Here is a 230686-nt window from a genome sequence, read left to right on the forward strand (position 1 = left end):
TGTCGTTGCAGGCGCTTGAAAGTTAACACAAATTCGAATTTGTTAACAGTATTGGTCCTAAACCCTTGAAAACACAACCGATTCGCGTGCCGGATTAACGGGATATCTTGCAACCCGGCCCTAATCGCGTTACACTCTTTGGCTTCTCACTTGCCACACCGGTTCAGACGCCCGGGTGGCTCTAATCCACAAGTCCACAAGGAGTGTGTATGCGTCATTATGAAATCGTCTTTATTGTGCACCCCGATCAGAGCGAGCAAGTGCCCGCCATGATCGAGCGTTACAAGAGCACGATCACCTCGCACGGTGGCCAGATCCACCGTATCGAAGACTGGGGCCGTCGCCAACTGGCCTACATGATCGAGAAACTCGCGAAGGCTCACTACGTCTGCATGAACATCGAATGCGACCAAACCACGCTCGACGAGCTGGAACACGCATTCAAGTTCAATGACGCGGTTCTGCGTCACCTGATCGTCAAGATGAAGAAGGCCGAAACCGGCCCGTCGCCGATGATGAAGGAAGTGCAGCGCGAAGAAGCCAAGAAGTCGGCTGCTACGCAACCGTCCGAAGCGCAGGCTTAAGACACACTATTTAAGCTACCAGACGAAAGCGTCGCTCTCGCCAAAGGCTACATGAATCGGCTGCAACTTACGGCCAGCGTCGTCGAACGCGAACCGGTGCGGTATACCCCCGCCGGCGTTCCGATTGCAGGCTGCACGTTGCACCACCGCACGGAAGTCGTCGAAGCCGGCATTGCCCGGCAAGTCGAACTGACCATGCAGGCGGTAGCCGCAGGTGAGGCGAGCGGTAAGCTGGAAGGCTGTCAGATGGGCGTAGAAACGCTCTTCACAGGCTTTCTGGCGAAAAAGCACCGCAACGCAAGAACTCTGGTATTTCACATCACAGAATTGCAGGACATTGGAAAGGACTGAACATGCCCCGCCCGACTGGTAAGAAATTCGACAAGCGTCGTCAGCAACAAAATCCGCTCTTCAAGCGCAAGAAGTTCTGCCGTTTCACGGCCGCTAACGTCGATCACATCGACTACAAGGACCTCGAAACGCTGAAGGACTTCATCGGCGAAAACGGCAAGATCACGCCGGCGCGTCTCACGGGTACGAAGTCGCACTATCAACGCCAGCTGGATACGGCAATCAAGCGCGCACGTTTCCTCGCGCTGGTGCCGTACACCGACCAGCACAAGGCCTAACCCGACGACGCGATAAGGAGTATCCGAATGCAAATTATTCTTCTGGAAAAAGTCGTCAATCTGGGCAACCTGGGCGATATCGTGAAGGTCAAGGACGGTTACGCACGTAACTTCCTGATCCCGAACAAGCAAGCTCGCCGTGCAACGAAGGAAGCCCTGGCTGAATTCGAAGTTCGCCGCGCAGAACTCGAAAAGATCGCCGCTGAAAAGCTGGCTGCCGCTCAAGCTCAAGGCGAAAAGCTGGCAGGCTCGACGGTTCAGATCAATCAGAAGGCTGGCGTCGACGGCCGTCTGTTCGGTTCGGTGACGAACGCGGACATCGCTGACGCACTGGTTAAGCAAGGCTTCGCAGTGGAAAAGGCGCAAGTGCGTCTGCCGGAAGGCCCGCTGAAGCTGGTTGGCGACCACGCTGTTCAGGTCTCGCTGCACACCGACGTTCTCGTCGATGTCAACGTGGCTGTGATCGGCGAACACGTCTAAGCATGTAGTAGCATCTGCCAGGTTGTTGCTGGCAAAAGGCAGGGGCCGGGTGACCGGCCCCTGCCTTTTTTATTGCCCGTTTTCGATGCACCGAAGTATCGGTTTTTGATTTCCCTCCGCGCGCATTTACCCCGATAATTCCTCTCCATGAACGCACCGTCCAAAGATCCCCAAATCGAGTCGCTGAAAGTCCCGCCGCATTCGATCGAAGCCGAGCAGTCGGTGCTGGGCGGCCTGCTGCTCGACAACGCGGCATGGGACCGCATCGCCGACTTCCTGTCACAGAGCGATTTTTACCGATACGACCACCGCATCATTTTCGAGCACATCGGCAAGCTGATCGCGGCGACGCGTCCGGCCGACGTGATTACCGTGTATGAGGCGCTCGGCACCTCGGGCAAGGCGGAAGAGGTCGGCGGTCTGGCGTACCTGAACGCGCTGGCGCAGAACACGCCAAGCGCGGCCAATATCCGCCGCTACGCGGAAATCGTGCGCGATCGTGCGGTGCTGCGCCGCCTCGTATCCGTGGCCGACGAAATTTCCGCCGACGCTTTCAATCCGCAGGGCAAGGAAGTCCGCCAGTTGCTGGACGAGGCCGAATCGAAGGTGTTTTCGATCGCTGAAGACGGCGCGCGTGGCACGCAGGGCTTCCTGGAGATCGGGCCGCTCCTGACCGAGGTGGTCGAGCGGATCGACACGCTGTATCACACCGCCAATCCGAGCGATGTGACCGGCACGCCGACTGGCTTCGTCGATCTGGATCGCATGACTTCGGGCATGCACGGTGGTGAGCTGATCATCGTGGCAGGGCGCCCGTCGATGGGTAAGACGGCGTTTTCGATGAACGTCGGCGAATATGTGGCGGTCGAGTACGGCCTGCCGGTCGCCGTGTTCTCCATGGAAATGCCGGGCTCGCAGCTCACCATGCGTATGCTGGGCTCGGTCGGCCGGCTCGACCAGCACCGCATGCGGACCGGGCGTCTGACTGACGAGGATTGGCCGAAGCTCACGCACGCGGTGCAGAAAATGAGCGAGGCGCAGATTTTCATCGACGAAACCGGCGGCCTGAACCCGATGGAATTGCGCTCCCGCGCGCGTCGGCTGTCGCGCCAGTGCGGCAAGCTCGGCCTGATCATCATCGACTATTTGCAACTGATGAGCGGTTCGTCGTCGGGTGAAAACCGTGCGACCGAAATCTCGGAAATCTCGCGTTCGCTGAAGAGTCTCGCCAAAGAACTCGACGTACCCGTGATCGCGTTGTCGCAGCTCAACCGGGGTCTTGAGCAGCGCCCGAACAAGCGGCCGATCATGTCCGACTTGCGCGAATCCGGCGCTATCGAGCAGGATGCGGACGTCATTCTGTTCATTTACCGCGATGAGGTGTACAACCCGGACAGCCCGGACAAGGGCACGGCGGAGATTATCATCGGTAAACAGCGGAATGGTCCGATCGGCCCTGTTCGCCTTACGTTCCACGGCCAATTCACGAAGTTCGACAATTTTGCCGGTGCGCAGAATTTCTACAGCGAGTGAAGAGATAAGTGAAGAGATAAGTGAAGCGCCTGTTGTAACGGTGCTTTCAAAAGTGCGGCGTCGATCCCGGAACGGTACAATGTGGCGGTTTTATGTCAGCCATAATGTGACCAATTTTCGGGATCCCAATGTTCGGTCGTTTCATGCCCACCGAGGGCAAGTTCTTTGAAATTTTCAATGCGCACGCAACGTGCATCGTCTCTGCAAGCCGCGAACTCGAGCTGCTGATCGACAACCTGCAGGACGCCGAGACCCACAAGCAAAACGTGCAGAAGGCCGAAAAGGCCGCTGACAAGCTCACCCACGAAGCCATCGACCTGCTGCACAAGACCTTCATCACGCCGCTCGACCGCGACGAGATCCACAAGCTGATCACCACGATGGACGACATCCTCGATCTGATGGAGGACGTCGCTACCGCTATCTCGCTGTACGACGTGCAGGCGGTAACCTCCGAAGCGAGCCAGTTGGCGCATATCTGCACGGCCACCTCCGAGCGTGTGCAGTTCGCCGTCAGCCTGCTGTCGGACATGAAGCAGGCGAGCCAGATCCTGAAGGCGTGCGAGGACATCGACCGTCTGGAATCGGAAGCCGACCGCGTGCTGCGCTCGGCGATGTCGAAGCTTTTCCGCGAAGAAGACAACGTCAAGACGCTGATCAAGCTGAAGGCCATTTACGAACTGCTCGAAACGATCACCGACAAGTGTGAGGACGTGGCGAACATCATCGAAGGCATCGTGCTGGAAAACGCATAATGCAATCGATACAACTCGCTATCTGGGTCGTCGCCGGCCTGGTTGCCGTCGCGCTGATTTTCGACTTCATGAACGGTTTCCACGACGCGGCGAATTCGATCGCCACGGTCGTGTCGACCGGCGTGCTGAAACCACAGCAGGCCGTGGCCTTTGCGGCGGCATTCAACGTTATCGCGTATTTTGTGTTCCACCTGAAAGTGGCGCAAACGGTCGGCAAAGGCACAATCGATCCGAATATCGTTGACCACTACGTCATTTTTGGCGCGCTGGTCGGCGCGATCGGCTGGAACATCATCACGTGGCATTACGGTATTCCGTCCAGCTCGTCGCATGCGCTGATCGGTGGGCTGGTGGGCGCGGCGCTTGCCAAGTCGGGCTGGGGTTCACTCAATTTCGACGGGTTGATGAAGACGGTTACCTTCATTTTCATCTCGCCGCTGCTCGGTTTCGTACTCGGCTCGTTCTTCATGCTGGCGGTCTCGTGGATCTATTTCCGCACGCCACCGAGCAAGGTCGACCGGCGTTTCCGGCGTCTGCAACTTGTCTCAGCAGGTTTGTATAGCCTCGGCCACGGCGGTAACGATGCGCAGAAGACCATCGGCATCATCTGGATGCTGCTGATCGCGACCGGCTATGCCTCGTCGATCGCGGACGCACCGCCGCTGTGGGTGATCGGTGGCTGCTATCTGTCGATGGGTATCGGCACGTTGTTCGGCGGTTGGCGGATTGTCCGCACGATGGGCCAGAAGATCACCAAGCTGAAGCCGGTAGGCGGTTTTTGCGCCGAGACGGGCGGGGCGATCACGCTGTTCACCGCGTCGTGGCTCGGCATTCCAGTGTCCACCACGCATACGATTACCGGCGCGATCGTCGGTGTCGGCGCGACGCAGAAGTTGAGTGCGGTGCGTTGGGGGGTAGCGGGCAACATCGTCTGGGCGTGGATTCTGACGATTCCGGCCTCCGCAGCGCTCTCCGCGGCTGCCTGGTGGCTCGGCCACCGCTTCCTGTAAACGGCAAGTGCGGACGGCGAAGGCAGTCCGCACAATGCTCTGCCATGGAGCCCGGAGCCAAAAGCACCGGGCCGCACACCCCTAAAAGCTGCAAATAAAGCGCGCCACTCAAATCAGCGGCGTGCTGCCTCCATCCATCGGGACGATTGCGCCCGTCACATAGCTCGCGCGGCGGCTCGCCAGAAACAGCGCGACGTCAGCGATTTCCTCCGGTTTTGCATAGCGTCCGAGCGGCACCTTGGCCTGCCCGCGCGCCAGCGCGTCCGCGTTTTCGATGCCTTGCCGCGACGCTTCCAGCTTGACTGCTTCCTCGACGCGCTCGGTCAGCGTCGCCCCCGGATTGATTGCGTTGATGCGGATGCCGTAGCGCGCGTAGTAATGGGCGAGGCCGACGGTGGCGAGCATCAGCGCGGCATTGGCGGCACCACCGGCGATATGGATGTCGCTAGCGATTTTGCCGCCCATGCCGATGATGTTGACGATCGTGCCGGGTGCGGCGCCGTCGCCGGCCTTGACGCGCTCGGCCATGCGCCGCAGCACTTCCTGCTGCGGGTAGATGTAAGGGAAATATTTGGCTTCCATGGTGGCGCGGAACGCGTCGGCGTCCAGCGTTTCCGGGTCATAGCGGCGGGCTGCGCCGGCGCTGTTGATCAACACGTCGATGGGGCCGACGGCGGTGCTGACTTCCTCGACGATGTCCGCAGCACTGTGCGGTTCGTGCAGGTCGGCGCGAGTGCGATGCACGTGCAGACCCTCCTGCTTCAACTGTTCGTAAGCGCGTGCGAGATTGGCGGGGTCGCGCGAAACGATCGCGACCTTTGCGCCCTCGAGGGCGAACGCCCGGGCGCAGGCGAACCCGATCCCTTTGCTGCCGCCCGTGATTAATACCACCTTGTCATTCAGCCCGAGATCCATCGTTATCACCCGCTGTCGGAAGAATATCGATGACGATAGCAGATCGGCAGCGCAGCGGGGATGGGCAGGTTCCAGGTGCGGAGTGTGGGCGCTACCGGGAGACTGAATTCGAGCGGCACGGCCGTCGCTACGAGCAATGAGCCACGGCCTGAGCCGTTAGAAACTGCCGTTGGCAAAGCGCGCGATTGGGTCGTCGGTGGTTTGCGTGGGGGCAGGGGTGCCACGCGATGCGGTCGAGGCGCGCATGATCTGCACGCCCGCGTTCCCCTCGGCTTGACGAGCTTGTTGGGCCTGGCGCACGGCGACGGAAGCGGGTGGCGGCGGCTCGAACGCATCGGCAGCCGCGTCGATCGGATCAGGCGCGCGAGCCGTAACCGTTGGCGGTTCAGCACGCGCAGCCGCTGTCTGCTGATTCGCCGAGCCGGCAACAGCGTCATACGTACTCGCCTGAGCGGTCGGCACGGACCCCGGAGACACCGCACCTGCCGCGCGCGCTTGCATCTGCGCGGCGCTCATACCAGGCGGTGGGGGCTCGAACGGATCAGCTTGCGGTGCCGCAGTCGCGGCTACCGTAGGTTGGCCGGTTGCGGTCAACGGCGGACGAGTGGTCGCCGCGACACGCGCCGTTTGCTGTGGCGTCACAGGGTTCGCGGCATAGCCCGAAGCTTCCGCAGCAGCAGGGACTCCCGCATAGCCCGACGCTTGCGGCGCAACAGAGGCTGCTGCATAGCCCGAAGGCCGCGTCGCCGCAGAACTTGCCGAGTAGCCCCAAGCTTGCGCTGTCACCGCGGCACCCGCATAAGCCTGTGCCGACTGAGCCTGAGCCACCGGCGCGACACGCTCGGGTTGAGGCGCCGCCGCCTGATAGCTCGGCGTATCGAACGGCGCCGGTGTCGCAGCCGGAGCCGCCACCCGACGAATACCGTCGAAGCGCTTGGCCCAATACGGATTGGTCAGGTAGTCGAGCCGCACGGTGCCGCCCGTCGACGGCGCGTTAACAAAGCGCAGCTTGCCCACATAAATGCCGACATGCGAATGCGCGCGTCCGGTGGTGTTGAAGAAAATCAGATCGCCCGGCGCAATTTCATCCGGTTCGATCGATTCGCCGCGGCCGCTCATATCCGCGGTAGTCCGCGGCAGATTGACGGATGCAGCGCGTGACACCACATAGCGAACCAATCCACTGCAATCGAAGCCGCTATCGGGCGTATTACCACCCCAGCGGTATGGAATGCCGACCAGACTCATCGCCTGGATTGAGATTTCCTCGCGACCGATGCTGTGATCGACGAAATTCGGGAAACCCGGCGGCGGCGCATGATAGGCGCCGTTCGTGACCACGACCGATGAACCCGGCCCGCGCGACGTGTTTTGCGGCGCGCCGGCGCAAGCGGCGAGCAGCAAAACGGTCAGCAGCGAAAAGGCGAGTCGGCGCATGAAGACGAAGGGAGCGGTAAACGCTCGTTTAATGGCGGACGATTTCGGGATGGTAGCCCGTCGAACCTGGCTCAGGCAAGAATTCTTGATAACTCACTTGAAGTTTGTGCGCTAAGTGTTGCCCAGCGGGAACGTGTGCCCAATAAAAAAGCCACGTCCGGGCTGACCCGGACGCGGCTTCTAGCCGAAGCTAAAGCATTGAAACTTAAAGAATCTCCGACGCGTAATCCGCCAGGCGCGAGCGCTCGCCACGCGCCAGCGTCACATGCCCGCTGTGCGCCCAGCCTTTGAAGCGGTCGACCACGTACGTCAGGCCCGAACTGCCTTCCGTCAGGTAAGGCGTATCGATCTGCGCGATATTGCCGAGACAGATGATCTTCGTGCCTGGACCCGCGCGCGTGACCAGCGTCTTCATCTGCTTCGGCGTCAGGTTTTGCGCCTCGTCGATGATCAGATACTTGTCCACGAACGTACGGCCGCGCATGAAGTTCATGCTCTTGACCTTCAGGCGCGAGCGGATCAGTTCCTGAGTCGCGGCGCGGCCCCATTCGCCGGCGGCGTCGTCGGTTTTCTGCAGGACTTCGAGGTTGTCGTCGAATGCACCCATCCACGGCTGCATTTTTTCCTCTTCCGTACCCGGCAGAAAGCCGATGTCTTCACCGACCGGCACCGTGGCGCGCGTCACGATGATCTCGTTGTAGCGCTTGTCGTCGAGCACCTGGGCAAGACCGGCCGCGAGCGCGACCAGCGTTTTGCCGGTGCCAGCCTGACCCAGCAGCGTGACGAAGTCGATCTCCGGATTCATCAGCAGGTTCAGCGCGAAGTTCTGCTCGCGATTGCGCGCCGTGATGCCCCACACGTTGTTCTTGTGGTGGCCGTAGTCGCGCAAGGTTTGCAGCAGCGCCGTCTTGCCGTTCAGCTCGCGCACCAGCGCATGAAACGTCGGCTCGCCGTTCTGCGGTTCCAGATAGACGAATTCGTTGACCAGCATCGAAGCGCAGAGCGGACCCGTCACGCGGTAATACGTGGTGCCGGTTTTGGTGTCCTGCCAGCTTTCCATGCCCTTCGCGTGCTTGGTCCAGAAATCCTGGGGCAGCGCGCGGATGCCCGAGTACAGCAGATCGCTGTCTTCGAGTACCTGGTCGTTGAAGTAGTCTTCCGCGGGCAGGCCGAGTGCATGCGCCTTGATGCGCATGTTGATGTCTTTCGACACCAGCACGACCTGGCGATCCATCCGGTCGCGCTGCAACGCCCGCACCACGCCGAGAATCTGGTTGTCGGCCTTGCCTTCCGGCAGACCTTCGACCGGCTCGATGGCGTTGAGCTTGGTCTGGAAGTACAGGCGCCCGGACGCCTCACGGCTGCCGAGACGCGCAAGTGAAATGCCGTCCGAGATGTTGCCGGCGTTCGCCACCAACGCGTCCAGCGTGCGGCTCACCTGCCGCGCGTTGCGCGCGACTTCCGACATGCCCTTCTTGTGGTTGTCGAGTTCTTCCAACGTCATCATCGGCAGATAGACGTCGTGTTCCTCGAAACGGAACAGGCAGCTTGGATCGTGCATCAGCACGTTCGTGTCGAGCACGAAAAGCTTCTGCATTTCGAGCGGGTCTGCGGCTGCGCCGCGCTTCTTGCTGGTGCCGCGCGTGCTGGGTGCTGCGGCTGCGGGCGTGCTGGCGGTCGGGTCTTTCGCGCTTGGCGCGCGCGCGACGACCGGCTGCGATTTGGCCGCAGGCGTAGGAACGACCGCTGGTTCGGCTTGCGGACGGGTAGCGGGAACCGGTTGCAGCAAGGCGGCGGTCTGCTTCGATTTGCGACCGCGCGCGCCTGCGTCGCGCGCCGGTGCGGCTTGCTCGGCGGATGCAGACGCAGCAGGGGAGGCCGACGATGCCGGCACGGGCCGCAACGTGGTCGCGGCATTGGCGGCGTGCGCCATCGGTGTGGCGACGTTCGCGCGGCCGTAATCGGCCGACTCTGCTGATTCCCCTCCGACTGCCTGTTTCTTCGCGGCGGAGCGCGCCGGCGTGGCGGCTTTGGCCTTGTATTCGTCAGGCGGCAGGAGATTGCCGAGCTTGCTGGGGGGGGTAGGCAAAGGCATGGTTTCCCTCGAATTAATCGGGTCACATTTCGTGCGCCGCCTGTCGCATTCTGCCGGTGCCAGTGAGTGCGCACGCAGTTTGCGCCCGGAGGCGCGCATTCGGTCTAGAGATGCCGGTTCGCCTGGTTTTCGATCGGCTCCTTAACGGAAGCGCGTGGCCGAGTGAACGCACGGCCGCGCGCAATTAAAAAAGCCGCCGCCCCGGCGTACGGGACAAGCGGCTCGCCTTCGGTTATCGCGTTGCGCCTCATGACTTCGACGGAGCCGACAAAACGGCCGTCAAGTCTGGCGCAGCGACGAAAAGTGTGGGGTGGACAGGCACTCATTGGAACCCAATATAACGCGCCTCAAAGCGCTTGTACAGCCTCCAGAATGTCATCGACATGCCCTGGCACTTTCACGCCGCGCCACTCCTGGCGCAGCACGCCTTCGGCGTCGATCAGGAACGTGGAGCGTTCGATCCCACGCACTTCTTTGCCATACATTTTCTTCAATTTCATGACGCCGAAGAGCGCACACAAGGTTTCTTCCGGGTCCGAGATCAACGGAAACGGCAGTTCGAGCTTTGCCTTGAAATTGTCATGGGAGCGCAGGCTGTCGCGTGACACGCCGAGAATTTCCGCGCCGGCTTTCCTGAACTTCGGATACAGATCGCGGAATTGCAGACCTTCGGTCGTGCAGCCCGGCGTGTTGTCCTTCGGGTAGAAATACAGCACCACCTTCTTGCCCCGCAGCTTGGACAGCGTGATCTCGCCACCGGTAGCGGGGGCGGTAAAGTCGGGGATGGGTTGGTCGACTGCGATGGGCACGAGGTTCTCCGGTTGTTATGGCCGACGCCGCAGCACTTGCACTTGCAACTGCTGCGGCGTCGGCCTGGCATCGAGGCTTTCGGGGAGGGCGACTGGCGCGTGTGGTGGTTGCTCGCGCGGCGGCCTGGTCGTCAGTGCCGGCGAGAAATTGGCCAGTCAGGGCTGGACAATCAGCTCGCCGGAGCGGCCTGGAATTTCGCCCCACGTAACAGGGTACGATGGCAGCGTGCTGCGGTCTAGCGTGGCGTAGTAATCACCCATGGTCGCGAAGGTGTGGCCTTGCGCGCGCCAGCCTTCCAGCAGCTGTTCGAAAATCGGCGCGAGCTTTTGTCCTTCGAGCTCCGCGTGCAGCGTGAACACCTGATCGTGCGGATTGTTTGCGGTGTGCTTCAACATCCATGCGGCGACGTTGTGCTCATCGACCCCATCCACGCCGAGCACTTCGTCGAGCGTGGGCAGCGTGGTGGGCATCTGCACGTGCGACAGTTGCCGGCCGTCGACCACCGGCAGATACGGCGAGTGGCCGCGCCCGTCGGACGCGTAGTGCATGCCCCACGCGTCGATCTGCTCGAACGCATGTCCGTTCATCTGCCAGCCCGCCGCACCGTGCGTGACGGGCGGCGCGCCGAAGATCGCGACGAAGCGGTTGAAGCTCTTCTGCATCTGCTTCTCGGTCCACTCCTGATCTTGCGAACGCACGTTGTCCTGCCAGTACACGTGGTCCCAGGTGTGGATGCCGCATTCGAAACCGGCCTCGTGAATCGCGCGCATTTCCGCGGCGGTCTTCACGCCGATATCCGGGCCCGGCAGCAGCACGCCGTACATCAATTGCTTGATGCCGTAATGTTCGACCACCGAGGTGCGCGACACCTTCTTCAGAAAGCCCGGCCGCAACACGCGGCGCATCGCCCAACCGGTGTGGTCGGGCCCGAGGCTGAAGAGGAAAGTGGCGCGCGCCTTGAAGCGGTCGAAGATGCGCGCGAGATTCGGCACGCCTTCGCGGGTGCCGCGCAGCGTGTCGACGTCGATCTTCAGGACGATACGAGCCAAGGATCAGGCCTTATTGTTGTTCGACGAGGGCGCGAGCTTCGGCGACGTGGCCGCGATACGCTTCGAAGATCTTGCGCAGCGCTTCGTCGAAGGTCGACTTCGGCGCCCAGCCGAGTTCCTGCATCGTGTTGTCTATCTTCGGCACGCGGTTCTGCACGTCCTGGTAGCCCGCACCGTAGTACGCGCCCGAGGACGTTTCGACCAGTTGCACCTTCTTGGCCAGCTCGGCGTATTCCGGGAATTCGGCGGCCAGCGTCAGCATCTTGTGCGCGAGCTCGCGCACCGAGAAGTTGTTGGTCGGGTTGCCGATGTTGTAGATCTTGCCCGTGGCGACGCCGTCCTTGTTTTCGATGATCTTCATCAGCGCGCCGATGCCGTCGTCGATATCCGTGAACGCGCGCTTTTGTGCGCCGCCGTCCACCAGGCTGATGTTCTCGCCGCGCACAATGTGGCCGAGGAACTGCGTGACCACGCGCGAGCTGCCTTCCTTCGGCGTATAGATCGAGTCGAGGCCCGGGCCGATCCAGTTGAACGGACGGAACAGCGTGAAGTTCAGGCCTTCCATGCCGTAACCCCAGATCACGCGGTCCATCAACTGCTTGGAGCACGCGTAGATCCAGCGCGGCTTGTTGATCGGGCCATACGACAGTTGCGACTCTTCCGGATCGAACTGCTCGTCCGTGCACATGCCGTAGACCTCGGAGGTCGACGGGAACACGAGGTGCTTCCCGTACTTGACGGCCGAACGCACGATCGGCAGGTTCGCTTCGAAGTCGAGTTCGAACACGCGCAGCGGCTGCTTCACGTACGTGGCGGGCGTGGCGATCGCGACCAGCGGCAGGATCACATCGCACTTCTTGACGTGATACTCGACCCACTCCTTGTTGATCGTGATGTCGCCTTCGAAGAAGTGCATCCGCTCATGGTTGATCAGGTCACCCAGACGTTCGGTCTGCATGTCCATCCCGAAGACTTCCCAATCGGTCGTTTCGAGAATGCGTTTGGACAGGTGATGGCCGATAAAGCCGTTCACACCCAGAATCAGGACTTTTTTCATGAGTAACGGGGAGTTTCGAGGGGAGTTTGGATGAGCCGGGCGAATTCGGCCGCGGTGACAACGGTTTCGTTGCCGTCATGCTGGTGCCGCAATTCGTGGATGGCGATCGAGCGACCGTCGCCGCATATCGCAAAAACGGCATTATCGCTTACGTGCAGGCCCGGGGGCAAATCCGAGCGAAGCGCGCCGGGCGTAGCCAGACGCGCGCGGGCGACGATGAAGCGGTGGCCTGCGATATCGGTGAATGCGCCGGGATAGGGCGGCGCGACCGCGCGGATCAGGTTGTAGACCTGTTGCGCGGGTTGGTTCCAATCGATCCGGCCGTCTTCCGGCTTGCGCCCGCCGTAGTAGCTGCCGTGCGACAGATCGTTCGGCAGATGCGGCGCTTCGCCCGCCAGCAAGGCCGGCAGCACGCGCCACAGGGTCTGTTCCGCGGCCACCGTGACTTTGTCGAACACTTGCGCGGCGGTGTCGTCGGGCAGGATCGGCACCGGCGTTTGCGCGATGATCGCGCCCGCGTCGGGCTTGGCAGCCATTTCGTGCAGCGTCGCGCCGGTTTCGGTTTCGCCGTGGATCACCGCCCAGTTGGTCGGCACGCGGCCGCGGTACTTCGGCAGAAGCGAGCCGTGCATGTTGTAAGCGCCCCGTGCGGCGAGCGCCAGCAGGTCGACCGGCAACATGTGGCGGTAGTAGAACGAGAAAACGAAGTCCGGGCGCGCGGCGCTGACCGCGGCGCGCAGTTCCGGGCTCTTCGGATCGGCCGGCGTGACGACCGGAATGCCGTGCTCGGCCGCAACCGAGGCGACGCTGCCGAACCAGATGTTTTCGGTCGGACTGTCCTCATGCGTGACGACCAGTGCCACGTCGACGCCACGCGCGAGCAGCACCTGCAGGCAGCGCACGCCGACGTTGTGATACGCGAATACGACGGCGCACGGCTTCATGGATTCGGGCCCTGATCGATCAGCGGCGCGGCCTGCACGGCCTGCACGACCGCCTGACGCGGCGCTTCGGTCACGGTGGTGCCGTCGCGCTGCTCGAGAATCGTCTGCACCAGATAACGCGGACGCGCGCGCACCTGCTGATAAATCCGGCCGATGTATTCACCCAGCAGGCCCAACGCGAAGATGATCACGCCAAGCAGGAAGAAGATAACAGCGAACAGCGTGAACACACCTTGCACTTCCGCGCCGATGATGAAGCGGCGAATCAGCAGCAGCACGAACAGTGCCGCGGATCCGAGCGACAGGATCACGCCGATGAACGACAGCCATTGCAGCGGCACCACCGAGAAGCCGGTGACGAGGTCGAAATTCAAACGGATCAGCGAATACAGCGAGTACTTCGATTCGCCGGCAAAACGCTCTTCGTGCGCGACTTCGATCTCGACCGGGTTCTGCGCGAAGGTGTACGCGAGCGCCGGAATGAAGGTGTTGATTTCACCGCAGCGATTGATCGTGTCGATGATGTGCCGGCTGTACGCGCGCAGCATGCAGCCCTGGTCGGTCATCTTGATGCGCGTAATGCGCTCGCGCAGACGGTTCATCGCGCGCGACGCCTTGCGGCGCCACAAGCTGTCCTGGCGTTGCAGACGGATCGTGCCGACGTAGTCGTAGCCTTCGCGCATCTTGTTGACCAGCTTGGCGATTTCCTCCGGCGGATTCTGCAGGTCGGCGTCGAGCGTGATCACGATCTCGCCGCGCGACTGCTCGAAGCCCGCCAGAATCGCCATATGCTGGCCGTAATTCCCGTTCAGCAGGATCACGCGGGTCGTGTCGGGCCGCGCGCGGAACTGCTCGGCGAGCAGGGCGGCGGATTTGTCGCGGCTGCCGTCGTTGATGAAGATCACTTCATAACCGGTGCCGAGCGCGTCGAGCGCCGGGTAGAGGCGCGCGAACAGCGCGGCCAGCCCGGCTTCCTCGTTGTACACCGGGATGATGATCGACACTTCCGGTGCGACGGCGCGATGTTCCGAATAAATCATTTCCGCTTATTTTCCGTATTGTTCGCAAATTTCATTGACCGCGCGGCAGACCCGCTCCACGTCGCCCTCGTTCATCAGCGTGAACAGCGGCAACGTGACGGTGGTGGCGCCGTAGCGCTCCGCATGGGGGAACATGCCTTCCTTGAAGCCGCGCGCACGGTACAGCGAGAACAGGTGAATCGCCGGGTAGTGCACGCCCGAACCGATGCCGCGTTCCTTCAACTGGCCCATGAAGCCCGCACGGTCGATCGACAGTTTTTCGAGCGGCAGCGTGATCTGGAACATGTGCCAGTTGCTGTTTTCGAAGTCGGCAAACGGCAGGCCGATGCCCAGCTTGACCGCCGCGCCGCCTTCGAGCCCGGCGAAATAGGCGCGCACGAGCTTTTTGCGCTGTGCGAGGAAACGCTCCACATGCGGCAACTGACCGAGGCCGACGCGCGCGGCGACGTCCGTCAGGTTGTACTTGCCGCCCAGCACGTCGCAGTCCATGCCGTCGAAGCCGGTGCGAGTGATGCCTTGCAGGCGGTACTTCTGCGCAAGGATCGCTTCTTCCTCGTTGTTCAGCACCAGTGCGCCGCCTTCGATCGAGGTCAGATTCTTGTTCGCGTGGAAGCTGAACGAGACCATATCGCCGAGTTTGCCGATGCGTTCGCCTTTCCACGTCGAGCCGAACGCCTGCGCGGCGTCTTCGATCACGCGCAGCTTGTGGGCGCGGGCGATTTCATACAGCCGGTCCATGTCGACCGGCAGGCCCGACAGATACACCGGAATGATCGCCTTGGTGCGCGGCGTGATGGCCTTTTCCAGCAGATCGAGGTCGATGTTGCGGGTGACCGGATCGATGTCGACGAACACCGGCGTCGCGCCGACTTCGTAGACCACATTGCTGGTCGCGACCCACGAGGCGGGCGTGGTGATGACCTCGTCGCCTTCGCCCACACCGGCGATACGCAGCCCGATTTCAAGCGTCGCGGTGCCGGAATTGAACGTGCGCACCGGACGGCCGCCGCAGAACTCGGACAACGCCGCTTCGAACTTCTGGTTCTGCGGGCCGGTCGTGATCCAACCGGAGCGGAGCACGTCGGCGACGCCCTGAATCGTCTCTTCATCGATCTCAGGTTTGACAAACGGCAAAAACGGGACTGTTGACTGGCTCATGAATGCTTCGCTCGATTGAAAGGGGCGCAACCCGAAGGGCGCGAAGTAGATCACAAACTACGCGCAAACCCAAGGCCACGACTAAAAAAGGGCGCAACCGCCAAGCTTACCGCGGCCAAGCTTACGTTTTACTTATCCGGCGACGATGCCCGGTTTTCCGCATCTTTTTCCGCCGGCATTTTCGCGGCGCGCGCATCAGTGCCGCGCAATAAACGGTAATAAATCGTGCCCGGCGCCGTGCTGCCGGGGCCGTGCCGCCTAGCTGCGCGCCAGGACGACCACGCCGATCAGGATGACGCCGATCCCCACCAGCTTCTGTACCGACATCACTTCGCCGAATAGATACCACGCCGCGAACGCGTTGACGACGTATCCGAGCGACAACATCGGATAGGCGATCGACACGTCCACCCGCGAGAGTCCGATCACCCATACGCCCACGCTGATCACATAACAGGCCAGCCCGCCGATGATCGGCGGTTGGGTCGCGAGGCGAAAGGCGATGGGCAGGATGTTCGCACGGGTGAATTCGAAGTGTCCAACGGCATTCGTTCCGGCTTTGAGCAGCAACTGCGCACCGGCGTTCAACGTGACGCCTGCGAGGATACAAAAGAGCGAAATCGGGTTCATCGAACGGTCAGTTCCTGAGATGGGGTCATTGTTGTGGTTTTTCCACTGGTGCGGGTGCGTCGGGCGCCGGTGCGTTCTGCGCCGCAGCGTCGGATGCGGGCACCGCCACGGGCTTCATCACCACCACCCGGCGCGAGTCGCGCGCGATCACCTGCATCGGCAGCCCCTCTTTGAGCAGCCTGTCGTAAGTGGACGGCGGGATCAGCGCGAGCGCATAGCGATCGGCCTTCCAGCGCTCGATCCACGCGTCGACCGTCGGCACCCATTTCTGCGGTTCGACGGATATGCCGAACGCCAGTTCGTCCGGATGTTCGACCATGATCATCGTGTGGTCGACGTAGAACGGCATCGTATGGTCGAGCACGCCGACCGAGTAGAACGGCGTATCGGCCGGCAACTTCGCGATTTCGGCCTTGATCGCGGGCGCGAGCGGCGCGCCGGAACTCAGGCGACCGAACACGTCGTGACCCGTGCCGGCGATCGTGCCGAGCAGCAGCCACGCCGCGCCAAAGCTCGCGACGGCGCCAAGGGTGCCGACGCGGCTGCGGCGGTTCAGCCACAGCGCGAACAGCGTGACCACGAAGGCGACGCCGAGCGCCGCCAGCACCCAGGTGCGGTATTCGACGTACAGCTCGGTCGGGTTGCGCGCGTTGCCGAAGCGCCCCATGAACATCGCGGCAAACGCGGCCACGACGAGAAACAACGCATAGCCGGCCAGATGGCGGCGCAACTGGTCACGTGTGACGAGCGGCAGGTACATGCCGATAAGCAGGGCGATCGGCGGCGCGATCGGCAGCGTGTACGAAAGCAGCTTGGAGTGAGAGGCGCTGAAGAACAGAAAGATGAACGCGGTCCATACCAGCATCAGCGTGACCGGCGCGAAGCCGTTCGGCTGGCGCGGCAAGCGCCACGCATGGCGCACGCTCTGGAAGGTCACCGACAACCACGGCAGGAAGCCGACCAGCAGCACCGGCACGAAATAGTAGAACGGCCCGGGGCGGTTCTGTTCAGGCGTCAGATAGCGCTTGAACTGTTGAACGATGAAGAAGAAGTTCAGGAATTCCGGGTTGCGCTGCTGCACGAGTACGAACCACGGCGTGACGATCGCGAAGAACACGATCAGGCCGCCGATCAGATGCAGACGCTTCCATACGGCCCAGTCGCGTGCGACGAGGGTGTACAGCACCAGCACCGCACCCGGCAGGATCACGCCGACGAGGCCCTTGGACAGCACCGCCAGCGCCATCGCCCCCCAGCACACCCACATCCATGCCCGCACGTTGGCCGTCGGCAGGTTGGGGCGCTGCGCCAGCAGCAGCGCGCAGAGCGTCAGCTCCATCCAGAACGACAGGCCCATGTCGAGCGTGTTGAAGTGGCCCATCAGGTTCCAGTACGGCGACGTGGCCAGCGCGATCGCCGCGAACACGCCGGTCGCCGCATTGAACACGCGCGCCCCGGTGAAGCCGATCAACAGCACGCCGGCAAAGCCCGTCAGCGCGGTGTAGAGCCGCGCCTGCCATTCGCCGATGCCGAACCACGCGAACGTGAGCGCGTTGAGCCAGGTTTGCAGCGGTGGCTTCTCAAAATACTTGTAGCCGTTGTAGCGCGGCGTGATCCAGTCGCCGGTGACGAACATTTCGCGCGCCATTTCGGCGTAGCGGCCTTCGTCGCTCGGCAGCAGATGCCGCCAGCCGAGCGGCACGAACCAGATTACGGCGAGGGCCAGCACCAGCAGCAGGATCGTGGTGCGGTTGAGCGGTAGCCTCGTCGGCGTATCGTTCATGAATTTCAACCTTTTTGGCGACGCCGCGTGGGCAGCGAGGCAGTGTTATTTGAAAATGGCGATCGCCGGCATGGCGCCAATGGCGCGCAGTGTACGTTATCGGCCGTGGCGCGGCCAGGGCGCGCGGCCGGTCCGGCGATGCGCACGCGGCGGCTGCCATGCCCGACGGCCGGTGCCGGCACGTCAGGCAAACACCCGCTGCTCGGCGCCACTAGGCTTCGATCAGCAACGCGGCCGCGACCTTGCGGCCCTCGGCCATCAGAATGTTGTAGGTGCGGCAGGCGGCCTTGAAGTCCATCGTTTCGACGCCGATGCGTTTGGCGGTGAGCGCGGCGGTCAGGCGCGGATGGGGGAAGCGCAGCCTCTCACCGCTGCCGAATATGACCACTTCGGGCGCGGCGTCCACCAGCATGGCGAAGTGCTCGGCGCTCAGGTCTTCGAACGAGGAGACAGGCCAGGGGATGACGGGGGCTTCCGGCAGCAGGAGAATGCTGCCGACGTGGCGCACCAGATTGATTTCGACATAGCCGGCGCCGTAACCGGTGACGGTGTTGAGGGCGCCGCTGGAATCCTGATGTAATTTCAAATTCGTTTTCCGAAGTCGTCGTGAGACATCATGCGTGTTGGCGGCCTGACCTGGCAGAACGGAAGCAGGGCGGTTTGACGCGAGCGGGACACGCGAGTGGCACAGCGAGTGACACAGAAGCGGCCGAAAAGGCTTGCCGATGCGGTTGGTGCATTGCGGAAGTCGGCCAAAATCCGCTAAATTATAACTTTTTAGCCGCCTTGCGGCGCCCCTCGCTCAAGTGCCACCTCATGTGCTGTCATAAGCCGCCCTGAGGGCACGGGCGCGGCCCATCGGCTACCTGCCCTGGTTCTGCCCGCATTTCGTCTGCTTTTCTCGTCTCTGGCGGACGTGCCGCGTCATAATTCCCCGTATCGGCGGACTTGCCCGGGTCCCGGTTTTTCCGCCCCCGCTTGTTCGCCCAAGCCCATCAACAGGATGAAGTGCCCGCCGTGAAACCGATTCTCAAATCCAACAAGTTGTTGAATGTCTGCTACGACATTCGCGGGCCTGTCCTCGAACATGCGAAACGGCTCGAAGAAGAGGGCCACCGCATCATCAAGCTGAACATCGGCAATCTCGCGCCGTTCGGCTTCGACGCGCCGGATGAAATCATCCAGGACATGATCCTGAATCTGCCGGGCTCGTCCGGCTACTCGGATTCCAAGGGGGTGTTCGCCGCGCGCAAGGCGATCATGCATTACACGCAGCAAAAGGGTGTGCATGGCGTCGAACTGGACGACATCTACATCGGCAATGGCGCCTCCGAGCTGATCGTGATGGCGCTGCAGGGCCTGCTGAACGACGGCGATGAAGTGTTGCTGCCCGCGCCTGACTACCCGCTGTGGACCGCCGGCGTAAGCCTGTCGGGCGGCACGCCGGTGCATTACATCTGCGACGAATCGAATAGATGGATGCCCGATCTGGACGACATTCGCGCGAAAATCACGCCGAATACTCGTGCGCTCGTCGTCATCAATCCGAACAACCCCACCGGCGCGCTCTACTCGGACGAACTGCTGCTCGGCCTGATCGAGATCGCCCGCCAGCACGGCCTCGTGATCTTTGCCGACGAGGTCTACGACAAGATCGTCTATGACGGCAAGAAGCACACGTCGATGGCCGCGCTCTCCGAGGACGTGCTCACCGTCACGTTCAACAGCCTCTCGAAGAGCTACCGCTCGTGCGGCTACCGCGCCGGCTGGATGTTCATCTCGGGCCTGACCGGCGAGAACCGCCGCAATGGCAAAGACTACTTCGAAGGGCTCGGCATTCTGGCCTCGATGCGCCTGTGCCCGAACGTGCCCGGCCAGTACGCGATCCAGACCGCGCTCGGCGGCTATCAGAGCATCAACGACCTGATCGTGCCGAGCGGGCGCCTGTACAAACAGCGCGAACTCGCGTATGACATGCTGACGGCCATCCCCGGCGTGAGTTGCGTGAAGCCCGAGGCGGCGCTGTATATGTTCCCGCGCCTCGACCCGAAGATTTATCCGATCAAGGACGATCAGCAGTTCATCCTCGACCTTCTGCTGGAAGAGCGCGTGCTGCTGGTTCAAGGCACCGGTTTCAACTGGAAGACGCCGGATCACTTCCGCGTCGTGTTCCTGCCGAACGTGGACGACCTCGCGGATTCGATCAACCGGATCGCGCGCTTCCTCGACGGCTACCGCAAACGCCACACGGCTTGAGATGGACGGCGCGCCCGGCGCGCGCCGCTGCCAGCCCCAGTTTCCTTTTAATCCCTTACTCGAAAACACACGCTGCATGGAACCGATCAAAGTTGGACTGCTGGGCTTCGGCACGGTAGGCAGCGGCACCTTCACGGTACTGCGCCGCAATCAGGAAGAAATCAAACGCCGCGCGGGCCGCGGCATTGAGATTGCGCGCATTGCCGTGCGCAATCCCGCCAAGGCGACCGCGGCGCTCGGCAGTGAAGCCGGCACTGTGGCGCTGACCGATGACTTCAACGCGGTGGTCGACGATCCGTCGATCGATATCGTGGCGGAAATGATCGGCGGCACGGGCGTGGCACGCGACCTTGTCCTGCGCGCGATCAAGAATCGCAAGCATGTGGTGACAGCCAACAAGGCGCTGCTCGCCGTGCACGGTACGGAGATTTTCGAAGCGGCGCGCGCCAACGGCGTGATGGTGGCGTTCGAGGCGGCGGTGGCGGGTGGCATTCCGATCATCAAGGCGCTGCGCGAAGGGCTCACGGCCAATCGCATCCAGTACATTGCCGGCATCATCAACGGCACGACGAACTACATCCTCTCGGAGATGCGCGACCGCGGGCTCGATTTCGCGACCGCGTTGAAAGCCGCGCAGGAACTGGGTTACGCCGAAGCCGATCCGACCTTCGACATCGAGGGCGTGGACGCCGCCCATAAGGCGACAATCATGAGCGCGATCGCGTTCGGTGTGCCGGTGCAGTTCGACAAGGCGTACGTCGAAGGCATTAGCAAACTGGCTGCAATCGACATCAAATACGCTGAAGAACTCGGCTACCGCATCAAGCTGCTTGGCATCTCGCGCCGTACGGACAAGGGCATCGAATTACGCGTGCATCCCACGCTGATTCCGGAAAAACGCCTGCTGGCGAACGTGGAAGGCGCGATGAACGCGGTTGTCGTGCACGGCGACGCGGTTGGCTCCACGCTGTACTACGGCAAGGGCGCGGGCGCGGAGCCGACGGCATCCGCCGTGGTGGCCGACCTGGTCGACGTGACACGTCTGCATACGGCGGACCCGGAGCATCGCGTGCCGCATCTGGCGTTCCAGCCGGACAGCCTGTCGAGCACACCGATCCTGCCGATCGACGAAGTGACGAGCGGCTACTACCTGCGCCTGCGCGTGGCTGACGTGACGGGCGTGCTGGCCGACATCACGCGCATTCTGGCGGATCGGGGCATTTCGATCGACGCGCTGCTGCAGAAGGAATCGGAGCAGGTCGACGCGAACGGCAAGGGCGAAACCGACATCATCCTGATTACGCACGAAACGGTTGAAAAGAACGTCAACGCGGCGATCAAAACGATCGAAGCGCTGAAGACCGTTGTCTCGCAAGTCACGAAGCTGCGCATGGAAGCGCTGAACTAGGCCGAATATGAACTACCTCTCTACGCGCGGCGCCGGAGCCGGCGAGCGCCATACGTTTTCCGACATTCTGCTGGGCGGTCTTGCGAAAGATGGCGGCCTGTACCTGCCGGCCGAATATCCGCGCGTCACGGCCGACGAACTGGCGCGCTGGCGCACGCTGCCGTACGCGGATCTCGCCTTCGAAATCCTGTCGAAATTCAGCGACGACATCCCCGCCGAAGACCTGCGCGCCCTGACGCGCAAGACCTACACGGCTAAGACGTATTGCCACGTGCGCGACGACGAAAGCGCCGCGCAGATCACACCGCTGAAGACGCTGGGCGTCGAGAACGGCGCGCCGCTGTCGCTGCTGGAACTGTCGAACGGTCCGACACTCGCGTTCAAGGACATGGCGATGCAGTTGATCGGCAACCTGTTCGAGTACGCGCTGGCCAGACACGGCGAGACGCTGAACATTCTGGGCGCAACGTCGGGCGACACCGGCAGCGCAGCGGAATACGCGATGCGCGGCAAAAAGGGCATCAGCGTGTTCATGCTCTCGCCGCACAAGAAGATGAGCGCGTTCCAGACCGCGCAGATGTACAGCCTGCAGGACCCGAATATTTTCAACATCGCGGTCGAGGGTGTGTTCGACGACGCCCAGGACATCGTGAAGGCGGTTTCGAACGACCACGCGTTCAAGGCGAAGTACAAGATCGGCACAGTCAACTCGATCAACTGGGCGCGCGTGGTGGCGCAAGTCGTGTACTACTTCAAGGGCTACTTTGCCGCGACGAAGTCGAACGACGAGCGCGTGTCGTTCACGGTGCCGTCGGGCAATTTCGGCAACGTATGTGCGGGCCACATCGCCCGCATGATGGGTTTGCCGATCGAGAAGCTGGTGGTCGCGACGAACGAAAATGACGTGCTCGACGAATTCTTCCGCACCGGCATTTACCGCGTGCGCAAGGCGGCAGAGACATACCACACGAGCAGCCCGAGCATGGACATTTCGAAGGCTTCGAACTTCGAGCGTTTCGTGTTCGACCTGCTGGGCCGCGACCCGGCGCGCGTGCTTCAACTGTTCCGCGACGTCGAAGAGAAGGGCGGTTTCGACCTGGCGGCGAGCGGTGATTTTGCGCGCGTGAAGGAATTCGGTTTCGTGTCGGGCCGCAGCAGCCACGAGGACCGTGTGGATGCGATCCGCGACGTCTTCGAGCGTTACGACACGATGATCGACACGCACACGGCAGACGGCCTGAAGGTAGCGCGCGAGCATTTGCAAGCGGGCATTCCGATGATCGTGCTGGAGACGGCGCAACCGATCAAGTTCGGCGAAACGATCCGCGAAGCGCTGCTACGCGAACCGGAGCGCCCAGCCGCATTCTCGGGCCTGGAATCGCTGCCGCAGCGATTCGAAGTGCTACCGGCGGACGTACAGCGCGTAAAGGACTTCATCGTCGCGAACACGGGCGAGTAACACCGTGAGTATCGAGCGCGACAGCGTCGCGCTCGATACGACGGGCGACGGGTGAGATTGGTTTGAAGAAGTGCTCTTCGGCGCGCGCAGCGCCGCCGGAAGAATGACGCCCTTGTCACTGGCGCATGCAGGGGCACGAACACAGATTCCAGATGCACCACTACCCTGTGTAAACTACGGGCCCCGCTTAGCAGGAGTGGTTTGAGCCGCTTTCTTTTGCCTACTTTTCTTTGCGGCATGCAAAAAAAAGTAGGTGCCGCCCCGCACAGGGGCAACGCTAATAGACCACTAACAAAACAAGGAAAGGCACAAAAACCAGATCAAGGAACGGCCAGCGCCGAAGGCAAAAAAACCACCATAACACCCACCCACCACCGTCCACCAAGTTCGACCGCTACAATATTCTTTTAACCAGCGGCTTCGAGACCAGAAGATGTCCACCCCAACGCCCCGCGCCCCGATGCTCTCCACTGCCGAAGCGTTGGCGACCCTGCTCAGCGCAGCGAGCCCGATCACCGGCACGGAATCGATCCCCACGTTAGACGCGCTCAACCGCGTGCTATCAGCAGACGTTACGTCGCCGCTCGACGTCCCCCCCATGAACACCAGTTCAATGGACGGCTACGCGATCCGCGCAGAAGATCTGGCAACCGATGGCAACCGCCGCCTGCCGGTCTCGCAACGCATTCCAGCCGGCCACGCGCCCGAGCCGTTAAAACCCGGCACGGCAGCCCGCATCTTCACCGGCGCTACGGTGCCGCCGGGCGCCGACGCCATCGTGATGCAGGAGCAAACCGAGGCCGCCGGCAACGAGGTCACGATCCTCCACAACCCAGCACCCGGCGAATGGATCACCGCCCAAGGCGCCGACATCCGTAACGGTTCGACCATCCTTCCAGCGGGCACGCGCCTGACGCCGCAGGCATTGGGACTCGCCGCGTCGGTCGGCTGCGCCGAACTCCAGGTGCGCCGCCGAGTAAAAGTCGCCGTATTCTTCACCGGCGACGAATTGACCATGCCTGGCGAACCGCTGAAACCCGGCGCGATCTACAACTCGAACCGTTTCACGCTGCGCGGGCTGCTGGAAAAACTAGGCTGTGAAGTCACCGACTACGGCATCGTCCCCGATAAACTCGACGCGACCCGCGCGACGTTGCGCGAAGCCGCGCAAGCGCACGATCTGATCCTCACCTGCGGCGGCGTGTCGGTCGGCGAGGAGGATCACGTCAAGCCGGCAGTCGAGGCGGAGGGGCGCCTGTCGATGTGGCAGATCGCGATGAAACCCGGCAAGCCACTCGCCTTCGGCGCGGTGCGCCGTGCCGCGCAGCAGACCGATGCGGCTGCGTCAGCCGAAACCTTCTTCATCGGCCTGCCGGGCAATCCGGTTTCCAGCTTCGCGACCTTTTTGCTGTTCGTTCGCCCGTTCGTCCTGCTTCTGGCCGGCATGCAGACGGTGGCGCCGCGCGCGCTGTCGTTGCGCGCGGATTTCACGCAGAAGAAGGCCGACCGGCGCAACGAATTTCTGCGCGCGCGTATCAATGCGGCCGGCGGCCTCGATCTGTTTCCTAATCAGAGCTCGGCCGTGCTGACATCGACCGTGTGGGGTGACGGCCTGATCGACAATCCGCCGAACCACGCGATCAGCGCCGGTGAGACCGTGCGTTTCATCCCCTTTTCCGAATTGCTGAACTGAGGCCGGCAAAGCCGGCGGTTTCCCGATGAAGATTCAACTCCGATATTTTGCAAGCGTGCGCGAAGCGCTCGACACCGCCGACGAAACGGTCGATCTGCCGGACGGCATCTCGACCGTCGGCGACGTGCGCGCCTGGTTGCGCGTGCGCGGCGGCACCTGGGCTGACACCCTTGCCGAAGGCCGCGCGCTGCGCATGGCCTGCAATCACGTGATGACTGATGCCGGCGCACGCGTCACCGAAGGTTGCGAGGTCGCGTTCTTTCCACCCGTCACCGGCGGTTGAGACGCGTCGAATCGTCGCTAAAAAACCCGCCAGATCACGCTAAACCTCGCCAAGCCGCCTAGGAGCCAGAGATGCCCGTTCGCGTCCAGACGGAAGACTTCGACCTCACTGCCGAGGTCGCCGCGTTGCGCGCGCGCAATCCGAAGATCGGCGCGGTGGCCTGTTTTGTCGGCACCGTGCGCGACCTGAACGACGGCAGCACGGTCGAAACCATGGAGCTCGAACACTATCCGGGCATGACGGAGAAGTCGCTGGAAGCGATCGTCGTGAGCGCGCGCGAGCGTTGGCCGGGAATCGAGGTGCTGATCGTGCACCGGGTCGGCAAGCTGTATCCACTCGACCAGATCGTGCTGGTGGCGACCACCGCCGCGCATCGGGGCGATGCCTTCGCGTCGTGTGAGTTCGTGATGGACTACCTGAAGACCCAGGCGCCGTTCTGGAAGAAAGAGAAAACCGAAGAGGGCGAGCGCTGGGTGGATGCCCGCGTCGCCGATGACGCGGCGCTGGCCCGGTGGGGTATCGAGTCGGGTAACCAGGAAGAGGATTAGGAGGGCGCCGGTTTTAGGTCCCGAAGCTGACCGGGCGGCGCGCCCAGAACGCTTCAGCGCATCTTCAGTGCAAGTTCGGGTACCTGCGCGTCATGGCCTACGTGCGGCCCTGAGACACCGCTTGGGCACCTCCGTCAGTCAGTCTTCGCCTTGCCGATGATCCTCGTCGGGAACGGCTCACCCCGTCGCCGCGTCGAGGCTCCCGGCGCATGCGGTTCGTGCGGGTCATCGTCGCGCGGACGCTTCGGCGCGACGCGCTCCAGCAACGCCTGCTGCTCCGCCGGAATCTGGTAATCCCAGCCAAAGCGGCTCAACTGCAAACTCTGCGCGATACGCAGCGCCGGCTCCATGAAGCGCACCGCGGCAGCCGGCTGATAGCGCGACTCCACCGTATCCAGAAACAGATACAGCCAGCGGCTGAAATGCTGCGGCTCGACGCCCTCGAGCGGCTGATGCGCCTGCTGCACATTGCCGCGGTATTGCTTCGCGCCCAGCACAAGACTGCCCCAGAACGTGCACATCTTGGGCAAGTGGTCGTCCCAACGGCCCGCCAGCGTCGCCTCGAACACGGGGCCCAGCAGCGGATCGGCGCGCACGCGGTCGTAAAAGCCGTAGACGAGCTCGCGAATATTCGCCTCAGTAGGTTCGGCGGCGCGCTCGACAACCGGTGCGGCGGGAAAAGAGGGATTCATGCAAATTCCAGATAATGTCGTTATTCATTATGAATCGCCACATGGCGCCACAGACCGTCAGGAATGACCTCAAACTGTGTCCAAACAAAAGGAAGTAGGCCACGAATGCCCCGCTTTTCGTATGAATGGCCCGTGCGGGAAACGTTACCATTACTGCCGAAAGACAAACACCGACCGTCAGCGCAAAATAAGAAAACATGCGTAGCGCCAGCATCTTATGGCGAAGCGACGGCTCCCGGCAACCCTTGCATCGACGCGGTTATCCCCCGGATCGCGGCTTGCGCTCATCGTGGCACCTGCACTTATGAGACTGACCGACTATACGGATTACTCACTACGCGTCCTGCTGTACCTCACCGTCCGCGGTGAAGGGTTATCGACCATTCAGGACATCTCGGACGCGTACGGGATATCCAAGAACCATTTGATGAAGGTGGTGCAGCAACTCGGTGAACTCGGCTGGGTCGAGACGGTGCGCGGGCGTAACGGCGGGCTGCGGCTCGCTGAACAGACCAGTGCGCTGACCGTGGGTGAGATCGTGCGGGCCACGGAAAGCGACTTTGCGCTGGTCGGCTGCTTCCCGGACCAGCAAAACGAGCGCCGGGCCTGTGTCATTACATCGCACTGCGGACTGCGTGGCGTGCTCGAGGCGGCGCGCAACGCCTTCCTCGCCGAACTCGATCGTCACACCATCGGCGAGGTTGCAGAGCCGCACGGCCCGCTGGCTGCGCTGCTGGGTTTGAGCACCGTCATCCCGATCGTGCCGGTCGCTTCTGCTGGCGGCGCCACGCCGGCTTCCTGAAACCTGCGGGCAAGTTCTCGCGCGTCAAATGTTAAATAGTTGTTGCTGATTGCAAAAAAGCGCTTGAAACCTGCGTAAAACGCCTCAATTTGGTGGTAATTGAAATTGGAGGTCTCTTGATGAGAATCGACAAACTTACTACTAAATTCCAGGAAGCACTGGCCGACGCGCAGAGTCTGGCCGTTGGTCACGACAATCAATACATCGAACCGGTTCATGTCCTCTCGGCGCTCGTCGCCCAGCAGGACGGGTCGGCGCGTTCGCTGCTCTCGCGTGCCGGCGTGCATGTCCAGGCGCTGCAAACCGCGCTGAACGATGCCATCACGCGCCTGCCGCAGGTACAGGGCACCGACGGCAACGTGCAGATCGGCCGCGAACTGACCGGCTTGCTGAACCAGGCGGACAAGGAAGCACAAAAACTCAACGACACGTTCATCGCGAGCGAGATGTTCCTGCTCGCGGTTGCCGACGACAAAGGCGAGGCCGGGCGTCTGGCGCGCCAGCATGGCCTGTCGCGCAAGTCGCTGGAAAGCGCGATCGCGGCGGTGCGCGGCGGTTCGCAAGTGCATAGCCAGGACGCCGAAAGCCAGCGTGAAGCGCTGAAAAAGTACACCGTTGACCTGACCGAGCGTGCGCGGGCCGGCAAGCTCGACCCCGTGATCGGCCGCGACGACGAAATTCGCCGTTCGATCCAGATCCTGCAACGCCGCACCAAGAACAATCCGGTGCTGATCGGCGAGCCGGGCGTGGGCAAGACCGCGATCGTCGAAGGCCTCGCGCAGCGTATCGTCAACGGCGAAGTGCCGGAAACGCTCAAGGGCAAGCGCGTGCTGTCATTGGACATGGCGGCGTTGCTGGCCGGCGCGAAGTACCGCGGCGAGTTCGAAGAACGCCTGAAGGCCGTACTGAGCGACATCGCGAAAGACGAAGGCCAGACCATCGTCTTCATCGACGAAATTCACACGATGGTCGGTGCGGGCAAGGCCGAAGGCGCAATGGACGCCGGCAACATGCTCAAGCCGGCGCTTTCGCGCGGCGAACTGCATTGCGTCGGCGCCACCACGCTCGATGAATATCGCAAGTACATCGAAAAAGACGCCGCGCTCGAGCGCCGCTTCCAGAAGGTGCTGGTCGACGAACCGTCGGTCGAAGCGACCATCGCGATCCTGCGCGGTTTGCAGGAAAAGTACGAGCTGCATCACGGCGTCGACATTACCGACCCGGCGATCGTCGCGGCAGCCGAACTGTCGCATCGCTACATCACGGATCGTTTTTTGCCGGACAAGGCCATCGACCTGATCGACGAAGCCGCTTCGAAGATCAAGATGGAAATCGACTCGAAGCCGGAAGAGATGGATCGGCTCGACCGTCGTTTGATCCAGTTGAAGATCGAGCGCGAAGCCGTCAAGAAGGAAAAGGACGAAGCGTCGCAAAAGCGTCTGCAACTGATCGAAGAAGAAATCGAGCGGCTGGATCGCGAATATTCGGACCTCGAAGAAATCTGGACCGCGGAAAAAGCGGCGGTGCAGGGCAGCGCGCAGTTGAAGGAAGACATCGAAAAAACGCGTGCGGAAATCGTTCGCTTGCAGCGTGAAGGCAAGCTGGAGAAGGTCGCCGAGTTGCAGTACGGCAAGCTGCCGGGTCTTGAAGCGCAGTTGAAGGAAGTGACCCAGGCCGAAGCGAAGGAGCAGAACAACCCGACGCGTCCGCGTCTGTTGCGCACGCAGGTCGGCGCGGAAGAAATCGCTGAAGTCGTCTCGCGTTCCACCGGCATTCCGGTGTCGCGCATGATGCAGGGCGAGCGCGAAAAACTGCTGCAGATCGAAGAGAAGCTGCACGACCGCGTGGTCGGTCAGGACGAAGCGATCACCGCGGTGGCGGATGCGATTCGCCGTTCACGCGCGGGTCTGGCGGATCCGAACCGGCCGTATGGCTCGTTCCTGTTCCTTGGGCCGACCGGCGTGGGTAAGACCGAGCTGTGCAAGGCGCTGGCGTCGTTCCTGTTCGATTCGGAAGATCATCTGATCCGCATCGACATGAGCGAGTTTATGGAGAAGCATAGCGTCGCGCGTTTGATCGGCGCGCCGCCGGGCTACGTCGGCTACGAGGAAGGGGGTTACCTGACCGAAGCGGTGCGCCGCAAGCCGTACAGCGTGATCCTGCTCGACGAAATCGAGAAGGCGCATCCGGACGTGTTCAACGTCCTGCTGCAAGTGCTCGACGACGGCCGCATGACCGACGGCCAGGGTCGTACCGTGGACTTCAAGAACACGGTGATCGTGATGACGTCGAACCTCGGTTCGCAGGTGATCCAGGCGATGGTCGGCGAGCCGCAGGAAGCGGTGAAGGACGCGGTCTGGGAAGAAGTGAAGCTGCACTTCCGGCCCGAGTTCCTGAACCGGATCGACGACGTCGTGGTGTTCCATGCGCTCGACCGTTCGAACATCCAGTCGATCGCGCGGATTCAGTTGCAGCGTCTGCATGAACGGCTTGCCAAGCTCGACATGCAACTGGTGGTGTCGGACGCGGCGCTCGAGCACGTCGGCAAGGTCGGCTACGATCCGCTGTTCGGGGCGCGGCCGCTGAAGCGCGCAATCCAGCAGGAGATCGAGAACCCGGTCGCCAAGCTGATACTCGCCGGCAAGTTCGGTCCGAAGGATGTGATTCCGGTCGAAGTGGAAGACGGCAAGCTGGTGTTCGACCGCGTCGTGCATTAAGTGGTGTTCTAGTCACCCCTGCGGCGCGTATCGCAGCTCCGACAGGGCGGACGTGGTGAACTGCCCCTGGCGGACGAATGAAAAAAGGGCAACGAATCAAGATTCGTTGCCCTTTTTATTTGCCGCGGTGCGCCCGGATCAGCGCGGCGGCGGCCGATACGTTCGGCGTTACGCGTTGCCCTTGCCGAACAGCGACGACAGACTGCCGAGCGCGCCGAGCACGCTGCTCGCGTTCACCTGGCCCTCGGCGGGCACTTCACCATTGGGCGTCGCCGCGTTGACGACGTGCGGCAGAATCTGTGACAGCAGACCGGTGACCTGATCCGGTTGCACGCCGGCCTTCGCCGCAAGGTTGGTGACGACGTCCGACCCAAGCACGCTGTGCAGGGCGTCGGGCGAGATCGCCTGATTCTCGCCGTTGCTGACCCACGACGACACGACGTCGCCGAGGCCCTTTTCCTTGAAGCTGCTGATCAGGCCGTTCAGGCCGCCCGGCTGGTTGTTGACGAATTCCAGCGCGGCTGAAACGAGGGCTTGCTGGCCACCGCCTTCAGGCGATTTGCCAACCAGGGAACCGATAGTGTCGAGTAGGCTCATGACGGTCTCTCTTGAATGCCGACCCGTGTTTGACGAGTCAGCGGGTGAAAACGCCGCGCGGTCGCGCGGCGCCGGTGGAAGGAAGGTAGACGGAAGCGGGGCCGCGCTTATGTGTGCATCACGCGCGCATCGCGCGTGACCGGCGAGGCCGCCATGCGGCCGGTACTCAACCCGATTTACGCCCCGCCAGAGGCTGCCGCAGCCGATGCAGCCTTGCTCTTCTTCGCCTTCTTCTTCGAAGCCTTGGTGCCGGATGCGTCGGCCGGCGCGCTGGCAGCGGCCGCTGTGGCCGGCGCGGAAGCAGCCGCCGCGTCGGACGCCGCGGCCTTGCTCTTCTTCTTCGACTTCGACGCTTTGGTGCCGGATGCCTCGGTAGGCGCAGCCGGTGCCGCTGGTGTTGTTGTCGCGGCCGCGGTAGTCGCCGCAGGCGCCGCCTTGGTGCTGGCGGTGCTACTGGATTTCGAGGCAGCCTTGGCGCCCGTAGGCGGCGTGGACGAGCCGTTGATCGTCAGACCGGCTGCTTCGAGATTGGTCACCGATTTGGTGCCGATGCCTTTGACGCGGGTGGCGAGATCATCGGCATCCTTAAACGGGCCGTTCTTGGTGCGTTCGTCGATGATCGCTTTCGCATGCACCGGCCCGATACCCTTGACCGATTCGAGCGCCGCCTGATCGGCGGAATTTACTTCGACGGCTGCCGCAAATCCGGCCGACAGCGACAAAGCCAAAGCAACGCAAAGCATCAAAAGCTTCTTCAGCATGGCAAGCACTCCATTGAGGGCAAAAAAAGTTAGCCGCAAAGGGAAAACTCGGGACGACGCACCTTGTCAGCAGGCGCTGCGCTTAAGCATAGAACAAATTGCGCACCCTTATTTGCGAACGCCGACGATTTATACCGATCGATTCATGACAAGTAAATCAGGCTGGACAATATTTGAAGCTTTTGCCTGGTGATTAAGCAGTTATGAGTTTATCGATCCACCGTAAATAATGACAAGGCGGATAAATGACAGCGCCTTCCACTTGACTTAGAGTGCACTCGAAGTCCTAACCTGAGTTCCGTCATGTCGAAAATGTCAAAAGCACTCACCATCGGCGAGGTCGCCGGAACGATCGGCGTCTCCACCCATACGCTGCGTTATTACGAGCAGGCCGGCCTGATTCGGGCGGTCGGGCGCACGCAGGCGGGGCATCGCCTGTATTCGCCGGCCGATCTCGACTGGCTGCAGATCGTGATGCGCCTGAAGGCGACCGGTATGCCGATCGCTGGGATGCAGGCGTTCGCGGCACTGCGGACAGAAGGTCAGTCTACGGTGGGTGAGCGCCGCGACTTGCTGGTGGCGCATCGGGATGCCGTTTTGGCGCGGATCGCCGAGTTGCAAAGCAATCTCGGCGCGATCATCGACAAAATCGCTTACTACGAAGCATCTGCGCAGCAAACCGTTGAGCGGACGCCCGCCGCGAGCAATCCGACACGACAGATCGACGAAACCCAATCACTTTCGCATTCGGACAAGGACTCACCATGGAACACGCACAAAACGATCGCTACACCCGAGGCTGGGACAAACTGAAGGAAATCGACGGCTCGACCGGCGAGCAGGTGATCGCCGCGCTTGCGCCGATCGCGCCGGATTTCGGACGCCTGGTGATCGAATTCGGCTTCGGCGATATCTACAGCCGGCCGCAACTCGACCTGCGCGCCCGCGAGATCGCGACGATTGCATCGCTGGCGACGCTCGGTTGTGCGCAACCGCAGTTGAAGGTGCATATCGAGGCAGCGTTGAACGTCGGCTGCACGCGCGAGGAGATCGTCGAGGTGTTCATGCAGATGGCGCTCTATGCGGGCTTCCCGGCGGCGCTGAACGCGCTGTTCGCGGCGCGGGAGATTTTCGAGCGGCGCGATCTGGCGTTGGAGGAGCGGCAGGCACCGAAAGAGGCGCAGGCGGCTTGAGACAAGAGAGAAGGGCGGGCGGCTGCCGGGTGCGGCCGTTTTTTACAGCGTCCAACATGCAACTAACGGTCCGCTATCGCATGCCACTTCGACGTCGCGCTGCGGATATGGCCGGAAAACCCAGCTAGCATGGGTGGGGCTTTTCCGGCGGTCTTGCACGCCAACTCCCACGATCCGGTCGAATGCTCCCGGCAAGCCCGGCAAGCCCGGCAAGGGCAGCAAGCCGATTGAGCCCAACAAGCCTCCTCAAGCCGCCGAATCCACCCTGACCACCGCCTCGGCACCCAAATACCGCTTGCTCACACCACGCCAGTACAACAGCAAACCGATGCCGGCAATCGCCAGGCTCGCCGTATTGGCGACCCAGAAGCCGCGCGCGCCGGTCAGCCATTCCGGCGTAAAACCCGTGACATTAAATCCGAGCAGATACCCGCCGCCGAGCCCCACGCCCCACAGCGCAACCGCATAGATAACGGTCGGTACGACCGCCACCTTGTACGCACGCAGCACGAACGCGGTGGTGATCTGCAACGCATCGAACAGGTGATAGCACACGACGATCAGCACCAGCGGCATCGCCGCCGCCGCGACCTGCGCGTTCGGCGTATAGCCTTCGATCACGTACGGCCGCAGCACCAGCACGATCACGCCGTAACAGCAGGCAATCGCCACAGCCATCATGATGCCGTGCCGCGACAGCGTGCGCGCCGCTTCCGGGCGATGCGCACCTAATGCCTGGGCGACCAGCGTCGACGAGGCAATCCCGATCGCCAGCGGCGTCATATAGAGCACCGCACCGATGTTGCCGGCGATCTGGTGGCCGGCGAGCGTCGTCGTGCCGAAGCGCGCAATGAAGAGCGCCATGAACGTGTAGGAGGTGACTTCGATCAGGTACGACAGACCCATCGGAATGCCGAGGCGCAGTTGCGCCGCCTGCCGGCGCCAGACGGGCCAGCAGAAGTGGGCAAAGATCGCGAACGGCTTGAACACGTCGACGCGCGTTAACAGCAGCATCCCCACTACGGCCAGCCCCCAGTTGATCGTGGTGCTGGCAAGCGCGCAACCCGGTCCGCCGAGCGCCGGCACACCGAGTCCGCCAAAGATGAACCATGTGTTGAGCGGAACCTTGAGCAGCAGTGCGCCGATCTGCAGGATCATCACGAGCCGCGGTTTGCCGACGGCATTGGTGATCGAGCTATAGACGCGAAAGGCAAGGCCGGCCGGCAAGCCAAACGCCAGAATCTGCAGGTAGGCGACCGTGCGCTCATGCAGCGTCTCGGGCACGCGCGCGAGCTGCAGCACGCGCCCCGGAAAATAGAGAATCAGAAAGCCGATCACGGTCAATGCGAGCGCGAGCCACAAGGCCTGGCGCACTTCCTCGCCGATCTCCGTGTAGCGGCGCGCGCCATACAGTTGCGCGGTGATCGGTTGCAGCGCGGTGAGGATGCCGGTCAGACCGATGTAGACGGAAATGTAGATCGACGAGCCGAGGCCGAGCGCGGCGAGATCGACGGCCGAATAGCGGCCGACCATCGCCGTGTCGATCACGCCGAACGCGATGATCGCCAGTTGGCCGATCAGCACGGGCCATGCGAGTCCAGCGATTTTCCGTACGTCGGCGAACATGCTCAGTCCGGCTTCTTATGCCAGTTGCGGCGTTTGACGACCGGCGGCTTCGGACGGTCGATCCGCACGTACAGGCGGAAGCGTTCGTCGCGGTCGGCTACGCGGCGGCCTTCCCACACCAGCTTCCACATGAAGTCCGACATGGCGCTCGGATCGCCGAAGTCCTGGGTGTCCTGACGCAGGATCACGTCGCAATCCTGATTGAACGAGAAATGCATATCGCCGAAATAGGCGAAGGTCGCGATCTGCGCGTTACCGAGGCGCACCGGCGAGATGCAGGTGTAGTCCTCCGGCAGATGGCTCGCGATCTGCTCGGCGACGTCCTTATAGGTCCGGCTGTAGTTGACCACCGGCAGCCACAGCGTCATCAGCAGCACCCACATCAGCGTCGTGCCGGCGCTCGAGAGCACCACGCTGCGCCACAGGACTTTCGGATGACGGGCGAGACGCCATTGCACGAGGACGAACCAGCAGATCGTCACGGCGACCGCGCACACGAACGACAGGACTTTGAACTGCGGCGCAAAACCCGGGGCGAGACGCGCCAGGTTGCGTGCGAGCGGATGCGGGAAGCCGGTCAGTCCGGCTATGTACACCAGCCAGACGAAGCTGCCGAGGATCGTGAAGCTCAACAGTGCGAACCAGTCGATCGCGTTGATCGCGCCGCGCTTGAGCGTGGGCAGCGCGAAGGCGGCCAGCACCGCGAGCGGCGGCAGCAACAGCATGTAAAGGCGGTTCGACTGATGGCTCTGCAACACGACCAGCACGAGCAGCGGCCCGATCACCGACAGCGGAATCGCGACGTGCGGCGCGCGCCGTAGGCCCGACCAACTGAACCACGCCCAGAGGGCCAGTGGCCAGGCCGGCCAGGTAAAGAGCGGCAGATTCTTGAGCGCGTAGGCTGCCACCGAGCCGGGCGGCCCGGCGAACGACGACAGGCTGACGTGCACCCACTGGTTCAGGTACCAGACCGCGTCGTCGGGAAAGGCGGCGAGCGCGGCGATTGGCCACGCGACCGAGAGCACGAGCGCCACCGGCAAACCGGCCAGCAGCAGCCAGCGCGTGCGCGCTTCACGCACGATCAGCGCCATCGCCAGGGTTCCGAGCAATAGCGCGCCGACCAGCACCGGGCTGCTTGACAGGGTCACGAGGCCGAGCGCCAAGCCCCAGATCAGCGCGCCCTGAATGGGCTTGTCGATCATCCGCACGAGCCCGTACACGAGCATGGCGATGCCGAAGAACTGCACGAGCTGCGGCGTGGTTTCGTGGCCGCGTTCGGCAAGGCCGAAGCAGGCGAGCAGGATCAGCAGTGCGCCGTCGGCGAGGGTGCGGCCGTAGTCGCGCGGCTCCGGTTCGCCGCCGAATGCATACTTGAACGGCTGCACTTCGGCGCGCCGGCCGAGCAGGTAGGCCGCATACCAGACGAACGCACAGCCGGCGCAAAACAGCAGGCCCGTGAAGACGCGGGACGCGTTGCTCGCGTCGACCCATGGCGCGAGCGCGCGGATCGCGCTGGCACCGAGCCAGTACCCGAGCGGGCCGTCTTCCGTCATGTATTTGCCGACCAGGTTCGGCAGCAGCCAGTCGTGCGCGCTGCCGTTGGCCATCGTCCACATGACGCCGAAGCCGGCTGCGTCCTCGTTCTTCCACGGATCCCGGCCGAACAGGCCGAAAAATGCGTAGACGATACAGATGGTCAGCAGCAGCCAGCGCGGCAACGCACTGGTCGCGGAGGCAGTGAGGCGAACGGCAGGTCTCATGCGGTGTGTGGATATCGGATAAGCGGTGCAGCCGGGACCGGACGAATGGTCCGGCGGGAATGGCCAATTTGGAGCATCCGGCATTGTAGTCGTGCCGTGCGATGCGCGTCACGGCTGGTAATGGCTCGCAACGTCATTGGGGTGCCTGTAACACGTCGCCGCAACGGGCGGCAGGGTGCGACCAGGCGTCCGGGGTAAGGGGACAAAGAAGCGAGACGAAGAAGCGGAGACAAAAAAGGGCAGCTCGCGCTGCCCTTTTTTGCTGCTGCTTCGTTGCGGGCCAAGGCCGGCGACGAGGCGGGTATTACTTCGCTGCTGCCTTGCCGGTAGCGCGCGAGCCGAACTTCTTGTTGAACTTCTCGACGCGGCCTGCCGTGTCCATGATCTTTTGTTGGCCGGTGTAGAACGGATGCGATTCCGACGATATTTCGATCTTGGCGAGCGGGTAGGTCTTGCCGTTGAATTCGGCGGTTTCACGCGTCTGGATGGTCGAGCGCGTGACAAACTTGAAGTCGATCGACATGTCGACGAACAGGACTTCGCGGTAATCCGGGTGAATGCCTTCTTTCATGGTCTTTCCTTTAATCTGGCGGTAGCCAACCCGCGAGCAGCCGCTACGAATGCGGACAGCATCTAGGCGCGAGCCACTTGCCTATGGTCGAAAAACGGCGATTATGCCAGAAAATCAGTCGCTTGACGACCTTTCTGCTAGCTTTTTGGCAGCCGTTTGCCTCGTTTTCGCCACGTTTTTGGTGCCGCCGCGCCGATTCGTATCGGATGGGCAGGCGGGGCGGCAGCCCTTATCTGGCGGGCGCTTGCGCGGCGGCGGGCGTCAAGTCGGAGCAAATGTCAGCCCGATCCGCGCCGGATCCTGCCGGTAATACCGCGCCAGCAAGCGGTATAGCTCGGGATACTCCGCCTCGAAGGCCTGCGGCTGGACGAACAGCGCCTCGCTGCAAACGGCAAAAAATTCCGATGGATGGTCTGCCGCATACGGATCGATCAGCGAATCGCGCTCGAAACGTGCCCAGCGGCGCTCGGGCACGGCGTCGACTTTGGCGCAGAAGTGGTCGTAAGCATGATCGAAAACGTCGGCCCACGCCTGCGAGTCGAGCGGTGCATGCCAGCGGCGCATGAGCGGTGGATGGCCGTCCGCCTCGCCGGTCAGCATATCGATCTTGTGTGCGAATTCGTGAATCACGACGTTGTAGGCGTCCGAGCCGTCCGTCATCTGCGCGTCTTCCCACGAGAGGATGACGGGGCCGCCTTCCCACGCTTCGCCGCTCGCGTCCTGCTCGACCTCGTGCACCACGCCGTCTTCGTCCTCGACCGTCTTGCGGATCACGAACTCGCCCGGATAGACGATCACGCCGACCCATCCACGATACAGATCGAGGCTCAGGTTCAGCACCGGCAAACACGCTTGCGCGGCGATCGCCACGGTCATGGCGTCGGTCAGTTCGAGTTCGTGCGCGGTCGAAAATTCTTTTTGCGCGATGAACAGGCTGGTCAGCTGGCGCAGACGCACGCGATCCGGCGCCTCGAGGTGAGCGAGGAACGGCAGGTCGTCGAGCGTGGCCTGCCAAAGCGCGTCTTCGATCGCGTAGTTGCGCAGCGCGCGGTCGCGGCGGCGCGTGCCGAACCATTGGGTGAGTTTCGAGAGCATGGCCTGATGAAACCCTTAGTCGATCTGTTTTTGCCACGCGGCGAACAGGCCGCCGCATATCGCAATACCAATCAGGAAGTAGAAGCCGTCCAGCGACGCCAGAAAACTCGCCTGCTGCGCAACCGTCCGGCTGATTTCCACTATCGCAAGCGAATGCGCCTCGGACGGCGAGCGGCCGGTGGCACTGAAGCCGCTGGTCAGCGCAGCGAGCGAGTTCTGGAACAACGGATTGTACGGATTGACGAACTCCGCGAGGCGAGCTTGGTGTAGCGCCTGCCGATGTTGTTCGACGATGATCACGGAGGCCGTCGCGAACGAGATCGTCAGTTGCCGCACGATGTTTTTCAGCCGGTAGCCGTGCGTGAATTCTTCAATGGCGAAGATTCTAAACGTCAGATTCGCGACCGGCAGCACGATGAACAATAACAGCAAGCCGCGCAGCAGCATCGGCACGATCAGCGCGGCTTCGCCCACGCCTGGCGACATACGCGTCATCCATGCCGCGGCGAATGCGGCCACCGCGAAGCCCGGCACGATGATCCACTTCTTGCGGGGCAGGAGCTTCGCGTAGCGCAGGTAGACGAACAGCGCGCTCGCCGAAATCAGCGACGTCACGCCAACCAGTCGCCCGGCATTCTCGACCGGATAGCCGAGGCCGCTCTCGAGAAACCGCGACGTCAGATAGCTGAACACCGTCGAGATGTAGTAGTAGAACATGTACAGCACGAGCCCGACCTGAAACACCTTTTCGCGCAGCGCGTGCAGGCGCATCAGCGGCGCCGGATGATGCCATTGCTGATACGCGAACCAGCCAAGCGCGACGATGCCCGCGACCGTCAGCAGAATCAGCCCCGGCGAGGCGCTGAACAGCTGGAACCGCACTTGTTGCATGACGATTTGCAGCGCGCCTTGCGCGAACGCGAAGATCAGGTAAGGCCAGAAGTGTGCCGCGCCGCGCTCTTCCGGCAGACGGTTGCCGGTGTCGGGCAGTGCGAGCAGGGCAAGGATGGCAAACAGTACACCCACCGGCGCGGTGCAGGCGAACAGCGCACGCCAGTCGAAATGCGCGACCAGTTGACCGCCGACCAGCGGCGCAAGCGCACTGCTCAACACGATCAGCACCAGAAAAGCGCGGGTTGCCAAGGGTCGCTGGCGCGGCGTAAAGCTCATCTGGATCAGGATGCGGCAGGTGCCCATCATCGGGCCAATGAAGTAGCCCTGAAATCCGCGAGCGAATGCGAGTTCGATCGATGACTCGCACAATGTGGCGGCGATCGCGCCCACTGAATAGAGCAGCATGCAGCCGGCGACGTAATGCCGGTAACCGAAACGCTCGACCCACCATTGCTGCTGCAGGATGCCGAGCACGGCCGCCACCGCATATGCGCTCGACGCCCATACCAGTTCATCCGGCGACGCGTTGATGCCGCCCGCGATGTAGCTGGTGAAAAACGAAAAGATCGCGTTGTCGAAATAGTCGAGGCCGGTGACGACGGCCAGTACCCACGGGAAAAAATCGCCGCGCAGTTTTGCGGCGCTAAACAACGGTACGCGAGAAGACGTGGCGCTCATGCGGATTTGTCAGGCTCTGCGGCATCGGGTGCTGCTTCATCCTGCGTCTTCCGGCGTTTCGCGGACGGACCCGCCGCCGCCGCGGCGCGCGCGTTGCGCCGTTGCTCGAGCAGAACGTCGGCGTTTTCTCCTGCGAGGCGGCGCTCGAGATATTCGAGGTCGGGCGCCAACTCGGTCCGCAGCTTCTGTGCTTCCTTGAGTTCGCGGCGCATCGCTTCAATGCGCGTGTCGAGGGCGCTGACCTGTTGCGCGAGGGCGTCACGAATCTGCTGCAGCGATTCCTGCGAGTAACGGTGGCTGCCGTCGACCGATTCGAGCGGGCGTTTGAGCATCTCGGTGATGCCATGCAGCGAGAAACCGAGTGAGCGCAAACGCAGAATGCGGCCGAAGCGTTTGAGGTCTTCGTCGTCGTACAGACGATAACGGCCCTCGCTCCGACTCGGCGAAACGAGGCCGCGCTCCTCGTAGTATTTCAGCGTGCGTGGTGTGACGCCAAGGCGCTCCGCGGCGTCTCGGACGGTCAGCAGGGTGGGCGAGTCCTTTGACATGGGAGTTGCCGGGTTGGATGGATTGACCGCATTATAGTACAACGTGTACGTTCACGTTCATGTTTGCGGAGGCGCTCGCAATTGAATGAGCGCGGTACTTGTATGTCATTGCAGGTGCTACAGACGAAAAAAAGCCGCTCGTTTGCGGCGAGCGGCTTTCTTGTGCGGTGCGGTTGGTTACTTCTGGTGCAGCCTTGAGGCTTAAACCTTAGCTGCCGCCGCCACGGCGCATCATGTCGAAGAACTCGGAGTTGCTCTTCGTCTGGCGAATCTTGTCGAGCAGGAATTCCATCGACTCGACTTCGTCCATGTCGTGAATGAACTTGCGCAGCACCCAGATCTTTTGCAGCACTTCGGGCTTGATCAGCAGTTCTTCACGGCGCGTGCCGGACTTGTTCAGGTTGATCGACGGATAGACGCGCTTTTCAGCAAGGCGACGCTCCAGGTGCACTTCCATATTGCCGGTGCCCTTGAACTCTTCGTAGATCACGTCGTCCATGCGGCTGCCGGTTTCGATCAGCGCCGTACCGATGATGGTCAGCGATCCGCCTTCCTCGATATTGCGCGCCGCGCCGAAGAAGCGCTTCGGACGTTGCAGCGCGTTTGCGTCGACACCACCCGTCAGCACCTTGCCCGAGGCCGGCACGACGGTGTTGTACGCACGCGCGAGACGCGTGATCGAGTCGAGCAGAATCACCACGTCGTTCTTCATTTCGACGAGGCGCTTGGCTTTTTCGATCACCATTTCGGCGACTTGCACGTGACGTGCAGCCGGTTCGTCGAACGTGGAGGCGATCACTTCGCCGGCCACCGAACGCTGCATTTCGGTCACTTCTTCCGGGCGTTCGTCGATCAGCAGCACGAACAGCACGACATCCGGGTGGTTCTGCTTGATGGCGTGCGCGATGTGCTGCAGCATCACGGTCTTACCGGACTTCGGCGACGCAACCAGCAGGCCGCGCTGGCCCTTACCGATCGGCGCGATCATGTCGATGATGCGGCCCGTGACGTTTTCTTCGCCACGCATTTCACGTTCGAGCAGCAGCACCTTGTTCGGGTGCAGCGGCGTCAGGTTTTCGAACATGATCTTGTGCTTCGAGGCTTCCGGCGGCTGGCCGTTGACCTTGTCCACCTTGACCAGCGCGAAATACCTTTCGCCGTCTTTCGGCGTGCGCACTTCGCCTTCGATCGTATCGCCCGTGTGCAGGTTGAAGCGGCGGATTTGCGACGGGCTGATGTAAATATCGTCCGTGCTGGCGAGGTACGAGGTTTCCGGCGAGCGCAGGAAGCCGAAGCCGTCCGGCAGCACTTCGAGCGTGCCGTCGCCGAAGATCGTGTCGCCCGTTTTGGCTCGTTTTTTTAGAATGGCAAACATCAATTCCTGCTTGCGCAGGCGGTTTGCACTTTCGATCTCGAGGCCATTGGCCATCTCGATCAATTCGGACACGTGCAGAGTCTTAAGCTCGGATAAATGCATACGGAGAACCCGCAGGAGAAGGTGCGACGAAATGAAATCTGGGAGGAGAGTGAGCGGAACCGCTCAAGGACTTACACGTCTTTTCGACGTTTTGCGGATTCTAGCATAGCACACGCCAATTTCCGCCAGTGCGGCGGCATGGCATCTTTCTTATTAAGCGTGTTGTCGCCGGACAACACGCCTATCGCAGCGCGCCTGAAGGTCCTGAGGACCTCACGCGCGCCGATGCGACCGTTTTACAGGTTGCCGTCGAGGAACGCGGTGAGTTGCGACTTCGACAATGCGCCGACCTTCTGCGCGGCGACAGCGCCGTTCTTGAAGAGGATCAGCGTGGGGATGCCACGCACGCCGAACTTGACCGGCGTCGATTGATGTTCGTCGACGTTGATCTTGGCGATTTGCAGGCGATCGGCGTAATCCTTCGCGACTTCGTCGAGGATCGGCGCGATCATCTTGCACGGACCGCACCATTCAGCCCAGAAATCGAGCAGCACGGGTTTATCGGATTTCACGACGTCCTGTTCGAACGATGCGTCGCTAATATGCTTGATTGATTCGCTCATTGTATGAATACCTCTATCGGTTCGAGGCCCGCCTGAATTGCTCGCCACGATACGTCAAAATCTAGGGAAACTTCCGTTCGCTTTGCCGCAATCGGAGCCTTACCTGCGCACGCTTGAAATGGTCGAAAGACCCATTCCGGAATGCGCGGAAAGCTCGCGTCTGCGGGTCATCCGTACGGCAGTTTAGCTTAATTCGCTATGCGTTGCCGGTGGTGATAGTACTCATCAAGGGCAGTGGGGCCAACGGCTGCCGGTGAGGTAACGCTACGTTCTGGTAACCGCGACGCAGCTTATCTGGTGGCAGGCAGCGCAAACTCAAGTGACCCGGACGCGTCATTCGAGGGGATTGTCTATATGGTACGAAGCGCCTGATTCGGCGCGTCGATGTCAGTTTGGTCGTATTAACAGTCGCGCGACGGGCCAAGCGGTGATAGAATGTTTCGTGACGGGCCTCCTCGCATGGAGGGATGGTCAACCTGGTCAGGTCGGGAACGAAGCAGCCACAGCCGTTTTCCACCAGTGCCGAGGGTCAGGCTCGTCACCTTCCTTTTTTCTGTTTTTCCTCTGCCGTACGTCCCATCTCCTGTTTACCCCAAGCGCTGTCACACAGACGCCGCAGTGGCATTTCTCGCGCGCTTCATCTATTTTTTTCTATCGGTCCGTTAGCCTGTTTCAATGAAGCGGCAACACGCGTTCGCGCGCCGTCTCGATTCGGTTTTGCGCGCCATCGTTACTGATACAATTTCCGGATGACCTATCAAGTTCTCGCACGCAAATGGCGGCCGAAGGATTTCGCTTCGCTCGTCGGACAGGAGCACGTGGTGCGCGCGCTCACGCACGCGCTCGACGGTGGCCGTCTGCATCATGCCTATCTGTTTACGGGCACCCGCGGCGTCGGCAAAACCACGCTGTCGCGCATCTTCGCCAAGGCGCTGAATTGCGAAACCGGTGTGACCTCCACGCCGTGTGGCGTGTGCCGCGCGTGCCGCGAGATCGATGAAGGCCGCTTTGTCGATTATGTCGAGATGGACGCGGCGAGTAACCGCGGTGTCGACGAAATGGCGGCGCTGCTGGAGCGTGCGGTTTACGCGCCGGTCGATGCGCGCTTCAAGGTCTACATGATCGACGAAGTGCACATGCTGACCAACCACGCTTTCAACGCGATGTTGAAGACGCTGGAAGAGCCGCCTTCGCACGTCAAATTCATTCTTGCTACCACCGATCCGCAGAAGATTCCGGTCACGGTGCTGTCGCGCTGTCTGCAGTTCAATCTGAAGCAGATGCCAGCCGGGCATATCGTGTCGCATCTCGAGCACATTCTCGGCGAAGAGAAGGTGCCGTTCGACGCCCAGGCATTGCGCCTGCTCGCGCGCGCGGCCGACGGCTCGATGCGCGACGCGCTTTCGCTGACCGATCAGGCGATCGCCTATTCGGCCAATCAGGTGAATGAAGAAGCGGTGCGCGGCATGCTCGGCGCGCTCGATCAAAGCTATCTGATTCGCCTGCTCGACGCGCTTGCCGATGGTGACGGCGCCGCCGTGCTGTCGGTCGCGGACGAGATGGCGCTGCGCAGCCTGTCGTTTTCGACGGCGTTGCAGGATCTGGCGAGTCTGTTGCACCGAATCGCGTGGGCGCAGTTCGCGCCGTCGTCGGTGTTGGACGAGTGGCCGGAAGCGGGTGATCTACGTCGTTTTGCTGAAGCGTTGAGCGCCGAGCAGGTGCAGTTGTTCTATCAGATTGCGACCATCGGCCGAAGCGAATTGGGTCTCGCGCCTGACGAATATGCCGGTTTTACGATGACGCTGTTGCGCATGCTGGCGTTCGAGCCGGCGCCCACCGGTGGTGGTGGCGGCGCGGCTTCGGCGCGAGCGGCAGGGCCGGCGGGGGCGGACGGAGCTAAACGCACCGGCTCGCCGGCGGTCGCTGCGCAACAGGCGGCTGCGTCGTCGCGTGCTGTTGAAGCAGCCGCTGCCGTGCCGGTGCGCTCCGCAAATCACGTGGTAGAAGCGAAGACGACGATGCCGGATTCGCAGCACGTGGCGTCGTCGGAACCTGCTGGAAATGCGGACGCGCCGAAGCCAGCTATTGGTGAAGGGTCGATTGTTTCCAAGTCTGCATCCGCGCGCGCTTCTGGCGAAGTGAGCGCGACGCCTGCGCCCGCTGCGGCTGACGTCATTGCCGCACCGGCTTTAGCGCCGTGGCAGGAAGAAGCGTCCGCCGAACCGGTTCTGAGCGATCCGGCGCCTGCACCTACGGACACGAGCGCGCCCCAAGCGGCCCCGATGCCCGAAGCGATGTCCTCGGCACCGGCGACCGAAGCAACAAAAGTAACGACTGTACCGGCCTTGGCACCGGCGGCCGAAGCGAGCGAATCGATCGAGGCGACAAAAATAGCGGTAGCGCCGGCCTTGGCATCGACGGCCGAATCGATCGCAGCAACGAAAATAGCGGCTGCACCGGTCTTGGCACCGTGGGACGACGCGCCCACCGAGTCAGCCTGGAACGAAGCACCGGCTGCCGCTGCGCCTCAGGAATCGCGTCCCGCGTCTCCACTCGCTGCTCCAGCCGCAGCCGCGTCCGCACGGGCAGAAGAGGCCGCGCCCGCGAGAGCATCGCAAGAATCGCCGCCCGCAGCCGACATCCCGCCGCGCCGAGCAGGCGGTGCGAGCGACGCGCTCAATGTATTGCGCAGCGCCGGCCTGAAAGTGTCGTCGGACCGTGGCCGCGCTACGGCAGCAGCCTCCACCGCCAAGCCCGCAGCAGCCCCGGCCACGCCGAAGCCTGCCGCCCCCCGCGTGGTCGTCAATGTGCCGACACCGGGCGCCCCGCGCCGCGCGCCGCAACAGGACGCCGCTCCGGCGGCACGTGCGCCGTCGCCGCAAGCCTCGGAGCAGAACGGCTCGTCGAGCGCGCCGTGGGATGACATGCCGCCCGACGAATACATGCCGCTCACGGCGGCGGACGAAGGCTATTACGGCCTGCCGGACGACAACTACACGCCGGTGTTCGACAGCGGACCCGACGACGTCCGCGTGAACGCCACGCCTGCGTCGGCCCCCGCACCGGTGGTCGACAAGCGGCCGTTGCCGCCCGCCGTGCCGCTCGATTCGCTGGGTTTCCAGGGCGACTGGCCCGCGCTCGCAGTCGACCTGCCGCTCAAGGGCATTTCGTATCAGCTCGCGTTCAACAGCGAACTGATGGCACTCGAAGGCAACACGCTGAAGCTGAACGTGCCGGTGCCGCAGTACGCGGAAGCCTCGCAGGTCGCTAAACTGAAAGCCGCGCTCGCGGAAAAGCTCGGCCAGAACGTCGACGTCCTGGTCGAAGTCGGCCCGGCGCGCCGCACGGCGGCCGCGCACGACGCCGCCATGCGCGCCCAGCGCCAGCAGGAAGCGGAGCGCGAAATCGGCGCTGATCCGTTCGTGCAGTCGCTGATTCGCGAGTTTGGCGCGAGCATCGTGCCCGGTTCGATCCGCCCGATTACGCAGGACGCCGGCCCGAATGGCGCGCCGTCCGCTCACTGATTCGCCGCGCCTTGCGGCGCACCCGATTTTCCGGATTTCACGCTATCAAGAAGGAGCATGTCCATGATGAAAGGCCAACTCGCCGGGCTGATGAAGCAGGCCCAGCAGATGCAGGAAAACATGAAGAAGATGCAGGAGCAGCTTGCATTGATCGAAGTCGAAGGACAGTCGGGCGCCGGTCTCGTCAAGGTGACGATGACCTGCAAGAACGACGTGCGCCGCGTATCGATCGATCCGAGCCTGCTCGCCGACGACAAGGACATGCTTGAAGACCTGGTCGCCGCTGCGTTCAACGACGCCGTGCGCAAGGCCGAAGCCACCGCTCAGGAAAAGATGGGCGGTATGACCTCGGGTCTGCCGCTGCCGCCGGGCTTCAAGCTGCCGTTCTGAGCGACGTCGCTGCAGGAAGGGGCTCATGCCGCGGCTTTGACCGCGGCATGAGTTGAGTACGCGAGCCGGGCTCGTTCAAATACCTGCTCAGTTCGCAGTTCCCGGTGCGCGCAAGTTTGCATCGGTGCAGTTCAGTTCAGTTCAGTTCGATCGTCGGGCACGCCTGCCCGATCTGTTGTCGAGCTGATAGCAACAACCAGAAATAACCGCATCGCCACCCGCATACCGGGCCATACCGGGCAACACCCACTTCGACACCGCCGATCCGCATGAAACAACCTTCCGCCTTGTCGGCGCTCGTCGAAGCGCTGCGCGTGCTCCCCGGTGTCGGGCCTAAATCCGCGCAACGCATGGCGTACCACCTGATGCAGCACGATCGCGACGGCGCCGAGAAGCTCGGCCGTTCGCTACTGTTCGCGACTGAACATCTGCAGCACTGCGAGAAGTGCAACACCTTTACCGAAGCGCAGATCTGCGAGGTCTGCCTCGATGAGGAGCGCGATCCTGCGTTGTTGTGCGTCGTCGAGACGCCTGCCGACCAGATCATGCTCGAACAGACGATGACCTATCGCGGCCTCTATTTCGTGCTGATGGGGCGGCTCAGTCCGCTCGACGGCATCGGCCCGAAGGAGATCCATTTCGACCGCCTCGTCAAGCGTGCGTCGGATGGCATCGTCAAGGAAGTCGTGCTCGCAACCAATTTCACGAACGAAGGCGAGGCCACCGCACATTACCTCGGGCAGACGCTCAAGGCGCGCGGTCTTGCCGTGACGCGCCTCGCGCGCGGCGTACCGGTGGGCGGCGAACTCGAGTATGTCGACGCCGGCACGATCGCCCGCGCAATGCTCGACCGGCGCTCGATGTAGCGCGACGTAACCGGCAGCGCCATGTCGCGGCGCCTGCAATACCCGAGCGCGCCGGGCAGGACCGCTCCGCAACACGTCCAGCCGCGCCGCGCCGAGGCAAGCACAGAACACAGAGGAGACACATGAGCGTCAATCCCGATCACAGCGCCAACGTCATCGCCACACCGAAAGGCCCGCTCGCCGGCGTCAAGGTGCTCGAACTCGGCACGCTGATCGCCGGCCCGTTCGCCGCGCGCTTTCTCGGCGAGTTCGGCGCCGATGTCATCAAGATCGAAGATCCCAAAGGCGGCGACCCGTTGCGCAAATGGCGCAAGCTTTATCCGGAAGTCGGCGGCACGTCGCTTTGGTGGGCCGTTCAGGCGCGCAACAAGAAATCCGTCACGATCAATCTGAAAGCCGAAGAGGGTAAGGAGATCGTGCGGCGTCTGGCGAAAGAAGCTGACATCGTCGTCGAGAATTTCCGGCCGGGCTTGCTGGAGAAGCTCGGGCTCGGTTATGACGTCCTGTCGGCGGAAAACCCCGGCCTCGTGATGGTGCGTCTGTCCGGCTACGGCCAGACCGGGCCCTATCGCGACCGGCCTGGATTCGGCGCGATCGCCGAATCGATGGGCGGCTTGCGCCACATCACCGGCTATCCGGATTTGCCGCCGCCGCGCATCGGCATTTCGATCGGCGATTCGATTGCTGCGCTGCACGGCGTGATCGGGGCGTTGATGGCGCTGCATCACAAGCAGGTGAATGGCGGTAAAGGGCAGGTCGTCGACGTCGCGCTGTACGAAGCGGTTTTCAACATGATGGAGAGCGTGGTGCCGGAGTACGGCGTGTACGGGATGGTGCGCGAGCGCACCGGCGCGTCGCTGCCGGGGATCGTACCGTCGAACACCTATCCGTGCCGCGATGGCAGCATCGTCATCGGCGGCAATAGCGACCCGATCTTCAAGCGCCTCATGATCGCTATCGAACGCGAAGATCTGGCGAACGATCCAGCGCTCGCGCACAACGACGGCCGCGTGCCGCGTACCCAGGAAATCGACGGCGCGATCGCCGCATGGCTCGCCACGCGCACCATCGACGAAGCGCTCGCCGTGCTGAACGCCGCCGACGTGCCGGTCGGCCGGATTTACAGCGTCGCGGACATGTTCACCGATCCGCAATACATGGCGCGCCAGATGATCCAGCGCTTCGAATGGCAGGACGGTCAGGAGATCACGCTGCCGTCGGTGACGCCGAAACTCTCGGAAACCCCCGGCGAGACGCGCTGGTTAGGCCCGGAACTGGGTGAACATACCGATGAAGTCCTTCAATCACTGGGTTATGATTCTGACCACATTGCAAGGTTGCATGCGCAACAGATTGTGTGAGTGAGCGCGCGGCAAAAAGACAACAAAAGTTCGGAGACTAGAGACCATGCAACGCAGAACCTTCCTCGCCGGTAGCGCGGCGCTCGCGGGCGCCACGTTCGCCGCCACGCCGTTCGCTTTCGCACAGGGCAAGCCCGAAACCACCAAGGTGGCGATCGCCGTCGGCGGCAAGAACCTGTTCTATTACTTGCCGCTCACGATTGCCGAGCGTCGCAATTACTTCAAGGACGAAGGACTCGACGTCGAAATCTCGGATTTCGCCGGCGGCTCGCAAGCGCTGAAGGCGGCAGTGGGCGGCAGCGCGGATGTGGTTTCCGGCGCGTTCGAGCACACCTTGCTGCTTCAGGCGCAAAAGCAGTCGTTCCGTGAATTCGTGCTGCAAGGGCGCGCGCCGCAGATCGTGCTCGCGATATCGAAGAAAGCGATGCCGAACTACAAGTCGATCGCCGATCTGAAAGGCAAGAAAATCGGCGTGACCGCGCCGGGTTCGTCGACCTCGATCATGGCGAGTTTCGTGCTGGCGAAAGCCGGACTGACCGCGAAAGACGTCTCGTTCATCGGGGTGGGCGCAGGGGCGGGTGCCATCGCGGCGCTGCAGTCCGGGCAGATCGACGCCATCGCCAATCTCGACCCGGTGATGACCAAGCTTGAACGCACCGGCGAGATTCGCGTCGTGTCGGACACGCGTACGTTGGCCGATACGCGCAGCGTGTTCGGCGGCGACATGCCGGCGGGGTGTCTGTACGCGTCGCAGAGTTTCATCACGAAGAATCCGAACACCACTCAGGCGCTGACCAATGCGATGGTGCGCGCACTCAAGTGGCTGCAAACGGCAACCGGCAGCGAGCTGATCAATACCGTGCCGGAAGGCTATCTGCTCGGCGACCGCGCGGTGTATCTGGACGCGTGGCAGCACGTGAAGGAGGCCATGTCGCCGGACGGTCTGATGCCTGCCGACGGCCCGGCCACGTCGCTGAAAACCCTGCAGGCGTTCGACCCGAACGTGCAGGGCAAGCCGATCGATTTGTCGAAGACGTGGACCAACGACTTCGTCAAGAAAGCACTGGCCACGGTCAAGGCCTGAGTACCGTCAGCAGGGGGCGAAGGACGGCACGTGCCGCATTCGCCTCGACCACCGTTGTCATGGCGACATGACAAACCGAAATCGATCTTCGAAGCGAGTCGAACGATGACCGTTGCCGCCCTGGCGCTCGACAACATCACCTGCACCTTCGCTGCGCGGGACAACCGCGCGCAGCGCTATACAGCGGTCAAGGACACGACCTTGCGCATCGCGCCGGGCGAATTCGTTTCGGTGGTCGGCCCGACCGGATGCGGCAAATCCACTTTGTTGAACGTCGGCGCGGGGTTGCTGGAACCGTCGTCGGGAACGGTCAGTGTGTTCGGCGAACCGCTCAAGGGAATCAACCGGCGCGCCGGCTATATGTTCCAGGCCGACGCGCTGATGCCGTGGCGCTCGGCTATCAACAACGTGATGGCCGGGCTCGCATTTCACGGCGTGCCGCCTGCTGAAGCGCGCAGCAAAGCTGATGAGTGGTTGAAGCGCGTGGGTCTCGGCGGTTTCGGCGACCGTTATCCGCATCAACTGTCGGGCGGCATGCGCAAGCGCGTCGCGATGGCGCAGACGCTGATCCTCGATCCCGACATCATCCTGATGGACGAGCCGTTTTCCGCGCTCGATATCCAGACGCGTCAGTTGATGGAAAACGAGCTGCTTGACCTGTGGGCCGCCAAACGCAAAGCGGTGTTGTTCATCACGCACGATCTCGACGAAGCGATCTCGATGTCCGACCGCGTGGTGGTGCTGTCGGCGGGGCCGGGCACGCATCCGATCGGCGAATTCACAATCGATCTGCCGCGTCCGCGCGACGTCGCCGAAATTCGCGCGCATCCGCGGTTCGTCGAGTTGCATGCACAGATCTGGAGCGTGCTGCGTGATGAGGTGCTCAAGGGTTATCAGCAGCAACTCACGGCCGTTTAAGCGGGGCGCGTAGTTGCGGAGTGGCGTGGCGGCATGTACGGATATCCGTAGTTAAGTCCTGTTTGTTGCGTCCTGTATTGGCGTCGATCAATCGTCTAAGGCAAACCGAGTCATGTGGAAGACGTTGCGCCCGAACCGGGCGAACCTGGTGATCTGGCAGTGGCTGCTGCTCGTGCTGTGCTTCGTACTCTGGTACGTGCTGACCAGTCCGACATTGCTGCCGGCGTTCTATTTCGACGACCCGAACAAGGCCGCGTTCTTCTTCGGCGAGCCGCAGAAGGTGCTGCAGCGCATCTGGGAGTGGTTCACGGGCGGCGAAATCTATCTGCACCTGTGGATCACACTGGTCGAAACGGTGCTCGCGTTCGTGCTCGGCACCGCGCTCGGGCTCGGCGTCGGTCTGTGGCTTGCGCTGTCGCCGCTCGCGAGCGCGCTATTCGATCCGTATATCAAGGCCGCCAACTCGATGCCGCGCGTGATTCTCGCGCCGATCTTCGGCGTGTGGTTTGGTCTCGGCATCTGGTCGAAGGTGGCGCTGGGCGTCACGCTGGTGTTCTTTATCGTGTTCTTCAACGTCTACCAGGGCGTGAAGGAAGTGAGCCCCGTCGTGCTTGCCAACGCGCGCATGCTCGGCGCGAATCGCAAGCAGTTGCTGCGCTTTGTCTACCTGCCAAGTGCGATGAGCTGGGTGTTTTCGAGCCTGCACACCTCGGTGGGCCTGGCGTTCGTCGGCTCGGTGGTGGGGGAATATCTCGGCTCGGCGCGCGGCGTCGGCTATCTGATTCTGCAAGCCGAAGGCACCTTCGATATCAATACTGTGTTTGCCGGGATTCTGGTGTTGACCGCGTTCGCGCTGATTCTCGACGCCATCGTCGGGATTGGCGAGCGGCGGCTGATGAAGTGGCAGCCAAAGTCGGGTGATACGGAAAAGCTGTAGCCCCACTTTCCTGAAGGCTCAACAAAAACGGCGTGCGGTTTTAAACCGCACGCCGTTTTTGGTTTTCTTGCCGCTCAAAGGAGCGCCAGCGCCAGCGCATTGCGCTTAAGGCGTAATCACCACCTTCCCGATCACTCGGCGCTCCGCCATATCGCGCAACGCGCGGCCGGTGTCTTCGAGCGAATAACGTTCCGACACATAGGGCTTGAGCTTGCCCTCGCCGATCCAGCCGGTCATCTGCTCGAACGCAGCGTGATTGTGTTGCGGCTCGCGTTTTGCAAAGTCGCCCCAGAACACGCCGACCAGACTCGCGCCTTTGAGCAGCGTCAGGTTGAGCGGCAACTTCGGGATCTCGCCGTTCGCAAAGCCGACCACCAGATAACGCCCGCGCCAGCCGATGCTGCGAAACGCCGGTTCCGCATACACACCGCCGACCGGATCGTAGATCACGTCCGGACCCTTGCCGTCGGTCAACGCCTTGATGCGTTCGCGCAGGTCTTCGGTGCTGTAGTTGATGGTAGCGTCCGCGCCGTGCTTCACGCAGGTGGCGAGCTTTTCGTCGGTCGACGCCGCCGCGATCACGCGTGCCCCGAGCGCCTTGCCGATTTCGACCGCGGCGAGTCCGACGCCGCCCGCCGCGCCCAACACCAGCATCGTCTCGCCGGCCTTCAACTGGCCGCGATCGACCACCGCATGATGCGATGTGCCATAGGCGAGCGTAAACGCGGCGGCCAGTTCGAAGTCGACGCCGTCCGCCAGCGGCACGCACGCCGTGACCGGCGCCAGCGCCTGCTCGGCAAAGCCACCCGAGCCGGTAAACGCGACCACCCGAGAGCCCGGCTTGAACTGCGTCACACCGGCGCCGACCGCACGCACGACGCCCGCGACTTCCGAGCCGGGCGTAAAGGGCAGGGGCGGTTTGAACTGGTATTTGTTCTCGATGATCAGCACATCGGGAAAGTTGACGGCCGCGGCCTTGACGTCGATCACGACGTGGCCGGGCGGCGGCTCGAGGTCAGGCAGATTTTCGACGACCAGGCTTTCCGGCGGTCCATATTGATTACAGCGAATCGCGCGCATCGTGTCTCCATATCGATCAGGGGTTCGCAACCATTCTGAGTGTAAAACAATCCGCACGACCGTGCGTTTTTATTGTTCGAAGCCAGTTCGTGAGCGGTCGATACTCATCGGCGCGGGGCTCGGCGCGTGCGCTTTGCATGGGATGCACGCACGGCCTGCCGTGTCGTTCGCGTGCCTTCTTTCCTCGGTTACAATCGCCGCATGCGAATCCTACTCAGCAATGACGACGGTTATCTGGCGCCCGGCCTTGCCGCGCTTTACGAAGCGCTCAAGCCGATCGCGGACGTCACCGTGATGGCCCCCGAGCAGAACTGCAGCGGCGCGTCCAATTCCTTGACGCTGTCGCGTCCGCTTTCGGTGCTGCGCTCGGCGAACGGTTTCTACTACGTCAACGGCACGCCAACCGACTCGGTGCACATCGCGCTGACGGGCATGCTGGACCACACGCCAGACCTTGTTGTGTCGGGCATCAACAACGGCCAGAACATGGGCGAGGACACGCTCTATTCGGGCACCGTCGCCGCCGCTACCGAAGGCATCATGTTCGGCGTGCCGGCCATCGCTTTCTCGCTGGTCGACAAAGACTGGGTGCATCTCGAAGATGCTGCGCGTGTTGCCGCCGAGATCGTCGCGCACTACCTCAAGCAGCCGTTGCCGGGGTATCCGCTCCTGAACGTCAATATACCGAACCTGCCGTATGAGCAACTCGGCGGTTGGCATATCACGCGTCTCGGCAAGCGGCATCCATCGCAGCCGGTGATCCGCCAGACCAACCCGCGCGGCGAGCCGATCTACTGGATCGGCCCGTCGGGCAGCGCGCGTGACGCGAGCGAAGGCACCGATTTCCATGCTGTCGCCAACGGTCAGGTGTCGATCACGCCGTTGCAGCTCGACCTGACCCACACGCAAATGCTGCCTGCAGCGCGCGACTGGGCGCGCGCCGGCAGCGGCGCTTCATGACGAGCGAGCGCGCAAAGCGCTTTCCGCTCGGCCTCGAGGACCTGGTGCGCGAGCCGCGCCGACCCGAAGGGCGTCCAGGCGAAGTGCGCGCGGCGGCACTTGCCGCGAGCGCGGCGCTGAACGCACGCCAGCAACCGGCGAAGAACTCGCCGCTCGGCTCTGCGGGGAAGACCCAGGCGAAGTCGCCGGCGAGGGCACAGGCCCAACCGCAAGCGACATCGCAAGCAAAGCCGCAGGCGAAGGCGCCGATCAAGGCGCCGGTGAACTCGACGCTGAACTCGCCTGTCAGCGCTCAGGCCAAGCCGCAAGCCAAACTGCAGGCCAAACCACACGCAACAACCGTCGGGCAAGGTTCGGCTGCGCGCGCCGCGCCAAAACCGGCGCCGGTGAACAAGCCCGCCGCCAAACTCAACGAGCGCGCCGCTGTGCCGAATGTCGCGTTGAACGGCGCTTTGGCACTGACTTCGGAACGGGTTCGCGAACGGATGGTCGAACGCCTGCGTGCGAACGGCGTAACCGATCAGCGCGTGTTGAATGCGATGTCGGTGGTGCCGCGCCACATGTTCGTCGACCCGGGCCTCGCGGCCCAGGCCTACGAAGATGCCGCGTTACCGATCGGCCATCACCAGACAATTTCCAAGCCCTCTGTGGTCGCGCGGATGATCGAACTGGCGGCCGCCGGGCGCGCGTTGAACAACGTGCTCGAAATCGGCACCGGTTGCGGCTATCAGGCGGCGGTACTGAGCCAGGTCGCGCGCGATGTTTACTCGATCGAACGCATCAAGCCGCTGTCCGAACGCGCGAAGACAAACTTGCGTCCGCTGCGCATTCCGAACATCCGGCTGCACTACGGCGACGGTCGCCTCGGGTTGCCGTCGGCGGCGCCGTTCGACGCGATCGTGATCGCCGCAGCCGGACTCGACGTACCGCAAGCATTACTTGAACAACTCGCGATCGGCGGCCGTCTGGTCGCGCCGGTCGGCTCGCAGGAAGGCCAGAACCAGGTGCTGACTCTGGTCGAACGCCTCGGACCCGCGCAGTGGCGCGAGTCGCGGCTTGATCGCGTTTTCTTTGTACCCTTAAAATCCGGAGTGATTTGACACCGATGAGTATGTTGCGCGCGATGCAAAGAACCAGACTGACTACCCCCATGACCGTAACCCAGCGTAGCGTGTGCGTGCTCGCCTTGTCCCTGTTGATGTCGGCCTGTGCGACCCGCCTCGATCAGGCGCCGGTCGTCGACCGTTCCGGCAGCGGTGCGCTCGGCACGCAGGCCGCGCAGCAGCCGGCCGTGCCGCTCGGACCGCCGCCGCCGGGCTACTACCGCGTGAAGCCGGGCGATACGCTGTATCGGATCGCGTTGGAGAACGGCCAGAACTACCGCGATATTTCGACGTGGAACAATCTCACCAACCCGAATCAGATCGAAGTCGATCAGTTGCTGCGCGTCGTGCCGCCAGGCGCGAACACCGCCGCGCTGACGCCGGGCGTGTCGACGGCGCCGATCGGCAACGGTGGCACGGTGCAGAGCGCGCCGCTTGGCAGTACGGGTGCCGCAGCGGGCGTCGCGGCGCCGCCGATCTATGGTTCGGGTGCGAACAACGCCTCGCTAACGCCGCCGGCCAACCCGGGTGCTGCGAGCGATTCGAGCGCCGGCGCATCCGGCAACGTCGCGTTCTCGTGGCCTGTGCGTGGACCGATGCTCGGCACGTTCAACGATTCGACCAACAAGGGTATTAATATCGGCGGCGCTGCTGGCGATCCGGTTAAGGCTTCTGCGGATGGGCGCGTGGTTTATGCCGGAAATGGGCTGCGTGGTTACGGCAATCTCATTATCATCAAGCATGATGCAACTTATCTCACGGCGTATGCACACAACCGCGCTTTGATGGTAAAAGAGGGAGATGCGGTGACCAAAGGGCAGAAGATCGCCGAGATGGGCAATAGCGATTCCGACCGCGTGATGTTGCATTTCGAAGTTCGCCGCCAGGGTAAACCTGTCGACCCACTGAAGTATTTGCCGCCGCAATAAGCGATACGACCATGCCGAAATCGAAGCGCCGCCTGCCGCAAGCCGAGTCTGAGACGATTAGCCGCGTCACGCCCGCTTCGGTGGAGGAAAGCGGCGCTTCGGAAGTGGAAGAAGAGATCGCTGAGGAGCGCGATCTCGACGAACGTCAGGGCGGCGCGGAAGAACCCAGCGAGACCCGCGAAGTCCCTGCCGACGCAGACGACTTCCGCGCGCTTCTGCAAGCCGAGCTGACGGCCGACACGATTCAGCACTACCTGAACCGCATCAGCGTCAAGCCGCTCCTGACTGTCGAGGAAGAGCAGAAGTATTCGCGTCTGGCGAAAGCGGGCGAGTTCGAAGCGCGGCAAGTGATGATCGAGCGCAATCTGCGGCTCGTCGTCAGCATCGCAAAGGGTTACCTGAACCGCGGCGTGCCGCTGCTCGATCTGATCGAAGAGGGCAATCTCGGCCTCATGCACGCCATCGAGAAATTCGATCCCACGCGCGGCTTCCGTTTCTCGACGTACGCCACCTGGTGGATTCGCCAAAGCATCGAGCGCGCGATCATGAACCAGGCGCGCACGGTGCGTTTGCCGGTGCACGTGATCCGTGAGCTCAACCAGGTGCTGCGCGCGAAGCGCCATCTGGAAAAGAATTCGATGAATTCCGGCGAAGCAGCCGAGCGCCGCGACGCCAGTATCGACGACATCGCGTATCTGACCGGCAAGACCACCGACGAAGTCACCGACATTCTCGCGCTGAACGAACACACTGCATCGCTCGATGCGCCGCTCGATCTCGACCCGGCGAGCAGCCTGCTCGATCTGCTGTCCGACGACCAAAGCCAGTCGCCGGACGCCGAAGTGCAGCATCGCGAGCTGGAAACGCTTACACGCGCGTGGCTCGCGCGCCTGTCGGACAAGCATCGTCATGTGATCGAGCGCCGCTTTGGGCTGAACCATATCGAGCCCGCCACGCTCGAAGAGCTGGCCGACGAAATGGGCCTCACGCGCGAGCGTGTGCGCCAGATCCAACAGGAAGCGCTGGTGCGGCTGAAGCGCTTCTTTGCCTCCAACGGTGTTCGGAAAGACGCCGTTCTATAACCTGATGACACCGATTCTTGTTTTCGACATCGAGACGATTCCCGATGTCGCCGGCATTCGCCGCCTCGAAGATCTGCCCGCCACGCTGAGCGACGCCGAAGTCGCCGAGCATGCTTTTGCGGCGCGCCGCGAAAAGACCGGGAGCGATTTCCTTCCGCACCACCTGCAACGGATCGCGGCTATTTCCTGCGTGTTCCGGGACAACAACGGTTTCCGTGTCCGCTCGCTCGGCACGCTGGAAGACGGCGAGGCGGCGCTCGTGCAGTCGTTTTATCGTGTGATCGAAAAGTACACGCCTCAACTCGTGTCGTGGAACGGCGGCGGGTTCGACCTGCCGGTGCTGAACTACCGCGCGCTGGTCAACGGCATTCCGGCCTCCCGTTTCTGGGATCTCGGCGAGGACGACCGCGAGTTCAAGTGGAACAACTACATCAGCCGCTATCACTCGCGTCACACCGATCTGATGGACGTGCTGGCGATGTATCAGGCGCGCGCCAATGCGCCGCTCGACGCGCTCGCGAAGATGTGCGGCTTCCCAGGCAAGATGGGGATGGACGGCAGCCAGGTGTGGCACGCTTACCAGGAAGGCCGTATCGAGGAAATCCGCAATTATTGCGAGACCGACGTCGTCAATACGTACCTGCTGTATTGCCGCTTCCAGCTCATCCGCGGCGCGTTTTCGGCCGAAGAGTATGCTGACGAGATCAACCTGGTCAAAAATGCGCTGGCGCTGGAAGCGGCGCCGCAATGGGCCGAGTATCTGGCCGCATTCGATCAGTAAGCGGCTTGCTCATCAGTCTTGCTGTAACGAAACCGTTCGCCGCGCACTAACGCGGTTGAGCGCCTGACTGCAGCCGCCGTGGTGCGAAGTCGTGCGCCAGCGCCAAGGTTCACCTTATGCTAATCGTGATCGAAGCGATCGGTGGGCGCGGCGCTTCGTCTACAATCTCGCCTTTCCCCCAAGTTTGTCAGGAAGTCGCAGGTGTCCCGAACTGCCCCCCAACGTCGCTCGCCGAAGCGCCAGAAGGCGCCCGCTCCGGCGAAAGCGCACGTCATTACCGGCACTGAGCCCATCATCGAAATCGTGTCGCTCGACATGGAAGCGCGCGGCGTGGGCCGCATCGAGAGCGAAGACGGCACGCCCGGCAAGGTGATTTTTGTCGAAGGCGCGTTGCCCGGCGAGCGTGTCAGCTACTCGACGCATCGCAGCAAGCCGAAATTCGAGCAGGCTGAGGTCGTCCAGGTATTCCGCGAAAGCGTGCTTCGCACCAAGCCGAAGTGCACGTACTTCGATATCTGCGGCGGCTGTTCGATGCAGCATCTCGACATCCGCGCCCAGATTGCCGTCAAGCAGCGTGTGCTCGAAGACAATTTCCAGCATCTGGCGAAGTTGCGTCCGGAGACCGTGTTCCGGCCGATTCACGGACCGGCCTGGGGATACCGCTACCGCGCGCGTCTGGCGGTGCGCTATCTGCCGGAAAAGGGCGGCATGCGCATCGGCTTCTACGAGAAGAAGAGCAGCTATATCGCCGACATGAAGACCTGCGAGATACTGCCGCCGCATGTGTCGGCGATGCTGATGCCGCTGCGCTTCATGGTCCGCAAGCTGTCGATTTACGATCGTATGCCGCAGATCGAGCTGGCGGTCGGCTCATCCGTCACAGCGCTGGTGCTGCGCAATCTCGCGCCGATCACCTCCGCCGACGAGCAGGTGCTGCGCGATTTCGCCGACGAACACAAGATTCAGTGGTGGTTGCAGCCGGGCGGTCCTGACACGGTGACGCCGTTCTATCCGCTCGACATGCAACTCGACTACACGCTGCCGGAATACAACATCCGGATGCCGTTCAAGCCGACCGACTTCACCCAGGTGAATCACGCGATCAATCGCGTGCTGGTGAGCCGTGCGCTGCGTCTGCTGGCCCCGGCCAGAACGGACCGGGTGCTCGACCTGTTTTGCGGAATTGGCAATTTCACGCTGCCGCTTGCCCGGATTTCGAAGGAAGTGATGGGTATCGAAGGCAGTGACGTGCTGACTTCGCGCGCGCTTGCCAATGCCGAACTGAACGGTGTGGCGGGGCATACCTCGTTCGCCTGCCGCAACCTGTTCGAAGTGACCGCCGACGATATGCGCGCGCTCGGCCATTTCGACAAATTCCTTATCGACCCGCCGCGCGAAGGTGCGCTGGCTGTCGCCAAGGCGCTCGCGGAGATTGCGCAGAGCGGCGATGGGCCGTTGCCCAAGCGTATCGTCTACGTGTCGTGCGCGCCAGCCACGCTCGCTCGCGATGCGGGCCTGCTGGTGCATGAGGCCGGCTACCGGCTGGTGGGTGCCGGTGTGGTGAACATGTTCCCACACACCTCGCACGTGGAGTCGATTGCGTTGTTCGAACGGGACTGAGGGCGCCCGGTTGCCGGCTGGTGCTCCATAGGCTGACGGCGCTGCACAAACAGAAACGCCACGACCGAAGTCGTGGCGTTTCTGTTTAAGGCAGCAGCTGGTCGAGGCTTAGAACTGCCACCACGACTTTTCCTTACCCGGCCTTGCATGGCCCGTGATGTACGGGCTGTCGGGGAAGGTGCCGGCCAGAATGCGCTTCGTGTCGTCGGCCATTTGCGGCTGGTTCAGCTTCTCATACGACAGCATCATGATGTGCAGTGCGTCTTCGATAGCCGGCGCGTTCTTGTATTCCTTCAGCGCCAGTTGCGCGCGGTTGATCGCGGCGACATACGCGCCACGGCGGTAGTAATAATCCGCCGCATGAACTTCGTGCGACGCCAGCGCGTTCACGATATAGCGCATGCGTTGCGCGGCGTCCGGTGCATACTTGCTGTTCGGGTACTTGTCGACCACGATCTTGAACGCGTCATACGACTCGCGCAGCGACTTCGGATCGCGCTCGCTCATGTCCTGGCCGGAGAAGCGGCCGAACAGACCGAGGTCGTCGTTGAAGTGGATCATGCCCTTCAGGTAGTACGCGTACGCGATGTCCGGGTGATCCGGGTGCAACTGGATGAAGCGGTCGATCGCCTGGTCGGCGGCGGCGTTTTCGTTATCTTTCCAGTTGCAATACGCGACGTTGATCTGCGCTTGCTGGGCAAAGTGGCCGAACGGATCACGGCCTTCGAGCATCTCGAAATACTTGGCGCACTTGCCGAAATCACCACCGGTCAGAGCGTCGTTCGCCTCCGTATATAATTTGTTGTTGTTCCACGTAGCCGTCTCGTCGGTCTTTTCCGGCAGGCCGTGGCAAGCCGCAACAACGGCGACGGCTGCGGCGCACGCAATGTATCCGGCCACTTTCCGGGCCATCTTCTTGATGACCGCCAAATTGATCGCCGCTTTAGTGATGGTGTTCAAGGCTCGCATTTTCCAGTCTAGCTTTACGTCCAGGTGACCCAGACTCAATGACCCGCTCAAATACTCCAGGCGCCGCAACCGGTGCCGGGAATAGCAACAAAGATTATAGCGTAAGCGCTGACCCCTCCGACGCGTTGGGCGTCGATTCACTCGACGACGATCTCGGCAGCGACGCGCTTGCCGCTGCCGGCCCGCAAAGCAGGGTGCCGACGGTGGCGAGCCCCGTGGCGGACGAGTCGCCGCGCAGCGTCGTCGTGCCCGACGAACTGGCCGGCGAACGCCTCGACAAGGTGCTCGCCCGAATCTTTCCGGAGTTTTCACGTAACCGGCTGCAAAGCTGGATCGAATCGGAGCGGGTGCGCATCGACGGCAAGCCGGCCAAAATCCGTCAGCCGGTACCGCTTGGGGCCACCATAGAGCTCGTGCCCGATCTGCTGCCTGAACAACTCGCGTTCACGCCTGAGCCGGTGCCGCTCGAAATCGTCTACGAGGACGACACGCTGGTGGTCATCAACAAGCCGGCCGGCATGGTCGTGCATCCGGCGGCCGGCAACTGGAGCGGCACCGTTCTTAACGGCCTGCTGTACCGCTACGGCGACGCCGCGGCAGGCCTGCCGCGCGCCGGTATCGTGCATCGGCTCGACAAGGAAACGTCCGGACTGATGGTGGTGGCGCGCACGCTCGAGGCGCAGACGGATCTGGTGCGCCAGCTCCAGGCACGCACGGTGAAGCGCCGTTATCTCGCGCTGGTGTGGGGCAACATGCCCGAAGAAGGCACGATCGACGCGCCGATTGGCCGCGATCCGCGCGAACGCACGCGCATGGCGGTGGTGACGAGCGCATCGGGCAAAGCGGCGCGCACGCATTTCCGGCGCGTGGACACGGCGATCTGGCAGCGTCAGCCAGTCACCGCGATTCATTGCGATCTGGAAACCGGTCGCACCCATCAGATTCGCGTGCATTGTGCGCATATCGGCCATCCGCTGCTCGGCGATCCGATTTATGGGCGCGCGCGCGGCAAGCGCTCGGTGACGCCGTTGCCGGACGGTTTCGCGCGTCAGGCGTTGCATGCATGGCGCCTCGGTCTGATCCACCCGAAAACCGGCCGGACCATGCAATGGCGCGCCGATGCACCGGAAGACATGCAGGTGCTGTCGGCGGCGCTTGGCTTGGGGCGTGACGATGCAGGCGAGTTCGACGAGACGTACTACGAGGAAGACGACTACGACGCTTCGCTGGACGACGACATCGATGAAGACGGCGCACACAGCGACGACGATCACGACGAAGACCAGGATCACGACGACGAACACGACGAGGACGGTCACGCATGAGCTTGCCCGCGCTGAGCTTTGCCGATGTTGTGCAACCCGCATGGAACGTGTCGCCGCGTGTGCGCGCGCTCGTCACCACGCGCAACGGGGGCGTGAGCGAGCCGCCGTTCGGCCGTTGGCAGGATGGCGCTGACCAGCCTGGCGGCCTGAATCTGGGGATGAAAAGCGGTGACGATCCCGCCGCGGTCGCAACCAATCGCGCACGCTTGCTGAGTCTGGCAGGCGTAGGCGAGGCCGCGTGGCTCGAACAGATTCACGGCGCGGGCATCGTGCGCGCGGAAGATGCGATCGCGCAGACTCATGCAAGCGGTACGCCGACCCGAGCGGACGCTAGCGTCACCGATCGGCCCGGCACGGTGTGTGTCGTGATGATCGCCGATTGCATGCCGGTGCTGTTGTGCGACGAAGCGGGACGCGCGGTCGGCGCGGCCCATGCCGGCTGGCGTGGTTTGGCCGCGGGTATCGTCGAGCAGACCGCGCAGCGCGTCGCCGCTCTCGCCGGCGTGGAGGCCGCATCGTTGCATGCCTACCTGGGTCCGGCGATCGGACCGGACGCATTCGAGGTGGGTGCAGATGTGCGTGACGCCTTCATGAACGGCGTGGGCGGCGCGCAACGCGACGCCACCGCAAATGCATTCATTACGCATCCGCAAACCCCCGGCAAATATCTCGCCGATCTCACGGCGCTGGCGCGTTTGCGCTTGCAACGGCTCGGCGTGACGCGCGTTATTGGCGGCGATCTGTGTACGGTCACGCAACGTGATCGTTTCTATTCCTATCGCCGTGATCGCGAGACAGGGCGCATGGCCGCGCTGATCTGGCTGGACGATCAGGCTACGCATTAGTCCGGCACTCAATCATCCACGCACGGCCGCATGATGGCGCTTTGTTTTGTCAGCGCAATCATGCGGCCGTGGCGCTTCTCGCCGTTGCCTCGACCGGCGCGACGTCTTCCTGCGAGCATCCGTATGAGGGTTTATTCGGAGGCGCGTTGCGTGTTTTTGCTGCGCTGCCGGATTTTGCCGCGCATGAGTTAATCTGCCGCTAAAAGTGCCCGCGGGTGAACGGATAAATGCGCGTAAATACACATAAGCCCATGCAATACGGGAGCTTTTTTTGCTTATGCGGGCACTTATCAACCCATGTTCCAAAAGCGCGATCTGCTATACAGGGAAAACGATAATTAAAAAACTATCGCACTGCGGCAAAATCGGGAACAAGCATTGACATGCCTTGCGATGGGGAGCAAGAATGTTCCTCACAGCTCCTCGTACATGGGACAGGGCGTGACGAGGTCGCGAGCAATCGCCCACGTGCGCATGAACCTGCCTCTCAACCCGTCCGCAAGGACTTACCGGTCAAAAGCAGGTATGGCAGCATCACATTCCTCAGCTTCTCCCAGCACGGACTCCTCGACGGAGCACACGCAGCAGGCCGGTACGAGCGGCGCATCACCAGCCGCAGGCATGCAGCAGTTATTGGACGCCTGGATGAACGCATGGCGGTCGCTGGGCACGCCGCCCGGCGGCAGTGACATGCCTTTCCAGATGCCGCAAGTGCCCCAGATGCCGCAAATGGGCTTGCCGCAGATGCCGTCGTTCCCCGGTATGCCTGACTTCAGCAAACTGGCTGCGGGATCCCTGCCGTCAATGCCGTCATTCGCCGGACTCAACATTCCGAGCGCCGCGATTCCATCGGAGCGCCTGCAAAAGCTGCAAGCCGATTATTCGCGCGAGGCGATGGAACTGATCCAGCAGGCAACCACCTCCACGGCGAAAGCCCCCGAACTCAAGGACCGCCGCTTCAGTTCCGACGCGTGGAGCGCGACCCCGGCCTATGCATTTACCGCTGCGTGGTATTTGTTGAACGCGCGCTATCTGCAGGAAATGGTCGACGCGCTCGAAACTGAACCGAAGATGCGCGAGCGCGTTCGGTTCGCGGTTCAGCAATGGACCGCAGCCGCATCGCCGAGCAATTTCTTCGCGTTGAATCCGGAAGCGCAAAAGACCTTGCTCGATAGCAAGGGCGAGAGCTTGCGCCAGGGCGTGATGAATCTGCTGGGCGACATGCAGCGCGGCAAGATTTCGCAGACGGACGAATCGCGTTTCGTGGTCGGCGAAAATCTCGCGAACACCGAAGGCTCAGTGGTGTTCGAGAACGACCTCATTCAGTTGATCCAGTACAAGCCGCGCACGGCCACCGTGCGTGAGCGGCCGTTGCTGATCGTGCCGCCTTGCATCAACAAGTTCTACATTCTCGATCTGCAGCCGGAGAATTCGCTGGTCGCGCACGGACTCGATTCGGGTCATCAGGTGTTTCTGATTTCGTGGCGCAATGCGGACGCATCGATCGCAGGCAAGACGTGGGACGACTACGTCAGCGAAGGCGTGCTCAAGGCGATCGAAACGGTTAGCAAGATCAGCGGCCGCGAGCAAATCAACACGCTGGGTTTCTGCGTGGGCGGCACCATGCTCGCCACGGCGCTGGCGGTGGCGGCCGCGCGCGGCGAGCATCCGGCTGCGTCGATGACCTTGCTCACCGCGATGCTCGATTTCTCGGACACGGGCGTGCTCGACGTATTCGTCGATGAGGCGCATGTGCAGATGCGCGAGCAGACCATCGGCGGAAAGAACGGCGGCAAGCCCGGATTGATGCGCGGCATCGAATTCGCCAACACCTTCTCGTTCCTGCGGCCGAACGATCTGGTGTGGAACTACGTCGTCGACAATTACCTCAAAGGGCGCACGCCGGTACCGTTCGATCTGCTGTACTGGAACAGCGATTCGACGAGTCTGCCGGGGCCGATGTATGTCTGGTATCTGCGCAACACGTATCTCGAGAATCGTCTGCGCGAGCCGGGCGCGGTGACCACCTGCGGCGAGCCGGTCGACCTCTCGAAGATCGACGTGCCCACCTTTATCTACGGTTCACGCGAAGACCATATCGTGCCGTGGCAAACCGCCTATGCGTCGGTGCCGCTGCTCTCCGGACCGTTGAAGTTCGTGCTCGGCGCGTCGGGTCATATCGCTGGCGTGATCAATCCGCCGGCAAAGAAAAAGCGTAACTACTGGGCGCTGGAGGGCGACGTCAAGACGCTGCCGGAAAGCCCGGACGAATGGCTCGACCAGGCGACCGAAGTGCCCGGTAGCTGGTGGCCGGAATGGACCACGTGGCTTGACCAGTATGGCGGCAAGAAAGTGAAGCCACGCGCCACGGCCGGCTCCGCCGAATTCCCGGTGATCGAACCGGCGCCAGGGCGATATGTGCGGCAACGGGAGTAGGCTTCAGCGCGCCTGAGGGCGCGGTGGTGTGGCGGTATGAGTGCGCGTCCTGATATATGCAAGGGCGCATTGGCAACAAGATTTTTAACTTGACGGGCAGCGGCGTATTTAGCCGATGTCCCGGAGGATATGGAAATGACTGATGTTGTGATCGTATCGGCCGCCCGTACGGCAGTTGGCAAATTCGGTGGGTCGCTGGCGAAGATCGCTGCGCCTGAACTCGGCGCTACCGTGATTCGTGCCGTGCTCGAACGGTCTGGTCTGAAGCCTGAGCAGGTCAGCGAAGTCATTCTGGGGCAGGTGCTGACGGCAGGCTCGGGTCAGAACCCGGCGCGTCAGTCGCTGATCAAGGCGGGGCTGCCCACGGCGGTGCCCGGCATGACGATCAACGTGGTGTGCGGCTCGGGCCTGAAGGCCGTGATGCTGGCGGCCAACGCGATCATCGCGGGCGACGCGGACATCGTGATCGCCGGCGGTCAGGAAAACATGAGCGCCGCGCCGCACGTGCTGCCTGGCTCGCGCGACGGTTTCCGCATGGGCGACGCCAAGCTGATCGATTCGATGATCGTCGACGGCCTGTGGGACGTCTACAACCAGTACCACATGGGCGTGACGGCAGAAAACGTCGCCAAGGAATACGGCATCACGCGCGAGCAGCAGGATGCGTTCGCGGCGCTGTCGCAGAACAAGGCGGAAGCCGCGCAGAAGTCGGGCCGTTTTAACGACGAAATCGTGCCGGTCGAAATTCCGCAACGTAAGGGTGAGCCGCTGCGTTTCGCAACGGACGAGTTCGTGCGTCACGGCGTGACGGCTGAATCGCTGGCGGGTCTGAAGCCGGCATTCTCGAAGGAAGGCTCGGTGACGGCGGCCAATGCGTCGGGTCTGAACGACGGCGCGGCGGCGGTGGTGGTGATGTCGGCGAAGAAGGCTGAAGCGCTCGGCCTCACGCCGCTCGCGCGCATCAAGGCGTACGCCACCTCGGGTCTGGACCCGAAGGTGATGGGCATGGGTCCGGTGCCCGCATCGCGCCGTTGTCTCGAACGTGCGGGCTGGACGCCGGCCGATCTGGACTTGATGGAAATCAACGAAGCGTTTGCCGCACAGGCGTGCGCCGTGAATCAGCAAATGGGCTGGGACACGTCGAAGATCAACGTGAACGGCGGCGCGATTGCGATCGGCCATCCGATCGGTGCGTCCGGCGCCCGGATTCTCGTCACGCTGCTGCATGAAATGCAGAAGCGCGATGCGAAGAAGGGTCTGGCGTCGCTGTGTATCGGCGGCGGCATGGGCGTGGCGCTGGCGCTCGAACGCGCTTGATAGACCTCCAAGTCCCTGGGGCCTCAGGTTGTCGGCTCAAGCAGGCTTAGATAGGTTTTAGCAGGCGGTAAGCAGGGTTGCCGCGCGCCACATTGCAGCAGGTAGCGCGCGGTGAGCAATGGCCTCGTCGGCCGGTCGCCCGGCGGCAGTGGAGATGAAGCACAGGCGAGGGAAGAGGTAGCCGGTCGGCACCTCGAAAACGAAAAACGGAGTGTGGTTTATGACACAGCGAATTGCGTACGTAACGGGCGGGATGGGTGGCATCGGCACAAGCATTTGCCAGCGTCTGCACAAAGAGGGCTTCAAGGTAGTCGCCGGCTGTGGCCCGAACTCGCCGCGCCGCGTGAAGTGGCTCGAAGAGCAGAAGGCACTCGGCTACGATTTCATTGCGTCCGAAGGCAATGTCGGCGATTGGGAATCGACCAAGGCGGCGTTCGACAAGGTCAAGGCCGAAGTCGGTGAGATCGACGTGCTGGTGAACAACGCAGGCATCACGCGCGACGTCGTGTTCCGCAAGATGACGCACGAAGACTGGACGGCGGTGATCGACACCAACCTGACCAGCCTCTTCAACGTCACGAAGCAGGTGATCGACGGGATGGTCGAGCGCGGCTTCGGGCGGGTCATCAACATTTCGTCGGTGAACGGCCAGAAGGGGCAGTTCGGCCAGACCAACTACTCGACCGCGAAGGCCGGCATTCACGGCTTCACGATGTCGCTGGCGCAGGAAGTGGCCACCAAGGGCGTGACGGTCAACACCGTATCGCCTGGCTACATCGGCACCGATATGGTCAAGTCGATCCGCCCGGACGTGCTGGAAAAGATCGTTGCAACGATCCCGGTGCGCCGTCTCGGTCAGCCGCAGGAAATCGGCTCGATCGTGGCATGGCTCGCCTCGGACGAATCGGGTTTCTCCACGGGCGCGGATTTTTCGCTGAACGGTGGTTTGCATATGGGCTGAGTCACCGGCACGCCGCTCACAAGGCAGCGTGCTTCGGCTCAGATGGTTCCGGCGGCGTCCCGGCTGCACAATTGCCCGATTGTGCGCCGGCATGACGCCGTTTCCGCGCTCAACTCGCGCTCAAAGGCGTTACATGACCACTACTACAAAGAAAACAGCCGAACGATTGATCAAGAAGTACCCGAATCGCCGGCTCTACGATACCGAGACAAGCACGTACATCACGCTGACGGACGTTAAGCAGCTCGTGCTGGATCAGGAGGATTTCAAGGTCATCGATGCGAAGAGCAACGAGGATCTGACGCGCGCCATCCTGTTGCAGATCATTCTCGAAGAGGAGAGCGGCGGCTTGCCGATGTTCTCGTCGTCGATGCTGTCGCAGATCATCCGTTTCTACGGCCATGCCATGCAAGGCATGATGGGCACGTATCTGGAGAAGAACATCCAGGCCTTCATCGACATTCAGGCGAAGCTCGCCGACCAGTCGAAGAATCTGTACGAAGGCAAGGCGATGAACCCCGAAGTCTGGTCGCAATTCATGAACATGCAGGCACCCATGATGCAGGGCATGATGACCAGCTACATCGAACAGTCGAAGAACATGTTCGTGCAGATGCAGGAGCAGATGCAGAACCAGGCGAAATCGATGTTCGCCACCTTCCCGTTCACGCCAGGCGGTCCGGTGAATGCGGCAGGCGGACCGGCTACGCCGGCTACGCCGCAAACCAATCCGGAGCCGGAGAAGAAGTAACGGCGCGACGCTGCGCGGTGGGCGCGTCTTTACGCGTCGGCCCCATGGCCAAACGGCGCAGGGGTGGTGTGCCCGTCGCACGATGAGGCGGCGGGTGGACCACGGCGGCCTGCGCGCCGGGCGCAGGCGGATGGGCGCGGTACAATCACAGGTTGCGTGCGCCGGCGCTGTTGCGGGGTGTGGTCCTCGAGATCCTTTTGATCCCGTTACCCCTCAGGCCGTGTCGCAGCGTCCCATTTGTCACCGTCGCCACCGCTGTATCCCAGCCCCATCTATGTCGCAGACTGTTTTCCCTACCGCCCCCACGCTTTCGATTCCGAAGGCCGGATTTGTCAGCTTTGGCTGACCGCAAGATTTGCAGAAGCAGCTTGGGCGCCGTTCCCACATGAGCCGGCTGTTTCTTGCGCCCATGGAAGGGCTTGCGGACTACGTGTTGCGCGACGTGCTGACCAGCACGGGCGGATTCGACGGCTGCGTGTCCGAATTCGTCCGGGTGACGGGCTCCGTGCTTCCCGAGCGTGTCTACGAGAGGGATACACCCGAAGTCCTCCACGGAGGACGCACACCCGGCGGCACGCCGATGGTGATCCAACTTCTAGGTAGCGATCCTGAATGGATGGCGCTGAATGCGGCCCAGGCGGCCAGTTTGTCGCCGCATGGACTCGATCTGAACTTCGGCTGTCCTGCCAAAGTCGTCAACCGGCACGGTGGCGGCGCGATGCTGCTCGCGCACCCTGAACAACTGAACCGGATTGTTTCTTCCGTTCGCGCCGCGGTGCCTGCCGGCATCGCTGTGACAGCAAAAATGCGGCTCGGCGTGTCAGATACATCGCTTGCGATCGACTGTGCCACGGCACTGGCGGAAGGCGGCGCGGCCTCGCTCGTCGTGCATGCCAGAACGCGCGACCATGGCTACCGGCCGCCGGCCCACTGGGAGTGGATCGCGCGAATCGACGACGCCGTGGACGTGCCGGTCACGGCCAACGGAGAAGTCTGGACGGTGGCCGACTGGGAGCGGTGCCGGGCGGTCAGCGGCTGTGCGGACGTAATGATCGGGCGGGGCGCCGTGTCGGACCCTTTTCTGGCATTGCGCATACGCGGTCTGATGGAGCGGACGTCTTCCGGCGAGGAATGGCCGGCCGTGCTCGGTTTGCTCGCCGACTACCTGAGAAAATTGCAAGCCCGTGTCGCTGCCCGCCATGAGCACGGACGCGTCAAAATGTGGCTCAGTTATCTGAAACGGACGTGGCCGCAGGCTGCCGAGCTGCATGCAGCCATCCGGCGCCTCCATGATTCGCGTGACATTCTTGACGTGATCGAGCGCGCCCAGGCACTCGGTGGCTTGATCCCGATGCCGGCACATCAACACGCGGCCCTTGGCCTCGCCGATCCGGCAACGCCCCGCTACCTGGCCGACTGCACGGTCGCCGGCGCGGTACAATAAAGGGTTGCGTGCGCGGGACGTTGTCCGGGCTGTGGTCTGTCTGACCATCGGGCCCTTGGCCTTGCCGCACCGTCCCCATTTGTCGCCATCGTCACCGCTATACGCCGGATCCATCCTATGTCGCAGACCATTTCCCCCGCCGTGCCGACCCCTTCGACTCCGAAGGTCGGTTTCGTCAGCCTCGGCTGTCCTAAAGCGCTTGTCGATTCCGAGCAGATCATCACGCAGTTGCGCGCCGAGGGCTACGAGATCTCCGGCACGTACGACGGCGCGGACCTCGTCGTCGTCAACACGTGCGGCTTCATCGACGAAGCGGTGCAGGAAAGCCTCGACGCGATCGGCGAAGCGCTCAGCGAAAACGGCAAGGTGATCGTCACGGGCTGCCTCGGTGCCAAGCAGAGCGCGAGCGGTTCGAATCTGATCGAAGAAGTGCATCCGAAGGTGCTGGCCGTGACCGGCCCGCACGCGTTGGGCGAAGTGATGCAGGCGGTGCACAATCATCTGCCGAAGCCGCACGATCCGTTCATCGATCTGGTGCCGGCTGCCGGCGTGAAGCTCACGCCGCGTCACTACGCTTACCTCAAGATTTCCGAAGGCTGCAACCACCGCTGCACGTTCTGCATCATCCCGTCAATGCGCGGCGACCTCGTGTCGCGCCCGGTCGCGGACGTGATGCTCGAGGCGGAGAACCTGTTCAAGTCCGGCGTGAAGGAACTGCTCGTGATTTCGCAGGATACGAGCGCATACGGCGTCGACGTGAAATACCGCACCGGTTTCTGGAACGGCAAGCCGATCAAGACGCGCATGACCGATCTGGTCGGCGCGCTTGGCGAACTCGCGGCGCAATACGGCGCATGGGTACGTTTGCATTACGTGTATCCGTATCCGAGCGTCGACGAAGTCATTCCGATGATGGCCGAAGGCCCGTTCAAGGGCCACGTGCTGCCGTATCTGGATGTGCCGTTCCAGCACGCGCATCCGGAAGTGTTGAAGCGCATGAAGCGTCCGGCCAATGCCGAGAAGGTGATGGAGCGCGTGAAGGCGTGGCGCGAAATCTGCCCCGATCTGACGATCCGCAGCACGTTCATCGCCGGCTTTCCGGGCGAGACCGAAGAGCAATTCCAGACGCTGCTCGATTTCATCCGCGAGGCGGAACTGGATCGGGTCGGCTGCTTTGCTTATTCGCCGGTCGAAGGCGCGAGCGCCAATGAACTCGACGGTGCGTTGCCCGACGAAGTGCGTGAAGAGCGCCGTGCGCGTTTCATGGAAGTGGCCGAAGAAGTGTCGGCCAAACGGATTGCGAAGAAGGTCGGCAAAACGCTGAAAGTGCTGGTCGACGAGATCAATGCCGACGGCGGCATCGGCCGCACCGCGGCGGATGCGCCCGAGATCGACGGCGTCGTGTATATCGCGCCGGCCACCAAGGCGTCGAAGCGTTATAAGGTCGGCGATTTTGTCTCGGTGAAGATCACCGGCGCCGACGGTCACGATCTGTGGGGCGAGGTCTAAGCGATGACGGTGAGCACAGCCGGCACGCCGGAAGGCCGGACCCCGGCAACCTGGTCCCCGGCAGCCCAGCACCCGGAGAGCCGGCCTCCGGAGATCCTCGCGTTTGGCGAGGCGATGATCGAGTTCAACCAGTCGGCTAAAGATCAGCCGAACTATCTGCAAGGCTTCGGCGGCGATACGTCGAACTTCTGCATTGCGGCAGCACGGCAGGGCGCGAAGACGGGTTTCGCGTCGGCCGTGGGCAGCGACCATTTCGGGCGTCTCCTGATCGATCTGTGGGAACGCGAGCAGGTCGAGACGTCGCTCGTGCGCGTCGATCCGCACGCGCCCACCGGCGTCTATTTCGTCTCGCACGGTCCCGCAGGTCACGCGTTCGACTATCTGCGCGCGGGTTCGGCCGCGAGCCGCTACGCGCCGCACAATTTGCCGCTCGATGCGATCGCCGCGGCCAAAGTCATCCATTTGTCCGGCATCAGCCTCGCGATCAGCCTGAGCGCCTGCGACGCCGCGTTGGCGGCGATCGAGCATGCACGAGCGAACGGTGTGCGCGTGAGTTTCGACACCAATCTTCGTTTGAAGCTGTGGCCGCTCGCAAGAGCGCGTGCGGTGATGCTCGAAGCCATTCGTCACACCGACATTTGCCTACCGAGCTGGGACGACGTCACCGAACTGACCGGCTTGACTGGCCGCGACGAGATCGTCGACTTTCTGCTGTCGCATGGTCCGCGTGTCGTGGCGCTCAAGCTCGGCAAGGAAGGTTCGTATATCGCCACGCCGGATGAGCGGCGCGTCGTGCCGGGCCACGTCGTCAACGCGGTCGATGCGACCGGCGCGGGGGACTGCTTCGGCGGCGCGTTTATCGCGCGCATCGTGGCGGGTGACGATCCGTTTCAAGCGGCGCGTTATGCGAACTGCGCCGCGGCACTGTCCACGCAAGGTTACGGCGCGGTCGCGCCGATCCCTTCGCGCGCGACGGTCGAACACATCCTGGCCGGCTGACAGTAACGCGCTGCGAGGCGCGCCCCGCAGCCGGTCAGGACAAGATCATCTTGAGACACTAAACAGGAGCGAGCGATGCAACGAGACGTAGTGGTGGTAAGCGGTGTACGTACGGCAATCGGCGGTTTTGGGGGCAGTCTGAAGGATTTTCCGCCGACCGATCTGGGCGCACGCGTCGTGCGTGAAGCGCTGGCGCGCGCGAACGTGTCGGGCGACGAAGTCGGTCACGTGGTGTTCGGCAACGTCGTGCATACCGAACCGAAAGACATGTATCTGGCCCGGGTGGCCGCGATCAACGGCGGCGTCGCGCAACATGCGCCTGCGTTGACCGTCAACCGTCTGTGCGGCTCGGGCTTGCAGGCCATCGTCTCAGCCGCGCAAAGCGTGCTGCTCGGCGACGCCGACATCGCGATCGGCGGCGGCGCGGAAAACATGAGCCGCGCGCCGTACTCCATGCCGGCTGCGCGCTTCGGTCAGCGCATGGGCGATGCGCGCCTCGTCGACATGATGGTCGGCGCGTTGAGCGACCCGTTCCAGTCGATCCATATGGGCGTGACCGCCGAGAACGTCGCCCGCAAATACGACATCTCGCGCGAGACGCAGGATGCACTCGCGCTCGAATCGCATCGCCGCGCGGCCAATGCGATTACGAGCGGCTACTTCAAGGACCAGATCCTGCCGATCACGATCCCGTCGAAGAAGGGCGATGTCGTATTCGATACGGATGAGCACACGCGCATGAACGCGACGGCCGAAGACTTCTCCAAGTTGAAGCCGGTGTTCGCAAAGGAAAACGGCACGGTGACGGCCGGCAACGCCTCGGGCATCAATGACGCCGCCGCGGCGGTCGTGCTGATGGAACGCAGCGTCGCTGAAAAGCGCGGGATCAAGCCGTTGGCACGGCTGGTTTCGTACGCGCATGCGGGCGTCGATCCGGCCTACATGGGTATCGGCCCGGTGCCGGCAACCCGCAAGGCGCTCGAACGCGCCGGTCTGACGGTCGCCGATCTGGATGTGATCGAAGCGAACGAAGCGTTTGCCGCTCAGGCGTGCGCGGTCAGCAAGGAACTCGGTCTTGATCCGGCCAAGGTCAATCCGAACGGTTCGGGCATTTCGCTCGGCCACCCGATCGGCGCAACCGGCGCACTGATCACGGTCAAGGCCTTGTATGAGTTGCAGCGGGTTGGCGGCCGCTATGCGCTGGTGACGATGTGTATCGGTGGCGGGCAGGGCATCGCGGCGATCTTCGAACGGATCTGAAGCCGAGGCGGGACAACGTGACGCCACGCGAGGCGTCACGTTGTCCCCGTCGAACGAAGCCGGGTAGCAAACCAGTATCGAGCAGTATCAGGCAACAAGGAAAGAACGGATGCAGGAATCCAAAGCGATGAAGGGTGCGACGCGTCGGCGCGCTTGGGCAGTCCTCCAGAGGCACGTCCTTCGGGGCGTAGTGAGCGCGGCCGCATTGCTGTGTGCCGGCGCCGGGGCTGTGCTGCCCGCGCAGGCATGGGCGGAAAGCGACGCGGTGAAGGAGCTGGCGGCGCCCCCGCCGATTCAGTTGCCGCTCAAGCCGAGCCCCGAATTCGCGAAGTTTCCGCGTTACGCCGGCATGCTGGGCTCGCGGCAGATCGTGCTGCGACTTGGCGCGAAAACCGACGATCCGGCCGGCGTGCACGGCGAGTATCAGTACACAGACACCGGCGAGGTGATCCTGATCGCGGGTGACCGCGACGGCGATACGCTCGAAGTCGAGGAATCGAACGACGGCACGCATATCACCGGCAACTGGGTGGGCAAGTTTGCCGCCGACGGTTCGGTGGCGGGCGACCGGATGAACGTCGACGATTCCAGCCCGCAGCCGTTCGATCTGAAACCACTGGCAGCGGGGCAGGCTGTGCCGGCTGCATCAGCGAGTGCCGGTCAGGCCGCTAACAAGACTGCGGTGGCGCCGCAGCCGTCCGCCGGCAGCGCAGCAGCGCCCGCCTCGGCGACAGGCGGTGGTCACGCCGTTGGCGGGGTGAGCAACCTGCAAACCGGCGAATAAAGTCTACCTACACCATGACCCAATCCAAACTCAAACGCGGTCTGCAAACCCGCGTCGTGCGCGCCGAAGACCAACTCACGCCGGGTTTCGAATCTTTCTCGATGCCGGTGACGCGCGCCTCGACTGTCGTTTTCCCTGATCTCGCGACGATGCGCGCGCTCGACTGGAAAAACGACGCGCAATGGCGCTATGGCCTGCACGCCACGCCGACTTCGCTCGCGCTGGCGCAGCGGCTTGCCACCATCGAAGGCGGTAATCACGCGTTGCTGCAGCCGTCGGGCTTGTCGTCGATTTCGAACGTGTACTTCGGCCTCGTGAAGGCCGGCGACGACGTGCTGATTCCCGATAACGTCTACTCGCCGAACCGCGATCACGGCGACTGGCTGGCGCGCGATTTCGGCATCACCGCACGCTACTACGATCCGATGATCGGCGCGGGCATCGCGGATCTGATCCAGCCGAATACGCGTTTGATCTGGCTCGAAGCGCCCGGTTCGGTCACGATGGAAGTGCCCGACGTGCCCGCCATTACCGCGGTGGCGCGTGCGCGCAACGTCGTTACGGCGATCGACAATACCTGGTCGGCCGGGCTCGGTTTCCGGCCGTTCGATCACGGTGTCGATATCTCGGTGCAGGCGTTGACCAAGTACCAGTCGGGCGGCGGCGACGTGTTGATGGGCGCGACGATCACCGTCGATCGCGAGTTGCATCTGAAGCTGAAGGCAGCGCGCATGCGCACGGGTATCGGTGTGTCGGTGGATGACTGTTCGCTGATTCTGCGCAGTCTGCCGAGCATGCGCTTGCGTTTCGAACAGCATGACCGTGCAGCGCTCGGCCTCGCCACCTGGCTGAAGACGCGTCCGGAAATTGCCGCGGTCCTGCACCCGGCGTTGTCCGACTGTCCAGGGCATGAGTTTTTCAAGCGCGACTTTACGGGCGCGGGCGGACTGTTCTCAGTGGTGTTCGACGCACGTTACAGCGCGGCGCAAATCGACACGTTCTGCGAGTCGCTCGATCTGTTTTCGCTCGGCTGGAGCTGGGGCGGAGCGCACAGTCTCGCGATGCCGTACGACGTCGCCTCGATGCGCACGGAAGGTCAATGGCCGTATCGCGGCACGCTGGTACGGTTCTATATCGGCCTGGAAGAAGAGGCCGATTTGCGCGCGGATATCGAACAGTGTCTGGCGGCGCTGGGTTAAGCGCCTGAGCGCTGATTGCCGATTGCCGATTGCTGAAGGTTGAGAAAGCCCATTGTGACGCGTTCACGATGGGCTTTTTGGTTTGTCAAGATAGCCAGTAAGCCTAACCATTCGGCCGAATGGTCGGCGATGGATCTCGACGCTACGATGGTGCGCACTTAACTAACGGTAGCCGCACTATGGTGAGTTCCGATGAATCTATTTTTCTGGATGTTACTGAATCTTGGCGTGCCGATTGTCGGCCCGATCTTTACGCTAGCGCTCGTCGCACCCACGCACGGCTGGCGCGTCGCGAAGGCGTTGATCGCCGCATCAGTGAAAGACGGCCAACTGTTCTGGTGTGCGATCGGTCTGTGCGCGGCGGCGGTCTATGAGGCGGTGACTGCGCTGGAGCTTGGGCGTGGCGCGGTGCCTGTGCTGGAGGGCGCCATTGCTGGATTCTGCATCCTGGCATTCGTCTGTTCGAATATCGTGATGTTGTCTTTGGTCAATACACGCCGTGATCAGACGGCTACATGCATTCGTGACGGGCAGAAACGGTTTGCTACGGGGGCCTTGTCGCGTGTGCCCATTGCGATTTCGATTCTTGCAACATCTCTTGCAGCTACTCTGTTTGCAATCCTACACGTGCATATGATTTAGATTTTTTAGATAACGCAGCTCTTATACTGATCTCCTTTTAGGAGGCACTCATGCATAAACTATTCACGTTTCTGGAATCTGACGAAAACTACGCCCTTGTTCTGAAGTGGCATGGCGTCGTGATCGGAGTCACTGGGATCTCCATGTTGGGCATGTTCCTGATCGCCCATCTCAACAAATAATTCTCGCACCGGCGCTGGCCGCCATTGCATCGGCCAGCGCAAACCAGGTTTCAGAACAGGCGCAGCAAGCCATCCAGCCCAACGTGGTTGAATGCCACACTGGCTGCTTCGCGCACCACCGGCTTCGCACGGAACGCCACAGAAAGTCCCGCCGTCGCCATCATTTTCAGATCGTTCGACCCATCGCCCATCGCAATCGCGCGCGTCGGTTCGATGCCCAGTTGGGCGCATGTCTCGCGCAGCGTGCGGGCCTTCACGTCGGCGTTGACGATCTCGCCGATTACGTTGCCGGTCAACTTTCCATCCACGATTTCGAGCGTGTTCGCGTGCGTGAAATCGAGGCCGAGCCGGGCTTTCAGTTTTTCGGTGAAGAACGTGAATCCGCCGGACACCAACAGCGTTTTCAATCCCGCCGCCTTCGCGCCGGCCAGCATTCGTTCGGCGCCCGGCGAAAGTTGCAGCCGCTCTTCATAAACGCGTTCGAGCGCGCCGGCGTCGAGCCCCTTGAGCAGTGCCACGCGGCGCGTCAGGCTCTCGTTGAAGTCCTTGATTTCGCCGCGCATCGACGCTTCGGTAATCGCGGCGACTTCTGCTTTCAAGCCGCAGAAGTCGGCGATTTCGTCGATGCATTCGATCGTGATCAGCGTCGAATCCATGTCCATCGCGACGAGGCCGAAGTCACGCAACTGGCGCCCGGGTTCGACAAACGCGTAGTCCAGCTGATGCGTGCTGCAATAGACCTCGAGGTCGCCGCGCTGCGCAACGTTCGCGTCGGCGATGCGAATCGCGTTTGCGTCGATGACAGCGGCGCGTGAGCCGCGCGCGAGCGCGACAAGCGTTTTGTGGTGATCGGCGGAAAGGGGCGCGGTGCTTTGGATGACGAGGTTCATGGGCGACGCATTGACGCGGAAAAGGGCGGGCGCGCAACGCGCGCGGAAAATCCCGTCATTGTAACGGTTCGGCGGTGTGCGGCCCGCAGGGGCAGCGGAGAACGGGCAACAGGTATCCCCGAGTGGCATCAAGCGGACGGGCAGCAATTGGCCAATAGACAAACAAACGACCCGCCAGGAAGCCAATCGCCCGGCGCATCGCGTATACATTCGGGCAATCCACCGTGCAACGATCAGGCGCCCGCGTCATACTGGCGCTTCGAACGACGCCCCGCAGCCTATCGAACCCGCCAAGCCCATCGCGTCCAAAAGCCGCGCAGCGCACCCGCATGTGGCACGCATCGGCGAGGTATCGGCACCCATGACGAGGCGCATCACCACGGAGACAAGCAATGCCCCCTGCGACAGCCAGCGACGCGCCCACCCTCGCACGCGATTTCGATCTGCGCCAGCTGAGTCCCGCGTTCTACGCCGACCCATACCCGGTCTACCACGCGCTGCGCACCTATGAACCGGTCAAACGCATGCCGGACGGCTCGCTGTTTTTGACGCGTTTTCGCGACGTGCAGGCGGTCTACCGCGACCCGAAAACTTTCAGTTCCGACAAGACCGTCGAATTCAAACCGAAGTACGGCGACTCGCCGCTCTACAGCCATCACACCACCAGTCTCGTCTTCAACGATCCGCCGCGTCACACGCGGGTGCGCAAACTGATCGCCGGCGCGCTGACGGCGCGCGCGATCGCGGCCATGGAGCCGGGGCTGATCCGCCTCGTCGATGGTTTGCTCGATGCAGCCGCCGCGCGTGGCCGGATCGATCTGATCGGCGAGTTCGCGTCGGCGATTCCGGTGGAGATCATCGGCAATCTGCTGGATGTGCCGCACGCTGAGCGCGAGCCGTTGCGCGACTGGTCGCTGGCAATCCTCGGCGCGCTGGAGCCGTCGCTGAACGAGGCGCAGCTCGAGCGGGGCAACCGGGCGGTCACAGAGTTTGTCGACTATCTGCGCGATCTGGTGGCACGGCGCCGGCGCGAACCCGGCGATCCGCAGCGCGACGTGCTGACGCGCCTGATCCAGGGCGAACAAGGAGAACCGGGCGGTGAGCAGTTGTCGGAAGCGGAACTGCTGCAAAACTGTATCTTCATCCTGAACGCCGGTCATGAGACCACCACGAATCTGATCGGCAACGGTCTCGTTACGCTCACCGCCTGGCCGGAACAGCGCGCCGCGTTGCTGCGCGAACCGTCGCTGATCGAGTCGGCGGTCGAAGAGTGTTTGCGGTTCGAGAGCTCGAACCAGCTAGGCAACCGGATGGTCACGGTCGACACGGAGATCGGCGGCGTCGCGGTGGCGCGTGGTACGCCCGTCACGCTGTGCATCGGCGCGGCCAATCGCGACCCCGAGCAGTTCGCGGAACCGGACCGCTTCGACATCCGCCGCGATCCGAACCGGCATCTGGCGTTCGGCTTCGGCATCCACCAGTGCGCAGGGTTGTCGCTCGCGCGACTCGAGGCGCGGATCGCCATCGGACGCTTCGTACAGCGCTTTCCGGCGTATCGGCTCGACGACGAGCCAACGCGCGGCGGACGGGTGCGGTTTCGCGGCTTCGCTGCGGTGCCGATCGAACTCGAACCGACGAGCGGCGGTTGAAGATCGGCGCTTGCCGAGCACCGTTGGACGAGCCCGCAAGCGCCGTATCTTTTGCCGATATGGCGCAAGACTTACAGCCGATGCCTGTGACAACCGGCACGGCACCACGGCGGCCATAGCGTCCAGAACCGTGGCAGCCACCGCCGTACCGAGCCCGGGATAGCGCGCAAAACCGTGGCACGCTTGCTGCTTCACCAAAGGTCTCAGGCCTTGGGAGCGCACGATGGCACATATGATCTGGAAGGGCGCAATCAGCTTTGGCCTCGTCCACGTTCCGGTGCAGTTGTATCCGGCCACGCAGTCGGAGAAAGTCGGCTTCAATTTGCTGGACAAGCGCACGATCGATCCGATCGGCTACAAGCAGATTAACAAGCGCACCGGCAAGGAAGTGGCGCGCGAGAACATCGTGCGCGGCTTCGAGTACGAAAAGGACAAGTACGTTGTTCTCTCGGACGACGAGATTCGCGCGGCCAATCCTGAGTCGACGCAGACGGTCGATATCCTCGCCTTCATTGACGCACCCGACATCTCGTTTCTTTATCTCGACACGCCGTACTTTCTGACACCTGACCGCAAGGGGGAAAAGGTGTACGCGCTGCTGCGCGAAGCGATGAAAGCGTCGGGCAAGATCGGCGTGGCGAGTGTCGTGCTGCACAATAAGCAACATCTCGCGGCGCTGATTCCAGTTGGGCCGATGCTGGCGTTGAACACCTTGCGCTGGGCCGCCGAGGTACGCGACTTCGACGAATTCAAACTGCCGCCGGAAGGGATGAAAGCGGCCGGCGTGACGACGCGTGAACTCGACATGGCGAAAAAACTGATCAACGACATGAGCGACAAGTGGGATCCATCGCAGTATCACGACACGTTCCACGACGACATCATGGCGCTGGTCGATCGAAAGATTCGCGCGGGCAAGACCAAGGAAATCACCGAGGTCGAGGCGCCGCGCGAATCGCGCCAATCCGCCGACATCCTCGATCTGTCCGACCTGCTCAAGCGCAGCCTCGGCCGCGGCAAAGGCAAGCCGGCGACGGGCGCGCGCAAGCATGCCGTGGACGATGATGAGGAGGGCGACAATGCCGAAGCCGAAGCAGCTGCGCCAGCCCGCAAGAAGCCGCGTGCGGCGCGCTCGGCGGGTACGAGTCGCAATGGCGGCAAGAGCAGTGGCGGCAGCGCCAAGTCGGCCCCGGCTGCTCGCAAACGGCGTGCGGCCGCCTGATCGCTCGCTTGATCTATAACACCGCACCAGCTCGATCCACGACGAGTTCATCTCCATGAACGACAGGCTCGATCTCTACAGCCGCAAGCGCCGCTTCGACGAAACGCCGGAGCCATCGGGCACGGCTGCGCGGAAGAAAGCCGGTCGCAAGAGCGCTACGCGCGTATTGAACGAGGCGCTGTCGTATGTGATTCAGGAGCACGACGCGCGGCGCTTGCATTACGACTTCCGCCTCGAACTGAACGGCACGTTACTGTCGTGGGCGGTGCCAAAGGGGCCGAGCCTCGACCCGTCGGTGAAACGGCTCGCGGTGCATGTCGAAGATCACCCTGTCGAGTATGGTTCTTTCGAAGGCGATATCCCGCCTGGCAACTATGGCGCGGGGACCGTGATCGTGTGGGATCGCGGGACGTGGGAGCCGGTCGGCGGCGCGGCGGAGGCTGCCAGATCGTATAAGGCGGGCAAGCTCAAATTCCTGCTTTTTGGCGAAAAACTGCGCGGTGGCTGGACGCTGGTGCGCAGTCATATGCGCGGCAGCGGTGACAAGGAGCAGTGGCTGCTGATCAAGGAGCGCGACGAGGAAGCACGCGATCAGAACGAATACGACGTCTTGAAGGAGTGCCTTGGCAGCGTACTGGAGGGCAGTGCGTCGGTGGACAAGCGCGCAAAGGCCACGAGGACCGCGACAAGGACAACTGCGAGCGAGTCCACACGCCAGAGCGCGAGCAGGACCGGAGCGAAGACTGGAATCAAGGCTGCGAGGACTTCAAACGCCGCTAGGGCCAAAGAAACAGCATTGATCTCGAACACCACTGGCAGGAACGGCGCGAAAGCCAGCTCATCAAGCCTTCCCGACCCGAAAAAAACCGACATCGTGTCGACCCGTAGCACGCAGTCACTGCGCGAGCTTGCCGCATCGCCCTCGATCGAAGGCGCGGTCAAGGCCGCGTTGCCCGCCACCTTCAAGCCGCAACTGGCGACGCTCGTGGACACCGCGCCACCCGGCGATGAATGGGCATACGAAATCAAGTTCGACGGCTATCGTGTACTGGCTCGCATCGACCGAAACGCAAAGACCCGTGCGCTCAAGGTGTTCACGCGCGCAGGCAACGATTGGACCGCAAAGTTCGACAAGCAGGTGAAGGCATTCGAACAACTCGACATCGAAAGCGCCTGGCTCGACGGCGAAGCGGTGGTGCTCGATGGCAATGGCGTACCGAGTTTTCAGGCGCTGCAAAACGCGTTCGATGCGGACCGCCCGCAGGACATCGTCATCTATCTGTTCGACGTGCCGTTCCTGAACGGCTACGACTTGCGAGACGTGCCACTCGAACAACGCCGCGCGATTCTGCGCGCGTTATTGGAAGGCCTGGATGGGCACGACGACAGCGTACTGCGCTTCTCGAACGACTTCGCGTTCAGCGCCGACGATCTGCTGAAGAGCGCATGCGATATGGCGCTCGAAGGCATCATCGGCAAACGGCGCGATAGTGGCTACACCTCGGGGCGTTCGTCCGCATGGATCAAATTGAAATGCCGACGCCGCCAGGAATTCGTGATCGGCGGCTATTCGGAGCCGGCGGGTAGCCGTGCGGCCTTCGGTGCGTTGTTGCTTGGCGTCTACGACGGCAAAGGCAAACTACAATACGCCGGCCGTGTCGGCACGGGCTTCGACGCTGCGTTGCTGCGCTCGCTCAAGAAGAAACTCGACGCGCACGCAACCAGCCGCATGCCGTTCGCCGGCACGTCGCGCGAGCGCAGTCGCACGCCGGTGCATTGGGTCGAACCTGTGCTTGTCTGTGAATGCAATTTCGCTGAATGGACGAGCGAGGGCATCGTGCGGCAGGCGTCGTTCGTGAGCCTGCGCAATGACAAACCGGCGCGGCAGATCGTCCGGGAAGCACCCCGTAAAGGAGCCGATGTGCAGGAGCAAACCGATACCGCATCCGACACCGTGGCGAAGAAACGCACGACAAAAACGCCAGCAACCAAAACCGCCACAACGAAATCAAAACCCGCTACAACGCCAGCCGAAGTCGCCGGCGTTCGCGTATCCCATCCCGACCGCGTCATCGACAAAAGCACCGGCACCCGCAAAATCGATCTCGTGCGCTACTACGAATCGGTCGCCGACTGGATGCTGCCGCATCTTCAGGACAGGCCGGTGTCGCTGGTGCGCGCGCCCGAGGACATCGGCGGCGAGCTGTTTTTCCAGAAGCACAGCCAGAAGATGTCGATCCCCAACGTCACGCAGCATCCCGGACTCGACCCCGGTCATCCACCGCTGATAACCGTCGATACGCTCAAAGCGCTGGTCGGCGCCGCCCAGATGGGCACGATCGAATTTCACACGTGGAATGCCGTGGTGTCGAACATCGAAAAACCCAACCGCATGGTGTTCGATCTCGACCCGGACGCATCGCTCGGTTGGGAGCGGATGATTGAGGCCGCGCAACTGGCGCGCTCGCTGCTCGAAGAACTCGGTCTGACCTCGTTCTGCAAGACGAGCGGCGGCAAGGGGTTCCATGTCGTAGTGCCGCTCGCGAAGCACGCCGGCTGGGACGAAGTGAAGGCGTTTTCGCAGGCCGTCGCGCAGCACATGGCGACGACGTTGCCGAAGTACTTCAGCGCGAAGATGGGGGCCCAGAATCGCAAGCAGAAAATCTTTGTCGACTACCTGCGCAACAACCGCGGCTCGAGTACGGTGGCCGCATTCTCTGCGCGCGCCCGGCCGGGCCTGGGTGTTTCAGTGCCGCTCTCGTGGGACGAAGTCGCCACCACGACGAGCGGCGATCAATGGACCGTCGAAAACGTGCACGAGCGTCTCGCAGGCCTTAAGCGCGACCCGTGGGCGGACTACGCGAAGACACGTCAACGCATCACCGCAGCCATGAGAAAACGTCTGGATGAAGCGGAGTGATCGCGATCCAGCCGGCCTGATTCAACCTGAAAAAGGAGCAAACCATGAAGACCTCAGCGCAATCGTCTGACGGCGGGAAGCAGGCCGACCCGCATGCACCGACGCCATGGGTGGTCAGCACCTTGATGCGGTCTGACGTCTCGCCCGCCCGGCTCACACCGGCTCCACATCCCAATAAGGCGGATCGCCGAAATGCGCGGCAAGGAACTCGATGAACGCGAGCGTCCTCGGCGGCACGAACGCACGGCTGGGATAGACCGCCCAGATCGCCACTTGCTCCGCGAGCGGATAGGTGTCGAGCACGCTGACCAGTTCGCCGCTGCGCAGATACGGCGCCACGTCCCACGTCGACTTGAGCGCGATGCCGAAACCGGCCAGCAAGGCGTCGCGAATGACTTCGCCGTTGTCGACGACGAGGCGTCCGCTCACGCGCACCGTAAGCGGTCCGGCGGGCGTCACGAATGCCCAGTCGCGTTGGTCTGACAGGATGATGCATTCGTGCTGGGCGAGGTCCGAAGGATGGTGCGGCGCCCCACGCGCGGCGAGATAAGCGGGCGCGGCGCATAGCACACGGCGGTTGACGGCCAGGCGCCGCGCCACCAACGACGAATCCTTGAGCACGCCGACCCGGATCGCCACGTCGATACCCGCATCGACCAGATCGACCATCTGATCCGTCAGACGCAGGTCGACGCTCACGCCGGGATAGCGGCGCAGAAATTCGCTGATCACCGGCGATATGTGCTGCCGCCCGAAAGAGGATGGCATCGACACCCTCAGACGCCCCTGCGGCTCGGCCTGCGCGCGGCCGACTGAGGCGCGTGCGGCATCGGCTGCGTCGAGCAGCGCCTGAGCGCGTGTCATGAACACTTCGCCATCCTGCGTGAGACTGATGCGACGAGTGGTCCGATGCAGCAGTCGCGCGCCAAGGAGCCTTTCGAGCTGTGCGATGCGCGAACTCGCCACCGCCGCCGACAGGCCGAATTCGCGGCCGGCCGCCGACACGTTGGCGAGCAGGGCGGCCCGCACGAACAGGGCGACGTCGAGTAGATCGAGTCGTTCCCGTTCGCCGGACGAGGGCTTTGCGGCGGGTTCCACGGGGTCGGCAGGCTGGTCCATTATTCTGAAATTCAAAAAGATGTTTCAGTCATTATGATGCTTTTATGAGAATAAGAACCGCCTTACGATGACGTCAATGCGATCGATTGCCCTGCGTGGCGCCAGGCGCCGTGGGCATCGATCGCCGGTTTCTTAACCTCATCTGAAAGAACAGGAGCTGTGATGAAAGCTGTAGGTCTCTATCGTTATTTGCCGATCGATCAAGCCGAGTCCCTAGTCGACGTCGAGATTGCCAAACCCGAAGCCGCCGGCCGCGACCTGCTGGTGAAGGTCGAAGCCATCTCCGTCAATCCGGTCGACACCAAGGTGCGCGCCCCGAAAGACACCGTCGAGAAAGCGCCGCGGGTGCTCGGCTGGGACGCCGCCGGCACGGTGGTGGCGGTTGGCCCAGACGTCACGCTGTTCAAGGTCGGCGACCCGGTTTTCTATGCGGGCAGCATTACCCGGCCGGGCGCGAATAGCGAGTTCCATCTGGTCGACGAACGCATTGCCGGGCGCAAGCCGGCATCGCTCGATTTCACGCACGCGGCCGCTTTGCCGTTGACCGCGATCACCGCCTGGGAAGCACTCTTCGACCGCCTCGGCGTGTCGCCGCAAGGCGCGGATGAAGGCCGCACGGTGCTGATCATCGGCGGGGCGGGCGGGGTCGGTTCGATCGGCATTCAGCTGGCCAAACAACTCGCGAAACTCAAAGTGATCGCGACCGCCTCGCGCCCTGAATCGGCGAAGTGGGCGACGGAGTTGGGCGCGGATCATATCGTCGATCACTTCGACCATATGCCCGCGCAGTTGAAAAAGCTTGGCATCGACCAGGTCGATTACGTGCTGATCTTCAACGATACCGACAAGCATTTCCCGGCAGCCGCTGAAGTGATCAAGCCGCAGGGCGGCATCTGCACGATCGTCGAAAACAGCCAGCCGCTGCCTGTCGAACTATTGAAGGCGAAAAGCGCCGCGTTCCACTGGGAGTTCATGTTCACGCGTTCGATGTTCGGCACGCCGGACATGATCGAGCAGCATAAGCTGCTAACCGAGGTGGCGCGTCTCGTCGATGCGGGCACGTTGCGCACGACGGTCGGCCAGAATCTCGGCACGATCAACGCCGACAATCTGCGCCGTGCGCATGGGCTGCTCGAAGAGGGGCGCGCGATCGGCAAGCTGGTGCTGACGGGCTTCTAGACTGCGCGAGGTTTGGCGTTCCTGTCACGTCGCACGCGCAGAAAACGCCTCAACGCAAGCGGGGTAACACCCGATTCGTATGAAGCGCGCGCAGCGCCGCTTGGCGGTAGACTGGTGGGGCATCATGCTAAAACAGTTGCGCGTCTCGCAGCTCGTCTGGCAGGGCCTCAGCCGGGTTTAACCAGGTGCTACCAGGTGCTAACCAGGTATTCACCAGGTGTGAATCAGGCTCCAGTCAGGCGGTGCATTGGCAGTAGCGCTCGAGCGGGCGCGCAGCGGCACAACAACGAGGTGACAGTATGAGCTCCAGCTTCAAACTCTCCGCCGTTTCAGTTGTTGCTTCTCTCGCATGCGCGCTCGCGTCCGGCATGCTCGTGACGGCAGCTCACGCAGCCACGCCGATCACGGTGACGTCGCAGTCCGCCCTCGACGGTCCGATTCGCTATACGGTCCGCGTCACGTCGAAACAGTTCGGTAATTCACAGGAAACGCGTACGATCCGCTCCGGCGAATCGGACGACTTCACGTGGAAGACGGTGCCGCCAGGCGGCCCCGTGCCCGCGACGGATAGCTGCCCGAATTACTCGTCGCTGCCAACCGATACCAACGGCGCGATGATTCGCCAGACGCAGATCCGTTTTGCGCCGGTCGTCGGCAGTGACGGCACCGCGTCAGTGCAATTGAGCTTCCAGGCGCAGACGCCGCATGGCGTCAAGACGGTGACGAGCGGCGGCAAAACGCTCAAGTGTCCGAACAGCGTGGCAGTCAGCCAGATTCTGCGTTTTACGATGCCGACCAACGGCACCACAAAAACGCTGACGCTTAATGACGGCACCGAAGTGGCGGTCACCGCGAAACGCTGACGGTTACGGGTGAAGCCTGGGCGATGAGTGCCGCGTCCACGGCGCGCGGCCGATGAGACAAACCGCGAAAGGGCGACGCCGGCCGCGTCGCCCAGCGTATGTTGTTTGCCCCATCAACGCTGCGCTGCGGCCCGCTCCACCAGCCGCGCCGACAGAAACCGGTGCTCCGCCGAGAAGAGCCGCCGATACGTGAGCAGCACCGCGCCCACCGTCCCCAGGGCTGAGGCCGCCGCGATCAGGAACATGATCACGATCTGATAGCGCACTGCCTGCAACGGCGACTGACCGGCCAGCACCTGCCCGGTCATCATGCCCGGCAAACTCACCACGCCGACCACGGCCATCTGATTCAATGTGGGCATCATGCCCGCGCGCACCGCCTGGCGCGCCGGCGCCTGCGCTGCTTCCCAACGGGTCGCGCCGAGCGCGAGCGCCATATCCACTCGGTCGCGCCGCGCGGTCAGTTCCTCGGTCATCCGTTCGATGCCGAGCGACACGCCGGTGAGCGTATTGCCGAGGATCATGCCGAGAATCGGAATCGCGTACTGCGGCTCGTACCATGGGTGAATGCGGATCACGACGAAGAGTCCGACCGCGGCCACCAGCCACGAACTGACCCAGATCGACAGCACACTGTCCGCACGCTGCCCGGCGTAAGTGCGGCTGCCGCGCTGCGCACCCGCGAAGCCGGCGATCAGCGTCATCACGACCATCAAGGGCAGCACCACGAACCAGTGGTCATAGCGAAACACCCAGCCGAGCACATAGCCGATCGCCAGCAATTGCACGACGGTGCGTACCGCCGCCCACGCGAGCTTGCGTTCGAGATCGAGCTTGAGCGCCACCGACACCACGCCGTTCACCACGATCAGCAACGCGGCGATCGCGACGTCCCAGAGACTCAGGTTTTGCAATGTCATTGGCCGAGCTCCTGATGCGCGGGTGTCACTGAGGATTCGTCGAGCACGCCGGCGCGCATCGTGAGGTGCCGCTCGCTCATGCGCGCGGCTTGCGCCGGATCGTGCGACACCCACATCGACGCATGCCGGCCGGGTTCAGCCGCGAACCACGCGTGCACCAAAGCTTCGATCGCGCGCGACGACTCCGGGTCGAGCGACGCGGTGGGTTCATCCAGCAGCAGCACTTCGGGCGCGAGTTGCAGAACGCGAATCAGCGCGGTGATCTGCGCTTCTCCACCGGACAATTCGCTCGCGCGCTTGTCGAGAAAATCGTCGCCGCGGCCTGCCTGAGCGGCGAGGCTTGCCGCGCGTGCGCGATCGAAGCGCACGTCGCGATAGGTCCGCAATTCGAACGGGTAACGCAGGTTGTCCTCGACGCTGCCGTCGAGCAGCGCGGGCCGCTGCCGGATATACGCGACGTTGCGCCGGTAACGCGGAATGGCGGCGCGCTCGACCGCCGCGCCGTGCCACATGATGCGTCCGGCATCGAGCGGATCAAGCAGGGCGAGGGCGCGCAGAAACACGCTCTTGCCCGAGCCCGACGGCCCGGTGACCGCGACGCGGTCGCCCGCGCAGAGGGCGAAGGTCGTCGGCTGCAGCAGCGTTTGCCCGCGCAATGCATCGCGCCGGGCGATGCCGTCCGCAAGGACGAAGGGAACATCTGTCATGAGTTGGGTGGTGGTGGATTTTTGCGTGGATTCGGAGGCCGCCATGACATTTCCTTACGTTTCCGTGGCAGGGAAACCTGTGCCCGAACTGTGCGGCATGATAAAACGACCCCTATTAGACAATAACACCAGGCACGATACGTGCTGTCCCTCATGTACAACGAAGAACAAAGGCGGAGCTTCTCAATGGCAGTGTCGAGCACGACTGGAAGACGGATAGGAAAAATCATCGCATGGTTGCTGGCGATCATCGTCATTCTGATTGTCGCCCTGACCATCTTCATTCTGACTTTTGACTGGAACCGGGCCCGTCCCTACATCGACGACAAGGTTACGCAGGCGATCGGCCGGCCGTTCGCGATCAACGGCGATCTGAAAGTAGGCTGGCAGCATCCGGTCGGCGAAACCGGCTGGCGTGGCTGGGTGCCCTGGCCGCGGTTTTCGGCGGCCAATATCACGGTAGGTAATCCCGACTGGGCCAAACAGCCGCACTTCGCGACGCTGGACGAAATCGACTTCCAGGTCAAGGTGCTGCCGCTGCTCGCGCACGACATCGTGATTCCCGCGATCAACCTCGTGAATCCTTCGGTCGACCTCGAACGACTGCTCGACGGGCGCGACAACTGGACCTTCAAACTGGCGTCTTCCAGCGGGCCTTCCGAATGGAAGCTCGATCTGCACGACATCGCGTTTGCCAAAGGCAATATCGGGCTGTCGGATCAGCAGAAGAAGGTCGAGATGCAGATGGCCATCGATACGCTCGGCCAGCCGATTCCGCTCGGCGAGGTGATGAAGCAGCAGGAGACGGCATCGCGCAGCGCATCGGCGGAGGCGGTCGGTAAAGCGGGGGCGAGCAAGCTGACGGCACAGGCCAACGCGCAGGCTGCATCGGAAGCGGCGGCGGCGTCCGCGGTGGCGGCTTCCGGCGCCTCGTCGACGGATATCGCCGCGTCGGGCGCGACGGCGGCGAATGGCGCTTCGGGTGCGCTGGTTGCCAGCGGGGCGAACGGTGCAAGCGAGGGTGCGAGTGAGGGTGCAAGCGGCGCCGCGGGAGCCTCGGCGTCGAGCGCCAGCGAGACAGGCACGGCGCACGGTGCAAAGCCGGCGATCCCGCCGTACGCGATCGGTTGGACAGTCAAGGGCACCTATAACAAGACGCCGGTATCCGGCAGCGGCAAGGTGGGCGGCGTGCTGGCGTTGCAGGACGCGAACCGGCCGTTCCCGGTGCAGGCCGATGTGAAGGCCGGCGATCTGCGCGTCGGCCTCGTGGGCACGATCACCGATCCGGCGCATCTTGCCGCGGTCGATATGCGACTTTGGCTGCAAGGCAACAGTCTGGCGCGGCTGTATTCGCTGACAGGCGTGACCTTGCCCGACACGCCGCCGTATGCGACCGAGGGGCGTCTTGTTGGCCAGTTCAAGTCCGGCGGCAACGTCTTCAGTTATGAAAATTTTACAGGCCGGGTGGGCGGCAGCGATCTGAATGGCTCGCTGACCTACACGGCGCGTGAGCCGCGTCCGCTGTTGCAGGGCGAACTGGTGTCGCATCTGCTGCAATTCGCCGATCTGGCGCCGGTCATCGGCGCGGACTCGAACGCCAGCAAGGCCAAACGGGGCGACGCGACGGTGCAGCCGGGCAACAAGGTTCTGCCGGTCGAAGAATTCCGCACCGACCGCTGGAAGGCGATCGACGCCGACGTGAAGTTCACGGGGCGCCGCATCGTCAAGGACGCCAATCTGCCGATCACGGACCTGTACACGCACGTCGTGATGACCGACGGCGTGCTGTCGTTCGAGCCGCTGAAGTTCGGCGTGGCAGGCGGCTCGTTGTCATCGGATATTCATCTGGACGGCAGCGCGACGCCGCTGAAGGGCCGCTTCGCGATGTCGGCGCGGCATCTGAAGCTCAAGCAGTTGTTTCCGAACTTCAAGACGATGCAGAATGCGCTCGGCGAAATCAACGGTGACGCCGCGCTGACCGCAACCGGCAACTCGCCGGCAGCGCTTGCAGCGACGTCGAACGGCGAGGTGAAGGCATTGATCACCGACGGGACGGTAAGCCGCCTGCTGATGGAAGCCGCGGGCCTGAACGTGGCGAACGTGGTCTATGAAAAGCTGTTCGGCAATCGCGACGTGAAGATCAACTGCGCGGCCGCGGATTTTGTCGCGACGAACGGTGTGCTGGATTCGCGTGTGTTCGCGCTCGACACGGACGACGCGGTCATCAACATCGACGGCAACGTGAATCTGCGCGACGAATCGATGGATCTTGGTGTGCATCCGCATACCAAGGGCTTCCGGGTGTTTTCGCTGCGCTCGCCGCTGTATGTGAAGGGGACGTTCAAGGATCCGCGCGTCGGGGTGAACGCCACCGCGTTGGCGCTGCGAGGGGGCGCCGTAATCGGGCTCGGGTTGATCAATCCGTTTGCGGCGCTGATTCCGCTGCTTGCGCCTAGCAATAACCAACCGCTGCCGTGCGGACAGTTGCTGTCGCAGGTTCGTCAGGCGCCGACCGCGCCGCCGCCGGGTATGAAGCAACAGCCCAAGCCGGCCATTTCCCTCGACGGCGCGCCAGTGAACAAGTCTTCCTCTGGCGCCGCCTCACCGGGTGCGGCCGACAGGAAGCCTGCGGTCACGGCGCCGGCCACGGGGGCCGAATATAAGGGGAGTTAATGTTTTCTGCTTTGTCTGCAGACCAACAGGCGCCGCGCGGGCGAAAGAAAAAACGGCAATCGGCGCCGCGTGCTCGAAGACATCGGCGCCGATAAAGAAAAGGAAAGAAAATAACTACCTTAGCGAGCGCGGAGCGGCATCCCCCGCCGCATCCTGCCTGCGAACCCCTCGCCGGGCGCCGCCAACGCGAGTGGCGCCAAACTCCGTCAGGATCTTGCCTCTGGCCCGGCTGGCAAAGACCAGGAACCCAAACCCGTCGGCTTCATACCAATACCCGCCGTTCTCGAGTCCATCGAGCGGCTGTTCCAATGCATTGGTAATGGATTCGATACAACGCCGCCGCAATTCGGCTGGCGCGGGATAGGGCGGCTGGGCACCGCGCACGCTGCACAGAAGAACGTCGAGCCCGGGCAGCACATGTGCATAGAGTACCGGCTCGTCCTGCGCGCGGGCGCGCGCAATTTTGGTGTCGAGCTGACCGAACGGCTTGAAATGCCGTAGTACCGCGAGGAACGACTCATCGCCGTCCACCTTCGCGCGTCTACGCTTTTTCGGGAAGGACATAAAAATTCGCCTGAAAAAGAATTGCAAGAAACGCAGCGTCCTCATGCGACAACTCCCGGCTTCGCGCGCCGCACGTCGATCTTTTATAGCATACGACAAGGCCGGATTCACGATGATTCGGCATCTACGCCGTCCCACCGCCTCCCGCACGAATCATGCCGAACCGCCTCGCCGCGCGCTTTCGCTTCCCAGCACATCTGTCTCCATCATAGACGCCCACGCCGCCGAAAAAACAACTCGTATCAATAAAAAAGTCATTTTTATGTGGGTGAGCGCATCTTGCCGCTACGTTGAAATATCTCACATTCACGTCGATAATGGCCCGTCCGGCTGCACCGCGGCGTGCTGGCCAGTCCTGCACCGCAACGGCCCGCCCGCATGCCGAGGCGAGGCGCATGGTCCGTGCGCACCGCCGCGGCTTGAACGACCCTTCGGGCGAACATGAAACTATTCACCAAGGGTCTGCTGCTGATTGCAGTGCCGAGCGTGGTCGAGCTGGCGCTTCTGGGCGTCGTCTTCGATACCCAGGAGCAAACAGCGCAGGCCGCGCGGTGGGTCAGCAACAGCAAGCAGATCCTTTATCAGTCGTCGGCCATTGTCGATCCGCTGCTGCGTCAGGCCGTGCGGGTCCGCACGGGCATGGTCGTCGGCGATCCGTCGTTTGTCGACCGCCACACCGTATGGGTCGATCTCGGCGACCGGCTTTCGAATCTGGAAACGTTGGTGGCCGATACGCCGCAGCAGGTGGTGCGCGTGCGCAAGATGCAACAGGCGATCGACGCCTATCGCGTGCAGGCCGCCGCGATCTCGCAGGCGCTGCGCGCAGGACGCAACCTGAATTCGTTTGCCGCGCTGGACACGGGCGCGCTTCCCCAGCAGATCGCACTGTTTCGCGATCAGCTCACCGAGTTCAGCAATGAGGCCTCGCGGCTCGACGCCGAGCGCGGCGCGGCCTTGGCACGGCGCCGCGAACGCCAGCAATACGCGCTGATCGCCGCGGTGTTGGGCTCGATGCTGATCTGGGCGGCCACTGCCGTCGTGTTTGCGCGCAGCATCGGCCGGCGGTTGGAGGTGTTGACCGGCAATGCCGAGCGCCTCGGCAGCGGGCGGCAGCTTGCGGCGCCGCTGTCCGGCAACGACGAAATTGCCGCGCTCGACGCGGTGCTGCATCAGACGGGCGAACGCCTAAGCGAGGCCGAAGGCGAGCAAGCCAGGCTGAAAGTGCGGCTCGAAGCGCGCGCGCGGGAACTGGCTGGCGTCAACGAGGAGCTGCGCCAGGAGACGCAAGACAACGAAATGTTCATCTACAGCGTGTCGCACGATCTGCGCTCGCCGCTGGTGAATCTGCAAGGCTTTTCGAAAGAATTGCAGGTGTCGTGCGACGAACTGGACAGCCTCGTCGAGGCGGCGAAACTGCCGGAGGCCGAACATCGGCGTATGGCGCATATTCTTGACGGCGACGTGCGCGAGTCTCTGCAATATCTACGCACCGCGGTGACGCGGGCGGCGGCGATCATCGACGCGCTGTTGCGGATTTCACGCGCCGGGCGGCTCGAATATCAGTGGCAGCGGGTGAGCGTCGGGCGGGTGGTGGGCAAGGTGGTCGATGCGCTGCAAGGCGTCATCAGTCAGCGCGGGACGGTGGTGACCGTGCGCGAGTTGCCGCCTGCATGGGGCGACCCGGGTGCGATCGAGCAGATTTTCGGCAACCTGATCGGTAACGCGCTCAATTATCTCGACCCGGCGCGCAACGGGCGCATCGAGATCGGCGCGCTGGAGCCGGAACCGGTCGACGAGACGGAGCCGCGCGCGTTGCGCACGCGCACCTATTATGTGCGCGACAACGGACTCGGGATTCCGGCGGCGTATATGTCGAAAGTGTTCCGGGCGTTTCAGCGCCTGCACGGCGACGTCGCGAACGGAGACGGCATCGGTCTCGCGGTGGTGCGGCGTATGGTAGAACGGCATGGCGGCCGCGTTTGGGTCGAGTCGGCGGAAGGCGCGGGATCGACCTTTTTTGTCGTGTTACCAGAACAACCTGCGCGCTATTGAACCGCGACAGGCACCAGGGGAAACGGTGGGGATAGTTAAAAGCACCATGCAAAAGTGGATTGTCGGTACGGAGGGCATATGAGTCACGGGGAAACGGTCAGTATCGTGCTGATCGAAGATGACGACGGCCACGCTACGCTGGTCGAGCGCAATCTGCGCCGCGCCGGTATTTCGAACGGTTTCGTGCGCTTTCGCGACGGCCAGCAGGCCCTCGATTATTTCTTCGGCCCGGCGCCGGCGGACGCCGCTGCCAGTCCTTACCCACCTCGCGAAGATCTGACGAATTTCGTCGTGCTGCTCGATCTGAAAATGCCGCGCGTGGATGGCTTCGAGGTGCTGCGGCGTCTGAAGGATTCGCCGCAGACAGCCGCGGTGCCCGTGATCGTGTTGACCACGACGGACGATCCGCGCGAAATTGCGCGCTGTTACGAACTCGGCTGCAACGTCTACATCACCAAGCCAGTCGAGTACGACGCGTTCATCGAAGCGGTGCGCCGCCTCGGCTTCTTCCTGCAGGTGGTCAAACTGCCGTCGGGCCACCGGCTGGCCGCGCCGTGACGGAAGGTTTATATGAAGGCGCTCCGCAAGCGCCCCATGACAAGATAGTCACACCAGACCTAGCCAGAGAAGACTCCGCATGACCGAAGACGTGTCCACGCAGCCTGCCGCGTTTGTGCTGGTCGTCGATGACGACGAAGGCATCCTGCGGCTCGCGCGCAAGTCGCTCGAACGCGCCGGCTGCCGGGTTGCAATCTGCTCGCAGGTCGAAGCGGCCCGCGCGCGCCTCGCCGCGGGCGCACCCGACCTGCTTGTGCTCGATTACCAGCTCAGCGGGCCGGAGACCGGCCTCGACTTCTTTCGCCGCTTGCGCGCGGAAGGCGTGCGGATTCCCGCCATCCTCGTGACCGGTTTTACTGACGAATCCCGTGTGATCGAAGCCTTGCGCGCGGGCGTATCCGACGTGGTGCCGAAATCCGGCGACTACCTCGATTACCTGCCCGAGGCGGTGGAGCGGGTGCTCTCCCAGGTGCGTTTGCAGAAGGCCTCGGACGAAGCCTTGCTGCTGCGCGATCGCGAACAGCATTACCGCACCTTGTCAGAGGCGTTGCCGCACCTCGTGCTGACCTGCAACGCCGCGGGCGATTGCGATTTCCTCTCGAAGCAGTGGTTCGACTACACCGGGTTGGCGGAAAGCAGTTCGTACGGTCTCGCGTGGCTCGAAGCGGTGCATCCCGACGATCGCGAAGAGATTCGCCGTACCTGGCTCAAGGCAGTGACGGGCGGCGCCGGTGACTACCGGCACGAACTGCGAATTCGCCGCCACGATGGCGCCTATCGCTGGTTCGACATCCGCGCGGTCGCCATGCGCGACGCCGAAGGCAACGTCAGCAAATGGTTCGGCAGTTGCACGGACATTCATCCGCAGCGCGAGGCGATCGAGGAGCGCGAACGGCTGCTCGCCTCGGAGCAGGCTGCCCGCCAGATCGCTGAAGAAGCCAATCGCGCGAAAGACCGCTTCCTCGCCATGCTGTCGCACGAATTGCGCACGCCGCTCACGCCCGTTCTGGCGGGGGCTAGCGTGCTGGAGATGATCCCGGGGCTGCCCGATCAGGCGCGTGCGAGCGTGCGCATGATTCGCCGCAACGTCGAGCTCGAAGCGCGCCTGATCGACGACCTGCTCGATCTCACGCGCGTGGCGAACGGCAAGCTGCGTTTGTCGCTCGAAACCGTCGACGTGCACGAGGTGATAGACAGCGTGCTCGAACTCTTTCGCAGTGAGATCCAGGTCAAGCAGCAGGACGTGCACGTCTGCACGAATGCGCAGCACCATTACGTGCTCGCCGACCGTGCACGGCTGCAACAGATGCTGTGGAACCTGATTCGCAACGCCGCCAAGTTCACGCCGGACGGCGGCCATATCTACGTGCGCACGCACGACGAACGCATGCATGTGCAGATATCGGTCGAGGATACGGGCATCGGCATCGAGCCCGAACAGATCGGCAAACTGTTCAACGCGTTCGAGCAAGGCAACCAGAACATGACGCGGCAATTCGGCGGCCTGGGCCTGGGTCTCGCGATCACGAAGGCCCTGACCGATGTGCACGGCGGCACGGTGGTCGCACAGAGCCCGGGCGCGCACTGCGGCGCGACTTTCACGATCACGCTGCCGACCGCCGCCGCGCCGGAGGAGCTAACACCCGTTGCAGCGCCTGATGAGGTTCGTCATCACGGCCTGCTGACCATTCTGCTGATCGAAGACCATGTGGATACCGCCGAGGTGATGGCGCAGTTGATTCGCAGCCTGGGTCACGACGTGACCATGGTGGGCCGTGTGGACGATGCTCTCGCCGCCACCCAGGCACAGACGTTCGATCTGGTGATCAGCGACGTGGGCTTGCCCGATGGCACAGGCCTCGATTTCGTCAAAGCGTTCCGCGAGCGTTCGGACGCACCGGCGGTCGCGTTGACGGGCTTCGGTACCGATGATGATGTGCGCCGTTGCCTGAGCGCCGGCTTTACTTCGCATCTGACCAAGCCTGTCAATTTCGGACAGCTCGAGACGATGATCGAAAGCGCGGTGAATCAGAAGGCGGAGAAGGACGAAGGGGACGAAAAGAACGCTTAGTGTGTTCGCCACGCCGACTCGGGCGACGCAATTTGCACGCGGCATGAAAAAGGCCTGTGGCGATTTCCTCGCGACAGGCCTTATTTAATTGCGCCGGTTAATGTGCCGACGCGAATGTTTAACGTGATTCAGGTTGACCCAACCCGGGTGACTTCACCCAGCCGGCTCAGCGCTGCGGTGAACTCTTCAGCGAATCGCGGATTTCACGCAGCAGCACGACTTCTTCGGGCGTTGGCGGCGGTTCTGCCGCCGCGGCATCAGCCGGCTTGCGCAGATTATTGATGAACTTGACCATCAGGAAAATGATGAACGCGAGGATCACGAAGTTGATGGCCACGGTGATAAACGAGCCATAACCGAACACTGCCACGCCTGCTGTCTGCAAGTCTTTATACGACTCAGGACTGCCTTTGAAGCTGGCGGGAATATCGCCGAGGCGAACGAACTTGTTGGAGAAATCGAGGCCGCCGGTGGCAACGCCGACAACCGGCATGATCAGGTCTTTAACAATTGAATTGACGATGGTGGAAAATGCGCCGCCGATAATCACCCCGACGGCGAGATCCATTACGTTGCCTTTGAGGGCAAATTCCTTGAATTCCTTGATCATGCCCATATACGTTCCTCCCAGAAGTCGATTATCGAATCATACCAATCTGAGAAGGATAGGCTAGTCTTTTGGCACGGAAAGGAAGGATTGGGTTTATTCTGGAAACTGTGACTGGCTATGGCGCGCCCGTTCGATATGCGCGGCGAAACTGACCGGATCGGTATTGGTGCCGCACAGCAGCACGCCCACGCGTTTGCCTTGCAGCGTTTCGCGCAGCGGTCCGAGCAGGGCTGCCGTAGCGGCGGCGCAGGCCGGTTCGACAGCTAGCTTCAGTTGTCCGAACAAGGTCAGCATGGCCGCGCGCAACTGGTCGTCGGATACCGTGACGAGCTGGTCGATATGGCGACGGCACAACTCGTAGCTGTATTCCTCGGTATGCGGCGATGCCAATGAATCGGCGATGGTGTGCATATGACCCATCTTGACCGTGTGATTGGCGGCAAAGCTTTTGCCCATCACATCCGATCCTTCCGGTTCGACGCCGTACATGTGCACCCGCGGATTCGCGAGCCGCATGGCGGTGGCCACACCGGCAGCGAGACCGCCGCCGCCGACCGGCACAATCACCGCTTCGAGGTCGGGCGTTTGCGTAGCCCATTCATAGCCGAGCGTGGCTGAGCCGAGCACGGTGCGATAGCCGTTGAACGGATGCACGAAATAACGGCCTTCCTCCGCCTCGATACGGCGCACGAGCTCGAAGGCTTCGGCAAGGTTTTCCGCGAAGACGATGTCGGCGTGATATTGCCGGCACAAGGCGACGCGTGCCGGATTGGCCGCGCGAAACAGCACGACCTTCGCACTGACGCCAAGACGCATGGCGGCGTACGCGACCGCCACCGCATGATTGCCGCCCGACACACAGGTGACGCCTGCGCTGCGTTGCGCTTCGTCGAGCGCGAGCAGGTTAGTGAACGCGCCGCGCGCCTTGAAGCTGCCACCCGCTTGCAGCAACTCGAACTTGAAGTTCACCACCGTGCCTTCCAGCGACGGAAAGTCGAGCCGGTCGAACACCGGCGTTCGCGTGACCCATGGCGTCAACGCAAAGTGCTGTGTGGCGATGTCGTCGAGAGTAGGGATCGGCTCGCCGTTGATCGTATGGTCGGTGTGCTGCGGTGTGGCGGTTGACATGGCGTGGGCGTGTTTTTCCTCGATATGGCTAAGACCGTTTTTACCGGGCTCAGTTTCAGTGCGCGTGCGCCTCGACCGACATGCTGTGGATGAATTTTTGCAGGAAGCGCTCGCATGCCACGAGCTGATCCAGCGCGACGAATTCGTTGGCTTTGTGCGCCTGCTGGATGTCGCCGGGACCGCACACAATGCTCGGAATGCCCGCCAGCGAGAACAGCCCCGCTTCAGTGCCGTACGCGACCTTACGCTTGTCCTGGTCCGCGGTCAGCGCACGCACGAGTTGCGTGATTGCAGCTTGTTCAGACGAATCGAGGCCGGGCGCCGCGGCGATCTTCGTGATCTCGATGGCCGCGGATGGATGCTCGCGCAACATTTTCGGCAGCAGCGTTTCGCGTGCGTATTGATCGATGCGCTCGAAGATCGGTTCGGGATCGAGCGTGGGCAGATTGCGGAATTCGAACTGGAACTTGCATTCGGCGGGCACGGTATTGATCGCGTTGCCGCCGATGATCGTGCTGGTTTGCGCCGTGGTGAAGGGCACGTCGTACAGTTCGTCGAAGGGGCCCTGCGCGCGGAATTGATCGGCCATATCGCGGATGTAGCAGATCAGGCGCGCGGCGTATTCGATCGCATTCAAGCCCTTCGGTGTGAGCGACGAATGCGCCGCCTGGCCGCGCACGCAGCACTGATATGCGTTGATGCCTTTGTGTGCCACGATCGGGCGCATGCTGGTCGGCTCGCCGACGATGCAGCCGTCCGGCTTCACACCACGCTTCATCAGATCGGCAATCAGGAGCGGTGCGCCGGCACACCCGACTTCCTCGTCGAACGACAACGCGAAGTGAATTGGCCTCGCGAGTCTGGTGCGCTGCATCTCGGGCACGAGTGCAAGCGCCGCGCCAATGAAGCCTTTCATGTCGCAGGTGCCGCGGCCGTACAGCTTGTCGTCGCGAATTTCCGGCTTGAACGGATCGCTGTCCCATTGCTGACCGTCTACGGGCACGACATCCGTATGGCCCGACAGCACCACGCCGCCATTTGTCTCACCGTCGTGTGCGGGAATCGTTGCGAAGAGATTCGCCCATTTGCCGCTTTCGTCGTGGGTGAGTGTGGCTTCGATGCCGACTGCGCGCAATTCGTCGCGTACGATTTCGATCAGACCGAGATTCGGATTGCGGCTTACCGTGTCCATCGACACGAGACGGGTCACCCACGGAAGCGAGGCTGGCAGCGAGGCAGGCGAAGAAGAATTCGATTCAGAGGCGGGGCTTTGCGAGGACTGCGCTGTTTCAGCGACGTGAGACATGACAAGACTCCGGCATTTGAGTCTTTCGATCATACCCAAAAAAAACGCACCCGTATGCTGCGGCGCGCGTTTGCGCACCGCAACATACGGCGTTAGCGCGCGGCAGCCGCGGCAGCCGTGCCGCGGCTGGGTGTACCGAGTGCGCGCAAGGTCTCTTTCACCGTCGCCACACGCACGGCCAGATCCGGGCTGCGCGTTTCAATGCGCAGCTTGTCCTGGCCCGCGAGCTTGATGTGCTTGTGTTTCTGCACCATCTCGATGATCCGCATCGCGTCGATTGGCGGATTGGGGATGAACTGCAAGCCGATCACCGTTTCGCCCGCATCGATCTTCGAAATGCCCAAGGGCTTCGCCGCCAACCGCAGGCGATGCGTCTCGACGAGCGCATGCGCTTGCGGCGGCAACTTGCCGAAACGGTCGATCAACTCTTCCTGAATGCTGTCGATTGAATCGTTGTGTTCGCAATTCGCGAGGCGCTTGTAGAGCGACAGGCGTTCCTGCACGTCGCCGCAATAGTCCGCCGGCAGAATCGCCGGTGCGTGCAGATTGATCTCGGTGGTCGCCGCGAGCGGTGCGGTGAGGTCCGGCTCCTTGCCTTCCTTGAGCGCCTTCACGGCGTCGTTCAGCATGTCGGTGTAAAGCTGGAATCCGATCTCCTGAATCTCGCCCGATTGCTTGTCGCCGAGCACTTCACCCGTACCGCGGATTTCGAGGTCGTGCATCGCGAGATAGAAGCCCGAGCCGAGTTCCTCCATCTGCTGGATCGCTTCGAGGCGGCGCTGCGCCTGCTTGGTCAGACCTTGCGGGTCATGCACCAGCAGATACGAATACGCCTGGTGATGCGAACGGCCTACGCGGCCACGCAACTGATGCAATTGCGCGAGGCCGAACTTGTCGGAGCGGTGAATCAGAATCGTGTTCGCACTCGGCACGTCGATACCGGTTTCGATGATCGTCGTGCACAGCAGAACGTTCGCGCGTTGGGCAACGAAGTCGCGCATAACGCGTTCGAGTTCGCGCTCATGCATCTGTCCATGCGCGACGGCGATACGTGCTTCGGGCACGAGCGCTTCAAGCATCTGCCGGCGATTCTCGATCGTTTCGACTTCGTTATGCAGGAAGTACACCTGGCCGCCACGTTTCAACTCGCGCAACATTGCTTCGCGAATCACGCTGTCTTCTTCGCGACGCACGAAGGTTTTGATCGCGAGGCGCTTTTGCGGCGCGGTGGCAATCACGGAGAAATCGCGCAGGCCTTCGAGCGCCATGCCGAGCGTACGCGGGATTGGCGTCGCAGTGAGCGTGAGTACGTCGACTTCGGCGCGCAACGCTTTCAATGCCTCTTTCTGACGCACGCCGAAACGGTGTTCCTCGTCGATGATCACGAGTCCCAGCCGCTTGAACTGCACGTCCGACGACAGCAGCTTGTGCGTGCCGATCACGATATCGACCGTGCCTTCGTTGATCTGCTGGATCGCCGCGTTGACTTCCTTGGTCGACTTGAAGCGCGACAATTCGGCGATGCGCACCGGCCAGTCGGAGAATCGATCGCTAAAGGTTTGCGTGTGCTGTTCGGCGAGCAGCGTGGTGGGCGAGAGCAGCGCAACCTGCTTGCCGCCCATCACCGCGATGAATGCCGCGCGCAAGGCCACCTCGGTCTTGCCGAAGCCGACGTCGCCGCACACGAGGCGATCCATCGGTTTTCCGCTCGTCATGTCGCCGATTACGGCCGCAATCGCCGCGGCCTGGTCCGGTGTTTCTTCGAAGCCGAAGCTCTCGGCGAACTTCACATAGTCTCTCGGTTCGAGCGCGAATGCATGGCCTTCGCGCAGGGCGCGCCGGGCATACAGGTTCAGCAGTTCGGCAGCGGTGTCGCGGATCTGCTGCGCGGCTCTGCGCTTGGCCTTTTCCCATTGGCCCGAGCCGAGCGAATGCAATGGCGCGCTTTCCGGATCCGCACCGCTGTAACGCGAGATCACGTGCAATTGCGCGACCGGCACGTAAAGCTTGCTGTCGCCCGCGTATTCGAGGTGCAGGAACTCGGTTTCGCCTTCGCCGAGATCCATCGTGACGAGGCCCATATAGCGGCCGATGCCGTGCTGCGAATGCACGACCGGATCGCCGAGCTTCAGCTCGGACAGATCCCGCACCATCGAATCGACGTTGCTCGCCTGCTCCTGGCGGCGCCGTCCCGTGCGGCGCGCGAGTGGGCCGTAAAGCTCGGTTTCTGTGATGATCGCGATGCCGTCGACGGGCACCGCAAAGCCGTTCGCCAAAGGCGCGACGCCTAGCGAAAAACGTTCGTCGCTCGTGAGCCAGTCCTGGAAGCTGTCGCTCGATACAGGCCGGAGGTGATTATCGGCCAGCAGTTGCAACAGCGTTTCACGACGGCCCGCCGATTCCGTGGCGAACAGCACGCGGTTCGGCGTGGTCTCGAGATAGGTACGCAAAGCCGAGACCGGATCTTCCGCGTGACGGTCGATCGCAAGATCCGGCAGCGGGGTCGACCAGCCGCCGCCCGCGTTGGCGGGCAAGGCGAGCCGCGCGAACGGCTTGGCGAACGCAAAGAAATCCTCGTCCGAGAGGAACAGACGCTGCGGCTCCAGAATCGGCCGGTCGCGATCGTGCGACAGGAAGTTGTAGCGCTGTTTGGTGTCGTTGGTGAAGCGCCGGATCGCCGCGTCCAGATCGCCGACGAACGCCAGTTGCGCGCCTTCGGGCAGGTAATGGAACAGCGTCGCCGTTTCTTCGAAGAAGAGCGGCAAATAGTATTCGATGCCCGCCGACGGCACGCCGTTGCCGATGTCCTTGTAAATCGACGCACGGCTCGGATCGCCCTCGAAGGTCTCGCGCCAGCGGCTGCGGAAAGCCGTGCGCGCCGCTTCGTCGAAGGGGAATTCGCGGCCGGGCAAGAGACGCACGTCCTTCACCGGATAGAGGCTGCGCTGGGTGTCCGGGTCGAATGCACGGATCGAGTCGACCTGGTCGTCGAACAGGTCGATCCGGTACGGCAGGGGCGAGCCCATCGGGTAGAGGTCGAGCAGCGAGCCGCGCACGCAGTATTCGCCGGGACGCACCACCTGGCTCACGTGCTCGTAGCCGGCGAGCGTCAACTGCGCTTTAAGCTTGGCCTCGTCGAGGCGTTCACCTTGCGAGAAGGAGAAGGTGTAGCCCGCCATGAACGAGGCGGGCGGCATCCGGTACAAAGCGGTGGTGGCCGGCACCAGCAGGATGTCGCAGCGGCCTTCGCCCAGATCGTGCAGCGTGGCGAGGCGCTCGGAGACCAGATCCTGGTGGGGCGAAAAGGTATCGTAAGGCAGCGTTTCCCAGTCGGGCAGCAAACGCACGCGTGCCTCGGGCGCGAAAAAGCTGATTTCCTGCGCCAGCCGCTGCGCGTCGACGGCGCTTTCGCAGACGACCGCCAGCAGCGGCACCTTCTCGCGGTAGGCGAGATGGTAGCGGGCGATCAGCAGCGCGTCGGACGAGCCGTGCGTGCCGTCGAAGGCGAAACGCTGGCCGGCCTTGACGAGCGCGACGGGCGGGGAGTACTGCGATGATGCGGCGATGTCTGGCATAGAAGAGAAAAAGCGGCCTCGGGCTCACACGTGATCGGCAAGTTTACGCGTGTCGGGGCGTAGATGCGAAGGACCTATTATAAAATCCGTCCTTTACTTTGACCTCGCGGCATCCGCACTCGTGACTTCCCGTCTATTTGCCCTGATTCCGTGCGCTGGCACCGGCAGCCGTTCCGGCGCAGCGATGCCCAAACAATATCGCACTGTCGCCGGTCGCGACATGTTGCATTACTCGCTGGCGGCTTTCGACGCCTGCAGCGAGTTTGCGCAAACCCTTGTCGTGATTGCCCCCGACGACCAGCATTTCGACGCCCGCCGCTTCAGCGGCTTGCGTTTCGCCGTGCGCCGCGCCGGTGGGGCGTCGCGCCAGGCGTCGGTGCTGAACGGGCTGCACGCGCTGGCCGAGTTCGGCGCGCGCGACGACGACTGGGTGCTGGTGCACGACGCAGCGCGGCCGGGCATTACGCCTGGCTTGATCCGCACGCTGATCGGCGCGCTGAAGGACGACGCGGTGGGCGGCATCATGGCCTTGCCGGTGGCGGATACCTTGAAGCGGATCGACCCGGGCTCGTCTGACGGGCGGATTGCCCGCACGGAGGCACGAGATGGTCTGTGGCAAGCGCAGACGCCGCAGATGTTCCGCATCGGCATGTTGCGCGAGGCGATTTTGCGCGCGCAGGCGGACGGCCACGATTTGACCGACGAAGCGAGCGCGATCGAGTGGCTGGGACACGCGCCCAGGCTGGTGCAGGGGAGTTTGCGTAACTTCAAGGTCACTTATCCGGAAGACTTCGATCTGGCCGAGGCGATTTTGTGCCGGCCGTCTTCGGCTTCCTGAATGGATAAATCAGATTTTAATCAATGGGCTTGAGCATATGGATTTCAGAATTGGGCAGGGTTATGACGTGCATGCGCTGGTGCCGGGACGTCCGTTGATTATCGGCGGCGTGACGATTCCCTATGAGCGCGGGCTGCTCGGGCATTCGGATGCGGACGTGCTGTTGCATGCGATTACCGATGCTATTTTTGGCGCGGCCGCGATGGGCGATATTGGGCGGCATTTCTCCGATACGGATGCGAAGTTCGCCGGCGCGGATAGCCGGGTTTTATTGCGGGAGTGTTTTGCTCGCGTGACAGCGGCGGGGTTTTCTATCGCTAACGTGGATAGCAGCGTGGTGGCTCAGGCGCCCAAGCTGGCGCCGCATATCGAAGGGATGCGGGCTAATATCGCTGCGGATCTTAACCTGCCGGTTGAACGGGTTAATGTTAAAGCCAAAACTAACGAGAAGCTGGGCTACCTCGGGCGAGGCGAGGGCATTGAAGCGCAGGCAGCGGTTTTGTTGAACAAGAATTGATGTTGGGTTTTGGTGTTTGCGGTTCTTTCACAAAAACCATGAGCGCGCAGCGAAAAAATCTTAATCCCGCTGCGCGCGAAAAAAACCTGTTCACCTTCAGCAGCAATATGCGGATTACAGCGTTGCGCCGCCGATCGGGCGGTTGCACGGGCACTCTTCGTCCGTTTGCAGAGCGTCGAGAATACGCAGCACTTCTGTCGGGTTGCGGCCGACGTTCAGATTGTTCACCGAAACGTGTTGAATCGTATTGTCCGGATCGACGATGAACGTTGCGCGCAGCGCCACACCAGCTTCCTTGTCGCGCACGCCGAGCTGGTCGATCAACTCGCCCTTCACATCACCAAACGAATAGTGGTTTAGCCGGCTCAGGTCCTTTTGCTCGCGGCGCCAGGCCAGCTTGACGAATTCGTTGTCCACACTGCCACCGAGCAACACCGCGTCGCGCTCGTCGAAATCCTTGACCAGCTTGTCGAACTCGACGATTTCGGTCGGGCACACGAACGTGAAGTCCTTCGGATAGAAATAGATGATCTTCCACTTGTCCGGAAACGACTGCTCCGTGATCTCTTCGAACGCGGACACGCCGTTTTCTTCATGGTTGTTGAAGCCCGGCTTGGCCGCAGTGACGGTGAACGCTTCGACTTTATCGCCAACGGTTTTCATGCAGGGGCTCCTTCGTGAGATGGAAAAACAGCATGTTTGACGCTATCAGCTCGTCGGAACAACTACGTTGCACGTTTCCGAGTATGGCCCTATGAAGGTATCCGTTCAATAGTATCCATCTAACGCCTTGGGGGAGTTGTTACTCAACGCGGCCGGGGGGTGCACGGGCGACGCAACGCCCCTGCCGGTTCAGGCGCCTTTTGCGAGCGGAAACTCAATCGTGACCTCGAGGCCCGGGCCTGGTGTGCGATTGCGCAGACGCAGCGCGCCGCGATAGCGGCCTACCAGCCGCTGCACGATGGCCATGCCGAGGCCCGTGCCGTTCGCCTGGGTACGCGCGGAATTCACGCGATAGAACGGTCGCGTGACAAGCGCCAATTGGTCTTCAGGAATTCCGGGCCCCTCGTCGACCACGGACAATTCGACCCGCGAGTGCGATACCCGTGTTTCCAGAATCACGTGCGGTATGCCGTCGCCGTCGCTCAAACCGTACTTGCGCGCGTTCTCCAGCAGATTGCCGACCACGCGCCGCATGTCGGTCTCATCCGCCTCGATCACCGCCGATGGCGCGAGGCGCGTAATCAGCCGCATGCTGTCCTCGCTTTGCATCCGCGCGGCAAGCTCGCCTGCGATCACCGACAGGTCGACGGGCTCCGGCACCCGCTGCACCGGGCGGGCGTAGTCGAGGAACCGCCCGATGATCATGTCCATCTGCTCGATGTCGTCAACCATCGCGTCTTTAGTGGCCTGGTCGGACGGGCTCATTTCGGTTTCGAGCCGCAGCCGCGCGAGCGGGGTGCGCAGATCGTGCGAAATACCGGCGAGCATCAATGCGCGGTCGGCCTCGAGCTGTTCGAGGTCCTGCACCATCTGGTTGAAACTGCGATTGGTCTCGGCGGCCACGCCCATGCCGCGCTCGGGCAAGGGCTCTGGCGACTGGCCTGAGCCGACCTTGCGCGCGGCCATGGCGAGCCGGGCGAACGGACGGTTCACGAGACTGGTGATGAACGCCGCGCCGAAAAGTGACAGCGCCAGCGCAAATACGCCCCAGCCGGCCCATTGCAGGCCCGTCGCGTTGTCCAGTTGATCGCGGTCGAGCGCCACCCAGTAATCGTCGTCGTCGATCTTGAAGCTGATCCAGACGCCGGGGATGTCGTTCACGCTCTGTGCAATGACCGTGTCGTCGCCGAGACGGCCACGAATGTCGTGTTCGATCAGCCGGTTCAGCGACTCGTCGGGCTGGAGTTTGTACTTGTCGGTGGTTTCGCGCGGGTATACGCGCACCCCTTCATTGCTCTCCAGATCCTGCAGCAGGGCGCGCCGCAGATCGGGATCGGAATAGAGGAGTGCGGTGCGCGTGAGCTTGACGATGGCGACCAGTTGCAACGCCACGCGCTGCGCGCGCGGCTCGCGTTCGATCACCCGAAAGCTCTGGAACCACGCGGCGAGACTGACTGCGATCAACAGCGCGATCAACAGAAAGGTCCGCCAGAAAAGGCCGCCGAACGCGAGCGTCAGGAGGCGCCGGTCGATCCGCATGGGCCCTTCTTATCTGGAACTATCTTGTAGGGGACCAGAGATAAGGCGCTAAAGCGCCAACTCTGGTCGACCGCTTTGCATGGGACCAGAGATAAGGCGCTAAAGCGCCAACTCTGGTCGACAGGAGGCGAGAGCAAACTCAGGCTGCACCGTCAGGAATGAACACGTAGCCGAGGCCCCAGACGGTTTGAATGAAACGCGGGCTGCCCGGATCCGGTTCGATCAGCTTGCGCAGACGCGAAATCTGCACGTCGAGACTGCGGTCGAACACTTCATATTCACGGCCGCGCGCCAGTTCCATCAGTTTTTCACGCGACAGCGGCTGACGCGGGTGACGCGCAAATACCTTTAGCACCGAGAACTCACCCGTGGTCAGCGGGATTTCCTGGCCGGCCTTGGTGAGCGTGCGGGTGGCCAGATTCAGCGCGAACTCGCCGAACTCGAACACCTCGGTGGTTTCGGACGGCGCCCCTGGCAACTCCGACGGCGATTGCCGGCGCAGCACTGCGTGAATCCGCGCGACCAGTTCGCGCGGGTTGAACGGCTTGGGCAGATAGTCGTCGGCGCCCATTTCGAGGCCGACGATACGGTCGACGTCTTCACCCTTGGCCGTCAGCATGATGATCGGCGTGCGGTCGTTGCTGCCGCGCAGGCGGCGGCAGATCGACAGGCCGTCCTCGCCGGGCAGCATCAGATCGAGCACCAGCAAGTCGAAGCGCTCACGCACCCAGAGCTTGTTCATGGACGGCGCGTTCTCGGCAACGTAGACATTGAAGCCCTGTTCACCGAGGTAGCGGCGCAGCAGATCGCGCAGGCGCGGATCGTCGTCGACGACGAGGATTTTCGAAGGGTTTTTGGTTTCCATGGTCGGCATCTTAGCGCGATTAGAAAGTAGCGCGCGGTTGCATCATTTATCGGGTTACAGTCAGTTACAAAATTTACCCGCACTGTGGCACGACGTAAAGCACGGGCAGGTAGACTCCTTTACTGAATGCGGCTGTTCGGTGGATACTTCACTCGACTAAAACTCTCGCACCCGGCTCGCTACCGGGGTTTGTATACGCATTTGAGGTAGCCGGTTGCCGCGCCACGAAGGGAACAACATGAAGGGAGGGGTTTGGCCGAATGTGCGCCTGAGCGTAATTGCACTGGCGATTGCCGGTACGCTTGCAGGCACACTAGGACCAACGCTCGCCCACGCCCAGCCTTCGGCCGACAGAGCTGCAAGCGAACGTACGCCAAAACTGCCTAATTCCAAAGCGAGTCGCCGCAACCCCAGCGTCACTAACGACCGCCCTGCGTCAGACGTGATGTTGCGCACCGCAGTTCCCCCCGATCTCGATCAACGCCGTCGTGATGGTCATATGACGCCCGACGAACGGCGTCTGTTACGGCAGCACATCGAAGACGCTGTCCGCGAGCTCTATAAACGGTAGCTATTTTCGTGCCTGCTCCCGGGCATGCCGGTCGCCCGCCGGTCGCTGTTTCTCCGCGCGTGAAAGATTTCGTTGCACTTCCCCCGTCAACTTTCCCGTTCCATCTGCCGTTGAGTTGCCAGAGCACAGCGCGTTTCGCATGCGCGAATGCCTTTCCGTGATGCCCCGCAACCGGATGACCGATGATGAAAGTGCTGACAGGCGGTAAAGATGCGCGCTGGCTGGCAGTCATGGCCACGGCGTTAGTGGCCGTGACGTGGTGTGCACCGGCGCCGGCCGTGCAGCAGGGCGCCCCTACCTCTCATGCTCCCCATAACAAGCATCGCGCGCCGTCTGCCGCGTCTGCCGTTTCCGTGGCCGACGAGGACATCCTCGACGCCGACGACGCCCGCTTCTTCCTGACGCGCGTCGGCTTTGCGCCCGATAATGGCGAGGTCGCGCAATACGTTGGCCTCACACGCGAGCAGGCAGTGGACAAGGTGCTCGCGACAGCCCGAACCGAAGCTGTCACACCGCTGCCGGAGTGGGTGCTCGAACCGGTCCCGACGCGCGACATTCGCAAGACATGGACGGACGATCAACGTCGCGACGAGCAGCGGCTGCGCGGCCAGCGTTACGAACTATTACGCGCGTGGTGGGTGCGCGAGATGCTGGGCACGCCGTCGCCGCTGACCGAACGCATGACGCTCTTCTGGCACAACCACTTCACGTCCGGCCAGGACAAGGTCCAGTATCCGCAGCAGATGGCGCAGCAAAACATGCTGTTGCGCCGTGACGCGCTCGGCAACTTCGGCGAACTGTTGCACGACGTCGCGAAAGATCCGGCGATGCTGCAATACCTCGATGGCGCGAGCAATCGCAAGGGCAAGCCCAATGAAAACTTCGCGCGTGAAGTGATGGAGCTGTTCACGCTGGGCGAAGGGCACTACACACAACGCGACGTATCGGAAGCCGCGCGTGCCTACACCGGGTGGAGCCTCGATCCCGACACCCAGGCGTACGTGTGGCGCGCCAACCAGCACGACGATGGCGACAAGACCGTGCTCGGTCAAACCGGGCCGTTCGACGGCGATCAGGTGCTCGACATCCTGCTTGCGCGACCGGAGACCGCGACTTTTGTCACGACCAAGCTGTGGCGCGAGTTCGTCTCCGATACACCGGACCCCGCTCGCATCGCGCCGATCGCCGCGCAGTTCCGCGCGAGTCACTACGATATCAAGGTCGTGCTGCGCGGCCTTTTCATGAGCGACGCGTTCTGGGACGACGGCGATCGCGGCGTCCTCGTGAAATCGCCGGTTGAATTCGTGGTTGGGACACTGCGTGCGTTCGACATCGGCTACGACAACACGGCAGCGTTCGCCGCGCAGATCCGTACGCTCGGCGAGAACCTGTTCTACCCGCCCAACGTCAAAGGATGGCCGGGCGGTACGATATGGATCAATAGTTCGACGCTGCTGGCGCGCAAGCAATTCGTCGAGCAACTGTTTCGCGCGACTGAGACCGCCCGTCCGCAGCACATGAACAATCCGGTGGGCGCAAAGATCGCGGCGAGTGGCGCACCAGGCAATGTGCAGGCGAGTCCGCCGATGCAGCACGCGATGGCGCGTGTCGGCCCGGTCGGCCAGGGTGGCGTACGCTTTGACATCGACACGTGGCTTGCGCATTACAACACCGCGCCGACGGCGAAGCCGGGGCTGTCGGCGGAGCTTCAGTTGCAGCACGCGGTCTTGCCGCTCACACCGGTCGACGCGATCGAAACCGATTCGACCGCCAGCGCTTATCTGGAGGCGTTGCTGATGGACCCGGCTTATCAATTGAAGTGAGGAAGTGAGCAGCGCGGACCGGCGACGGAATTGAGCTGCTCATCCGTGTAACGCCGATGAGCAGCGCAAATAAACGATCCGTCGACGGCGGCACGACACGCGCCATGACAATCGAACGAGGTGCAGGATGAAACGACGCAGCTTTCTCTCGATGGGCGCAGCCGCCGGCGCGACGCTGTGGTTGCCACACGCGTTCGGTGCGCTGGCGGCAGAAGTGGGCGGCTCAACGAATCGAGGTTACGGCAACCTGCTGATCCTCGTCGAACTGAAGGGCGGCAACGACGGTTTGAATACCGTGATTCCGTTTGCCGATCCCACTTACTATCAGCTGCGTAAAAACATCGGCATCAAACGCGAGCAGGCAATCCAGCTCGACGAGCGTACCGCGCTGCATCCGTCGTTGCAGCCGCTGATGCCGCTTTGGCAGAGCCAGCAACTGGCGATCGTACAGGGCGTCAGCTACGCGCAGCCGAACCTGTCGCATTTCCGCTCGATCGAGATCTGGGACACCGCGTCGCGTTCGGATCAATATCTGCGCGAGGGCTGGCTCACACGTGCGTTCGCGCAGGCGCCGGTGCCCGCGGGTTTTGCAGCCGACGGCGTGGTGATCGGCAGTGCCGAAATGGGACCGCTCGCCAACGGCGCACGCGCGATTGCGCTGGTCAATCCGGCGCAGTTCGTCAAGGCTTCGCGCCTCGTCACGCCGGTGTCGCTGCACGAGCGCAATCCGGAGTTGGCGCACATTCTCGACGTCGAGAACGACATCGTGAAAGCCGCCGATCGTCTGCGTCCCACGCAAGGTCAGGCGCAATTGAAGACGGTGTTTCCCGGTGGCGCATTCGGCGGTTCGATCAAGACGGCGATGCAGGTGCTCGCGGCTGGAAATACCCCGCAAGGCCAGCCGAAGAGCGGGCAGGGCGTCGCGGTGATCCGTTTGACGCTGAACGGCTTCGATACGCACCAGAACCAGCCGGGTCAACAGGCGGCGTTGCTCAAGCAACTGGCCGATGGGTTTGCGTCGATGAAGTCGGCGCTGATGGAACTCGGCCGCTGGAACGAGACGCTGGTGATGACGTACGCCGAGTTTGGCCGGCGCCCGCGTGAGAATCAGAGCAACGGCACCGACCATGGCACCGTGGCGCCGCATTTCGTCATGGGCGGGCGAGTGCGGGGCGGTTTGTACGGCGTGCCGCCGGTGCTCGCGCGGCTCGATGGCAATGGCAACTTGCCGGTCGGCGTCGATTTTCAGCAACTCTACGCGACCGTGCTCGGGCCGTGGTGGGGACTCGACGCGTCTGCGATCCTGCAGCAGCGGTTCGAGCCGCTGCCGTTACTGCGCGTCTGATGATGGACGGCGTTGGCTCATCAGCATGAGCTGGCGGCCGTTGCGTCCGCCGCTTACCTCGCGCGCCACGCGATCCAGAGTTTGCGGATCGGCGTCAACGCAATGCGCTGATGCAGCACGTGATAGCCGTCACGTTCGATTTCATCCAGCAGCGCCAAGGCAAGTGCCGCCTGCGCCACGAGCGTGCGCTGCGAGCGGCGCTCATTCGCGGGCATGGCAGCGAGCGCTGCTTGCAACGCGTCGCGCGCCCGCTTGGTCTCGAAGCGCATCAGCTCGGTAAACGCATCGGAGTATTTCCGATTGATCAGATCCGCAGCGGTGACGTTAAAGCGCTGCATTTCATCGATCGGAATATAGATGCGGCCGTGGCGCGCATCATTGCCGGTTTCGGCGACGAACTGCGCAAGCTGCAGTGCCTCGCCGAGCGGCGCGGACCAGTTCGACGCCTGCGCGGTGTCTTTCGCCGTAGCACGCGCGACCAGCGACGCGAAGGTGCCGCCGACGCCTTGCACATAGCGCCGCAGATTCGGGTAGTCGAGATAGCGCGCCTGGTCGAGGTCCATTTCGAAACCGGCGAGCAAGGCCTGCAACTCGGGATATTCGGCCTCGACGTTAGGCAGATAAGCCGCCAGCGCCTTGGAAACCGGATGTGACGGTGAACCCGAAGCCAGTGCGGCGAGCTCGTTTTGCCACCACGCGAGTTTGGTGCGGCCGATGGCCGGATCACTGGTTTCCTTAACGGTTTCCTCGAACTCGCGACGCAGCGCGAACAGCGCGGTCAGGAGCGGTTGGCTTGCCGCGGACGCCTGCCGAAGCGCATAGTAAGTGCTCGATCCGGGCGGCGCCGCTTTCTGGTGGCAGTATTCGTCGAAATTCACGGGATAGGAATGTGGGGAAGGGCAGGCGAACAGGGGCACGGTGTGCGTGCGTTTAGCCAAAAATTGTAGCATCGACGCCCCGCGGGGCGATGCACGAGCAAATGCAGACAAGTGCGAATCAATCGGTTAGAATCTCGCGCTTACGCTTTCGGGCGCGGGTTTTAACGCGGCCGTGAGCATGCAGGACATCGGGTAGAACGCACAGCGCTTTGCCCGGCTGCGAGGGTGGCGAAATTGGTAGACGCACCAGGTTTAGGTCCTGACGCCCGCAAGGGTGTAGGGGTTCGAGTCCCCTCCCTCGCACCATCCCTGTGTAGTAGAGAACCCGTTAAGCAGAGAACCCCGTTAAGTCTTTGGACTGGCGGGGTTTTTTGTTTTTCGTGTGACTTCGCGCCAGGCCTTGCGTGCCCGGCTGCGCTCAAGCGTCCGGTGCTGGCGGTTGCGCTTCGGCTTGCGTGCCTGGCAACTCGGCTTGCACGGCGCCTTCGAGAAAGCGGCGGGTCGATTCGAACGCCTGCAGCATCTGATCGGGCCACGGCGTTTGCAGCATGACCGCCTGGTGGTTTTCGAACGACGATGACAACAGTTTTGCCAGCTCAGGCGAGCGCAGATGACGCAGCACCACACTGACGGCGATCGCCGTCGCCTGGCTCGCGCCGGCGGTTTGAAGTTCCGAGGCGGTGAGGGCCGCTACCTGTTTGTTGATGTCCACTGAAGCTTCCCTGGATGAAATGGGGGTGACTGAAGGCCTGGTGGCCGATCCCGAATTTTGACATGGTTGGCGGGTTGCCGCGAACGCGGCTGCCTCGCCGGGTCTGCCGTGTTCGAAGTGTGACGATGGTTTTCAGCGCGGTCAGGCTATTAAGCAATATGGAGTTGGGCACCGCTGCCGGATTTGTCCATGTAATCGGTGTGCCCATCGAGTTGCGCCTGAGATCGGGTGCTATCCGTTGTCACCCATATTGCGTAGATTGTTAATGCACGCTATACGCTCGTGCCTACCCGCCGGCGGATTAATCCGAGGAAATAAGCAGCACAAAGTTGGAAAAAACCGATATGCATCAGCAAATAAGCGTGACGATTCGACTGCGCTCGCTCGATGGCTCGAAAGCGCGCTTTACGTGGTATTCTGCGCGCCGCTTTTCGCCGTATTGCTGACGCGATATTCTCGGATTAATCCGGGCGACAAATGGATCTCGCAACAGAAGACAATAAAAGAGGGATGCGATGAGCGTGATATTTGCCGTGGTCGGCGTGGTGGTCGGGATAATCGCCGCCGTGTCGAACGATTTCTCGATCGGCTTCGGTGCGTTGATGGGTGGAGTGGCCGGGGTTGCGCTCGCACGTCTGCTGCAAAAGAAGCGCCCGGACATCGCGAACGAACCAGCGTCCAAGCCTGTTAGGGCCGATAGCTTGAACCAGACCGTCAGCCCATCCGGCGAACTGGCCGCGCGCGTCGAGCAACTTGAGCGCGAGATCGTCGCTCTGCGCGGCGAGATCCACGAATTGCGGGCCAGCGTCACCGGCGCATCGGCGACTGAAAGCGCGGATGGTGAGCCCGCGACGTTCAAACTGCGTCCGGCCAATGTCGTGCCGCGTTCGTACGCGATGCCGCCCGCGGCGGGGCAGAAGCCGCATCGCGAGTTTCAGGCAACGCCTACGCAGCCGGCAGCCGTACGCTCGACGGTGAGCGCCAGCGCGGTTACGCCGCCCGCGATGGCCGGTACGCCCGCGTCAAGCGAGCCGAGCGCATCGAGCACGCTGAATGCTGAGTCACTCAGCCCAATGGCGTTGCCGCCGTCCGCCGGATCGCCTCTGCTGTTGTCGCCGTCCGCCGGGCCAGCGCTTTCCACCGACCCTCTGCCAGCGCAAACCCCGCCAGCACCACCGCGCGGTCCCGGCCTCGCTGAACGCCTCTTCAAACGTGGCCGTGACTGGCTATTCGGCGGCAACACGGTTGTGCGGGTCGGCATTATCGTGCTGTTCTTCGGCATTGCGTTCCTGCTCAAATACGCGGCCGACAACAGCCTGCTGCCGATCGAATTCCGCCTCGCCGGCGTTGCGCTTGCCGCAACCGTGCTGATCGGACTCGGCTGGTGCATCGGCGAGCGCCGCGGCGCCTACGGGCTGATCCTGCAGGGCGGTGGCGTCGGCGTGCTCTATCTGACCGTGTTCGCCGCAACCAGGCTCTACCATCTGCTGCCGGCGGGCGCAGCCTTGCCGTTGATGATCGCGATCTGCGGCTTGAGCGCGTTTCTGGCGGTGCGGCAGAACGCGTCGTCGCTGGCCTTCATGGGCAGCGCAGGCGGTTTCCTTGCACCGGTGCTCCTCTCGACGGGCGGCGGCAGTCACGTGATGCTGTTCAGCTACTACGCGCTGCTCAACGCGGGCGTTTTCGCAATCGCGTGGTTCAAGGCGTGGCGGCCTCTGAACCTGCTTGGCTTCGTGTTCACGTTTTCGATCGGCGCCGCATGGGGCGCGACGGCTTACCGGCCCGAGCTGCTTGCCAGCACCGAACCGTTCCTGATCCTGTTCTTCCTGATGTATGTCGGCATCGCGTTGCTTTATGCGGTGCGCCGCGAGGTCGCGCTCAAGCATTACGTCGACGGCACGCTGGTGTTCGGCACGCCGCTCGTCGCGATCGGTCTGCAAGCGGCGATGATGAAAGGCACCGAATTCGGTCTCGCGTGGAGCGCGGTGGCGCTGGCCGCGTTCTACCTCGCGATCGCGGGCTGGCTGGCGCGGCGGCGCGCGCACCTCGGCATGATGTTCGAAGCCATGCTCGCGCTGGCCGTGATCTTCGCCACGCTCGCTGTCCCGCTTGCTTTCGCCGGACCGACCACGAGCGCGACCTGGGCAATCGAAGGCGCCGCGATCACCTGGCTCGCTGTGCGTCAGCGGCGCCTGATCGCGTTTGGCTTCGGCTTGCTGATGCAACTGGCCGCGGCGGGCGCGTATGTGGTCGGCACGCTCGCGCAGATCGATGCAGCGCATGCCTGGCCGGTGCTCAACGGCGCGTACATCGCGAGCGTGCTGATCGCGGTCGCGGGCATCTTCACGGGATGGCGGTTGCATGGGCGCAGCGAGGCGGGCGCGTGGCATGCATGGATGCCTCAGATCGGCCTTGTCGCCGGCGTGTGGGGGTTGTTGTGGTGGGTCTCTGGCGGTCTCCACGAAATCGACGCGTACGCGCAGGCGCATCTTGCATATGATCGCGATCGTTTCGAGACTGCCGTCGTCGCGCTGTTCGCCGTTCTGACAGCGTGGCTCGCGCACGGCGCGCGTCGCAAGCTGCGTTGGCCGCTCGCCGAACTGCCGGCGCTGGCGCTCGTGCCGGTTCTCGCCCTGCTGACCTTGAGTCTGTTCATGTTGAGCATGGCGCCGGTCGGCGGCTACGGTTGGCTGGTGTGCGCTGTTGCCGCCGCGTCTACCTACTTGTTGCTGTGGCGTCAGCAGCGCGACGTCGGCGATCGTGTGCTTGCGCCGCTTCATACACTGATGTTCTGGACAGCCGGCGCGCTCATCGCGCTCAAAGGCTATTGGGGCTTGCGCGCCTACGTGCCGGAAGGCGCATGGAGCTGGAGTGCGTGGGCTTATGGCTTCGGCATTCTGCTGCTGTTGGTGGCGGGCGTCGGGCATCGTTTGCGCTGGCCGGTCGCGCGTTTCGTAACGGCTTATCAGGTGTGGGCAGCGGCGCCGCTCGCCGCCTTGCTGTGGGTGTGGAGCATCGCAAGCGTGACGAGCGACGGTAGCGCCGCGCCGCTCTTCTGGCTACCGATTCTCAATCCGCTGGATGTCGCACAGATCCTCGCGTTCGTCGCCTGCGCCGTGTGGCTGCGGCGGCTGCGCGCACTCGGGGTGCACTGGCATCCGCGAGCGTTCGACTACGCAGTGCTCGCGACGCTGTTCCTATGGTTCAACGCATTGCTGCTGCGCACGCTGCATCATCATTTCCATGCGGCGTACGATGTCGATGCGGTGCTGGCGTCGTTCAATTTCCAGCAGGTGTTTCTGGTCGGCTGGAGCGCGTTTGCATTTGCCGGGCTGTGGCTCGCGCGTCGCGACAGTATTGTGCGCTTGTGCGCGATCGCATCGACGCCGCTCGTGCAGGTGATGTGGATGTGGACGTTCTATGCCAACCTGACTCAGGACGGCGGCGCGTGGGCGCGGCTGCCGCTGCTCAATCCGCTCGACCTGGTGCAGGCGGTGATTTTTGCGCTGGCGGCGTTGTGGCTCGTGCGCATCAGCCGCCTGGGTGTGCCGGTCGGCGAATACCGTGTGCCGTTGCAGGTGGCGGTCGGCGTGACCGGATTCATCTGGCTCAACGCGATGCTGCTGCGCACGCTGCATCATTGGATCGGCGTGCCGTATCAGCTCGACGAGATGTCACGCTCGATGCTCGTGCAGGCTTCGATATCGGTGTTCTGGACAGTCTGCGCATTGGCTATGATGATCTGGGCAACTCGCCGGGCCAGCCGGATATTCTGGTTCATCGGCGGCGGCCTGCTGGCGGTGACCGTCGTCAAGCTGTTCCTGTTCGATTTGTCGCACGTGACGGGTATCGAACGGATCGTGTCGTTCATCGGTATCGGCCTGATGCTGCTGCTGATCGGCTACTTCTCGCCGTTGCCGCCCAAAGCGGCAGTTCTGGAAACTGAGCAATGAAGCGTGTCTTGATAGCGGCGGGGTGGTGTCTTGCGATCTCGTCTGTGTGGGTATCGACGGCGTCCGTTGCGGCCGATCGTTTTGCACAGCGTTTTGCGCTCGAACTCGAAAGCGGCGCCGCTTATTACAGCGTGACGCTCCCGGCTGCCGTCTACGCTGCCAGCCAGCGCAACGATCTCGGTGATGTGCGCGTATTCAATGGCGCCAGCGAACCTGTGCCTTATTCGCTCGACGCGCCACGTGAGTCGGCCCGCGCACCGGCCACATTGCGGCCGGTGCACTGGTTTCCCTTGCCGCCCGCCGCTTCCGGCAGCACCGGTGCGCCACTCGGCGTGACGATTGCCGCCGACGGATCGCTGCGGGCAACGTCAGCGCCGCCCGATCGCGCACAACATGACACCGACCTGATCGACGTCACGCGCGAGGCGCGGGGCGAAGCTCGCGTCGAGGCATTGGTCGTGCATGTGCGTGACGACAATTACCAGGGGCGCGTCAGCGTCGAGTCGAGTGACGATCTGCGCAACTGGCAACCCGCGGGCGAGGCGCAACTGCTCAAGGTCAGCTACAACGGCAGCACGCTGAGCCAGGATCGCATCGAACTCAACGGGATGCGCGCGCGTTATCTGCGCTTGCACTGGCTCGACGGCGCGCCGTATGTCGAATCGATCGACGCTCAGGTGCAGGTGGCCAGCGCCGGCGCGGCGCAGCGCGCGGATATGCAACGGCAATGGCGCGAAGGTATCGTGGCCCGCCCGGGGCCGAAAACCGGCGAGTATTTCTTCGAGACCGGCGGGCCTTACCCCGTCGATCGTTTGCGCCTGAATCTCCCACAGCCGAATACCGTGGCGCCGGCCGTCGTCTATTCGCGCTCGGGTCTGGAGACGGCGTGGCGAGAGGTATCGAGCGCGACGCTGTTCCGCTTGCATAACGGCACGGTGGAGCAGAGCAATCCATCGCTTGAAATGGCGCCCGACACGGATCGTCAATGGCGCGTGGTGGTCGACACCCGCAATGGCGGTTTGGGAAGCGGCGCGTTGACCGTCGCCGCGGGCTGGCGTCCGGCGACGCTCACGTTCGTCGCGCGCGGCGCTGAGCCGTTCACGCTGGCGGTGGGGAGTGCTGCTGCGGTGTCGTCGGCGGTGAGCCGGGCGGATCTGCTGATGGGCGCTTCGTCGGTTGCCGTGGCGGCGCGGCTGGGTGAGGAACTGCCCGTTGGGCAGGAGGCTGATGCGCAGTCATCGGGCAAAGACCCCGATGCGATGCGGCGCTATATGTTGTGGGCCGCTTTGTTGCTGGCCGTCGGCTCGCTCGGCGCGATCGCCTGGCGGCTTGCGCGTGGCGCTCAGGGGCAGGCCGGGGCTCAGGCTGGGGGAGTGGCCGATGGCGGCGGTGGAGTGGGTGGCGCGGCCGGCGCCGGCGGATTGGCAGGCGATGCGCTCGGCGGGTCAGGCGCGGCGAGCGCTACAGCCAAGGACGCAGGCACCGCCAGCGCTGACGGTCAAAGCACCGAAAAGAAGTGACTTCGGTGCGGGCGTATTTCGGCGTAGAGGATTGCAAGAAGCCGAGCAATTGGAACGTGCCGAGGGGCTGCACTGCAGTCGCGGAATCGCGCCGCACAGAGCGATCGCGCGGCGCCAGAGGATTGCATGGCGCGGGCACGCCGCGGCTGCGCGCGCCGTTACTTACTCCTCGCGCTCCGACATCGTGTTGATGATCTTGTCCAGCGCCCCGCCGAACGCGAGTTTTTCCTGTTCGTCGAGGCAGTCGAACATATCCCCGTTCCACTTACGCGCGATCGGCATCACCTTGCGATAGAGCGCGCGGCCTTCAGGGGTTAGCGACACCAGCACGACGCGCCCGTCTTCGGCGCTCGGTTCGCGCTTGACGAGTCCTTGTTTGATCAACGCCTCAGCCGCACGGCTCGCCTGACTCTTGTCGAGGTTGGCGTGCCGCGCCAGTTCCATGATCGAAAACGGTCCAAACGAGCCCACCGACGCAACCACCCTTGCTTCAGGCAATGTCACGCCCAGTTTGTCCTGATAGCGCTCGCTGATGCCACGCTCGGCGAGTTTGTTCAGGACATGCAGACGGTACGTAAGCAACTGTTCGAGTCCGGTTCTGGCGGAGGCCTTCATTGTCTTCCCGTGATGAGTGGCGCGGTCGTGGCGCTGTGATTGTTGCCGCAACCGTTCCGTCGGTCAACGCGCGCCGTATTTCAGGCGCGTCAACTGTTCGGCCGCGTCCGCCAGCAAACGCGCCGCGTCGCGAATCGCAACCTCGAGCGTGATCGGCCCCGGAGCCGGAGAGAAGCAGCCACTGAAGTATTCGGCGAGGCGCGGTAGCGCCGCGGAGTCGACCGCGCCGGAGAGCAGCGTGGCCGGTACGCCCGCGGCCTGCGCATGACGGCAAGCAATGAACGGCGCCTTGCCGTGCAGCGTTTGCACGTCCGAGCGGCCTTCGCCGGTGATCAGCCAGTTCGCGCCCTCAAGCGCTGCGTCCAGGCCGATCTGGCGCGCGACGGTTTCCGCGCCCGGCTCGAACTGCGCACCGAGCATGTGCAGCGCAAAGCCGAGGCCACCGGCCGCACCCGCGCCGGGTTGGTCGCGTGCCGAGCGCCCTAGCGCGGCCTCGAGCAGATCGGCGAAGCGGGCGAGGGCGGCGTCGATCGGGGCAACCTGTTCCGGCTTCACACCCTTTTGCGGACCGAACACCGCAGTTGCGCCGTGATCGCCGGTCAGGGGATTATCCACGTCCGACATGCCGACGAATTGTGTGTCCGCGAGGCGCGCATCAAGTTGCGACACGTCGAGGCGCGCCACGCGCGCGAGTTGTTCAGGTGTAGCGTCGAGTTCCTTGTCTTGCGCGTCGAAAAGTTTCAGCCCGAGGCCGGCCAGCAAGCCGGCGCCACCGTCGTTCGTGCTGCTGCCGCCGAGCGCGACGAAAAAGCGCCGCACGCCTGCATCGAGCAGCGCGCGAATCGCTTCGCCCATACCGCGCGTGCTGCGCGCCTCGACCGGTAGGCCCATGCCGACCGGATCGGTAATGCCGACGATTTCCGCCGTTTCGATGATCGCGCTGCCATCCGCAAGCAGGCCGGTGAGTGCTTCACGCACCGGACCGGCCGCGCCGCGCACGCTCAGCTTGCGGCGTTCGCCGCCGCTCGTGAGCATGGCGTCGAGCGTGCCTTCCCCGCCGTCGGCCATCGGACAGATGCGCACGCTGGCGTCCGGCCGGGCGCGCTGGATGCCGGACGCAATCGCCTGTGCGACCTGTTCCGCGCTGAGCGAACCTTTGAAGGAATCGGGAGCAATGACGACGACAGGCGAGGACGGCAAATTCGGCATGATGTCTCTGAATGGTTGGAGTCGTTGCGAGGGCGGGTGAATTGAACAGATGCGGGCGCAGCCCCGAGCGCGTCCGTAAGCTTATCAGCATGGGCGCGCCGACTGAATATGTCGAATGGCATAGCCGGGATTGTCCGTGAAGGGGCGTGCGGGATCCATCCGTGCGAACGCGGGCGGCAGGCGCGACGCTATCGGTCGCGCGGGCGCTTCCGGAGGAAGCGTGGAAGGCGAAAGGGATCGTCAAGCCGCCGCAAGCGGGCTGAAAACTGATAGTGGGTGGGCGTGAAGCAGGCAGCGAACAGCCACCAGACAACCCGCAAACAGATGAAAAACAGCGCGGAAAGCGGCCCGAACACCGATAAAAGCGCGCGCAATCATCGAATCCCGGCTAAGCGCGCAAATAGTTTGCTAAAATATTCGGCTCTTTGGACCCAACCGTGCTGCCGGCGGCCTGCAAGCCCGCGGCGCAGGCGCGCAATCGATGCTGAGCGACTTGAACGCGGCATCGAAAAGCGGCACGGAGAAGATAACTGATTCGCTCGAATAATTTTAGGACGATTGAAGCCATGGCTAACGTTGTTGAAAACCTCGGCAAGCTCGAACGCCGCGTAACGATTTCCCTGCCGAAGGACGCCGTGCAGAAGGAAGTGGACTCGCGTATCCGCCAACTGGCAAAGAACGTGCGCATGCCGGGTTTCCGCCCGGGCAAGGTGCCGCTCAAGATGGTGACGCAACAGTATTCGGGCCAGGTTGAAGCTGAAGTGCTGAGCGACAAGGTCGGCAAGGAATTTTTCGATATCAGCCGCGCCGAAAACCTGCGCGTTGCCGGTCAGCCGAGCTTCGCGCCGAAGGCCGACGCTGCTGAAGGCGATTACGCGTTCGACGCGACGTTCGAGGTGTATCCGGAAGTGAAGCTGGGCGACGTCGCCACGGCCGAAATCGAACGCACCACGACCACCATCAGCGAAGCGGAAATCGACCGCACGCTGGACATCCTGCGCAAGCAGCGCGTGCACTTCCACGCTCGTGGCGAAGCCGGCGAGCATGGCGACGGCGGCGCGGACACGGCGGCTAAAGACGGCGACCGCGTGACGGTCGACTTCGTCGGCAAGATCGACGGTGAAGTGTTCCAGGGCGGCAGCGCTGAAGACTTCGCATTCGTGCTGGGCGAAGGCCGCATGCTGCCGGAATTCGAAAAGGCAGCGCTGGGCCTCGCGGTCGGCGCATCGAAGGAATTCGACCTGGCTTTCCCGGCTGACTATCACGGCAAGGATGTCGCCGGTAAGACCGCGCAATTCACGATCACGATGAAGAAGATCGAGTGGCCGCATCTGCCGGAAATCGACGCTGAATTCGCAAAGTCGCTCGGTATCGAAGACGGCGATCTGGTCAAGATGCGCGCTGAGATCAAAGACAATCTCGAACGCGAAGCGAAGCGCCGCACGCAAGCCATCGTCAAGAATCAGGTGATGGACGCGTTGCTGAAGATTTCGGAACTCGACGTGCCGAGCGCCTTGATCGCACAAGATCAGGAACGCCTCGTCGGCATGGCCCGTCAGGACCTCGAGCAACGTGGCGTGCCGAACGCCGCTGACGCACCGATCCCGGCTGAAATGTTCAAGGAACAGGCTGAGCGTCGCGTCAAGCTGGGCCTCGTACTGGCCGAGCTGGTCAAGGCCAACGAACTGCAAGCCAAGCCGGAGCAGATTCGTGCCGAAGTCGACGAATTCGCGAAAAGCTACGAAGACCCGAAGGAAGTCGTCCGCTGGTATTATTCCAATCAGCAACGTCTTGCAGAAATGGAAGCGTACGTCGTTGAAGCCAACGTCGTCGATTTCGTCCTCAGCAAGGCCAAGGTGACGGACAAGGAAGTAAGCTTCGAAGAACTGGCAAGCGCAACGGCGCAAGCGTAAGCGTCGCTGCAACGGCGTGCCGGCTGTCGGAGCGACGGCCCGCACGCCGTTTTTTTGTGCTGTGAAAGTACGGTGCGTTTTGCATGGCGCGTTTCACACTGCGTCGCACGCCGCGCTCGCACTGATCGCGCACTTGAATACGGGCTCGTCGGCCACACCTGTCTAGCATCTAATATTTAGAATATTTCCAGACAAGGATCCATTGCATGACCTTTCGCGCCCAAATGCTGGACACGTTGACCTCCCAGTCGTCCCGGGATCTCGAAGCGCAGGCGCTCGGACTGGTGCCGATCGTCGTGGAAACGAGCGGCCGGGGCGAGCGCTCGTATGACATCTATTCGCGTCTGCTGAAGGAACGCATCGTGTTCCTGGTCGGCGAAGTGAACGACCAGACGGCCAACCTCGTCGTCGCGCAGATGTTGTTCCTTGAAAGTGAAAACCCGGACAAGGACATCAGCTTCTACATCAACAGCCCGGGCGGTTCGGTTTCGGCCGGGATGGCGATCTACGACACGATGCAGTTCATCAAGCCGGACGTGTCGACGCTGTGCATGGGTCTCGCGGCCAGTATGGGCGCGTTCCTGCTGGCGGCGGGCGCGAAGGGCAAGCGCTTTGCGCTGCCGAATTCACGTGTGATGATTCACCAGCCGCTGGGCGGGGCGCGCGGCCAGGCGTCGGACATAGAAATCCAGGCGCGTGAAATCCTGTACCTGAAGGAACGTCTGAATCATCTGCTCGCGCACCACACCGGCCAGCCGGTCGAGCGTATTGCACGCGACACCGACCGCGACAATTTCATGTCCGGCGATGACGCGCAAGCTTACGGTCTGGTTGACCAGGTGGCGCACAAGCGTCCTTGAAGTGTCCTTGAAACGCCGGTGCGGTCTTGCCCCAAAACGGGGCGAGGCCGTCGTCGGATCGGTTGTGAAATAATCAAGACTCGTCCGAGTGCCTGCGGCAAACGCCGTCACCTTGGCTCAAGCCCTGCCGCGCCCAAACTGCGAGGCCGGGGCAAACGGCGTATCATGTAATCGAGTGTCCGGAGGCTCACACATCTATGGCGGACAAGAAAGGTTCTAACAGCGAAAAGCTGTTGTATTGCTCGTTCTGTGGCAAGAGCCAGCATGAAGTCAAAAAACTGATTGCCGGCCCGTCGGTGTTCATCTGTGATGAATGTATCGACCTGTGCAACGAAATCATCCGCGATGAGGCTGCAGGTGCGGGCATCGAGGCGGGCTTGTCCAAGTCCGATCTGCCGAGTCCGCAGGAAATCCGTGAAATCCTCGACCAGTACGTGATCGGTCAGGAACGCGCGAAGAAGATTCTCGCGGTCGCGGTGTACAACCACTACAAGCGCCTCAAGCACCTCGACAAGAAGGATGAGATCGAGCTGTCCAAGAGCAACATTCTGCTGATCGGCCCGACCGGTTCCGGCAAGACCTTGCTCGCGCAGACGCTCGCACGCCTTCTGAACGTCCCGTTCGTCATTGCCGATGCAACGACGCTGACGGAAGCCGGCTACGTCGGCGAAGACGTCGAGAACATCATTCAGAAGCTGCTGCAGAATTGCAATTACGAAGTCGACAAGGCCCAGCGCGGCATTGTCTACATCGACGAAATCGACAAGATCAGCCGCAAGTCCGACAACCCGTCGATCACCCGCGATGTGTCGGGCGAAGGCGTGCAACAGGCTTTGCTGAAACTGGTTGAAGGCACGATGGCGTCGGTGCCGCCGCAAGGTGGCCGTAAGCATCCGAATCAGGACTTCATCCAGGTCGACACCACCAATATTCTGTTCATTTGCGGTGGCGCATTCGACGGCCTCGAGAAAGTCATCGTCGACCGTACCGAGAAAACCGGTATCGGCTTCGGCGCAAGCGTGAAGAGCAAGCAGGACCGCGATGCCGGCGAAGTGCTGCGCGAAGTGGAACCGGAAGATCTGATCAAGTTCGGCCTGATTCCTGAACTGATCGGCCGTCTGCCGGTGGTGGCTACGCTCGGCAAACTCGACGAAGTCGCGCTGATGAAGATCCTCGTCGAACCGAAGAATGCTCTGGTGAAGCAATACCACAAGCTGTTCAATATGGAACGCGTCGAGCTCGAAATTCGCCCGGCTGCGTTGCAGGCTGTCGCACGTAAAGCGATCCGTCGCAAGACGGGCGCTCGCGGCCTGCGCTCCATCCTGGAACAGGCGTTGCTTGATGTCATGTACGACCTGCCGCAGATGAAAGGTGTTAGCAAGGTCATCATCGACGACAACGTGATTGACGGCGACGGTAAACCCCTACTGATCTACGAAGACGCGCCCAAAGTGGCGGGTTCGAACTGATCGGCTTTCGGGTTCTGCAAAAAAAGCCGTTCATGGCAACGTGAACGGCTTTTTTCGTTTATCGTGTGGTCAGGATGGTTGTTTTCACTATGGAGTCACTGAACCTTCGGAGTCACTGAACTTTTCCCACACGCGGAGGCTTGCAATCTTTTCTGCTGGCCTCACCTATCGAACGAACTGATTCCACTCATGGGGAAATGAAATGTCAGGAACCCAACTCCTTCCGCCGGAACGCATTACGCTCCCGCTGCTCCCGCTGCGTGACGTAGTCGTCTTCCCGCACATGGTGATTCCGCTCTTCGTAGGCCGCCCGAAGTCGATCAAGGCTCTTGAAGCAGCGATGGAAGGCGGCAAGCACATCATGCTCGTCGCCCAGAAAACGGCTGCGAAAGATGAGCCGACCGAAAAGGACATGTACGAAGTAGGGTGTATCGCCAACATCCTGCAAATGCTGAAGCTGCCCGATGGCACCGTTAAGGTGCTCGTCGAGGGCTTGCAGCGCGCGAAAACGCTTTCCATCGAAGAACAGGAAACGCAGTTCTCGTGCGAAGTCATGCCGCTCGAACCCGACCACGCCGACAGCGCTGAAACTGAAGCGCTGCGCCGCGCGATCGTGTCGCAGTTCGACCAATATGTAAAGCTGAACAAGAAGATCCCGCCGGAGATCCTGACGTCGCTGTCGGGCATCGACGAGGCTGGCCGGCTGGCCGACACGATCGCGGCGCATCTGCCGCTCAAGCTCGACCAGAAGCAGCACATCCTCGAAATGTTCCCGGTCATCGAGCGCCTCGAGCATCTGCTCGCGCAACTCGAAGCCGAGATCGACATCCTACAGGTCGAAAAGCGCATCCGTGGGCGTGTGAAGCGCCAGATGGAGAAGAGCCAGCGCGAGTACTACCTGAACGAACAGGTCAAGGCGATCCAGAAGGAACTGGGCGAAGGCGAAGAAGGTGCGGATCTCGAGGAACTCGAGAAGCGCATCACGGCCGCGCGCATGCCGAAGGAAGCCAAGAAGAAGGCCGACGCCGAGCTGAAGAAGCTCAAGCTGATGTCGCCGATGTCGGCTGAAGCGACCGTCGTGCGTAACTACATCGATACGCTGATCGGCTTGCCGTGGCGCAAGAAGAGCAAGGTCAACAACGACCTCTCGAATGCGGAACGCGTGCTCGACGAAGACCACTTCGGTCTCGAGAAAGTGAAGGAACGCATTCTCGAGTATCTCGCGGTCCAGCAACGTGTCGACAAGGTGAAAGCGCCGATCCTGTGCCTCGTTGGGCCTCCGGGTGTCGGTAAGACGTCGCTGGGTCAGTCGATCGCTCGCGCTACGAACCGCAAGTTCGTGCGTATGGCGCTCGGCGGCGTGCGCGACGAAGCCGAGATTCGCGGTCACCGTCGTACGTACATCGGTTCGATGCCCGGCAAGATTCTGCAAAGCCTGACCAAGGTCGGCGTGCGCAATCCGCTCTTCCTGCTCGACGAAGTCGACAAGATGGGCCAGGATTTCCGTGGCGATCCGTCCTCGGCTCTGCTGGAAGTGCTTGATCCGGAACAGAACCATACGTTCGCCGATCACTATGTCGAAGTCGACTTCGATCTGTCGGACGTGATGTTCGTGGCAACGTCGAACTCGTTGAACATTCCGCCGCCGCTGCTCGACCGGATGGAAGTGATCCGTCTGTCGGGTTATACGGAAGACGAGAAGGTCAGCATCGCGCAACGTTATCTTTTGCCCAAGCAGAAGAAGAACAACGGCCTCAAGGATGGCGAGGTCGATGTTACGGAAACCGCGATCCGCGACATTATTCGTTACTACACGCGTGAAGCGGGCGTGCGTTCGCTCGAGCGTGAAGGGGGGGGGGGGGGGGGGGGGGGGGGGGGGGGGGGGGGGGGGGGGGGGGGGGGGGTGACGGTCGACGGCAGCAATATCGACACCTTCCTCGGCGTGCGCAAGTACGACTTCGGTCTGGCCGCGAAGGAAAATCAGGTTGGCCAGGTCACGGGTCTTGCGTGGACGGAAGTGGGCGGCGATCTGCTGACCATCGAAGCCGCGGTGATGCCGGGTAAGGGCAATGTGATTCGCACGGGTTCGCTCGGCGACGTGATGAAGGAATCAGTCGAAGCTGCGCGCTCGGTGGTCCGCTCGCGTTCGCGCCGTCTGGGTATCAAGGATGAAGCGTTCGAGAAGCAGGATATTCACATTCACGTGCCGGAAGGCGCGACGCCGAAGGACGGTCCTTCGGCCGGTATCGCGATGACGACCGCGCTGGTGTCGGTGTTGACCGGTATTCCGGTTCGTGCCGATGTCGCGATGACGGGCGAAATCACGTTGCGTGGCGAAGTCCTGCCGATCGGCGGCCTGAAGGAAAAATTGCTGGCAGCGCATCGCGGCGGTATCAAGCTGGTGCTGGTTCCGGAAGAAAACGTCAAGGACTTGACGGAGATTCCGGACAACGTGAAGAACGCCATCGAAATCATGCCGGTCCGTTGGATCGACAGGGTGCTCGAACTGGCGCTCGAACGTGTGCCGCAGGCGTTGCCGGACGAAGAGCCCAAGCCTGCTGCGCCTGTCGCGGCGGCTGAGCCGGGCAAAGACGCCGGTGCAACGGAAGTCGTGAAACACTAAGCTAGTCGGCGACGAAAGCTGTTTGCTGTATAAAAACCCGCGGCCTCGGTCGCGGGTTTTTTATTGCCTGCGAGATGCCGGAAGTTACGTCTGGAACGCACGTAATCCCACCTTTTGAGTAAAGGACGCTTTCAGCCGCTGACTGGTTGTGCGCGCATCCATCTATAGCAAGATTTGGTGACAGAGGGCGCCCTCCAGAACCGCTTAAGTCAGGCTCAACCCCGCTTGACACAAGGGTTTCGGCCAATTCTAATGAGTCGGCCCGGCGTGACCCGCCGGCCGCGTGATGCCAGGCGCTACAGAGCGCCGTCACGATTGCCACAAACATTCTCGGGGGTTGGAATGAATAAAACGGAATTGATCGATCACATTGCGCAGCAAGCCGATATTTCGAAGGCCGCGGCAGGCCGTGCACTCGACGCGGTGATCGGTGGGGTCAAAGGTACGTTGAAGAAAGGTGGTTCGGTGACGCTGGTGGGTTTCGGTACCTTTGCCGTGGGCAAGCGTACCGCGCGTACGGGCCGCAATCCGCGCACCGGCGCCGCCATCAAGATCAAGGCAGCGAAGGTCCCTAAATTTAGGCCTGGCAAAGCTCTGAAGGATGCGCTAAACTAATGGGCTTGCTGCTTGAGGAATTGCAGGTTCGTTAGAAAGAAGTGCGACGAATTCTGTGTGACTAGTGTGACTTTGCGTCGCACTAGTTGATGCGCAAGTTGATCAATCAGGCAGCAAAAGCAGGAGCACGCTGAATCGCGAAACGGGTGCTTAGCTCAGTTGGTAGAGCGGCGCCCTTACAAGGCGTAGGTCGGGAGTTCGAGCCTCTCAGCACCCACCAGTTTCAGATTCGGCTCAGTGGTTCTGTTTAGTGCAGTGCAGTATAAGGAGTGGTAGTTCAGTCGGTTAGAATACCGGCCTGTCACGCCGGGGGTCGCGGGTTCGAGTCCCGTCCACTCCGCCAGTATCCACGAAAGGCGAACTCCGGTTCGCCTTTTTTATTGCCCGCTGTTGTAAGATCGGGCGTTCTGTTTTTGGCACTCCTTCACGCATGCTCGATTTTTTCCGCAATCACAAACGCCTGATGATGTTCATGCTCATCCTCGTCATTGTGCCGGGGTTGGGTTTTGTGGGTATCCAAGGCTTCCGCGGCTTCTTTGACGAAAGTGCAAACGTCGCCAGCGTCAACGGCCACAAGATTACTCGCGCAGAGTATGACAACGCGATGCGTCAGCAGCTTGACCGCGCCCGTCAAATGCTCGGTGCGCAGTTCGACATGAAGTCGTTCGATACACCTGCGCGCCGTAGCGAAATGCTCGACGGTCTGATCGAGCAGCGCGTGCTGGCTGACGAAACACAGCGCCTGCATCTGACCGCGTCTGACGACGCCGTGCGCCGTGTGCTGCTGAACGATCCGGTGATCTCGTCGCTGAAGAATCCTGACGGCTCGATCGACGTCGACCGCTACAAGCAGTTGCTCGCGATGCAAGGCATGACGCCCGATCAATACGACGAACGTGTGCGTTACAGCATTGCTACGCAGCAGTTGCCGGCAAGCATTCAAGGCAGCGCCTTCACGTCGAAGACTCTCGCACAGCATCTCACCGAGCTCGCCGAACAGCAGCGCGAAGTGCAGGGTATTGCGTTCCATCCGCGCGACTATGCAGCGAAGGTGCAGCCCACGGATGCGCAACTGCAGGCCTATTACGATGCGCATCGCAACGATTTCGCCACGCCCGCCACGGCAACGATCCAGTACCTTGTGATGTCGACGGCAACGTTGTCTGCTGCCGTGCAGCCGAGCGACGCTGATCTGAAAAAGTACTACGACGACAACGTCGCGCATTACCGCACGGACGGCCAGGTGCGCGCGAGCCACATCCTGATCGCCGCGCCGAAAGATGCAAGCGCGGCTGACAGGGCCAAGGCAAAGCAGAAGGCCGACGAGGTGCTCGCACAGGTCAAGGCACATCCGGACCAGTTCGCGCAGATCGCGCAGCAGAATTCGCAGGATCCGGGTTCGGCGTCGAAGGGCGGTGATCTGGGTTACTTCGGTCGCGGCATGATCGCTGGCGGCCAGGCGTTCGACGACGCCGTGTTCGGTCTCAAGAAAGACGAAGTTAGCGGCATCGTGCAGACCGACTTCGGCTATCACATCGTCAAGGTCACGGACGTGAAGCCAGCCGTCACCAAGCCGTTCGACGAAGTGAAAGATCAGATCGCGAAAGACCTGAAAACGCAACTGGCCAGCAAGGCATTCGGCGACGACTCGGAAGGCTTCACGTCAATCGTTTACGAGAAGGCGAAGAGCCTGCAGCCCGCCGTTGACAAGTACAAGCTGCAATTGCAAACGGCCACCGTCACGCCGCAGCCGGATCCGAAGCTGCCGCCTGACAGCCCGCTGAAAAACGCGAAGTTCCTGGCTGCCGTGTTCGCGAGCGATGCGGTCACTGCGCGTAACAACACGCAAGCGATCGACGTTGGCGGTAACACGCTGATCGCGGCGCACGTGACCGATTACAAGGCTGCAGCCGTGCCGGCGCTCGACGCGGTCAAGGACGCAGTGCGTCAGAAAGTGATCGCGGTTCAGTCGAACGAGGCCGCTCACAAGGAAGGTATCGCGAAGCTGGCGGAGTTCGACAAGTCGAAGGCCACAACGGGCTTCTCGTCGCCGCTGAAGGTTTCGCGCAACGACGCACAAGGCGTGCCGCCGGATGCATTGAGTGCAATCTACAAAGCAGACGCGCAAAAGTTACCTGCGTACGTCGGTGTGGACCTCGGCGATGACGGCTATGCGATCTATCGCGTGAACGCGGTCGTTGCAAGCGCCCCGATCGATCCGCAGCGTCTGGCTGCTGCGCAGCAGCAGATTGCGCAAGTCGATGCGCAATCCGACGCCGAGGCTTACGTCGAGGCGCTGCGTACCCGTTCGAAGGTGAAGTTCTACGGCTCGCTCGACAGCAGCAATGCGCAGGCGAGCGGCGAATAAGCACTCGCGCGAGCGCGCAAACAGGTAAAGCGCGCAGCTACAAAAATGCCCCGCAATTGCGGGGCATTTTTATTTGACGAGTGCAAGCGCGTCAAACGTTCTGCTTGGGAGCGCGGCTTGTTATGCCGTCAGCCGCCTAGAGGCAAGCGCTGATCGAACTGGTGGCATCGCTGCCCGCAGCGCCATTGGCGCGGAAGCCGACCCATGAACCCGGGCCGGTGTAGGAGGGCCGCACGACGGCTGCTGCGCCGTTAGGCGGCTGCTGACCCGGCATATAGACATCCATTGCCTGGTCGTTAGCCATGATGTCTTGCGACACGACTTGCTGTTGCGAGCTATCGGCCCACTTGTGCGCGATGCACGTAGCGACGGCCTTCGGCGGCTGCTGGCTTTGGCCCACGGATTGGACGCCGACAGGCGGTTGAGCGGCGGATGCAGAAATTGCCACGGTCAAAGCGATTAACGGTAAATATTTCACGTTATCTCCTCAGAAGTCGCTCAGAATCGAGCCGGGTTGCGCGGGATTACGAAAGTCGGAGCGATCTTGCCGATCCGCGCTCCCCAATTACCGGAAACAAGTTGTTAGCGAGCTTTTCAGTGCGGCGAACTTGCGCGAAGGAGTGGCTTGATAGCCGGCCACACGTTGTTGAGTAGCACCGGCTGTGCCTGCTGCGTGGGATGGATCTGATCCGCCTGAAACATCTCCGGTTTGTCGGCGATGCCGGCCAGCAGGAAGGGCACCAACGGCACGCGCAATTGCTTCGAGAGTTCGCCGTACAGGCCGTGGAACTTTTGCGTGTAGTCGGGGCCGTAATTGGGTGGTACATACATGCCGACCAGCACGACCTTCGCGTGGCCTTGTTGAGCCTGCTCGATGATCGTGCGCAGGTTGTCTTCGGTTGTGGCGAGCGGCACGCCGCGCAATGCATCGTTGGCGCCGAGCTCGACGATCACGATACTCGGCTTGAGCCGTTGCAGGAGCGCCGGCAGGCGGGCCCGGCCACCGCTCGTGGTGTCGCCGCTGATGCTCGCATTGGCGACGCTATAATCGATTCGCTCATCGGTGAGGCGCTGGCGCATCAAGGCAACCCAGCCAGTGTCGCGGGGCAAGCCGTATTCGGCGGAGATGCTGTCGCCGAGCACGACGATCACCGGCTTGGCCTGTTCGGGCGGGTTGGCCGCATGGGCTGGGAAGGGCAATGAAAACAGGGTTGCGGCCAGCACGGCCGGGCCGAATGCAGTAGTCAGCGCCGTCGCTACGGCGCGCACTTTCAACCTACGCTTCACCATGCTAAACAAAACTGATCCAGTCATTGAAGTGCGGGGTTTGTGCAAGAAGGTTAAGGATGCAACAGGCGAACTGACGATTCTCGAGGACATCGATCTTGCTATCGATGCCGGCAGCAGTGTGGCGATCGTCGGTGCATCCGGGTCGGGCAAGTCTACGCTGCTCGGCTTGCTCGCAGGATTGGACAGTGCGAGCTCGGGCTCGGTTCGGCTGCTCGGCCGCGAACTCACCGAACTGGACGAAGACGAGCGCGCTGCGTTGCGCAGCGGTTCGGTCGGTTTCGTGTTCCAGTCGTTTCAACTGATGCCGCATTTGACGGCGCTCGAAAACGTCACCCTTCCGCTCGAACTGCAAGGCGGCATCGGTACGCGCGAGGCCGCGGCGCGTGCGCGCGGATTGCTGGAGCAGGTGGGGCTCGCCAAGCGCACCGGGCACTATCCGAAGCTGCTGTCGGGCGGCGAACAGCAACGGGTCGCGCTCGCGCGGGCCTTTGTCACCCATCCGGCGATCCTGTTCGCCGACGAGCCGACCGGCAGTCTCGATGCCGCCACCGGTCACGCGGTGATCGATTTGATGTTCGAGATGAACCGCGCGAACGGCGCCACGTTGATCCTCGTCACGCACGACATCGAGCTGGCGCGCCGCTGCGATACGACGGTGACCATCGAAGCGGGACGTCTGGCCTGAGAAGCGTGCCAGCCGCGCGTCACTCGTTCGTACAAAGCAAAGCGGGCCACAGGGGCCCGCTTTGCTTTTCATCTCTGCAACTTGATAACGCAACGCCGCTAACCACGCGCGCGTGAGCAATCAGCGCATGCGGCACGGGCAAGCGCGCCGCTTACGCTCATCGCTTCAAGGCAGCACGCGCCCGCGCGATCAACGCTGACGTCGACGAGTCATGCTTCTTTTCATCGACGCTTGCCGACGTCAAATCCGCCTCGACCACCTTGCCGAGGATCTTGCCCAATTCGACGCCCCATTGATCGAACGGGTTGATGTCCCATACCGATGCCTGCACCAGCACCTTATGCTCGTACAGCGCGATCAATGCGCCGAGCGAACGCGCGGTGAGTGCATCGACCAGCAGTGTGCTCGTCGGGCGGTTGCCCGGAAACACCAGATGCGGTGCCAGTTCCGGCTTGTCCGCACCGGCAACCTTCTTCGCTTCTTCGAGCGTGCGACCCAGCATCAACGCTTCGCTTTGCGCGAAGCAGTTCGCCAGCAGCTTCGGATGATGACTGACGAGCGGATGCTCCGGCGTCAACACGGCGATGAAGTCGATCGGCACGATCGTCGGACCTTGGTGCAGCATCTGGAAAAACGCATGCTGACCGTTCGTGCCCGGTTCGCCCCAGGTCACGGCAGCGGTCGGATAGTCGACCATTGCGCCATCGAGACGCGCCGACTTGCCGTTGCTCTCCATTTCGAGCTGTTGCAGATACGACGGCAGGAAATGCAGCGCTTCCGAATATGGCGCGACCAGATAGCTTTGCGAGCCGAAAAAGTTGCGATACCAGATGCCGATCATGCCGAGCAGCACCGGCAGATTCTTCTCGAGCGGCGCGTCGCGGAAATGCTGGTCCATCTCGTTGGCGCCGGCCAGCAGTTCGTCGAACTGTTTCGGCCCGATCGCGATCATGATCGACAGACCCACTGCCGACCACAGCGAATAACGCCCACCGACCCAGTCCCACATCTCGAACACATTCTCTTTCGCGATGCCGAACCTGACCACCTCGGCCGGGTTCGCCGACACGCCGACGAAGTGCTTCGCCAGCGCACTCTCCGGGCAGCCTTTCTCGATGAACCAGTCGCGCAGCGAGCGCGCATTGGTCATCGTTTCGAGCGTCGTGAAGGTCTTGGAGACGATGATCGCAAGCGTCTCTTCGGGGTCGATCATCTGCATCACGTTGTACAGATCCGCGCCGTCCACGTTCGACACGAAGTGCGTGGTGATCTCGGGCGTAGCCAGATGATGCAGCGCGTGCACGACCATCTTCGGCCCGAGGTCCGAGCCGCCGATGCCGATGTTCACGACGTAGCGAATCCGCTTGCCGGTGTAGCCGGTCCACTCGCCGCTGCGGACCTTGTCGGCGAACGCGGCCATCCTGGCGCGTTCGGCCAGGATTTCCGCATGGAACGGTGCTTTCGGATCAGTGGCGCGCAGCGCGGTGTGCAAGGCGGCGCGGCCTTCGGTCGGGTTGACGACTTCGCCCGCGAACATCGCGTCGCGGCGCTTCTCGACGCCGGCTTCGCGCGCGAGTTGCACCAGCAGTTTCAGGGTTTCGTCGGTGATGCGGTTCTTCGAAAAATCGGCCGCGAGACCGCCGCCCGCGAACGCAAAGCGCTCAGCACGGGTAGGGGCGGGATCGTTCTCGGGGGCGAACCAGTCGCGCATGTGCGCATCGCGAATCTTCTCGTAATGCGTTTGCAGCGAGGACCAGGAGGGGAGCGAGTTCTGCGTCATAGCGTCCGTCTAACGAAGGGGCACGAAGAAAGGCGCGCGCGTGAAGCGCTGCCGAGGATGATGCAACGATGCTGTTAGAGCGATGCCGCGCGGTGGGGTTCGCGGTGGGTTACGGGGAAACTTCGCGAGTCCGCCCGGAATCGAACGGCTCACCGAAATTTCGCCGTAACCCGCGATGAACCCGACGCGCGGCGCAGTCAATCAGTATAACGGCGTTGTGTGACGGGTGGCAGCGGTTTGGGAGTCCCATGCAAACTGTGGGATGGGGCGCCACGTTCAGGACACCCCGTTTGAGGCGCTGCATGGGGCGCTTCATTCACCCGCTGAATCATCCACCCGTTGCCGGATAGAACATACGGTTTAGCAAAGTTCGCACCATCGGGGTGAGTTCACCCGCCGTCAAACCGGCTGGGCCGTGGCCTTGCGCGCTGAGCGTGTCGGCGGCGAGGCCGTGCAGGTAGACGCCTGCCAGTGCGGCTTCGTAACGCGGCAGATGCTGGGCAAGCAGTGCGCCGATGATGCCGCCGAGCACGTCGCCGGTGCCGCCTGTCGCGAGTGCGGCATTGCCGGTCGGATTGATCGCGACGCGGCCGTCCGGCGCGGCGATAACCGTGCCCGTGCCTTTCAGCACGACTACCGCGGCAAAACGCGCGGCTAGTGCCCGCGCTGCGGCGAGGCGGTCGCGTTGCACGCTTCGCGCATTGGTGCCGAGCAGGCGCGCGGCTTCCAACGGATGCGGCGTGAGCACGCAGGGATCACCTTGTACGCCGCGCGCGGTGACTTCGGCCGCGAGCGATGAGTCTGCCGAAATCAGATTGAGCGCGTCGGCGTCGAACAGTTTGGGTACGTCGAGCGTCAGCACGTCGTGCATGACACGCGTGGCGATGTCGCGCAGACCCATGCCGCAACCGACGGCGAGCGCGTCCATTTTGTCGAGCGGCAGATCGTCGATCGCATGCAGCATCAGTTCGGGATGCGGCGGATCGTAGGGCGGGGCGCCGTCGCCGAGCAAGGCAACGTGCACTTTGCCCGCACCGGTGTAGAGCGCCGCGCGCGAGGCGAGGATCGGCGCGCCGCACATGCCGGTGTCGCCGCCGACCACGGCGAGGCTGCCGAAGGTGCCCTTGTTGGTGGCAAAGTCGCGCGGCGGAAGAAAGTCGGCGAACAGCGCCGGCGCGTTGAGTTGCACGGCCGTGCGGGTGGTGCTGTCAATGCCGATCGGCGCCACGGTTACCGTGCCGGCAAGATCGCGGCCCTGCGCCGTGAAGAGGCCGGGCTTTGCGCCGATGAAGGTGATCGTGTGGGTGGCGTGGACTGCGGTGCTGTCGTTCTGGCTTTCGCCTTGCCCCCCGCCTTGCCCCTGTTTTTCGCCGACGACCGTGCCGGTGTCGCTGTCGAGGCCGCTTGGCGTATCGAGCGCCAGGACGCCGCCTTTTCTGGACTTTGCTTTCGTGCGTTGTGAGAGCTGGCGGGCGATGGCAGCAAAGACGCCCTCCAGAGGGCGGGTCAGACCGATGCCGAACATGCCGTCCACCAGCCATGTATAGCTTTCCAGCGAAGCCGGCGGTGTCGATGTAATGGCTACGCCTGCGGCCCGGGCGGTGTCGAGCGCCCAGCGGGCGTCGTCCGGCTTGACTTCAAGCGGCATGCAAAGATCTACGGCGATACTTGCGCGGCGTAGCTCCGCGGCCACGATCAATGCGTCGCCGCCGTTGTTGCCCGGGCCTGCTACGACCCATACCTTGTGCTTCGATTTTTCGATCGATGTGTCGCGGGTGATCAGCTCTTGCAGGTAGCTCGCGGCTGCTTTGCCGGCGCGAGACATCAGGGTGTGCTGAGGCAGTGCCGCCGCGGCCTGGGTTTCAAGGATTCGCAGGTCGGTTAGCGTGAGCAGCGGCAACGCGCGGTTGTGCGGGCTGATTAATGTCGGGAGCGTGGATTCGGGCACTGTCATGGCGAGGCTTGGAGTTCACCTTGGGCAAGGTGAGGAAGCGTTGGGAGCCACTATGGTAGTGCCGATATGCTCCCGCCGCGCCATTTACTGGAATCGGTCCGCGCGCAGCGCAGCCAGCGTGTCCGCGGGAACGTCGGGGGTCTTGTCCGAGATCAGGTCGGCGATCAGCTTGCCTGCCCCGCATGCCAGACCCCAACCGGCCGGCCCGTGGCCGGCGTTCACGAACAGACGCGGATGAAGCGCATTGCCGATCACAGGCATTCCGTCCGGCGACAGCAGCTTTACGCCTTCCCACGGCAAGGCCGCAGAGATCCGGGCAGCGCCCGGAATCCAGTCGTGAGTCGCCTGGCCCAGCAGCGCCAGCGCTTCCTTAGTCAACGCTTCGCCGAGCGGCTTGTCGATCTGCCCAGCACTTTGCAAAACCGCGCCGCCCGCAACCCGCAGGCGATGATTCATGCGGCTGACCGTAATCCGCTTGACCGCGTCGACAATCGCGACGTGCGGTGCGCATTCCTCATGGGCGATCGGCGCCACCAGGTTATGCAGGCGCAGCGGATGCAACGGCAGCCGCAGCCCCAGCCGTTCGAGCAGCGGCAGACTGCCGTAACCTGCAGCGACGACGATCGCATCGGCGTTGATCACGTCGACTTCGCGTGAACGCGATGCCATGCCAGGCCGTGGCGCCAGTTCCACCGCGGCACGCTGACCTTCGAGGCGAATCGCCGAGACTTCGCAGCCCAGCATGAATTGCACGCCGCCCTGGGTATCGAGGGTTTGCTTGATCAGTTTCGCGAAAAGCGGGCAGTTGGCCGTGCGCTCGTGGTCGAACAGCACGCCGCCAGCGAATTCCGGCTCGGTCCGCACGGAATGCTCGAACGCGGCGCATTCGGCCGGCGTGAGCACATGGTGCGGGACTTCGTATTGGCGCAGCAGCTCGAGCGCGGTCTGGGTCTGCTGCCATTCCTGCTCGGAACGCACCAGATAGAGCAGGCCGCTCGCCTGCTCGAATTCCAGCCCGAAGCGCGCTTCGACGTCGGCCATCGCCTCGCGCGATGCTTCGATCAACGGACGCAGCCGCGCGTACTGGCGGCTGAACGCCTCCGGCTCCTGCAAAGCGGCCAGTTGCTTGATGAACTGGCGCGCCGGCCCGTTGAAGCCGGTCTTGCTGATCACGCCGTTTTTGGCGCCCTGACGGCTCGCCATGAAAGTCGGGCCGAACCAGACGTCGAGCGGGGTCGGCAGCACGGTGCCGCCGTGCCCATAGGTCGCGCCTTGCGCGACCGTTGCGTGGCGCTCGACGACGCATACCCGGTGACCGGCCGCGCGCAGTTGATAAGCGGTGGCGACGCCCACAATCCCGCCGCCAATGACGATGACATCCATGATCTGATTCGATTTGCCGGTGGGACGCCGAAACGCCGCGTTCCCGTTAAGCGTGGCATGCGGCGCACTGCCCGGGATTGCTCAGGCTGCCTGCGCCGATCTGGTGAAAGGGCGAATGATAGCAGTCAAAACGTCAGACCGGCCACGCAGACCCCGCCAAAACCCTGGTGCGACGCCCGTTGGAAGGCCGTTCCCGGGGTATAATCTCGGACTTCCTTTCCGCCTCACGTCGCCTTCACGCGCGACTCATCGGCATCATTAGCGACGCAACGTCAAGTCCATGGCCCACTTCTCGTGTTTCCCCGGCGCTTCGGCCCTTTCCGATTTCCGTCAAACCCGCCTGCTCGACACGCTTACGCGCATCGACGCCAACATCACCGGCGTGCGCGGGCAATATCTGCACTTCGTCAACGCGCAAACCCCGCTGTCCGCGGAAGACAACGCGAAGATCGAAGCGCTGATGCACTACGGCGATCCGCTCGAAGAAACCAAAGAGCGCGGCGCGGCCGAAACCTTCCTCGTGGTGCCGCGCTTCGGCACGGTGTCGCCGTGGGCCAGCAAGGCAACCGATATTGCTCACCTCTGTGGTCTCACGAAGGTGCGCCGTATCGAGCGCGGTGTCGAATACACGGTCACGCTGAAAAGCGGTTTGCTGGGCGGCAAGAAGGCGCTCTCCGACGAAGCCCGCGCGGCCGTTGCCGCGGCGCTGCACGACCGCATGACTGAGAGCGTGGCGCCCTCGCGCGATCACGCGCTGCACCTGTTCGACGAACTGCCGGCCAAGCCGCTGCAAACCGTCGACGTGTTGAGCAACGGCCGTGGCGCGCTGGAAGCGGCGAACACGGAACTGGGCCTCGCGCTCGCCGACGACGAAATCGACTACCTCGTCGACGCCTTCACGAAACTCGGCCGCAACCCGACCGACGTCGAGTTGATGATGTTCGCGCAGGCCAACAGCGAACACTGCCGTCACAAGATCTTCAACGCGGACTGGACGATCGACGGCGAGAAGCAGGACATCTCGCTGTTCAACATGATCCGCAACACGGAGAAGCTGAACCCGCAAGGCACCATCGTTGCCTATTCGGACAACTCGGCGATCATGGCGGGCGGCGTGGCTGAGCGCTGGTTCCCGCGCACGCCGGCTGAACCCGGCGCGATGCCCGAGCACTATCGCCGCAACGTCGAACTGACGCACACCTTGATGAAGGTGGAAACGCACAACCACCCGACCGCGATCTCGCCGTTCCCGGGCGCTTCGACCGGCGCGGGCGGCGAAATCCGCGACGAAGGCGCGACCGGCCGCGGCGCGCGTCCGAAGGCGGGTCTGGCGGGCTTCACGGTGTCGAATCTGGAATTGCCGGACGGCGTCGAAGCCTGGGAAAACGCCCGTGACGCCGCGCAGCCGCTGGCCCACCGGAACCCGGACGACAAGCACGAAGCTTACGGCCGTCCTGACCGCATCGCATCGCCGCTGCAAATCATGATCGACGGCCCGCTTGGCGGCGCCGCGTTCAACAACGAATTCGGCCGGCCGAATCTGGGTGGCTATTTCCGCGCTTACGAGCAGAACGTCGCGGGTCTGGTGCGCGGCTATCACAAGCCGATCATGATCGCCGGCGGCATCGGCAATATTTCGGATCAACACACGCACAAGCACGATCTGCCGGAAGGGTCGCTCCTGATCCAGATCGGCGGCCCGGGTATGCGCATCGGCATGGGCGGCGGCGCCGCCAGTTCGATGGCGACGGGCACCAACACGGCCGAACTCGACTTCGACTCGGTCCAGCGCGGCAATCCGGAAATCGAGCGCCGTGCGCAGGAAGTGATTAATGCGTGCTGGCAGCTCGGCGAGAAGAACCCGATTCTTAGCATTCACGACGTGGGTGCGGGCGGTCTGTCGAACGCGTTTCCGGAAGTCGTGGACGGCGCCAGCAAGGGCGCGATCTTCGATCTGCGCAAGATCCAGCTGGAAGAGAGCGGTTTGTCGCCGCGCGAAATCTGGTCGAACGAGGCGCAGGAGCGCTACGTGCTCGCGATTGCGCCGGCCGATCTGCCGGCCTTCGAAGCCATGTGCGAGCGCGAGCGTTGCCCGTTCGCGGTGGTCGGCACGGCTACGGCTGAACGTCAGTTGAAGGTGCTCGATTCCGAATCGAACGAGGACGCCGCACACGAGCCGGTCGACATGCCGATGGAAGTGCTGCTCGGCAAGGCGCCGCGCATGCATCGCGACGTCAAACGCGTCGAGCAGAAACTCGAGCCGGTGGATGTTACGGGCATCGCGTTGTCGGAAGTCGCGGTCAGCGTACTGCGTCACCCTACGGTGGCCAGCAAGTCGTTCCTGATCACTATCGGCGACCGCTCGGTGGGCGGCACGACCGCGCGCGACCAGATGGTCGGCCCGTGGCAAGTGCCGGTGGCCGACGTCGCGATTACGACGATGGACTACGCGGGCTTCCGCGGCGAAGCGATGACCATGGCCGAGCGTACGCCGCTCGCCGTGATCAACGCACCGGCGTCAGGCCGCATGGCGGTCGGCGAGGCGGTCACCAACATCGCGGCGGCGCCGATCACGTCGCTCGATAAGCTCAAGCTGTCGGCCAACTGGATGGCCGCATGCGGCGCAGCGGGCGAAGACGCCGCGCTGTACGACACGGTCAAGGCCATTGGCATGGAGCTGTGTCCGGCACTCGGTATCAGCATCCCGGTGGGCAAGGATTCGCTGTCCATGCGCACCAAGTGGGAAGACCGTGGCGTGGCGAAGGAAGTCGTCGCGCCGGTCTCGCTGATCATCTCGGCATTCGCGCCGGTCGAAGATGTACGTAAGCACCTCACGCCGCAACTGCGCAGCGCGGGCGACGTGGGCGACTCCGTGCTGATCGCGATCGACCTTGGCCGCGCCAAGCATCGTCTGGGTGGCAGTATTCTCGCGCAAGTCACGCAGCAGGTCGGCGACACGGTGCCGGACGTCGACGATCCAGAAGATCTGAAGCGTTTCTTCACCGCGATCCAGTCGCTCAATAGCGACGGCAAGCTGCTCGCGTACCACGACCGCTCGGACGGCGGCCTGTGGGCGACGGTTTGCGAAATGGCGTTTGCGGGTCACGTCGGCGTGTCGCTGAACGTCGACATGCTGATACTCGATCCGAACCACGAATCCGATTTCGGCGATGCGAAAGACTGGGCGAAGCAGACCAGTGGCCGTCGTGAAGACCGCACGATCCGCGCGCTCTTCACCGAAGAACTTGGCGCCGTCATTCAGGTGCGCGCAGCGGACCGCGACGCGGTGCTGGGCGCATTGCGCGAACACGGTCTGTCGGCATGCTCGCACGTGATCGGCAAGACCAACGAGCGCGATACGATCGAAATCTATCGCGACGCGAAGAAGATCTACGACGCACCGCGTACCGAATTGCATCGCGCGTGGAGCGAAGTGAGCTGGCGTATTTCGCGTCTGCGCGACAACCCGGCTTGTGCCGATGCTGAGTACGACGCGCTTTCCGATGCGGCCGATCCGGGCATCTCGCCGGTTCTCACGTTCGATCCTTCGGAAGATGTGGCAGCGCCGTTCATCGGCAGGGGCGCACGTCCGCGTGTCGCGATCCTGCGTGAGCAAGGCGTGAACTCGCACCTCGAAACGGCTTATGCATTCGACCGCGCCGGCTTCGACGCGCACGACGTGCACATGAGCGACCTGCTGGCCGGCCGCGCCAACCTGGCGGATTTCGCCGGTGCGGTGGCGTGCGGCGGCTTCTCATACGGCGATACGCTGGGCGCCGGTGAAGGCTGGGCGAAGGCGATCCGTTTCAACTCGCAACTGGCCGATATGTTCGCCGCGTTCTTCGGCCGCGAAGACACGTTCGCACTGGGCATCTGCAACGGCTGCCAGATGATGAGCAGCCTCGCGTCGATGATTCCGGGCGCCGAAGCATGGCCGAAGTTCACGCGCAACAAGTCGGAGAAATTCGAAGCGCGCTTCTCGCTGGTCGAAGTGCAGGCTTCGCCGTCGATCTTCTTCGCCGGCATGGAAGGCTCGCGCATTCCGGTGGCGATTGCGCACGGCGAAGGTTATGCGGACTTCTCGCAGCAAGGCGATGCGTCGAAGGTGGCTGTGGCGATGCGTTACGTCGATCACCGTGGGCAGGCAACGGAGCAGTATCCGTTCAACCCGAACGGTTCGCCAAATGGCATCACGTCGGTTACGACGCCTGATGGCCGCTTCAGCGTGCTGATGCCGCACACCGAGCGCGTGCATCGCGCGGTGCAGATGAGCTGGCATCCGGAAGGTTGGGGTGAGGGCAGCACGGACGCGAGCCCGTGGCTGCGCGTGTTCCAGAACGCACGTCGCTGGTTGGGTTGAAGCGCACGCAGAAACAAAAAAACCGCCCGAGGGCGGTTTTTTTGTTCCGACGCAGCAGCGCAAAAACTGCTTACTGAATCTTCGCGTTCTTACGCAGGCCTTCTTCGAACGCCTGCAGCTTTTCCTGCTGGATTTGCTGCACGATCTGCGGACGCACTTGCTCGAGCGGCGGCGGCGCGATGTTGCGCACGTCGTCGACACGGATGATGTGCCAGCCGAATTGCGTATGCACCGGCGTGTCCGTCATCTGGCCTTTCTGCAGATGCGTGGCCGCGTCCGCGAATTCAGGCACGTAGGCCTTCGGATCCGACCAGTCCAGATCGCCGCCGTTCTTGCCCGATCCCGGGTCCTTCGAGAATTGCTTGGCAAGGTCTTCGAAGCTTGCGCCGGCCTTGATCTTGGCGATCAGATCCTTGGCTTGCTGTTCGTTGTCGACCAGGATGTGGTGCAGGTGATATTCCTTGCCGCCCGCGTCCTTGATCAGCGCGTTGTAACGCGCGGTGACTTCGGCGTCGGTCGGCGTGTTGTTCTTCACGAAGTCTTCGATCAGCGCGCGCAGCACGACGGTTTGTTGCGCGACGGAGATTTGCGCCTTGATATCCGGACGATTCGGCAGGCCGCGGCGCAGCGCTTCCTGCATCAGGATCTCGCGGTTCACCAGCTCTTCGCGCACGGCCATTTGCAGTTGCGGCGTGTTTTGCTGGCCTTGATGAACCAGTTGATCGATCAACGCGTCGGCGCGTGCTTTCGGAATCGGCGTGCCGTTCACGACGGCGATGTTCTGTGCGAATGCAGGTGCGGCCGCAAATGCAGCCAGCAATACCCAAAGGCGGGTTTTCTTCAAGGTCATCGAAAGGTTTCCTAGCGGGGCAACAAAGCAAATTCTTCGGGCGTATACGCCGTGATTGCAAGGGCGTGAATGCCGCGCTGCATGGCATCGGCCAGCGCATCATACACCATGCGATGCCGCGCCACGCGGGCTTTCCCGGCGAATGCGGCAGCCACGATCGTGACAGAAAAATGACCGCCGGCGGACGCGCCCGCGTGGCCCGCGTGCTGCGCGCTGTCATCCGTGATCCGGATCGAGGCGACCGGCGCGAGCGCCGCGGTGAGGCGCGCCTCGATCAGCGCGGCGCGCTCGGCGGTCGTGGCGTGCATGAACACATCGCTCGTCATGTCATTCTTCCTTCATATACTTCGACAGCCACAAACTCTGTCCGACGATGAATACCACCAGGCACCCGGTGGCGCCGAACAGCTTGAAATTGACCCACTGGTCGGTCGTGTAGTTGTACGCGACGAACAGGTTCACCAGCCCCAGCAGCACGAAGAAAATCGCCCAGACGATGTTCAGCTTGCCCCAGATCGCGTGCGGCAGCGTGATCTGCTTGCCCATCATCGCTTCAATCAGGTTCTTGTTGAAGGCCAGTTGCGAGATGATCAGCGCGACCGAAAACGCCCAGTACAGCACGGTTGGCTTCCATTTGATGAACGTGTCGTTGTGCAGCACGAGCGTCGCGCCGCCGAAGACGGTGACGACGCCGAGGCTCACCCACAGCATCGGATCGACCTTGCGGTGGCGGAATGCCACCCACGCGATCTGCACCAGCGTGGCGACGATCGCCACTGCCGTCGCCGTGAAAATGCCCCAGATCTTGAAGGCGACGAAGAACAGGATGATCGGGAACAGATCGAACAGGAATTTCATTATCTGGTCGGGAATTCGGAGAGTGGGTTGGAGAGTCGGAGAATTGGGGACGCGGCGCGGGGCGCCCGGCGGCAGGGATGCTGCTTAAAACCCGCCGCGGCAGCCGGGAACGGCGCGTTGCGCCATTCGAAGCATGATTGCCGCCCCGGGTCGACCGCCGGGTTGACCGGTTTGCAAGCCGGATGAAGGGTGTCGCGGCCGGCGCGCGCCTGATGACAGACGCCGGCCGCGCATCATTCAACGGGCGCCGGACTCCGCGCTGCGTTACTTGGGCTCGAATTGTAACGCAGCCGAATTGATGCAGTAACGCAGACCGGTCGGCGCCGGTCCGTCTTCGAACACGTGGCCCAGATGTGCGCCGCAGTTCTTGCACTGCACTTCGATGCGCAGCATGCCGTGCGTGCGGTCGGTTTTCTCGGCGATCACTTCGCCGTTGATCGGCTTGAAGTAGCTCGGCCAGCCGCAGCCGGCGTCGAACTTGGTGTCCGATTCGAACAGCGGCGTGCCGCAGCAGACGCAGTCATAGATGCCGCGGTCCCAGTGGTCGTGATAGCGGCCGGTGAAGGGGCGCTCGGTGGCCGCGTGGCGCGTCACCTGGTATTCGATGTCGGAGAGCTGTTCGCGCCACTCGGCGTCGTCTTTCTGCACGGCGGGGGCGCCGGTGTTGAGGTCGTCGGGCTTGTTCATGGTCGGGGTTCCTGTCTCAAGATTGTTCTGGGGGCTCGTCACGAAGAGCAACTCACTTCCAGCGAGCTGGCCCAATCCGGCGGCAGCCCCGCATACGCCTCGCTTTCCGGCTGCTCGTCGAACGGGCGGCGCAGGACGGCTGCCAAACGCTCCACTTCGGAGAAGTCCTTCTCTTTCGCTCGGCGGATCGCCGTTTCTGCCAGATGATTGCGAAGTACGAATTTGGGGTTCACTCGGTTCATTGCAATGGCGCGCGCGGCGTCGTCGCGTGTTTCTTCGGACAGTCGCACGCGATAGTCGTTCACCCACGCGTCGAATGCGGCGCGGTCGAGGAACAGGTCACGTACCGGCGCGTCGTCGCTCGCATCGTGTTTGGAAATGCGCGCCAGATTGCGGAAGGTCAGCGTGAAATCCGCACGGTTGGCGTGCATTACTTCGAATAGACGGTTGATCAAGGTGTCGTCACCGTCGCGCTCGCTTTCGAGGCCGAGCTTGGCGCGCATGCGTTTCTCCAGCGCCGGCGCGAAACGCTCCTTGAAGCCGCCGAGCACGCGCTGCGCGTCTTCGATCGCCTTGTCGCCACGCACGCTTTCCTCATGCTTGACACCCAACAGCGGCAGCAGACCCTGTGCGAGGCAAAAGAGGTTCCAGTACGCAATCTGCGGCTGCATCTTGTACGCGTAGCGGCCTTGCGAGTCCGAGTGATTGCAGATGTAGCCGGCGTCGAAGCCGTCCATGAAACCGAACGGGCCGTAGTCGATCGTGAGACCGAGGATCGACATGTTGTCGGTATTCATCACGCCGTGGCAGAAGCCCACGGCTTGCCATTCGACCATCAGATCGGCGGTCGAATTCACGGCTTCATTCAGCAGCGCGAGATACGGATCGTCGGCTTCGCGGCAATGCGGATAGAAGCGCTCGATCACATGATCGGCGAGCGCGCGCAGTGCATCGACGCGATCGTTCGAATAGAAATGCTCGAAGTGCCCGAAGCGCACGAAACTCGGCGCGACGCGCGTGACGACCGCCGCGGTTTCGACTTCCTCGCGGCGCACTGGCTGGTCGGAGCCGATCACGCACAGCGCGCGGGTGGTCGGAATGCCGAGGTGATGCATCGCTTCCGAACACAGATATTCGCGGATCGACGAACGCAGCACGGCGCGGCCGTCGCCCATACGCGAATAGGGCGTGCGGCCCGCGCCTTTGAGCTGCAGCTCGAAGCGCTGACCATTGTGTTCGACTTCGCCGAGACCGAGCGCGCGGCCGTCGCCGAGCTGGCCCGCCCATACGCCGAACTGATGCCCCGAATACACCGACGCATACGGCAGCGCTTCGGAAGGCCACTCACGCGTGGCGTTGCCTGAGAACAGTTCGGCGAACCCCGGATCATTCTGGAGCCCCGGCTCTAAACCGAGCAACGCGGCGGTCTCTGCGGAGAACCCAACCACGTAGGGCGCACTCAGCGGCGCCGCGGGCAGCCGTGTCAGAAACACGCTGCCGAGCCGCGCAAATGCGCTTTCGGGCGAGGTGATCAGTGCGTCGGAAAGAGCCGCTAAAGGCCCGGATAACCCTGCAATGCTTGGGGAAAACGACATGTTGAGCGCCTCTGGATTAACCGATATTGTAAGTCCGCGCCCGCGGAGGTGCTGGCCGGCTGTTAGGCCGAGGTTTAGCCAGACACGCGCCTGCGTGCCGGACGTCTTCTGCCGGAGCGCGTCTGGCGCCGCTTCAGCGCACGCCGCGCGGACTCGCCGCAGCGTTTCGTGCGATTCAAACGTGACTCAAACGGAGCGCGCCGCGCGGCCCCCGAGCTACAACCCCAATGACGCAAACAAGGCGAGGAGACCTCTCTTTATGACGACGCCGCTGCTTGGCCAGATGATGGACGTGCCGCTCACCGTGTCCTCGTTGCTCGCGCATGCCGCGCGGCATTTCGGCGACACCGAGATCGTGTCGCGGCGCATCGAAGGCGACGTGCATCGCTACACCTACCGCGACTGCGAAAAGCGCGCGAAGCAGCTGGCGCAGGCGCTGATCGCGCTCGGCGTCGAACCCGGCGAGCGGGTGGCCACGCTGGCCTGGAACGGCTACCGGCATCTGGAAGCGTATTACGGCACGACCGGCTTCGGCGCCGTGTGCCACACCATCAATCCGCGGCTCTTTCCCGATCAGATCGCCTACATCGTCAACCACGCCGACGACGCCTACGTGCTCTTCGACACCACGTTCGCACCGCTCGTCGATGCGCTGGCGCCGCAGTGCCCCAAAGTGCGCGGCTGGATCGCACTGGCCGATGAAGACCATCTGCCGGCAATGCAAACGCCGGTGCTGAGCTACGAAACCTTGGTGGAAGCGCAGGACGGGAATTACGATTGGCCGGCCATCGACGAACGGCAGGCATCCTATCTTTGCTATACGTCCGGCACCACCGGCAACCCGAAAGGCGCGCTGTACTCGCACCGCTCGACCGTCCTGCACGCGTTCGGTGCAGCGCTGCCCGACGCGATGAGCCTGTCCGCGCGCGACTCCGTGCTGCCGGTCGTGCCGATGTTCCATGTGAACGCCTGGGGCATCCCGCATTCCGCGCCGCTGACTGGGGCGAAGCTGGTCTTTCCCGGCAAGGATCTCGACGGCAAATCGCTGTATGAATTGATGGAAAACGAACGCGTCACGTATTCGGCCGGCGTGCCGACCGTGTGGCTCGGCTTGCTCAACTACCTGCGCGAAGCCAAGGTGCGTTTCTCTTCGCTGAATCGCACGGTGATTGGCGGCTCGGCTTGTCCGCCGGCCATGCTGCGAGCTTTCGAAGATGAATACGGCATACAGGTGATCCATGCATGGGGCATGACGGAAATGTCGCCGCTCGGCACCTTGTCGAAATTGACGTGGGAGCAGAGTCAGCGGCCGTTGGCGGAGCAGCGCAAATTGCTCGAAAAGCAAGGCCATGTGCTGTACGGCGTCGATATGAAGATCGTCGGCGAAGACGGGCGCGATCTGCCGTGGGACGGTGTGGCGTTCGGCGATCTGCACGTGCGCGGCCCTTGGGTGATCGACCGGTATTTCCGCAAGGACGATTCGCCGCTGGTGGACGGCTGGTTTCCGACTGGCGACGTCGCCACCATCGACCGCGACAGCTTCCTGCACATCACGGATCGCTCGAAAGACGTGATCAAGTCGGGCGGCGAGTGGATCAGTTCGATCGACATCGAGAACGTCGCGATCGCGCACCCGGCGGTGGCCGAAGCCGCGTGCATCGCCTGCGCGCATCCGAAATGGACCGAACGGCCATTGCTGGTGATCGTCAAACGGGCGGGTTTCGACGTGACGCGCGAGGAACTGCTCGCGTTCTACGACGGCAAGGTGGCCAGATGGTGGATTCCCGACGACGTCGTCTTCGTCGACGAACTCCCGCATACGGCCACCGGCAAGCTGCAGAAGCTCAAACTGCGCGACATTTTCCGCGACCACATCCTGCCGTCCGCGCTCGAAGACGAGAAGGATTGCCCCCTGACTCCGCTTGCCAGGGGAAACCCCGTCTAACGATAAATTGAACGAGCGTGCTTTTTTGTGTATTCTGCCTGCTGACCCCGGGGAAATCGGAGCTAAAGTCGGACAATGAGCCGACTCGATCAACCGGACAGGCGGCGCGTCATGCGCCGCCTCATCGCACGGAGGCAGGCAGATGGCAGTGGACTACACAACTCATGACGGCGTGGCCGTCATCACGCTGAACAATCCCCCCGTAAACGGTCTCGGCCTCTCGACTCGAGCCGGTATCGTCGAAGGGATCGAGCGCGCGCAGAACGATCCGGCCATCAAGGCGATCGTGCTGACGGGCGCCGGCAAAGCCTTTTCGGGCGGCGCCGACATCACCGAATTCAACACGCCGAAGGCGGCCCAGGAGCCGACCCTCCATACGGTTATCAAGACCGTCGAGGGCAGCGCCAAGCCGGTTATCGCCGCGATTCATAGCGTCGCGATGGGTGGCGGGCTGGAACTGGCGCTCGGCGCGCACTACCGCATCGCCGCATCCGGCGCGCAGATCGCGCTGCCGGAAGTGAAGCTCGGCATCCTGCCGGGCGCGGGCGGCACGCAGCGTCTGCCGCGCGCAATCGGCCTTGAAGCCGCGCTCAACATGATTGTCTCCGGCGCGCCGGTGATGTCGGAGAAGCTCGCCGACTCAGGCCTGTTCGACGAAGTCGTGGAAGGCGATCTGGCTGAAGCCGCGCTCGCGTTTGCCCGCAAGGTCGGCGCGAAAACGGGCCCGCATCCGAAGGTGCGCGACCGCAAGATCGAGCATCCGAATGCCGCCGGTTTCATCCAGTTCACACGCAATACGGTCGCGGCGATGGCGAAGAATTTCCCGGCGCCGCTGAAGTGCATCGACGCCGTGGAAGCGGGCGTGCAGAGCGGTTTCGACAAGGGCCTTGCATTCGAACGCGAATGCTTTATCGCGCTCGTGCAGACGCCGGAAAGCCACGCGCTGCGTCATGCGTTCTTCGGCGAACGCGCCGCGAGCAAGATTCCCGATGTGCCTTCCGATACGCCGGCACGCGACATCAAGCAGGTGGCCGTGATCGGCGCCGGCACGATGGGCGGCGGCATCGCGATGAACTTCATCAACGCGGGCATTCCGGTCACGCTGCTGGAAACGAAGCAGGAAGCGCTTGACCGCGGCATCGCCACGATCCGCAAGAATTACGAAGCCACCGTCAAGAAAGGCAAGCTGAAGCCCGAAGCGCTGGAACAGCGCATGGCCTTGATCACGCCGACGCTCTCCTACGACGACCTGAAAAACGCCGACCTGATCGTCGAAGCGGTGTTCGAGGAACTCGGCGTCAAGGAGCAGGTGTTCAAGCGTCTCGACGAAGTGGCGAAGCCCGGTGCGATCCTGGCCTCGAACACGTCGACGCTGGATGTCGACAAGATCGCCGCGTACACGTTGCGTCCACAGGACGTGGTCGGCATGCACTTCTTCAGCCCGGCCAACGTCATGAAGCTGCTTGAAGTGGTGCGCGGCAAGGACACGGCGAAAGACGTGCTCGCCACCGTCATGAAGCTTGCGAAGAAGATCAAGAAGACCGCGGTGGTCTCGGGCGTGTGCGACGGTTTCATTGGCAATCGGATGATCGAGCAGTACATCCGCCAGGCGCTCTTCATGCTCGAAGAAGGTGCGCTGCCCGCGCAAGTGGACAAGGCGATCGAGAAGTTCGGCTTCGCGATGGGCCCGTTCCGCATGAGCGACCTCGCGGGTAACGACATCGGCTGGGCGATCCGCAAACGCCGCTATCAGGAACATCCTGATATGCACTACTCGAAGATCGCCGATCGTCTGTGCGAGACGGGGCGCTTCGGCCAGAAGACCGGTGGCGGCTGGTACGACTACAAGGCGGGTGACCGCACTGCGTATCCGTCGAAAGTGGTCGACGAGATGATCTCGACCTTCTCGAAGGAAGCCAACACTGAGCGCCGCAAGATCAGCGACGAAGAAATCGTCGAGCGTCTCGTGTTCGCGCTCGTCAACGAAGGCGCGAAGATTCTCGAGGAAGGGATTGCGTCGAAGGCGTCGGACATCGACATGGTTTATCTGACCGGCTACGGCTTCCCGCTCTATCGCGGCGGTCCGATGCTGTACGCGGATACGGTCGGCCTCTACAACGTCGAGCGCGCGATTCGCCGCTATGCATCGCGCCCGAATGGCGACGCCTGGCAATTGGCGCCGAGCATCGCGGAGCTCGCGGCCAAGGGCCGTGGGTTCAACGGCTGAAGCGCCGCCGCTCAGGCGAAATGAGTGAAATGAATGAAGTGGGGCGGCTGAGCGATCCGCCAGCGCGCCCACCATCACCATCTGGAAGGACCAGCCAACTGGCATGGGACCCGAGTAAGAGCTTTGCATGGGACCCGAGTAAGCGCTAAAGCGCTAACTCGGGTCGACAGCTAAAGCGCCAACTCGGGTCGACCGCTTTGCATGGGACCCGAGTAAGCGCTAAAGCGCTAACTCGGGTCGACATAGGAGAGACATATGACTGACGCCGTAATCGTATCGACCGCCCGTACGGGCCTCGCCAAATCATGGCGCGGTGGTTTCAACATGACGCACGGCGCGACGCTAGGCGGCCATGCGACACAGGCCGCTGTCGAGCGCGCGAAGCTGGACCCGGCGCGCATCGAAGACGTGATCATGGGCTGCGCGAATCCGGAGGGCGCGACGGGCATGAACATCGCGCGCCAGATCGCACTGCGCGCCGGTTTGCCGGTTAGCGTGCCGGGCATGACGGTGAACCGTTTCTGTTCGTCGGGTTTGCAAACCATCGCACTGGCCGCGCAACGCGTGATCGCCGGTGAGGGCGATGTGTTCGTCGCGGGTGGCGTGGAATCGATCTCGTGCGTGCAGAACGAGATGAACCACCATATGCTGACCGAAGGCTGGCTCAGCAAGAACAAGCCGGAAATCTACTGGTCGATGTTGCAGACCGCCGAGAACGTCGCGAAGCGCTACTCGATCTCGAAGGAACGTCAGGACGAATACGGCGTGCGCTCGCAACAGCGTGCCGCGGCTGCACTCGAAGCCGGCAAGTTCAAGGACGAGATCGTGCCGCTGACGGTGCTGGCCGGTGTCGCCGACAAAGCGAGCGGGCGTCTCTTCACGAAGGAAGTCACGGTCAGCGCCGACGAAGGCATTCGTGCCGACACGACGCTCGAAGGCGTGTCGAAGATTCGTACCGCGATGCCGGGCGGCGTGATCACCGCGGGCAATGCGAGCCAGTTCTCGGACGGCGCGTCGGCTTGCGTCGTGATGAACGCGAAGGTCGCTGAGCGCGAAGGGCTGCAACCGCTCGGCATTTTCCGCGGCTTTGCGGTGGCCGGTTGCGAGCCGGACGAGATGGGTATCGGCCCGGTGTTCGCGGTGCCGAAGCTGCTCAAGCAGGCAGGCCTGAAAGTCGAAGACATCGACCTGTGGGAGCTGAACGAAGCGTTCGCGGTGCAGGTGCTGTATTGCGCCGACAAGCTCGGTATTCCGCACGACCGCCTGAACGTGAACGGTGGCGCGATTGCGGTGGGTCACCCGTATGGTGTGTCGGGCGCGCGTTTGACCGGCCATGCGCTGATCGAAGGCAAGCGGCGCGGTGCGAAGCTGGTCGTCGTGACGATGTGCATCGGCGGCGGCCAGGGGGCGGCGGGCCTGTTCGAAGTGGTTTGATCAGGCGCGAGAGCGGGCTTGATTAAAAGCGGGTGTCGTGTGGTTCGGTGCGATGTGACGTGCAGGCATTGAATCCACGGCACCCGTTTTTTTATCCGGGTGGGTTTGGCTCGCCTCGGCCGCGGGCAAGAATCACCGGCATCGACTGGCGGCACGGACCGAGCCGCATCAGGGCAAAGCAGTACCGAGCGTCGGCAGGCTTAACGTACCTTGATCGACGAAGCGTGTCGTGCCTGTCAGGCCACCGGCGAGCTTGCCGCGCAGGATGTACGGAATCTGTCCCGACTGCGCGGAGTCCGCTTGCACGGCGCCTGCGAAGGCGAACGCCTGGCGAACCGCGGCGAAGGCGGGCACCGTCAGCGGTACATTGACGACCGTTTCGCCGAAGCGCGGCACGGTGCCGCTCTGATCGCTGACACCGCTGGCGAACGGCTTGCCGTTCAGTTCGAGAGCAAGCGACACGCCGTCGAAGTTGACAGCGGATTCATTGGGATTCTGTACGCGCAGTTTGACATTGAAGCGCATCTCCAGGCCCTGACCGTCGACCGGTTCGATGCCGGCCACGCTCACGCGCAAAGGGTCGCCGCCGAACAGACCGGCGCAGCCGTTGAGCGTCAGCGTGATGACGGCGAGGATCGCGGCCAGACGGGCGTGACGGCGGGACAGCAGTACGCGAAAGAAGAACATGACCGGCACCTCGAAGGAAGCGGGTTGGGTCATGCATTGTAGCGGGGTGTTCCGCGGCAGCAGAGACGTTTCAGGTGACGCGCTGCAGCTGCGTTTTGACGAGGTTCGTCAGCTTGCGCACGGCTTGACTGATGAAGCGGTGCCGCTCGTTTTCAGCGCGCCGTGGCTCGACGACGAACGCGGCGGATTTCGCATGCGCTGTGCTGATCGACACGACGCCGCGCTGTGGCGTGATATAGCGTTCGCCTTCACGCAGCGTGATCGACGTGACTGGAACGGCGTCTCCCAGCCACGCCAGCGAATGATCGCGGAAGTCGAGTCGCAGATTGCCTTCGACGGCCACGATCGAGGTTCGTGCGCGCAAATCGTGCACGGCCATCTGACCGGCGGCAACGCGCGAGGTGGCGGCATCGTGAGGCAAACCCGTGCGAGGTTGAGTGATGGGCATGACCGATTCCCTTAAACCGTTTTCATGCCACACAGCTTATTGAGTCCGTCCGAGTGAAAACAGGCGCAATAATGGACAATGTGAACCGGTACAAGGCGGGGTTTAAACATGCTGTATCGGTTGGAATCTCGCGGATGTGTATCTGTCCCTACGCCCTAACTATCCGCACCATCGGCTCATGAGCACTTCTACCTCGATACCCGACGCACAAGCGGCGACGTGCACGGAAGCGTCGCCCGCCGACGGCCGGCCCACGGATGGCCGCCCCCTCTACCGCCAACTGGCCGACCAATACCGCCGCGCGATCGATAACGGTGCGCTGCGTCCCGGCGATCGCATGCCGTCGATGCGCGCCTTCATGCAGCGGCACGGCGTGAGCCTCGCAACCGCGACCGAGAGCTATCGAACACTGGAACGCGCCGCGCTGATCGACGCCCGGCCACGTGCCGGTTATTTCGTGCGCGCCCGTCAAACCGCAGCGCTGCCCGAGGCAACCGAGCCCGACCTTGCGGTCGTGCCCGGCGCCGCGCAGTTCGTCGGCATCCATTCGGCGATTTCGGCGATCGTGTCGAAATTCCAGCGCTATCCCGACGCGCTGAACCTCGGCGGCGCGACCGCATCGCCCGATCTTTATCCCACCGACGCATTGCAGAAGGCCGCGCTGCGCGCCTTGCGCCGACGGCCGACCTTGCTGACCGCGGCCGGATCCGATCAGGGCGATCCCGAACTGCGCGCCATCATTGCGCGCCGTGCGCTCGACGCCGGCATCCAGATCGGCGCGGACGACGTGATCATGACCCACGGCGGCATCGAGGCGGTGAACCTGGCCTTGCGCGCGGTCACGCAGCCGGGCGACACGGTCGCGGTGGAATCGCCGTGCTTCTTCGGCTTGCTGCAGGCGCTGGAAAGCCTAGGCCTGCGCGCGCTCGAAATTCCGGCCAGTCCGACTACCGGTATTGCCATCGAAGCGTTGGCGTTCGCGCTGCAAACGCATCCCGACATCAAGGCGGTCGTGGTCGTGCCGAATCTGCAGAACCCGCTCGGCAGCGTGATGCCCGATGCGCACAAAGCACGGCTCGTCGAACTTTGCGCGCGAGCGGGCATTCCGCTGATCGAAGACGATCCCTACCGCGAACTCGCCGACACCGGGCAGCCGCCCAGATCGTTGAAGGCCTGGGATACCGACGGCACGGTGATCCATTGCACGTCGTTCAACAAAACGCTCGCTCCGGGCATGCGGGTCGGCTGGATCAACGGCGGACGCTGGCATCCGCGCATCGGCATGCTGAAGTTCGCGCAGTCGCGCCATAACGAGCAGTTGTCGCAAGTCGTGCTCGCCGAATTTCTGGAAACGAATGCGTATGAACGGCATCTGCGGCGTTTGCGCGACCGTCTGCGGATTCAGCGCGAACGGATGGCCGCTGCTATCGCCGCATCGTTTCCCGAGGGCACGCGCTTCACGCCGCCGGGCGGAGGCATGTTTTTCTGGATCGAGCTGCCGCGTGACGTGTCATCGGCTGCTTTTTTCGATGCGGCTTTGGACGAAGGTATTCGCGTGATGCCGGGCACGGTGTTTTCGAACGCAGGGCGCTTCGATCATTTCATTCGCCTGAGTTGCCCGAGTACGGATCTCGATCAGGCCGATGACGCGGTGCGCAGGTTAGGGCGTCTGGCGGCGCGGAGGGTAGCGCATGCGCGAACGCCGTAGCGGTTATGATTTCCTGCTGTGCTAAGTCCCGGCCCAACGAACTGAATCGAAGAAGGTGATCCCGTGATCCGTCATATTGTGATGTGGAAGCTCAAGGAAACTGCAGAAGGTGCCTCGCGTGCCGAAAACGTCCTGAAGCTGAAGGAAAAACTCGAAGGCTGCCGCGACATTGTTCCGGGCATGCTCAAGCTCGAAGTCGGCATCGCGGCACCGGGCCTCGAATCGACCTACGACATCGTGCTGGTGTCGGACTTCACCGACAAAGCCGCGCTCGACGCCTACCAGGTCCATCCGACGCACCAGGCGCTGAAAGGCTTCGTCGGTGCGGTGCGCGAATCGCGTGAATGTGTCGACTACGAAATCTGAAATCCGCAATGACCGACTCATCCTCATCTAAAGCGAGCAGCGCGACGCTGCCCGAAAGCCCGTTCGTCGACCGGCTCGGCGCGCAACTCGTCTCGGCGGCGGACGGCGCCAGCGAGGTCGTGTTGCCGCTGCAACCCGATCACATGAATACGTGGGATGTCGCGCATGGCGGCGTGACCATGACGCTCGCCGACGTCGCGCTTGCGATGGCCGCGCGCAGTCTGGCCGGCGACGGCGTCGGCGTGGTCACCGTCGAGATGAAGGTCAACTTCATGCAACCGGGTCGCGGCGAATTGCGCGCCACCGGCCGCGTGCTGCACCGCTCGACCACCATGGCCTATTGCGAAGGCGAGATTCGCGACAGCGAAGGTCACTTCGTCGCCAAAGCACTCGGCACTTTCAAATATATGCGCCGCCTCGCCGTGGGCCGCGACGTGACGCGACAGCGTCTGCGCAGCGATCCTTCGGCGAAACCCGGTCCAAGCGACGGTTAATCACCGGATGAATAGCGTGCGTGTCGAGAGCCGTGCGCGCTGACTCCTCTTTTGCAGACGCTGTTGGTTCGAACTATTCGCCGATCACATCGGTAACTCATGGAGACGATCGTCATGCCCCAGATCAACCGTCAACTCGTGCTGGCTTCGCGTCCGCAAGGCGCGGTTACGCCCGATAACTTCAAGCTTGTCGAAACGCCTCTGGCGCCGCTTGCCGATGGCGAATTCCGCGTGCGCAATCACTTCCTGTCGCTCGACCCGTACATGCGCGGCCGGATGAACGACAGCAAGTCGTACGCAGCGCCGCAGCCGCTGAACGAAGTGATGATCGGCGGCACGGTGGGCGAAGTGGTGGAGTCGAAGAATCCGAAGTTCGCGGTCGGCGATAAGGTCGTCGCGATGTTTGGCTGGCAGGAGTACGGCACCTCGAACGGTGCGGGCGTGCAGAAAGTCGACGATACGCATGTGCCGCTGTCGGCGTATCTTGGCCCGGTCGGTATGCCCGGCGTGACGGCCTGGTACGGCCTGAACAAAATTATCGTGCCGAAAGCAGGCGAGACGGTGGTGGTTAGCGCGGCGAGCGGAGCCGTGGGCAGCGTGGTCGGGCAACTGGCCAAGCTGGCCGGTGCGCGCGCGGTCGGCATCGCGGGTGGCGCGGACAAGTGCCGCTATGTGGTCGAGGCCCTCGGCTTCGACGCCTGTGTCGACTACAAGGCCGGCAATTTGTATCAGGAGCTCAAAGCTGTGACGCCGAATGGCGTCGATGGCTACTTCGAGAACGTCGGCGGCGAAGTGCTCGACGTGACGCTCGCGCGCATGAACGCGTTCGGCCGCATCGCGTTGTGCGGGTTTATCGCGGGCTACGACGGCCAGCCGATGCCGCTCAAGCATCCGTCGCTGATGCTCACGCAGCGGTTGCTGGTGCAGGGCTTCATCGTCAGCGAGCATATGGACGTGTGGCCTGAAGCGCTCAAGCAGCTCGGCACGCTGGTCGCGCAGAAGAAGCTGCAATATCGCGAGACCATCGCGCAAGGGCTCGATGCCGCGCCTGAAGCGTTTATCGGTCTCCTGAAGGGCAAGAACTTCGGCAAGCAACTCGTCAAGCTAATCTGAGCGCGGCAGCTGTCGAGCCGCGCATGCGGTAGATGTCGGTGAGACTCGGCCGATAAACATATCGGCTGAGACGGTTCCCAGCGGATAATCCCCGACCGCTAAATTCAGGAGAGGAAGGATGTTCGAATTCGAAGGCAAGGTGGCGGTGATCACCGGTGCGGCAAGCGGTTTCGGCCGGGCGTTCGCGGAGAAGGGCGCGTCGCTCGGCATGAAGCTCGTGCTCGCCGACGTGAATCCCGAGGCGCTCGCGCAAACCGTCGACGCATTGCGCGCCGGCGGTGCGGAGGCGATTGGCGTGCCGACCGACGTGTCCGATGCCGCCCAGGTCGAAGCGCTCGCGCAAGCGGCGCTCGACGCCTTCGGTAAAGTCCATCTGCTCTTTAACAACGCGGGCGTGGGCTCGGGCGGCTTCCTCTGGGAAAGCACGGCGAACGACTGGGCGTGGGTGTTCAACGTCAACGTGATGGGCGTCGCGCACGGCGTGCGCGCCTTCACGCCGATCATGCTGCGGCAGAACGAACCCGCGCATATCGTCAACACGGCGTCGGTGGCGGGCTTGTTGTCGCCGCCCGCGATGGGCATCTACAACGCCTCGAAGCACGCCGTCGTGTCGTTGACGGAGACGCTTTATCACGACCTGCAGTTGGCGCAAGCCGGGCATACGGAGGGCGGTGCAGTCGGCTGTTCATTGTTGTGTCCGGCCTTCGTGCCGACCGGCATCGCCGACGCGGAACGCGCGCGGCCCGCGGATTTGCGCAACGATAGCAGGCCGACCCGCTCGCAGATCGCCGCCGGCAAGCAACTGCAACGCGCGGTGCAATCGGGCAAGCTGACCGCAGCCGACGTCGCCGACATCACGTTCGAAGCGATCGCTGCGCGGCGTTTCTACATCGTCACGCATCCGGGCATCATGGCGACGGTGAAGCTGCGTCACGAGGACATCGAGCAGTTGCGCAATCCGACTGATCCGATGTCGCTGAAGCCCGAAGTGAAGAACGCGAGCTAGGTGCTGTTTCCCCACTTTTGATCCACTAACCTTCGCCGCCCACGCGCCACTCGACGCCCAATGCCGCTGAACCCGAAAATCGAGCAGGTGCTCGACATGATCGCGCGCGCGAAACGCCCGCAACTTCACGAGTTGACTCCGCAACAGGCGCGCGCGTCCTACGAAAAAAGCGCGCCGATCCTGGAGATCGCGAGCGCGCCAATGTTCGCGATAGAAGACCTGCGCGTGCCGACACGCGACGGCGCGACGATTCGCGCGCGGCTTTATCAACCTGTCGAGCCGAGCTGGGCCGAGCCTGCGCCGGCGTTGGTGTATTACCACGGCGGGGGCTTTACGGTCGGCAGCGTCGCTACGCACGATGCGTTGTGCCGGATGTTCGCGCGCGACGGACGTTGCACGGTGCTGTCGGTCGATTACCGGCTCGCACCCGAGTACAAATTTCCCACCGCCGTTGAAGACGCATTCGATGCGTTGACCTGGCTGCACGCGCATGCCGCGGAGTACGGCATCGATGCGGAGCGGCTGGCGGTGGGAGGCGATAGCGCGGGCGGCACGCTGGCAACGGTGTGCGCGGTGTTGGCACGCGATGCGGGCATCAAGCTCGTGCTGCAATTGTTGATTTATCCGGGCGCCACGGGCTATCAGCAAACCGATTCGCACTCGCGCCTCGCCGATGGCTTCCTGCTGTCGGGCGACACGATTCAATGGTTCTTCGACCAATACGTGCGAGATAAAAGCGACCGCGACGACTGGCGTTTCGCGCCGCTCGACGGGACGCGCGGCGCGCCTGATTTCAGCGGCCTTGCACCGGCATGGATCGCGACCGCCGAATACGATCCTTTAAGCGACGAAGGCGACGCGTATGCGGAGAAACTACGCGCAGCGGGCAACCGGGTTGCGCTAAAACGCTACCCGGGCATGATTCACGAGTTCTTCAAGATGGGTGGCTACGTGCCTGACGTCGCAGAGGCACATGCGGATGCCGCCGCGGCTTTGCGGGTGGCGTTCGGTGTGGAGTAGTCTGCGCTCTGCATAGGCCGTCTGGGAGATCGTGCGATTGATCACCCGACTGCACCATGGCGAGGCGGTCATTAAGTGATCGTCAGGCAGTGAATGGCCGGGCTAGTCGCCAAACGTTCGTGAGGCGATCTCGCGTTCAACATTGAACGCGAAGCTTCGCTCGAAATCGCCGGGCCGTACGATCCGATGCGAGCCGTTATCGTCGCTGCGTTCGGCGGCCGCTACGCTGATCACCTCGCCATGCGCCACCACGCGCACCGCGGTCGTACCGCGCGTGCCGTATTCCGGCGTTTCGATAAACGCAGCCGACAACGCCCGCTCCCGTTCAAGCGGAATACCGGTGGACGGCAATTCGTCATCGCGTGCGAGACGCGGATCGCGCATCAGATCGATCAGGCGCTCGAGCGGCGGCATCGCGTCGCGCGTGAGCATGGCGCCCAGTTCCGCGCGCTTTTTAACCAGCTTCGGCCAGGCGGTATCGAGCACCGCGTTCGAGATGCCGTGCGTGCCGGACTCGAGCAGTGTGGGTGCGGTGTTCGACCGGTTGCAGTACCAGCCGAGCTCGCGGCGCGTCCAGTCGCCGACGAGCAGATTGAAGCCGTTGTAGATATCGCCGGTTTGCGCGACGTGTTGCAGATAGTCGAGCGGCGTTTCGTGCGCCCCGTTGTCCGAGCCTTTTGCGGAGCCAGTGAGCCAGTCGCTCACAAGCGTGCCGCGGGTCGGCGCATCGGCGCGCATTTCATGCGGCGCGCGGTAATTGGTCAGCGCGGCGAAGCGGCCATCGCGCGACATCCCGAGCCACGTACCGCCACCCACCAGATCGCGGCCGGCCAGCACGGTCGGCGCGTCATGCCACCAGTTGATCGGCTCGGCGGTACGGCGGAAGAACTCGTCGCGATTCGCGGCGAGCGTGAGAAGCGGTCCGTCGACCGCATCGGGTCGCCAGTCGAAGACGATCAGGCACATCGGGTGGTGTCTCCCGGTGGGGGCTTAAGAGCGGCAGAATTTGAAGTCTGCAGGAAGTTTGCCGCGAAATTGACGGAGGCACGCGAGGTAGGAATCCCGCTTGGAATCGCCCACACCTTGAGGCTGCGCGTCAGCGGCGATCACGTCGACAGTGTCGCCTTCGCGCAGTTGCAGCGACTGCACCATGTCGGCGGGCAAACGGATAGCGAGGCTATCGCCCCATTTCAAAACCTTCATGGCGCTTCCTATGGATTTAACTGACACGTGTCGAACTTGACCGAATCAGACCTCAGTCGGCAACCCATACGGCAACGCCAGGAACGTCAGCGCCGGACCCTCCGCCGCGCCCAGATGCACCGTGCCGCCTTCGAGCGCCGCCAGCTTGATCTCCACCAGCACGTCGACACCACCCTCCGGCGCCGACGCCGCATTCACCACCATCCCGCACGGCTGGCCCGGATCGTTCGAATGGAAAAGTTCGGCTCCGGCCCTGACCGTCTCCAGTTCGCCCGCCACGTTCGCGAGCGAGGTGCGCCGCTTGATCGTGCCGCGATACTGGCTGCGCGCCACCACTTCCTGACCCGGATAGCAGCCTTTGCGGAAATTGACCGCGCCGAGCACGTCGAAGTTGACCATCTGCGGCACGAACTGCTCGACCACCGGTTGCGTGATGCGCGGCTCGCCCGCGCGAATGTCGAGCCAATCCCATACCGCCGGCGACACGCGCTTGAGCTTTTCGTCGAGCAAGGGCAGGCGCGCCTCGACCGCGGCCTTCGGGCCGACCCACAGATAGCGCAAGCGGCCGAGCGCGTCCGGAACGCGAATCAGCGATCCCGCCGTGCTGTCCACCTGAACGTGCACGCCGTCGGGCAGCGCATCGAACACACCGGAAAGCGCTTTGCGCACGTCGCCCGCCAGACCCACCACCGCCAGTTCGCCGCTCGCATCAACCAGCTTGGCCTTGGCGCGCAGAACGAACATGGACAGTCGTTTCTGCACGGCGGCCTGCACGTCCTTCGACACCAGCAAACGGATCGTCTCGCCGGTGCGCCACGTCAGGAACGACGCCAGCAGCCGGCCCTTGGCCGAGCAATAGCCCGCAAGGCGCGCATTGGCGGCGTCGAGATGCTGGGTGTCGTTGGTCAATTGGCCGTGCAGGAAGCTCGCCGCGTCGTCACCGGTTGCGTCGATCACGCCGAATTGCGTCAGCGGCATGTAGGCGCCTTGCCCGATGACAGCGTCGAATTCGTCAGCAGCGGGGCGCGGCAAAACAGGAAGTCCGACGGGTGCGGAAGCCTGTGCCGTGGCGGCAGTGCCCGTGTGAGCAACTGCGGGCGCAACTGAAGGCGTGCCTGAAGCGGTAGCGAGCGGTGTGTTCATGGATTCCGGGAACAGTCAATTCTGACTTTAGCTAAGGCAAACAAGTATTATATGAGGTCCAACCCAGCCCAGTTTCGCATGACCCTTCTGAAGAAATGTTTCGTCGCCGGCTCAATCGTCGTTGTGCTGGCCGCAGCAGCAATCGCAGGCGGATATCACTGGGCCACCAGCCCACTCGATTTGACCCCCGCGCAACTCGATGTCACCGTCAAGCCGCACAGCAGCCTGCGCAGCGTTACGCTGCAGCTCAACCGCGGCGGCGTGCCGGTCGAGCCTGAACTGTTCATCATCATGACGCGGCTGCTCGGTCTGCAAAGCGATCTGAAATCGGGTAACTACGAGTTCAAGACGGGCATCACGCCGTACGAAGTGCTGCAAAAAATCGCCCGCGGCGACGTCAACGAATATGTGGCGACCATTATCGAAGGGTGGACCTTCAAGCGCATGCGCGCCGAGCTGGACGCCAATCCGGCGCTCAAGCACGACACGATCGGCATGAGCGACACCGATCTGATGAACGCGATCAACGCGCCGGAAGCGTCGCTCGGCAACGGCGAGGGGCTGTTTTTCCCGGACACCTATCTGTTCGACAAGAACACCAGCGATCTGGACGTGTACCGTCGCGCGTACCGGCTGATGCGGTTGCGTCTGGACGAAGCGTGGACCGCGCGTTCGCCGAACCTGCCGTACAAGACGCCGTACGATGCGTTGACGATGGCGTCGATCATCGAAAAGGAAACCGGCAAGAAATCGGACCGGCCGATGGTGGCGGCCGTGTTCGCGAACCGTCTGCGCGTGGGCATGCCACTGCAAACCGACCCCACCGTGATCTACGGCATGGGCGACAGCTACACCGGCCGCATCAGGAAGAAAGACCTGCAGACCGACACTCCTTACAATACCTACACCCGGATGGGGCTTCCGCCAACGCCCATCTCGCTACCCGGTGTCGCATCGCTGCAGGCGGCGATGAACCCGGCGCAATCCACCGCGCTGTATTTCGTTTCGCGCGGTGACGGCAGCAGTATCTTTTCTGACACCCTCGGCGATCACAACAAGGCCGTGGACAAATACATTCGAGGGCAATGATGGCGCGGGGCAAATTCATAACGTTTGAGGGCATCGACGGTGCCGGCAAGACAACCCACCTGGGCTGGTTTCGCGAACGCCTCGAAGAGAAAGTCGCGAGCACCGGCCGCTCGGTCGTGATGACGCGCGAGCCGGGCGGCACGCCGCTTGGCGAACAGATCCGCGAAATCGTCCTGCATCAGAAGATGGACCTCGAAACCGAGGCATTGCTGATGTTCGCGCTGCGCCGCCAGCATCTGGCCGAAGTGATCGAGCCGGCGCTCGCGCGCGGCGACTGGGTGCTGTCCGACCGCTTCACGGACGCGACCTTCGCCTACCAGGGCGGCGGCCGCGGCCTGCCGCGCGACAAGCTGGAAACGCTGGAGCGCTGGGTGCAGGGCGGTTTTCAGCCGGACCTGACGGTGCTGTTCGACCTGACGCCGGAGGTCGCAAGCGAACGGCGCAGCGCCGCGCGCGATCCGGATCGGTTCGAAAGCGAGTCGGAGGCATTTTTCAATCGCACCCGTGCCGAATATCTGCGCCGCGCGGAAGAAGCGCCGTACCGGTTCGCTATCATTGACTCTTCGCAGACCATCGTGCGAATTCAGAAGCAACTTGAAGAGTTGATCGCAGTTCTTTGATTTTAAAAGAATATAATCTTGAGTTATGACGACTGATGAGGCTCGTGTAACGTCTCATGAAACTTCGTCAGTCTATTGATTTAAAAGAGAAACGATGATTTATCCGTGGCAAGCCGATGACTGGAACCGCCTGCAGCAGTTGCGTGGGCACTGGCCGCATGCCTTGCTGCTGCATGGCCAGGCGGGGATCGGCAAGCTGCGCTTCGCGCAGCACCTCGCGCAGGGGCTTTTGTGCGAGGCCCAGCAGGCGAACGGCGAGCCGTGCGGCGCCTGCGTCGCCTGCAACTGGTTCACGCAGGGCAATCATCCTGACTATCGGATCATCGTGCCCGAAGCGCTGGCTGCCGAAGCCGGACTCGCCAGCGCCGCGGACGAAAAAGCCGAGAAGGCCGACGGCGACGAAGGCAAGAAGACGCGCGCGCCCAGCAAGGAGATCAAGATCGAGCAGATTCGCGGCTTGCTTGATTTCGTCGGCGTCGGGTCGCACCGCGGCGGTGCGCGCGTGGTCGTGCTGTATCCCGCTGAGGGGCTGAACATCGCCGCGGCCAACGCGCTCCTGAAAACGCTCGAAGAACCGCCGGCCGGCGTGGTGTTTTTGATGGTGTCGGCGCGCGTCGACCGCCTGCTGCCCACCATCATCAGCCGTTGCCGCCAATGGCCGATGACGATGCCCGCGCCGGAAGTCGCCACGAAGTGGCTCGCCGCGCAAGGCGTCGCCGAAGCACCCGCGCTGCTCGCCGAAGCCGGCGGCGCGCCGCTCACGGCCCTCGCACTGGCGAGCGACGAGAACCGCGCGCTGCGCGACTGGACCCTGAAGCAACTGGCCGCCGGCGCTGATTGCGACGCCTTCGCCTGCGGCGAGGCGCTGCAGAAGCTGCCGGTACCGCTCGTGCTCGGCTGGCTGCAACGCTGGATGTACGATTTGCTGGCGCAGCGCACAGCCGGCGCGCCGCGTTATTTTCCGCAGGCGTCGACGGCGTTGTCGCGCTGTGCGTCGCAAGCTGACGCCAGCGCGTTCGCGCGCTTTATGCGCACCGTGACGCGCCAGCGCGCTGTCGAGAACCATCCGCTGAACGCGCGGCTGGTGTTCGAAGAACTGTTTATCGGCTACCGCGAGCTGTTTGCGTAAATCAACTTTGATGGCCGACGGTGTGTGCAAGGCTGGCGTGCCTTAACCCGCCACGCTGATCCATGCATCCGTCCGCCGATTCGCCTTCCATCTCACGTCAAAGCACCATGAGCCTTTCCTACCGCGATGCCACCTTCGACGATCTGCCCGCGATCGTCGCCATCTACAACTCGACCGTGCCGTCGCGGCAAGTCACCGCCGATCTGGAACCGGTGAGCGTCGAAAGCCGTCTGGCGTGGTTTCATGCGCACGGGCCACACAAGCGTCCGCTGTGGGTGGTGGAAGATCCGCAGCAGTCCGGCCGCGTGATCGCGTGGTTGAGCTTCTCGGATTTCTACGGCCGCCCGGCCTATCTGCGTACCGCCGAAGTCAGCATCTATCTGGACGAAAGCGCGCGTGGCAAGGGTCTCGGCAAGCAACTACTGGCAGCCTCGCTGGCAGTGGCGCCGACGCTCGGCATCGACACCGTGCTGGGCTTTATCTTTGGCCACAATGACGCAAGCCTGCGCCTGTTCCGCGGCTTCGGTTTCGACACGTGGGGGGCGCTGCCGCGCGTCGCGGTGCTGGACGGCGTGGAACGCGATCTGGTGATTCTCGGCAAACGGCTCGAGCCGGCCGCGGCCTGATTTACAGCCACGATTTACAGCCAGATTCACACCCAGCTACTTATCAGCAGGACATCATCATGTTTGTCGATTCGCACTGTCATATCAACTTCGAAGGACTCGCCGACCGCCTGCCGCAGGTGCTCGAGAACATGCGCAGCCATTCGGTCACGCATGCGCTGTGCGTATCGGTCGATCTGGAGACGTTGCCGTCCGTGCTGGCGATCGCCAACCAGTACGAGAACGTGTATGCGTCGGTTGGAGTGCATCCGGATCACGAGGACATGCGCGAGCCGAGTCTCGCCGAACTGATTGAGTTGGCCGAACATCCGAAGGTGGTCGCGATCGGCGAGACCGGTCTCGACTACTACCGTCTGGAAGGCCGCACGATCGCCGATATGGAATGGCAGCGCGAGCGCTTTCGCACCCATATCCGCGCGGCGCACGCCACGAAGAAGCCGCTGATCATCCACACCCGGTCGTCGGCGGAAGACACGCTGCGCATCATGGCCGAGGAGCGCGCGAGCGAGCCGGGCGGCGTGATGCATTGCTTCACCGAACCGTGGGCGGTCGCCGAGCAGGCGTTGGCGCAGAATTTTTACATATCGCTGTCGGGCATCGTCACCTTCAAGAGCGCGACCGACGTGCAGGACGTTGCGCGCCGCGTGCCGCTCGAGCGTTTGCTGATCGAAACCGACTCGCCGTACCTCGCGCCCGTGCCGTATCGCGGCAAGCCTAATGAACCTGCGTACGTAAGTTATGTCGGACGCTTCATCGCGCAACAGCGCGAGATGCCGGATACGGCACTGGCCGCCGCGACGACACAAAACTTCTTCCGGCTCTTCAAGATTCCCGCGCCGGCTGGTGTGTGATCGGTAAAGCCAATAAATATCAAATGGATAGGGACGTTTCCTAAAGTAAAACATGACAAATTATTCGACTTCGACGGCGGCGATTCAAGAGACTTCAGCGGCGCAAATTGCCCTCGGTTCGGCACGCCGCAGCGTGTCGCGCCTCGCGCTGGCCGCCACGTTTGCCTGCGCCGCGCTGACTTCGCTGGTCGCTTCGCCGGTTCAGGCCGCGCCGATCGACTCGCTCATCAAGTCGGTGAAATTCGACGACGTCGACGGTGTCAACAAGCTGCTCGCCAAGGGCATGGACCCGAACAGTGTCGACAACCAGGGCATCCCGCTGTTGGTGATCGCCGCGCGCGAGAAGTCGGACAAGGTGGGGGCGGCGCTGATTGCCAATCCGAAAACCGACATCGAGATCCAGGATAAAGCCGGCGAGAACGCGATGATGATGGCCGCGCTGGGCGGCGACCTCGACTTCGTCAACCTGCTGATCGCGAAGGACGCCGAAGTCAACAAGAAGGGCTGGGCGCCGCTGCACTACGCGGCTGCGAACGGCCACGACGGTATCGTCAAGGTGCTGCTCGACCATTCGGCCTACGTCGACGCCGGCTCGCCGAACGGCACCACGCCGCTGATGATGGCCGCGCGCGGCGGTCATGTGTCGACGGTGAAGCTCCTGCTCGATAACGGCGCGGACCTCACGGTGAAGAACCAGATCGGCCTGACTGCGCTCGATTTCGCGAAGACCTACAAGGAACCGGACGTGGTCGAAGGCCTCACTGCGCGCCTGCAGCAGATGCAACAGAAGTGAAGTGCGCGAAAAGCCGGAGAACCGGCCGCCGGGGCGCCAGCTTCACGGACACCGGCCGTCGGTTCCCTGGACCACAAATTTGCCTGAAGATAGCACCGGTTGGCGTGCCTGCCGCTTCGCAAAACAGTGCAGAATGACGACTTGGCGCGTTGCGAGGCGCGCCGGTTCGATGCGGCGCTAGACCGCCTGATAAACGACCCTGGAAAGGAACACCATGCTGCGGGCTTTGATTTTCGCCAGCGCGCTTGCCGTACCGTTATCGGCAGCCGCGTTTACGGGAGGCGACCTCAACAAGCTGTGCACGAAAACCGATGTGGCATCGCGTAGTGCGTGTGCCGCGTATATCGAAGGCGCCGCCGACGGCATCTTCAACACGATCGACGCGATCGGCGGCACCACCGGGCCGCGCGTCGGCCAGTACTACTGCCTGCCGCCGGACGCGCGCTCGGCGCAACTCACCGACGCGGTACGCAAGTACATCGCCGAGAATCCGATCGTCGCGGGCTATAACGCCAGCACGGCGATCTCGCTCGGGCTCGGCAAGGCATTTCCTTGCAAGAGCGGTAGCTGATCGCGTAGTTGATTTGAATTTGATATGAGTCGCGGCTGACGTTTGCGCCGCGTGCCCGAATCGGGCACGTCGGGCGTTTCATCCTGCTTGAGCCTTGAGGCGTGTTTCTGGCCGGCTTAAACCCGGCCGCCCGCTTTCACAGGCCGCCGGCTTATGCACCTATCCCCGGTCCTGGCGGACGAACGCCTAAGATGTCTACAGGCATGCCGCGCCGGAAGCCTCAAACCTGGACGGCGCACGCCGCTGTTTCAGCGCTCGTCAGCGTCAGTGTCATCAGCGGGGCGTGGCCTTCGCGCTCATGCCCGCTCCCTCGGCATTTTGCCGCCTGTTCGGCCAATGGCCTCGCCCGCGTAGTGCCCGCTCCACGCAATGCCACGGTCGCGCGCCGACGTGTCGGCCGAACTCGAAACCGGCAAGGGCGAACCGCCCGACTGGGTGCCGCGCAGCACGCAGACACCCGCCGGCAGCACCGCCGCGCACACCGAGGCCGATCCCGTGGCAAGCCGCGCCGGTCGTCATCAGGCGGGCGATCCGTTGCAGCAGGTGAAGGAAAAGGTGTAGCGCCGCATGCAGCGCCGATGAGTGCAACTGATCGGACACCCATGCGGTCGAACCGTCCATCTGACTCACGAACCTGGCGCGGTATCGCGCGTTTTGCAGCCGCTTGACGTCATCGAAGTGTTGCAGCGCTCGAGGCGTCACCAGCCCCTGAAGCGCGAACGCCGCGCCGTGCGAACCAAGGAGGACTACCAACATGGGCCGACTGATCGTCGTGTCGAATCGCGTCGCAACGCCGACGGAAACCAAAGGGTCGGCGGGCGGCCTCGCGGTCGGCGTGTTCGGCGCGCTGAAGGACGCGGGCGGCGTATGGTTCGGCTGGAGCGGCGACGTGGTGAGCGAGACCGTCGCCAACGCCGGTCCGACGCTGGAGCAGGACGGCGCGGTGACCTTCGCGACCGTCGGCCTCACGCGCAAGGATTACGATCAGTATTACCGCGGTTTCTCGAACGCGACGCTCTGGCCCGTGTTCCACTACCGTAACGACCTTGCACGCTACGAGCGCGACGAGTATGCCGGCTACCGCCGCGTCAACGCATGGCTTGCGCACAAGCTGATCAAGCTGCTCGAACCCGACGATGTGATCTGGATTCACGACTACCATCTGATCCCGTTCGCCGAAGCTCTGCGCTCCGAGGGCATCACGAACCGCATCGGCTTCTTCCTGCATATTCCGTTTCCCGCGCCGCAGATTCTGCTCAACATTCCGCCGCACGAAGAGTTGGTGAAATCGCTCTCGTGCTACGACCTGCTGGGCTTCCAGACCGCAACCGATGAACTCGCTTTCCACGACTACGTGACGCGCCACGCGCGCGGCACCGTGAGCGGAGGCAACCATGTGGAAGCCTTCGGCCGCAAGCTGCGCACGGGCGTCTATCGGATCGGCGTGTTCCCCGATGAAATCGCCGAACAGGCCGAGCGCTACGAAAGCCGCCAGCACGTGCTCGACCTGAAGCAGAGTCTGGAGGGCCGCAAGCTGATCATGAGCGTCGACCGGCTCGATTATTCGAAGGGACTCGTTGAACGTTTTCGCGCCTTCGAGCAACTGCTGGAACGCTCACCCGAATGGCGCGGCAACGTGACGCTCGTGCAGATCGCGCCGCCGACCCGTTCGGACGTCGCCACCTATCAGAAGATCCGCCAGGATCTCGAATACGAAGCAGGGCGCATCAACGGCCGTTATTCGGGCCTCGATTACACGCCGATCCGCTACCTGAATCAGCAGTACGACCGCTGGAAACTGATGTCGCTGTTTCGTGAGTCGCAGATCGGCTTTGTCACACCGTTGCACGACGGCATGAATCTGGTCGCGAAGGAATACGTCGCCGCGCAGAATCCGGACGATCCGGGCGTGCTGGTGCTGTCGATTTTCGCCGGTGCGGCGGCGGAGTTGACTGGCGCGCTGCTGGTCAATCCGCACGATGCGATCGGCATGTGCGAGGCCTTGCAGCGCGCGTTGCAAATGCCGCTCGATGCACGCCAGCGGCGTCACGAGATCAATATGGCGGCGCTGCGCAAGAACGATCTCGGCGTGTGGCGCGATAGCTTCCTGAACGATTTGCGCAGTGTGCCCGTGCAGACGCCGGGCAAGGGCGGTGGACATAAATGATGGTGCGTTTGAACAGAATGGTTTTACTGAGCGCCCGGCAGCGCGCGTTTGATCGAAAGGTGTCCGCATGCTGAGGACGTTGGCCATCGCGGGGTATCGGTCGCTGCGCGAGTTGATCGTGCCGCTCGGGCAGTTGAATGTCATCACAGGCGCGAATGGCAGCGGCAAATCGAGCGTGTATCGCTCGTTGCGTTTGCTGGCCGAGACGGCGCGCGGCGGGGTGATTACATCGCTTGCGCGTGAGGGTGGTTTGCAATCCACGTTGTGGGCTGGGCCTGAACGTTTCTCGCGCGCGGTACTGGCCGGAGAATTGCCAGTCGAGGGCACGCGCCGGAAAGAGCCGGTGAGTCTGCGGCTTGGATTTTCCGGCGATGAGTTCGGTTATGCGATCGATCTCGGGTTGCCGCCGCTCGACAGGGCCACCCGCTTCCCGCTCGACCCCACCATCAAACGCGAGTGCATCTGGAGCGGGCCGGTGCTGCGGCCGTCGGCCTTGCTGGTCGACCGGCACGGCGCAGCGCTGCGTACGCGTGACGAGCAGGGCGAGTGGCAAACCATCCCTCAACCTGTCGCGAGTTTCGACAGCATGATGACGGAGTTCTCCGACCCACGGACCGCTCCCGAGATGATCACAGTGCGCGAGCAGATTCGTTCGTGGCGCTTTTACGACCACTTCCGCACCGATGCAGAAGCCGCCGTGCGTCTGCCGCAGATTGGCACGCATACCCCGGTGCTCTCGAACGACGGTGCGGACCTCGCCGCGGCCTTGCAAACCATTCGCGAGATCGGCGACCCGGTTGCGCTCGATGCCGCCATCGACGACGCCTTTCCCGGTTCGCGCCTCGACGTCGCCTCCTCGCAGGACGGCCGCTTCGAAGTATCGATGCAGCAACATGGCCTGCTGCGGCCGCTGAAGGGCGCGGAGCTGTCGGACGGCACCTTGCGTTATCTGTTGCTGGTGGCCGCGCTGCTCACGCCGCGTCCGCCGGCGTTGCTGGTGCTGAACGAACCGGAGACGAGCTTGCACCCGGACCTGCTGCCGGCGCTGGCGCGCCTGATCGCGCGGGCTTCCGCGCATTCCCAGGTGCTGGTGGTGTCGCACGCGGCGCGGTTGATCGCGGCGCTCGAACGAGAGGACGGCAGCCAGTCGATCGTGCTCGAGAAGCACTTTGGCGCCACGCGCATCACCGATGCGGACGATCGCGACCTGCCGCCGTGGAAATGGCCGGCGCGATAACCGTGGCCACGTGATCTGGTTGAGGGCAATCGGCAGGCGAGGTACCCAGGCTACGTACCTAAGCTACATACCTGAGCGGATAATAGGCGCGCCATCGGATGTAAGTCGAATGTAACAGCGCACAGGAATTGCAAGGCCAAGGGCTTTTTTGTTCCGCCCTGGTGAATAATGGTGTGATGCGGATGGTGCAGGCGGACGCCCGGCGTTCACTGCATTGATGGAGAAGGACCGGCGCTGTCACAAGCGGCGCCGCTGACGTGCACCGCCATCGGCGCGAGCCGTCAGTTCACGGAGACAAAATATGAAGATTGCGCAGATCGCCCCTTTGACCGAATCGGTGCCGCCGAAGCTATACGGCGGCACGGAGCGCGTCGTGTCCTACATCACCGAGGCGCTGGTCGATCTCGGCCATGACGTGACGCTGTTCGCGAGCGGCGACTCCGTCACGAGTGCAAAGCTCGAACCCGTCTGGCCGCGTGCGCTGCGTCTGGACCCGGGTATCCGCGACCGCATCGCGCCCCACATGCTGTTGATGGAACTGGTGCGCCGCCAGGCCGAAAACTTCGACGTGCTGCATTTTCACCTCGACTATTACTCGTTTTCGGTCTTCAAGCGCCAGGAGACACCCTTCGTCACGACGATGCACGGCCGCCTCGATTTGCCCGAACAACAGCCGGTGTTCGACACCTTCAACACTGCGCCCGTGATCTCGATTTCGAATTCGCAGCGTCATCCTTTGCCGCAGGCCAAGTGGCTCACCACCGTCTATCACGGTCTGCCGGAGCAGCTCTATACGCCGCAACCCGTCGAGCAGAAGTACCTCGCGTTTCTTGGCCGTATCTCGCCGGAAAAACGCGTCGATACCGCGATCCGGATTGCCGGACGTTGTGGGATGCAGATTCGCATTGCCGCGAAGGTGGACGCTGCCGACCGCGAATACTTCGAGCGCGAAATCCGGCCGTTGCTGGACTTGCCGTATGTCGAGTTCATCGGCGAGATCGCGGATAACCAGAAGGCGGAGTTTCTATCCGGCGCGCATGCGTTGCTCTTCCCGATCGACTGGCCGGAGCCGTTCGGCCTCGTGATGATCGAAGCGATGGCGTGCGGCACGCCGGTGATTGCGTTTAACCGCGGCTCGGTGCCGGAAGTGCTCGACGACGGCGTGACAGGCTTTATCGTCGAAGACGAGATCGGCGCGGTGGCGGCGGTCAATCGCCTGCATAAGATGCCGCGGGCGGGCGTGCGGCAACGCTTCGAAGAGCGCTTCACGTCGCACCGGATGGCGCAGCAGTATGTGGATGCGTACCAGTCCGTAATTCGCGCGCAGAAGCGTTCGCGCTTCAAGGTGATCGATACGTCGGGGAGTTGAGCGGCGCAAAACCGGCCTACACGGCGGTATGAAAAAGAACGGCGATGTGCACTACGCATCGCCGTTTTTTATTACCGCTGTGCCTGGGGCCGGTAACCGGATCACGCGGGATCGCGCGGGGCCGCGAGCCTAGATCTTCAGGCGCGTTACCTTGGTGCCCTGCAGCGAGACATCGGCCATCAGGCCGGCATTGGTCAAAATGAATACTTCGACTGGGGCAGTCGCCGTGGTCGTGTCGATCGCGCCGTTGGCGCCCATCTTCACCAATGCGACGGAGGCGTCGCCGCCCGCCGACCAGCCATCGGCATTGCGGAATGTGTCGAGCGAATCCTGCGTCATGAACAGGAAGATGATGGCCTTCGATTGCGCGCCCGCCTGCAGACCGAGCGAGCCGGAAACCGTGCTGTAGTAGCCGACCGTTCCGCCGCCTACGCGCAGCGCACCTTCGCCATACTGGCCGCCAACGATGAAGCCTGCTTGCAGTACCGACGGGAACACCAGTACGCCGCGCGCCTTGGAGACGAGTTCGCGCGAACCCTTCACGGTTGTGAACAGGCGCGACATGGTGCCGTCGACGCTGGCGTCGATCGACTGGCGTTTGGAGGCATCAGTGGAGGGTGTGCTGGGGTTGCCGCTGTTAGTCGTGCAACCAGCGAGTGCAAGGCCTCCGAAAGCGAGCGCAGCGGTAGTCTTCAGCATGAAGTTTCGTCTTTGCATCGTTTTTCTCCATCATGGTTCCTGGGCACAACCTCATATGGTGTTGCCGGGTTGTCTTTAAGTTATATCACACGCAAGCGTAGACGGCGTACTTCGTGGTTCGGCGAAAAGCCTTGTGGGGCGGGGGTTTGCGAGCCATCGCAAGGTGCGCCGATGTAATTTTGACCGGTGGCGCGAGGGCGTTGGAAGACGCTCGGACAGCGCCTTCGAATGGGCTTCTGAAGAATCGAACGGCGCAGGGACCGGCTTATCGGCGCCCGAGTTGAAACCGTATGGAGGACCGGTTTTTACCGATTTTTCGCGTTCGCGATTCGCATTGAAATCGAATTGAAAGTGTTGCCTCGACGCTGCATCCGCGTCCTCACCCATGGTTTGCTGGACTTTTGACCGGCGGGCGCCGCAGCACGCGGCGAATCATGCCGATCAACACGCCAATCAGGAACAGCGTGACCGCCGGCACGATCCAGTAGCCGACGAACGCATGCCAGAGGTAACCCATGAGCGTGGAGCGGCGCACGCTGTATTCGTTGCGGGCGTCCTGCTGGCGCGGCGCATTGGCCGCCAGCACATCGGCCGGGCAGCCGGCGGCTTGCGCCTCGTCGGGCTTGCCGCGGCAGCGCGCGGGCGCGCCGGCGGCGCGTTGTGCGCCGGTGAAATTCCAGGTGGTCAGCGCACGGTCGAGGTCGACGGCGTTATACGCCATTTCCTCCCGGATCTCGCTGACTGCAACGATCGCCACGGGCACGGCCCAGAATATGATGACGACCAGCCACCGCCTTAACCAGCGGTTTTTATGCTTCGATACCATCCTTGCCTCCGATCGATGCTCTGCAGCACCAACGACAAGATGGCGGCCCGTCTAATGTTGTGTATGGGGGTGGGCCGTCTCCGCAGCCATCATAGAAGAAAAACGGCGCGTTCGCGCGGATGGACTGCGAAGGGATAGGTCGCGCGAGGGCGGCTGCCGGGAGATAAGCGGCGACGGAGAGTGGAGGTCAGGACAGAAGGAAGACAGCGGCCGCGCCGGAAAATGGCGCGGCCCTGTTCGAGCAATACGCGGCCAGACACGCGGCGCGTGGGCCGCGCCGATTGCCTCGCGTTTAGTTCGCCGGCGCGGACGACAGGCAGGTCTTCATGAAGGCCTTACGGTCGTCGCCTTTCTTGCCGGCGGCTTGCGTGTTACACGCCTTCATCTTGTCCTGCTGGCTCATCGGCGCGGCGGCGGCCGGCTTGGCGGACAGGCAGGTCTTCATGAAGGCCTTGCGATCGTCGCCTTTTTTGTCGCCAGCCTGCTTGTTGCAGTCGGCCATTTTCGTTTGCTGGCTGTTCTGCGCGAACACCGGCGAAACGAGGACAGTACCCAGCACCAGCGCAGCGATAGCGGATTGGATTTTCATGTGACACTCCATCGGTGGTGAAAACGTTTTTGGTCGTTCATGCGCGTGGGCGTCAACGGCGTCCAGGAGCCCTCGGCACGTTGATTATGGCAAATGCTGTCTGCCAGAACGGACGGAATGGCATTCCGGTTGACAGGCGAGCACGCTGGTTTTCCCCTACGCAGCGGGGTTGGCGGCCCCCCGGGGGGATAAAACGATCGAATCGCAGCAGTGCAAAAATATGTTATGCAATCCGGATTAATTGGCGAGGCGTATGCAAATGAATTAGGCCGGCGTCATTCCATATGGACGATCAAATTCTAAACATCCAATTTGCATTGCTGCAGGTGCAAATGAATAGGAAATCGGCAGAAAATCCCGTTGAAGATCATAGGGGTAGTCTTGACTGGAATTCCTGCGCCGATGCGCCGCCCGTCGTCTCAGTCACGCAAGCCAAAGGAGGCTCGCCATGCACTACCTGTTGATGTATGACCTCGTGCCGGACTACCTCGAGAGGCGTGGCGCGTATCGCGACGCCCATCTGGCTCTCGCCTGGGCGGCAGCGGAGCGCGGTAAATTGCAACTGGCCGGAGCCTTGACCGAGCCTGTGGACACTGCCGTGCTGCTCTTCAAAGGCGACTCTCCCGAAGCCGCCGAAGCCTTTGCCAGAGCCGATCCGTACGTGCTCGCAGGGCTCGTAACGCGCTGGCGCGTCCGCCCATGGATGACCGTGGTGGGTGAGGGCGCGGCGAACCCCGTGCGCTAGAAGCTAGCGCGAACAGCCGCGCTCGCACGGCGTCGAGAGGAATGCGAACAGCATGAAGAAGCGCTGTGTTCGCTTCGACGACAATCGCGTCCCGATGTCACTCAGGTGCTGTCAAAACGCTGCGCCGAGACATTCCGCAGCCGGGCGGAAATACCTTCAAAATGCATCGAAATGCGTTGTGACTCAAATGCCGATTTCGTAAATGCAATTCGCCGTCGTTGCCGCGCCATTGTGCTGTGCAATAACGCCTTTCGGCGCCGGAACCGACGGTGGTTCTGTTACGGCAATACGAAAAATGACGCAGCAAAAAGGACAAGATTGTTTCCATCCGTAACACTTGTCTCAACGATATTCACGCAAACCCTGGTGATGGTATGCTTCGTGCACAAATTCTCCCATGCACGAGTGAGACCACGTTTTGTGCTTCGCAATAGGGACAAACCGCACTAACCCAGTGCGCTATTGACCCCCAAACAGAACGTACAAAACATATTTGTGCAACCGCGGGCTGCACACGGATCGTGAAAATTGAATCCGTGGCCGCCCAAAGCCGCGGCCCGGCCAGGCTGCGTGGAGAAAACCCAATGTTTTTCGATGAGCTAAGCAATGACGAATGGGCGCTGCTGGCAGCGCTTGTCTCTGATGAGCCGGCCGTCCGTCTGAACCGACGCGGTCGGCCCCGCGCCGAACCGCGCATCGTGGCGAATGCCGTTCTGTGGATTCTGACAACTGGCGAACCCTGGTCGAAATTGCCGGGCCGCTATCCGTCGGGTCCTACATGCCGGCGCCGTTTTGAAGAATGGCAGTTGAACGGCACCCTCCTCGAGATGGTTCGGCTGTTGTCGCAAACCGGGCGTACCTTCGCGTACGTCCCGCAACCGGCGCCGCCTGTCGCGGCCAAACCGGCTGTACCTGTAGCCGAAACCCCCAGCGTGCGCGACGAAGGTCTGCGCGGTGTGTCGTGGAAGAGCCCCGAATCGTGGCAGGCGCCCGGCGTATCGAGCAGCCCGAGCAACTGGCGTTCGGCGGATCCGTTCGCCGATATCACGCGCCAGTTGTCCGGAATGACGACGGGTATGACAAACGCGCCGCCGGTGTCGCGTACGCGTTCGGCCCCCTCGGCACCTGCACCTGCATCACCCGCGGCACGGCCTGCCATGCGCGCTGGTCTGCAAGGCATGGAGGAAGCGCGGGCGGTGGACACGGCAATGCACGGTCTGGATTCGGCTATCGCGTCGGCACGCCGCACGCAACAGCTTGAAGATCAGCAGCGCAGCTCGCTGTCGATGAGCCTCGCGCCACGCGGCACGCAAGTCGCCGACCGGCGCGGCTATGTGATCTACGTGGCGGCGGAGCAGGTGCCCAACGCCATGTATCGCGCGTGGGCGGAGATCATGAAGGACGGCAAACGCGTCGAGCGTTCCGGCCTCGTCGGTCCGCGCTTTGCCGAGGCCGACGCGGCGGAGCAATACGCGCTCGAATGGGCGCGGCAGTGGATCGACCGTGAATGCCGTACGCAGGCTGCAGCCGAGGCCGCACCTGCAGTTAATGCCACGGCGGCGGCTGCGGCAGTGGCGCGTCCGTTGCCGGCCATGCGTCATGTGCCGGAGCCGGTCGCTGTGAATCACGGTGGGCCTTTGCACGGTCCGCTCAATGCATTCCGCGGACCGCTGCGCCGTTATCCCAGCGAACCGGCCGCACCCGCAACCGAAAGCAGTGCGTCAGATCGTTATCCGTCGTATCCAGAACTCATCTCCCATGCGGGGTGAGCGCGGCGGTTAACGGTACAGAAATACCGGTACAGCAATACCCCGCGGCCGTCAGGAGCAACAGCCGCAGGTTCCCGCTTCATTCGTTGTGAATCATTGACGTCCATACGTGTCGTCGAAACGCACGATATCGTCTTCGCCGAGATACGAGCCCGACTGCACCTCGATCATTTCGAGCGGCATCTTGCCCGGGTTCTCGAGACGGTGGGTGACGCCCAGCGGAATATAAGCCGATTCGTTTTCGGAGACGATAAAGCGCTCTTCACCCCGCGTGACGAGTGCGGTGCCGCGCACGACGATCCAGTGTTCCGCGCGGTGATGATGCATTTGCAGCGAGAGTCGCGCACCGGGTTTCACGACGATGCGTTTGACCTGGAAGCGCTCGCCGGTGTCGACGGAATCGTAGTTGCCCCACGGGCGATGCACCTTGCGATGGTTGGTCGCTTCCAGTCCGCCATCGTTGCGAATCCGTCCGACGATCTTCTTGACGTCCTGCACGCGTGATTTGTCCGCGACCAGAATCGCATCCGCCGTTTCGACCACCACGAGATCCTGCGTGCCGACGCAGGCGATCAGGCGTCCTTCCGAATGCGCGAAGGTCGAGCTTGCCCCTTCGAACATCACGTGGCCGCGCCCCACGTTCCGATCGGCGTCTTTCTCCGAAATGTCCCAGATCGCGTCCCACGAACCCACGTCCGACCAGCCCGCTTGCAGCGGCACAACCACGCCGGATGCAGCGGTCTGATCGTTGCCCAGTTGCTCCATCACCGCGTAGTCGATCGAATTCGACGGCGAGGCGCTGAACGCGTCGCGTTGCAGACGGAAGAAATCGCCGTCCGCTTTGCCGCCTGCGAAGGCCGCGTCGCAGGCTTCGTAAATCGCCGGCTGGAAGTGGCGGATCGCCTTCAGCCAGGTCGAGGCGCGCATGATGAAAATGCCGCTGTTCCACCAGTATTCCTGCGATTCGATATACCGCTGCGCCAGTTCCAGATGCGGTTTTTCGACGAAGCGATCCAGCTTGTGCGCGCCGACCTTGCCAGCCGCATCGGTGTCCGTTGCGCGAGCGTCATTAGGCGTGCCAAGCGCCGCGCCAATGCGAATGTAGCCATAACCCGTTTCCGCACGCGTCGGTACGATGCCCATCGTCACGATATGGCCGGCTGCCGCATGCTGCACGCCGGCCGCCACCGCTGCATGAAAACCGGCGCTGTCGGTCACCGCGTGATCGGCGGGCATCACGACCATGATGCCGTCCTCGTCCTGCGCGGCGATCGAAAGGGCAGCCACCGTCAGCGCCGGCGCCGTATCGCGCCCAGCGGGCTCGAGAATCAGCCGGGTCGGCTTGCCGCTCGTGCGCAATTGCTCGGCCGTGGTGAAGCGCTGTTCTTCGTTGGCCACCACGACGAGTTGCTCGGCGAGCGGATGGCCCGTTTCGAGCCCGTCGAGCCGGCGCGTGGTCGACTGCAGCAGCGAGTCGTCGCCGAGCAGGCCAATCAGCTGTTTCGGATGCTGCTCGCGCGACATCGGCCACAACCGTGTACCGGAGCCGCCCGCCAGAATCACGGGATGAACTTTGAGTTTGACGTTCAGGTGCATAGCTTGCGTGGACCGGGTGTCGGCAGGTGTGGCCGTAACCGGAGCTGTCATGATGGACTCCTCGAGGCTGGGTGAATGCGTCGAGTTTTATCACGAAGTAAAGAATCAATAAAAGCGCGTTAAATAGAAACTATATAAAACGTCGAATAAAGTTGGTCGTTTCGTGAAGAAAAAATGTCCGAATAATTTTTAAAAAAGAAAAATTACCCGAAAAAAATCACGAACCATTTTTTTATCCGGCGGAATGACGCAGAATAGGGACGAAAGGCGAGGCGTAAGCTTCGTAGGAAAACGGACAGCTTGGCTCAGATCCGCCTCCAGAACGGCGATAAACGGGTCTCTCAAACGCCAATTCGGTAACAATTGCCGCACAAAATTCGGAAAAAATGCTGAAAATTTGACCGATACATTTTGAGATATTTTGCTGTCTTGCAGTCCGAATTTTAATACCGCTTTATCTATACCTGTACAAGGGTATTCACTCATTTCGACACCTGTTTTCCGGATCGTCCGTTCAGGAATTTTTTAATCCGGAAAGCGGCAGGGCAATTAACACCGGTTCAATCAGTTTCGCGCCGCGCATCGATCTGCAGGCGCGAATACCGGCGTTGCGCTCCCGGTGGCCGGACGCAATGAGTGTGACGGGAATTCAACCAACCAACGGATGGCACTTGACTGACGAACTGAGGGGCAGCGCATGCTGAGCGTTCTATCGAGAATCATCGACATCGCCATGGTCGCGCTCGGCGCGGCTATCGCGACGGCCGTGCACAGCGGGAAATTGGCGTGGCTGGACGACGTCCAAAGCGTGTCGCTCGCGTTCGACTGCCTGCTCGTGGTGGTGTTCTTTCCTGCGCTGGGGATCTATCAGTCGTGGCGCGGCAAGCCGCTGTACGACCTGCTGTGCCGCGTTGCGGGCGGCTGGGTGATGGTGGAGATCACCGGCATCCTGATCAGCTTCAGCCTGCACCGTTCGGACAGCCTGTCGCGTCTGTGGCTCCTTTACTGGGCTATCGCCACGATCGTGCTGCTGATCGTCACCAAGGTGATCGTCTACTCGATCCTGCGCGGACTGCGCCGCGAAGGCTTCAATCAGCGCGCGGTGGCGATCGTCGGCGGCGCGCCGTATGGGCGCTTCCTGATCGAACAGATGCGCAGCCGCCCGGAAGCGGGCTTTAGCCCCGTCGTGGTGTTCGACGAGGAGGGCACGATCAACCCTTATGAAGATCCGGATGCGAGCGACGCGATCGAAGGCGTGCCGGTCGAGCGCGATTACTCGCGGATGCTTCAACTGGTGCGTCAGCGTGCGATTCGCGAACTGTGGCTCGCACTGCCGATCTCGAAGGAGAAGGCGATCCATCGCTTCGTGATGGACCTGAAGAACGACTTCGTGAACATCCGCTTCATTCCGGACGTTCGCAGCCTCACGCTCTTCAATCAGCCGATGGTGGATCTGCTCGGCGTGCCGGCGATCAACCTGGCCGCCTCGCCGATCACCGATCTGCGCGTGCTGCCCAAGCGCATCTTCGACCGGCTGTTTGCGCTGGCGGCGTTGACCGCGTTGTCGCCGGTGATGCTGGTGATCGCGGTGATGGTGAAGGTGAGCTCGCCGGGCCCGGTGTTCTTCCGCCAGAAGCGCAAGGGCATCGACGGCAACCAGTTCGAGATCTACAAGTTTCGCTCGATGAAGATGCACAAGGAAGAGGCCGGCAAGATTACCCAGGCGACCCGGCGCGATCCGCGTATCACCGCAGTCGGCGCGTTCCTGCGGCGCACCAGCCTCGACGAATTGCCGCAGTTCATCAACGTGTTGCGCGGCGAGATGTCGGTCGTGGGTCCGCGTCCGCACGCGCTCGAACACGACGACATCTACAAGGATCTGGTGAAGGGCTACATGCACCGTTACCGGATCAAACCGGGCATCACCGGGTGGGCGCAGATCAACGGCTATCGCGGCGAGACCGACCGCATCGAAAAGATGATGGGCCGCGTCAAGCTCGATCTGTACTACATGCAGCACTGGACCTTCTGGCTCGACATCAAGATCGTCGTGCTGACGCTGTGGAAGGGTTTTGTGGGCAGCAACGCATATTGAGGCGCAGCCGCGCAACGCGCGGCCGCTCTCCTGAATCAACTCCATTTTCCGAGGTGTAATACATGAACCTGACGATCATCGGTAGTGGCTACGTAGGCCTCGTGACGGGCGCATGTCTCGCCGACATCGGCCACGACGTGTTCTGTCTCGACGTCGATCAGCGCAAGATCGACGTGCTCAACAACGGCGGCGTGCCGATCCATGAACCGGGTCTGCAGGAAATCATTGCGCGCAATCGCAAGGCAGGCCGCCTGAAGTTCTCGACCGACATCGAGGCCGCGGTCGCGCACGGCGACATCCAGTTCATCGCGGTGGGCACGCCCTCCGACGAAGACGGTTCCGCGGATCTGCAATACGTGCTCGCCGCCGCGCGCAATATCGGCCGCCATATGACGGGCTTCAAGGTGATCGTCGACAAATCGACGGTGCCGGTCGGTACGGCTTCGCGCGTGCGCGACGTGATCGCCGAGGAACTGGCCGCGCGCAACGCGAGCCACATGTTCTCCGTGGTGTCGAATCCGGAGTTCCTGAAAGAAGGCGCGGCCGTGGAAGACTTCACGCGGCCGGATCGCATCGTGCTTGGTTGCGACGAAGACGTGCCCGGCGAAAAGGCGCGCGAACTGATGAAGCGCCTCTACGCGCCGTTCAACCGCAATCGCGAGCGCACGCTGTACATGGACGTGCGTTCGGCTGAGTTCACCAAGTACGCGGCTAACGCGATGCTCGCCACGCGTATCTCGTACATGAACGAGCTCGCGAATCTGGCCGACCGCGTTGGCGCGGATATCGAAGCGGTGCGCCGCGGCATCGGTTCCGATCCGCGCATCGGCTACGATTTCCTGTATGCCGGTTGCGGCTACGGCGGTTCGTGCTTCCCGAAAGACGTGCAGGCACTGATTCGCACGGCAGCCGACCACAAAGCCAATCTGCGCATTCTCGAAGCGGTGGAAGCCGTCAACGACACGCAGAAAAAGATCCTTGCGCAGAAGATCGTCGACCGTCTGGGCGAAGACCTGTCGGATCGCACCTTCGGCGTGTGGGGCCTCGCGTTCAAGCCGAACACCGACGACATGCGCGAAGCGCCGAGCCGTCCGCTGATCGCCGAACTGCTGCGCCGTGGCGCACGCGTGAAGGCCTACGACCCGGTCGCGATCGACGAATCGAAGCGCGTGTTCGCACTCGATCTGAAGGACGTGCCGCAACAGCATGCGCGCCTGTCGTTCGTGAACGAAGAGATGGAAGCGGCCGAGGGCGCCGACGCACTGGTGATCCTGACCGAATGGAAGGTCTTCAAGAGTCCGGATTTCGGTTCGCTCAAGGAGAGCCTCACCACGCCGCTGATTTTCGACGGCCGCAATCTGTACGAGCCGGACGCGCTGCTCGAACTCGGTATCGAGTATCACGCGATCGGCCGTCAGCACGCGCTGCGCAATGCGCCGGCGAAGGTTGGCGCGAACGGCCTGCCGGTCACGGTAGACGCGGCCGATACGGTCGAGGCCGGCCAGTAAGTTGGCCAATAAGCCGCCGCGCCGCCAAAGCCTCACTAAGGAGCCCGCCATGTTCGCCAACGTTCTGATCGTCTGCCACGCCAACGTGTGCCGTTCGCCCGCAGCCGAGATGCTGTTCAAGGCCCGGCAGCGCGCGCCGTCGCGGCCGTCCTCAGCGCCGATCGCGTTTCATTCGGCGGGTCTCCGCGCCACCAACGGCCACGCCATGGACCCGGTGATGCGGCGCCTGCTCGCCGAGCAGGGCGTCGCCTCCGGCATCCACTATTCGCGGCGCCTCGACCGCGAGCTCGTGCGCGCAGCCGATCTCGTGCTCGTCAGCGAGCGCGCGCAGGTGAGCGCTGTCGAAGCGCTCGATCCGGCTTCGCGCGGCAAGGTCTATCCGCTCGGCAAGTGGGAAGACGACTCCGACGTCGCCGATCCGCACGGCGGCAAGGAAGCCGACTATAGGGAGAGTCTCGTGCTCATCGAACACCTGGTCATGGGATGGCTGAAGAAAATATGCTGATGAAAAAACGCACTGCACACACATTCGCGAACGTCAATTCGAAACTCGCCGCCACGCTTTTGCTGACGTCCTTTCTGTCGGCCTGCGCTACCGCACCTGGCAATTACCTCGACACGTCCCGTCTGAAAGACGACGGCCAGCATCAGGGTCAGCAAGCTAACGAAACCTATCCGGTGCATCTGATCGACGGCCCGCTGGTTGCGGCGCAAGCACAGGCGCAAGCCACTGCCGCGCAACAGGCGCTGCCGACTTCGCACTATAGCGATCCGTCGCAGTACGTATACCGGCTCTCGCCGCAGGACATTCTCGGCATCACCGTGTGGGACCACCCGGAATTGACCACCCCGCAGGGCAGCACGCTGTCCGCGGGCGGCAACACCACGCAGTCGATCGGCGGCGCCTTGCAGCAGCCGTATACCGCCGCGCTGCCGGGCCAGGCCGATCCGTACGGCCAGACGATTGCCCCCGACGGCACGATCTTTTTCCCGTTCGTCGGCCGCATCAAGGCCGCGGGCAAGACCGTGAGTGAAGTGCGCGATCAGTTGAGCACCGGCCTCGTGCGCTACATCCGCAATCCGCAGGTCGACGTGCGCGTGCTGTCGTACCGCGGGCAGAAAGTGCAGGTGACCGGCGACGTGAAGACGCCTGGCCCGCTCGCCATCAGCGACGTGCCGCTCACGCTGGTCGACGCGATCACGCGCTCGGGCGGCACGAACACCGACGCCGACATCCAGCGTGTGCGCCTCACGCGCAACAACAAGCTGTACGTGCTCGACGCCAACCGCATGCTCGACCAGGGCGACACCACGCAGAACGTCATGCTGCAAAACGGCGACGTGATCAACGTGCCGGATCACAACGACAGCCGCATCTTCGTGATGGGCGAAGTGAAGACGCCGATCCAGCTGCCCATGGTGAAGGGCCGCCTGACGATCGCCGACGCGCTCACCCAGTCGGGCGGCATTCTCGACACGGACGCCAATCCGCGCCAGATCTTCGTGATGCGCGGCATGCGCGAGCATCCGACCACGCCGGACGTGTACCGCCTCGACATGACGCAGCCCGACGCGATCATGTTGTCGTCCCAGTTCCAGTTGCAGCCGATGGATGTCGTGTATGTGGGCACCGCCGCTTCGACCACGTTCAACCGTGTGTTGCAGCAAGTCCTGCCGAGCGTACAGACGTTGTTCTACCTGAAGCAGTTGACGAGATAACTGTCTGAGCCGTCGACAGGCCCGCGCCGCTCTCAAAGGGCGCGGGACCGAAGCAAACGCCGAGGCAAACGCGCAAGCACATGCCAGAGCACACGCTGAAGCCCACGCCGAAGCAACCGAAACGGGATCGAATTGTGAGCAACCAAATCTCTCCACACATGGCCGGTCCGATCAAGACCGAAGAAGAGGACGTCGTCCTCGGGCAACTGGTGCAGGTGATCCTCGACGACATCTGGTGGCTGATCGCGATCGCCGGCGTGATCGTCGCGCTGGCCGCGGCGTACTGTTTCCTCGCCAAGCCGATCTATTCGGCCGATGCGCACGTGCGGGTCGAGCAGTCCGACAACACCTCGCAGGCGCTCACGCAGACGCAAACGGGCGCGGCCATCACGACCGGCTCGACTTCGCTGCCGACCGACGCCGAAATCGAAATCATCAAGAGCCGCGGCGTAGTCGGCCCGGTGGTCCAGCAACTGAAGCTGAACTTCAGCGTCGTGCCGAAGACGATTCCGCTGCTTGGCAGCATTGCCGCGCACATGGCGACGCCGGGCCAGCCGGCGCCGCCGTGGCTGGGTCTGGCTTCATACGCCTGGGGCGGTGAAGAGGCCGACATCGATTCGCTCGACGTGGTGTCGGCGCTCGAAGGCGAGAAGCTGACGATGAAGGTGTTCGACGAACAGCACTACGAACTCTACGCAAAGAACGGCACGCTGCTGCTGCGCGGCCAGGTTGGCCGGCAGGAGCAGGGCGGCGGCGTGACGATCCTTGTCAACAAGCTGGTGGCCCGGCCGGGCGAAGAGTTCACCGTGACGCGTTTTAACGACCTCGACGCGATCAGCGCGTTCCAGTCGGCGATCACCGTGCAGGAGCAGGGCAAGCAGACCGGCGTGATCCAGATCTCGCTGGATGACAAGAGCCCTGAGCACGCCGCGCTGGTGGCCAATGCGCTCGCGCAGTCGTATGTCCGTCAGCACGTGTCGAACAAGCAGGTCGACGCCAGCAAGATGCTCGACTTCCTGAAGAGCGAAGAGCCGCGCCTGAAGTCCGATCTCGAACGCGCCGAAGCCGCGTTGACCGCTTACCAGCGTCAATCCGGTTCGATCAATGCGAGCGACGAAGCGAAGGTCTACCTCGAAGGCAGCGTGCAGTACGAGCAGCAGATTGCCGGTTTGCGTCTGCAGATGGCGCAGTTGACCGAGCGTTACGGCGACGACCATCCGATGCTCGTTGCCGCGCGTCGGCAGATGGCCGAACTGGAGGCGCAACGCGCCAAATACGCTGACCGCTTCCGCGATCTGCCGGCAACCGAAGTGAAGGCCGTGCAGTTGCAACGTGACGCCAAGGTGGCGGAAGACATCTACGTGCTGCTGCTCAACCGCGTGCAGGAGTTGTCGGTGCAGAAAGCCGGTACCGGCGGCAACGTGCATATCGTCGACCAGGCGATGCGCCCGGGCGCGCCGGTCAAGCCAAAGAAGGTGCTGATTCTCTCGGCGGCCGTGATTCTGGGCCTGATCTGCGGCACCGGTTTCGTGTTCCTGCGCCGCAATATGTTCAAGGGCATCGACGACCCCGACCATATCGAGCGCGCGTTCCATCTGCCGGTGTACGGCCTCGTGCCCTTGAGCGCCGAACAGGCTGTGCTCGAAAGCGGCTTCCAGCGCGGCGGCGAACGCCTTCGTTCGGTGTTGGCGAACGCGCGGCCCAAGGACGTCACGATCGAAAGCCTGCGCAGCCTGCGCACGTCCATGCAGTTCACGATGATGGACGCGAAGAACCGCATCGTCATGCTGACAGGTCCCATGTCCGGTGTCGGCAAGAGCTTCCTGACGGTCAATCTGGCGGTGCTGCTCGCGAACTCGGGCAAACGCGTCTTGATGATCGACGGCGATATGCGTCGTGGCGTGCTCGAACGTTATGTGGGCGGTGCGCAGGAAAACGGCCTGTCGGAATTGCTGAGCGGGCAGATCTCGCTCGAAGAAGCGATCCGTTCCTCGAACGTCGAAGGCTTGAGCTTCATCTCGTGCGGCCGCCGTCCGCCGAATCCGTCGGAACTGCTGATGTCGCCGCGTCTTCCGCAATACCTGGACGGCCTCGCCAAGCGCTACGACGTGATCCTGATCGACACGCCGCCGGTGCTGGCCGTGACCGATGCGTCCATCATCGGCGCGTATGCCGGTTCGACTTTCTTCGTGATTCGCTCGGGTGTGCACAACGAAGGCGAGATCGCGGAGGCATTGAAGCGCCTGCGCGCAGCCGGCGTGCACGTGCAGGGCGGCATCTTCAACGGAATGCCGGCGCGTTCGCGAGGCGGTTATGCCCGTGGCTATGCAGCGGTCGAGGAATACCTGAGCACCTGAGCCACGAGGCTGAGCCCAGTGTGCTGATGCCAGCGCAAACACGATAGAAAAGGACATCACGATGAAAGTGACGGTACTGGTTCCGACTTACCGCCGCCCGGCCGACCTGGCGCGCTGCCTCGCGGCGCTGCAACGGCAGTCGCGCGCGCCGGACGAAGTGGTGGTGGTCGCACGCGCCGACGACGAAGCGACCCATGCTTGCCTGCGTGATCCCGCCGTGCGGGGCACGTTGCCGCTATCCGTCGCGCTGGTGGAGGTGCCCGGCCAGGTCGCGGCCCTGAATCGCGGACTGGATGCGGCCAAGGGCGACGTGATCGCGATTACCGACGACGACGCCGCGCCGCACGTCGACTGGGTCCAACGTATTGCTGCCGCGTTCGAAAGCGATGCGCGCCTGGGTGCGCTGGGTGGCCGCGACTGGGTGCATGAAAAAGGCCGCGTGCTCGACGGCGAGCGGCCGCTGGTCGGCAAGGTCACGGCGCACGGCAAGATCATCGGCAATCACCACCTGGGTGTGGGTGGTGCGCGCGAAGTCGACATCCTGAAGGGCGCCAACATGAGCTATCGGCGCGACGCGATTCGCACGATCCGTTTCGATCAGCGCCTGCGTGGCGCGGGCGCTCAGGTTCACAACGACATGGCCTTCAGCCTCGCCGTGAAGAATGCCGGCTGGAAGCTGATGTACGACCCGCGCGTGGCCGTCGACCATTTCCCGGCCGAACGTTTCGACGACGACCGGCGCGACGCGCAAACCATGGCGGCGCTGCGTAATGCCGCCTTCAACTTCCACCTGATCCTGCGCGATCAGTTGCCGCCGCTGCGCCGCGAAACCGCGTGGTGGTGGTGGACGCTGGTGGGCACGCGCGTCTATCCCGGCCTCACGCACGCCGCGCTTGCTCTGGTTTCGAAACAGGCGAGCCTGAGGCTGTCGCGCTGGCGTGCGGTGCGCACCGGCGCACATGAGGCGCGCCGCGCGTTGTCCCGGACCGCGTGAAACCCGCGAGCGCTCACGTGTCCCAAACGTCCTGCACGTTCGTGCATCGGCACTGGCGCCTGCTCGCGCAGGCCGATGCCCCTTTCCACCGGCAGAGCGGAGTGTCTGCATGAGTACGAAAGTTCACGTTCATCTGTTTTACGGCGCCGACCCGCGCTTTTACCGGCCTGGCGATAACATCGGCTGCCTGTACGGTTATCACCATGCCGAATCCGATGCGTTCAGGCTGACCTATTCGCAAGACGCGCGTGAAAACAAACCCGTGCGTTTGCTGCGCCGCGCGCTGAAGGCGGCGCTCGGGTTCGACTTCATCCATACGTGGCGCAACCGCGACGAGATGCTGCGCTCGGACGTCATCTGGACGCATACCGAGCAGGAATGGCTGTCCGCCGCCCTGATGCTGCTGCTGAGCGGCCGCAAGGCGGGCGCTGATGCCAGCCCCTTGCTGTTGGCGCAAAGCGTGTGGCTGCTCGATAAATGGCCTTCGTATGGGATTCTGCGGAGCTGGGTGTATCGCAAGCTGATGGCGCGCGCTGACCAGTTGACCACCCTCGCCACTGAAAACGCCGAACTGTGCCAGCGCTATTTCAATCGCGACGCGAAGCCGCTCTTATACGGCCTGAACACGCAGGACTTTCCCGTAAAGACGCCGACCGAATGGACGCCGCACACGCCGATCCGCATCGCGGCGATCGGCAACGATCGCGACCGCGATTGGGAAACGCTCATCAAGGCCTTCGGCAACGATGCGCGCTACGCGGTGAAGCTCGCGACACGCCGACGGATTCCCGCCTCGCTGCGCGCGCCGAACGTCGAGATCGCGCTGTTCTCCGGTATCAAGAAGCAGCACGAACTCTACGACTGGGCCGACGTGATCGTCGTGCCGTTGCGGCCGAATTCGCATGCCTCGGGCATTACGGTGATGCTGGAAGCGGCGGCGGTCGGCAAGCCGATGGTGGTCACCAACGTCGGCGCGTTGCAGGATTATTTTTCGGCGGACGAGGCGGCTTACATTCCGCCGTTCAACCCGCAGGCGTTGCGTGAGGCGGTGGACCAGCTCGCCGCCTCTCCCGCGGATGCATTGCGCCAGGCGCAGGCGGCCGCCGCCGGTTTGCTGTCGCGCGATCTGACCACGCAGAACTATGCGATGCAGCACGTGAGAATTACGCAGGAGATGCTGCGGGCGCGCGCAGCGTCGCGCGGACGTGTTGTGGCCGGTGCGGCCGACGCCGATGCCGTGGCAAAGGCGCCGCGTACCCCGGCGACCGCGGCCGCGGTGAACCAGCCGGCGCGAGTTCGCGCGGGCAGCCAGGGGCAAGGCCAACGCCCTGGCCCGCGCGAATCACGCGGAGGCCTCTAAACGATGTCGACGATTGCGCGAGGCGGCGATAACGCGGAGCGGGCACTGTCCGGCGCTCGCAAGGAGTGGCTGCCGGAAGCCTTACTGTGGCTGATCACAGTGATGTTGATCATCGCGCATCAGGGCACGGTGCTCACGCTTGGATTCCCGGTGCTCGCGATCCTGACGGGCCTGTGGCTCTACTTCAAGAGCCCGGCGCGCTACATCGGCTTCATGTGGTGGCTGTGGTTCCTGAGCCCGGAGGTGCGGCGTCTCGCCGACTGGTCCAAAGGCTCGTTCACGCCCACCAGCCTGATCCAGGTCGCGCCGCTCGCGGTGACGATGATCAGTGCCTTGTCCTTGCTCCGCTACTACAAGCTGCTTTCGCAGCGGCGCGGCCTGCCGGTGCTGCTGGTTCTGATGGGGCTCGCCTACGCGTTCATGATCGGCGTGATGTCGAGCGGGCCGCTCGCCGCGACCTATGACCTCGCGAACTGGCTCTATCCGATTCTGATCGGCTTTCACATCATGGCGCACACGCGCCAGTACCCGAAGTATCGCGACACGATCGTCAGTACCTTTATCTGGGGCATGCTGGTGATGGGCGGTTACGGCCTGATCCAGTTCTTCATCATGCCGCCGTGGGACGCACTGTGGATGCTCGGCTCGCAAATGAATTCGCAGGGCGATCCGGTGCCGATGGGCGTGCGCGTGTTCAGCACGATGAACTCGTCGGGACCGTTCGCGTTCGCGATGATGGGTGCGATGGTCTACGTGATGGCGGCGACGCACCGCGTGCGCTGGGTTGCTGCGGCGCTGGGCTTCTTTGCTTTCGCGCTGAGCCTCGTGCGCTCGACGTGGGGCGGCTGGGTGATCGCGCTCCTGATCCAGTTGGTCAAGGCGAACAACAAGGTGCGCGTGCGGATCGTTGCGAGTGCGGTGCTGCTTGCCGGTCTTTGCGTGCCGCTGCTCACGGTCGGCCCGGTGGCCGAGCGGATGCAGGCGCGCCTGAACACGCTCGTCAACCTGAGCGACGACCAGAGCTACGCCGCGCGTAACGAGTTCTACGCGACCTTCGCGAAGACGGCCTTTACCGACGTATCCGGTGAAGGCATGGGCGCGACCGGCACCTCGACCAAACTTTCGAACGACGGCGGTCAGCTCGGCCAGTACGGCAACTTCGACAGCGGCGTGATGAACATTCCGTTCGTGCTCGGCTGGCCCGGCACCTTGCTCTACATGTCCGGCATCGTGTGGCTGGTGGTGCGCGCGGCGCTCGCGTCGTTCAAGCTGCGCAACGACAAATTCGTTTCCGCCTGCCTGAGTCTCAGTCTTGCGACCTTCGCGATGCTGGTGTTCACCAATTCGCTGGTCGGCACCGGCGGGCTGCTGCTTTTCATGAGTGTTTTTTCGATCCTATCCGCGGTGCACTACGAAAAGATGAACCGCAGACGCACGCTACTTTTCCACGGAGGCACTGATTGAGAGTCGCCATTGTTACGCACGTCGTGCGCCATAACGACGGCCAGGGGCGCGTCAACCACGAGATTGCGCGCGCCGCCCTCGAGGAAAACATCGCTGTGACGCTGGTTGCGTCGCACGTTGCGCCGGATTTGCTCGCGCATCCGAACGTCCGCTGGGTGCCGATGAAGATCGGCCGCTGGTGGCCCACCAATCTGCTGCGCCAGCAGGTGTTCGCATTCAAAAGCGCAATGTGGCTGCGCGCGCATCGCCGCGAATTCGATGTGCTGCACGTGAATGGCTTCATCACCTGGGTGCCCGCCGACGTCAACACCTCGCACTTCGTACATAGCGGCTGGTTCGGCAGCAAGTACTACCCGTTCGGGCTCACGAAGGGCGTGTGGTCCGCGTATCAGTCGGTCTATACGCGCTGCAACGCGTTGCTCGAACGCTGGGCTTACCGGCGCTCGAAGGTGATTACGGCGGTGTCGCAAAAGGTCGCCGATGAAATTCGCGCGATCGGACTGACGCCTCATAACCGGGTCGACGTGATCTACAACGGCGTCGATACGCAAGGCTTCGCGGCTGCCACGGGCGACCGCGCGAAGTTCGGCTTGCCGGCGGACGCGTTCCTGCTGCTGTTCGTCGGCGACTTGCGCACGCCGCGCAAGAACCTCGGCACGGTGTTGCAAGCGCTCAAGCATCTGCCCGAACACGTGCAGATCGCGGTGGCCGGTTTTCTGCCTGGCAGCCCGTATCCGGAGGAAGCGAAGGCGCTCGGCATTGCGCATCGCGTGCATTTTCTCGGGCTGGTCAAGGAAATGCCGGTGCTGATGCATTCGGTCGACGCGTTCGTGTTCCCGTCACGCTATGAAGCGATGAGCCTGTCGCTGCTCGAAGCGATGGCCGCGAGTCTGCCGGTGGTCACGGCGCGCACGGCAGGCGGTGCGGAAATCATCACGCCGGAATGCGGCATCGTGCTCGACGATCCGGACGATCCCAAGGCATTGGCGGGCGCTATCGCACGTCTTGCTGAAAACGACGACGCACGCCGCGCGATGGGCGTCGCCGCCAACGAACTTGCGACCGGCTTCGGCTGGGCGCGGATGGCCGCGCAATACATCGCGCTGTACCGGCAACTGGCGGGGCAGCAGAAGGACCGCCGACGCAGCGAAGCGGAAGCCACGGTGGTCGCCAAGACCGACGCGCTGACGCTGAACACGCTGGCCGGGCAGACAATCCACCACAACGCTCAGAACGCTCAGGGACAACAACTATGACCACAAGATCAATCAAATCGCTGCAGATCGGGATGCACTGGTTTCCGGAACGCGCGGGCGGCCTCGACCGCATGTACTACTCGCTAGTCGGCGCATTGCCGGGCGCGGGCGTCGCGGTGCGCGGCGTGGTGGCCGGCTCACCCAAAGTGGCTGCGGACACCGGTGGCGCGATCAACGGTTTCGGTTCCGCCGCGCAATCGCTGCCGCTGCGGTTGATGGCAGCACGCCGCGCGCTGCGCCAGGAGATCAGCACCTCGCGTCCCGACGTGATTTCGTCGCACTTCGCGCTGTACACGTTTCCGGGTCTCGACGTGACGCGCGGCATTCCGCAGGTCTCGCATTTTCAGGGACCGTGGGCCGACGAGAGTCACGTCGAAGGCGCCGATTCGCTCGGCCAGCGCGCGAAGCGTTATCTGGAGCAATCGGTGTATGCGCGCTCATCCCGGCTGATCGTCTTGTCGGAAGCCTTTGGCAAGATTTTGACTTCGCGCTATCGCATCGCGCCGGACCGCGTGCGCGTCGTGCCGGGTTGCGTGGACGTCGAGCAGTTCAATCTGCCGATCACGCCGGCCGAGGCGCGTCTGAAACTGCAACTGCCGCAGGACCGGCCGATCGTGCTGGCCGTGCGGCGTCTGGTGCGCCGCATGGGCCTCGAAGATCTGATCGACGCGGTGAAGCTGCTCAAGCGCACTGAGCCCGACGTGCTGTTGCTGATCGCGGGCAAGGGGCGGCTCGAAGGCGAATTGCAGGCGCGTATCACCGAGGCAGGCCTCGAGGACAATGTGAAACTGCTGGGCTTCGTGCCCGATCAGCATCTGGCCGCGCTGTACCGTGCGGCGAATATCAGCGTGGTGCCGACAGTAGCATTGGAAGGCTTTGGGCTGATTACCGTTGAATCGCTGGCTTCGGGCACGCCGGTGCTGGTGACGCCGGTGGGCGGTTTGCCGGAGGCGGTGGCGGGTTTGTCGCCGAATCTGGTGTTGCCGGAGACCGGCGCGAAGGCGATTGCGGAAGGCCTGGCAGGCGCGTTGAACGGCTCACTGAAGTTGCCGGATGCCGATGCATGCCGCCGTTATGCGCGCGAGAACTTCGATAATTCGGTGATCGCGAAGCGTGTGGCGTCGGTGTATAGCGAGGCGATCGCGGCGGGTGGGGTGCACTGAAGGCCTTTGTGACGGAATAGAAAAAAGGCCTGAATCATTGCGATCAGGCCTTTTTTCATGGAGTGACGGCTGCCCGCGCAGCCGACACTCAGGACAGAATCAGAACGTCTCGTGATGCTCGTTCCGGCCAAGGTCCGCATGAACCATCATGTGGCACAACTGTTCAAGCGTAGTTTCCGGCTTCCAGCCGAGCTTCTCGTGCGCCTTGTCCGCGCAACCGATCAGCAGATCCACTTCCGCCGGGCGATAGAACTTCGGATTCACGCGCACCAGCGTCTTGCCGGTTGCCACGTCGATGCCGGTCTCGCGCTCTTCCTTGCCCGACCATTCGATCTGATACCCCGCGGCGGCGAACGCCATGCGTACGAAGTCGCGAACCGTCTCGGTGCGGCCGGTGGCGAGCACGAAGGTGTCTGGTTCATCGGCTTGCAGCATGCGCCACATGCCTTCCACGTATTCGAGCGCGAAGCCCCAGTCGCGCTTGGCGCTCAGGTTGCCGAGCTCCAGCGCATCCTGTTTGCCGAGCTTGATCTTCGCGACGGTGTCCGTGATCTTGCGGGTGACGAATTCACGGCCACGTAGCGGCGATTCGTGATTGAACAGAATCCCGCTGCTCGCAAACAGGTTGTACGACTCGCGATAGTTGATGGTCGACCAGTGCGCGAACAGCTTGGCCACACCATACGGGCTGCGCGGATAGAAAGGCGTGTCCTCGCGTTGCGGCACGGCCTGCACGAGACCGAACATTTCCGAAGTCGACGCCTGATAAAAACGGGTCTTCGGATTCAGAATGCGGATGCCTTCGAGCAGATTCAACGCGCCGATGCCGGTCACTTCGGCGGTCGTCACGGGCTGGTCGAACGAGACACCCACGAAGCTCTGCGCGGCGAGGTTGTACAGCTCGTCGGCCTGCGCGCCTTCGAGCAGGCGCAGCGTCGAGCCCAGATCGGTCAGGTCGTGTTCGACCAGACGCAGATTCGGATGATCGAGCACGCCGAGCTCACGGATGCGCCAGAAATTGACCGAACTCGTGCGCCGGTACGTGCCGGTCACGTGGTAGCCCTTGTCGAGCAGCAGTTTGGTCAGATAGGCGCCGTCCTGTCCGGATACGCCGGTGATGATCGCTTTGCGTGGTTGGCTCATAGCTTGCCTTCGATATTGGTAAAAGAGAAAGAGAAGTGCACTTGAAAAAGGAGCTTCAAAGCGTGCCGTCCAGCAGTCGCCGCACCAGCGGATCGACGACCTGAAAATCCTGTTCCGCCTTGAGCCGGTACAAACCCGGCTTGGGATGCGCGCCGTCGGACATCAGCGTCTTCCAGTCCGGCAGATTGCTGACGTACGCGAACTGATCGACGAGCGGCACCTGCTGTTCGGCGGCCACCCGTCGCGTCATCGCGACCATCTCGGCGAGCCGCGCGTTCAGGCGGTTGTCGGGCATCGGGTTCGAGGTCTGTAGAACCGGCTCTTTGCCGAGCGCGCGGGCCGTTTTCACGAGCGTTGTTTCGGCCGCGTAAAACTGCTCGGGCGTCTGGTTCCGCATCACTTCGTTAATGCCGTAGTTGATCAACACGATCTGCGCGGGCGAAGCGGCGAGCCGTTCCTGCCACGGCAGGCCGGCGGTCGGGCCGGCGCGGCGGTTGCCGGTGCCGTCGCGCAGTTGGCTGGCCATCGTGCCGCCCACGCCGTAGTTCGTGACGCGCACCCGTTGACCGTACCTGGCCTGCAATTCGTCCTGCAGATACGACACGGCGTTTTGCGCCTGCGGTCCGCAGTGGCCTTCGCTGCACGTAATGCCGAGCGTGGTCGAATCGCCGTAGGCGTCGACCAGCACCTGCGATGCCGGTCCGCTGGCGTGCGCATCCAGTGTCAGCGAAACCAGCACTGACGCAGCGGCCGACACGCCCGCAGCGAACCACGCGCGGCGCCTCATGCGCGGCTTTGCGGCGCTTGCGATGCGCCCCCCGACACGCTGCCGGCGGGCGCATGGGCTTTGCCTGCCGAGCCGAAGATCAAGCGTTTTTCGAACGCGAACCACGTGATGCTGGCGTAGGCGAGGGTGATCGCGAGTGCGAGCGCCGCGGTCAGATAGCGGTTCAGATGCAGCGGCCACAGCGTGTACAGCACGCTCAGGTGAATCAGATAGATCGTGTAGCTGATCGTGCCGATATAGACCAGCACGGGGTTGCACAGCAGTCGCTTGACGATGCCCTTGCTTTGCAGGGCGATGACCACGACCGAAGTACAAAGCACCAACGAAACGCTGTAGAGCGCGGCGTTCGACAGCGGCGTATTGGCCGCCCGGAACCGCGGATAGTGCAGATGCAGCCACGCCAGCACCGCGAGCGCGGCAAAAAAGCCGAGCACGGCGAGACCCTTGAACGGTTCGAGTGCATTGCGATCGCGCCGTACGGCGACGGCGAGCAACGCGCCGGCCGCCAACAGGTCCATGCGGAACGGCGTCAGGTAATAGATCGGCCAGAACGAATCGAACCAGGGCGTGGCGACCGCGCGCAGCACCGGCACCAGCACGATCAACGCGGCCGCCGCGTAGCCGAGCACGCGCTCGGGCAGCAGCAGGATCACGAACGGCCAGAAGATATAGAACTGCTCTTCGACCGCCAGTGACCACAGCACATTCAGGCTGTCGTGACCGCTTTGATTGAGCGCGTCGCCGATATTGGTCGCGAAGAACGCATACCACCGCCAGTGCTGCGCCCAGCCGAAGCCGAACAGAATCGACGACACCGCCATCAGCAGCAGATAAGGCGGCAGGATGCGCCGCGCCCGGCGTGCATAGAAATAGCCGAAATACGACTGCTGACGCGCCTTGCGTTCGAGCAGGATGCCGGTAATCAGGAAACCGCTCAAAACAAAAAACAGATCGACGCCCATCCACAGCGGCGCTTTCAAGGCGTGCTGGGCGAATACCGCGAGCACAGCGATGGCGCGCAAACCGTCGAGCTGCACGATGCGGCGAGAGTGAGAAGGCGCTAAGGGCAGTGCGCTAGCAGTCATGAACCGTCCATGGTGTGAAGCGGATGGGCCGGGCGAAGGATCGCGCAAGTCTTCTCAAGTCAGGAACAGGGCTTGAGGGCAAGGGCGCGCTCGCTTCGCGTCGCAACGGAAGTGCATTCGATTCTAGGGAAAATAAATTGATGAAAAAACGGGAATGAAATAGATAAATGAATCAGATTGCAACAGGGTGTTTCGTTATCCATTCGCAATAGATTTTTATGCTTGTGCCTTGTGGCTGTCGCAATCCGTAAGAAGTGCAGCCGGAATCAGGCTACATCGGTAAGGATGGGGCGCAAGGGCACTGCGGGACGCGGGCGTTCACGTCCATTTTCATTTAATCGATTTTTAAATCATTTTCTTTCACGATGCTTAAAGCGCCGAATATTTTTGAATTATTTTCGATTTTCGTCGCGGCATTCTTTCCGCGTAATGTGAGCCGTGTGGACGGGTGGCCGGGGATGGCGCGTGCGTCACGCGCCGACTGCTCGTATTCGATCGGGTTCGCGTTGGACCGTGGGCGCTGTGATGAGCCTGATTACTAAGCCCCTTCTTATACGTCGTGTCTTGCGGGAATCAGTCTCGTGTTCTTGTGTCGCTGCTAGCGGCCTCAGCCGTCATCTCATTGGATTTTGCATCCGCGCCGGCCCGTTGCCTGATCGCGGCACGGCCCTGATTGGAGGAATAACTTTGGCCCGTTTCACGTTCAAAACCTGGATTGCTGTGTTTGCCTATGCGGCCGGAATGACGGCGGCGTCGGTCAGCTTCACGGCATCCGCGGAAACCGTGTTGAACGCGAAAAATTCCTGGATCGGTAACACCTTCGGTTTCGGCGATGGCACGTGGACGCAGATCAACATCACCGCGATTGCGGTCGCGCCTGACGGCAAGGTCTATACGAACGCGCCGTGGGACGAAAGCGGCGCCGAAGCGAGCGTCTACCAGAACGGCAAGATGCTCGGCTTCGCGGGCGGCACGCATGGTTGGGGCAACGGCGGCGGCAGCGCGATCGCGGTGAATCGCAAGTACGCCTTCGTGGCGATCGAAGTCGGCAACGAGAAAGGACGTCTGGTCGAGCAGGGCGTGTGGCCGGAAAAGGGCAAACAGTGGTTCGGCATTTCGCGTCGGCAGATCGCCGATCCGAAGCGCGCCGCGCCGTTCCAGCCGGCCGCGAAAAGCGCTGACCCGCATGCGCAACTCGCAGCGGGCTTTCTGATGATGAACGAAGTGCCGACCGGCACGAGTGCCGAAATCGGCGGCATGGCGGCGAACGACACCACGCTATACGCGGCGAACACCGCGCGCGATCGCATCGAAGTGTACGACACGGAATCGATGCAGCAGAAAACAACCTGGACCGTGCACGAGCCGGGCCGTATCGCGCTAGCCTCCGACGGCACGCTCTGGGTGTTGAGCGGCACGCGCAACGATAAGGCGCCGCAAGTGGAGCACTACACCGCCGCGGGCAAGCGCATCGACGAAACATTCACGTTGCCCGCCGATACGGTCGCGGTCGATATCGCTTTGGATGCACAGGGCCGCGTTCTGATCGCGGACAACGGTCCGCGCCAACAGGTGCTGTTTTTCAGCAAGGGCAACGGCCGTTATGCGGAGTCGGGCTCGCTCGGTGAACGCGGTGGCATTTTCAGCGGTACGCCCGGCAAGCCAGGCCCGCAGCGCTTCAACGGTTTGACCGGCGTTGGCGTGGATGCACGCGGCAACGTCTATGTGTCGACCAACGGCATCGGACCACGCTACGAACCGATCGGCGCGGGCCTCGGTGCTACGCTCGAGAGTTACGCGCCGGACGGCAAACAGAACTGGCAGGTGCAAGGCTTGTTGTTCGTCGACGGCGCGTGGATCGATCCGTCGCGTCCGGACAGCGTCTATACCGGCAACAAGCGCTTCGAACTCGATCTCTCGAAGCCTGCGGGGCAGGACTGGAAATACGCGGGCTTTCTGTCGAACCGCTTCAAGTATCCCGACGACCCGGTCTTTCACACCGATCAATATCCCGGCTTGCCGATCGCTCGCAAGCTCAAGGGCCGCACGTTTCTGTACTTGACCGACATGTACGCGGACCACCTGAAGATCTATCGCTTCGATCCGCAGCACGACGGCGAGACTGCGATTCCTTCGGGCTTCATCGCCGGGCGTGAGCGCGCGGTCTCCAAGGTGCCGAACGCGCCGCCGGGGGGCGACTGGATCTGGCGCGACGTGAACGGCGACGGCAAGTTCAACACGGACGAATTCACGCTCAACACGAGCGGCACGAAGCTCGCGGGCGGCTGGGGCTGGTGGGTCGATAGTGCAGGCGACATCTGGCGCACCCGCGATAACAAGGGCATTTATCGCTTCCGTTTTGGCGGACTCGATGCGAAGGGCAACCCGATCTACTTGTATTCGAACCTGACGCAGTACCCGGTGCCGCAACCGTTCACCGAACTGCATCGCGCGATCTACGAGCCCGACACCGACACGATGTATGTGACCGGCTATACGCCCGATACGCCGGTGGATCGCGGCTTCTGGAAAGAGGTAGGCCGCGTGCTGGTGCGCTACGACAAATGGTCGAGCGGCAATCCGGTGCAGCGCTATTCGATCACGCTGCCGTGGACGACGCAAACCAAGCCTATCGCCACGATCATCGGCCTCACCGTTGAAGGGCAATACCTCTTCGGCGTCGAGCCGGTCGGCGCAGTGCACGTGTGGGACAAGGACACTGGCAAGGAACTCGGCGTGATCCGTCCAGGCCCGGAAGTGGGCAGCGCGTCGGGTTGGGTCGATGTGCCCAACGGCATCAGCGCCGCGAAGCGCAGCAATGGCGAGTACCTCGTGTTCGTCGAAGAAGACGCGCGCGGGAAAGTGATGATGTATCGCTGGAAACCATGACACAACGCATGGCATGACCGCTTTCTTCGCAATACCAGGCAAATGTAGTCAAACCCAAGGCATCCGATGGACAAAGGCATTCTCAAGAACGTAGCGATCAACTTCTTCGGGTTGGTGCTGCCGACTTTCGTCTCGCTCGTGACCGTGCCGTCGTATATCAAGCTGCTCGGCGTCGAGCGCTACGGCGTGATCAGTCTCGTTTGGACCCTGATCGGCTACTTCGGGATTCTCGATCTCGGCATGAGCATGGCCGCGCAGAATCACATCTCAAAGGCGCGCGCCTCGGGCGACAAGGGCGAGAGCGCGCGCGTGTTCTGGAGCGCGACGTGGCTCAATCTCGCGACCGGCGTGATCGGCGGGCTGATCATCTATTTCGGCGCGTTTCTGTACACCGCGTACTTCACCAAGGTGTCGCCCGAGTTGCAGCATGAGGTCTATATGGCGCTGCCGTGGCTCGCGGTGGCGATTCCGATTGCCAACGTGTCGTGGGTGTTCGCCGGTGCGATCAACGGCGCGGAACGCTTTGGTGTCTACAACACCAATCAGACGATCGGTACCTTTCTGTTCCAGTTGCTGCCGCTCGGCGCTGCTTTGTGGCTGGGGGCGACCTTGCAGAACGTACTCGCCGCGGCGGTGTTCGCACGGATTCTCGCAGCGATTCTGCTGGGCCGCTCCGCGCTGAAGGTGTTGGACATCCGCAGTGTTCTGCCGCCGCAACTCGGCGTGGCGAAGGGACTCTTCAACTTTGGCGGCTGGATGCTGATTGCGAGCGTCACCAACATGATCGCTGAATCGCTCGACCGCGTGATGCTCGGCACGAGTCTCGGCGCGCGTTTCGTCACCTACTACACGGTGCCGCAGAACCTCGTGACGCGTTTGAACATCGTGCCGACCGCGCTGGTGCGCACGCTGTTTCCACGGCTTTCGGCCGTGGGCCGCGCGGATGCCGACACCATCACGCAGCAGTCGCTCGAATTCCTTAATGGCGTGTTCACGCCAGTCGCGCTGGTCGCGATGCTGGTGCTCGAACCGTTCCTGCATCTGTGGGTCGGCAATGAGATCGCCACCGTGGCCGCGCCGGTGGGCCGGATCATGATCGTTGCCGTGTGGCTCGTCGGCCAGGCGAACGTCACGCGGATTCTGATTCAGTCGCAAGTCAACCCCGCCACCGCCGCGCGCGTCGGCCTGTTTGAATTGCCTCTGTTTGCAGGGGCGTTGTGGCTCGGCATTACCCATTTCGGTTTGACCGGCGCGGCGATGGCCGTGGCCGGCCGGGCGCTGTTCGATTACGCCGTGCTGCTGCGCCTGTCGGCGATTCGCGCCCGCCAGATCGCGCTCGACATGCTCGCCCACCTCGCTTTTCTGCTGGCCAGCCTGTGGCTCGCCAGCTTCCTGCCGAGTCTCGCCTTGGCGATCGTCGCCGGCCTGTTGATGGTTGGCGCGAACGTCGCCTGGTCGATCACGATGACACCCGCTTTGCGCGATCTTGCGCGTTCACTGCTGTTGCGACTGAATCCGAGGAAAAGCGCATGAACCACGAAGTCCTTGAAGAAGCCGTGCTGCAACCTGCGACGCGCAGCGCACTGGCTGAACTCACCACCGTTCCCGGTGTTCAGGCGCCGTCGCGCCGCTCGGCGTTGCGTAGCGACAAGACGGTGCGTGTCGCGATCGTGCACGACTGGCTCGTCACCTATGCGGGCGCCGAGAAGGTGCTCGAACAGATTGTCGCGTGCTTTCCGGACGCGGACCTGTTCAGCCTCGTCGATTTTCTCGACGACCGCAGCTTTCTGCGTGGCAAGCCGGTCACCACCTCGTTCATCCAGAAACTGCCGCTTGCACGGACCAAATACCGCACGTATCTGCCCTTGATGCCGCTCGCGATCGAGCAGCTCGACGTGTCGGCCTACGACGTGGTGATTTCCAGCAGTCACGCGGTCGCGAAGGGCGTTCTGACCGGCCCCGATCAGGTGCATATCAGCTACGTGCATTCGCCGATTCGCTACGCATGGGATCTGCAGCATCAGTACCTGCAGCAGTCGAAGCTGACCGCCGGGCCGAAGTCCGCGATGGCGCGGCTGATTCTGCACTACATCCGCAACTGGGATATCCGCACGTCGAACTCGGTGGACGGCTTTGTTGCAAACTCCGATTTCATCGCGCGGCGGATCAGGAAGGTTTATCAGCGCGAAGCGCAGGTGATCTTTCCGCCCGTCGATGTCGAAGCGTTTGCGCTATGCACCGACAAGGATGATTTCTATCTGACCGCCTCGCGGATGGTGCCGTACAAGAAGATCGATCTGATCGTCGAAGCGTTCGCGCAGATGCCGGAGCGCAAGCTGGTGGTGATTGGCGACGGCCCCGACATGCAGAAGATCCGCGCAAAGGCCGGCCCGAATGTCGAGATCATGGGCTACCAGCCGTTCAAGGTGCTCAAGGAAAAGATGAGCCGCGCGAAAGCTTTCGTGTTCGCCGCGGAAGAAGACTTCGGTATTTCGGTGGTCGAAGCGCAGGCCTGCGGCACGCCGGTGATCGCCTACGGCAAGGGCGGGGCGCTTGAAACCGTGCGCGATCTGTCCGAGTCGCGGCCCACCGGCATGTTCTTCGACGAGCAGAACGTCGAGTCGATCATTGCGGCGGTCGAGCGTTTCGACGGCCACGTGAAGCGTTTTTCGCCGGTGGATTGCCGCGCGAACGCCGAGCAGTTCTCGGCCGCGAATTTCCGCGAACGTTTCTTCGCCCACGTGCGGGCTTCGGTGCCGGCATTGCGCTCGGCGACGCTGCCGCCGTACGTTCCGTATAAAGCAGAGCCGGGTGCCAACGCACCGCGCATCCTCGCGGTCGATCAGAGCGGCGTGCTCGGCGGCGCCGAGTTATCGCTGCTGGAAATCGTTAAAGCTTTGCGCTCGCGCATCGAAGTCGTGCTGTTCGACGACGGTCCGTTCCGCACTGCTTTGGCCAAAGCCGGCGTGACCGTCAACGTGCTGGATGCCGGCGCATTGCGCAATGTGCGCAAGCAGGGCGGTTCGTTGCCGAAGGGTCAGGCGCTCAAGGGCCTGATGTCGCTCGTGCGTGCCACCGCGAAACGTGCGCGCGACGCCGAGGTGATCTATGCGAACACGCAGCGCGCGATGGTGATCGGCGCGATTGCCGGCAAGCTCGCCAGGCGGCCGGTGGTCTGGCATCTGCGCGATATCGTGAGTCCCGAACATTTCGGCGGCAAGCAACTGGCGATCATCAAGTGGTGCGCGCGTCTCGGCCTCACGCACGTGATCGCCAATTCGGCGGCTTCCGCTCGCGCCTTCGCGGAACTCACGCACTTCGACAAAAAGCGTATCGACGTGGTGTTCAACGGTATCTCCGCGGCGCCGTTCGACGCGTTGCGTACGGTCCCGCAAGCGACGTTGCGCCAGCGCCTGAACCTGCCGCAGGATGCGTTTCTGGTCGGCTCGTTCAGCCGCCTCGCGCGATGGAAGGGCCAACACGTGTTGCTCGAAGCGATGGTCCTCAATCCGCAGATGCATGCCGTGCTGGTGGGTGCGCCGCTGTTCGGCGAGGACGCGTACGAGATCGAGTTGCATGCGTTCGTCGCCGCGCACAACCTGGGTGGCCGGGTGCATTTCCTCGGCTTCCAGCACGACATTCCGGCTTGCATGTGCGCGGTCGATGCGGTCGTCCATACGTCGATTACGCCGGAGCCGTTCGGTCGCGTGATCGTCGAGGGGATGCTGGCGCAGCGGCCGGTGGTGGCGGCACGCGCGGGCGGCGTGCTGGAGATCATCGACGATTACGAGAACGGCGTGCTATGCACCCCAGGCGACGCGCATGGTCTCGCCGATACGCTCGCCGAGTTGCGCTCGAACGACGACCTGCGTAACAGGCTGGTCAGAAATGGCTATCAGACGGCGTTGAGCCGGTTCGGGACGGCAACGTATGTGGAAGGTGTCGAACGGATTCTGAAGCGCGTGGCGGGGCGTTGAGGGGCTTGCGCGGGCGCTTAAGCGGATGAACGTGCGAAGTGATTTAACGCGGGGGTAGGCAGGGACTCGGCCGGTTTCTGTCGTTAGCGCAGCGGAGCGAAAGTCCTGAGGACTTCCGCTCCGTTTTTTTCGAGCTACACACCACCTATGCAACTGGGTTGTACAACATGATCCCGGCGGCAAGGCTTGCTCACATTGTCGAAGGAGAAACCTGTTTCTGAAGTGAACATTGTGTTTCTCCGATCTTTCTACTGCATCGCTCTCAGGCTGGCTTCACTACATTCTTCGGTTTGAAACTCGCGGACCACTTCATCGCCGGCAGTTCGACCAGCCGGTAGAACACGTAGGCCACCGGCACGGCCACCAGCATGTAGCCGAACGACGGCCAGATCGACATCTGCAGCGACGAGCGGAACAGGATCGACGACAGCAGCACGAAGATGGGCAGATGGATCAGATACAGCGAGAAGCTGAAATCGCCGAAGCGCGACAGGAGGCGCACGCCAGGCGTATCGGCATTGCGGCGTTCCAGTGCCTTGTACAGGTAGAACGCGAAACCGACGGCCCAGAGCTGGAACGCGCCGTACTGGCCGAAATGAAACGCCGCGCAGCCGAGCGCAATGAACGCCGCGGCGAGTGCGTAGAGCCAGACCGACGAACGCGCATCCGGCGCGCTACGGGCCTTCGCGTCGACGATCCACGCGCCGAGCGTCCACGAAAACCAATAGGACGTGAAGAACTGCATGTCGTGGCGTTCGAGCACATAGGCGGACACCACATTAATGACCGCGACGATCGCCAGCACGGAAGTCATGCCCAGACGCCGGCGCAGCGCGAACAGCAGCGGATAGATCGCGTAGAACTGCACTTCGAGCGATAGCGTCCAGAGCGCGCCGTTCGACCCAAACGTCTTGCCGGCCACGCCTTGCAGCGAAAACAGGTTGACGAGGAATGCCTGCAGGCCGATCTCGCGGATCTTGTGGTTGACCGGCGGCAACTGCAAGCTGGCCCAGTCGAGCGCAAAAGTCAGCACGAGCGCCGCCAGCAATACCGGATAAATGCGCGCAAAACGGCGGATCCAGAAATTGCCGGTGTCGAGCCGGTAGTCGGGATTTTTTGCCAGACGTAGCGCGCCGCCGCGATGAATGCAGTAGCCGCTGATCACGAAGAAAATCGGCACGCCGGCCGAACCCCACGCAATCGGGAAGGTCAGGTAAGCGGCGATCGTACTCAGACTGAATGAATGGCCGACGCTCTGGTGAAAGGTCTGCATGCCCACCCATTCGACCTGGCGGCAATGAAAATAGGCGACCAGAAGCGCGGCGAAACCCCGCATGGCGTCGATTACATGTTCCTTGCCGGCGCTCTCGGCGCGCGCTTCGCTCTGCGCGCGCGGCGCGGTGGCCTTTCGTGACGGGGAAAGGGGCAGGGATGAGCCGGCGGCATCCAGTGCTGAGTCGCTCATGCGCGGTCCTTAATCTGAAGGAAGAAAAAGCTTATTCCCCGGGCACGCCGTGCGCGCCCGCGGTGCATCACATGCTAGTGCACCACGGAGGTAAAAAATCGATAAAAAATTGTGCGGGAAATCGAATTAAATGGCGATTTTGTGACGAAGTGTAATTCCGCATAAGTACTTGCTACATCGAATTATTTGCCGGTTTTGTTGTGCTAATTTAAGGCACGGATTCTCTTGACCAGAGGTGAAGTCATGAACCTGCATTTACTCGCCGGCATTGCCGTGCTGCTGATCCTTGTCGCCGCCTCCGCCTACCGGGAGGCGCTGCGCAACGAACCGATCCGCCGTTTTCGGATGAACCCGGGCAAGCTGCCCCAGCTCGACGAGAACGAATGAGCTGTGTCCGGGAGCGCCGTCGTGCATCCACGATGCGCCCCCGGACGCGCGCGAGGTGACCTGCGATCCGCTTCGCCGGATAAGTAAAATTTTCGGAATTCCAGAAAATAATTCGCTGCCGGTACGTAATTGTTTCCTGATGCATGTCACGATCCGGAATATCGAAAGCCAATCGAATTATTTATTCGAATCGAGAAAAATTAACGCACGAAATGGATTAATTTTTTTGTTAGTCTTTTCGGCGACATCGAGTGGCCGCGAGGCCCGCGAACACACTAATTTCTAACCGATGTGGGAATGCCAACCATGCTGAAAGTCACCAAAGCCGTGTTTCCCGTAGCGGGCCTCGGGACACGCTTTTTGCCGGCTACCAAAGCAAGCCCCAAGGAAATGCTGCCGATCGTCGACAAGCCGCTGATTCAATACGCGGTTGAAGAAGCGATTGCCGCCGGCATCACCGAGATGATCTTCGTGACGGGCCGCAGCAAGCGCGCTATCGAAGATCATTTCGACAAGTCCTACGAGATCGAAGCGGAACTCGAGGCACGCAACAAGCAGAAGCTGCTCGACCTCGTGCGCAGCATCAAGCCGGCTAACGTCGACTGCTTCTATGTGCGTCAGGCCGAAGCCCTCGGTCTGGGTCATGCGGTGCTGTGCGCCGAGAAACTGGTGGGCGACAGCCCGTTCGCCGTGATTCTGGCGGACGACTTGCTGCACAGCTCGAAGCCGGTGATGAGCCAGCTCGTCGACACCTTCAACCACTATCACAGCTCGGTGATCGGCGTCGAAACCATTGCGCGCGAAGACAGCCGTTCGTACGGCGTCGTGGATGGCCGCGAGTGGGAAGACAATGTGATCAAGCTGTCAGGCATCGTCGAAAAGCCGGCGCCGGACAAGGCCCCGTCGAACCTCGGCGTGGTGGGCCGCTACGTGTTGATGCCGACCATCTTCAAGCATATCCGTGCGCTCAAGCCGGGCGCGGGCGGTGAGCTGCAATTGACCGACGCTGTGCAATCGCTGCTGACCGAAGAGCAGGTGCTCGCGTACCGCTACTTCGGCACACGCTTCGATTGCGGCAGCAAGTTGGGCTATCTGAAGGCGACGGTGGAATTCGCGCTGCGTCATCCGGAAGTGAAGGCGGAATTCGAAGCGTATTTGCAAACCTATATGCAGGCGAATATGCAGGCCAGCGTGCCGGCGCAGTACACGGCTGAAGCAGCTTAACGTGTAGGAGACCTTTCACGCTTCACGCAGAAGCAACGCGCAGTACTACCGCGCAAATTAAAACGGGCGCCGCATGATGCGGCGCCCGTCTTTCTATCTGGCCTGGTTTGGGGCTGAGATTCAAGACTCAGGCGGGCCCGAAAGATCGAGCCTTATGCCTGGGCCACTGCCCAAAAAAGCCTTTACTGCGCCTTCTTCACTTCCAGCCGGAACTTATGCAGCAACGGTTCCGTGTAGCCGCTCGGTTGTTCACGTCCTTCGAACACCAGTGCCTGCGCGGCCTTGAACGCCAGCGTGTCGAAGCCCGGCGCCATCGGCTGGTAGTGCGGATCGCCCGCGTTCTGCTCGTCGACCACCTTCGCCATGCGCTTGAAGGTCTCTTCGACCAGCTCGCGCGTGACCACACCGTGATGCAGCCAGTTCGCAATGTGCTGGCTGGAGATGCGCAGCGTGGCGCGGTCTTCCATCAGACCGACGTTGTGAATGTCCGGCACCTTCGAGCAGCCCACGCCCTGATCGACCCAGCGCACCACGTAGCCGAGAATGCCTTGCACGTTGTTCTCGACTTCGCTGCGGATCTCGTCCGCGTTCCACTTCGCTTCGGCGACGACCGGGATCGTCAGCAGGCCGTCGAGCAGTTCGTCGCGAACCTTCGCGTAGTCCGTGCGTTCGAGTTCCTGCTGAACCGCCTGCACGTCGACCTGGTGATAGTGCAGCGCATGCAGCGTCGCGGCGGTCGGCGAGGGCACCCATGCGGTGTTCGCACCGGCCTTCGGATGCGCGATCTTCTGTTCGAGCATGGCGTGCATCAGGTCCGGCATGGCCCACATGCCCTTGCCGATCTGCGAGCGGCCACGCAGGCCCGCGCTCAAACCGACCAGCACGTTGCTGCGCTCGTACGCGGCAATCCATGCGCTCGACTTCATGTCGCCCTTGCGCATCATCGGGCCGGCTTCCATCGCCGTGTGCATTTCGTCGCCGGTGCGGTCGAGGAAGCCCGTGTTGATGAACGCGACACGCTCGGACGCTTCGCCGATACAGGCGAGCAGGTTGACGCTGGTGCGGCGCTCCTCGTCCATGATGCCCATCTTGATCGTGTTGCGCGGCAGCTTGAACAGGTCTTCGACGCGCGCGAACAGTTCGCTCGCGAACGCGACTTCGGCCGGGCCGTGCATTTTCGGCTTCACGATATAGATCGAACCGGTGCGCGAATTCAGCTTGTGCTTGCGGTCGTGCAGCGCGCACAGCGTGGTGATGACACCATCGAGAATGCCTTCCGGAATCTCCTTGCCGTCTTTCGTCAGCACGGCCGGATTCGTCATCAAATGACCGACGTTGCGGATAAACAGCAGCGAGCGGCCATGCAGCACGATCGGCGCCGTGCCGTTCGCGGCGGTGTACACGCGATCGGTGTTCAGACTGCGCGTGAAGGTCTTGCCGCCCTTCGTGACTTCTTCCGTCAGGGTGCCGTTCATCAGGCCGAGCCAGTTGCGATAGAGCTGGACCTTGTCGTCCGCATCCACTGCTGCAACCGAGTCTTCGCAGTCGATGATCGTACTCACCGCGGCTTCGACCAGCACATCCTTCACGTGCGCCGAATCGGTCTTGCCGATCGAATCGTTCGCGTCGATCTGGATTTCGAAGTGCAGGCCGTTGTGCTTCAACAGCACGGCGGACGGTGCGCTCGCGTCGCCCCGATAGCCGATGAACTGTGCCGGCGTTTTCAGTTCGGTCTTGCCGCTTTTCAGCGTGACGACGAGCTTGCCGCCTTCGACGCTATACAGCGTGGCGTCGACGTGCGAGCCGTTCGCGAGCGGGGCGGCCTGGTCGAGAAACTTGCGGGCATAAGCGATCACCGCGGCGCCACGCACCGGGTTGAAGGCCTTCTGCTTTTCTGCGCCGTTGGTCTCGGGGATCGCATCGGTGCCGTACAGCGCGTCGTACAGGCTGCCCCAGCGTGCGTTGGCCGCGTTCAGCGCATAGCGCTGATTCGACAGCGGCACGACGAGCTGCGGGCCGGCCTGTTCGGCGATTTCGGTGTCCACGTGGTCGGTCGTGGCTTTGACGCTTGCCGGCGCCGGCACGATGTAGCCGATGCCTTCGAGGAAGGCACGGTACGCGCGCAGATCGCGCACCGGGCCCGGATTGGCGCGATTCCATGTATCGAGTTCGGTTTGCAGGCGGTCGCGCTCGGCCAGCAGCGCACGGTTTTTCGGCGCCAGCTCATGCACGAGGGCGTCGAAACTTGACCAGAATGCGGCGCTGTCGATTCCGGTGCCGGGCAGGGCTTCGGTTTCGACGAACTGGTCGAGGTTGGCGGCGACTTGCAGTCCACCGCGCGTGTTCATCTGAGTCATCGACTGCTCCATCCTTGAATGGGACCGATGAGGGGGCATCGGTCCGTGTTGTGCTTCGTTTTTATTGCCGCCGCTTTGAACGGATTCCGAATGGCTCCGGACTTAAGCGGCGATTGCCTGAATACCCGCCTTGGCGATTTGTGCGTCCTGATCCGACTTGACGCCCGACACGCCGACCGCGCCGACCACCTGGCCGTCGACGATCACCGGCACGCCGCCTTCCAGCGTGCCTTGCAGCGGTGCGCTCAGGAATGCCGTGCGGCCATTGTTGATCATGTCTTCATATACCTTGGTTTCGCGGCGGCCGATCGCCGAAGTGCGGGCTTTTTCCGTCGCGATGTACGCGCTGGCCGGCGCGCTGCCGTCCAGACGCAGCATGCCGAGTTGATGGCCGCCGTCGTCGACCACCACGATGGCAACGGCCCACTGGTTCTTCTCGGCCTCCGCGCGAGCGGCTTCGAGGATTCGGGTCGTTTCGGCAACGGTCAACACGGGTTTGCTCAGCATAATGAATTTCCTGTTTCGTTTATGGTAGGGATGCTTCTACACGTTGAATCCAGTGACGCGCCGGAGTGTGCCCGGCGCCGGCTCTGTCTTTGCCCGAGCGGTTCGATTGTGGATTTTACGTCCAAGCGCTGTCGGAAGAAACGGCCGCATCGCCCGGCCGGTTTCAGGCAGCGCGTCGAATCCCGCCGGATTCGCGCTCGCGCGGCGCAAACTCTTGCGCAGCAGGCGTTCCGGGGCGGGCCGCTCAATACGAAGCTCAATACGCCGCTCAAGTTCGGCGCAACCGATATCCGGCAACACGCGCCGGCGCTTTACAATCGGAGTTCAACACAAAAAGCGCGTGTTTCCCACACCACTCACACTATGCCTACCATCAGCGAGCTTTTCGTCTATCCGATCAAATCCTGCGCCGGCATTGCGTTGAACGAAGCACGCCTGCTCGCCACCGGCCTCGAATACGATCGATGCTGGATGGTCACCGACCCGAGCGGCGCAATGCTCACACAGCGCGCGTATCCGCGCATGGCGCTGATCAGGGTCGAGCTCGGCGAACATGAACTCGTGATCCGCGCGCCGGGCATGAGCGAGCTGCGCACGCCGCTCGACGCCGCCGGGCTGAGCGCTCCGCAGAAGGTGCAAACCGTGGTCTGGGGCGACGCGGCCTATGGACTCGACACCGGAGAAGAGAGCGCAGCGTGGTTTTCAGCGTTTCTCGGCGTGCCGTCGCGGCTTCTGCGCTTCGATCCCGAACGCGAACGGCAGGTCGATCCGGACTACACCGCTAGCGTCCCCGGGGCCACCACGTATTTCGCCGATGGTTTTCCGCTGCTGGTGATCGGCCAGGCCTCACTCGACGATCTGAACGTGCGCCTGAACAGTAAAGGCGCGCCGTCGATTCCGATGGACCGGTTTCGCCCCAACGTCGTGCTGACGGGACTCGATGCGTACGAAGAGGATTATGTCGAGAGTCTGAGTGTCGACGGCGCAGAGGAGGAGGCCGTGCAGCTGCAACTGGTCAAGCCATGCTCGCGCTGTCCGATGCCGACTATCGATCAGGCGAAGGGCGCGCCCGATCCCGATTGGCCGAACGAGCCGACCGACACGATGAGCGTCTACCGGGCGAATCCGCAGCGGGATGGTGCGGTGACATTCGGCAACAACGCGCTCGTCGCGCGCGGGGCCGGAGCGTGGCTGCGCGTCGGGCAAACGGTCGACGCTGAATTGGGCTTTGGCGATTAACGCCGGCCACGCCCGGTCAGCGCCGCGAGGATCACCGGCATCGGCACGGGCTTGACGAAATGATGATTGAATCCGGAGCGTAACGACTCGCGCCTGTATTGAGCAATTTGAAGTCCCGACAGAATCGAAGCTCACTATTCTGTTTTCTTCGGTCATTCCGGCAAGGTATCTGGCACGGCTTTCTTACGAACAAATTGCCGCTCGGGAGGACGAGGTAGCGCGAATCGCACGGGATAGCGAAGCGGGCAGCCGCATCTACGCCGTGTCCTCGATCCTGCGTCTGATCTGCAAGAACATCGGGTTGGGCTTCGCCACCATCGCTCCATAACGGCCGGCACACAGAGCGGATCTACAACCTGTGTAGGTATATTTCCATACCGATCGGTCAGATCGTGCGCGGTGAGTGTCGCTAAGTGCCGCGAAACACTGCCCGCACGCGTACGGTGCTGCGTCGCACCATCCCTGTGCCTCGCTGCATCAAGACGTGCCCCACATCCTGCTGACAGCAGACCCGTGTCATATGCCGCAAAGCCCCGTTCCACGGCGCTGCAGCGGGAATCTCACTCAATTGGCACAACCTTTGCGTTAAGCCTTGCCATCGGATCAACGTGGATCCGCCGCGAGTGCAACAACAAAGTACTCGCCGCAGCACAGGTCAGGACAACGGCGTCCCCCGAACTCAGTCATCGACTGGGTTCGCGGGACGCCGTTTTTATTTCCGGAATCGCTTTCGCGCAGCAGCCAGCCGGCAGCGATTCGAGCCCAGCACATTGAGGAAGCCGCGGTCATGAAAATCATCGTTATCGGTCACGGGATGGTCGGCCACAAACTGGTCGAATGCCTGGCGCAAGACGCGGCGCATGGGCTCGACATCACCGTGCTGTGCGAGGAATCACGCCCGGCGTACGACCGCGTGCACCTGTCCGAATTCTTCGCGGGCAAAACGGCGGACGATCTGTCGCTCGTCGAGCCGGGTTTCTTCGAGCGCCAGAACGTCTTGCTGAAGCTCAATGCAAAAGCCGTGGCGATCGATCGCGACGCGCGCACCGTAACGGTATCGACCGGTGAAACCTTGCCGTACGACAAGCTGGTGTTCGCTACGGGTTCCTATCCATTCGTGCCGCCCGTGCAAGGCCGCGAACGCGCCGACTGCTTTGTCTACCGCACCATTGACGACCTCGAAGCGATGCAGGAATGCGGTGCCCGTTCGAAGACCGGTACGGTGGTCGGCGGCGGCCTGCTCGGTCTCGAATGTGCTAAGGCGTTGCGCGACATGGGGCTGGAAACGCACGTGGTCGAGTTCGCGCCGCGCCTGATGGCGGTGCAGGTCGACGAAGGCGGGGGCCGGGTGCTGCGCGCCAAGATTGAAGAGCTGGGTGTGACGGTGCACACGCAGAAGAACACCTCGGCGATTGTCGATGGCGAGACGGGCACGCATCGCATGCAATTCGCGGACGGCAGTCACCTCGACACCGACATGATCGTGTTCTCTGCGGGCATTCGTCCGCGTGACGACCTCGCGCGTCAAAGCGGCCTTGCGCTCGGCGAACGCGGCGGCATCGTGATCGACAACGCGTGCCGCACCAGCGACCCGCACATCTACGCGATCGGCGAGTGCGCGCTGTGGGAGGGCAAGCTGTTCGGCCTCGTCGCGCCCGGCTACGAGATGGCACGCGCGGTGGCGAAGCAACTGCACGGCGACTCGGCGGAATTCGCCGGCGCCGACATGAGCACCAAGTTGAAGCTGATGGGCGTGGACGTCGCGAGCATCGGCGACGCGCATGGCAGCACGCCAGGCAGCCGCGCCTATCAGTTCAGCGACGAACGCAAGCAGGTCTACAAGAAGCTGGTCGTGTCCGAATGCGGCAAGTATCTGCTCGGCGGCGTGATGGTCGGCGATGCGAGCGAATACGGCACGCTGCTGCAGATGATGCTGAACCGGATCGAGTTGCCGGCGTCGCCCGAATTCCTGATCCTGCCGTCGTCCGACGGTCAGGCGAAACCGGCGCTCGGCGTCGAGGCATTGCCCGCCGGCGCGCAAATCTGTTCGTGCAACAACGTCTCGAAGGGTGACCTGTGTGCCGCCGTGTGCGCGGGCGCGACCGACATCGGCGCCTTGAAGTGCGCGACCCAGGCCGGCACGTCGTGCGGCGGCTGCGTGCCGCTCGTCACGCAGGTGATGAAGGCCGAGATGAAAAAGCAGGGCCTCGCGGTCAACAACCACGTGTGCGAGCACTTCCCGTATTCGCGCCAGGAGTTGTATCACCTCGTGCGCGTAGAGGGCGTGCGCAGCTTCGGCGAGTTGCTGTCGAAGCATGGTCACGGCCTTGGCTGCGATATCTGCAAACCGGCGGTGGCAAGCATTCTCGCGTCGTGCTGGAACGAATTCGTGCTGAAGAAGGAGCACGCGGCGCTGCAGGACACTAACGATTACTACCTCGCCAACATCCAGCGTGACGGCACCTATTCGGTCGTGCCGCGCATGGCCGGTGGCGAAGTGACGCCCGACGGTTTGATCGCAGTCGGTCAGGTGGCGAAGAAATACGGCCTCTACACCAAGATCACCGGCGGTCAGCGAGTCGATCTGTTCGGTGCTCGCGTCGAACAACTGCCGTTCATCTGGGAAGAATTGATTGCGGCCGGTTTCGAATCGGGTCATGCGTACGGCAAATCGCTGCGTACCGTTAAGTCGTGCGTCGGCTCGACGTGGTGCCGTTACGGTGTCGGCGATTCGGTGGGCCTCGCGGTTGAACTCGAGAATCGCTACAAAGGCCTGCGCACACCGCACAAGATCAAGTTCGGCGTATCCGGCTGCACTCGCGAATGCGCGGAGGCACAGGGAAAGGACGTCGGCATCATCGCCACCGAGAAGGGCTGGAATCTCTACGTGTGCGGCAACGGCGGGATGAAACCCCGCCATGCCGAACTGCTTGCCTCGGACCTCGATAAGGAAACGCTGGTGCGCTACATCGACCGCTTCCTGATGTTCTACGTGCGCACCGCGGACCGTCTGCAACGCACCAGCGTATGGCGCGACAACCTCGAAGGCGGGCTCGACTATCTGATCGATGTGGTCGTGAACGATCGCCTGGGTGTGGCCGCGGAACTCGAAGCGGAAATGCAGCACGTGGTCGACACCTACGAATGCGAATGGAAGAAGGCCGTCACCGATCCTGAAACGCGCAAGCGCTTCCGTCACTTCGTCAACAGCGGCGAGCCGGACAGCAATGTCGCCTTCGTCGAGGAGCGCGGTCAGATCCGGCCCGCGACGGTGGTCGAGCGTCGATCGAAGCTCGCTTCGATTCCTGTGGTTGCCGAAACCGTTTGATTATTTTTTTGCGTTATTCACCGAGGACTTCCGCCATGAACCTTGACCGCCTTCCGCTTGCCTGGACGCCGATTTGCCCGCTCGACGAGATCGTCCCCAACACGGGCGTGTGCGCGCTCGTCAACGGCGAACAGGTGGCGGTGTTTCATGTGAGCAACGGCGACGCGGACGCCGTCGTGTATGCGATCGAAAACTACGATCCGGGCTCGCAGGCGGCCGTGCTCTCGCGTGGGCTGATCGGCAATCTCGGCGAGCGCCTCGTCGTCGCTTCGCCGATCTACAAGCATCACTTCGATCTGCGCACCGGCGAGTGCCTCGAAACACCGGCGTATTCCGTCAGCGCGTTCAACGCACGGGTGGAAAACGGGCAGGTGTGGGTCGCGGTGTGAGTCACTGATTTTTTGTCAACCTTCTCTTCTCGAACGACGTCGCTTGCCATGTCCTCCACTAGCGTAAAAACCGTGTGCCCCTACTGCGGCGTTGGCTGCGGAATGGTGCTGCACGTCGAGGACGGGCAGGTCGTCAAGATCTCCGGCGATAAAGAGCATCCGGCCAACTTCGGGCGGCTCTGCACGAAGGGCCAGTCGGCGCACGTCGCGTTGCGCAAGTCGGGTCGTCTGGAAGGCGCGTTCGTGCGTCATGCACGCGACCAGGATCCGACGCCGCTGCCGATGGCGCAGGCGATCAGCACCACGGCGGCACGCTTGCGCGGCCTGCTCGACGCACATGGACCGGACGCGCTTTCGTTCTACGTATCGGGACAGATGTCGATCGAGGCGCAGTACCTCGTCAACAAGCTCGCCAAGGGCTTTGTCGGTACCAACAACATCGAATCGAATTCGCGTCTGTGTATGGCGAGCGCAGGCAGCGGCTACAAGCTTTCGCTCGGCGCGGACGGCCCGCCGGGATCGTACGAAGACATCGATCATGCCGACCTGTTCTTCGTGATCGGCGCGAATATGGCCGACTGTCACCCGATTCTGTTCCTGCGCATGATGGATCGCGTGAAGGCGGGCGCGAAACTGATCGTCGTCGATCCGCGTCGCAATACGACGGCTGACAAGGCCGATCTCTTTCTGCAGATCAAGCCGGGCACCGATCTGGCGTTGCTGAACGGCTTGCTGCATTTGCTGCATGAAAACGGCCACACGGATGCGGCTTTTATTGCGGACTTCACCGAAGGCTGGGACGGAATGCCCGCTTTCCTCGCGGACTACACGCCGGAAAATGTGTCGGCGATTACCGGTCTTTCTGTAGAAAACATCCGTCAGGCCGCGCAAATGATCGGCGCCGCGCCGGAGTGGATCAGTTGTTGGACCATGGGCCTGAATCAAAGCACGCATGGCACGTGGCACACGAATGCGATCTGCAATCTGCATCTGGCGACGGGCAAGATCTGCCGCCGTGGCAGTGGACCGTTCTCGCTGACCGGGCAGCCCAATGCGATGGGCGGCCGAGAAATGGGGTACATGGGGCCCGGTTTGCCGGGGCAACGTTCCGTGCTGGTCGAAGAAGACCGCGTGTTTATCGAAGATCTGTGGGGCATTCCGAAGGGTACGCTGAAGACTGAAGTGGGCAATGGCACGATCGATATGTTCACTCGCATGGCTGCGGGCGAGATCAAGGCGTGCTGGATCATCTGCACGAATCCGGTGGCGAGCGTTGCGAACCGTCAGAACGCGATCGCTGGTTTGCGCGCGGCCGAGCTCGTGATTTCACAGGATGCCTTCCTCGACACCGAGACCAACCGTTACGCCGATGTGCTGTTGCCCGGCGCGCTGTGGGCTGAAGCCGAAGGCGTGATGATCAACTCCGAGCGCAACCTGACGCTGATGCGAAAGGGCATCGAACCGCCGGGCGCTGCGTTGGCGGATTGGCAGATCATCGCGCGTGTCGCGTGTGAAATGGGTTTCGCCGATGCGTTTGCCTATGCGAGCGCCGAGGAAGTGTTCGCAGAGATCACCCGTGCATCGAATCCGAAAACGGGTTACGACCTGCGCGGCGCGAGCTATCGCCGTCTGATGGAAACACCGCTGCAATGGCCGCTTGCTTCCGACGGCGCAGCAGACCGCAATCCCATTCGCTACATCAACGACGGCGTCAGCCAGACGCTGAAGGAACGGCCCGACGGCAGCCTTCCGCGGCTCGTGTTCCCGACCGCAAGCGGCAAAGCGGTGTTCTTTGCCCGCGCCTTTGCAGCCCCGGCCGAATTGCCCGATCGGGAATTTCCGATCGTGTTAAACACGGGCCGCTTGCAGCATCAATGGCACACCATGACCAAGACCGGCAAGGTCGCGATGCTCAACAAGCTGAACCCGGGCCCGTTCGTCGAGATTCATCCCGAAGACGCTGCCACGCTTGGCATCAAGGCAAAAGATCCAGTTGAAATCCGTTCGCGCCGCGGACGTGCCGTGTTGCCGGCGGTCGTCACGGAGCGCGTGCAAGCAGGGAACTGCTTCGCGCCGATGCACTGGAACGACGTCTTCGGCGACGACCTGTGCATCAACGCCGTCACCAGCGATGCAATCGATCCGATCTCGCAGCAACCCGAACTCAAGTTCTGTGCGGTCGCGCTGAGCCCGGTTGCGCTCGACGTCATCGAGCCGGTTTCGAATGCGGATGACGAGACGCTCATCGATGCGCCTGCCGCTGCAGTCGACCCGGCGACAGCAAGTGCTATATCGGCGAACACCGAGGAACTGGAAATGCCCCGCATCAATGCATTGACTAGCCTGTTGCAGCTTCCGCAGACACTCGCGCCTTCGTTCACGGAAACCGAGCGGGCGTATCTGGCCGGTTTCGTCAGTGGCCTGCGTTCGGCTGAACGACAGGGCATCGACAGCGTGCCGGTCCTTCCGGCAGGCGCGCCGTTCGGTCCGGTGAACCGCTTGTATGTGGACGGTTTGCTGGCCGGACTCTATAGCCGCAGCGGAACCCATGCGGCCGCGCCGGCAGGTGCGCTTGCCGCACCGCATTCTGAAGCGGCGCATGCGTCCAGTGTGCGCATCTTGCGCGTGCGGCCCAAAGTGACCTTGCTGTGGGCCTCGCAAACCGGCAACACGGAATCGCTGACCGAGCGTTATGCCACGCGTCTGATGGAGTCGGGCTTCGAAATCCGCACGTCGTGTATGGCGGACTATCAGGTGTCGGCGCTCGCGAAAGCGCAATACGTGCTGCTGATGTCGAGCACCTTCGGCGACGGCGATCCGCCTGATAACGCGCAAGGTTTCTGGTCCCAACTCGCCAGCGACGCAGCGCCTCGTCTCGAAGGTCTGCGCTACGCGGTGCTCGCGCTGGGCGATCGCAACTACGATCAATTTTGCGGTCACGGCCGCCGTCTGGATGAACGTCTCGCTGCGCAAGGCGCGGTGCGTCTGATGGATCGCGTCGACTGCGACAGCGAGTATCAGGAGAATGCCGACGCGTTGCTCGAAAGCATCATCCTGCGCATCAAGGAAGAAGATGCCGCGCTGCACGCAGTGCCGCCGGGCGGCATGATCAATGCCGTGGTGCCCGGCGCCGTGCCGACCAAAACGCGTCCGGCCGCCTCGCGGCTCGTCAGGAACCTGCAACTGAACAAGCAGGGCGCAGCCAAGGATACGCGCTACTTCTCCTTGAGCACGGGCGACTCGGGCCTCGAATACGAAGCCGGCGATGCGCTGGGCGTATGGCCGAGCAATTGTCCTGAACTGGTAGACGAATTGATCAGCCTGAGCGGCCTGAGCGCCGACGCCGCGGTCAATGTGTCCGGTGTGGGCGACATGCGCCTCGCCGACGCGCTCGGCAAGCACTACGAAATCGCGCGCCCCAGCCCTGACTCACTGGCATTCATCGCTGCCCGAAGCAGCAACGGTGCATTGCGCGATCTGTTGACGCCGGCATGCAAATCCGATCTCAAACAATGGTTGTGGGGCCAACAACTCGCCGACGTACTCCACGAATTTCCCGTGGACCTGACGGCCACCGAATTGACCGGCATGCTCAAGCGCCTGCAGCCGCGTTTGTATTCGATTGCGTCGAGTCCGAAAGCACATCCTGGCGAAGTTCATCTGACGGTTGCTGCGGTTCGCTATAGCAATGGCCGCCGCCATCGCAAGGGCGTGTCGTCGACGTTCCTCGCGGACCGCGCCGGCGACGTGAATGTGCCGGTATTCGTGCAGAAATCCGCACACTTTCGGCCTCCTCATAGTTCTGACACACCGATCATCATGGTCGGTCCGGGAACCGGCGTTGCACCGTTTCGCGGCTTTCTGCACGAGCGGCGTGCACGCGGCGACAAGGGACGCAACTGGCTGTTCTTCGGCGAGCAACATGCGGCCACCGATTTCTACTATCGCGACGAACTGGAAGCGATGCGTGACAGCGGTGTGCTGACCCGGCTCGACGTCGCTTTCTCGCGCGATCAAACGGAAAAGATCTATGTACAGGACCGCATGCGCGAGCAGGGTGCGCAACTGTGGGAATGGCTCGAAGAAGGTGCGCATTTCTACGTTTGCGGCGACGCAAACCGGATGGCACGAGACGTCGACGCGACGCTCAGGCATGTGGTCGCTCAGCACGGTGGCATGAGCGAAGAAAAAGCCGCCGAGTATGTGGGGCGTTTAGCGCAAGAAAAGCGCTATGCACGCGACGTTTATTGATTTTTGAATCGGCCGGCACGGTCGCGGCATCACAGTTTCAAAGAGTACGCAGTCAAGCTTCAGAAGCAGAGTCCGGATGGCATGAAGGTTGCATGTTCAGACCGGTATTCAACATCGTGACCGTTCCGGTGCGCAGTGATTCAGCGCAAAGTACCAGCGCCGCGCACCAGGTTAGCAAACAATCAGCATATTTGAGGATGCCGAATGAAAAACGTGATGAGCTCCCTAAAGAGTGGGGACTGGCGCGCACTAGTGGCGTGTTTTCTCTATTTCGACACCGGCTTCACCGTTTGGGTGTTGTACGGGCCGCTCGCGCCGTTCATCAGCAAGAGCGTTGCAATGACGCCTGCGCAGCAAGGTTTGCTGGTCGCCGTGCCGGTGCTGTCGGCAGCGATCCTGCGCGTGACGCTCGGTAATCTCTATCAATCCGCGCATGGCAAGCGCATCGCGCTGATGGGCGTATTGCTGTCGGCGGTGCCGACGATCGTGCTGCCGTTGTTGCCGTTCGTGCCGTCGTACACCTTGCTGCTGGTGCTCGGCGTGTTCCTCGGCGTGGGTGGGGCGAGCTTCGCGGTGGCGCTGCCGATGGCCGGCAGCAACTATCCGCCGAAGGTGCAGGGTCTGGTGCTGGGTCTGGCCGCAGCCGGCAACATCGGCGCGGTGCTCGACGGCTTCCTGTTCCCGCAACTGGCGACGCACTACGGCTGGCAAATGGCGACCGCAGGCGCACTCCCGTTGCTCGCGATTGCCGCGATCACGCTGTACTTCTGGGCCAACGATTCCGGTATCAAATCCGGCAGTGTGCTGCGCGCATTCGGCAGCTTCGCGGTGACGCTCGTCGGTTTGATCGTGCTCGTGCTGCTGGTCGAAGCGGGCGTGTTCGGCTCCGGCAAGACCGGTGTGCTGCTGTTGCCGGTGATCGGTGCGCTGCTGGCGATCGCGGTGCTGCCCAAGCGCTATCGCTCGGTACTGTCTGAGCGCGACACGTGGGCGATCATGCTGGTGTACAGCATCACGTTCGGGGGGTTTGTCGGCATGTCTTCGTATGTTTCGCTGCTGCTGACCAACCTGTATCAGCTGTCGAAGATCGACGCGGGCCTGTTCATGGCGCTGCTTGCCGCAACCGGCGCGATCGTGCGGCCGCTCGGCGGCCTGATCGCCGACAAGGTGTCGGGTGTTCGCGCGTTGACCTTCCTGCTGGCGGTCATTTCGCTGTGCGACTTCGTTTTTGCTGCCGCGATGCCGTCGATGGTGGGCGGGATTGTGCTGCTGCTGTGCCTGTACGTGGCCTTCGGTCTTGGCAATGGCGCGACCTTCCAGTTGGTGCCGCATCGCTGGGCCGGCCGCACCGGTTTGATGTCGGGCATCGTCGGCGCCGCGGGCGGCATCGGTGGATTCTATCTGCCGGTCGTGATGGGCATCGCGAAGGAAAGCACGGGCAGCTATCAGATGGGCTTCGCGACCTTCGGCGCGCTGGCGGCTTGCGCGTTCCTCGCGATCGTCGCGCTGCGCCGTCCGTGGATGGCGTGGTCGATGCACAGCAATGTGATGCACGTGCACGCAACGGAGTAATGCAATTCGGTATCCACACCGCTGCGTGTCTGCCGATGGCGGTCACGCGGCGCGGATGCCGGTCAGAGCGAAGAGGTCAATCGAATCATAAGCAGATGACATGAGCATCACGAAAGATCGGGTTCAAGCACCGCCGTCCGAAGCGGACGTCTCCAGCGAGGTATTGAGCTCGTTGATCAACATGGCGGGCCGTCAACGGATGCTGTCGCAGCGCATCGCGTTGCAGTCGATGTTGGCGTTTCAACAGTTCGACGGTGCGATGGTGATCGCGCGGGAGACCTTGCGTACGTTTTCAGACAGCCACACGGCGCTGGTGCAAGGCCGCGACGGCTTGCCCGGACTGTTCTCGCCGGCGTTGCGCGAAGCTTTTCACGGCAGCGGGAACGTTGCGAAGAAGATCACGGACTTTATCGCGCTGGCCTCGGTGGCGTTGGAAGCGATCGAACGCGGCTCGCCGCGCGCCAATGAAGCACTGAACGCGTTGATCGGTTCCGTCGATCCGTTGCTGACGCATCTGCACACCGTGACCGCTGTCTACGAGCAGGAAAGCCGGCGCATTGCGCGGGCGCAGAAGAAGGGCCAGCAGGATCTCATCGAGCGGATCAAAGCGATCGCAAAGGAAGCACATATTGTCTCGTTCAACGGCCAGATCGTGGCGAGCCGCTCGAATGTGACTGGCCGGGAGTTCGCCGTGATAGCGGGCGTGATGACTTCCATCACCAAGGAACTTGAGGCTGTGGTGAGCGCGTTTGTGCAGAAGACTTCGGCGGGATAAGCAAGCGCCTGTGGCGACCTGTTTGGCTGTCCCTCAGTGGAAAAGCAGGGTGCCACCTGAGAATATGCAGGCAGATACTTGCATGTCGTCGGTTGCGAGCCTAATATGCAGTCAGGAGGCTGCATATATGACAATCTCATCTGACACACCCAATAACGCGTCGACTGACCGCATCGAAAAACAGATCCTGCTGAAGGCACCGCGCTCGCGAGTGTGGCGCGCGTTGTCCAACGCCGAGGAATTCGGCAAATGGTTTTGCGTGGATTTCAGCGGCAAACAGTTTGCCGCCGGTCAATCCGTGCAAGGCAACATCACCTATCCCGGATACGAGCATCTCGTCATGGACGTGCTGGTCGAGCGCGTCGAGCCGGAACATCTTCTGTCTTTTCGCTGGCATCCGGCCGCGGTCGATGTGTCGGTCGACTACTCGCCCGAGCCCACCACGCTGGTCGTATTCGAGCTGAGCGAGGTCGATTCGGGCACGTTGCTTCGGGTGGTCGAATCGGGCTTCGATCAAATTCCCGCCGCACGTCGCGAGGAAGCGTTCCGCATGAATAGCGGCGGGTGGGAAGAGCAGTTGATCAACATCGAAAAGCATGTCGCCAAGGGATAAGCCGCCTGTGGGCAATGCGCGAGTGAAGGCGGCCATGCTGCGAAGTTCCGCGCAGATTTTTGCGGCGCTCGGCGACGAAACGCGACTGCGTCTGATCGCCGTGTTGTGCGCGGGCAGTGCGATGTCGATTGCGCAGTTGACCGCCGGCACGGAGATGACGCGGCAGTCGATCACGCAACATTTGCAGGTGCTTGCCAATGCGGGCCTCGTGCGCGACGTCAAGGTGGGCCGTGAGCGCTTATGGGCGTTCGAACCGGCGCACCTCGAAGAAGCGCGGCGAGCGCTCGAAGCGATCTCGCAGCAGTGGGATCACGCGTTGCTGAGGTTGAAGGCGGCGGTGGAGGGGGATTGATGCCGTTGGCGGTCGCCCGCGTTCAGAAAATCAGAATGTATACGGAACGTGAACATCGCCAAAAATTGAACACCTGTGGCCTGGAGCCGCTCACAGCGCGGCTCCAGCGCAGCAATCCCCTAACCCTCAGAACTTGTGCCGCAGCGCGAGCCGCACAGCCACCTGATTCCCCGTCGACGACGGCGCCTGCACACCCGGAATGAACGCGTTGTCGAGAATCGAATTGGTCGAGTCGCCAGCGACCTTCTGATACTCACCCTGCACATAAACGTCCGTGCGTTTGGACAGGTTGTAATCCGCCATCACACCGACCGAGTGAATCTTCGGCTTCACGTTGCCAGTCGACGCATCGTAGTTCTCCATCGTGTACACATACTGCGCGCCGATAAAGAAGGCCGGCGTGAACTGGTATTTGCCGTTCACTTCGAAGTTCTGGTACTTCAGCGTATTCAGGCTGACACCCGATGCCGCCAACGGGATGCCGATATAGCCGTTGCCGGTCGGGTCCTTATAGTTGGAGTTGGTGTAAGCAAAACCGGCGGTCGCCGAACCGAACGTGTAGTTGATGCCGGCGCCGAACACCCGCATGCGTCCGGCGATGAAGCTCGCGTCGTTCGCGGTGATCGCGCCGGTCGAGCCTGCGCCCGGATTGTTCGCCTGCAGGTACGCGGCTGCAATCAGCAGGCCGCCGTTCGCGTACTGGCCACCGAAGCTATAGGCGCGGTTGTTCGCGAAGTTCGTGTCGTTGCTGAAGCTGTACACGCCGCCGAACTGGAAGCCCGCGATTTCCGGGCTCGCGTACTTCACGCTGTTGCCGAGACGGAACGAGTTGTCCGTATTGTCGTTGTCGTACGGATGCGCAAACAGGTAGCCGGCCCAGTTGCCGTTGGCGGTGGTTTGCGCGAGGTAGTCGACCACCGAGTCGTACTGGCGCCCGAGCGTGACCGTGCCGAACCGGTTGTCGCTCAAGCCCACATAGGCCTGGCGGCCGAACATGCGGCCGCCCTGGTTAAGCCGCCCCGAGCTTACGTCGAAGCCGTTTTCCAGCTGAAACACGGCCTTCATGCCGCCGCCCAGATCTTCCGAACCCTTCATGCCCCAGCGGCTGCCTTGCGCATAGCCGCTCGCCATTTCCCAGACCGCGCCGCGCCCGGCGTTGTTGGTGTAATCAATGCCTTCATCGAGCACGCCGTACAGGGTCACGCTGCTTTGCGCGAAGGCGGACGGGGCCGCCAGCGAGGTGAGTGCCGTGAAGGCGGCGGTGGCGATGACATTCTTTTTCATTGTGAACTCCAGACGTTGGTAATGAGTGACCCCAGTGGTTCGAAACGGGGTTCGACCGCTTGCAAAGGCCGCTGCTTTTGGCAAAGCCCGGATTCTGCTATTCGGGATGGGATTCGCGTATGAGGCACATCCCTGGATAAACGTGATTTTTTCGAATGTTTGTCCCGCGAATTATTCGCTTGTGGCGCGCCGTGCCGGAGAGAAAAATTCCGTTCATGCACCTTTGGCATGAAGGCGATAGCCGAAGGCAATGCACCACCGCACCAGATTTTCAGGAGACGACATGCGACTCGATCGGAATTTTGCTAACGGCTGCTTTATCGACGCGGCAAGCGACGAGCTCATCGCCGTCACCAACCCCGCCACCGAAGCCGTGATTGCCCACGTCACGGGCGCCACCGAAGCCGAGGCTATCGCCGCAGTCGACGCCGCAGCCGCCGCCCAGAAGGGCTGGCGCAAGCTGCCTTCGGCCGAGCGCGCGGTCTATCTGCACAAGCTCGCCGACGCGCTCACCGAATGCGCGCCTGCCATAGGCGCGGCGCTCGCGCTGGAGTCGGGCAAGAGCGTCGCCGACGCCACCAGCGAAGCGATCTACGCCGGCCAGATCACCCGCTACCACGCCGAATGGGCGCGCCGCATCGAAGGCGAGGTGATTCCGAGCGACACGCCCGACGAAAACCTCGTGCTGCATCGCGAGCCGATCGGCGTGGTCGCGTGTCTGATCCCATTCAATTACCCGGTCTATACGTTCATGCGCAAGGTGGCGCCCGCGCTAATCGCCGGCAATACCGTGGTGGTGCGCCCGAGCAACAACACGCCGACATCGGCGTTCGAGATCGCAAGAGCGGTTGAGAAGGCAGGGTTGCCGGCCGGCGTCGTGAACATTCTCGCGATGAATCACGCAACCGCCGAAGCGCTTTGCACGCATCCGAAGGTCGGCATGATCACGCTGACCGGCAGCGTCGGCGCGGGCCGCAAGGTGCTCGAATACTGCAAGACGAACATCGCCAAGCCGTCGCTCGAACTGGGCGGCAAGACGCCCGCGATCATCGAGGCAGATGCCGATCTGGAGAAGGCCGCGCGCGATCTGGTCGCATCCAAAACCACTCACTGCGGGCAGCTTTGCACGGCGATCGAACGCGTCTACGTGCAGGAAACCGTGCATGACCGTTTCGTCGCGCTGCTGAAGAAGCACATGAGCGCGGTGGAAAGCGGCGATCGCAGCGAACAGCCGTCGCTGATGGGGCCGCTTGTCAACGACGCGTCGCGCCAGTCGATTCACGGCATGGTCGAACGCGCGCTCGCCGCGGGCGCCACGCTCGAAACCGGCGGCAGGCTGCCGCAAGGCAAGGGCTTCTTCTATCCGGCCACGTTGCTGTCGAACTGCCGTCAGAACATGGAAATCATCCAGGAAGAAACCTTCGGTCCGATCATGCCGGTCGTCAAATACCGCACGCTCGACGAAGCGCTGGAAATGGCCAACGACCATCAGTTTGGTTTGTCGTCGGTGCTCTATACCGAGAACTACCGCAGTGCGATGAAGGTCGCCAACGGCATCGAGGCAGGCGAGTTGTATGTGAACCGTACGCCGGCCGATCCGTATCAAGGTTTCCATGCGGGCTGGAAACGCTCGGGTCTCGGCGGCGACGACGGCAAGCACGGCATGCTCGAATTCACGCAGACCCGTCTCGTAGTCATGAAGTACTAAAGCAGAAAAGCTGAAACCGGCGCGTGCCGTGCGATTCGGAGTAGACGGCACGCGTCGCCTTGAAACCCGTAGAAACGCAGCAAGTCCGCTGCACTTATAAAAATATTTGAAGACCCGGCGGCCCGGTGAACCGGCGCCGTGTCTTCCAGGAGCGCTCACGTGTCATCTCAGCCCGTTCAAACCACCGCTGCGCTCGTCTCAAGCGCCGCGGAAACCGCATTGCAAGCCAACAAGGCTCAACGCTACATCCAGCTCATGTTGCTGGTCGTGGCGGCCGGCGCGATTTACCCGATTCTGTATCTGCGGCAGGTCTATCAGCCGACGATGCTCGAAGTGTTCCACATCACCGATAGTCAACTCGGCTATCTGTATTCGTCGCTCGGCACGATCTTTCTGCTGAGTTACTTGCCGAGCGGCTGGCTCGCCGACCGGATCGCGCCGCGCCTCCTGATCTGCTTTTCGCTGATCGCAACCGGCGTGCTCGGCCTGTGGTATTCGACCGCGCCGTCGTTCCAGATGCTGATGCTGATCTTCGGCGGTTGGGGTTTGACGACTGGATTGACCTTCTGGGCTGCCGTCATCAAGCGAGTGACGATGATCGCCGGCACGCACGAGCAGGGCCGTTTCTTCGGTTTGCTCGACGGCGGACGCGGCCTGATCGAAGCGATGCTCGCGACCATCGCGATCACGCTGTTCGCGTGGTTCACGCAGACCAAGGGCGAACCGGTAGCGGCTGGTTTCAAGCTGGTCGTCTACATGTACGCGTTTCTGTGCATCGCACTTGGCGTGGTGCTTGCGCTTGTTAAAGATAAGCAAGGCGCTAAAGACGCTGCCGCCAACCGTGCCACGAAAAAACGCAGCAACGTGCTGGTCGATCTGAAAACGCTCGCGTCGATTCCTGAGTTATGGCTGGTCGCGGCTATCGTGTTCTGCGGTTACCAGGTGTTCTGGGCGACTTACAGCTTCTCCGCGTATCTGCACGAAGGCGAGATCGGCTTGACAGTGGTGATGGCCGGCACGATCACTACGCTCAAGCTGTGGATGCGCCCGATCGGCGGCATCGGTGGCGGCTTTCTCGGCGACCGTTATTCGAAGGTCTCTGTGCTGGTGATCGCGCTCTTTCTCGCTGCATTGTCGTTGCTGGGTTTGATGGCGGCGCCGCGTATCTCGAGCCATGTGCTGCTGGTGTTCCTCGTGCTGTTCATCGGCATTCTGACTTACGCGATTCGCGGGCTGTACTGGTCGCTGCTGGATCGCTGCAATATCCCGGTCGAAACGATGGGCCTCGCCATCGGCCTGATCTCTGTACTCGGCTATTCGCCCGACGTGTTCCTGCCGTTGATCAACGGCTATCTGACGCAGAACTTCCCGGGCGTCTTCGGTTACCAGCTTTACTTCGGCTATGTGGCCGGAATGGCGGCGCTCGGCGGCTTCGCCGGCCTGGCGCTGAGGAACATGCTTAACAAAAAAGGGGTTGCGTAAATGAAAGTCGTCTCGCTCGAAACGCATATCGTTGCCGTACCACCGCCGCACGTGGGCGGCATGTACTGGATCTTCGTCAAGCTCAAGACCGATTGCGGTATTGAAGGCGTCGGCGAAATCTATTCGGCGACGTTCCATCCGAAAGCGATGACCCACATCATCGACGATGTATTCGGCCGCTATCTGCTCGATAAGGATCCGCACCATATCGAGCGGCTCTGGCGCGAAGCGTATTCGAGCGGCTTCACGCAACGCCCCGATCTCACGATGATGGGCGTGGTGAGCGGGCTGGAAATGGCGTGCTGGGACATTATCGGCAAGGCGGCGAACAAGCCGGTGTACGAGCTGCTGGGCGGCATGGTGAACCAGCGTCTGCGCTCGTACACCTACCTGTATCCGAAGAACAGTCGCGGCGAATACGACTACGACGATCCCGATCTCGCCGCCGAATGCGCGGTTGAAAACGTCAAGCGTGGCTTCACCGCGGTGAAGTTCGATCCGGCGGGGCCGTATACGGCTTACTCGGGCCATCAACTGTCGATGGAAGTGCTCGACCGTTGCGAGACCTTCTGCCGCCGTGTGCGCGAGGCTGTCGGCAGCAAGGCCGATCTGTTATTCGGCACGCACGGGCAGATGGTGCCGTCCTCGGCAATCCGGCTCGCCAAACGGCTCGAGAAATACGATCCGTTGTGGTTTGAAGAACCGGTGCCGCCGGGGCAGGAAGGCGCGATGGCGCAAGTCGCGCAGCACACGAGCATTCCGATTGCCGCGGGCGAGCGCCTGACCACCAAGTATGAATTCTTCAAGCTGCTCGAAGCGGGCGCGGCGTCGATCCTGCAACTGAACGTGGCGCGTGTGGGCGGCCTGCTCGAAGCGAAGAAAGTCGCGGCGATCGCCGAGGTGTATTACGCGCAGATCGCACCGCATCTGTACAACGGTCCGATCGGTGCGGCCGCCAGCATTCAGCTCGCAGCCTGCACACCGAATTTCCTGATTCAGGAAAGCATCGGTACGTGGGACGGCTTTCATGCGGCCGTGTTGAAGAAGCCGATTCAATGGGAAGACGGCTACATCATTCCGTCGCAGGAACCGGGCTTGGGCGTGGAGTTGAACATGGACGTCGTTCGGCAGCACACGCCGTACACCGGGGAGCGTCTGCATCTGCAGATGGCAGCACAACCTGCCGACGTGAAGGATCTCGCGCCGGCCAAGGGTTGAGCCCGGCTTGAAGCTGCCGGGTTTCAACCTGCGGGTTTCAGGCTGTGGGTTTCAAGCTGTTTTACGCATTCAATGGATTGGGCGCCCTCAGGCGACATAGAGCATGAACTACGATTACATCATCGTCGGCGCGGGTTCGGCGGGCTGCATTCTCGCCAATCGCCTTTCGGCGTCGGGCCAATATTCGGTGCTGCTGCTCGAAGCGGGCGGCAAGGACAGCTCGTTCTGGTTCAAGATCCCGGTGGGTTTCACCAAGACGTACTACAACGAAACCTATAACTGGATGTACTACAGCGAGCCCGAAAAGGAACTCGACAACCGGCCGATCTATTGCCCGCGCGGCAAGGTGCAGGGCGGTTCCGGCTCGATCAACGCGATGATCTACGTGCGCGGCCAGCCGCATGATTTCGACGACTGGGCCGCGGCGGGCAACCCGGGCTGGGCGTTTCGCGACGTGCTGCCGTATTTCCGCAAGCTCGAATCGCATCCGCTTGGCAACACGGAGTATCACGGTGCGGACGGCCCGATCCGTATCTCGCCGATGAAGGATGCAGTCCATCCGATCTGCCGCGTGTTCCTGAAAGGCTGCGGCCAGGCCGGCTACAAGCGCAGCGACGACTTCAATGGCGAACGATTCGAAGGCGCGGGCATCTATGACGTGAATACGCGCAACGGGCAGCGTTCGTCGAGCAGCTTCGAATATCTGCATCCGGTGCTGACGCGCAAGAACCTGACGGTCGAGCGTGACGTGCTCGCCAGCCGCGTGCTATTCGACGGCAACCAGCGGGCCATTGGCGTGAGCGTGACGCAGAACGGCGCGACGCGGCAGTTCATGGCGAACCGCGAGGTGATCCTGTCGGCGGGCGCGGTCGATTCGCCCAAGCTGCTGCAACTCTCAGGCGTAGGCGATAGCGCTTTGCTGGCGAAGCATCGCATCGCGATGGTCAAGGAACTGCCCGCTGTGGGGCAGAATCTCCAGGACCATCTGTGCGTGAGCTTCTACTATCGCGCGAACGTGAAGACGTTGAATGACGAAATGCGCCCGTTGCTCGGCAAGCTCAAGCTCGGCCTGCAGTATCTGCTGACGCGCAAGGGGCCGCTCGCGATGAGCGTGAACCAGTCGGGCGGGTTCTTTAAGGGCAACGATCAGGAAGTGCAGCCGAATCTGCAGTTGTACTTCAATCCGCTGTCGTACCGGATTCCGAAGAGCAACAAGGCGAATCTCGAACCCGAGCCGTATTCGGGCTTCCTGCTGGCATTCAACCCGTGCCGGCCGACCAGCCGCGGTTCGATCGAGATCGCGTCGAACCGTGCTGAAGACGCCGCGAAAATCCGTATCAACGCATTGACCACGGAGAAAGACATCGACGAAGTGATCCAGGGTTGCGAACTGGTGCGCAAAGTGATGGCTTCGCCGGCGTTGAAGGAGATCACGGTCGAGGAAATCTCGCCGGGACCGCAGGTGAATACGCGCGAAGGCTTCCTGCAGTATTTCCGCGAGCAATCGGGTTCGATCTATCACCTGTGCGGCTCGTGCGCGATGGGCGACGACCCACGCACCTCAGTGGTCGATGCGCGGTTGCGGGTGCACGGCATTACCGGCTTGCGCGTGGTCGATGCGTCGATCTTCCCGAACATCACGTCGGGCAACATCAATGCACCGACGATGATGGTCGCGGAGAAGGGCGCCGAGATGATCCTCATGGACGCTGCCGTCGAAGCTGCCTTTAAACCCGAAGCGGCGGAGCTCGCTGCTGCCGCTTGACTTCGCCCGGCTCAATCCGCTTCGCCCAACTGCGCCGACTCCGACGAATCGAGCGCGCGCTCGGTCAACCAGATCTCCTGCTGCAGCCAGTCGCGGAACAGCGCGACGTGCGGCAGCTCGTCCTGTTCCGCACGCGTGACGAGCCAATACGACTGATGTCCGTCGACGTGCACGTTCAGCACCTGTACGAGTTGGCCTTCCGCGAGTTCGCGCCCGATCATGTGACGATCGGCGATGGTCACGCCGAGCCCGTCGATAGCGGCCTGGATCGCGTGATCGAGCAAATCGAATTCGTAGCCGCCGCGGGTGTCGACGTTCTCGATGCCGGCGGCCTTCAACCAATGCTGCCAGGTCAGATAGCGCTGATCGGCGCTCGCGAGCACGTGCAGCAGCGTGAACTGATTCAGATCGATGGCCGCGCGGCCTGCCTCGCGCGCGAGCAACGCGGGGGCGCAGACGGCGATGTGCCGTTCGTTCATCAGCAAGCGGTTGTCCACGCCTTCCCACTCGCCGTTGCCGAAGCGGATGGCGCAGTCGAGCACGCCTGATTCGGCGAGATTGTCGTCGATGCGGGTCGACAGGCTGAGTTCGAGATGCGGATGCGCGTCGCGCAGACGTCCGAGACGCGGCATCAGCCAGCGGCTCGTGAAGGTGGGTGGCGCGTTGATACGCAGACGGTTGCGATGGGTTTTCTCCTGCAAGCTGCGAACCGTGAGCTCGATCCGGTCGAATGATTGTTGCAGTGCTTGCAGGAGAATGCGGCCGGCGGCCGAGAGTTCGAGGTGGTGATGGTGACGCTGGAGCAACGTCTCGCCGAGTTGGGCTTCCAGTTGCCGGACTTGCCGGCTGACCGCGCTTTGCGTCACGTTCAGCAGTTCCGCTGCGCGCGTGAAGCTGCCTGTGCGGCCGGCGACTTCGAAGGCTTTCAGCGCGTTCAGCGCGGGCATTTTGCGTTTCAAGATTGGGCACCCAAGGGTAGGCTGACGCGCAGCGGCGCGGGTGCCTGGTATTTTACTGTGTTGCCCTCGAGGTGTTACAGGTCTGCACGTCTTGCGGCGACGATGTGTTCGTGCCGCAAGACGTGCAGCGACCGGTCAATACGCGATGCAGACCGACTTGCTTTCCGTATAAGCATCCACAATGGCCTTGCCGTGCTCACGTCCGATCCCCGACGCCTTGAACCCGCCGAACGGCATGGCGGGATCGACCATGTTGTGCGTGTTGACCCAAACGGTCCCCGCTTCGATGCCGTCAACCAGCCGCAGCGCCTTGTCGAGCTGATTCGTCCACACACTCGCGCCAAGACCATATTCCGATGCGTTGGCCTGAATCAGGACCTCATCGATATCGTCATAAGGCATCGCCACCAGCACCGGTCCGAAAACCTCCTCCCTGACCACGGAAAGCGGCTTGCATGCGCGATTGGCAATGACCGTCGGGCGGACAAAGAAGCCATCCGCATCAACGGCCGCGTCACGTGACAGGATCTCGCCGCCTTCCTGGCGGCCTTGCGCGATCATTCCCATGACCTTGTCGCGGTGCCGTGCGGAAACCATGGGTCCCATCTGCGTTGCGGCATCGAAACCGGAACCCAATGTGATCCCATCGGCTACGGCGGCGATACCTTCCACCACTTCGTCGTAAATCGAGCGCGCAACGTACAGGCGGGAACCCGCGGTACAGACCTGCCCGTGGTTGAAGAAAATCGCGCCGGCGGCGCCTTCGATCGCTTTCTTCGGGTCGCAGTCGTCCAGTACGATCACGGGGCTCTTGCCGCCCAGTTCCAGCGATGCGCGTTTCAGATCGCCTGCGCATTGGCGGCCGATGATGCGGCCCACTTCTGTTGATCCCGTGAAGGTGACTTTGTTCACGAGCGGATGCTTGACTAGCGCTGCGCCGGCGGTTTCGCCGCGGCCTGTGACGACGTTGAATACGCCCGGAGGGAAGCCGGCTTCAGAGGCCAGTTCGGCCAGGCGGATTGCTGTTAAAGGCGTTTCTTCCGCTGGTTTCAGCACGACGGTGCAACCGCATGCGAGGGCTGGGGCGATCTTCCAGACCGCCATCAGGAGCGGGAAATTCCACGGCACGATTGCGGCGACTACGCCTGCTGGGACGCGTTTTGTTGAGGCGTTGTAGCGGGTGCCGGGTGGGAAGGGGATCGACACGTCGAAGGTGGTACCCTCGATTTTGGTCGCCCAGCCGGCCATGTAGCGGAGCCATTGGACGCTGCCTGAGACTTCCAGCATTTTGGAGAAGGCTATTAGTTTTCCCTGGTTTAGGGTTTCTAATGTGGCTAGTTCGTCAGTGTGTTGTTCTACCAGGTCGGCTAGTTTTAGCATCAGACGTTCACGAGCGGCTGGCGGCATTCTGCGCCAGGTGTCTGACTCGAAGGCTGCTTTTGAGGTTTTGACCGCGTGGTCGATGTCGGATTCTGATGCGTCTGGGAGGTGGGCTAGTTCTTCGCCTGTCGATGGGTTGTAGATGGGGAAGGTTTTGCCTGCGGCGCTTGGGGTTTTTTCGCCGTTGATGAACATTGTGGTTGGCAGCTTTGCTGGGGTTTTCTGTTCGGGCATGGTTTGTCTCCGTCGGGGTGATGGTGGTGGTGCTATTTGGTTGGCGCTTTGTTTGCTTGCCTGGGGCTTTGGCCTTTCCTTGAATTGCTAGTGGTCTATTAGCGTTGCCCCTGTGCGGGGCGGCACCTACTTTTCTTTGCATGCCGCAAAGAAAAGTAGGCAAAAGAAAGCGGCTCAAACCACTCCTGCTAAGTGGGGCCCGCAGCTCGCAGACGGTAGTGGTGCATCTGGAATCTGTGTTCTCGTGCATTCGGCGTTCGTGACAAAGGAGTCATACTTCCCAACTTGCACTTCGTGCTCGTCGGAAGAGTCTGCCTGGCGGGAGTGATGGTTTAGGTGCTCGCGGTGCGCCTTTCTTTCGAACCAGTTGGTTGCTAATGTGCCGGCACATATCAGGTTCGTGATCGCGCTTAGCGCATACAGCACGATGAATCCGTCGCCGAAAAAGTAGGGCGTCGTCGATAACGTTGCGCCCAACACCATCCCGATGTGGTGCGCCCCGCCGGGACAACCCGCGCTCAATGCGCTGTGCGATTTTTTCCGCAGTTTCATCAGCGCCGGAATCGTCAGGCAGTCGAGAACCAGAAATATCTTTGCTGCGAGTAGTGCAAGTGTTGGACTGTCCACGGCTGCGAGGACCCCAATAAACGCCGCTCGTAGCACGTACAGCACAATCAACATTCGGTTGCTGTTGCCGGAACGGTCGGCGATGAACGCCAGCGCGCAAACGGCACCCGCCGAGAGCAAGATCTGCCATATCGGTTGGGCGCCACTCATGCCGCAAATCGCATACAACTGGAAACGCGCAAGACTGCCGCTCGATATGCCCGCAAGCAATGCGAGCAGCGCCGTCGTGCCGGTTGCGTGGATGGCTCTGGGCGACTGATCCGTGTTTTGATCCGCGTACTGATTTCGATCGAAATCCTCATGAGGCAAGGCTGACGAGCCAACAAGATGCCGCCCGTACAACAGCAACACGCCACCTACCGCCACAAACAACCCAGCTATCGTGGTGGAATGCTCCAGTCCACTCACATACGCCGGCACGACGCCCATCGCACTCATCGTGGCAATCAACGTCACCGCCGTCGCAAGCGTGGTGTGTGTCCTGGATACGCGCGACATCAACAGCGGCACGATCGTCATCGTTGCTAACGCCAACGCGCTCATCCACAACGCGTTGGCTCGTTGGCCGAGGCCGGCTTGCGTCACCAGCGTCGCGGCACCGCTCACGAGCAGCACACACGCCGCACCACTCATGCTCGCCGTCAGCCGGCGTGCCGCGCCACCGACGCTCGTCACCAACACACGCGCTGCCCAACTCACGCTCGCCGTCAGCCCGCGCGCTGCGCCACCCATGCTCGCCATCAACACACGTGCTACCCAACCCACGCCCGCAATTAACCCGCGTACCGTGCTCCTCGCGCACGCAATCCGCCCGTGTACCGCAGCGCCCGCGCCCGCACCCGCGCCCGCGCCCGCAATCAGCATGCGTGCCACGCCGCCTTCGTTTGAAGTCAGCCGGCGTACTACGCTGCACGCAGTCGCGGGACGCACGCATGCCGCGTCGGCCACGCGTGCAGCAGCGAGCCGCGCGCGGCGCGCCATCGAATCAGCGCTTGCAGCAGCCATGATCCGCGGACTTGCCGTCTTCGACGCTGTTCTGGTCACGCTCCGACGGTAAGTCCATCGTCGGGTTGGCGGAGAAGAAGTTGTTCGGCTTGAGCATGAAGCCGGCGTATTCCACCGGCATCACGGGGAAGTCCTCGGGTTTGCACACATGCGTGTGGCCGAAGCTGTGCCACAAAACGATGTCCTCGTTCTCGATGTTGCGGTTCGCCTCGATGTAGCGCGGCAACCCGTCACCGCCCGCGTGCTGGTTCGGATAGTCGCCGCTCGCGTAACGTTCAGCCGGATCGAATGGTGTAACCCACACGTGACGTGTCGCAAAGCCGCCGCGTTGGCGGACCTTCGAGCGCTCGTCGGCGAGCATCAGCGGGGAGTCGTTCACGATCAGCTTGTAGCCCGGATTCGCGCCGACAGCGTTCTTCACGTTCGGGTTGGTCACCTTCCAATAACGTCCGGTGCGGCCGTTCGCCAGGCGTGCGGCTTCGCTCTCGGTCTTGAACACGTGTTTGGTGGTGTCGAAGACGTTGCCGTACGGATTCGTTTCGCCCATCGGACGCGGCACGAATTCGTGTTCGGTCACGGTGTTGCGCTCGCCGTCCACCATCATGTGCATCCGTGCATTGAAGAAGTGCTGATGGGTCGGGCCGCCGAGGTTCTCGGTGATCATGCCGCCCCACGGATACGTGTCGCCGTCGGCTACGGCCGAGGTTTGGACGATGCCGGTCAGCTTGCATTCGAGCTGGATGGTGCCGTCCTGGTACAGGTACCAGTAGAAGCCGTAGTCGTAGTTGCCGACCGTCGCGAAGAAGGAGATCACGAGGCGTCGCGAGCGGCGCATTTCGAAGACGCCGGTGCGAAACTCGTAGTGCTTCCACAGGGTGCCGTAGTCCTCTTCGTGCATGCACACTGCGTTCTTCATCAGGAACGCATTGCCGAAATCGTCGGCGGACGGAATGTCGAAATAACGGATCGTGCCGAGGCAATCGCAACCGAGTTCAAGCTGGTTCGCCAGTTTGCCGAGGCCGTATTCGCCGGCATCGAATGCGCTCTTCCAGTAGTGATTCGTGCTCGGGTCGGAGTAGGGCACGCACATCTCCGTCACGCTCGCACGGTAGATGATCGGCCGCGTGTTCTTGCCGTCGTCCCACGACAATTGATGCAGCACCAGCCCTTCGCGCGGCGTGAAGCCGACCCGGAAGTTCCAGTTCTGCCAGCTCACATGCCAGCCGTCGATCTTGAAGCTCGGGCCCTCGGGTTGGCTGATCGACAGCGGTTTGAGCGTGCTGCGCGGCTCGCCGAGGCTCGGCGTGTCGTAGTTGTGCTTCGCGCGCGGAATCGGAATGATGCGGCCGTCGTCTACCAGCTCGATCACCTTCTTCTCGAGCAGATCGACCACCGCCACCACGCCCTCGATCGGATGCGCATAGCCGTTGTCGGTCACGGTCTCGCGGTAGTAGCTCACGCAACGCACAAGGCGCCGGCCATTCTCGTTCTCGCGGTCGAAGCAGCCGGCGGAAAACGGATCGACCTGGACGCGCTCCAGATCCTTCTCGGTGAGGCCGCGCTTCATCACCGCAACGCGCCATGCGTCGTCGCTCTTAACGATCTGCTCGGCGTTCATGAAGTCTTCGATCATGATCGGCGGCTGGCCATATGGCGCCTGATCGAACGGCAGCACGTTGCGCGAGGCGACTCTTTTCTCTCTCAGGTCCACATGGAATTCGGTGGTCGTTCCATTCGTACGATCAATTGCCAGGACGAACGCCGTGCGCGAAAAATATTCGCCGGCCTTGAATGCGATCACTTCGGCCTTCGGCGGCTCGCGCAATTCGACCATCGGAAAGCGCACGTGCCCGTCGAGGTTTTCGGCGGCCTTCACGAGATCGCAGGCAAGCTGCATTTCGTCCGGACTCAGCGGATCGAGCGGATGAACGGGGGCGTGTGCGGTTTTCGTGGCATTCGTGTTCATAAGATTCCCGGAAGGAGTTTGCTGGACCGGACTGCGCGCGAGGCTGCGTGAAACGCGTCGAACGCTGAGTCGATGGCAAATCGTAGGAACCCAATAATATTTTCGCGCTTGCTTATCGCGCCAAATGAACGATAAAGTGCGCCACGAGGAAGAACACTGCAGCACATCAGCGAAGACTTGAGAGGAGACGCTCAGCATGA

At 62.5% G+C, this 230686-nt stretch carries 192 protein-coding genes, 3 tRNA genes, 1 other RNA gene and 1 pseudogene (1 of these 197 cut by a window edge); 124 read left to right on the plus strand and 73 right to left on the minus strand.

Annotated elements, in window-relative coordinates; all coding sequences use genetic code 11:
* Nucleotides 1–209: 209 nt before the first annotated feature.
* The 7 genes from rpsF (at nt 210) to M0D67_RS13440 (ending at nt 4991) form a co-directional block, all read left to right on the plus strand.
* On the plus strand, nt 210–584 hold the full coding sequence (gene rpsF / locus M0D67_RS13410; RefSeq protein ID WP_006048823.1) for a 30S ribosomal protein S6: 375 nt from the start codon (nt 210–212) through the stop codon (nt 582–584).
* 51 nt (nt 585–635) lie between these two features.
* Complete coding sequence (gene priB / locus M0D67_RS13415; RefSeq protein WP_028196682.1) at nt 636–935, plus strand: primosomal replication protein N; 300 nt, start codon at nt 636–638, stop codon at nt 933–935.
* Between the two features lie 2 nt (nt 936–937).
* Nucleotides 938–1213, plus strand: a complete 276-nt coding sequence (gene rpsR / locus M0D67_RS13420; protein WP_012432802.1) for a 30S ribosomal protein S18 — start codon at nt 938–940, stop codon at nt 1211–1213.
* Between the two features lie 27 nt (nt 1214–1240).
* Nucleotides 1241–1693 (plus strand): 50S ribosomal protein L9, encoded by a 453-nt coding sequence (gene rplI / locus M0D67_RS13425; RefSeq protein ID WP_266238914.1) that lies wholly within the window; start codon nt 1241–1243, stop codon nt 1691–1693.
* Nucleotides 1694–1840: 147 nt separating this feature from the next.
* Entirely contained in the window at nt 1841–3226 is a 1386-nt protein-coding gene (locus tag M0D67_RS13430; RefSeq protein WP_063495982.1) for a replicative DNA helicase, read from the plus strand.
* A gap of 128 nt (nt 3227–3354) precedes the next feature.
* Nucleotides 3355–3981 carry a DUF47 domain-containing protein gene (locus tag M0D67_RS13435; RefSeq protein ID WP_028196679.1) on the plus strand — a complete coding sequence of 209 codons (627 nt, stop codon included), beginning with the start codon at nt 3355–3357 and terminating at the stop codon, nt 3979–3981.
* Nucleotides 3981–4991, plus strand: a complete 1011-nt coding sequence (locus M0D67_RS13440) for an inorganic phosphate transporter (protein ID WP_154564808.1) — start codon at nt 3981–3983, stop codon at nt 4989–4991. The genes M0D67_RS13435 and M0D67_RS13440 overlap by 1 nt, the downstream gene beginning before the upstream one ends.
* Before the next feature lie 108 nt (nt 4992–5099).
* Here the strand turns inward: M0D67_RS13440 and M0D67_RS13445 are convergent, their stop codons facing one another.
* The 12 genes from M0D67_RS13445 to M0D67_RS13500 all read right to left on the minus strand — a co-directional run bounded on the left by M0D67_RS13445 (nt 5100) and on the right by M0D67_RS13500 (nt 18495).
* Nucleotides 5100–5906: an SDR family oxidoreductase gene (locus tag M0D67_RS13445; protein ID WP_154564806.1), complete on the minus strand. Its 807-nt coding sequence runs from the start codon at nt 5904–5906 to the stop codon at nt 5100–5102.
* Nucleotides 5907–6062: 156 nt separating this feature from the next.
* Complete coding sequence (locus tag M0D67_RS13450) at nt 6063–7343, minus strand: NlpC/P60 family protein (protein ID WP_266238915.1); 1281 nt, start codon at nt 7341–7343, stop codon at nt 6063–6065.
* A 205-nt stretch (nt 7344–7548) separates the two neighbouring features.
* Nucleotides 7549–9438, minus strand: a complete 1890-nt coding sequence (locus tag M0D67_RS13455) for a PhoH family protein (protein WP_266238917.1) — start codon at nt 9436–9438, stop codon at nt 7549–7551.
* Between the two features lie 347 nt (nt 9439–9785).
* Nucleotides 9786–10247 carry a peroxiredoxin gene (locus M0D67_RS13460; protein WP_168435879.1) on the minus strand — a complete coding sequence of 154 codons (462 nt, stop codon included), beginning with the start codon at nt 10245–10247 and terminating at the stop codon, nt 9786–9788.
* Nucleotides 10248–10403: 156 nt separating this feature from the next.
* On the minus strand, nt 10404–11297 hold the full coding sequence (locus M0D67_RS13465; RefSeq protein ID WP_266238918.1) for a polysaccharide deacetylase family protein: 894 nt from the start codon (nt 11295–11297) through the stop codon (nt 10404–10406).
* A gap of 10 nt (nt 11298–11307) precedes the next feature.
* Entirely contained in the window at nt 11308–12354 is a 1047-nt protein-coding gene (locus M0D67_RS13470) for a bifunctional UDP-4-keto-pentose/UDP-xylose synthase (RefSeq protein WP_154564798.1), read from the minus strand.
* A complete protein-coding gene (locus M0D67_RS13475) occupies nt 12351–13298 on the minus strand; it encodes a formyltransferase (protein WP_266238919.1) in 948 nt (315 codons plus the stop codon). Before M0D67_RS13475 ends, M0D67_RS13470 begins: the two co-directional genes overlap by 4 nt.
* Nucleotides 13295–14338: a glycosyltransferase gene (locus M0D67_RS13480; RefSeq protein ID WP_154564794.1), complete on the minus strand. Its 1044-nt coding sequence runs from the start codon at nt 14336–14338 to the stop codon at nt 13295–13297. The genes M0D67_RS13475 and M0D67_RS13480 overlap by 4 nt, the downstream gene beginning before the upstream one ends.
* A 6-nt stretch (nt 14339–14344) precedes the next feature.
* Nucleotides 14345–15496 (minus strand): DegT/DnrJ/EryC1/StrS aminotransferase family protein, encoded by a 1152-nt coding sequence (locus M0D67_RS13485; protein ID WP_266238920.1) that lies wholly within the window; start codon nt 15494–15496, stop codon nt 14345–14347.
* A 258-nt stretch (nt 15497–15754) separates the two neighbouring features.
* Nucleotides 15755–16126, minus strand: a complete 372-nt coding sequence (locus tag M0D67_RS13490; protein ID WP_054034531.1) for an SMR family transporter — start codon at nt 16124–16126, stop codon at nt 15755–15757.
* Between the two features lie 25 nt (nt 16127–16151).
* On the minus strand, nt 16152–17909 hold the full coding sequence (locus M0D67_RS13495) for a glycosyltransferase family 39 protein (protein ID WP_266238921.1): 1758 nt from the start codon (nt 17907–17909) through the stop codon (nt 16152–16154).
* A gap of 211 nt (nt 17910–18120) precedes the next feature.
* Entirely contained in the window at nt 18121–18495 is a 375-nt protein-coding gene (locus M0D67_RS13500; protein ID WP_154564788.1) for an Mth938-like domain-containing protein, read from the minus strand.
* Between the two features lie 422 nt (nt 18496–18917).
* Between M0D67_RS13500 and M0D67_RS13505 the strand changes: the two genes are divergently transcribed.
* From M0D67_RS13505 to moaE, 7 genes are all read left to right on the plus strand, one after another.
* Nucleotides 18918–20165 (plus strand): pyridoxal phosphate-dependent aminotransferase, encoded by a 1248-nt coding sequence (locus M0D67_RS13505; protein WP_168435878.1) that lies wholly within the window; start codon nt 18918–18920, stop codon nt 20163–20165.
* Nucleotides 20166–20241: 76 nt separating this feature from the next.
* Entirely contained in the window at nt 20242–21573 is a 1332-nt protein-coding gene (locus M0D67_RS13510) for a homoserine dehydrogenase (protein WP_093632629.1), read from the plus strand.
* Between the two features lie 7 nt (nt 21574–21580).
* Nucleotides 21581–23032, plus strand: coding sequence for a threonine synthase (gene thrC, locus M0D67_RS13515; RefSeq protein WP_154564784.1), 1452 nt, complete (start codon nt 21581–21583; stop codon nt 23030–23032).
* 201 nt (nt 23033–23233) lie between these two features.
* On the plus strand, nt 23234–23443 hold the full coding sequence (locus M0D67_RS13520; RefSeq protein WP_266238922.1) for a hypothetical protein: 210 nt from the start codon (nt 23234–23236) through the stop codon (nt 23441–23443).
* A 49-nt stretch (nt 23444–23492) separates the two neighbouring features.
* Nucleotides 23493–24725 (plus strand): gephyrin-like molybdotransferase Glp, encoded by a 1233-nt coding sequence (gene glp, locus M0D67_RS13525; RefSeq protein ID WP_154564844.1) that lies wholly within the window; start codon nt 23493–23495, stop codon nt 24723–24725.
* A 25-nt stretch (nt 24726–24750) separates the two neighbouring features.
* Nucleotides 24751–25008: a molybdopterin converting factor subunit 1 gene (moaD, locus tag M0D67_RS13530; protein WP_154564782.1), complete on the plus strand. Its 258-nt coding sequence runs from the start codon at nt 24751–24753 to the stop codon at nt 25006–25008.
* 71 nt (nt 25009–25079) lie between these two features.
* Nucleotides 25080–25556: a molybdopterin synthase catalytic subunit MoaE gene (gene moaE, locus M0D67_RS13535; protein ID WP_054039446.1), complete on the plus strand. Its 477-nt coding sequence runs from the start codon at nt 25080–25082 to the stop codon at nt 25554–25556.
* Between the two features lie 134 nt (nt 25557–25690).
* On the opposite strand, the gene M0D67_RS13540 is transcribed toward moaE, so the two are convergent.
* Nucleotides 25691–26248 carry a group III truncated hemoglobin gene (locus tag M0D67_RS13540; RefSeq protein ID WP_154564780.1) on the minus strand — a complete coding sequence of 186 codons (558 nt, stop codon included), beginning with the start codon at nt 26246–26248 and terminating at the stop codon, nt 25691–25693.
* A gap of 304 nt (nt 26249–26552) precedes the next feature.
* Here M0D67_RS13540 and M0D67_RS13545 point away from each other — a divergent pair, with 304 nt between their 5' ends.
* Both M0D67_RS13545 and clpB read left to right on the plus strand, forming a co-directional pair.
* Entirely contained in the window at nt 26553–27050 is a 498-nt protein-coding gene (locus tag M0D67_RS13545; RefSeq protein WP_154564778.1) for an Rrf2 family transcriptional regulator, read from the plus strand.
* 119 nt (nt 27051–27169) lie between these two features.
* Nucleotides 27170–29767: an ATP-dependent chaperone ClpB gene (clpB, locus tag M0D67_RS13550; RefSeq protein ID WP_093632636.1), complete on the plus strand. Its 2598-nt coding sequence runs from the start codon at nt 27170–27172 to the stop codon at nt 29765–29767.
* 168 nt (nt 29768–29935) lie between these two features.
* Here the strand turns inward: clpB and M0D67_RS13555 are convergent, their stop codons facing one another.
* Both M0D67_RS13555 and M0D67_RS13560 read right to left on the minus strand, forming a co-directional pair.
* Nucleotides 29936–30364: a YidB family protein gene (locus M0D67_RS13555; RefSeq protein ID WP_154564776.1), complete on the minus strand. Its 429-nt coding sequence runs from the start codon at nt 30362–30364 to the stop codon at nt 29936–29938.
* Nucleotides 30365–30540: 176 nt separating this feature from the next.
* The gene (locus M0D67_RS13560; RefSeq protein WP_266238923.1) at nt 30541–31125 is read right to left on the minus strand and encodes a helix-hairpin-helix domain-containing protein; all 585 of its coding nucleotides are present in this window, start codon (nt 31123–31125) and stop codon (nt 30541–30543) included.
* Between the two features lie 303 nt (nt 31126–31428).
* Here M0D67_RS13560 and M0D67_RS13565 point away from each other — a divergent pair, with 303 nt between their 5' ends.
* A complete protein-coding gene (locus M0D67_RS13565) occupies nt 31429–31938 on the plus strand; it encodes a MerR family transcriptional regulator (RefSeq protein WP_154564772.1) in 510 nt (169 codons plus the stop codon).
* Nucleotides 31890–32318, plus strand: coding sequence for a carboxymuconolactone decarboxylase family protein (locus M0D67_RS13570; protein ID WP_154564770.1), 429 nt, complete (start codon nt 31890–31892; stop codon nt 32316–32318). Before M0D67_RS13565 ends, M0D67_RS13570 begins: the two co-directional genes overlap by 49 nt.
* Before the next feature lie 246 nt (nt 32319–32564).
* On the opposite strand, the gene M0D67_RS13575 is transcribed toward M0D67_RS13570, so the two are convergent.
* The 8 genes from M0D67_RS13575 to trxA form a co-directional block, all read right to left on the minus strand.
* The gene (locus tag M0D67_RS13575) at nt 32565–33944 is read right to left on the minus strand and encodes an MATE family efflux transporter (RefSeq protein ID WP_171929180.1); all 1380 of its coding nucleotides are present in this window, start codon (nt 33942–33944) and stop codon (nt 32565–32567) included.
* Between the two features lie 2 nt (nt 33945–33946).
* Nucleotides 33947–35704 carry a glycosyltransferase family 39 protein gene (locus tag M0D67_RS13580; RefSeq protein ID WP_154564766.1) on the minus strand — a complete coding sequence of 586 codons (1758 nt, stop codon included), beginning with the start codon at nt 35702–35704 and terminating at the stop codon, nt 33947–33949.
* Between the two features lie 304 nt (nt 35705–36008).
* Nucleotides 36009–36275, minus strand: coding sequence for a type B 50S ribosomal protein L31 (locus M0D67_RS13585; protein ID WP_154564764.1), 267 nt, complete (start codon nt 36273–36275; stop codon nt 36009–36011).
* Between the two features lie 261 nt (nt 36276–36536).
* The gene (locus tag M0D67_RS13590; protein WP_266238924.1) at nt 36537–37370 is read right to left on the minus strand and encodes a zinc-dependent peptidase; all 834 of its coding nucleotides are present in this window, start codon (nt 37368–37370) and stop codon (nt 36537–36539) included.
* A gap of 15 nt (nt 37371–37385) precedes the next feature.
* On the minus strand, nt 37386–38942 hold the full coding sequence (locus M0D67_RS13595) for an MFS transporter (RefSeq protein WP_266238925.1): 1557 nt from the start codon (nt 38940–38942) through the stop codon (nt 37386–37388).
* Nucleotides 38939–39490: a MerR family transcriptional regulator gene (locus tag M0D67_RS13600; protein WP_266238926.1), complete on the minus strand. Its 552-nt coding sequence runs from the start codon at nt 39488–39490 to the stop codon at nt 38939–38941. Before M0D67_RS13600 ends, M0D67_RS13595 begins: the two co-directional genes overlap by 4 nt.
* Nucleotides 39491–39698: 208 nt before the next feature.
* Complete coding sequence (gene rho, locus M0D67_RS13605; protein ID WP_006048863.1) at nt 39699–40967, minus strand: transcription termination factor Rho; 1269 nt, start codon at nt 40965–40967, stop codon at nt 39699–39701.
* Between the two features lie 236 nt (nt 40968–41203).
* Nucleotides 41204–41530 (minus strand): thioredoxin TrxA, encoded by a 327-nt coding sequence (gene trxA / locus M0D67_RS13610; protein WP_054039468.1) that lies wholly within the window; start codon nt 41528–41530, stop codon nt 41204–41206.
* A 444-nt stretch (nt 41531–41974) separates the two neighbouring features.
* On the opposite strand from trxA, the gene ffs reads away from it, so the two are divergent.
* The 8 genes from ffs to M0D67_RS13650 all read left to right on the plus strand — a co-directional run bounded on the left by ffs (nt 41975) and on the right by M0D67_RS13650 (nt 50610).
* Nucleotides 41975–42073: signal recognition particle sRNA small type (gene ffs, locus M0D67_RS13615), an RNA gene on the plus strand.
* 206 nt (nt 42074–42279) lie between these two features.
* Nucleotides 42280–45054: a DNA polymerase III subunit gamma/tau gene (gene dnaX / locus M0D67_RS13620; RefSeq protein ID WP_266238927.1), complete on the plus strand. Its 2775-nt coding sequence runs from the start codon at nt 42280–42282 to the stop codon at nt 45052–45054.
* Between the two features lie 63 nt (nt 45055–45117).
* Nucleotides 45118–45444, plus strand: coding sequence for a YbaB/EbfC family nucleoid-associated protein (locus M0D67_RS13625; protein WP_007182071.1), 327 nt, complete (start codon nt 45118–45120; stop codon nt 45442–45444).
* 269 nt (nt 45445–45713) lie between these two features.
* Nucleotides 45714–46310 (plus strand): recombination mediator RecR, encoded by a 597-nt coding sequence (recR, locus tag M0D67_RS13630; RefSeq protein ID WP_063496327.1) that lies wholly within the window; start codon nt 45714–45716, stop codon nt 46308–46310.
* A gap of 122 nt (nt 46311–46432) precedes the next feature.
* Nucleotides 46433–47671 (plus strand): CaiB/BaiF CoA-transferase family protein, encoded by a 1239-nt coding sequence (locus tag M0D67_RS13635; RefSeq protein WP_154567926.1) that lies wholly within the window; start codon nt 46433–46435, stop codon nt 47669–47671.
* A 46-nt stretch (nt 47672–47717) separates the two neighbouring features.
* The gene (locus tag M0D67_RS13640; RefSeq protein ID WP_266238928.1) at nt 47718–48755 is read left to right on the plus strand and encodes an ABC transporter substrate-binding protein; all 1038 of its coding nucleotides are present in this window, start codon (nt 47718–47720) and stop codon (nt 48753–48755) included.
* Between the two features lie 105 nt (nt 48756–48860).
* Nucleotides 48861–49673 (plus strand): ABC transporter ATP-binding protein, encoded by an 813-nt coding sequence (locus tag M0D67_RS13645; RefSeq protein WP_266238929.1) that lies wholly within the window; start codon nt 48861–48863, stop codon nt 49671–49673.
* 112 nt (nt 49674–49785) lie between these two features.
* Nucleotides 49786–50610 carry an ABC transporter permease gene (locus M0D67_RS13650; protein WP_093632649.1) on the plus strand — a complete coding sequence of 275 codons (825 nt, stop codon included), beginning with the start codon at nt 49786–49788 and terminating at the stop codon, nt 50608–50610.
* A 105-nt stretch (nt 50611–50715) separates the two neighbouring features.
* Here M0D67_RS13650 and M0D67_RS13655 read toward each other — a convergent pair whose 3' ends face one another.
* The gene (locus tag M0D67_RS13655) at nt 50716–51690 is read right to left on the minus strand and encodes an NADPH:quinone oxidoreductase family protein (protein WP_154567868.1); all 975 of its coding nucleotides are present in this window, start codon (nt 51688–51690) and stop codon (nt 50716–50718) included.
* 201 nt (nt 51691–51891) lie between these two features.
* Between M0D67_RS13655 and surE the strand changes: the two genes are divergently transcribed.
* The 6 genes from surE to rlmD all read left to right on the plus strand — a co-directional run bounded on the left by surE (nt 51892) and on the right by rlmD (nt 58165).
* Nucleotides 51892–52650, plus strand: coding sequence for a 5'/3'-nucleotidase SurE (gene surE / locus M0D67_RS13660; protein ID WP_266238930.1), 759 nt, complete (start codon nt 51892–51894; stop codon nt 52648–52650).
* A complete protein-coding gene (locus M0D67_RS13665) occupies nt 52647–53750 on the plus strand; it encodes a protein-L-isoaspartate(D-aspartate) O-methyltransferase (protein WP_171925733.1) in 1104 nt (367 codons plus the stop codon). The genes surE and M0D67_RS13665 overlap by 4 nt, the downstream gene beginning before the upstream one ends.
* 5 nt (nt 53751–53755) lie before the next feature.
* Complete coding sequence (locus M0D67_RS13670) at nt 53756–54682, plus strand: peptidoglycan DD-metalloendopeptidase family protein (protein ID WP_154563077.1); 927 nt, start codon at nt 53756–53758, stop codon at nt 54680–54682.
* An 11-nt stretch (nt 54683–54693) separates the two neighbouring features.
* On the plus strand, nt 54694–55764 hold the full coding sequence (gene rpoS / locus M0D67_RS13675; RefSeq protein WP_266238931.1) for an RNA polymerase sigma factor RpoS: 1071 nt from the start codon (nt 54694–54696) through the stop codon (nt 55762–55764).
* A 4-nt stretch (nt 55765–55768) separates the two neighbouring features.
* Nucleotides 55769–56545 carry a 3'-5' exonuclease gene (locus tag M0D67_RS13680; protein ID WP_154563079.1) on the plus strand — a complete coding sequence of 259 codons (777 nt, stop codon included), beginning with the start codon at nt 55769–55771 and terminating at the stop codon, nt 56543–56545.
* A 201-nt stretch (nt 56546–56746) separates the two neighbouring features.
* On the plus strand, nt 56747–58165 hold the full coding sequence (gene rlmD, locus M0D67_RS13685; protein ID WP_171925732.1) for a 23S rRNA (uracil(1939)-C(5))-methyltransferase RlmD: 1419 nt from the start codon (nt 56747–56749) through the stop codon (nt 58163–58165).
* Between the two features lie 108 nt (nt 58166–58273).
* Here the strand turns inward: rlmD and M0D67_RS13690 are convergent, their stop codons facing one another.
* Entirely contained in the window at nt 58274–59134 is an 861-nt protein-coding gene (locus M0D67_RS13690) for an outer membrane protein assembly factor BamD (protein WP_154563081.1), read from the minus strand.
* A 38-nt stretch (nt 59135–59172) separates the two neighbouring features.
* Between M0D67_RS13690 and M0D67_RS13695 the strand changes: the two genes are divergently transcribed.
* The 14 genes from M0D67_RS13695 to M0D67_RS13760 all read left to right on the plus strand — a co-directional run bounded on the left by M0D67_RS13695 (nt 59173) and on the right by M0D67_RS13760 (nt 74788).
* Nucleotides 59173–60459, plus strand: coding sequence for an RluA family pseudouridine synthase (locus tag M0D67_RS13695; protein ID WP_266238932.1), 1287 nt, complete (start codon nt 59173–59175; stop codon nt 60457–60459).
* Complete coding sequence (gene pgeF, locus M0D67_RS13700) at nt 60456–61304, plus strand: peptidoglycan editing factor PgeF (protein ID WP_154563085.1); 849 nt, start codon at nt 60456–60458, stop codon at nt 61302–61304. The genes M0D67_RS13695 and pgeF overlap by 4 nt, the downstream gene beginning before the upstream one ends.
* A gap of 621 nt (nt 61305–61925) precedes the next feature.
* Nucleotides 61926–63740 carry a class I poly(R)-hydroxyalkanoic acid synthase gene (gene phaC / locus M0D67_RS13705; protein WP_166618236.1) on the plus strand — a complete coding sequence of 605 codons (1815 nt, stop codon included), beginning with the start codon at nt 61926–61928 and terminating at the stop codon, nt 63738–63740.
* 135 nt (nt 63741–63875) lie between these two features.
* Nucleotides 63876–65057, plus strand: a complete 1182-nt coding sequence (locus M0D67_RS13710) for an acetyl-CoA C-acetyltransferase (protein WP_154563089.1) — start codon at nt 63876–63878, stop codon at nt 65055–65057.
* Between the two features lie 220 nt (nt 65058–65277).
* Nucleotides 65278–66018, plus strand: a complete 741-nt coding sequence (locus M0D67_RS13715) for a 3-ketoacyl-ACP reductase (RefSeq protein WP_054039485.1) — start codon at nt 65278–65280, stop codon at nt 66016–66018.
* Nucleotides 66019–66151: 133 nt separating this feature from the next.
* Nucleotides 66152–66769: a polyhydroxyalkanoate synthesis repressor PhaR gene (gene phaR / locus M0D67_RS13720; protein ID WP_054039487.1), complete on the plus strand. Its 618-nt coding sequence runs from the start codon at nt 66152–66154 to the stop codon at nt 66767–66769.
* 385 nt (nt 66770–67154) lie between these two features.
* Complete coding sequence (locus tag M0D67_RS13725) at nt 67155–68213, plus strand: tRNA-dihydrouridine synthase (protein WP_171925730.1); 1059 nt, start codon at nt 67155–67157, stop codon at nt 68211–68213.
* Between the two features lie 117 nt (nt 68214–68330).
* Entirely contained in the window at nt 68331–69722 is a 1392-nt protein-coding gene (gene rimO / locus M0D67_RS13730; RefSeq protein ID WP_154563093.1) for a 30S ribosomal protein S12 methylthiotransferase RimO, read from the plus strand.
* Nucleotides 69723–69725: 3 nt separating this feature from the next.
* A complete protein-coding gene (locus M0D67_RS13735) occupies nt 69726–70721 on the plus strand; it encodes a sugar kinase (RefSeq protein WP_154563095.1) in 996 nt (331 codons plus the stop codon).
* 75 nt (nt 70722–70796) lie between these two features.
* Nucleotides 70797–71981 (plus strand): beta-ketothiolase BktB, encoded by a 1185-nt coding sequence (gene bktB / locus M0D67_RS13740; protein ID WP_154563097.1) that lies wholly within the window; start codon nt 70797–70799, stop codon nt 71979–71981.
* Nucleotides 71982–72090: 109 nt separating this feature from the next.
* On the plus strand, nt 72091–72765 hold the full coding sequence (locus tag M0D67_RS13745; protein ID WP_154563099.1) for a hypothetical protein: 675 nt from the start codon (nt 72091–72093) through the stop codon (nt 72763–72765).
* A gap of 14 nt (nt 72766–72779) precedes the next feature.
* Nucleotides 72780–73964 carry a cystathionine beta-lyase gene (locus M0D67_RS13750; RefSeq protein WP_154563101.1) on the plus strand — a complete coding sequence of 395 codons (1185 nt, stop codon included), beginning with the start codon at nt 72780–72782 and terminating at the stop codon, nt 73962–73964.
* Between the two features lie 192 nt (nt 73965–74156).
* Nucleotides 74157–74606, plus strand: a complete 450-nt coding sequence (locus M0D67_RS13755) for a hypothetical protein (protein WP_266238933.1) — start codon at nt 74157–74159, stop codon at nt 74604–74606.
* A 50-nt stretch (nt 74607–74656) separates the two neighbouring features.
* Nucleotides 74657–74788 carry a hypothetical protein gene (locus M0D67_RS13760; protein WP_266238934.1) on the plus strand — a complete coding sequence of 44 codons (132 nt, stop codon included), beginning with the start codon at nt 74657–74659 and terminating at the stop codon, nt 74786–74788.
* Between the two features lie 50 nt (nt 74789–74838).
* Here the strand turns inward: M0D67_RS13760 and serB are convergent, their stop codons facing one another.
* The gene (gene serB, locus M0D67_RS13765) at nt 74839–75678 is read right to left on the minus strand and encodes a phosphoserine phosphatase SerB (protein ID WP_154563105.1); all 840 of its coding nucleotides are present in this window, start codon (nt 75676–75678) and stop codon (nt 74839–74841) included.
* A gap of 392 nt (nt 75679–76070) precedes the next feature.
* Between serB and M0D67_RS13770 the strand changes: the two genes are divergently transcribed.
* The 3 genes from M0D67_RS13770 to ligD all read left to right on the plus strand — a co-directional run bounded on the left by M0D67_RS13770 (nt 76071) and on the right by ligD (nt 81469).
* Nucleotides 76071–77327: a cytochrome P450 gene (locus M0D67_RS13770; protein ID WP_154563107.1), complete on the plus strand. Its 1257-nt coding sequence runs from the start codon at nt 76071–76073 to the stop codon at nt 77325–77327.
* A gap of 223 nt (nt 77328–77550) precedes the next feature.
* Nucleotides 77551–78549, plus strand: a complete 999-nt coding sequence (locus M0D67_RS13775; RefSeq protein ID WP_266238935.1) for a Ku protein — start codon at nt 77551–77553, stop codon at nt 78547–78549.
* A 55-nt stretch (nt 78550–78604) separates the two neighbouring features.
* Nucleotides 78605–81469 (plus strand): DNA ligase D, encoded by a 2865-nt coding sequence (gene ligD, locus M0D67_RS13780; RefSeq protein WP_154563111.1) that lies wholly within the window; start codon nt 78605–78607, stop codon nt 81467–81469.
* Nucleotides 81470–81622: 153 nt separating this feature from the next.
* Here ligD and M0D67_RS13785 read toward each other — a convergent pair whose 3' ends face one another.
* On the minus strand, nt 81623–82588 hold the full coding sequence (locus tag M0D67_RS13785; protein WP_154563113.1) for a LysR family transcriptional regulator: 966 nt from the start codon (nt 82586–82588) through the stop codon (nt 81623–81625).
* Between the two features lie 162 nt (nt 82589–82750).
* Here M0D67_RS13785 and M0D67_RS13790 point away from each other — a divergent pair, with 162 nt between their 5' ends.
* Both M0D67_RS13790 and M0D67_RS13795 read left to right on the plus strand, forming a co-directional pair.
* Nucleotides 82751–83767, plus strand: coding sequence for a zinc-binding alcohol dehydrogenase family protein (locus M0D67_RS13790; RefSeq protein ID WP_154563115.1), 1017 nt, complete (start codon nt 82751–82753; stop codon nt 83765–83767).
* Between the two features lie 299 nt (nt 83768–84066).
* The gene (locus M0D67_RS13795; RefSeq protein WP_154563117.1) at nt 84067–84630 is read left to right on the plus strand and encodes a DUF6013 family protein; all 564 of its coding nucleotides are present in this window, start codon (nt 84067–84069) and stop codon (nt 84628–84630) included.
* Nucleotides 84631–84743: 113 nt separating this feature from the next.
* On the opposite strand, the gene fetB is transcribed toward M0D67_RS13795, so the two are convergent.
* Complete coding sequence (gene fetB, locus M0D67_RS13800; RefSeq protein ID WP_154563119.1) at nt 84744–85550, minus strand: iron export ABC transporter permease subunit FetB; 807 nt, start codon at nt 85548–85550, stop codon at nt 84744–84746.
* Nucleotides 85547–86257: an ATP-binding cassette domain-containing protein gene (locus tag M0D67_RS13805; RefSeq protein WP_154563163.1), complete on the minus strand. Its 711-nt coding sequence runs from the start codon at nt 86255–86257 to the stop codon at nt 85547–85549. Before M0D67_RS13805 ends, fetB begins: the two co-directional genes overlap by 4 nt.
* A gap of 186 nt (nt 86258–86443) precedes the next feature.
* Between M0D67_RS13805 and M0D67_RS13810 the strand changes: the two genes are divergently transcribed.
* Complete coding sequence (locus M0D67_RS13810) at nt 86444–88930, plus strand: AsmA family protein (protein ID WP_266238936.1); 2487 nt, start codon at nt 86444–86446, stop codon at nt 88928–88930.
* Nucleotides 88931–89044: 114 nt separating this feature from the next.
* Here M0D67_RS13810 and M0D67_RS13815 read toward each other — a convergent pair whose 3' ends face one another.
* Entirely contained in the window at nt 89045–89539 is a 495-nt protein-coding gene (locus tag M0D67_RS13815; RefSeq protein ID WP_028196609.1) for a hypothetical protein, read from the minus strand.
* A 396-nt stretch (nt 89540–89935) separates the two neighbouring features.
* On the opposite strand from M0D67_RS13815, the gene M0D67_RS13820 reads away from it, so the two are divergent.
* From M0D67_RS13820 to M0D67_RS13830, 3 genes are all read left to right on the plus strand, one after another.
* Nucleotides 89936–91546, plus strand: coding sequence for an ATP-binding protein (locus M0D67_RS13820; RefSeq protein ID WP_154563123.1), 1611 nt, complete (start codon nt 89936–89938; stop codon nt 91544–91546).
* Between the two features lie 78 nt (nt 91547–91624).
* On the plus strand, nt 91625–92104 hold the full coding sequence (locus M0D67_RS13825; RefSeq protein ID WP_154563125.1) for a response regulator: 480 nt from the start codon (nt 91625–91627) through the stop codon (nt 92102–92104).
* Nucleotides 92105–92183: 79 nt separating this feature from the next.
* Complete coding sequence (locus tag M0D67_RS13830) at nt 92184–94175, plus strand: response regulator (RefSeq protein ID WP_154563127.1); 1992 nt, start codon at nt 92184–92186, stop codon at nt 94173–94175.
* Nucleotides 94176–94341: 166 nt separating this feature from the next.
* Here M0D67_RS13830 and mscL read toward each other — a convergent pair whose 3' ends face one another.
* The 4 genes from mscL to mfd all read right to left on the minus strand — a co-directional run bounded on the left by mscL (nt 94342) and on the right by mfd (nt 100794).
* On the minus strand, nt 94342–94791 hold the full coding sequence (mscL, locus tag M0D67_RS13835) for a large conductance mechanosensitive channel protein MscL (RefSeq protein WP_154563129.1): 450 nt from the start codon (nt 94789–94791) through the stop codon (nt 94342–94344).
* Between the two features lie 87 nt (nt 94792–94878).
* Nucleotides 94879–95913 (minus strand): pyridoxal-phosphate dependent enzyme, encoded by a 1035-nt coding sequence (locus M0D67_RS13840; protein ID WP_154563131.1) that lies wholly within the window; start codon nt 95911–95913, stop codon nt 94879–94881.
* Between the two features lie 55 nt (nt 95914–95968).
* On the minus strand, nt 95969–97219 hold the full coding sequence (argE, locus tag M0D67_RS13845) for an acetylornithine deacetylase (RefSeq protein WP_171925728.1): 1251 nt from the start codon (nt 97217–97219) through the stop codon (nt 95969–95971).
* A gap of 92 nt (nt 97220–97311) precedes the next feature.
* Nucleotides 97312–100794 carry a transcription-repair coupling factor gene (gene mfd / locus M0D67_RS13850; protein WP_154563135.1) on the minus strand — a complete coding sequence of 1161 codons (3483 nt, stop codon included), beginning with the start codon at nt 100792–100794 and terminating at the stop codon, nt 97312–97314.
* A 121-nt stretch (nt 100795–100915) separates the two neighbouring features.
* Between mfd and ispD the strand changes: the two genes are divergently transcribed.
* Nucleotides 100916–101632, plus strand: a complete 717-nt coding sequence (gene ispD, locus M0D67_RS13855) for a 2-C-methyl-D-erythritol 4-phosphate cytidylyltransferase (protein WP_168435807.1) — start codon at nt 100916–100918, stop codon at nt 101630–101632.
* Nucleotides 101633–101669: 37 nt separating this feature from the next.
* Complete coding sequence (gene ispF, locus M0D67_RS13860; protein WP_154563137.1) at nt 101670–102149, plus strand: 2-C-methyl-D-erythritol 2,4-cyclodiphosphate synthase; 480 nt, start codon at nt 101670–101672, stop codon at nt 102147–102149.
* Between the two features lie 114 nt (nt 102150–102263).
* Here ispF and M0D67_RS13865 read toward each other — a convergent pair whose 3' ends face one another.
* From M0D67_RS13865 to ompR, 3 genes are all read right to left on the minus strand, one after another.
* The gene (locus tag M0D67_RS13865; RefSeq protein ID WP_154563139.1) at nt 102264–102812 is read right to left on the minus strand and encodes a peroxiredoxin; all 549 of its coding nucleotides are present in this window, start codon (nt 102810–102812) and stop codon (nt 102264–102266) included.
* A 189-nt stretch (nt 102813–103001) separates the two neighbouring features.
* Complete coding sequence (locus M0D67_RS13870) at nt 103002–104351, minus strand: ATP-binding protein (RefSeq protein WP_054039512.1); 1350 nt, start codon at nt 104349–104351, stop codon at nt 103002–103004.
* Between the two features lie 139 nt (nt 104352–104490).
* The gene (gene ompR / locus M0D67_RS13875; protein WP_033379433.1) at nt 104491–105216 is read right to left on the minus strand and encodes a two-component system response regulator OmpR; all 726 of its coding nucleotides are present in this window, start codon (nt 105214–105216) and stop codon (nt 104491–104493) included.
* A gap of 238 nt (nt 105217–105454) precedes the next feature.
* Here ompR and M0D67_RS13880 point away from each other — a divergent pair, with 238 nt between their 5' ends.
* The 3 genes from M0D67_RS13880 to M0D67_RS13890 all read left to right on the plus strand — a co-directional run bounded on the left by M0D67_RS13880 (nt 105455) and on the right by M0D67_RS13890 (nt 108955).
* A complete protein-coding gene (locus M0D67_RS13880) occupies nt 105455–105787 on the plus strand; it encodes a hypothetical protein (protein ID WP_154563167.1) in 333 nt (110 codons plus the stop codon).
* Nucleotides 105788–105969: 182 nt separating this feature from the next.
* A complete protein-coding gene (locus M0D67_RS13885) occupies nt 105970–107610 on the plus strand; it encodes a DUF1800 family protein (protein ID WP_154563141.1) in 1641 nt (546 codons plus the stop codon).
* A gap of 127 nt (nt 107611–107737) precedes the next feature.
* Complete coding sequence (locus M0D67_RS13890) at nt 107738–108955, plus strand: DUF1501 domain-containing protein (protein WP_266238937.1); 1218 nt, start codon at nt 107738–107740, stop codon at nt 108953–108955.
* A 53-nt stretch (nt 108956–109008) separates the two neighbouring features.
* Here the strand turns inward: M0D67_RS13890 and M0D67_RS13895 are convergent, their stop codons facing one another.
* Entirely contained in the window at nt 109009–109833 is an 825-nt protein-coding gene (locus tag M0D67_RS13895) for a squalene/phytoene synthase family protein (RefSeq protein ID WP_168435810.1), read from the minus strand.
* Nucleotides 109834–110052: 219 nt separating this feature from the next.
* Here M0D67_RS13895 and M0D67_RS13900 point away from each other — a divergent pair.
* Nucleotides 110053–110139: transfer RNA gene (locus tag M0D67_RS13900), tRNA-Leu, on the plus strand.
* A 112-nt stretch (nt 110140–110251) separates the two neighbouring features.
* Here M0D67_RS13900 and M0D67_RS13905 read toward each other — a convergent pair.
* The gene (locus M0D67_RS13905) at nt 110252–110545 is read right to left on the minus strand and encodes a hypothetical protein (protein WP_168435808.1); all 294 of its coding nucleotides are present in this window, start codon (nt 110543–110545) and stop codon (nt 110252–110254) included.
* Between the two features lie 515 nt (nt 110546–111060).
* Between M0D67_RS13905 and M0D67_RS13910 the strand changes: the two genes are divergently transcribed.
* Nucleotides 111061–114498, plus strand: coding sequence for a DUF2339 domain-containing protein (locus tag M0D67_RS13910; protein WP_171925725.1), 3438 nt, complete (start codon nt 111061–111063; stop codon nt 114496–114498).
* Nucleotides 114495–116018 (plus strand): DUF3999 domain-containing protein, encoded by a 1524-nt coding sequence (locus tag M0D67_RS13915; RefSeq protein ID WP_266238938.1) that lies wholly within the window; start codon nt 114495–114497, stop codon nt 116016–116018. The genes M0D67_RS13910 and M0D67_RS13915 overlap by 4 nt, the downstream gene beginning before the upstream one ends.
* Before the next feature lie 162 nt (nt 116019–116180).
* On the opposite strand, the gene M0D67_RS13920 is transcribed toward M0D67_RS13915, so the two are convergent.
* Together M0D67_RS13920 and M0D67_RS13925 are read right to left on the minus strand one after the other, a co-directional pair.
* Nucleotides 116181–116633, minus strand: a complete 453-nt coding sequence (locus M0D67_RS13920; RefSeq protein ID WP_154563151.1) for a MarR family winged helix-turn-helix transcriptional regulator — start codon at nt 116631–116633, stop codon at nt 116181–116183.
* Nucleotides 116634–116696: 63 nt separating this feature from the next.
* Nucleotides 116697–117842, minus strand: coding sequence for a glycerate kinase (locus M0D67_RS13925; RefSeq protein ID WP_171925723.1), 1146 nt, complete (start codon nt 117840–117842; stop codon nt 116697–116699).
* Nucleotides 117843–118408: 566 nt separating this feature from the next.
* Here M0D67_RS13925 and tig point away from each other — a divergent pair.
* The 8 genes from tig (at nt 118409) to M0D67_RS13965 (ending at nt 127690) form a co-directional block, all read left to right on the plus strand.
* Nucleotides 118409–119755 carry a trigger factor gene (tig, locus tag M0D67_RS13930; RefSeq protein WP_054039527.1) on the plus strand — a complete coding sequence of 449 codons (1347 nt, stop codon included), beginning with the start codon at nt 118409–118411 and terminating at the stop codon, nt 119753–119755.
* Nucleotides 119756–119961: 206 nt separating this feature from the next.
* Complete coding sequence (gene clpP, locus M0D67_RS13935) at nt 119962–120615, plus strand: ATP-dependent Clp endopeptidase proteolytic subunit ClpP (RefSeq protein ID WP_007182010.1); 654 nt, start codon at nt 119962–119964, stop codon at nt 120613–120615.
* Nucleotides 120616–120812: 197 nt separating this feature from the next.
* Nucleotides 120813–122084, plus strand: coding sequence for an ATP-dependent Clp protease ATP-binding subunit ClpX (clpX, locus tag M0D67_RS13940; RefSeq protein ID WP_007182009.1), 1272 nt, complete (start codon nt 120813–120815; stop codon nt 122082–122084).
* A 202-nt stretch (nt 122085–122286) separates the two neighbouring features.
* Nucleotides 122287–124707: an endopeptidase La gene (gene lon, locus M0D67_RS13945; protein WP_266238939.1), complete on the plus strand. Its 2421-nt coding sequence runs from the start codon at nt 122287–122289 to the stop codon at nt 124705–124707.
* A 252-nt stretch (nt 124708–124959) separates the two neighbouring features.
* Nucleotides 124960–125322 (plus strand): HU family DNA-binding protein, encoded by a 363-nt coding sequence (locus tag M0D67_RS13950; RefSeq protein WP_266238940.1) that lies wholly within the window; start codon nt 124960–124962, stop codon nt 125320–125322.
* Between the two features lie 144 nt (nt 125323–125466).
* Nucleotides 125467–125542, plus strand: a tRNA-Val gene (locus tag M0D67_RS13955).
* A 46-nt stretch (nt 125543–125588) separates the two neighbouring features.
* A tRNA-Asp gene (locus M0D67_RS13960) sits at nt 125589–125665 on the plus strand.
* Between the two features lie 87 nt (nt 125666–125752).
* Complete coding sequence (locus M0D67_RS13965; protein WP_266238941.1) at nt 125753–127690, plus strand: SurA N-terminal domain-containing protein; 1938 nt, start codon at nt 125753–125755, stop codon at nt 127688–127690.
* 136 nt (nt 127691–127826) lie between these two features.
* Here M0D67_RS13965 and M0D67_RS13970 read toward each other — a convergent pair whose 3' ends face one another.
* Entirely contained in the window at nt 127827–128168 is a 342-nt protein-coding gene (locus tag M0D67_RS13970; protein ID WP_168435613.1) for a hypothetical protein, read from the minus strand.
* A gap of 116 nt (nt 128169–128284) precedes the next feature.
* Nucleotides 128285–128980, minus strand: a complete 696-nt coding sequence (locus M0D67_RS13975; RefSeq protein WP_154559237.1) for an arylesterase — start codon at nt 128978–128980, stop codon at nt 128285–128287.
* On the opposite strand from M0D67_RS13975, the gene M0D67_RS13980 reads away from it, so the two are divergent.
* Complete coding sequence (locus M0D67_RS13980; RefSeq protein WP_154559238.1) at nt 128979–129665, plus strand: ABC transporter ATP-binding protein; 687 nt, start codon at nt 128979–128981, stop codon at nt 129663–129665. The two genes, M0D67_RS13975 and M0D67_RS13980, sit on opposite strands and share 2 nt — an antisense overlap.
* Nucleotides 129666–129822: 157 nt before the next feature.
* Here the strand turns inward: M0D67_RS13980 and pgi are convergent, their stop codons facing one another.
* The 3 genes from pgi to M0D67_RS13995 all read right to left on the minus strand — a co-directional run bounded on the left by pgi (nt 129823) and on the right by M0D67_RS13995 (nt 134782).
* A complete protein-coding gene (gene pgi / locus M0D67_RS13985; protein ID WP_171925721.1) occupies nt 129823–131445 on the minus strand; it encodes a glucose-6-phosphate isomerase in 1623 nt (540 codons plus the stop codon).
* A gap of 328 nt (nt 131446–131773) precedes the next feature.
* Nucleotides 131774–133399, minus strand: coding sequence for an NAD(P)H-hydrate dehydratase (locus M0D67_RS13990; RefSeq protein WP_171925720.1), 1626 nt, complete (start codon nt 133397–133399; stop codon nt 131774–131776).
* 84 nt (nt 133400–133483) lie between these two features.
* Nucleotides 133484–134782 (minus strand): FAD-dependent oxidoreductase, encoded by a 1299-nt coding sequence (locus tag M0D67_RS13995; protein WP_154559241.1) that lies wholly within the window; start codon nt 134780–134782, stop codon nt 133484–133486.
* Nucleotides 134783–135062: 280 nt separating this feature from the next.
* Between M0D67_RS13995 and purL the strand changes: the two genes are divergently transcribed.
* Nucleotides 135063–139142: a phosphoribosylformylglycinamidine synthase gene (gene purL / locus M0D67_RS14000; RefSeq protein ID WP_171925719.1), complete on the plus strand. Its 4080-nt coding sequence runs from the start codon at nt 135063–135065 to the stop codon at nt 139140–139142.
* A gap of 70 nt (nt 139143–139212) precedes the next feature.
* Here purL and M0D67_RS14005 read toward each other — a convergent pair whose 3' ends face one another.
* The 5 genes from M0D67_RS14005 to M0D67_RS14025 all read right to left on the minus strand — a co-directional run bounded on the left by M0D67_RS14005 (nt 139213) and on the right by M0D67_RS14025 (nt 143132).
* On the minus strand, nt 139213–139992 hold the full coding sequence (locus M0D67_RS14005) for a peptidylprolyl isomerase (protein ID WP_154559243.1): 780 nt from the start codon (nt 139990–139992) through the stop codon (nt 139213–139215).
* 11 nt (nt 139993–140003) lie between these two features.
* Nucleotides 140004–140318 (minus strand): BolA family transcriptional regulator, encoded by a 315-nt coding sequence (locus tag M0D67_RS14010; protein ID WP_054042675.1) that lies wholly within the window; start codon nt 140316–140318, stop codon nt 140004–140006.
* A 1-nt stretch (nt 140319) separates the two neighbouring features.
* Nucleotides 140320–140850 carry a septation protein A gene (locus M0D67_RS14015; protein ID WP_154559244.1) on the minus strand — a complete coding sequence of 177 codons (531 nt, stop codon included), beginning with the start codon at nt 140848–140850 and terminating at the stop codon, nt 140320–140322.
* A 264-nt stretch (nt 140851–141114) separates the two neighbouring features.
* The gene (gene msrB / locus M0D67_RS14020) at nt 141115–141537 is read right to left on the minus strand and encodes a peptide-methionine (R)-S-oxide reductase MsrB (protein ID WP_154559245.1); all 423 of its coding nucleotides are present in this window, start codon (nt 141535–141537) and stop codon (nt 141115–141117) included.
* Between the two features lie 38 nt (nt 141538–141575).
* The gene (locus tag M0D67_RS14025; protein ID WP_266238945.1) at nt 141576–143132 is read right to left on the minus strand and encodes a YdiU family protein; all 1557 of its coding nucleotides are present in this window, start codon (nt 143130–143132) and stop codon (nt 141576–141578) included.
* Between the two features lie 259 nt (nt 143133–143391).
* On the opposite strand from M0D67_RS14025, the gene M0D67_RS14030 reads away from it, so the two are divergent.
* The 3 genes from M0D67_RS14030 to M0D67_RS14040 all read left to right on the plus strand — a co-directional run bounded on the left by M0D67_RS14030 (nt 143392) and on the right by M0D67_RS14040 (nt 148738).
* The gene (locus M0D67_RS14030; RefSeq protein WP_171925717.1) at nt 143392–145077 is read left to right on the plus strand and encodes a 3-(methylthio)propionyl-CoA ligase; all 1686 of its coding nucleotides are present in this window, start codon (nt 143392–143394) and stop codon (nt 145075–145077) included.
* A 142-nt stretch (nt 145078–145219) separates the two neighbouring features.
* Nucleotides 145220–147304, plus strand: coding sequence for a 3-hydroxyacyl-CoA dehydrogenase NAD-binding domain-containing protein (locus M0D67_RS14035; protein ID WP_171925716.1), 2085 nt, complete (start codon nt 145220–145222; stop codon nt 147302–147304).
* 255 nt (nt 147305–147559) lie between these two features.
* Entirely contained in the window at nt 147560–148738 is a 1179-nt protein-coding gene (locus tag M0D67_RS14040) for an acetyl-CoA C-acyltransferase (protein WP_154559249.1), read from the plus strand.
* 168 nt (nt 148739–148906) lie between these two features.
* On the opposite strand, the gene M0D67_RS14045 is transcribed toward M0D67_RS14040, so the two are convergent.
* Together M0D67_RS14045 and M0D67_RS14050 are read right to left on the minus strand one after the other, a co-directional pair.
* Nucleotides 148907–149425, minus strand: coding sequence for an LEA type 2 family protein (locus tag M0D67_RS14045; RefSeq protein ID WP_154559328.1), 519 nt, complete (start codon nt 149423–149425; stop codon nt 148907–148909).
* Between the two features lie 70 nt (nt 149426–149495).
* On the minus strand, nt 149496–149873 hold the full coding sequence (locus M0D67_RS14050) for a hypothetical protein (protein ID WP_171925715.1): 378 nt from the start codon (nt 149871–149873) through the stop codon (nt 149496–149498).
* A 178-nt stretch (nt 149874–150051) separates the two neighbouring features.
* Between M0D67_RS14050 and M0D67_RS14055 the strand changes: the two genes are divergently transcribed.
* From M0D67_RS14055 to M0D67_RS14080, 6 genes are all read left to right on the plus strand, one after another.
* Nucleotides 150052–151581: a PLP-dependent aminotransferase family protein gene (locus M0D67_RS14055; protein ID WP_216674156.1), complete on the plus strand. Its 1530-nt coding sequence runs from the start codon at nt 150052–150054 to the stop codon at nt 151579–151581.
* Nucleotides 151582–151644: 63 nt separating this feature from the next.
* The gene (locus tag M0D67_RS14060) at nt 151645–151947 is read left to right on the plus strand and encodes a Dabb family protein (protein ID WP_171925713.1); all 303 of its coding nucleotides are present in this window, start codon (nt 151645–151647) and stop codon (nt 151945–151947) included.
* 8 nt (nt 151948–151955) lie between these two features.
* Nucleotides 151956–152441 carry a PaaI family thioesterase gene (locus tag M0D67_RS14065; RefSeq protein ID WP_171925712.1) on the plus strand — a complete coding sequence of 162 codons (486 nt, stop codon included), beginning with the start codon at nt 151956–151958 and terminating at the stop codon, nt 152439–152441.
* A gap of 114 nt (nt 152442–152555) precedes the next feature.
* Nucleotides 152556–153554: an NADP-dependent oxidoreductase gene (locus M0D67_RS14070; protein ID WP_171925711.1), complete on the plus strand. Its 999-nt coding sequence runs from the start codon at nt 152556–152558 to the stop codon at nt 153552–153554.
* Nucleotides 153555–153672: 118 nt separating this feature from the next.
* Nucleotides 153673–154560, plus strand: coding sequence for an SDR family oxidoreductase (locus tag M0D67_RS14075; protein ID WP_154559254.1), 888 nt, complete (start codon nt 153673–153675; stop codon nt 154558–154560).
* A 60-nt stretch (nt 154561–154620) separates the two neighbouring features.
* Nucleotides 154621–155580, plus strand: a complete 960-nt coding sequence (locus M0D67_RS14080; protein WP_171925710.1) for an alpha/beta hydrolase — start codon at nt 154621–154623, stop codon at nt 155578–155580.
* A gap of 102 nt (nt 155581–155682) precedes the next feature.
* Here the strand turns inward: M0D67_RS14080 and M0D67_RS14085 are convergent, their stop codons facing one another.
* Genes M0D67_RS14085 through M0D67_RS14095 form a run of 3 tightly spaced genes read right to left on the minus strand, consistent with a single transcriptional unit; the run spans nt 155683 to nt 157926 of the window.
* Entirely contained in the window at nt 155683–156546 is an 864-nt protein-coding gene (locus M0D67_RS14085; RefSeq protein WP_171925709.1) for an NRDE family protein, read from the minus strand.
* Nucleotides 156547–156570: 24 nt separating this feature from the next.
* Nucleotides 156571–156783: an AbrB/MazE/SpoVT family DNA-binding domain-containing protein gene (locus M0D67_RS14090; RefSeq protein ID WP_171925708.1), complete on the minus strand. Its 213-nt coding sequence runs from the start codon at nt 156781–156783 to the stop codon at nt 156571–156573.
* A gap of 45 nt (nt 156784–156828) precedes the next feature.
* Nucleotides 156829–157926, minus strand: coding sequence for a folate-binding protein YgfZ (locus M0D67_RS14095; protein WP_266238947.1), 1098 nt, complete (start codon nt 157924–157926; stop codon nt 156829–156831).
* A gap of 78 nt (nt 157927–158004) precedes the next feature.
* Between M0D67_RS14095 and mltG the strand changes: the two genes are divergently transcribed.
* From mltG to M0D67_RS14150, 11 genes and pseudogenes are all read left to right on the plus strand, one after another.
* Nucleotides 158005–159015: an endolytic transglycosylase MltG gene (gene mltG / locus M0D67_RS14100; protein WP_171925706.1), complete on the plus strand. Its 1011-nt coding sequence runs from the start codon at nt 158005–158007 to the stop codon at nt 159013–159015.
* The gene (gene tmk, locus M0D67_RS14105; RefSeq protein WP_154559259.1) at nt 159015–159635 is read left to right on the plus strand and encodes a dTMP kinase; all 621 of its coding nucleotides are present in this window, start codon (nt 159015–159017) and stop codon (nt 159633–159635) included. The genes mltG and tmk overlap by 1 nt, the downstream gene beginning before the upstream one ends.
* 94 nt (nt 159636–159729) lie before the next feature.
* Entirely contained in the window at nt 159730–160764 is a 1035-nt protein-coding gene (locus M0D67_RS14110) for a DNA polymerase III subunit delta' (RefSeq protein ID WP_171925705.1), read from the plus strand.
* Nucleotides 160765–160871: 107 nt separating this feature from the next.
* A complete protein-coding gene (locus tag M0D67_RS14115; RefSeq protein WP_171925704.1) occupies nt 160872–161390 on the plus strand; it encodes a GNAT family N-acetyltransferase in 519 nt (172 codons plus the stop codon).
* 59 nt (nt 161391–161449) lie between these two features.
* On the plus strand, nt 161450–162241 hold the full coding sequence (locus M0D67_RS14120; protein WP_266238948.1) for a TatD family hydrolase: 792 nt from the start codon (nt 161450–161452) through the stop codon (nt 162239–162241).
* Nucleotides 162242–162293: 52 nt separating this feature from the next.
* On the plus strand, nt 162294–163034 hold the full coding sequence (locus tag M0D67_RS14125; RefSeq protein ID WP_266238949.1) for an ankyrin repeat domain-containing protein: 741 nt from the start codon (nt 162294–162296) through the stop codon (nt 163032–163034).
* A gap of 214 nt (nt 163035–163248) precedes the next feature.
* Nucleotides 163249–163605, plus strand: a complete 357-nt coding sequence (locus M0D67_RS14130; protein WP_054042704.1) for a Rap1a/Tai family immunity protein — start codon at nt 163249–163251, stop codon at nt 163603–163605.
* A 369-nt stretch (nt 163606–163974) separates the two neighbouring features.
* Nucleotides 163975–164166, plus strand: a pseudogene (locus M0D67_RS14135) (mechanosensitive ion channel family protein); the annotation flags it as partial.
* Nucleotides 164167–164359: 193 nt separating this feature from the next.
* A complete protein-coding gene (gene otsA, locus M0D67_RS14140) occupies nt 164360–165772 on the plus strand; it encodes an alpha,alpha-trehalose-phosphate synthase (UDP-forming) (protein WP_171925702.1) in 1413 nt (470 codons plus the stop codon).
* A gap of 67 nt (nt 165773–165839) precedes the next feature.
* A complete protein-coding gene (locus tag M0D67_RS14145; protein WP_171925701.1) occupies nt 165840–167009 on the plus strand; it encodes an AAA family ATPase in 1170 nt (389 codons plus the stop codon).
* Nucleotides 167010–167310: 301 nt separating this feature from the next.
* Nucleotides 167311–168378, plus strand: coding sequence for a glycosyltransferase family 4 protein (locus tag M0D67_RS14150; RefSeq protein WP_154559265.1), 1068 nt, complete (start codon nt 167311–167313; stop codon nt 168376–168378).
* A 129-nt stretch (nt 168379–168507) separates the two neighbouring features.
* On the opposite strand, the gene M0D67_RS14155 is transcribed toward M0D67_RS14150, so the two are convergent.
* The 3 genes from M0D67_RS14155 to M0D67_RS14165 form a co-directional block, all read right to left on the minus strand.
* Nucleotides 168508–169095: a YSC84-related protein gene (locus M0D67_RS14155; protein ID WP_171925700.1), complete on the minus strand. Its 588-nt coding sequence runs from the start codon at nt 169093–169095 to the stop codon at nt 168508–168510.
* Nucleotides 169096–169456: 361 nt separating this feature from the next.
* Entirely contained in the window at nt 169457–169903 is a 447-nt protein-coding gene (locus M0D67_RS14160; protein ID WP_266238950.1) for a hypothetical protein, read from the minus strand.
* A 292-nt stretch (nt 169904–170195) separates the two neighbouring features.
* A complete protein-coding gene (locus M0D67_RS14165; RefSeq protein ID WP_115783158.1) occupies nt 170196–170492 on the minus strand; it encodes a PsiF family protein in 297 nt (98 codons plus the stop codon).
* A 448-nt stretch (nt 170493–170940) separates the two neighbouring features.
* Here M0D67_RS14165 and M0D67_RS14170 point away from each other — a divergent pair, with 448 nt between their 5' ends.
* Entirely contained in the window at nt 170941–171237 is a 297-nt protein-coding gene (locus M0D67_RS14170) for a YciI-like protein (RefSeq protein WP_154559268.1), read from the plus strand.
* A gap of 584 nt (nt 171238–171821) precedes the next feature.
* Nucleotides 171822–173006 carry a DUF6566 family protein gene (locus tag M0D67_RS14175; RefSeq protein ID WP_171925699.1) on the plus strand — a complete coding sequence of 395 codons (1185 nt, stop codon included), beginning with the start codon at nt 171822–171824 and terminating at the stop codon, nt 173004–173006.
* A gap of 93 nt (nt 173007–173099) precedes the next feature.
* On the opposite strand, the gene M0D67_RS14180 is transcribed toward M0D67_RS14175, so the two are convergent.
* Entirely contained in the window at nt 173100–174653 is a 1554-nt protein-coding gene (locus M0D67_RS14180) for a mannose-1-phosphate guanylyltransferase/mannose-6-phosphate isomerase (RefSeq protein ID WP_154559270.1), read from the minus strand.
* A gap of 138 nt (nt 174654–174791) precedes the next feature.
* Entirely contained in the window at nt 174792–175088 is a 297-nt protein-coding gene (locus M0D67_RS14185; RefSeq protein WP_154559271.1) for a hypothetical protein, read from the minus strand.
* A gap of 211 nt (nt 175089–175299) precedes the next feature.
* Here M0D67_RS14185 and M0D67_RS14190 point away from each other — a divergent pair, with 211 nt between their 5' ends.
* From M0D67_RS14190 to M0D67_RS14235, 10 genes are all read left to right on the plus strand, one after another.
* On the plus strand, nt 175300–176697 hold the full coding sequence (locus M0D67_RS14190) for an undecaprenyl-phosphate glucose phosphotransferase (RefSeq protein WP_154559272.1): 1398 nt from the start codon (nt 175300–175302) through the stop codon (nt 176695–176697).
* Between the two features lie 62 nt (nt 176698–176759).
* A complete protein-coding gene (locus M0D67_RS14195) occupies nt 176760–178205 on the plus strand; it encodes a UDP-glucose/GDP-mannose dehydrogenase family protein (protein WP_154559273.1) in 1446 nt (481 codons plus the stop codon).
* A 49-nt stretch (nt 178206–178254) separates the two neighbouring features.
* Complete coding sequence (locus M0D67_RS14200; protein ID WP_154559274.1) at nt 178255–178710, plus strand: low molecular weight phosphotyrosine protein phosphatase; 456 nt, start codon at nt 178255–178257, stop codon at nt 178708–178710.
* Nucleotides 178704–179924 carry a polysaccharide biosynthesis/export family protein gene (locus M0D67_RS14205; protein WP_171925698.1) on the plus strand — a complete coding sequence of 407 codons (1221 nt, stop codon included), beginning with the start codon at nt 178704–178706 and terminating at the stop codon, nt 179922–179924. The genes M0D67_RS14200 and M0D67_RS14205 overlap by 7 nt, the downstream gene beginning before the upstream one ends.
* A 158-nt stretch (nt 179925–180082) precedes the next feature.
* Nucleotides 180083–182281, plus strand: a complete 2199-nt coding sequence (locus M0D67_RS14210; protein WP_171925738.1) for a polysaccharide biosynthesis tyrosine autokinase — start codon at nt 180083–180085, stop codon at nt 182279–182281.
* A 61-nt stretch (nt 182282–182342) separates the two neighbouring features.
* Nucleotides 182343–183275 (plus strand): glycosyltransferase family 2 protein, encoded by a 933-nt coding sequence (locus M0D67_RS14215; protein ID WP_266238951.1) that lies wholly within the window; start codon nt 182343–182345, stop codon nt 183273–183275.
* A 109-nt stretch (nt 183276–183384) separates the two neighbouring features.
* Complete coding sequence (locus M0D67_RS14220; protein WP_266238952.1) at nt 183385–184635, plus strand: glycosyltransferase; 1251 nt, start codon at nt 183385–183387, stop codon at nt 184633–184635.
* 3 nt (nt 184636–184638) lie between these two features.
* Complete coding sequence (locus tag M0D67_RS14225) at nt 184639–186099, plus strand: glucose-6-phosphate isomerase (protein ID WP_154559277.1); 1461 nt, start codon at nt 184639–184641, stop codon at nt 186097–186099.
* On the plus strand, nt 186096–187355 hold the full coding sequence (locus tag M0D67_RS14230; RefSeq protein WP_171925697.1) for a glycosyltransferase family 4 protein: 1260 nt from the start codon (nt 186096–186098) through the stop codon (nt 187353–187355). The genes M0D67_RS14225 and M0D67_RS14230 overlap by 4 nt, the downstream gene beginning before the upstream one ends.
* Nucleotides 187352–188518 carry a glycosyltransferase family 4 protein gene (locus M0D67_RS14235; protein ID WP_154559279.1) on the plus strand — a complete coding sequence of 389 codons (1167 nt, stop codon included), beginning with the start codon at nt 187352–187354 and terminating at the stop codon, nt 188516–188518. Before M0D67_RS14230 ends, M0D67_RS14235 begins: the two co-directional genes overlap by 4 nt.
* Before the next feature lie 99 nt (nt 188519–188617).
* Here M0D67_RS14235 and gmd read toward each other — a convergent pair whose 3' ends face one another.
* From gmd to M0D67_RS14250, 3 genes are read right to left on the minus strand one after another with little or no spacing between them, the layout of a single operon-like run.
* Entirely contained in the window at nt 188618–189661 is a 1044-nt protein-coding gene (gene gmd, locus M0D67_RS14240; RefSeq protein ID WP_154559280.1) for a GDP-mannose 4,6-dehydratase, read from the minus strand.
* 55 nt (nt 189662–189716) lie between these two features.
* Nucleotides 189717–190448 carry an SGNH/GDSL hydrolase family protein gene (locus M0D67_RS14245; protein WP_171925696.1) on the minus strand — a complete coding sequence of 244 codons (732 nt, stop codon included), beginning with the start codon at nt 190446–190448 and terminating at the stop codon, nt 189717–189719.
* Nucleotides 190445–191533 carry an acyltransferase gene (locus M0D67_RS14250; protein ID WP_266238953.1) on the minus strand — a complete coding sequence of 363 codons (1089 nt, stop codon included), beginning with the start codon at nt 191531–191533 and terminating at the stop codon, nt 190445–190447. Before M0D67_RS14250 ends, M0D67_RS14245 begins: the two co-directional genes overlap by 4 nt.
* A gap of 687 nt (nt 191534–192220) precedes the next feature.
* Between M0D67_RS14250 and M0D67_RS14255 the strand changes: the two genes are divergently transcribed.
* The 3 genes from M0D67_RS14255 to M0D67_RS14265 all read left to right on the plus strand — a co-directional run bounded on the left by M0D67_RS14255 (nt 192221) and on the right by M0D67_RS14265 (nt 198399).
* Nucleotides 192221–194422: a hypothetical protein gene (locus M0D67_RS14255; RefSeq protein WP_171925694.1), complete on the plus strand. Its 2202-nt coding sequence runs from the start codon at nt 192221–192223 to the stop codon at nt 194420–194422.
* A 66-nt stretch (nt 194423–194488) separates the two neighbouring features.
* The gene (locus M0D67_RS14260) at nt 194489–195955 is read left to right on the plus strand and encodes a flippase (RefSeq protein WP_154559284.1); all 1467 of its coding nucleotides are present in this window, start codon (nt 194489–194491) and stop codon (nt 195953–195955) included.
* On the plus strand, nt 195952–198399 hold the full coding sequence (locus M0D67_RS14265; protein ID WP_171925693.1) for a glycosyltransferase family 4 protein: 2448 nt from the start codon (nt 195952–195954) through the stop codon (nt 198397–198399). Before M0D67_RS14260 ends, M0D67_RS14265 begins: the two co-directional genes overlap by 4 nt.
* 262 nt (nt 198400–198661) lie before the next feature.
* Here the strand turns inward: M0D67_RS14265 and M0D67_RS14270 are convergent, their stop codons facing one another.
* Nucleotides 198662–199864, minus strand: coding sequence for an acyltransferase (locus M0D67_RS14270; RefSeq protein ID WP_266238955.1), 1203 nt, complete (start codon nt 199862–199864; stop codon nt 198662–198664).
* 243 nt (nt 199865–200107) lie between these two features.
* Here M0D67_RS14270 and M0D67_RS14275 point away from each other — a divergent pair, with 243 nt between their 5' ends.
* Nucleotides 200108–200251 carry a hypothetical protein gene (locus tag M0D67_RS14275; RefSeq protein ID WP_165923841.1) on the plus strand — a complete coding sequence of 48 codons (144 nt, stop codon included), beginning with the start codon at nt 200108–200110 and terminating at the stop codon, nt 200249–200251.
* 306 nt (nt 200252–200557) lie between these two features.
* Nucleotides 200558–201475 carry a UTP--glucose-1-phosphate uridylyltransferase GalU gene (gene galU, locus M0D67_RS14280; RefSeq protein WP_154559287.1) on the plus strand — a complete coding sequence of 306 codons (918 nt, stop codon included), beginning with the start codon at nt 200558–200560 and terminating at the stop codon, nt 201473–201475.
* Nucleotides 201476–201657: 182 nt separating this feature from the next.
* Here the strand turns inward: galU and M0D67_RS14285 are convergent, their stop codons facing one another.
* From M0D67_RS14285 to M0D67_RS14295, 3 genes are all read right to left on the minus strand, one after another.
* The gene (locus M0D67_RS14285) at nt 201658–203832 is read right to left on the minus strand and encodes a malate synthase G (RefSeq protein ID WP_266238956.1); all 2175 of its coding nucleotides are present in this window, start codon (nt 203830–203832) and stop codon (nt 201658–201660) included.
* A gap of 102 nt (nt 203833–203934) precedes the next feature.
* Complete coding sequence (locus M0D67_RS14290; protein ID WP_054037573.1) at nt 203935–204339, minus strand: heme-binding protein; 405 nt, start codon at nt 204337–204339, stop codon at nt 203935–203937.
* A gap of 36 nt (nt 204340–204375) precedes the next feature.
* Entirely contained in the window at nt 204376–204639 is a 264-nt protein-coding gene (locus M0D67_RS14295; protein WP_154559289.1) for a hypothetical protein, read from the minus strand.
* A 63-nt stretch (nt 204640–204702) separates the two neighbouring features.
* Between M0D67_RS14295 and M0D67_RS14300 the strand changes: the two genes are divergently transcribed.
* The 8 genes from M0D67_RS14300 (at nt 204703) to M0D67_RS14335 (ending at nt 216858) form a co-directional block, all read left to right on the plus strand.
* Nucleotides 204703–205578: an MOSC domain-containing protein gene (locus M0D67_RS14300; RefSeq protein ID WP_171925689.1), complete on the plus strand. Its 876-nt coding sequence runs from the start codon at nt 204703–204705 to the stop codon at nt 205576–205578.
* A gap of 787 nt (nt 205579–206365) precedes the next feature.
* Nucleotides 206366–208906: a nitrite reductase large subunit NirB gene (nirB, locus tag M0D67_RS14305; protein WP_171925688.1), complete on the plus strand. Its 2541-nt coding sequence runs from the start codon at nt 206366–206368 to the stop codon at nt 208904–208906.
* 35 nt (nt 208907–208941) lie between these two features.
* Nucleotides 208942–209295, plus strand: a complete 354-nt coding sequence (gene nirD / locus M0D67_RS14310; protein ID WP_171925687.1) for a nitrite reductase small subunit NirD — start codon at nt 208942–208944, stop codon at nt 209293–209295.
* Nucleotides 209296–209343: 48 nt separating this feature from the next.
* A complete protein-coding gene (locus M0D67_RS14315; protein WP_266238957.1) occupies nt 209344–213546 on the plus strand; it encodes a bifunctional nitrate reductase/sulfite reductase flavoprotein subunit alpha in 4203 nt (1400 codons plus the stop codon).
* Nucleotides 213547–213750: 204 nt separating this feature from the next.
* The gene (locus M0D67_RS14320; protein WP_154559294.1) at nt 213751–215118 is read left to right on the plus strand and encodes an MFS transporter; all 1368 of its coding nucleotides are present in this window, start codon (nt 213751–213753) and stop codon (nt 215116–215118) included.
* Between the two features lie 100 nt (nt 215119–215218).
* Complete coding sequence (locus tag M0D67_RS14325; protein WP_266238958.1) at nt 215219–215893, plus strand: type IV pili methyl-accepting chemotaxis transducer N-terminal domain-containing protein; 675 nt, start codon at nt 215219–215221, stop codon at nt 215891–215893.
* 127 nt (nt 215894–216020) lie between these two features.
* Complete coding sequence (locus M0D67_RS14330) at nt 216021–216506, plus strand: SRPBCC family protein (RefSeq protein ID WP_171925684.1); 486 nt, start codon at nt 216021–216023, stop codon at nt 216504–216506.
* Nucleotides 216507–216540: 34 nt separating this feature from the next.
* Entirely contained in the window at nt 216541–216858 is a 318-nt protein-coding gene (locus M0D67_RS14335; RefSeq protein WP_233468738.1) for a helix-turn-helix transcriptional regulator, read from the plus strand.
* A 126-nt stretch (nt 216859–216984) separates the two neighbouring features.
* Here the strand turns inward: M0D67_RS14335 and M0D67_RS14340 are convergent, their stop codons facing one another.
* Nucleotides 216985–218142: a porin gene (locus tag M0D67_RS14340; RefSeq protein ID WP_233468737.1), complete on the minus strand. Its 1158-nt coding sequence runs from the start codon at nt 218140–218142 to the stop codon at nt 216985–216987.
* Nucleotides 218143–218425: 283 nt separating this feature from the next.
* Between M0D67_RS14340 and aldA the strand changes: the two genes are divergently transcribed.
* The 4 genes from aldA (at nt 218426) to M0D67_RS14360 (ending at nt 224315) form a co-directional block, all read left to right on the plus strand.
* A complete protein-coding gene (gene aldA, locus M0D67_RS14345; RefSeq protein ID WP_154559299.1) occupies nt 218426–219850 on the plus strand; it encodes an aldehyde dehydrogenase in 1425 nt (474 codons plus the stop codon).
* A 159-nt stretch (nt 219851–220009) separates the two neighbouring features.
* On the plus strand, nt 220010–221332 hold the full coding sequence (locus tag M0D67_RS14350; protein ID WP_171925681.1) for a nitrate/nitrite transporter: 1323 nt from the start codon (nt 220010–220012) through the stop codon (nt 221330–221332).
* Complete coding sequence (locus M0D67_RS14355) at nt 221333–222550, plus strand: mandelate racemase/muconate lactonizing enzyme family protein (RefSeq protein ID WP_154559300.1); 1218 nt, start codon at nt 221333–221335, stop codon at nt 222548–222550.
* A 103-nt stretch (nt 222551–222653) separates the two neighbouring features.
* Complete coding sequence (locus tag M0D67_RS14360) at nt 222654–224315, plus strand: GMC family oxidoreductase (RefSeq protein WP_266238959.1); 1662 nt, start codon at nt 222654–222656, stop codon at nt 224313–224315.
* Between the two features lie 11 nt (nt 224316–224326).
* On the opposite strand, the gene M0D67_RS14365 is transcribed toward M0D67_RS14360, so the two are convergent.
* From M0D67_RS14365 to M0D67_RS14375, 3 genes are all read right to left on the minus strand, one after another.
* On the minus strand, nt 224327–225262 hold the full coding sequence (locus M0D67_RS14365) for a LysR substrate-binding domain-containing protein (protein ID WP_154559302.1): 936 nt from the start codon (nt 225260–225262) through the stop codon (nt 224327–224329).
* A gap of 147 nt (nt 225263–225409) precedes the next feature.
* Entirely contained in the window at nt 225410–226849 is a 1440-nt protein-coding gene (gene styD, locus M0D67_RS14370) for a phenylacetaldehyde dehydrogenase StyD (protein WP_266238974.1), read from the minus strand.
* 213 nt (nt 226850–227062) lie between these two features.
* Nucleotides 227063–227965, minus strand: coding sequence for a hypothetical protein (locus M0D67_RS14375; RefSeq protein ID WP_266238960.1), 903 nt, complete (start codon nt 227963–227965; stop codon nt 227063–227065).
* Here M0D67_RS14375 and M0D67_RS14380 point away from each other — a divergent pair.
* Nucleotides 227955–228572, plus strand: a complete 618-nt coding sequence (locus M0D67_RS14380) for a hypothetical protein (protein ID WP_266238961.1) — start codon at nt 227955–227957, stop codon at nt 228570–228572. The two genes, M0D67_RS14375 and M0D67_RS14380, sit on opposite strands and share 11 nt — an antisense overlap.
* Here the strand turns inward: M0D67_RS14380 and M0D67_RS14385 are convergent.
* Nucleotides 228501–230486, minus strand: coding sequence for a primary-amine oxidase (locus M0D67_RS14385; RefSeq protein WP_171925675.1), 1986 nt, complete (start codon nt 230484–230486; stop codon nt 228501–228503). The two genes, M0D67_RS14380 and M0D67_RS14385, sit on opposite strands and share 72 nt — an antisense overlap.
* Nucleotides 230487–230682: 196 nt before the next feature.
* Between M0D67_RS14385 and M0D67_RS14390 the strand changes: the two genes are divergently transcribed.
* On the plus strand, nt 230683–230686 hold the 5' end (the start) of the coding sequence (locus M0D67_RS14390; RefSeq protein ID WP_171925674.1) for an AraC family transcriptional regulator. 995 nt of this gene lie beyond the right edge of the window; 4 of the gene's 999 nt are visible here — the first part of the coding sequence; the start codon lies at nt 230683–230685; its stop codon lies beyond the right edge, outside the window.

Source organism: Paraburkholderia sp. SECH4 (genome assembly GCF_030511745.1).
GTDB classification, from domain to species: Bacteria; Pseudomonadota; Gammaproteobacteria; order Burkholderiales; family Burkholderiaceae; genus Paraburkholderia; species Paraburkholderia madseniana.

What these genes read in the sequence shown, in the direction of transcription:
- styD (WP_266238974.1), bottom strand. Translation starts at nt 226,849, where the DNA reads ATGTTCATCAACGGCGAAAAAACCCCAAGCGCCGCAGGCAAAACCTTC.
- pgi (WP_171925721.1), bottom strand. Translation starts at nt 131,445, where the DNA reads ATGACGCAGAACTCGCTCCCCTCCTGGTCCTCGCTGCAAACGCATTAC.
- mscL (WP_154563129.1), bottom strand. Translation starts at nt 94,791, where the DNA reads ATGGGCATGATCAAGGAATTCAAGGAATTTGCCCTCAAAGGCAACGTA.
- M0D67_RS13710 (WP_154563089.1), top strand. Translation starts at nt 63,876, where the DNA reads ATGACTGATGTTGTGATCGTATCGGCCGCCCGTACGGCAGTTGGCAAA.
- M0D67_RS13430 (WP_063495982.1), top strand. Translation starts at nt 1,841, where the DNA reads ATGAACGCACCGTCCAAAGATCCCCAAATCGAGTCGCTGAAAGTCCCG.
- moaD (WP_154564782.1), top strand. Translation starts at nt 24,751, where the DNA reads ATGAAGATTCAACTCCGATATTTTGCAAGCGTGCGCGAAGCGCTCGAC.
- M0D67_RS13820 (WP_154563123.1), top strand. Translation starts at nt 89,936, where the DNA reads ATGAAACTATTCACCAAGGGTCTGCTGCTGATTGCAGTGCCGAGCGTG.
- rimO (WP_154563093.1), top strand. Translation starts at nt 68,331, where the DNA reads ATGTCGCAGACCATTTCCCCCGCCGTGCCGACCCCTTCGACTCCGAAG.
- M0D67_RS13565 (WP_154564772.1), top strand. Translation starts at nt 31,429, where the DNA reads ATGTCGAAAATGTCAAAAGCACTCACCATCGGCGAGGTCGCCGGAACG.
- rplI (WP_266238914.1), top strand. Translation starts at nt 1,241, where the DNA reads ATGCAAATTATTCTTCTGGAAAAAGTCGTCAATCTGGGCAACCTGGGC.
- M0D67_RS14270 (WP_266238955.1), bottom strand. Translation starts at nt 199,864, where the DNA reads ATGAGCGACTCAGCACTGGATGCCGCCGGCTCATCCCTGCCCCTTTCC.
- M0D67_RS14050 (WP_171925715.1), bottom strand. Translation starts at nt 149,873, where the DNA reads ATGCCCATCACTCAACCTCGCACGGGTTTGCCTCACGATGCCGCCACC.
- M0D67_RS13995 (WP_154559241.1), bottom strand. Translation starts at nt 134,782, where the DNA reads ATGGATGTCATCGTCATTGGCGGCGGGATTGTGGGCGTCGCCACCGCT.
- clpX (WP_007182009.1), top strand. Translation starts at nt 120,813, where the DNA reads ATGGCGGACAAGAAAGGTTCTAACAGCGAAAAGCTGTTGTATTGCTCG.
- M0D67_RS14145 (WP_171925701.1), top strand. Translation starts at nt 165,840, where the DNA reads ATGCTGAGGACGTTGGCCATCGCGGGGTATCGGTCGCTGCGCGAGTTG.
- M0D67_RS13580 (WP_154564766.1), bottom strand. Translation starts at nt 35,704, where the DNA reads ATGAGACCTGCCGTTCGCCTCACTGCCTCCGCGACCAGTGCGTTGCCG.
- M0D67_RS13635 (WP_154567926.1), top strand. Translation starts at nt 46,433, where the DNA reads ATGAGCGTCAATCCCGATCACAGCGCCAACGTCATCGCCACACCGAAA.
- mfd (WP_154563135.1), bottom strand. Translation starts at nt 100,794, where the DNA reads ATGCCAGACATCGCCGCATCATCGCAGTACTCCCCGCCCGTCGCGCTC.
- M0D67_RS13560 (WP_266238923.1), bottom strand. Translation starts at nt 31,125, where the DNA reads ATGCTGAAGAAGCTTTTGATGCTTTGCGTTGCTTTGGCTTTGTCGCTG.
- M0D67_RS14275 (WP_165923841.1), top strand. Translation starts at nt 200,108, where the DNA reads ATGAACCTGCATTTACTCGCCGGCATTGCCGTGCTGCTGATCCTTGTC.
- M0D67_RS14010 (WP_054042675.1), bottom strand. Translation starts at nt 140,318, where the DNA reads ATGACGAGCGATGTGTTCATGCACGCCACGACCGCCGAGCGCGCCGCG.
- serB (WP_154563105.1), bottom strand. Translation starts at nt 75,678, where the DNA reads ATGAACCTCGTCATCCAAAGCACCGCGCCCCTTTCCGCCGATCACCAC.
- M0D67_RS14235 (WP_154559279.1), top strand. Translation starts at nt 187,352, where the DNA reads ATGACCACAAGATCAATCAAATCGCTGCAGATCGGGATGCACTGGTTT.
- M0D67_RS14110 (WP_171925705.1), top strand. Translation starts at nt 159,730, where the DNA reads ATGATTTATCCGTGGCAAGCCGATGACTGGAACCGCCTGCAGCAGTTG.
- M0D67_RS13950 (WP_266238940.1), top strand. Translation starts at nt 124,960, where the DNA reads ATGAGTCGGCCCGGCGTGACCCGCCGGCCGCGTGATGCCAGGCGCTAC.
- M0D67_RS14120 (WP_266238948.1), top strand. Translation starts at nt 161,450, where the DNA reads ATGTTTGTCGATTCGCACTGTCATATCAACTTCGAAGGACTCGCCGAC.
- M0D67_RS13975 (WP_154559237.1), bottom strand. Translation starts at nt 128,980, where the DNA reads ATGGTGAAGCGTAGGTTGAAAGTGCGCGCCGTAGCGACGGCGCTGACT.
- M0D67_RS14015 (WP_154559244.1), bottom strand. Translation starts at nt 140,850, where the DNA reads ATGAAATTCCTGTTCGATCTGTTCCCGATCATCCTGTTCTTCGTCGCC.
- M0D67_RS14210 (WP_171925738.1), top strand. Translation starts at nt 180,083, where the DNA reads ATGGCCGGTCCGATCAAGACCGAAGAAGAGGACGTCGTCCTCGGGCAA.
- M0D67_RS13490 (WP_054034531.1), bottom strand. Translation starts at nt 16,126, where the DNA reads ATGAACCCGATTTCGCTCTTTTGTATCCTCGCAGGCGTCACGTTGAAC.
- M0D67_RS14005 (WP_154559243.1), bottom strand. Translation starts at nt 139,992, where the DNA reads ATGACCTTGAAGAAAACCCGCCTTTGGGTATTGCTGGCTGCATTTGCG.
- clpP (WP_007182010.1), top strand. Translation starts at nt 119,962, where the DNA reads ATGACCTTTCGCGCCCAAATGCTGGACACGTTGACCTCCCAGTCGTCC.
- M0D67_RS13745 (WP_154563099.1), top strand. Translation starts at nt 72,091, where the DNA reads ATGCAGGAATCCAAAGCGATGAAGGGTGCGACGCGTCGGCGCGCTTGG.
- M0D67_RS13830 (WP_154563127.1), top strand. Translation starts at nt 92,184, where the DNA reads ATGACCGAAGACGTGTCCACGCAGCCTGCCGCGTTTGTGCTGGTCGTC.
- M0D67_RS13990 (WP_171925720.1), bottom strand. Translation starts at nt 133,399, where the DNA reads ATGACAGTGCCCGAATCCACGCTCCCGACATTAATCAGCCCGCACAAC.
- M0D67_RS13840 (WP_154563131.1), bottom strand. Translation starts at nt 95,913, where the DNA reads ATGTCAACCGCCACACCGCAGCACACCGACCATACGATCAACGGCGAG.
- M0D67_RS14030 (WP_171925717.1), top strand. Translation starts at nt 143,392, where the DNA reads ATGACGACGCCGCTGCTTGGCCAGATGATGGACGTGCCGCTCACCGTG.
- M0D67_RS13585 (WP_154564764.1), bottom strand. Translation starts at nt 36,275, where the DNA reads ATGAAAGAAGGCATTCACCCGGATTACCGCGAAGTCCTGTTCGTCGAC.
- M0D67_RS13810 (WP_266238936.1), top strand. Translation starts at nt 86,444, where the DNA reads ATGGCAGTGTCGAGCACGACTGGAAGACGGATAGGAAAAATCATCGCA.
- M0D67_RS14065 (WP_171925712.1), top strand. Translation starts at nt 151,956, where the DNA reads ATGACCGACTCATCCTCATCTAAAGCGAGCAGCGCGACGCTGCCCGAA.
- mltG (WP_171925706.1), top strand. Translation starts at nt 158,005, where the DNA reads ATGACCCTTCTGAAGAAATGTTTCGTCGCCGGCTCAATCGTCGTTGTG.
- M0D67_RS13440 (WP_154564808.1), top strand. Translation starts at nt 3,981, where the DNA reads ATGCAATCGATACAACTCGCTATCTGGGTCGTCGCCGGCCTGGTTGCC.
- M0D67_RS13965 (WP_266238941.1), top strand. Translation starts at nt 125,753, where the DNA reads ATGCTCGATTTTTTCCGCAATCACAAACGCCTGATGATGTTCATGCTC.
- M0D67_RS14200 (WP_154559274.1), top strand. Translation starts at nt 178,255, where the DNA reads ATGTTCGCCAACGTTCTGATCGTCTGCCACGCCAACGTGTGCCGTTCG.
- otsA (WP_171925702.1), top strand. Translation starts at nt 164,360, where the DNA reads ATGGGCCGACTGATCGTCGTGTCGAATCGCGTCGCAACGCCGACGGAA.
- aldA (WP_154559299.1), top strand. Translation starts at nt 218,426, where the DNA reads ATGCGACTCGATCGGAATTTTGCTAACGGCTGCTTTATCGACGCGGCA.
- clpB (WP_093632636.1), top strand. Translation starts at nt 27,170, where the DNA reads ATGAGAATCGACAAACTTACTACTAAATTCCAGGAAGCACTGGCCGAC.
- M0D67_RS13770 (WP_154563107.1), top strand. Translation starts at nt 76,071, where the DNA reads ATGCCCCCTGCGACAGCCAGCGACGCGCCCACCCTCGCACGCGATTTC.
- M0D67_RS14290 (WP_054037573.1), bottom strand. Translation starts at nt 204,339, where the DNA reads ATGCTGAGCAAACCCGTGTTGACCGTTGCCGAAACGACCCGAATCCTC.
- M0D67_RS13495 (WP_266238921.1), bottom strand. Translation starts at nt 17,909, where the DNA reads ATGAACGATACGCCGACGAGGCTACCGCTCAACCGCACCACGATCCTG.
- M0D67_RS14265 (WP_171925693.1), top strand. Translation starts at nt 195,952, where the DNA reads ATGAACCACGAAGTCCTTGAAGAAGCCGTGCTGCAACCTGCGACGCGC.
- moaE (WP_054039446.1), top strand. Translation starts at nt 25,080, where the DNA reads ATGCCCGTTCGCGTCCAGACGGAAGACTTCGACCTCACTGCCGAGGTC.
- msrB (WP_154559245.1), bottom strand. Translation starts at nt 141,537, where the DNA reads ATGAACAAGCCCGACGACCTCAACACCGGCGCCCCCGCCGTGCAGAAA.
- M0D67_RS13695 (WP_266238932.1), top strand. Translation starts at nt 59,173, where the DNA reads ATGACCCGCTCAAATACTCCAGGCGCCGCAACCGGTGCCGGGAATAGC.
- M0D67_RS13645 (WP_266238929.1), top strand. Translation starts at nt 48,861, where the DNA reads ATGACCGTTGCCGCCCTGGCGCTCGACAACATCACCTGCACCTTCGCT.
- M0D67_RS14340 (WP_233468737.1), bottom strand. Translation starts at nt 218,142, where the DNA reads ATGAAAAAGAATGTCATCGCCACCGCCGCCTTCACGGCACTCACCTCG.
- M0D67_RS14225 (WP_154559277.1), top strand. Translation starts at nt 184,639, where the DNA reads ATGTCGACGATTGCGCGAGGCGGCGATAACGCGGAGCGGGCACTGTCC.
- M0D67_RS14035 (WP_171925716.1), top strand. Translation starts at nt 145,220, where the DNA reads ATGGCAGTGGACTACACAACTCATGACGGCGTGGCCGTCATCACGCTG.
- M0D67_RS14150 (WP_154559265.1), top strand. Translation starts at nt 167,311, where the DNA reads ATGAAGATTGCGCAGATCGCCCCTTTGACCGAATCGGTGCCGCCGAAG.
- M0D67_RS13455 (WP_266238917.1), bottom strand. Translation starts at nt 9,438, where the DNA reads ATGCCTTTGCCTACCCCCCCCAGCAAGCTCGGCAATCTCCTGCCGCCT.
- M0D67_RS13805 (WP_154563163.1), bottom strand. Translation starts at nt 86,257, where the DNA reads ATGACAGATGTTCCCTTCGTCCTTGCGGACGGCATCGCCCGGCGCGAT.
- M0D67_RS13885 (WP_154563141.1), top strand. Translation starts at nt 105,970, where the DNA reads ATGATGAAAGTGCTGACAGGCGGTAAAGATGCGCGCTGGCTGGCAGTC.
- phaR (WP_054039487.1), top strand. Translation starts at nt 66,152, where the DNA reads ATGACCACTACTACAAAGAAAACAGCCGAACGATTGATCAAGAAGTAC.
- M0D67_RS14025 (WP_266238945.1), bottom strand. Translation starts at nt 143,132, where the DNA reads ATGTCGTTTTCCCCAAGCATTGCAGGGTTATCCGGGCCTTTAGCGGCT.
- M0D67_RS13670 (WP_154563077.1), top strand. Translation starts at nt 53,756, where the DNA reads ATGAGTATGTTGCGCGCGATGCAAAGAACCAGACTGACTACCCCCATG.
- M0D67_RS13825 (WP_154563125.1), top strand. Translation starts at nt 91,625, where the DNA reads ATGAGTCACGGGGAAACGGTCAGTATCGTGCTGATCGAAGATGACGAC.
- phaC (WP_166618236.1), top strand. Translation starts at nt 61,926, where the DNA reads ATGCAGCAGTTATTGGACGCCTGGATGAACGCATGGCGGTCGCTGGGC.
- M0D67_RS14335 (WP_233468738.1), top strand. Translation starts at nt 216,541, where the DNA reads ATGCTGCGAAGTTCCGCGCAGATTTTTGCGGCGCTCGGCGACGAAACG.
- M0D67_RS14085 (WP_171925709.1), bottom strand. Translation starts at nt 156,546, where the DNA reads ATGTGCCTGATCGTCTTCGACTGGCGACCCGATGCGGTCGACGGACCG.
- M0D67_RS13870 (WP_054039512.1), bottom strand. Translation starts at nt 104,351, where the DNA reads ATGCGGATCGACCGGCGCCTCCTGACGCTCGCGTTCGGCGGCCTTTTC.
- M0D67_RS13650 (WP_093632649.1), top strand. Translation starts at nt 49,786, where the DNA reads ATGTGGAAGACGTTGCGCCCGAACCGGGCGAACCTGGTGATCTGGCAG.
- M0D67_RS14320 (WP_154559294.1), top strand. Translation starts at nt 213,751, where the DNA reads ATGAAAAACGTGATGAGCTCCCTAAAGAGTGGGGACTGGCGCGCACTA.
- M0D67_RS14220 (WP_266238952.1), top strand. Translation starts at nt 183,385, where the DNA reads ATGAGTACGAAAGTTCACGTTCATCTGTTTTACGGCGCCGACCCGCGC.
- rpoS (WP_266238931.1), top strand. Translation starts at nt 54,694, where the DNA reads ATGCCGAAATCGAAGCGCCGCCTGCCGCAAGCCGAGTCTGAGACGATT.
- M0D67_RS13750 (WP_154563101.1), top strand. Translation starts at nt 72,780, where the DNA reads ATGACCCAATCCAAACTCAAACGCGGTCTGCAAACCCGCGTCGTGCGC.
- M0D67_RS13920 (WP_154563151.1), bottom strand. Translation starts at nt 116,633, where the DNA reads ATGAAGGCCTCCGCCAGAACCGGACTCGAACAGTTGCTTACGTACCGT.
- M0D67_RS13655 (WP_154567868.1), bottom strand. Translation starts at nt 51,690, where the DNA reads ATGCGCGCGATTCGCTGTAATCAATATGGACCGCCGGAAAGCCTGGTC.
- M0D67_RS13545 (WP_154564778.1), top strand. Translation starts at nt 26,553, where the DNA reads ATGAGACTGACCGACTATACGGATTACTCACTACGCGTCCTGCTGTAC.
- M0D67_RS13570 (WP_154564770.1), top strand. Translation starts at nt 31,890, where the DNA reads ATGGAACACGCACAAAACGATCGCTACACCCGAGGCTGGGACAAACTG.
- M0D67_RS14330 (WP_171925684.1), top strand. Translation starts at nt 216,021, where the DNA reads ATGACAATCTCATCTGACACACCCAATAACGCGTCGACTGACCGCATC.
- M0D67_RS13595 (WP_266238925.1), bottom strand. Translation starts at nt 38,942, where the DNA reads ATGAGCGCCACGTCTTCTCGCGTACCGTTGTTTAGCGCCGCAAAACTG.
- M0D67_RS14180 (WP_154559270.1), bottom strand. Translation starts at nt 174,653, where the DNA reads ATGACAGCTCCGGTTACGGCCACACCTGCCGACACCCGGTCCACGCAA.
- M0D67_RS14070 (WP_171925711.1), top strand. Translation starts at nt 152,556, where the DNA reads ATGCCCCAGATCAACCGTCAACTCGTGCTGGCTTCGCGTCCGCAAGGC.
- M0D67_RS13925 (WP_171925723.1), bottom strand. Translation starts at nt 117,842, where the DNA reads ATGCCGAATTTGCCGTCCTCGCCTGTCGTCGTCATTGCTCCCGATTCC.
- priB (WP_028196682.1), top strand. Translation starts at nt 636, where the DNA reads ATGAATCGGCTGCAACTTACGGCCAGCGTCGTCGAACGCGAACCGGTG.
- M0D67_RS13755 (WP_266238933.1), top strand. Translation starts at nt 74,157, where the DNA reads ATGAATCTATTTTTCTGGATGTTACTGAATCTTGGCGTGCCGATTGTC.
- M0D67_RS14125 (WP_266238949.1), top strand. Translation starts at nt 162,294, where the DNA reads ATGACAAATTATTCGACTTCGACGGCGGCGATTCAAGAGACTTCAGCG.
- ispF (WP_154563137.1), top strand. Translation starts at nt 101,670, where the DNA reads ATGGATTTCAGAATTGGGCAGGGTTATGACGTGCATGCGCTGGTGCCG.
- M0D67_RS13640 (WP_266238928.1), top strand. Translation starts at nt 47,718, where the DNA reads ATGCAACGCAGAACCTTCCTCGCCGGTAGCGCGGCGCTCGCGGGCGCC.
- M0D67_RS13485 (WP_266238920.1), bottom strand. Translation starts at nt 15,496, where the DNA reads ATGAGCCAGTCAACAGTCCCGTTTTTGCCGTTTGTCAAACCTGAGATC.
- M0D67_RS14245 (WP_171925696.1), bottom strand. Translation starts at nt 190,448, where the DNA reads ATGAGGCGCCGCGCGTGGTTCGCTGCGGGCGTGTCGGCCGCTGCGTCA.
- M0D67_RS14185 (WP_154559271.1), bottom strand. Translation starts at nt 175,088, where the DNA reads ATGAGTGAATACCCTTGTACAGGTATAGATAAAGCGGTATTAAAATTC.
- dnaX (WP_266238927.1), top strand. Translation starts at nt 42,280, where the DNA reads ATGACCTATCAAGTTCTCGCACGCAAATGGCGGCCGAAGGATTTCGCT.
- M0D67_RS14285 (WP_266238956.1), bottom strand. Translation starts at nt 203,832, where the DNA reads ATGACTCAGATGAACACGCGCGGTGGACTGCAAGTCGCCGCCAACCTC.
- trxA (WP_054039468.1), bottom strand. Translation starts at nt 41,530, where the DNA reads ATGAGCGAATCAATCAAGCATATTAGCGACGCATCGTTCGAACAGGAC.
- M0D67_RS14360 (WP_266238959.1), top strand. Translation starts at nt 222,654, where the DNA reads ATGAACTACGATTACATCATCGTCGGCGCGGGTTCGGCGGGCTGCATT.
- ligD (WP_154563111.1), top strand. Translation starts at nt 78,605, where the DNA reads ATGAACGACAGGCTCGATCTCTACAGCCGCAAGCGCCGCTTCGACGAA.
- M0D67_RS14365 (WP_154559302.1), bottom strand. Translation starts at nt 225,262, where the DNA reads ATGCCCGCGCTGAACGCGCTGAAAGCCTTCGAAGTCGCCGGCCGCACA.
- M0D67_RS14040 (WP_154559249.1), top strand. Translation starts at nt 147,560, where the DNA reads ATGACTGACGCCGTAATCGTATCGACCGCCCGTACGGGCCTCGCCAAA.
- tig (WP_054039527.1), top strand. Translation starts at nt 118,409, where the DNA reads ATGGCTAACGTTGTTGAAAACCTCGGCAAGCTCGAACGCCGCGTAACG.
- M0D67_RS14090 (WP_171925708.1), bottom strand. Translation starts at nt 156,783, where the DNA reads ATGAAGGTTTTGAAATGGGGCGATAGCCTCGCTATCCGTTTGCCCGCC.
- surE (WP_266238930.1), top strand. Translation starts at nt 51,892, where the DNA reads ATGCGAATCCTACTCAGCAATGACGACGGTTATCTGGCGCCCGGCCTT.
- gmd (WP_154559280.1), bottom strand. Translation starts at nt 189,661, where the DNA reads ATGAGCCAACCACGCAAAGCGATCATCACCGGCGTATCCGGACAGGAC.
- fetB (WP_154563119.1), bottom strand. Translation starts at nt 85,550, where the DNA reads ATGACATTGCAAAACCTGAGTCTCTGGGACGTCGCGATCGCCGCGTTG.
- rpsR (WP_012432802.1), top strand. Translation starts at nt 938, where the DNA reads ATGCCCCGCCCGACTGGTAAGAAATTCGACAAGCGTCGTCAGCAACAA.
- M0D67_RS14300 (WP_171925689.1), top strand. Translation starts at nt 204,703, where the DNA reads ATGCCTACCATCAGCGAGCTTTTCGTCTATCCGATCAAATCCTGCGCC.
- M0D67_RS13625 (WP_007182071.1), top strand. Translation starts at nt 45,118, where the DNA reads ATGATGAAAGGCCAACTCGCCGGGCTGATGAAGCAGGCCCAGCAGATG.
- M0D67_RS14095 (WP_266238947.1), bottom strand. Translation starts at nt 157,926, where the DNA reads ATGAACACACCGCTCGCTACCGCTTCAGGCACGCCTTCAGTTGCGCCC.
- M0D67_RS14205 (WP_171925698.1), top strand. Translation starts at nt 178,704, where the DNA reads ATGCTGATGAAAAAACGCACTGCACACACATTCGCGAACGTCAATTCG.
- nirD (WP_171925687.1), top strand. Translation starts at nt 208,942, where the DNA reads ATGAACCTTGACCGCCTTCCGCTTGCCTGGACGCCGATTTGCCCGCTC.
- M0D67_RS13785 (WP_154563113.1), bottom strand. Translation starts at nt 82,588, where the DNA reads ATGGACCAGCCTGCCGACCCCGTGGAACCCGCCGCAAAGCCCTCGTCC.
- M0D67_RS13690 (WP_154563081.1), bottom strand. Translation starts at nt 59,134, where the DNA reads ATGCGAGCCTTGAACACCATCACTAAAGCGGCGATCAATTTGGCGGTC.
- rho (WP_006048863.1), bottom strand. Translation starts at nt 40,967, where the DNA reads ATGCATTTATCCGAGCTTAAGACTCTGCACGTGTCCGAATTGATCGAG.
- M0D67_RS13735 (WP_154563095.1), top strand. Translation starts at nt 69,726, where the DNA reads ATGACGGTGAGCACAGCCGGCACGCCGGAAGGCCGGACCCCGGCAACC.
- M0D67_RS13775 (WP_266238935.1), top strand. Translation starts at nt 77,551, where the DNA reads ATGGCACATATGATCTGGAAGGGCGCAATCAGCTTTGGCCTCGTCCAC.
- M0D67_RS14315 (WP_266238957.1), top strand. Translation starts at nt 209,344, where the DNA reads ATGTCCTCCACTAGCGTAAAAACCGTGTGCCCCTACTGCGGCGTTGGC.
- lon (WP_266238939.1), top strand. Translation starts at nt 122,287, where the DNA reads ATGTCAGGAACCCAACTCCTTCCGCCGGAACGCATTACGCTCCCGCTG.
- M0D67_RS14115 (WP_171925704.1), top strand. Translation starts at nt 160,872, where the DNA reads ATGAGCCTTTCCTACCGCGATGCCACCTTCGACGATCTGCCCGCGATC.
- M0D67_RS13540 (WP_154564780.1), bottom strand. Translation starts at nt 26,248, where the DNA reads ATGAATCCCTCTTTTCCCGCCGCACCGGTTGTCGAGCGCGCCGCCGAA.
- M0D67_RS13865 (WP_154563139.1), bottom strand. Translation starts at nt 102,812, where the DNA reads ATGAAAACCGTTGGCGATAAAGTCGAAGCGTTCACCGTCACTGCGGCC.
- M0D67_RS14190 (WP_154559272.1), top strand. Translation starts at nt 175,300, where the DNA reads ATGCTGAGCGTTCTATCGAGAATCATCGACATCGCCATGGTCGCGCTC.
- M0D67_RS13880 (WP_154563167.1), top strand. Translation starts at nt 105,455, where the DNA reads ATGAAGGGAGGGGTTTGGCCGAATGTGCGCCTGAGCGTAATTGCACTG.
- M0D67_RS14385 (WP_171925675.1), bottom strand. Translation starts at nt 230,486, where the DNA reads ATGAACACGAATGCCACGAAAACCGCACACGCCCCCGTTCATCCGCTC.
- M0D67_RS13910 (WP_171925725.1), top strand. Translation starts at nt 111,061, where the DNA reads ATGAGCGTGATATTTGCCGTGGTCGGCGTGGTGGTCGGGATAATCGCC.
- M0D67_RS13450 (WP_266238915.1), bottom strand. Translation starts at nt 7,343, where the DNA reads ATGCGCCGACTCGCCTTTTCGCTGCTGACCGTTTTGCTGCTCGCCGCT.
- M0D67_RS13715 (WP_054039485.1), top strand. Translation starts at nt 65,278, where the DNA reads ATGACACAGCGAATTGCGTACGTAACGGGCGGGATGGGTGGCATCGGC.
- M0D67_RS13815 (WP_028196609.1), bottom strand. Translation starts at nt 89,539, where the DNA reads ATGAGGACGCTGCGTTTCTTGCAATTCTTTTTCAGGCGAATTTTTATG.
- M0D67_RS14215 (WP_266238951.1), top strand. Translation starts at nt 182,343, where the DNA reads ATGAAAGTGACGGTACTGGTTCCGACTTACCGCCGCCCGGCCGACCTG.
- thrC (WP_154564784.1), top strand. Translation starts at nt 21,581, where the DNA reads ATGAACTACCTCTCTACGCGCGGCGCCGGAGCCGGCGAGCGCCATACG.
- M0D67_RS13480 (WP_154564794.1), bottom strand. Translation starts at nt 14,338, where the DNA reads ATGATTTATTCGGAACATCGCGCCGTCGCACCGGAAGTGTCGATCATC.
- M0D67_RS13445 (WP_154564806.1), bottom strand. Translation starts at nt 5,906, where the DNA reads ATGGATCTCGGGCTGAATGACAAGGTGGTATTAATCACGGGCGGCAGC.
- M0D67_RS14130 (WP_054042704.1), top strand. Translation starts at nt 163,249, where the DNA reads ATGCTGCGGGCTTTGATTTTCGCCAGCGCGCTTGCCGTACCGTTATCG.
- M0D67_RS13915 (WP_266238938.1), top strand. Translation starts at nt 114,495, where the DNA reads ATGAAGCGTGTCTTGATAGCGGCGGGGTGGTGTCTTGCGATCTCGTCT.
- M0D67_RS14075 (WP_154559254.1), top strand. Translation starts at nt 153,673, where the DNA reads ATGTTCGAATTCGAAGGCAAGGTGGCGGTGATCACCGGTGCGGCAAGC.
- M0D67_RS13555 (WP_154564776.1), bottom strand. Translation starts at nt 30,364, where the DNA reads ATGAGCCTACTCGACACTATCGGTTCCCTGGTTGGCAAATCGCCTGAA.
- M0D67_RS14165 (WP_115783158.1), bottom strand. Translation starts at nt 170,492, where the DNA reads ATGAAAATCCAATCCGCTATCGCTGCGCTGGTGCTGGGTACTGTCCTC.
- M0D67_RS14250 (WP_266238953.1), bottom strand. Translation starts at nt 191,533, where the DNA reads ATGACTGCTAGCGCACTGCCCTTAGCGCCTTCTCACTCTCGCCGCATC.
- M0D67_RS14325 (WP_266238958.1), top strand. Translation starts at nt 215,219, where the DNA reads ATGAGCATCACGAAAGATCGGGTTCAAGCACCGCCGTCCGAAGCGGAC.
- M0D67_RS13470 (WP_154564798.1), bottom strand. Translation starts at nt 12,354, where the DNA reads ATGAAAAAAGTCCTGATTCTGGGTGTGAACGGCTTTATCGGCCATCAC.
- M0D67_RS14080 (WP_171925710.1), top strand. Translation starts at nt 154,621, where the DNA reads ATGCCGCTGAACCCGAAAATCGAGCAGGTGCTCGACATGATCGCGCGC.
- M0D67_RS13680 (WP_154563079.1), top strand. Translation starts at nt 55,769, where the DNA reads ATGACACCGATTCTTGTTTTCGACATCGAGACGATTCCCGATGTCGCC.
- M0D67_RS13980 (WP_154559238.1), top strand. Translation starts at nt 128,979, where the DNA reads ATGCTAAACAAAACTGATCCAGTCATTGAAGTGCGGGGTTTGTGCAAG.
- M0D67_RS13590 (WP_266238924.1), bottom strand. Translation starts at nt 37,370, where the DNA reads ATGCTCTCGAAACTCACCCAATGGTTCGGCACGCGCCGCCGCGACCGC.
- M0D67_RS14260 (WP_154559284.1), top strand. Translation starts at nt 194,489, where the DNA reads ATGGACAAAGGCATTCTCAAGAACGTAGCGATCAACTTCTTCGGGTTG.
- ompR (WP_033379433.1), bottom strand. Translation starts at nt 105,216, where the DNA reads ATGGAAACCAAAAACCCTTCGAAAATCCTCGTCGTCGACGACGATCCG.
- M0D67_RS14355 (WP_154559300.1), top strand. Translation starts at nt 221,333, where the DNA reads ATGAAAGTCGTCTCGCTCGAAACGCATATCGTTGCCGTACCACCGCCG.
- pgeF (WP_154563085.1), top strand. Translation starts at nt 60,456, where the DNA reads ATGAGCTTGCCCGCGCTGAGCTTTGCCGATGTTGTGCAACCCGCATGG.
- M0D67_RS14195 (WP_154559273.1), top strand. Translation starts at nt 176,760, where the DNA reads ATGAACCTGACGATCATCGGTAGTGGCTACGTAGGCCTCGTGACGGGC.
- M0D67_RS13760 (WP_266238934.1), top strand. Translation starts at nt 74,657, where the DNA reads ATGCATAAACTATTCACGTTTCTGGAATCTGACGAAAACTACGCCCTT.
- M0D67_RS14160 (WP_266238950.1), bottom strand. Translation starts at nt 169,903, where the DNA reads ATGGTATCGAAGCATAAAAACCGCTGGTTAAGGCGGTGGCTGGTCGTC.
- rpsF (WP_006048823.1), top strand. Translation starts at nt 210, where the DNA reads ATGCGTCATTATGAAATCGTCTTTATTGTGCACCCCGATCAGAGCGAG.
- M0D67_RS13790 (WP_154563115.1), top strand. Translation starts at nt 82,751, where the DNA reads ATGAAAGCTGTAGGTCTCTATCGTTATTTGCCGATCGATCAAGCCGAG.
- M0D67_RS13575 (WP_171929180.1), bottom strand. Translation starts at nt 33,944, where the DNA reads ATGTTCGCCGACGTACGGAAAATCGCTGGACTCGCATGGCCCGTGCTG.
- M0D67_RS14055 (WP_216674156.1), top strand. Translation starts at nt 150,052, where the DNA reads ATGAGCACTTCTACCTCGATACCCGACGCACAAGCGGCGACGTGCACG.
- nirB (WP_171925688.1), top strand. Translation starts at nt 206,366, where the DNA reads ATGAAAATCATCGTTATCGGTCACGGGATGGTCGGCCACAAACTGGTC.
- M0D67_RS13665 (WP_171925733.1), top strand. Translation starts at nt 52,647, where the DNA reads ATGACGAGCGAGCGCGCAAAGCGCTTTCCGCTCGGCCTCGAGGACCTG.
- M0D67_RS13725 (WP_171925730.1), top strand. Translation starts at nt 67,155, where the DNA reads ATGAGCCGGCTGTTTCTTGCGCCCATGGAAGGGCTTGCGGACTACGTG.
- M0D67_RS13510 (WP_093632629.1), top strand. Translation starts at nt 20,242, where the DNA reads ATGGAACCGATCAAAGTTGGACTGCTGGGCTTCGGCACGGTAGGCAGC.
- M0D67_RS14175 (WP_171925699.1), top strand. Translation starts at nt 171,822, where the DNA reads ATGTTTTTCGATGAGCTAAGCAATGACGAATGGGCGCTGCTGGCAGCG.
- argE (WP_171925728.1), bottom strand. Translation starts at nt 97,219, where the DNA reads ATGTCTCACGTCGCTGAAACAGCGCAGTCCTCGCAAAGCCCCGCCTCT.
- glp (WP_154564844.1), top strand. Translation starts at nt 23,493, where the DNA reads ATGCTCTCCACTGCCGAAGCGTTGGCGACCCTGCTCAGCGCAGCGAGC.
- M0D67_RS13890 (WP_266238937.1), top strand. Translation starts at nt 107,738, where the DNA reads ATGAAACGACGCAGCTTTCTCTCGATGGGCGCAGCCGCCGGCGCGACG.
- tmk (WP_154559259.1), top strand. Translation starts at nt 159,015, where the DNA reads ATGGCGCGGGGCAAATTCATAACGTTTGAGGGCATCGACGGTGCCGGC.
- M0D67_RS13475 (WP_266238919.1), bottom strand. Translation starts at nt 13,298, where the DNA reads ATGAAGCCGTGCGCCGTCGTATTCGCGTATCACAACGTCGGCGTGCGC.
- M0D67_RS13435 (WP_028196679.1), top strand. Translation starts at nt 3,355, where the DNA reads ATGTTCGGTCGTTTCATGCCCACCGAGGGCAAGTTCTTTGAAATTTTC.
- M0D67_RS14155 (WP_171925700.1), bottom strand. Translation starts at nt 169,095, where the DNA reads ATGCAAAGACGAAACTTCATGCTGAAGACTACCGCTGCGCTCGCTTTC.
- M0D67_RS14170 (WP_154559268.1), top strand. Translation starts at nt 170,941, where the DNA reads ATGCACTACCTGTTGATGTATGACCTCGTGCCGGACTACCTCGAGAGG.
- M0D67_RS14045 (WP_154559328.1), bottom strand. Translation starts at nt 149,425, where the DNA reads ATGTTCTTCTTTCGCGTACTGCTGTCCCGCCGTCACGCCCGTCTGGCC.
- recR (WP_063496327.1), top strand. Translation starts at nt 45,714, where the DNA reads ATGAAACAACCTTCCGCCTTGTCGGCGCTCGTCGAAGCGCTGCGCGTG.
- galU (WP_154559287.1), top strand. Translation starts at nt 200,558, where the DNA reads ATGCTGAAAGTCACCAAAGCCGTGTTTCCCGTAGCGGGCCTCGGGACA.
- purL (WP_171925719.1), top strand. Translation starts at nt 135,063, where the DNA reads ATGGCCCACTTCTCGTGTTTCCCCGGCGCTTCGGCCCTTTCCGATTTC.
- M0D67_RS13600 (WP_266238926.1), bottom strand. Translation starts at nt 39,490, where the DNA reads ATGTCAAAGGACTCGCCCACCCTGCTGACCGTCCGAGACGCCGCGGAG.
- M0D67_RS13795 (WP_154563117.1), top strand. Translation starts at nt 84,067, where the DNA reads ATGAGCTCCAGCTTCAAACTCTCCGCCGTTTCAGTTGTTGCTTCTCTC.
- bktB (WP_154563097.1), top strand. Translation starts at nt 70,797, where the DNA reads ATGCAACGAGACGTAGTGGTGGTAAGCGGTGTACGTACGGCAATCGGC.